183 protein-coding genes, 4 tRNA genes and 2 pseudogenes (1 of these 189 only partly in view) are annotated in these 199,958 nt (G+C 59.7%); 101 read left to right on the forward strand and 88 right to left on the reverse strand.

Annotation, left to right across the window (positions count from 1 at the left end):
• A protein-coding gene (locus CXF97_RS14340) for a murein L,D-transpeptidase (protein ID WP_101159076.1) crosses the window boundary here: on the reverse strand, positions 1 to 136 show its 5' end (the start). The gene continues 1,481 nt to the left of window position 1, outside the view; 136 of the gene's 1,617 nt are visible here — the first part of the coding sequence; its start codon is at positions 134 to 136; its stop codon lies off the left edge, out of view.
• Between the two features lie 151 nt (positions 137 to 287).
• Between CXF97_RS14340 and CXF97_RS14345 the strand changes: the two genes are divergently transcribed.
• A complete protein-coding gene (locus CXF97_RS14345) occupies positions 288 to 1,001 on the forward strand; it encodes a murein L,D-transpeptidase catalytic domain family protein (RefSeq protein WP_101159077.1) in 714 nt (237 codons plus the stop codon).
• On the opposite strand, the gene CXF97_RS14350 is transcribed toward CXF97_RS14345, so the two are convergent.
• Positions 998 to 1,618 (reverse strand): cell wall hydrolase, encoded by a 621-nt coding sequence (locus CXF97_RS14350; RefSeq protein ID WP_101159078.1) that lies wholly within the window; start codon positions 1,616 to 1,618, stop codon positions 998 to 1,000. The two genes, CXF97_RS14345 and CXF97_RS14350, sit on opposite strands and share 4 nt — an antisense overlap.
• Positions 1,619 to 1,816: 198 nt before the next feature.
• On the opposite strand from CXF97_RS14350, the gene CXF97_RS14355 reads away from it, so the two are divergent.
• From CXF97_RS14355 to CXF97_RS14375, 5 genes are all read left to right on the forward strand, one after another.
• Positions 1,817 to 2,668, forward strand: coding sequence for a CAP domain-containing protein (locus tag CXF97_RS14355; protein WP_101159079.1), 852 nt, complete (start codon positions 1,817 to 1,819; stop codon positions 2,666 to 2,668).
• Positions 2,669 to 2,786: 118 nt separating this feature from the next.
• Positions 2,787 to 3,785, forward strand: a complete 999-nt coding sequence (moaA, locus tag CXF97_RS14360) for a GTP 3',8-cyclase MoaA (RefSeq protein WP_101159080.1) — start codon at positions 2,787 to 2,789, stop codon at positions 3,783 to 3,785.
• 25 nt (positions 3,786 to 3,810) lie between these two features.
• Entirely contained in the window at positions 3,811 to 4,710 is a 900-nt protein-coding gene (locus CXF97_RS14365) for a bestrophin family protein (RefSeq protein ID WP_101159081.1), read from the forward strand.
• Positions 4,711 to 5,135: 425 nt separating this feature from the next.
• A complete protein-coding gene (locus tag CXF97_RS14370) occupies positions 5,136 to 6,500 on the forward strand; it encodes a glutamine synthetase family protein (RefSeq protein ID WP_101159082.1) in 1,365 nt (454 codons plus the stop codon).
• Between the two features lie 148 nt (positions 6,501 to 6,648).
• Positions 6,649 to 7,932 (forward strand): FAD-binding oxidoreductase, encoded by a 1,284-nt coding sequence (locus tag CXF97_RS14375; protein WP_101159213.1) that lies wholly within the window; start codon positions 6,649 to 6,651, stop codon positions 7,930 to 7,932.
• Positions 7,933 to 8,096: 164 nt separating this feature from the next.
• Here the strand turns inward: CXF97_RS14375 and CXF97_RS14380 are convergent, their stop codons facing one another.
• Positions 8,097 to 8,882: a DeoR/GlpR family DNA-binding transcription regulator gene (locus tag CXF97_RS14380; protein ID WP_101159083.1), complete on the reverse strand. Its 786-nt coding sequence runs from the start codon at positions 8,880 to 8,882 to the stop codon at positions 8,097 to 8,099.
• 83 nt (positions 8,883 to 8,965) lie between these two features.
• On the opposite strand from CXF97_RS14380, the gene CXF97_RS14385 reads away from it, so the two are divergent.
• Positions 8,966 to 9,130: a hypothetical protein gene (locus tag CXF97_RS14385; RefSeq protein WP_178081192.1), complete on the forward strand. Its 165-nt coding sequence runs from the start codon at positions 8,966 to 8,968 to the stop codon at positions 9,128 to 9,130.
• A 278-nt stretch (positions 9,131 to 9,408) separates the two neighbouring features.
• Here CXF97_RS14385 and CXF97_RS14390 read toward each other — a convergent pair whose 3' ends face one another.
• Positions 9,409 to 9,831: an HD domain-containing protein gene (locus CXF97_RS14390; RefSeq protein ID WP_101159085.1), complete on the reverse strand. Its 423-nt coding sequence runs from the start codon at positions 9,829 to 9,831 to the stop codon at positions 9,409 to 9,411.
• A 159-nt stretch (positions 9,832 to 9,990) separates the two neighbouring features.
• Here CXF97_RS14390 and CXF97_RS14395 point away from each other — a divergent pair, with 159 nt between their 5' ends.
• On the forward strand, positions 9,991 to 10,422 hold the full coding sequence (locus CXF97_RS14395; protein ID WP_101159086.1) for a hypothetical protein: 432 nt from the start codon (positions 9,991 to 9,993) through the stop codon (positions 10,420 to 10,422).
• A 68-nt stretch (positions 10,423 to 10,490) separates the two neighbouring features.
• Here CXF97_RS14395 and CXF97_RS14400 read toward each other — a convergent pair whose 3' ends face one another.
• A complete protein-coding gene (locus CXF97_RS14400) occupies positions 10,491 to 10,772 on the reverse strand; it encodes a hypothetical protein (protein WP_101159087.1) in 282 nt (93 codons plus the stop codon).
• A gap of 346 nt (positions 10,773 to 11,118) precedes the next feature.
• Here CXF97_RS14400 and CXF97_RS14405 point away from each other — a divergent pair, with 346 nt between their 5' ends.
• On the forward strand, positions 11,119 to 11,619 hold the full coding sequence (locus CXF97_RS14405) for an Hcp family type VI secretion system effector (RefSeq protein WP_101159088.1): 501 nt from the start codon (positions 11,119 to 11,121) through the stop codon (positions 11,617 to 11,619).
• Positions 11,606 to 12,307: a DUF4225 domain-containing protein gene (locus tag CXF97_RS14410; protein ID WP_178081193.1), complete on the forward strand. Its 702-nt coding sequence runs from the start codon at positions 11,606 to 11,608 to the stop codon at positions 12,305 to 12,307. Before CXF97_RS14405 ends, CXF97_RS14410 begins: the two co-directional genes overlap by 14 nt.
• Position 12,308: 1 nt before the next feature.
• Here CXF97_RS14410 and CXF97_RS14415 read toward each other — a convergent pair whose 3' ends face one another.
• The 5 genes from CXF97_RS14415 to CXF97_RS14440 all read right to left on the reverse strand — a co-directional run bounded on the left by CXF97_RS14415 (position 12,309) and on the right by CXF97_RS14440 (position 18,473).
• Complete coding sequence (locus tag CXF97_RS14415) at positions 12,309 to 12,803, reverse strand: hypothetical protein (RefSeq protein ID WP_101159089.1); 495 nt, start codon at positions 12,801 to 12,803, stop codon at positions 12,309 to 12,311.
• Between the two features lie 218 nt (positions 12,804 to 13,021).
• A complete protein-coding gene (locus tag CXF97_RS14420; protein WP_042558757.1) occupies positions 13,022 to 13,570 on the reverse strand; it encodes a cupin domain-containing protein in 549 nt (182 codons plus the stop codon).
• Positions 13,571 to 14,097: 527 nt separating this feature from the next.
• A complete protein-coding gene (locus CXF97_RS14430) occupies positions 14,098 to 15,381 on the reverse strand; it encodes an FAD-binding oxidoreductase (RefSeq protein WP_101159091.1) in 1,284 nt (427 codons plus the stop codon).
• 49 nt (positions 15,382 to 15,430) lie between these two features.
• A complete protein-coding gene (locus CXF97_RS14435; RefSeq protein ID WP_101159092.1) occupies positions 15,431 to 16,921 on the reverse strand; it encodes an aldehyde dehydrogenase in 1,491 nt (496 codons plus the stop codon).
• Positions 16,922 to 17,096: 175 nt separating this feature from the next.
• A complete protein-coding gene (locus CXF97_RS14440) occupies positions 17,097 to 18,473 on the reverse strand; it encodes a glutamine synthetase family protein (RefSeq protein WP_007918694.1) in 1,377 nt (458 codons plus the stop codon).
• Positions 18,474 to 18,755: 282 nt separating this feature from the next.
• Here CXF97_RS14440 and CXF97_RS14445 point away from each other — a divergent pair, with 282 nt between their 5' ends.
• The 5 genes from CXF97_RS14445 (at position 18,756) to CXF97_RS14465 (ending at position 24,043) form a co-directional block, all read left to right on the forward strand.
• Entirely contained in the window at positions 18,756 to 19,517 is a 762-nt protein-coding gene (locus tag CXF97_RS14445) for a gamma-glutamyl-gamma-aminobutyrate hydrolase family protein (protein WP_101159093.1), read from the forward strand.
• Positions 19,518 to 19,883: 366 nt separating this feature from the next.
• Positions 19,884 to 21,026 carry an ABC transporter ATP-binding protein gene (locus CXF97_RS14450; RefSeq protein WP_039763289.1) on the forward strand — a complete coding sequence of 381 codons (1,143 nt, stop codon included), beginning with the start codon at positions 19,884 to 19,886 and terminating at the stop codon, positions 21,024 to 21,026.
• Positions 21,023 to 21,937 (forward strand): ABC transporter permease subunit, encoded by a 915-nt coding sequence (locus CXF97_RS14455; RefSeq protein ID WP_101159094.1) that lies wholly within the window; start codon positions 21,023 to 21,025, stop codon positions 21,935 to 21,937. The genes CXF97_RS14450 and CXF97_RS14455 overlap by 4 nt, the downstream gene beginning before the upstream one ends.
• Positions 21,934 to 22,809, forward strand: a complete 876-nt coding sequence (locus CXF97_RS14460) for an ABC transporter permease subunit (protein ID WP_101159095.1) — start codon at positions 21,934 to 21,936, stop codon at positions 22,807 to 22,809. Before CXF97_RS14455 ends, CXF97_RS14460 begins: the two co-directional genes overlap by 4 nt.
• 136 nt (positions 22,810 to 22,945) lie before the next feature.
• On the forward strand, positions 22,946 to 24,043 hold the full coding sequence (locus tag CXF97_RS14465) for a polyamine ABC transporter substrate-binding protein (RefSeq protein ID WP_101159096.1): 1,098 nt from the start codon (positions 22,946 to 22,948) through the stop codon (positions 24,041 to 24,043).
• A gap of 238 nt (positions 24,044 to 24,281) precedes the next feature.
• Here CXF97_RS14465 and thpR read toward each other — a convergent pair whose 3' ends face one another.
• Complete coding sequence (gene thpR, locus CXF97_RS14470) at positions 24,282 to 24,821, reverse strand: RNA 2',3'-cyclic phosphodiesterase (RefSeq protein WP_101159215.1); 540 nt, start codon at positions 24,819 to 24,821, stop codon at positions 24,282 to 24,284.
• Positions 24,822 to 24,929: 108 nt separating this feature from the next.
• On the opposite strand from thpR, the gene CXF97_RS14475 reads away from it, so the two are divergent.
• Positions 24,930 to 25,124 (forward strand): hypothetical protein, encoded by a 195-nt coding sequence (locus tag CXF97_RS14475; protein ID WP_039763294.1) that lies wholly within the window; start codon positions 24,930 to 24,932, stop codon positions 25,122 to 25,124.
• A 43-nt stretch (positions 25,125 to 25,167) separates the two neighbouring features.
• Here the strand turns inward: CXF97_RS14475 and cysG are convergent, their stop codons facing one another.
• From cysG to CXF97_RS14505, 6 genes are all read right to left on the reverse strand, one after another.
• Positions 25,168 to 26,562 (reverse strand): siroheme synthase CysG, encoded by a 1,395-nt coding sequence (cysG, locus tag CXF97_RS14480; RefSeq protein WP_101159097.1) that lies wholly within the window; start codon positions 26,560 to 26,562, stop codon positions 25,168 to 25,170.
• Positions 26,563 to 27,843, reverse strand: a complete 1,281-nt coding sequence (serS, locus tag CXF97_RS14485) for a serine--tRNA ligase (protein WP_065616030.1) — start codon at positions 27,841 to 27,843, stop codon at positions 26,563 to 26,565.
• Between the two features lie 15 nt (positions 27,844 to 27,858).
• Complete coding sequence (gene crcB, locus CXF97_RS14490; protein WP_016775261.1) at positions 27,859 to 28,233, reverse strand: fluoride efflux transporter CrcB; 375 nt, start codon at positions 28,231 to 28,233, stop codon at positions 27,859 to 27,861.
• On the reverse strand, positions 28,233 to 29,555 hold the full coding sequence (locus CXF97_RS14495; protein ID WP_042609225.1) for a replication-associated recombination protein A: 1,323 nt from the start codon (positions 29,553 to 29,555) through the stop codon (positions 28,233 to 28,235). Before CXF97_RS14495 ends, crcB begins: the two co-directional genes overlap by 1 nt.
• Before the next feature lie 152 nt (positions 29,556 to 29,707).
• Complete coding sequence (lolA, locus tag CXF97_RS14500) at positions 29,708 to 30,328, reverse strand: outer membrane lipoprotein chaperone LolA (protein WP_056788905.1); 621 nt, start codon at positions 30,326 to 30,328, stop codon at positions 29,708 to 29,710.
• Between the two features lie 67 nt (positions 30,329 to 30,395).
• Positions 30,396 to 32,804 carry a DNA translocase FtsK gene (locus CXF97_RS14505; RefSeq protein WP_101159098.1) on the reverse strand — a complete coding sequence of 803 codons (2,409 nt, stop codon included), beginning with the start codon at positions 32,802 to 32,804 and terminating at the stop codon, positions 30,396 to 30,398.
• A 522-nt stretch (positions 32,805 to 33,326) separates the two neighbouring features.
• On the opposite strand from CXF97_RS14505, the gene aat reads away from it, so the two are divergent.
• The 3 genes from aat to infA all read left to right on the forward strand — a co-directional run bounded on the left by aat (position 33,327) and on the right by infA (position 35,104).
• The gene (gene aat, locus CXF97_RS14510; protein ID WP_101159099.1) at positions 33,327 to 34,007 is read left to right on the forward strand and encodes a leucyl/phenylalanyl-tRNA--protein transferase; all 681 of its coding nucleotides are present in this window, start codon (positions 33,327 to 33,329) and stop codon (positions 34,005 to 34,007) included.
• 58 nt (positions 34,008 to 34,065) lie between these two features.
• A complete protein-coding gene (locus CXF97_RS14515; protein WP_101159100.1) occupies positions 34,066 to 34,773 on the forward strand; it encodes an arginyltransferase in 708 nt (235 codons plus the stop codon).
• A gap of 112 nt (positions 34,774 to 34,885) precedes the next feature.
• Positions 34,886 to 35,104 (forward strand): translation initiation factor IF-1, encoded by a 219-nt coding sequence (infA, locus tag CXF97_RS14520; protein ID WP_002553999.1) that lies wholly within the window; start codon positions 34,886 to 34,888, stop codon positions 35,102 to 35,104.
• Between the two features lie 518 nt (positions 35,105 to 35,622).
• On the opposite strand, the gene clpA is transcribed toward infA, so the two are convergent.
• Together clpA and clpS are read right to left on the reverse strand one after the other, a co-directional pair.
• Complete coding sequence (gene clpA, locus CXF97_RS14525; RefSeq protein ID WP_016775266.1) at positions 35,623 to 37,893, reverse strand: ATP-dependent Clp protease ATP-binding subunit ClpA; 2,271 nt, start codon at positions 37,891 to 37,893, stop codon at positions 35,623 to 35,625.
• A 30-nt stretch (positions 37,894 to 37,923) separates the two neighbouring features.
• Entirely contained in the window at positions 37,924 to 38,307 is a 384-nt protein-coding gene (gene clpS / locus CXF97_RS14530; RefSeq protein WP_011334948.1) for an ATP-dependent Clp protease adapter ClpS, read from the reverse strand.
• A gap of 224 nt (positions 38,308 to 38,531) precedes the next feature.
• Here clpS and cspD point away from each other — a divergent pair, with 224 nt between their 5' ends.
• On the forward strand, positions 38,532 to 38,792 hold the full coding sequence (cspD, locus tag CXF97_RS14535; RefSeq protein ID WP_101159101.1) for a cold shock domain-containing protein CspD: 261 nt from the start codon (positions 38,532 to 38,534) through the stop codon (positions 38,790 to 38,792).
• Positions 38,793 to 38,866: 74 nt separating this feature from the next.
• On the opposite strand, the gene icd is transcribed toward cspD, so the two are convergent.
• Positions 38,867 to 40,123: an NADP-dependent isocitrate dehydrogenase gene (gene icd / locus CXF97_RS14540; protein WP_024013414.1), complete on the reverse strand. Its 1,257-nt coding sequence runs from the start codon at positions 40,121 to 40,123 to the stop codon at positions 38,867 to 38,869.
• A 481-nt stretch (positions 40,124 to 40,604) separates the two neighbouring features.
• Here icd and CXF97_RS14545 point away from each other — a divergent pair, with 481 nt between their 5' ends.
• From CXF97_RS14545 to CXF97_RS14685, 30 genes are all read left to right on the forward strand, one after another.
• Entirely contained in the window at positions 40,605 to 42,830 is a 2,226-nt protein-coding gene (locus CXF97_RS14545) for an NADP-dependent isocitrate dehydrogenase (RefSeq protein ID WP_101159102.1), read from the forward strand.
• A 211-nt stretch (positions 42,831 to 43,041) separates the two neighbouring features.
• Positions 43,042 to 43,488: an NUDIX hydrolase gene (locus CXF97_RS14550; protein WP_101159103.1), complete on the forward strand. Its 447-nt coding sequence runs from the start codon at positions 43,042 to 43,044 to the stop codon at positions 43,486 to 43,488.
• 59 nt (positions 43,489 to 43,547) lie between these two features.
• The gene (gene mnmA / locus CXF97_RS14555) at positions 43,548 to 44,672 is read left to right on the forward strand and encodes a tRNA 2-thiouridine(34) synthase MnmA (RefSeq protein ID WP_101159104.1); all 1,125 of its coding nucleotides are present in this window, start codon (positions 43,548 to 43,550) and stop codon (positions 44,670 to 44,672) included.
• The gene (hflD, locus tag CXF97_RS14560; RefSeq protein ID WP_016775273.1) at positions 44,669 to 45,292 is read left to right on the forward strand and encodes a high frequency lysogenization protein HflD; all 624 of its coding nucleotides are present in this window, start codon (positions 44,669 to 44,671) and stop codon (positions 45,290 to 45,292) included. The genes mnmA and hflD overlap by 4 nt, the downstream gene beginning before the upstream one ends.
• Before the next feature lie 126 nt (positions 45,293 to 45,418).
• The gene (purB, locus tag CXF97_RS14565; RefSeq protein ID WP_003223822.1) at positions 45,419 to 46,789 is read left to right on the forward strand and encodes an adenylosuccinate lyase; all 1,371 of its coding nucleotides are present in this window, start codon (positions 45,419 to 45,421) and stop codon (positions 46,787 to 46,789) included.
• A gap of 86 nt (positions 46,790 to 46,875) precedes the next feature.
• The gene (locus CXF97_RS14570) at positions 46,876 to 48,045 is read left to right on the forward strand and encodes a cupin domain-containing protein (protein ID WP_101159105.1); all 1,170 of its coding nucleotides are present in this window, start codon (positions 46,876 to 46,878) and stop codon (positions 48,043 to 48,045) included.
• On the forward strand, positions 48,038 to 48,463 hold the full coding sequence (locus CXF97_RS14575) for a GNAT family N-acetyltransferase (RefSeq protein WP_025108996.1): 426 nt from the start codon (positions 48,038 to 48,040) through the stop codon (positions 48,461 to 48,463). The genes CXF97_RS14570 and CXF97_RS14575 overlap by 8 nt, the downstream gene beginning before the upstream one ends.
• A 233-nt stretch (positions 48,464 to 48,696) precedes the next feature.
• On the forward strand, positions 48,697 to 49,458 hold the full coding sequence (locus tag CXF97_RS14580; protein ID WP_073471299.1) for a secretin N-terminal domain-containing protein: 762 nt from the start codon (positions 48,697 to 48,699) through the stop codon (positions 49,456 to 49,458).
• 475 nt (positions 49,459 to 49,933) lie between these two features.
• Positions 49,934 to 51,259 carry an isocitrate lyase gene (aceA, locus tag CXF97_RS14585; RefSeq protein WP_016775277.1) on the forward strand — a complete coding sequence of 442 codons (1,326 nt, stop codon included), beginning with the start codon at positions 49,934 to 49,936 and terminating at the stop codon, positions 51,257 to 51,259.
• A gap of 380 nt (positions 51,260 to 51,639) precedes the next feature.
• The gene (locus CXF97_RS14590; protein ID WP_101159106.1) at positions 51,640 to 53,064 is read left to right on the forward strand and encodes an amino acid permease; all 1,425 of its coding nucleotides are present in this window, start codon (positions 51,640 to 51,642) and stop codon (positions 53,062 to 53,064) included.
• 141 nt (positions 53,065 to 53,205) lie between these two features.
• A complete protein-coding gene (locus CXF97_RS14595; RefSeq protein WP_101159107.1) occupies positions 53,206 to 53,742 on the forward strand; it encodes a 2,4'-dihydroxyacetophenone dioxygenase family protein in 537 nt (178 codons plus the stop codon).
• Positions 53,743 to 53,784: 42 nt separating this feature from the next.
• A complete protein-coding gene (locus tag CXF97_RS14600; RefSeq protein ID WP_101159108.1) occupies positions 53,785 to 54,696 on the forward strand; it encodes a LysR family transcriptional regulator in 912 nt (303 codons plus the stop codon).
• Positions 54,697 to 54,727: 31 nt separating this feature from the next.
• Entirely contained in the window at positions 54,728 to 55,969 is a 1,242-nt protein-coding gene (locus CXF97_RS14605) for an aspartate aminotransferase family protein (protein WP_101159109.1), read from the forward strand.
• 514 nt (positions 55,970 to 56,483) lie between these two features.
• A complete protein-coding gene (locus tag CXF97_RS14610; RefSeq protein WP_003223812.1) occupies positions 56,484 to 56,897 on the forward strand; it encodes an NADH-quinone oxidoreductase subunit A in 414 nt (137 codons plus the stop codon).
• A gap of 10 nt (positions 56,898 to 56,907) precedes the next feature.
• Positions 56,908 to 57,582 carry an NADH-quinone oxidoreductase subunit B family protein gene (locus tag CXF97_RS14615; protein WP_016775278.1) on the forward strand — a complete coding sequence of 225 codons (675 nt, stop codon included), beginning with the start codon at positions 56,908 to 56,910 and terminating at the stop codon, positions 57,580 to 57,582.
• Positions 57,583 to 57,651: 69 nt separating this feature from the next.
• Entirely contained in the window at positions 57,652 to 59,436 is a 1,785-nt protein-coding gene (gene nuoC, locus CXF97_RS14620) for an NADH-quinone oxidoreductase subunit C/D (protein ID WP_101159110.1), read from the forward strand.
• Positions 59,437 to 59,438: 2 nt separating this feature from the next.
• Complete coding sequence (nuoE, locus tag CXF97_RS14625) at positions 59,439 to 59,936, forward strand: NADH-quinone oxidoreductase subunit NuoE (RefSeq protein WP_003223804.1); 498 nt, start codon at positions 59,439 to 59,441, stop codon at positions 59,934 to 59,936.
• The gene (gene nuoF, locus CXF97_RS14630; protein ID WP_024013417.1) at positions 59,933 to 61,288 is read left to right on the forward strand and encodes an NADH-quinone oxidoreductase subunit NuoF; all 1,356 of its coding nucleotides are present in this window, start codon (positions 59,933 to 59,935) and stop codon (positions 61,286 to 61,288) included. Before nuoE ends, nuoF begins: the two co-directional genes overlap by 4 nt.
• Before the next feature lie 136 nt (positions 61,289 to 61,424).
• Positions 61,425 to 64,139, forward strand: a complete 2,715-nt coding sequence (nuoG, locus tag CXF97_RS14635; RefSeq protein ID WP_101159111.1) for an NADH-quinone oxidoreductase subunit NuoG — start codon at positions 61,425 to 61,427, stop codon at positions 64,137 to 64,139.
• Positions 64,136 to 65,143 (forward strand): NADH-quinone oxidoreductase subunit NuoH, encoded by a 1,008-nt coding sequence (nuoH, locus tag CXF97_RS14640; protein ID WP_039763316.1) that lies wholly within the window; start codon positions 64,136 to 64,138, stop codon positions 65,141 to 65,143. Before nuoG ends, nuoH begins: the two co-directional genes overlap by 4 nt.
• Positions 65,144 to 65,154: 11 nt before the next feature.
• On the forward strand, positions 65,155 to 65,703 hold the full coding sequence (nuoI, locus tag CXF97_RS14645) for an NADH-quinone oxidoreductase subunit NuoI (protein ID WP_016775283.1): 549 nt from the start codon (positions 65,155 to 65,157) through the stop codon (positions 65,701 to 65,703).
• Between the two features lie 9 nt (positions 65,704 to 65,712).
• Positions 65,713 to 66,213 (forward strand): NADH-quinone oxidoreductase subunit J, encoded by a 501-nt coding sequence (gene nuoJ / locus CXF97_RS14650; protein ID WP_090284375.1) that lies wholly within the window; start codon positions 65,713 to 65,715, stop codon positions 66,211 to 66,213.
• Positions 66,214 to 66,216: 3 nt separating this feature from the next.
• On the forward strand, positions 66,217 to 66,525 hold the full coding sequence (nuoK, locus tag CXF97_RS14655) for an NADH-quinone oxidoreductase subunit NuoK (RefSeq protein WP_003180046.1): 309 nt from the start codon (positions 66,217 to 66,219) through the stop codon (positions 66,523 to 66,525).
• Positions 66,522 to 68,375 carry an NADH-quinone oxidoreductase subunit L gene (nuoL, locus tag CXF97_RS14660; RefSeq protein ID WP_101159112.1) on the forward strand — a complete coding sequence of 618 codons (1,854 nt, stop codon included), beginning with the start codon at positions 66,522 to 66,524 and terminating at the stop codon, positions 68,373 to 68,375. The genes nuoK and nuoL overlap by 4 nt, the downstream gene beginning before the upstream one ends.
• Before the next feature lie 39 nt (positions 68,376 to 68,414).
• The gene (nuoM, locus tag CXF97_RS14665) at positions 68,415 to 69,947 is read left to right on the forward strand and encodes an NADH-quinone oxidoreductase subunit M (protein WP_016775285.1); all 1,533 of its coding nucleotides are present in this window, start codon (positions 68,415 to 68,417) and stop codon (positions 69,945 to 69,947) included.
• A 7-nt stretch (positions 69,948 to 69,954) separates the two neighbouring features.
• Entirely contained in the window at positions 69,955 to 71,418 is a 1,464-nt protein-coding gene (nuoN, locus tag CXF97_RS14670; protein ID WP_101159113.1) for an NADH-quinone oxidoreductase subunit NuoN, read from the forward strand.
• A 467-nt stretch (positions 71,419 to 71,885) separates the two neighbouring features.
• Positions 71,886 to 72,014 carry a hypothetical protein gene (locus CXF97_RS28490; RefSeq protein WP_256589828.1) on the forward strand — a complete coding sequence of 43 codons (129 nt, stop codon included), beginning with the start codon at positions 71,886 to 71,888 and terminating at the stop codon, positions 72,012 to 72,014.
• 46 nt (positions 72,015 to 72,060) lie between these two features.
• Positions 72,061 to 73,287, forward strand: coding sequence for a YcaO-like family protein (locus CXF97_RS14675; RefSeq protein WP_101159114.1), 1,227 nt, complete (start codon positions 72,061 to 72,063; stop codon positions 73,285 to 73,287).
• 41 nt (positions 73,288 to 73,328) lie between these two features.
• Positions 73,329 to 74,246: a class I SAM-dependent methyltransferase gene (locus CXF97_RS14680; RefSeq protein ID WP_256589829.1), complete on the forward strand. Its 918-nt coding sequence runs from the start codon at positions 73,329 to 73,331 to the stop codon at positions 74,244 to 74,246.
• Positions 74,237 to 75,091, forward strand: coding sequence for an alpha/beta fold hydrolase (locus CXF97_RS14685; protein WP_101159116.1), 855 nt, complete (start codon positions 74,237 to 74,239; stop codon positions 75,089 to 75,091). Before CXF97_RS14680 ends, CXF97_RS14685 begins: the two co-directional genes overlap by 10 nt.
• 102 nt (positions 75,092 to 75,193) lie before the next feature.
• On the opposite strand, the gene CXF97_RS14690 is transcribed toward CXF97_RS14685, so the two are convergent.
• The 6 genes from CXF97_RS14690 to CXF97_RS14715 are packed head-to-tail and all read right to left on the reverse strand — an operon-like array spanning position 75,194 to position 81,146.
• The gene (locus tag CXF97_RS14690; RefSeq protein WP_101159117.1) at positions 75,194 to 76,936 is read right to left on the reverse strand and encodes an ABC transporter substrate-binding protein; all 1,743 of its coding nucleotides are present in this window, start codon (positions 76,934 to 76,936) and stop codon (positions 75,194 to 75,196) included.
• A gap of 47 nt (positions 76,937 to 76,983) precedes the next feature.
• Positions 76,984 to 77,256, reverse strand: coding sequence for a DUF2160 domain-containing protein (locus tag CXF97_RS14695; protein WP_038861868.1), 273 nt, complete (start codon positions 77,254 to 77,256; stop codon positions 76,984 to 76,986).
• Positions 77,257 to 77,266: 10 nt separating this feature from the next.
• Positions 77,267 to 78,067 (reverse strand): carbohydrate ABC transporter permease, encoded by an 801-nt coding sequence (locus tag CXF97_RS14700; protein WP_024013421.1) that lies wholly within the window; start codon positions 78,065 to 78,067, stop codon positions 77,267 to 77,269.
• Between the two features lie 9 nt (positions 78,068 to 78,076).
• Complete coding sequence (locus CXF97_RS14705) at positions 78,077 to 78,943, reverse strand: carbohydrate ABC transporter permease (RefSeq protein ID WP_101159118.1); 867 nt, start codon at positions 78,941 to 78,943, stop codon at positions 78,077 to 78,079.
• Positions 78,940 to 80,052, reverse strand: a complete 1,113-nt coding sequence (locus tag CXF97_RS14710) for an ABC transporter ATP-binding protein (protein WP_101159119.1) — start codon at positions 80,050 to 80,052, stop codon at positions 78,940 to 78,942. Before CXF97_RS14710 ends, CXF97_RS14705 begins: the two co-directional genes overlap by 4 nt.
• Positions 80,052 to 81,146, reverse strand: a complete 1,095-nt coding sequence (locus CXF97_RS14715; protein WP_101159120.1) for an ABC transporter ATP-binding protein — start codon at positions 81,144 to 81,146, stop codon at positions 80,052 to 80,054. The genes CXF97_RS14710 and CXF97_RS14715 overlap by 1 nt, the downstream gene beginning before the upstream one ends.
• A gap of 384 nt (positions 81,147 to 81,530) precedes the next feature.
• On the opposite strand from CXF97_RS14715, the gene CXF97_RS14725 reads away from it, so the two are divergent.
• On the forward strand, positions 81,531 to 83,366 hold the full coding sequence (locus CXF97_RS14725) for a sigma-54-dependent Fis family transcriptional regulator (protein WP_101159122.1): 1,836 nt from the start codon (positions 81,531 to 81,533) through the stop codon (positions 83,364 to 83,366).
• Positions 83,367 to 83,567: 201 nt separating this feature from the next.
• On the opposite strand, the gene cysS is transcribed toward CXF97_RS14725, so the two are convergent.
• Positions 83,568 to 84,950 carry a cysteine--tRNA ligase gene (gene cysS, locus CXF97_RS14730; protein ID WP_101159123.1) on the reverse strand — a complete coding sequence of 461 codons (1,383 nt, stop codon included), beginning with the start codon at positions 84,948 to 84,950 and terminating at the stop codon, positions 83,568 to 83,570.
• An 18-nt stretch (positions 84,951 to 84,968) separates the two neighbouring features.
• On the reverse strand, positions 84,969 to 86,666 hold the full coding sequence (locus CXF97_RS14735) for a glutamine--tRNA ligase/YqeY domain fusion protein (RefSeq protein ID WP_101159124.1): 1,698 nt from the start codon (positions 86,664 to 86,666) through the stop codon (positions 84,969 to 84,971).
• Between the two features lie 249 nt (positions 86,667 to 86,915).
• On the opposite strand from CXF97_RS14735, the gene CXF97_RS14740 reads away from it, so the two are divergent.
• A complete protein-coding gene (locus CXF97_RS14740) occupies positions 86,916 to 87,419 on the forward strand; it encodes a peptidylprolyl isomerase (protein WP_093100536.1) in 504 nt (167 codons plus the stop codon).
• Positions 87,416 to 88,168, forward strand: coding sequence for a UDP-2,3-diacylglucosamine diphosphatase (gene lpxH, locus CXF97_RS14745; RefSeq protein WP_101159125.1), 753 nt, complete (start codon positions 87,416 to 87,418; stop codon positions 88,166 to 88,168). Before CXF97_RS14740 ends, lpxH begins: the two co-directional genes overlap by 4 nt.
• 126 nt (positions 88,169 to 88,294) lie before the next feature.
• On the opposite strand, the gene CXF97_RS14750 is transcribed toward lpxH, so the two are convergent.
• From CXF97_RS14750 to CXF97_RS14785, 7 genes are all read right to left on the reverse strand, one after another.
• Positions 88,295 to 89,824, reverse strand: a complete 1,530-nt coding sequence (locus CXF97_RS14750) for a DHA2 family efflux MFS transporter permease subunit (protein WP_101159126.1) — start codon at positions 89,822 to 89,824, stop codon at positions 88,295 to 88,297.
• A 155-nt stretch (positions 89,825 to 89,979) separates the two neighbouring features.
• Positions 89,980 to 91,182 (reverse strand): efflux RND transporter periplasmic adaptor subunit, encoded by a 1,203-nt coding sequence (locus CXF97_RS14760; protein WP_101159127.1) that lies wholly within the window; start codon positions 91,180 to 91,182, stop codon positions 89,980 to 89,982.
• 15 nt (positions 91,183 to 91,197) lie between these two features.
• Positions 91,198 to 92,667: an efflux transporter outer membrane subunit gene (locus tag CXF97_RS14765; RefSeq protein WP_101159128.1), complete on the reverse strand. Its 1,470-nt coding sequence runs from the start codon at positions 92,665 to 92,667 to the stop codon at positions 91,198 to 91,200.
• On the reverse strand, positions 92,657 to 93,139 hold the full coding sequence (locus CXF97_RS14770) for a MarR family winged helix-turn-helix transcriptional regulator (protein WP_101159129.1): 483 nt from the start codon (positions 93,137 to 93,139) through the stop codon (positions 92,657 to 92,659). The genes CXF97_RS14765 and CXF97_RS14770 overlap by 11 nt, the downstream gene beginning before the upstream one ends.
• Positions 93,140 to 93,366: 227 nt before the next feature.
• Positions 93,367 to 97,041 (reverse strand): translocation/assembly module TamB domain-containing protein, encoded by a 3,675-nt coding sequence (locus CXF97_RS14775; protein WP_101159130.1) that lies wholly within the window; start codon positions 97,039 to 97,041, stop codon positions 93,367 to 93,369.
• Positions 97,038 to 98,765, reverse strand: a complete 1,728-nt coding sequence (locus CXF97_RS14780; protein ID WP_101159131.1) for an autotransporter assembly complex family protein — start codon at positions 98,763 to 98,765, stop codon at positions 97,038 to 97,040. The genes CXF97_RS14775 and CXF97_RS14780 overlap by 4 nt, the downstream gene beginning before the upstream one ends.
• Positions 98,766 to 98,831: 66 nt before the next feature.
• Positions 98,832 to 99,482 carry an N-acetyltransferase gene (locus tag CXF97_RS14785; protein WP_101159132.1) on the reverse strand — a complete coding sequence of 217 codons (651 nt, stop codon included), beginning with the start codon at positions 99,480 to 99,482 and terminating at the stop codon, positions 98,832 to 98,834.
• A gap of 298 nt (positions 99,483 to 99,780) precedes the next feature.
• On the opposite strand from CXF97_RS14785, the gene xthA reads away from it, so the two are divergent.
• The gene (xthA, locus tag CXF97_RS14790; RefSeq protein ID WP_101159133.1) at positions 99,781 to 100,593 is read left to right on the forward strand and encodes an exodeoxyribonuclease III; all 813 of its coding nucleotides are present in this window, start codon (positions 99,781 to 99,783) and stop codon (positions 100,591 to 100,593) included.
• A gap of 154 nt (positions 100,594 to 100,747) precedes the next feature.
• Complete coding sequence (locus CXF97_RS14795; protein WP_101159134.1) at positions 100,748 to 102,082, forward strand: substrate-binding domain-containing protein; 1,335 nt, start codon at positions 100,748 to 100,750, stop codon at positions 102,080 to 102,082.
• A gap of 127 nt (positions 102,083 to 102,209) precedes the next feature.
• Here the strand turns inward: CXF97_RS14795 and CXF97_RS14800 are convergent, their stop codons facing one another.
• Positions 102,210 to 103,439, reverse strand: coding sequence for an acyl-CoA dehydrogenase (locus CXF97_RS14800; RefSeq protein WP_101159135.1), 1,230 nt, complete (start codon positions 103,437 to 103,439; stop codon positions 102,210 to 102,212).
• Positions 103,440 to 103,609: 170 nt separating this feature from the next.
• On the opposite strand from CXF97_RS14800, the gene CXF97_RS14805 reads away from it, so the two are divergent.
• The 3 genes from CXF97_RS14805 (at position 103,610) to CXF97_RS14815 (ending at position 106,138) form a co-directional block, all read left to right on the forward strand.
• A complete protein-coding gene (locus tag CXF97_RS14805) occupies positions 103,610 to 104,545 on the forward strand; it encodes a LysR family transcriptional regulator (protein WP_071172922.1) in 936 nt (311 codons plus the stop codon).
• Between the two features lie 150 nt (positions 104,546 to 104,695).
• Positions 104,696 to 105,094 carry a MerR family DNA-binding transcriptional regulator gene (locus CXF97_RS14810; protein ID WP_101159136.1) on the forward strand — a complete coding sequence of 133 codons (399 nt, stop codon included), beginning with the start codon at positions 104,696 to 104,698 and terminating at the stop codon, positions 105,092 to 105,094.
• A gap of 144 nt (positions 105,095 to 105,238) precedes the next feature.
• Positions 105,239 to 106,138, forward strand: a complete 900-nt coding sequence (locus CXF97_RS14815; RefSeq protein WP_101159137.1) for a hydroxymethylglutaryl-CoA lyase — start codon at positions 105,239 to 105,241, stop codon at positions 106,136 to 106,138.
• A 591-nt stretch (positions 106,139 to 106,729) separates the two neighbouring features.
• Here the strand turns inward: CXF97_RS14815 and CXF97_RS14820 are convergent.
• Positions 106,730 to 108,427: an AMP-binding protein gene (locus CXF97_RS14820; protein WP_101159138.1), complete on the reverse strand. Its 1,698-nt coding sequence runs from the start codon at positions 108,425 to 108,427 to the stop codon at positions 106,730 to 106,732.
• A gap of 297 nt (positions 108,428 to 108,724) precedes the next feature.
• Here CXF97_RS14820 and CXF97_RS14825 point away from each other — a divergent pair, with 297 nt between their 5' ends.
• From CXF97_RS14825 to CXF97_RS14840, 4 genes are read left to right on the forward strand one after another with little or no spacing between them, the layout of a single operon-like run.
• A complete protein-coding gene (locus tag CXF97_RS14825) occupies positions 108,725 to 109,888 on the forward strand; it encodes an isovaleryl-CoA dehydrogenase (protein ID WP_101159139.1) in 1,164 nt (387 codons plus the stop codon).
• Positions 109,889 to 109,900: 12 nt separating this feature from the next.
• The gene (locus CXF97_RS14830) at positions 109,901 to 111,508 is read left to right on the forward strand and encodes a carboxyl transferase domain-containing protein (protein ID WP_101159140.1); all 1,608 of its coding nucleotides are present in this window, start codon (positions 109,901 to 109,903) and stop codon (positions 111,506 to 111,508) included.
• A 13-nt stretch (positions 111,509 to 111,521) separates the two neighbouring features.
• Positions 111,522 to 112,334 carry a gamma-carboxygeranoyl-CoA hydratase gene (locus tag CXF97_RS14835; protein WP_101159141.1) on the forward strand — a complete coding sequence of 271 codons (813 nt, stop codon included), beginning with the start codon at positions 111,522 to 111,524 and terminating at the stop codon, positions 112,332 to 112,334.
• Positions 112,334 to 114,283: an acetyl/propionyl/methylcrotonyl-CoA carboxylase subunit alpha gene (locus CXF97_RS14840; protein WP_101159142.1), complete on the forward strand. Its 1,950-nt coding sequence runs from the start codon at positions 112,334 to 112,336 to the stop codon at positions 114,281 to 114,283. The genes CXF97_RS14835 and CXF97_RS14840 overlap by 1 nt, the downstream gene beginning before the upstream one ends.
• 42 nt (positions 114,284 to 114,325) lie before the next feature.
• Here the strand turns inward: CXF97_RS14840 and CXF97_RS14845 are convergent, their stop codons facing one another.
• Positions 114,326 to 114,982 carry a LexA family transcriptional regulator gene (locus CXF97_RS14845; protein ID WP_101159143.1) on the reverse strand — a complete coding sequence of 219 codons (657 nt, stop codon included), beginning with the start codon at positions 114,980 to 114,982 and terminating at the stop codon, positions 114,326 to 114,328.
• A gap of 130 nt (positions 114,983 to 115,112) precedes the next feature.
• Here CXF97_RS14845 and CXF97_RS14850 point away from each other — a divergent pair, with 130 nt between their 5' ends.
• Positions 115,113 to 115,466 carry a DUF6124 family protein gene (locus CXF97_RS14850; RefSeq protein ID WP_101159216.1) on the forward strand — a complete coding sequence of 118 codons (354 nt, stop codon included), beginning with the start codon at positions 115,113 to 115,115 and terminating at the stop codon, positions 115,464 to 115,466.
• 149 nt (positions 115,467 to 115,615) lie between these two features.
• Here the strand turns inward: CXF97_RS14850 and CXF97_RS28015 are convergent, their stop codons facing one another.
• Entirely contained in the window at positions 115,616 to 115,834 is a 219-nt protein-coding gene (locus CXF97_RS28015) for a hypothetical protein (protein ID WP_157830902.1), read from the reverse strand.
• 95 nt (positions 115,835 to 115,929) lie between these two features.
• Between CXF97_RS28015 and CXF97_RS14855 the strand changes: the two genes are divergently transcribed.
• Entirely contained in the window at positions 115,930 to 117,081 is a 1,152-nt protein-coding gene (locus CXF97_RS14855) for a M14-type cytosolic carboxypeptidase (protein WP_101159144.1), read from the forward strand.
• Between the two features lie 60 nt (positions 117,082 to 117,141).
• Here the strand turns inward: CXF97_RS14855 and CXF97_RS14860 are convergent, their stop codons facing one another.
• Both CXF97_RS14860 and CXF97_RS14865 read right to left on the reverse strand, forming a co-directional pair.
• The gene (locus tag CXF97_RS14860; RefSeq protein WP_101159145.1) at positions 117,142 to 117,687 is read right to left on the reverse strand and encodes a cytochrome b; all 546 of its coding nucleotides are present in this window, start codon (positions 117,685 to 117,687) and stop codon (positions 117,142 to 117,144) included.
• On the reverse strand, positions 117,684 to 118,790 hold the full coding sequence (locus tag CXF97_RS14865; protein ID WP_101159146.1) for a catalase family peroxidase: 1,107 nt from the start codon (positions 118,788 to 118,790) through the stop codon (positions 117,684 to 117,686). Before CXF97_RS14865 ends, CXF97_RS14860 begins: the two co-directional genes overlap by 4 nt.
• Positions 118,791 to 118,946: 156 nt before the next feature.
• Between CXF97_RS14865 and CXF97_RS14870 the strand changes: the two genes are divergently transcribed.
• The 4 genes from CXF97_RS14870 (at position 118,947) to CXF97_RS14885 (ending at position 122,997) form a co-directional block, all read left to right on the forward strand.
• A complete protein-coding gene (locus CXF97_RS14870) occupies positions 118,947 to 119,453 on the forward strand; it encodes an RNA polymerase sigma factor (protein ID WP_101159147.1) in 507 nt (168 codons plus the stop codon).
• Entirely contained in the window at positions 119,450 to 120,205 is a 756-nt protein-coding gene (locus CXF97_RS14875; RefSeq protein ID WP_101159148.1) for an anti-sigma factor, read from the forward strand. Before CXF97_RS14870 ends, CXF97_RS14875 begins: the two co-directional genes overlap by 4 nt.
• A 207-nt stretch (positions 120,206 to 120,412) precedes the next feature.
• Positions 120,413 to 121,543, forward strand: a complete 1,131-nt coding sequence (gene zapE / locus CXF97_RS14880; RefSeq protein WP_101159149.1) for a cell division protein ZapE — start codon at positions 120,413 to 120,415, stop codon at positions 121,541 to 121,543.
• A 140-nt stretch (positions 121,544 to 121,683) separates the two neighbouring features.
• On the forward strand, positions 121,684 to 122,997 hold the full coding sequence (locus CXF97_RS14885; RefSeq protein WP_101159150.1) for a protein kinase: 1,314 nt from the start codon (positions 121,684 to 121,686) through the stop codon (positions 122,995 to 122,997).
• Positions 122,998 to 123,099: 102 nt separating this feature from the next.
• On the opposite strand, the gene CXF97_RS14890 is transcribed toward CXF97_RS14885, so the two are convergent.
• Positions 123,100 to 123,804, reverse strand: coding sequence for a YebC/PmpR family DNA-binding transcriptional regulator (locus CXF97_RS14890; protein WP_073471330.1), 705 nt, complete (start codon positions 123,802 to 123,804; stop codon positions 123,100 to 123,102).
• Between the two features lie 221 nt (positions 123,805 to 124,025).
• On the opposite strand from CXF97_RS14890, the gene CXF97_RS14895 reads away from it, so the two are divergent.
• A complete protein-coding gene (locus tag CXF97_RS14895; protein WP_101159151.1) occupies positions 124,026 to 125,414 on the forward strand; it encodes a type VI secretion system Vgr family protein in 1,389 nt (462 codons plus the stop codon).
• 18 nt (positions 125,415 to 125,432) lie between these two features.
• Here the strand turns inward: CXF97_RS14895 and CXF97_RS14900 are convergent, their stop codons facing one another.
• Together CXF97_RS14900 and CXF97_RS14905 are read right to left on the reverse strand one after the other, a co-directional pair.
• A complete protein-coding gene (locus CXF97_RS14900) occupies positions 125,433 to 126,824 on the reverse strand; it encodes an FAD-dependent oxidoreductase (RefSeq protein ID WP_101159152.1) in 1,392 nt (463 codons plus the stop codon).
• Positions 126,825 to 126,903: 79 nt separating this feature from the next.
• Complete coding sequence (locus tag CXF97_RS14905) at positions 126,904 to 128,229, reverse strand: MFS transporter (RefSeq protein ID WP_101159153.1); 1,326 nt, start codon at positions 128,227 to 128,229, stop codon at positions 126,904 to 126,906.
• A 269-nt stretch (positions 128,230 to 128,498) separates the two neighbouring features.
• On the opposite strand from CXF97_RS14905, the gene CXF97_RS14910 reads away from it, so the two are divergent.
• Positions 128,499 to 129,377: a LysR family transcriptional regulator gene (locus CXF97_RS14910; protein ID WP_101159154.1), complete on the forward strand. Its 879-nt coding sequence runs from the start codon at positions 128,499 to 128,501 to the stop codon at positions 129,375 to 129,377.
• 107 nt (positions 129,378 to 129,484) lie between these two features.
• Here CXF97_RS14910 and CXF97_RS14915 read toward each other — a convergent pair whose 3' ends face one another.
• A complete protein-coding gene (locus tag CXF97_RS14915; protein WP_101159155.1) occupies positions 129,485 to 130,351 on the reverse strand; it encodes a LysR substrate-binding domain-containing protein in 867 nt (288 codons plus the stop codon).
• 113 nt (positions 130,352 to 130,464) lie between these two features.
• Here CXF97_RS14915 and CXF97_RS14920 point away from each other — a divergent pair, with 113 nt between their 5' ends.
• Positions 130,465 to 131,574 (forward strand): 2-aminoethylphosphonate--pyruvate transaminase, encoded by a 1,110-nt coding sequence (locus CXF97_RS14920; protein ID WP_101159156.1) that lies wholly within the window; start codon positions 130,465 to 130,467, stop codon positions 131,572 to 131,574.
• Positions 131,575 to 131,636: 62 nt separating this feature from the next.
• Positions 131,637 to 132,464 carry a phosphonoacetaldehyde hydrolase gene (phnX, locus tag CXF97_RS14925; RefSeq protein WP_101159157.1) on the forward strand — a complete coding sequence of 276 codons (828 nt, stop codon included), beginning with the start codon at positions 131,637 to 131,639 and terminating at the stop codon, positions 132,462 to 132,464.
• Between the two features lie 83 nt (positions 132,465 to 132,547).
• On the opposite strand, the gene CXF97_RS28020 is transcribed toward phnX, so the two are convergent.
• Positions 132,548 to 132,889: a hypothetical protein gene (locus CXF97_RS28020; RefSeq protein WP_157830903.1), complete on the reverse strand. Its 342-nt coding sequence runs from the start codon at positions 132,887 to 132,889 to the stop codon at positions 132,548 to 132,550.
• Here CXF97_RS28020 and CXF97_RS14935 point away from each other — a divergent pair.
• Together CXF97_RS14935 and CXF97_RS14940 are read left to right on the forward strand one after the other, a co-directional pair.
• Positions 132,864 to 133,256: a hypothetical protein gene (locus CXF97_RS14935; protein WP_178081194.1), complete on the forward strand. Its 393-nt coding sequence runs from the start codon at positions 132,864 to 132,866 to the stop codon at positions 133,254 to 133,256. The genes CXF97_RS28020 and CXF97_RS14935 overlap by 26 nt on opposite strands.
• Before the next feature lie 285 nt (positions 133,257 to 133,541).
• Positions 133,542 to 134,089: pseudogene (locus CXF97_RS14940) on the forward strand (cytochrome b).
• A gap of 3 nt (positions 134,090 to 134,092) precedes the next feature.
• Here the strand turns inward: CXF97_RS14940 and CXF97_RS14945 are convergent.
• On the reverse strand, positions 134,093 to 135,019 hold the full coding sequence (locus CXF97_RS14945; RefSeq protein ID WP_101159159.1) for a 1-aminocyclopropane-1-carboxylate deaminase/D-cysteine desulfhydrase: 927 nt from the start codon (positions 135,017 to 135,019) through the stop codon (positions 134,093 to 134,095).
• Between the two features lie 125 nt (positions 135,020 to 135,144).
• Positions 135,145 to 137,184, reverse strand: a complete 2,040-nt coding sequence (locus tag CXF97_RS14950; protein WP_101159160.1) for an NADPH-dependent 2,4-dienoyl-CoA reductase — start codon at positions 137,182 to 137,184, stop codon at positions 135,145 to 135,147.
• 207 nt (positions 137,185 to 137,391) lie between these two features.
• Between CXF97_RS14950 and CXF97_RS14955 the strand changes: the two genes are divergently transcribed.
• Together CXF97_RS14955 and CXF97_RS14960 are read left to right on the forward strand one after the other, a co-directional pair.
• Positions 137,392 to 138,522 (forward strand): nitrilase-related carbon-nitrogen hydrolase, encoded by a 1,131-nt coding sequence (locus CXF97_RS14955; protein ID WP_101159161.1) that lies wholly within the window; start codon positions 137,392 to 137,394, stop codon positions 138,520 to 138,522.
• A gap of 3 nt (positions 138,523 to 138,525) precedes the next feature.
• Positions 138,526 to 139,566 carry an AraC family transcriptional regulator gene (locus CXF97_RS14960; protein ID WP_101159162.1) on the forward strand — a complete coding sequence of 347 codons (1,041 nt, stop codon included), beginning with the start codon at positions 138,526 to 138,528 and terminating at the stop codon, positions 139,564 to 139,566.
• A 3-nt stretch (positions 139,567 to 139,569) separates the two neighbouring features.
• Here CXF97_RS14960 and CXF97_RS28025 read toward each other — a convergent pair whose 3' ends face one another.
• From CXF97_RS28025 to CXF97_RS15020, 12 genes are all read right to left on the reverse strand, one after another.
• Positions 139,570 to 139,761, reverse strand: a complete 192-nt coding sequence (locus tag CXF97_RS28025; RefSeq protein ID WP_157830904.1) for a hypothetical protein — start codon at positions 139,759 to 139,761, stop codon at positions 139,570 to 139,572.
• Positions 139,762 to 139,889: 128 nt separating this feature from the next.
• Complete coding sequence (locus CXF97_RS14965; RefSeq protein WP_101159163.1) at positions 139,890 to 140,756, reverse strand: DUF2242 domain-containing protein; 867 nt, start codon at positions 140,754 to 140,756, stop codon at positions 139,890 to 139,892.
• A 295-nt stretch (positions 140,757 to 141,051) separates the two neighbouring features.
• Positions 141,052 to 142,923, reverse strand: coding sequence for a SurA N-terminal domain-containing protein (locus CXF97_RS14975; RefSeq protein WP_101159164.1), 1,872 nt, complete (start codon positions 142,921 to 142,923; stop codon positions 141,052 to 141,054).
• 227 nt (positions 142,924 to 143,150) lie between these two features.
• Positions 143,151 to 143,423 (reverse strand): HU family DNA-binding protein, encoded by a 273-nt coding sequence (locus tag CXF97_RS14980; RefSeq protein WP_003183171.1) that lies wholly within the window; start codon positions 143,421 to 143,423, stop codon positions 143,151 to 143,153.
• 149 nt (positions 143,424 to 143,572) lie between these two features.
• Positions 143,573 to 145,969, reverse strand: a complete 2,397-nt coding sequence (gene lon / locus CXF97_RS14985; protein WP_101159165.1) for an endopeptidase La — start codon at positions 145,967 to 145,969, stop codon at positions 143,573 to 143,575.
• Between the two features lie 163 nt (positions 145,970 to 146,132).
• Positions 146,133 to 147,416, reverse strand: coding sequence for an ATP-dependent Clp protease ATP-binding subunit ClpX (gene clpX / locus CXF97_RS14990; protein WP_016775335.1), 1,284 nt, complete (start codon positions 147,414 to 147,416; stop codon positions 146,133 to 146,135).
• A 112-nt stretch (positions 147,417 to 147,528) separates the two neighbouring features.
• Positions 147,529 to 148,164: an ATP-dependent Clp endopeptidase proteolytic subunit ClpP gene (clpP, locus tag CXF97_RS14995; RefSeq protein ID WP_016775336.1), complete on the reverse strand. Its 636-nt coding sequence runs from the start codon at positions 148,162 to 148,164 to the stop codon at positions 147,529 to 147,531.
• Positions 148,165 to 148,256: 92 nt separating this feature from the next.
• Positions 148,257 to 149,567 (reverse strand): trigger factor, encoded by a 1,311-nt coding sequence (gene tig, locus CXF97_RS15000; protein WP_016775337.1) that lies wholly within the window; start codon positions 149,565 to 149,567, stop codon positions 148,257 to 148,259.
• 400 nt (positions 149,568 to 149,967) lie between these two features.
• Positions 149,968 to 150,043, reverse strand: a tRNA-His gene (locus CXF97_RS15005).
• Between the two features lie 77 nt (positions 150,044 to 150,120).
• A tRNA-Leu gene (locus CXF97_RS15010) sits at positions 150,121 to 150,205 on the reverse strand.
• Positions 150,206 to 150,262: 57 nt separating this feature from the next.
• A tRNA-His gene (locus tag CXF97_RS15015) sits at positions 150,263 to 150,338 on the reverse strand.
• A 32-nt stretch (positions 150,339 to 150,370) separates the two neighbouring features.
• A tRNA-Arg gene (locus CXF97_RS15020) sits at positions 150,371 to 150,447 on the reverse strand.
• 275 nt (positions 150,448 to 150,722) lie between these two features.
• Here CXF97_RS15020 and folD point away from each other — a divergent pair.
• The gene (gene folD, locus CXF97_RS15025; RefSeq protein ID WP_101159166.1) at positions 150,723 to 151,577 is read left to right on the forward strand and encodes a bifunctional methylenetetrahydrofolate dehydrogenase/methenyltetrahydrofolate cyclohydrolase FolD; all 855 of its coding nucleotides are present in this window, start codon (positions 150,723 to 150,725) and stop codon (positions 151,575 to 151,577) included.
• Between the two features lie 230 nt (positions 151,578 to 151,807).
• Positions 151,808 to 152,746 carry a D-alanyl-D-alanine endopeptidase gene (gene pbpG, locus CXF97_RS15030; RefSeq protein ID WP_101159167.1) on the forward strand — a complete coding sequence of 313 codons (939 nt, stop codon included), beginning with the start codon at positions 151,808 to 151,810 and terminating at the stop codon, positions 152,744 to 152,746.
• Between the two features lie 54 nt (positions 152,747 to 152,800).
• Here pbpG and CXF97_RS15035 read toward each other — a convergent pair whose 3' ends face one another.
• The 3 genes from CXF97_RS15035 to CXF97_RS15045 form a co-directional block, all read right to left on the reverse strand.
• On the reverse strand, positions 152,801 to 153,007 hold the full coding sequence (locus tag CXF97_RS15035; protein ID WP_101159168.1) for a hypothetical protein: 207 nt from the start codon (positions 153,005 to 153,007) through the stop codon (positions 152,801 to 152,803).
• 12 nt (positions 153,008 to 153,019) lie between these two features.
• A complete protein-coding gene (locus tag CXF97_RS15040) occupies positions 153,020 to 153,226 on the reverse strand; it encodes a DUF6021 family protein (protein ID WP_101159169.1) in 207 nt (68 codons plus the stop codon).
• A 90-nt stretch (positions 153,227 to 153,316) separates the two neighbouring features.
• Entirely contained in the window at positions 153,317 to 153,988 is a 672-nt protein-coding gene (locus tag CXF97_RS15045; protein ID WP_101159170.1) for a hypothetical protein, read from the reverse strand.
• Between the two features lie 233 nt (positions 153,989 to 154,221).
• Between CXF97_RS15045 and CXF97_RS28240 the strand changes: the two genes are divergently transcribed.
• On the forward strand, positions 154,222 to 154,389 hold the full coding sequence (locus CXF97_RS28240) for a hypothetical protein (protein ID WP_178081195.1): 168 nt from the start codon (positions 154,222 to 154,224) through the stop codon (positions 154,387 to 154,389).
• A gap of 117 nt (positions 154,390 to 154,506) precedes the next feature.
• On the opposite strand, the gene CXF97_RS15050 is transcribed toward CXF97_RS28240, so the two are convergent.
• Positions 154,507 to 155,256 (reverse strand): TerC family protein, encoded by a 750-nt coding sequence (locus CXF97_RS15050; RefSeq protein ID WP_101159171.1) that lies wholly within the window; start codon positions 155,254 to 155,256, stop codon positions 154,507 to 154,509.
• 29 nt (positions 155,257 to 155,285) lie between these two features.
• Complete coding sequence (locus CXF97_RS15055; protein ID WP_042609160.1) at positions 155,286 to 155,528, reverse strand: hypothetical protein; 243 nt, start codon at positions 155,526 to 155,528, stop codon at positions 155,286 to 155,288.
• 133 nt (positions 155,529 to 155,661) lie between these two features.
• Between CXF97_RS15055 and nhaR the strand changes: the two genes are divergently transcribed.
• Positions 155,662 to 156,561: a transcriptional activator NhaR gene (gene nhaR, locus CXF97_RS15060; RefSeq protein ID WP_042609159.1), complete on the forward strand. Its 900-nt coding sequence runs from the start codon at positions 155,662 to 155,664 to the stop codon at positions 156,559 to 156,561.
• On the opposite strand, the gene CXF97_RS15065 is transcribed toward nhaR, so the two are convergent.
• A complete protein-coding gene (locus CXF97_RS15065) occupies positions 156,556 to 157,713 on the reverse strand; it encodes an MFS transporter (RefSeq protein WP_101159172.1) in 1,158 nt (385 codons plus the stop codon). The two genes, nhaR and CXF97_RS15065, sit on opposite strands and share 6 nt — an antisense overlap.
• Positions 157,714 to 158,019: 306 nt before the next feature.
• On the opposite strand from CXF97_RS15065, the gene sstT reads away from it, so the two are divergent.
• The gene (sstT, locus tag CXF97_RS15070) at positions 158,020 to 159,249 is read left to right on the forward strand and encodes a serine/threonine transporter SstT (RefSeq protein ID WP_101159173.1); all 1,230 of its coding nucleotides are present in this window, start codon (positions 158,020 to 158,022) and stop codon (positions 159,247 to 159,249) included.
• 199 nt (positions 159,250 to 159,448) lie between these two features.
• On the opposite strand, the gene CXF97_RS15075 is transcribed toward sstT, so the two are convergent.
• Positions 159,449 to 159,958 (reverse strand): DUF1993 family protein, encoded by a 510-nt coding sequence (locus CXF97_RS15075; protein WP_101159174.1) that lies wholly within the window; start codon positions 159,956 to 159,958, stop codon positions 159,449 to 159,451.
• Between the two features lie 125 nt (positions 159,959 to 160,083).
• Here CXF97_RS15075 and CXF97_RS15080 point away from each other — a divergent pair, with 125 nt between their 5' ends.
• The gene (locus tag CXF97_RS15080; RefSeq protein WP_101159175.1) at positions 160,084 to 160,728 is read left to right on the forward strand and encodes a YceH family protein; all 645 of its coding nucleotides are present in this window, start codon (positions 160,084 to 160,086) and stop codon (positions 160,726 to 160,728) included.
• Positions 160,729 to 160,864: 136 nt separating this feature from the next.
• On the opposite strand, the gene CXF97_RS15085 is transcribed toward CXF97_RS15080, so the two are convergent.
• The gene (locus tag CXF97_RS15085; protein ID WP_101159176.1) at positions 160,865 to 161,383 is read right to left on the reverse strand and encodes a cupin domain-containing protein; all 519 of its coding nucleotides are present in this window, start codon (positions 161,381 to 161,383) and stop codon (positions 160,865 to 160,867) included.
• A gap of 133 nt (positions 161,384 to 161,516) precedes the next feature.
• Positions 161,517 to 162,335 (reverse strand): shikimate 5-dehydrogenase, encoded by an 819-nt coding sequence (locus tag CXF97_RS15090; RefSeq protein ID WP_101159177.1) that lies wholly within the window; start codon positions 162,333 to 162,335, stop codon positions 161,517 to 161,519.
• Positions 162,336 to 162,578: 243 nt separating this feature from the next.
• Here CXF97_RS15090 and CXF97_RS15095 point away from each other — a divergent pair, with 243 nt between their 5' ends.
• The 3 genes from CXF97_RS15095 (at position 162,579) to CXF97_RS15105 (ending at position 163,670) form a co-directional block, all read left to right on the forward strand.
• Complete coding sequence (locus CXF97_RS15095) at positions 162,579 to 162,959, forward strand: hypothetical protein (RefSeq protein WP_024013471.1); 381 nt, start codon at positions 162,579 to 162,581, stop codon at positions 162,957 to 162,959.
• A gap of 230 nt (positions 162,960 to 163,189) precedes the next feature.
• A complete protein-coding gene (locus CXF97_RS15100) occupies positions 163,190 to 163,384 on the forward strand; it encodes a hypothetical protein (protein WP_101159178.1) in 195 nt (64 codons plus the stop codon).
• Between the two features lie 103 nt (positions 163,385 to 163,487).
• Entirely contained in the window at positions 163,488 to 163,670 is a 183-nt protein-coding gene (locus tag CXF97_RS15105) for a hypothetical protein (protein WP_101159179.1), read from the forward strand.
• Here CXF97_RS15105 and CXF97_RS15110 read toward each other — a convergent pair.
• The gene (locus CXF97_RS15110) at positions 163,667 to 164,728 is read right to left on the reverse strand and encodes an AI-2E family transporter (protein WP_101159180.1); all 1,062 of its coding nucleotides are present in this window, start codon (positions 164,726 to 164,728) and stop codon (positions 163,667 to 163,669) included. The genes CXF97_RS15105 and CXF97_RS15110 overlap by 4 nt on opposite strands.
• A 156-nt stretch (positions 164,729 to 164,884) precedes the next feature.
• Here CXF97_RS15110 and yegQ point away from each other — a divergent pair, with 156 nt between their 5' ends.
• Positions 164,885 to 166,219, forward strand: coding sequence for a tRNA 5-hydroxyuridine modification protein YegQ (gene yegQ, locus CXF97_RS15115; RefSeq protein ID WP_101159181.1), 1,335 nt, complete (start codon positions 164,885 to 164,887; stop codon positions 166,217 to 166,219).
• A 76-nt stretch (positions 166,220 to 166,295) separates the two neighbouring features.
• Here yegQ and CXF97_RS15120 read toward each other — a convergent pair whose 3' ends face one another.
• On the reverse strand, positions 166,296 to 167,177 hold the full coding sequence (locus CXF97_RS15120) for a LysR family transcriptional regulator (RefSeq protein ID WP_101159182.1): 882 nt from the start codon (positions 167,175 to 167,177) through the stop codon (positions 166,296 to 166,298).
• Between the two features lie 101 nt (positions 167,178 to 167,278).
• Between CXF97_RS15120 and CXF97_RS15125 the strand changes: the two genes are divergently transcribed.
• On the forward strand, positions 167,279 to 168,181 hold the full coding sequence (locus CXF97_RS15125; RefSeq protein WP_256589833.1) for a DMT family transporter: 903 nt from the start codon (positions 167,279 to 167,281) through the stop codon (positions 168,179 to 168,181).
• A gap of 119 nt (positions 168,182 to 168,300) precedes the next feature.
• Here the strand turns inward: CXF97_RS15125 and CXF97_RS15130 are convergent, their stop codons facing one another.
• Together CXF97_RS15130 and CXF97_RS15135 are read right to left on the reverse strand one after the other, a co-directional pair.
• Positions 168,301 to 168,534 carry a hypothetical protein gene (locus CXF97_RS15130; protein ID WP_101159184.1) on the reverse strand — a complete coding sequence of 78 codons (234 nt, stop codon included), beginning with the start codon at positions 168,532 to 168,534 and terminating at the stop codon, positions 168,301 to 168,303.
• 91 nt (positions 168,535 to 168,625) lie between these two features.
• Entirely contained in the window at positions 168,626 to 169,339 is a 714-nt protein-coding gene (locus CXF97_RS15135) for a FadR/GntR family transcriptional regulator (protein ID WP_101159185.1), read from the reverse strand.
• 356 nt (positions 169,340 to 169,695) lie between these two features.
• Between CXF97_RS15135 and CXF97_RS15140 the strand changes: the two genes are divergently transcribed.
• Both CXF97_RS15140 and gudD read left to right on the forward strand, forming a co-directional pair.
• Positions 169,696 to 171,042: an MFS transporter gene (locus CXF97_RS15140; protein WP_101159186.1), complete on the forward strand. Its 1,347-nt coding sequence runs from the start codon at positions 169,696 to 169,698 to the stop codon at positions 171,040 to 171,042.
• Positions 171,043 to 171,067: 25 nt separating this feature from the next.
• Positions 171,068 to 172,411: a glucarate dehydratase gene (gene gudD / locus CXF97_RS15145; RefSeq protein WP_101159187.1), complete on the forward strand. Its 1,344-nt coding sequence runs from the start codon at positions 171,068 to 171,070 to the stop codon at positions 172,409 to 172,411.
• Between the two features lie 104 nt (positions 172,412 to 172,515).
• Here gudD and CXF97_RS15150 read toward each other — a convergent pair whose 3' ends face one another.
• Positions 172,516 to 173,403 (reverse strand): LysR family transcriptional regulator, encoded by an 888-nt coding sequence (locus CXF97_RS15150; RefSeq protein ID WP_101159188.1) that lies wholly within the window; start codon positions 173,401 to 173,403, stop codon positions 172,516 to 172,518.
• A 160-nt stretch (positions 173,404 to 173,563) separates the two neighbouring features.
• Here CXF97_RS15150 and ampC point away from each other — a divergent pair, with 160 nt between their 5' ends.
• Positions 173,564 to 174,730: a class C beta-lactamase gene (gene ampC / locus CXF97_RS15155; RefSeq protein WP_101159189.1), complete on the forward strand. Its 1,167-nt coding sequence runs from the start codon at positions 173,564 to 173,566 to the stop codon at positions 174,728 to 174,730.
• An 85-nt stretch (positions 174,731 to 174,815) separates the two neighbouring features.
• Here ampC and CXF97_RS15160 read toward each other — a convergent pair whose 3' ends face one another.
• The gene (locus CXF97_RS15160; RefSeq protein WP_101159190.1) at positions 174,816 to 175,385 is read right to left on the reverse strand and encodes a DUF4174 domain-containing protein; all 570 of its coding nucleotides are present in this window, start codon (positions 175,383 to 175,385) and stop codon (positions 174,816 to 174,818) included.
• A gap of 194 nt (positions 175,386 to 175,579) precedes the next feature.
• Here CXF97_RS15160 and CXF97_RS15165 point away from each other — a divergent pair, with 194 nt between their 5' ends.
• Positions 175,580 to 175,723: a hypothetical protein gene (locus CXF97_RS15165; RefSeq protein WP_256589834.1), complete on the forward strand. Its 144-nt coding sequence runs from the start codon at positions 175,580 to 175,582 to the stop codon at positions 175,721 to 175,723.
• Between the two features lie 34 nt (positions 175,724 to 175,757).
• On the opposite strand, the gene CXF97_RS15170 is transcribed toward CXF97_RS15165, so the two are convergent.
• The 3 genes from CXF97_RS15170 to CXF97_RS15180 all read right to left on the reverse strand — a co-directional run bounded on the left by CXF97_RS15170 (position 175,758) and on the right by CXF97_RS15180 (position 177,777).
• Positions 175,758 to 176,084: a hypothetical protein gene (locus CXF97_RS15170; RefSeq protein ID WP_101159191.1), complete on the reverse strand. Its 327-nt coding sequence runs from the start codon at positions 176,082 to 176,084 to the stop codon at positions 175,758 to 175,760.
• 7 nt (positions 176,085 to 176,091) lie between these two features.
• Positions 176,092 to 176,877 carry a sulfite exporter TauE/SafE family protein gene (locus CXF97_RS15175; protein WP_101159192.1) on the reverse strand — a complete coding sequence of 262 codons (786 nt, stop codon included), beginning with the start codon at positions 176,875 to 176,877 and terminating at the stop codon, positions 176,092 to 176,094.
• A 150-nt stretch (positions 176,878 to 177,027) separates the two neighbouring features.
• Positions 177,028 to 177,777, reverse strand: coding sequence for a hypothetical protein (locus tag CXF97_RS15180; protein WP_101159193.1), 750 nt, complete (start codon positions 177,775 to 177,777; stop codon positions 177,028 to 177,030).
• 339 nt (positions 177,778 to 178,116) lie between these two features.
• Between CXF97_RS15180 and CXF97_RS15190 the strand changes: the two genes are divergently transcribed.
• From CXF97_RS15190 to CXF97_RS15200, 3 genes are all read left to right on the forward strand, one after another.
• Complete coding sequence (locus CXF97_RS15190) at positions 178,117 to 179,265, forward strand: aldose epimerase family protein (protein ID WP_101159194.1); 1,149 nt, start codon at positions 178,117 to 178,119, stop codon at positions 179,263 to 179,265.
• Between the two features lie 227 nt (positions 179,266 to 179,492).
• Positions 179,493 to 180,314 carry an aldo/keto reductase gene (locus tag CXF97_RS15195; protein WP_101159195.1) on the forward strand — a complete coding sequence of 274 codons (822 nt, stop codon included), beginning with the start codon at positions 179,493 to 179,495 and terminating at the stop codon, positions 180,312 to 180,314.
• A gap of 24 nt (positions 180,315 to 180,338) precedes the next feature.
• On the forward strand, positions 180,339 to 180,809 hold the full coding sequence (locus CXF97_RS15200) for a DUF1810 domain-containing protein (RefSeq protein ID WP_101159196.1): 471 nt from the start codon (positions 180,339 to 180,341) through the stop codon (positions 180,807 to 180,809).
• On the opposite strand, the gene CXF97_RS15205 is transcribed toward CXF97_RS15200, so the two are convergent.
• Complete coding sequence (locus CXF97_RS15205; protein WP_178081196.1) at positions 180,774 to 183,134, reverse strand: DNA polymerase II; 2,361 nt, start codon at positions 183,132 to 183,134, stop codon at positions 180,774 to 180,776. The genes CXF97_RS15200 and CXF97_RS15205 overlap by 36 nt on opposite strands.
• Before the next feature lie 198 nt (positions 183,135 to 183,332).
• Here CXF97_RS15205 and CXF97_RS15210 point away from each other — a divergent pair, with 198 nt between their 5' ends.
• The gene (locus tag CXF97_RS15210) at positions 183,333 to 183,773 is read left to right on the forward strand and encodes a CBS domain-containing protein (protein ID WP_016775372.1); all 441 of its coding nucleotides are present in this window, start codon (positions 183,333 to 183,335) and stop codon (positions 183,771 to 183,773) included.
• Positions 183,774 to 183,905: 132 nt separating this feature from the next.
• Here the strand turns inward: CXF97_RS15210 and CXF97_RS15215 are convergent, their stop codons facing one another.
• A complete protein-coding gene (locus CXF97_RS15215) occupies positions 183,906 to 184,529 on the reverse strand; it encodes a glutathione S-transferase N-terminal domain-containing protein (protein WP_101159198.1) in 624 nt (207 codons plus the stop codon).
• A 210-nt stretch (positions 184,530 to 184,739) separates the two neighbouring features.
• Between CXF97_RS15215 and CXF97_RS15220 the strand changes: the two genes are divergently transcribed.
• From CXF97_RS15220 to CXF97_RS15235, 4 genes are all read left to right on the forward strand, one after another.
• Positions 184,740 to 185,261, forward strand: a complete 522-nt coding sequence (locus CXF97_RS15220) for a DUF3455 domain-containing protein (RefSeq protein ID WP_101159199.1) — start codon at positions 184,740 to 184,742, stop codon at positions 185,259 to 185,261.
• A 155-nt stretch (positions 185,262 to 185,416) separates the two neighbouring features.
• On the forward strand, positions 185,417 to 185,944 hold the full coding sequence (locus tag CXF97_RS15225; RefSeq protein WP_101159200.1) for a sigma-70 family RNA polymerase sigma factor: 528 nt from the start codon (positions 185,417 to 185,419) through the stop codon (positions 185,942 to 185,944).
• Complete coding sequence (locus CXF97_RS15230; protein WP_101159201.1) at positions 185,941 to 186,633, forward strand: anti-sigma factor domain-containing protein; 693 nt, start codon at positions 185,941 to 185,943, stop codon at positions 186,631 to 186,633. The genes CXF97_RS15225 and CXF97_RS15230 overlap by 4 nt, the downstream gene beginning before the upstream one ends.
• A 200-nt stretch (positions 186,634 to 186,833) precedes the next feature.
• Positions 186,834 to 187,274, forward strand: a complete 441-nt coding sequence (locus tag CXF97_RS15235; RefSeq protein ID WP_101159202.1) for a hypothetical protein — start codon at positions 186,834 to 186,836, stop codon at positions 187,272 to 187,274.
• Positions 187,275 to 187,344: 70 nt separating this feature from the next.
• On the opposite strand, the gene CXF97_RS15240 is transcribed toward CXF97_RS15235, so the two are convergent.
• Entirely contained in the window at positions 187,345 to 188,427 is a 1,083-nt protein-coding gene (locus tag CXF97_RS15240) for a DUF1615 domain-containing protein (protein WP_101159203.1), read from the reverse strand.
• 271 nt (positions 188,428 to 188,698) lie between these two features.
• Between CXF97_RS15240 and CXF97_RS15245 the strand changes: the two genes are divergently transcribed.
• Entirely contained in the window at positions 188,699 to 190,903 is a 2,205-nt protein-coding gene (locus tag CXF97_RS15245) for a TonB-dependent siderophore receptor (protein ID WP_101159217.1), read from the forward strand.
• 148 nt (positions 190,904 to 191,051) lie between these two features.
• Here the strand turns inward: CXF97_RS15245 and hemB are convergent, their stop codons facing one another.
• Together hemB and CXF97_RS15255 are read right to left on the reverse strand one after the other, a co-directional pair.
• The gene (gene hemB, locus CXF97_RS15250) at positions 191,052 to 192,026 is read right to left on the reverse strand and encodes a porphobilinogen synthase (RefSeq protein WP_042609118.1); all 975 of its coding nucleotides are present in this window, start codon (positions 192,024 to 192,026) and stop codon (positions 191,052 to 191,054) included.
• A 244-nt stretch (positions 192,027 to 192,270) separates the two neighbouring features.
• Positions 192,271 to 192,969: a glutathione binding-like protein gene (locus tag CXF97_RS15255; protein ID WP_101159204.1), complete on the reverse strand. Its 699-nt coding sequence runs from the start codon at positions 192,967 to 192,969 to the stop codon at positions 192,271 to 192,273.
• A 283-nt stretch (positions 192,970 to 193,252) separates the two neighbouring features.
• Between CXF97_RS15255 and CXF97_RS15260 the strand changes: the two genes are divergently transcribed.
• A complete protein-coding gene (locus CXF97_RS15260; protein ID WP_101159205.1) occupies positions 193,253 to 193,927 on the forward strand; it encodes a histidine phosphatase family protein in 675 nt (224 codons plus the stop codon).
• A 44-nt stretch (positions 193,928 to 193,971) separates the two neighbouring features.
• Here the strand turns inward: CXF97_RS15260 and mnmH are convergent, their stop codons facing one another.
• From mnmH to CXF97_RS15290, 5 genes and pseudogenes are all read right to left on the reverse strand, one after another.
• The gene (gene mnmH, locus CXF97_RS15265; RefSeq protein WP_101159206.1) at positions 193,972 to 195,075 is read right to left on the reverse strand and encodes a tRNA 2-selenouridine(34) synthase MnmH; all 1,104 of its coding nucleotides are present in this window, start codon (positions 195,073 to 195,075) and stop codon (positions 193,972 to 193,974) included.
• Positions 195,075 to 196,109 carry a selenide, water dikinase SelD gene (selD, locus tag CXF97_RS15270; RefSeq protein WP_039763432.1) on the reverse strand — a complete coding sequence of 345 codons (1,035 nt, stop codon included), beginning with the start codon at positions 196,107 to 196,109 and terminating at the stop codon, positions 195,075 to 195,077. The genes mnmH and selD overlap by 1 nt, the downstream gene beginning before the upstream one ends.
• A 173-nt stretch (positions 196,110 to 196,282) precedes the next feature.
• Positions 196,283 to 197,422: a hypothetical protein gene (locus tag CXF97_RS15275; RefSeq protein ID WP_256589835.1), complete on the reverse strand. Its 1,140-nt coding sequence runs from the start codon at positions 197,420 to 197,422 to the stop codon at positions 196,283 to 196,285.
• Between the two features lie 201 nt (positions 197,423 to 197,623).
• Positions 197,624 to 198,739 carry a hypothetical protein gene (locus CXF97_RS15285; RefSeq protein ID WP_101159208.1) on the reverse strand — a complete coding sequence of 372 codons (1,116 nt, stop codon included), beginning with the start codon at positions 198,737 to 198,739 and terminating at the stop codon, positions 197,624 to 197,626.
• A pseudogene (locus CXF97_RS15290) lies at positions 198,729 to 199,958 on the reverse strand (hypothetical protein); the annotation flags it as partial. The gene CXF97_RS15285 and the pseudogene CXF97_RS15290, both read right to left, overlap by 11 nt.

The following is a 199,958-nucleotide window of genomic DNA, read 5'->3' on the forward strand; positions in this document are numbered from 1 at the left end:
GGCTGCGCGGCTCGACCGGCAATTGTGTTGCCGGCGTCGGCAGAGTCTCGAGCGGAGGCAGCGCTTCATCGGCGCAAGCGACAAACGGCGCAGCGAGCAAACAAATGCTCAAGTAGCATGCGTACTTTTTGAACAACTGCTTTACTCCAATCCATGGCCGTCCAGATGACGGTCAACCTTACATCAGGTGCGCTGAACAGTCAGGCTCGAACCGCGAGCCTGCGGGTATTGACTGGGAGTCAGGAGCCAAAGTGCCGTTTATGTAGCAAGTGAGGACACTTTATAAAATGTTGACGTTTTTGCGCCGACTTCTGTTGAGCACCGCGACCCTTGTCGCCGTGACCAGCCCAGTATTTGCCGCCGGCAAGCCATCGCCGGTTCTCTACAACAGCCTCGCCCACGCTGCGCCGGAACTCAATCCCCAAGCGCTCAAAGGTGCATTGAACGCCATGCAATGCGCGGTCAACAACGGCGCGAAACCCTCGCGGCATCTGGCGATCATCGATTATTCGCAACCGTCCACCGAGCGCCGCCTGTGGATCTTCGACCTGAATAAAAAGAAGCTGGTGTTGCGCGATCTGGTCGCCCACGGCTCCAACTCCGGGGAAAACTTCGCCACGCAGTTTTCCAATCGCGAAGGCAGTTACCAGTCCAGTCTCGGCCTGTTCCGGACTCAGGAAAGCTACGAAGGCACCCACGGCTATTCCCTGCGAATGGACGGTCTGGAGCCCGGTTTCAATGATCTGGCCCGTGATCGCGCGATCGTGATTCATGCCGCCAGTTATGTGAACCCGCTGTGGAGCAAGCGCCAGGGACGCATCGGCCGCAGTCAGGGTTGCCCCGCCGTGCGGCCGCAGGTCGCCAAACAGGTGATCGATCGCCTGAAGAACGGCCAGTTCATGTTTTCCTGGTACCCGGATCAGCGCTGGCTGCAAAAGTCACCGTACCTGAACTGCCAGCCGCAGCAGGTGGCGAGCATTCTCAACACCCACGCCAGCTAACGCGCGTCGCCGCCGGCGGGTTTGTAGAACAGGAACCTGCCGGTCTGCGCGGTGTTGCGATAGGCCTTGGCCCAGCTCGGGTGCACGCCGCGATCGTGGAAATACAAGGCGCCGCGCGTACGATCCTTGAGCTGACGGTTCAACGCCTTGCCGGCAATTTCCTTGGCCAGCGCGTATTCGGCGTCTTCCTTGACCTGATCGGGCTTGCCATCGCACCACCAGGAAAACTGGCAATTGCCGCTTTCCGAACCTTGCTTGACCACCGCGCACACCGTGTCGGGAAAGCCGTCATGGCCGAGGCGATTCATCACGACGCTGGCGACGGCTTCCATTTCCGGGGTGTCCTTGCCCTTGGCTTCCCAATAGATGCTGCGCGCCAGACAGGTCAGCGGATCGTCCAGCGGCGCGGCGCCGGCCGGGTCCACCGCTTGCGCTTCGGTGGGGGTGATCGCTTCGGATTTAGGCGCCGGAGCTGCGCTGACTTTATCCGCCGCTTTCTCCTCGAGCACCTCGGCTTTCTGTTCCGCTTTGGCCTCGATCGGGGCCTGAGCGCCGGCCCATGCTGCGCCGGTCAAAAAGATCAACAACAAACCGCCCGCCAAGCCTTTCAATCCCATGTCGGTTCTTCCGTCAGCGCCCGCCGGGGGCAAGATGTTACGTCGGTGAGACGCCCTGTTTGCGGGGTCTGCGCAGAGTGTAGCGAGCAAATGTGCGGGCGCACCAGCGCAGAAAAAATCCGCCCGAAAAGAAAAAGACATTCACCCACCGGGGGCCTTTCGCGCATCATGGACGCATTCAGCTCAAGGGAGATTTCCATGCGCTTCATGCCGTCCGTTTTGCGTTGCGCCGCACTGTCGCTGGGCGTGGTGCTAGCCACCCCGGCGCTGGCCGCCGATGAACTGCAATTGATCGAGTCGATCAACAGCTATCGCAGCCAGCCGCAGCGTTGCGGCACTCAGGCGTCGAACGAATTGCCCCCGCTGTCGGCCGATCCACGGCTGCGACTGCCCGCCAGCGGCGCGGTCGATCTGCAGCAGGCCATGACCAGCGCCCACTACCCGATGGTCAATGTGCAGGCGATCACCCTCAACGGCCCGCGCGATGCAGCGGTGGCAATGCAGGCGATCAAGGAAAGCTTCTGCCAGGTGGTGCTGGATCCGCAGTTCGTCGATGTGGGCGTCAGCCGCGTTGACCGCGACTGGCGCATCGTCCTCGCGCGGCCGCTGCTGACAGCGAAACTGGGCGATGCACAAAGCGAAGGGCAAAAGCTGCTGGCGCAACTCAATACCGCCCGCAGTCAGGCCCGTCAGTGCGGCGGCCAGTCCTTCGCGGCGGCAGCCCCGCTGGCCTGGAACGCCACGCTGGGCACTGTCGCTCAGGATCACAGCCGCGACATGGCCAACAACAATTATCTCGACCACAAGGACCGCGATGGCCGCACGCCCGGCGACCGTGCCGAGCTGTCCGGCTACAGCGGGCAACTGGTCGGTGAAAACATCGCCGCCGGGCAAGACACCGTCGGCAAGGTCGTCGACGGCTGGCTCGCCAGCCCTGGCCATTGCGCCAATCTGATGAACCCGCAATATCAGGAACTGGGCGCCGCGTATGCGACCGATCCGAAAAGCAACGCCGGCATTTACTGGACGGCAATGTTCGGCGCACCGTAAGCCTCATCGACGCCGTCAATCACTCGGTCAGCCAGAGTGATTGGACGGCGTGGCGAGGGCAGCCTACCCTGCGCAATCTGCGCCCGCTGACGGCGTTCCACATCCACGAGGCGAGCCCATGACACAGCGTGAATTGATCGATGGTCACAACCGCCGCGTGGATTATCTGCGCCTGTCGGTCACCGACCGCTGCGATTTCCGCTGCGTCTATTGCATGGCCGAGGACATGCAGTTCCTGCCGCGCCAGCAGATCCTCACCCTCGAAGAATTATTCCAGGTGGCGCAAAGCTTCGTCGCCCTCGGCACGCGCAAGATCCGTCTGACCGGCGGCGAGCCGCTGATCCGCCCCGGCGTCGTACAACTCTGCGAGCAGATCGCCGCCCTGCCCGGCCTGCGCGAACTGTGCCTGACCACCAACGGTTCGCAACTGGGCCGACTGGCCCAGCCGCTGTTCGACGCAGGCGTCAAGCGCCTCAACATCAGCCTCGACAGCCTTGATCCGCAGCGCTTCAAAGAGCTGACCCGCACCGGCAATCTGGCGCAGGTTATCGAGGGTATCGATGCTGCTCGCGCCGCCGGGTTCGCCCGCACCAAACTCAATTGCGTGGTGATGCAGGGGCGCAACGATCACGAGATCAACGATCTGGTCCGTTTCGCCATCGAGCGTGATCTGGATATTTCCTTCATCGAAGAGATGCCACTGGGCGCGATTGCCGAACACAGCCGTGCCGAGTCGTTCTACTCCAGCGCGCAAGTGCGCGAACGCATCGCCGAACGCTTCACCCTGATCGACTCGACCGAATCGACGCAAGGGCCGTCGCGCTACTGGCGCGTAGCGGAAGCACCGAACATTCGCCTGGGCTTTATTTCGCCGCACAGTCACAATTTCTGCGGCACCTGCAATCGCGTGCGCCTGACCGTCGAAGGGCGCCTGCTGCTGTGCTTGGGCAACGAGCATTCAATGGATCTCAAAGCCGTGTTGCGCGCACATCCGGGCCACCCGGAACGCCTGGAAAACGCAATCATCGAAGCAATGAAACTCAAGCCGTATCGACACAACTTCGAAGTCAACGACGACGTGCAAGTGGTGCGTTTCATGAACATGACCGGCGGCTGATTCGCCGCGCAACCGGGACCGCGAGATGATCGTCAGACCGAGACCCAATCAGTTCGCCGTGCTGTTCACCCTCAAAGGCTCGATCGCCAAACGCATCGCCGTGCGCACCTTGATGCTGACGCTGCTGGCGGCGGGGATTGTGCTGATTGAGCTCCTGGTACCGAGCTATTTCGCCAAGATCAACGCGACGCCTTTCACCCTGCTGGGGCTGTCGCTGTCGATCTTCCTCAGCTTTCGCAACAATGCCTGTTACGACCGTTGGTACGAGGGGCGCAAGGCCTGGGGCGATGTGCTGCTGCGGGTGCGTTCGGTGATGCGTGAAACCCAAGGCATCGCTGACACCCGCCGGCGTGAGCAACTGTTGCGCAACCTGTGCGGATTCGCCCATGCATTGAACGCACGGCTGCGCTCGGAGAGCGAGGCACAGGCCAGTGCCGACTGGCTCAGCCCGCCACTCGACGAGGCTGCGCCGGATCACTGCGCACAGATCATTCATCAGGTCGGGCGCCAATGTTGCGAGCTGGAAACGGCCGGTGCGCTGTCGCCATGGCGTTATCAATTGCTGGCCAGTCACCTGACCTGCCTGAGCCAGGCCCAGGCCGTGTGTGACCGGATCAAAAACACGCCATTGCCGTTTCCTTATACCCTGCTGCTGCACCGCACCATCTACCTGTTCTGCCTGCTGCTGCCCTTCGCCATGGCGCAATCGCTGGGTTGGTTGACGCCGCTGTTCACGGCAATTGTCAGCTACACCTTCTTCGGCTTCGACGCGATTGCCGATGAACTCGAAGACCCGTTCGGGCGCGATGAAAACGATCTGCCGACCGACGCGCTGGTGCGTACGCTGGAGCGCGACGTGTTGCACGAACTCGACGTTTCGCCGTTACCGCCCGCGCCGCAACCGGACGATTACGTGCTGCGCTGAATAACGCGGGAAACCGCCATCGGCGAATCTCCCGTTTACATGCGCGCAAATTCCCCCTTACTATCCGGGCACACCGGTCGCCGGGCCCACCCTGCCGCCGACGCTTTCCGCCAACGGAAACACGCGTTATGAGTACGTCACCACAACAACCCCAAAGGTTGCACGTCTCTGCTGTACGCGCCCACTGCATACGGGGCCGCGTATGAACCGCATCGTCAATCTGCCCATGGCCCTGCGCCGTTCCAAGCTGCGTCACTCTGCACGCCCGCCGGATATCGCCGTTCCTGCCTGATCGCGCGAACTGAAACCCGCGACAGTCAATTTCTCTTTCCCTGATATCCCTGCCGGGACACGTGCGCTTTTTTTGTCGCGTCGTGTCCGGCCGAATCTGCGCGCCTGTGCGGCGCCATCGTGAGTGATTTGCCATGAAATTCGCAGCCATCGAAGACGCCCGCCTGTTCCTTGAACAGAACCCCGATATCGACATGATCGAGTTGTTCATCCTCGACGCCAACGGCGTGCCGCGCGGCAAGCTGTTGCACCGTGAAGAACTGCTCGCCGTGTATGAAAGCGGCCGACCGCTGCCGAGCACGATCCTCGGTTTGACCGTACAAGGCGAAGACGTCGAGAACTCCGGTCTGGTCTGGGACGTCGGCGACATCGACTGCCGCGCCTATCCGCTGCAAGGCAGTCTGGTGCGCCTGCCGTGGCGGCAGATTCCGACGGCCGCGGTGCAGGTCAGCATGCACCCGACCGAGGGCATGCCGGCGAGCATCGCTGACCCGCGTCACCTGCTGATCAAAGTCATTGACGGGCTCAAGGCCGAGGGTTACCACCCGATCATGGCCTGCGAGCTGGAGTTCTATCTGCTCGACGCCAAACGTGATCACAACGGCCGCCCGCAACCGGCGCGGGACGCTGATGGCGGTCGACCGCGACACACGCAAGTCTACGGTTTGCGCGAGCTGGAGCAGATCGAACCGTTCCTCGCCGACCTTTACAGCGCCTGCAAGCTGCATGGCATTCCGGCGCGTACGGCAATCTCCGAATACGCGCCGGGGCAGGTGGAAATCACTCTCGAGCACGGCGACGCGCTGGCGGCGATGGACCAGGCCGTGCGCTATAAACGTCTGGTCAAAGGCGTGGCGCACAAGCACGGCATGCAAGCCACATTCATGGCCAAGCCGTTCGATGATCTGGCCGGTACGGGCATGCACATGCACGTCAGCCTCGCCGATGCCGAGGGTTGTAATCTGTTCGCTTCCGAGGACCCGGCCGGCACGCCGCTGTTGCGCACGGCGATTGGCGGCATGCTCGCATCCTTGCTCGATTCGCTGCTGCTGTTCTGCCCCAACGCCAACTCTTATCGACGCTTCCAGGCCAACAGCTACGCGCCGCTGGCGCCGACCTGGGGTGTCGACAACCGCACGGTCAGCCTGCGCGTGCCGGGCGGCCCGGCCCCTACGCGACACATCGAACATCGTATTTGCGGCGCCGACGCCAACCCTTATCTGGCGGCAGCGGCGATTCTTGCCGGGATACATCGCGGCATTCGTGAGGAGCTGGATCCGGGCGCGCCGGTCGAGGGCAATGGTTACGCTCAGGCAAAAGAATTGTTGCCGACCGATTGGCTGACGTCGCTACAAGCGCTGGAAAATTCACAGTGGGCACGGGACGCGTTGGGGCAGGAATTCCTTGGGGTGTATCTGGCGGTGAAGCGTGCCGAGTATCGGCAGTTCATGGCTGAAGTGGGTGAGCAGGATTGGCGCTGGTACCTGACCGAGGCTTAACGATCAGACACCGAACCTGTGCGAGCGTGCTCGCTCGCGAAGCGTGGTCACATTCAACATCTTGGGTGACTGACATACCGCTTTCGCGAGCAAGCCCGCTCCCACAGGGGATTGCATTATGACTTACGAATTTTATGTGGATCCTGACATGACCATTCGCTGCAATTCCTATTACACCGCCACCCTCAATCAGGACACCGACTACCCGCCCCTGCAGGGCCGGCACAAGGTCGATGTGGTGATCATCGGCGGCGGCTTCACCGGCGTTGCCACCGCTGTCGAGCTGGCGGAAAAAGGCCTGAAAGTCGCCATTGTCGAAAGCCACAAAATTGGCTGGGGCGCCACCGGGCGCAATGGCGGGCAAGTGACTGGCAGCCTCTCCGGCGACGGTGCAATGCGCAAACAGATGCGCGCAAAACTGGGCGATGACGTGGATGATTTCATCTGGCACCTGCGCTGGCGCGGGCATGAAATCATCCGCCAGCGCGTCGAAAAATATGCGATCCAGTGCGACCTCAAACACGGCCATTTGCACGCGGCATACAAGCCGAGCCACATGGTGGATCTGCGCAAGGATTACGACGAAGCCGTGCGCCGCGGTCTGGGTGATGAAGTAAGTCTGCTTGACCGCAACCAGGTTCGCGACTTACTGCAAAGCGAGCTCTATCACGGCGCAATCAAGAACACCCGCAACCTGCACCTGCATCCGCTCAACCTGTGCATTGGCGAAGCACGCGCAGCCGAAAGTCTGGGCGGGCTGATCTTCGAGAACAGCGAAGTGCTGGAGATCATTCACGGCGACAACCCCGGCGTGCGCACCGCCCACGGCCGGATCGACGCCAGTCAGGTGATGCTCGCCGGCGATGTCTATCACAAGCTCGAACCGGGTCAGCTCAAGGGCAAGATTTTCCCGGCCATGGGCGGCATCGTCACTACCGCGCCGCTGGGTGATCTGGCGAAACAGATCAACCCCGAAGATCTTGCGGTGTACGACTGCCGCTTCGTCCTCGATTACTACCGGCTCACTGCCGACGGCCGTTTGCTGTTCGGCGGCGGCGCCAACTACAGCGGCAAGGATTCCCGGGACATTGCTGCGGAGCTGCGACCGTGTATCGAGCGCACCTTCCCGGCGCTCAAAGGCGTGCCAATCGATTACCAATGGAGCTGCGCCATGGGCATCGTCATCAACCGCATCCCGCAACTGGGCAAGCTCTCGGACAACGTCTGGTATTGCCAGGGCTACTCGGGGCACGGCATCGCCACCACGCACATCATGGGCGAAATCATGAGCCGGGCGATCACCGGGCAGATGGAACAGTTCGACACATTCGCCGCGTGCCAGCACATTCGCGTCCCCATGGGCGACCTGCTCGGCAACCCATTACTGGCAGCGGGAATGTGGTATTACCAGATGCTTGAGCGGTTGCGCTGATCCAAACTGTAGGAGCTGCCGAAGGCTGCGATCTTTTGATCTTGTTTTAAAAAAATCAAAAGATCGCAGCCTTCGGCAGCTCCTACAGGGCCATGTTTTCACTGCAGCTTACATGTGGGAGCGGGCTTGCTCGCGACCGGGCCCTCACATCCACCCCAAATAATTCAATCCGGCAACTGCTCCACCACAATCCCCAACCGCCGATAATCCTCCACACTCCCCGACCCCGGATGCCGCTCGGTAATCAACGTATGCAGGCGCGTACACGGCGCCACTACAAATGGCTCCACCGCCCCCAACTTGTCCGCCGTGGTCACCGCAATCACCCGCGCTGCACTGTCGAGCATCGCCTGCTTGATCGGCACTTCATCGAAATGCAGCGAGGTGATGCCGACCTCGGGATGAATCGCACAGACCCCGGTAATCGCCAGATCCGCCTTGATTCCCGCCAGCAATCGCAGCGCTTCCTGACCACTCGCCGACATCGAATGCGGATTCAATTCACCGCCCGCCAGGATCACTTTCACACCCTTGTATTCGGATAAGGCAATCGCCGTCAGCGGTGAAGCGGTCACGGCGGTGATGCGGACATTGGCGGGTAAGGCGCGCGCCACCTGCAACGTGGTCGAGCCGGAATCGAACAGCACAATCTGCCCGTCCTCGACGTGCTGCGCCGCCAACTGCGCCAGGCGCACTTTGACCTCGTCGGTCTCATCCAGGCGGGTGAAGTAATCCTTGCCGGAGTCCTTCGGTCGCGGCAGCGCGCCGCCATGCACGCGCTGCACCAGGCCGGCGCTGTCCAGCTCGGCGAGGTCACGGCGGATGGTGTCTTCGGAGACTGCGAAATGCTGGCTCAGCTCGGAGGCCATGACCTTGCCGTCACGCTCAAGAAGCAAAAGGATTTTCTGCCGACGCAGGGACGGCAGTTCAGCGATGGAGTGGTCGTGCATGGTTGCGCCTGTTTGTGCTTGTAGTTGCAGGTTTCAGCGAGACTAGCCAAAGCACCGGGCAAATACAAACGCAGCGGCTATCAATGCTTTCGATCATTGGAATCAACACGGCGAATTTTTTCTTTGCGCTGCGCCTGTTCACAATGGCCCCACTCTCAAAAGCTCAGGATGACCAGCCCATGAATCTCAATTTCGCCTTCGCCTGCATGATCGTCGTCTCGTTCGCGATTGCCCTGGGCCACGCCTGAACATGCATCAAACCGAGGCGAGCAATTGCTCACGCAACCATCTTTGCGCCGGATCCCGGTGCACGCGCTCAGTCCCCCTGGGTGAGGGGGACAGCGCGCCAAAACCAGCCGCAAACAACAAGCACACAATGGATTTCATAGTTCGCCTTCCTGGCTATCCAACTGACTACAGCGTCCACATGTAGGAGCTGCCGAAGGCTGCGATCTTTGCTCTTGATCTTGCAAAAACAACATCAAAAGATCGCAGCCTTCGGCAGCTCCTACAGGGGGTTGCATTCCTAAGCGCGAAGCCGTGCAATCGCCCGCCGATATTTCTCGATCCGCTCCAGATCCTCCCAACTCGGCGAGGCAATCCGTGAGATATCGCTGTTCTCTTCCAGATCCGCCAGTTTCACCACGCGCCCGATCGGGTTCTGCGCGGCGCGGTCGACGAAATCCTCGTAAGACTCACCGGGCAATTTCGTCACAGCTGCAATCGCGGTCAGCACCTCCTCGCTGAATCCTTCGCGGCGTAAATCATCAAGACTGACGCCGCAATCCTCGACCACGTCGTGCAGCACAGCGACGATGCGCTCTTCCAGCGTATGCATGCGCAACATGACTTTCAGCGGATGAAGAATGTACGGCGCGCCGCCCTTGTCCACCTGCCCCGTGTGGGCCGTAGCGGCAATGGCGATGGCGCGTTCGAGGGATTGGGCCATGGGAATCGAATCCTGCGCTGAATGTTTCTGATTGTTGCGCAGTGTAAGCGAAGAACGCGCAGCGCAAAGCCGATTGAACCTTGCCCGCCCTCGCCGCCTCGAAACCAGACAAGCGCCAAATCATCGATCGGACGCGGCGCCATTGGAGAGGAATTGCCGATGAAAACCCGACTGCTGCTTCTGATCGCCACATTCGCCATCATCCCCACCTGCGTCATGGCCGAAGGCTGCGACGTGCACACCCGCTCCTCAAGCGCCTCGGTGCCGGCGGTGGAAACCCACAGCTGCTACGAATACGAAGGCATGCCCGTCGATTCCATCAACTGGTCATGCAGCAACGAAACCAAGGACACCCTCAACGCCACCAAGAAAAAAGTTGATCGCTGCGACGATCACTACCAGGCCACCTGCAGCGCCCGCCTGACCCAGGAATCCCTGGCCAACCCGCACTCGACCAGCAAAGACAAAAGCGCCAAACCCTTGAACATGCCTGATAACGCCAAAGTCACCACGTATTACTACGACGGTGAACATCTGGCTCAGGCGAAAATTGATTGTGAGAACAGTGGGGGCAACTGGAAGGCGAAATAGCGCCTGTTATCGGTTGATCTGTTGCAGAGCCCGGCGCGATGCCGGGCTTGCTGCATCCGCAAACAGCCTCAACCTTTACCAGCACCGCTGCTGGTGCCGCTGTCATTCGATTGCTTCGAGCCGCTGGGCTTGGAACCTGAAGGCGTTGAGCCGTCATTGTTGGTGGTGTTGCCCTGAGTGCCTTTGGGCACGGTGCCGTTGGAGTGAATGTCTTCCGGCGCACTCGGGTTGGCTTGGCTATTGCCGTCGTTAGCGGTGGGTGCCGGGGTGTCGCTGGCGGCTGTTGCGTAGAACGAGGTGGCGGATAACAGCGTGGCCAGGGTCAGTGCTGCGAGGTTGGATTTGCGCATGTTGGCGGTTCCTTTGCGAGGGTCAGGTACGCATTGGAAACAGGTGCGCAGCAAAAATGCGGGGCGGCTGACGAATGGTTATCGCCCAACAGGCTCGTGCGATTTCGAGGTCCGCAACTGCATAGGAAAACATCCATGTGGCGAGAGGGCTTGCTCCACCGGACTGTGAAGCGACCTTAAACCGACCTCACCATCGTGGGCACTCAGAACTTTCACTTCCTGACGTCCGCCGCCCTTGTAAGACTTATCTGAGATCGGTGAACACCGAAACTTTGCCTCTCGGCACTGGCTTAAATTGACGGTTACTCTGCGAGCAAGACTAACCTTTAAACAAGGCAGCGCATCCATGGCCAATCACAGCTACATGAGTATCACTGGAGATCGACAAGGCCTGGTCTCCGCCGGATGCTCCGACACTAACTCCATCGGCAACAAGTGCCAACTGGGCCACCTTGACGAGATAATGGTACTGGCCTATTCCCACAACATGACCACCGGCAATAACGGCGGCGTCACTGCAGATCGTGGCCAACACTTGCCAATCATGATCACCAAGAACATCGACAAATCCTCACCACTGCTCTTCGCCGCACTTCATGAGCGAGAAGTGCTGGACTGCACCATCGTCTTCTACCGAACCTCCCCCGCTGGCACACAGGACAAGTACTTCAAAATCCACATAACCGGCGCAAAAATTGCCCACATCAACCTCCAGGTTCCCCACGCCATTCATTTGAATGACGCACAGCCCCAAGAATTGGTGTCCTTCACCTATCGCGAAATCAGTTGGACGCACCTCCAGGCGGGCACGTGCGGTTTCAGCACTTGGGGAAATGACGGTGAATGAGGATTTGTGCGACATCAACGATGTTACCCGAGCAGCTGCCGATCTGGTCGCATTCGGCTGTCAGATTGGCGCGACTCAACTGTATGACAGTTTCAATCAGCTTCGATTTAACGAGGTCGTTTCGTCTTATGCGAATGAGATTATTCGAGCTGTTGATGAAGGCGTTATCAGCGCCAAGCAAGGGTTGCAGGAGCTTAGGGAGGAACATACTGAGTTACTGAACAAGGTATCGTTCTATGCTCAAAACGGTGTAGGTGTTGCTGCGGGGATGATGCAATTGCAGATAGGTGCCATACAATTCTCCAGCAAAAGTCCGCGAGGTGTATTTGCAGGAGCACTCTTTTCAGCGCACGGCATCAACAATATTCATGAAGGGGTAGTAAATATCTACAACGGCCCTGATGCTCAAAGCACAGTGGGTCCGATGCGTAGATTCTATCAATCCATGGCAAACGAAATACATATAGGAAACACTGCTTACTACAGCGTAGACTTAATTCTTTCCGGGTTTGGCATGCTGCAGCACGTGCGAAAACCAGGCTCAAAGGAGTTATTCAATCACGACCCTATTAATTATGAACGAGCTTACAACCAAACGGGGAACCTGGCTTTGACACTCGAACTTCTGACCGACAGCATTACGGTAAAAAACATAAACAAAGAAATAGTATTTCGACAGGACAATTAACTTACCTTTTCACCTTGAACTCATCACCCGACATCATGTACGCATAAAAAGAAGCAAAAACCACAAAACCCAACAATCTATAAAAAACTTCAGACATACTCACCAAATCCTTAATCGTGTAATAAAGAATCTCCTCAACAAACAATGCACAATTAAAGAAAATATATTGCTTCACCCATACAGGATACCGATCACTTAGGACATTTCGCCCTCGCAACTCCGCCAACTGATCAGGAAAGCAGTAGCGAAAATTAACATATAGAAGTAAAACAAAAACCAGAGCACTTACAATTTCCTTTACATCCTCCAACACTAAAAAAATCCCACTGAAAAAATTCACTTGCACTAACGCGCCAATCCCACTCAAAGCGATAGTCAAGAAAAACAACAATATTGTTTGACTTATGAATCTTAACATCATCACTTTACCCGCCTTAAGAACGTCATATAACACCCTTTTACCATTGAACGCAAAAAAGACATATTTTCCGAACACTCATACTTCCATCACCCACGTTCGCCCGCGCGAAGCCATGTAACCATACCAGCCCCCCCTAACGTCATTAACCTTGCATCATCACGCACTCATTCAGAGCATTCCTACAAATAAAAACCGTCAAACCTACAAACTTTTCCTCGACTCAAAAAAAATCCGACGCCCTTCAACAGGCGTCGGATTTACTTACAGCGCATGGTTAATGCCTGACGCATCAATCAGAAGTTAGCCGGCGTATTCGCGCTAATGATCTCAGCCTCGTCCGCCCCGATATTCCGGAACTTATGCGGTAACGTGGTCGGAAAGTAATACCCATCCCCGGCATTCAACACGCTCACCGAGCCATCCACCGTCAACTCAACAGTCCCGCGCGTTACCAACCCGCACTCCTCACCTTCCGAGTGAACAATCGGCTCTTCGCCGGAGCTGGCACCGGGGGCGTATTGTTCGCGCAGCAGGCGCATCTGGCGGCTGGGGACGGAGGCGCCGATGAGCAGCAGGCGCAGGCCGTGGCGGCCGAGGTCGGGTTGTTCATTGGCGCGGAAGACGTATTGGTGTTCGCGTGGGGGCTGGTCGAAGGTGAAGAAGTCGGCCAGGGACATAGGTATGCCTTCGAGCAGCTTTTTCAGCGAGCTGACGGAGGGGCTGACGCGGTTCTGTTCGATCAGCGAGATGGTCGCGTTGGTCACGCCGCTACGCCGGGCGAGCTCGCGCTGGGAGAGTTTGTAGCTTTCGCGTACTAGTTTGAGTCGAGAACCCGTATCCATGACAGCCTTATGTTGAGGTACTTAAGGGTAATGGGGGTGGGTGGCGGGTGACGCGCAGGTCGCGCGGATCACGTAGCTCCCGTGTCCCGGAACCGTGAAAGGCGGCTATTAAATCACGTTTGCAGATGTTGCTCAGCAGGTTCGATGGATGGTGAGACGAAACTCCCTTCTGCCTTGGCAATACAGCCAATGTGGGAGCGAGCTTGCTCGCGAAAGCGGCAGGTCGGGCAACATCATTGCTGAATGTACCTCCCTCTTCGTGAGCAAGCCCACTCCCACATTCAACTGGCGCCAGGCGCAACATCTTCCAACACCACCGATTCCCCTGTGGGAGCGGGCTTGCTCGCGAAAGCGGAGTGTCAAGCGACACCCATGTTGGCTGATATGGCCCCTTCGTGAGCAAGCCCGCTCCCACAGTTTGATCTCTGGTGTGCCAGCTGCATTGATGACAGGCCCCTCACATCTGCTGTCCTCAGGTATGTCAGAAAAACCGGCGGAGGCTTGGGGGCCGCCGCCGGGGCGGTTACTCAGACGCCGAAACGGTCGCGCAGCGAATAGTAGACGGCGCCCAGAGCGGTGAGCGGCGCGGAGAACGTGCGGCCGCCGAGCATCGGCATGTGTGGCAGTGAGGCGAAAGCGTTGAAGCGTTCGGCGTCGCCGCGAATCATTTCCGAGATCAGTTTGCCGGCCAGGTGCGAGCAGGTGACACCGTGACCACTGTAACCCTGCATGTAGTAGGCGTTCTTTTCGATGCGGCCGAATTGCGGCATGCGCGACATGGTCAGCAGAAAATTGCCGGTCCAGCGGTAGTCGATCTTCACGTCTTTGAGCTGCGGGAAGGTCTTGTGGATCTTCGGCCGGATCAGTTGCTCGATATCGTCCGGTTCCCGCGCGCCGTAGACCACACCACCACCGTAAAGCAGACGGTTGTCAGCGGTGAGACGGTAGTAATCGAGCAGGTAATTGCAATCTTCGACGCAATAGTTGTGGGTAATCAGGCTGCGCGCCTGCTGCTCGGTCAACGGTTCGGTGACGACGATTTGCGAGCCGCACGGCATGCTTTTCGCGGTGACGCGGTTGTCGAGGCCTTGCGGCAGATAAGCGTTGCCGGCGATCAGCAGATATTTGGCGCGGACCAGACCTTTGGCGGTGCGCACGGTGATCGGCTCGCCGTAGGTGATTTCCACCGCCGCCGATTGCTCGTAGATCATGCCGCCCAAACGCACGATGGCGGCGGCTTCACCCAGGGCCAGGTTCAAGGGATGAACGTGGCCGCCCTGCATGTCCAGCAAACCGCCAACGTAAGCATCGGAACCGACTTCGCGACGGATATCCGCTGCGTCGAGCATCCGCAGATTGCGGTTGCCGTAGCGTTCCCAGTTGCGCTTCTGCTCGGCCAGACCGTTGAGTTGCTTCTTGTTCATCGCGGCGAAAATACCGCCCGGGCGGTAGTCGCATTTGATGCCGTAATCCTTGATGCGCGAACGGATGATATCGGCGCCTTCGAAGATCATGCTGCCAAGGATTTCTGCAGTCTTGTCGCCGTAGCGCTCTTCGATGACATCGACGTCGCGGCTGTAGGAGTTGACCAGTTGCCCACCGTTGCGCCCGCTGGCGCCGTAGCCGACTTTCGCCGCTTCCAGCACCGTGACTTTATAGCCGGCTTCGCTGAGAAACAGCGCCGAGGACAGACCGGTATAGCCGGCGCCGATGATGCAGACATCGCAGTCCACCGCTTCTTCGAGAATCGGGAAGTCAATGACTTCATTGCGCGTGGCCGCGTAGTAACTGTTTACGTGTTGCTGTTTCATAGGTTTCTCCGAGGGCCGCCAACCAAGGGCGACCGCCGCTGTAAAAGAGTCAGAGCTTGATCCAGGTCGCTTTCAGCTCGGTGTACTTGTCGAATGCGTGCAGCGATTTATCGCGACCGTTGCCCGACTGCTTGAAGCCACCGAACGGCGCGGTCATGTCGCCGCCGTCGTACTGGTTGACCCAGACGCTACCGGCGCGCAGGCCCCGAGCAAAGGTGTGGGCCTTGCTCAGATTGCTCGTCCACACACCGGCAGCCAGACCGAAGATGCTGTCGTTGGCGATCTGCAGCGCTTGCTCGGCAGTGTCGAAGGTGATCAGCGACAGCACCGGGCCGAAGATTTCTTCTTGCGCGATGGTCATCGCGTTGGTTACGCCGTCGAAAATCGCTGGCTGCACGTAGAGCCCACCGGTTTCCTCGAGGGTGCGCTGGCCGCCTGCAATCAGCTCGGCGCCCTGCTCGTGGCCGATGCTGATGTAACGCAGCACATTGTCCAGTTGACGCTGGTCGACCACGGCGCCGACGGTGGTCGCCGGATCCAGTGCGTGCCCCGGTTTCCAGGCTTGCAACGCGTCCACCAGCAGCGGAATGAACTGATCGCGGATCGATCGCTCGACCAGCAGGCGCGAACCGGCCGTGCAGACTTCGCCCTGGTTGAAGGCGATGGCGCTGGCCGCCGCTTCTGCTGCCGCGCGCAGGTCCGGGGCGTCGGCAAATACCACGTTCGGGCTTTTGCCGCCGGCCTCGAGCCAGACGCGTTTCATGTTGCTCTGACCGGCGTAAATCATCAGTTGCTTGGCGATCGCCGTGGAGCCGGTGAAGGCCAGCACGTCGACGTCCATGTGCAACGCCAGCGCTTTGCCGACGGTGTGACCGTAACCCGGCAGCACGTTGAAAACGCCTTTCGGAATCCCGGCCTCCAGCCCAAGCTGCGCGATGCGGATGGCGGTCAGTGGTGATTTTTCCGACGGTTTGAGAATGAACGAGTTACCCGCCGCGAGCGCCGGGGCGAACTTCCAGCTGGCCATGATCAGCGGAAAATTCCACGGCACGATCGCCGCGACCACGCCGCAGGGTTCACGAGTGACAAGGCCGAGCTGATCATGCGGGGTGGCAGCGACTTCATCGTAGATTTTGTCGATGGCCTCGGCGCTCCAGCGGATAGCGTTGGCGGTCGCGGGAATGTCGATGCTCATCGAGTCACTGATCGGTTTGCCCATGTCGAGGGTTTCCAGCAGCGCCAGCTCTTCCTGGTGTTGCAGGATCAGATCGGCGAAGCGGATCAGGATGCGCTTGCGCTCGGCCGGGGCTTTTTTCGCCCAGATACCGGAGTTGAACGATTGACGCGCGGCTTCGACGGCGAGGTTGGCGTCGGCTTCATCGGTGCTGGCGACCGCGGCGAGAAAACGGCCGTCGACCGGGCTCAGGCATTGGAAGGTGTCGCCGCTGATCGCCGGGCGGTATTCGCCATTGATGAAAGCGCGCGATTCGATGGACAGAGACTGGAAGCGTTGTTCCCAGACGTTGCGGGTTGTGATCATTGTGTTGAGCTCGACAAAAGGATTGGGGACGGGCGAACGCACGCCAAACGGAATCTGGTAACCCGAACTCCCGGTAGGAGCTGCCGAAGGCTGCGATCTTTTGACTTTGTTTTTTCCCAGGCAAGATCAAAAGATCGCAGCCTTCGGCAGCTCCTACAGGGTCAGGTGTTGGCTTTTAGACCGTATGCAGATACCAGTTGTACTCAAGGTCAGAGATCGAGTTCTCGAACTCGGCCAGTTCGCTTTCCTTGCACGCGACAAACACGTCGATGTACATCGGGTCGATATAACGCGCCATGACTTCGCTGTCGTCGAGCTCGCGCAGGGCATCACGCAGGTTGTTCGGCAGGCTCTGTTCGTTCTGCTCGTAGCTGTTGCCTTCAACCGGGGCGCCCGGCTCGATCTGGTTGGTCAGGCCGTGGTGAATACCGGCCAGCACCGACGCCATCAGCAGGTACGGGTTGGCATCGGCACCGGCAACACGGTGCTCGATGCGCACAGCATCGGCGGAACCGGTCGGCACGCGCACGGCCACGGTGCGGTTGTCGATGCCCCAGCTTGGCGAGTTCGGCACATAGAATTGCGCGCCGAAGCGGCGGTACGAGTTGACGTTCGGGCAAAGGAACGCCATTTGCGCCGGCAGGGTCTCGAGCACACCGCCGATCGCGTGACGCAGTGCGGCGTTCTGCTCGGGATCCTCGCTGGCGAAGATGTTGTTGCCCTCTTTATCCAGAATCGAAATGTGCACGTGCAGACCGTTACCGGCCTGGCCCGGATACGGCTTGGCCATGAAGGTAGTGTCCATCTCGTGGTCGTAGGCGATGTTCTTCACCAGACGCTTGAGCAGCACCGCGTAATCGCACGCCTTGATCGGGTCGGAGACGTGATGCAGGTTGACTTCAAACTGCGCCGGGGCGCTTTCCTTGACGATCGCATCAGCGGGAATGCCCTGCTCTTTCGCGCCTTCGAGAATGTCTTGCAGGCAATCGACGTATTCGTCGAGATCGTCGATCAGGTAAACCTGAGTCGACACCGGACGCTTGCCGGAGACCGGTGAGCGCGGTGATTGCGGACGACCGTTCACGTTGTCCTGGTCGATCAGATAGAACTCCAGTTCGAACGCGGCGCAAATCGTCAGACCGAGGTCGTCGAACTTGCGCACAACGTTGGCCAGCACTTCACGCGGGTCAGCGAAGAATGGCTGGCCTTCGATCTCGTGCATGGTCATCAGCAGCTGTGCGGTCGGGCGTTTTTGCCACGGCTCGATGCTCAGGGTGCCGGGGATCGGGTAGCAGATGCGATCGGCATCGCCAATATCCAGGCCCAGACCGGTGCTTTCCACCGTCGAGCCGTTGATGTCCAGCGCGAACAGCGACGCCGGCAGGTTGATGCCTTTTTCGTACACCTTATGAAGACTGGTGCGTTCGATGCGCTTGCCGCGCACCACACCGTTCATATCCGCAATCAGAAGGTCGACGTACAAAACCTCAGGATATTTCTTAAGGAATGCGTTGGCTTCGTTGAGTTGAACGGTACGCAGAGGGACCGACATGATGCACCTATTTAGCTGTTAATTATTATGTTCACCACCGTGTTGCGCAGCCAGTCAATCCGAAAGGCAAAGTGAAGTCAATAGCGAACACCCTGCCCTGAAGCCTTTATTTTTCGGGCTTTTCTTAACACTCTCGTGCCATATACGCCCCTAAACCCAGGTAACGCTGAGCAATTTGATGAACGGCGTTTAGAATTTTTTACATGGCAGTTGTTAATTAAAATCAACGACGCTAAGCTCCGGAAAAGCTCGTTCAAGTGACAGACTTCGAGGTGAATAAAAATGGCATTCAAGCCATTGATCGGCGTTACAGCGTGCGTCAAACAGATTGGCCTGCACCCCTATCACATCAGCGGCGACAAGTACGTACGTGCTGTCAGCGTTGGCGCCCAGGGGCTGCCGGTGGTCATTCCTTCCCTCGGTAATTCGACTGAAATCGACGACCTGCTTGGTCAGCTCGACGGTCTGCTGCTGACCGGCTCGCCCTCGAACGTGGAGCCCTTCCACTATCAAGGCCCGACCAGTGCGCCCGGCACGGATCATGATCCGGCCCGCGACGCCACCACCCTTCCTTTATTGCGTGCAGCCATCGCCGCGGGCGTTCCGGTGCTCGGCATCTGCCGTGGCTTTCAGGAAATGAACGTGGCGTTCGGCGGCAGCCTGCATCAGAAGGTGCATGAGCTGCCGGGCATGCTCGATCACCGCGAGGCCGACAGCCCCGACGTGGCCGTGCAATACGCACCGGCCCACGCGGTGACGGTGCTCGCGGGCGGCGTGTTCGAAGCGCTCGAGCTGCCGGGTGAGTTTCAGGTCAACTCGATTCATAGCCAGGGCATCGATCGCCTCGCCCCCGGCCTGCGTGCCGAAGCCGTGGCACCGGACGGCTTGATCGAGGCGATCTCGGTAGAGCACAGCCCTACCTTCGCCCTCGGTGTGCAATGGCACCCGGAATGGCAAGTGCTGGACAACCCGAACTACCTGAAGATTTTCCAGGCATTCGGCGCAGCGTGCCGGCGACGGGCGGTGAAGCGCAGTCAGCGCTGACGCAATCGCGGAACAACTGACGATTTACTGCCCCCACGGCTGGCGGGTGCGCGTTTGCACATCCGTCAGTCGTGAACAGCGATACCCGTAATAACAACAAGTACGACCCAGGCAGCCAGGACGGCGGCGCCGAACAAGCCGGATCGGTTCGAGCGATATGCATCAGATCAATACAAAACCTGTGGGAGCGGGCTTGCTCGCGAAGGCGGTGTGTCAGACACCCACCCTATCGACTGACACGGCGCTTTCGCGAGCAAGCCCGCTCCCACAAGGGATCTGTAATGACTGACATCGCACTTACAGGCTTGCAATCCACTTAAGCCCGGCCACATTGGCCAGGCACACGACACCTGTTGGGAGTTTCACATGGCAAACGCCTCCAGCACTTACCGCAAGGCACTCGAAGGTCATCAGCAACCGAAAAAGGTGTTGGTGAAAGTCGATCGTGTCACCAAGAAGTTCGACGAAACCGTGGCCGTGGACGATGTGTCCCTGGAGATCCATCAGGGCGAAATCTTCGCGCTGCTGGGCGGTTCCGGTTCGGGCAAATCGACTCTGCTGCGCATGCTCGCCGGTTTCGAGCGGCCGACCGAGGGGCGGATTCTGCTTGATGGCGTGGACATCACTGACATGCCGCCGTACGAGCGGCCGATCAACATGATGTTCCAGTCCTATGCGTTGTTTCCGCACATGACGGTTGCGCAGAACATCGCTTTCGGCCTCAAACAGGACCGCTTGCCCGCCAGCGAAATCGATGCCCGCGTCGAAGAGATGCTGCGTCTTGTGCACATGACCCAATATGCCAAACGCCGCCCGCATCAGTTGTCCGGCGGCCAGCGCCAGCGCGTTGCCCTCGCCCGCTCACTGGCCAAACGGCCGAAGCTGTTGCTGCTCGACGAGCCGATGGGTGCGCTGGATAAAAAGCTGCGTTCGCAGATGCAGCTTGAGCTGGTGGAAATCATCGAGCGCGTCGGCGTGACCTGCGTCATGGTTACCCACGACCAGGAAGAAGCCATGACCATGGCTCAGCGCATCGCGATCATGCACCTGGGCTGGATCGCGCAAATCGGCAGCCCGGTCGACATTTATGAAGCGCCGGTCAGCCGCATGGTCTGCGAGTTCATCGGCAACGTGAACGCCTTCGACGGCACCGTGGTGGAGGATCTGGAAGGCCACGCGATCATTCACAGCCCGGACTTGCAGCAAAAGATCTACGTCGGCCACGGCGTCAGCACCTCGGTGCAGGACAAGTCGATCACCTACGCCATCCGCCCGGAAAAAATGCTCGTCAGCACCACCCAACCGGAGTTCCGCTACAACTGGTCTGAAGGCAAGGTCCATGACATTGCCTACCTCGGTGGTCACTCGGTGTTCTACGTCGAGTTGCCCGGCGGCAAGATCGTCCAGTCATTCATGGCCAACGCCGAACGCCGTGGCGCGCGGCCGACCTGGGACGACAAGGTCTATGTCTGGTGGGAAGACGACAGCGGCGTGGTGCTGCGCTCATGAGAACCTTCAATCAGCAATTCCTGCGTCTGGTGCCCAGCGGGCGGAAACTGGTGATCGGCATTCCGTTCATCTGGCTGTTTCTGTTTTTCATGCTGCCGTTCTTTCTGGTGATGAAGATCAGCTTCTCGGAAGCTGCGCTGGCGATCCCGCCTTACTCGGAGATCTACACGTTCGCCGAACAGAAATTCCAGCTGCTGCTGAATATCGGCAACTACACCCTGCTTGGTGAAGATGAGCTGTACCTGTCGGCGTACCTGGGCTCGCTGAAAGTCGCGGCACTGAGCACGCTGATGTGCCTGGCGATCGGCTTTCCGATGGCCTACGCGATCTCCAAGACCGGCAAGGAAACGCAAAACGTCCTGCTATTGCTGATCATGATGCCGACCTGGACGGCGATTCTGATCCGCGTGTACGCGTGGATGGGCATCCTCAGCAACAACGGTCTGCTGAACGCGTTTCTGATGTGGACCGGGCTCACCGATCACCCGATCGAGATCCTCAACACCAACACTGCCGTGTACATCGGCGTGGTCTACGCCTATCTGCCGTTCATGGTCCTGCCGCTCTACGCGAACCTCGTCAAGCACGACAACAGCCTGCTGGAAGCCGCGCAGGATCTGGGCTCGAGTAACTTCAACAATTTCTGGAAGATCACTGTGCCACTGGCGAAAAACGGCATCATCGCAGGCTGCATGCTGGTGTTCATTCCGGTGGTCGGCGAGTTCGTGATTCCAGAATTGCTCGGTGGCCCGGAGACGTTGATGATCGGCCGCGTGCTGTGGCAAGAGTTCTTCAATAACCGCGACTGGCCGGTAGCGTCCGCGCTGGCGGTGGTGATGCTGTTGATCCTGATTGTGCCGATTCTGCTGTTCAACCGCAGCCAGGCCAAAGAGATGGAGGCACGGGGATGAAACGCTTCAATTTTTCCAAGTTCATGCTGATCTTCGGTCTGATGTTCATTTATCTGCCGATGCTGATTCTGGTGATCTACTCGTTCAACGCCTCGAAGCTGGTGACAGTGTGGGGCGGCTGGTCGATCAAGTGGTACGCCGGCCTGCTCGACAACACGCAACTGATGGGCTCGGTGGTGCGCTCGCTGGAAATCGCCTGCTACACCGCGATTGCTGCGGTGGCACTGGGCACCCTCGCCGCTTTCGTCCTGACTCGCGTTACGCGCTTCAAGGGCCGCACGCTGTTTGGCGGTCTGGTCACCGCGCCGTTGGTGATGCCGGAAGTGATCACTGGCCTGTCGCTGTTGCTGCTGTTCGTGGCGATGGCGCAGCTGATTGGTTGGCCGCAGGAGCGTGGCATCGTGACGATCTGGATCGCCCACACCACGTTTTGTGCAGCCTATGTCGCAGTGGTAGTCTCCGCGCGCCTTCGCGAGCTGGATCTGTCGATCGAAGAAGCAGCAATGGATCTGGGTGCGAAGCCGTTCAAGGTGTTTTTCCTGATCACCATTCCAATGATTGCGCCGTCGCTGGCTGCGGGCGGGATGATGTCGTTTGCCTTGTCGCTGGATGATCTGGTGCTGGCGAGTTTCGTTTCCGGGCCCGGCTCCACGACCTTGCCGATGGAAGTCTTTTCGGCGGTGCGTCTGGGTGTGAAACCCGAGATCAACGCCGTGGCCAGCCTGATTCTGCTGGCGGTGTCGTTGGTGACTTTCCTCGTCTGGTATTTCGGTCGCAAGGCGGAAGCCAATCGCAAACGGGCGATTCAGGAAGCGATGGATCAGACCGCAAATGAGTCGTGGCAGCCGCAACGTGCGGCGACCGCCTTGTAGAAGCTGCGGCACGCTGCGATCTTTTTGCTCTCCAAAAGCAAGATCAAAAGATCGCAGCCTCGTTGCACTCGTCAGCTCCTACCGAGGGCTCGTCGATCAAGTTGTGTTTTTGAATGAAAAGAAGGGAGTTGTACCGATGAAAACGTTTGGCAGGACTCTGCTGACACTGTCCTTGATGGGCGCAATGGTCATGGGCGCCCAGGCCAACGACAAGGTGCTGCGTGTGTACAACTGGTCCGATTACATCGCGCCGGACACTGTGAAAAAGTTCGAAGACGAGACCGGCATTCGCGTGACCTATGACGTCTTCGACAGCAACGAAACCCTTGAAGCGCGCCTGCTGGCAGGCAAATCCGGTTACGACATCGTCGTGCCGTCGAACAGTTTTCTGGCCAAGCAGATCAAGGCCGGCGTCTATCAGCCGCTCGACAAGTCGAAGCTGCCGAACTGGAAGAATCTCAACCCGGTGCTGTTGAAAAACGCCTCGGCCAGTGATCCGGACAACGCGCACGCGTTCCCGTACATGTGGGGCTCGATCGGCATTGGCTTCAATCCGGCGAAGCTCAAGGAAATGCTCGGCGCCAACGCCCCGACCAACTCCTGGGACTTGCTCTTCAAGCCGGAGAACGCTGAAAAACTCAAAGCCTGTGGCATCAGTTTCCTCGATTCGCCGACCGAAATGCTCCCGGCCGCGCTGCACTACCTCGGCTATCCGGTGAACGACAAGGACAAGGCGCACATCGCCGAAGCCGAAGCGCTGTTCATGAAAATTCGCCCGTATGTGGCGTATTTCCATTCATCGAAGTACATCTCCGATCTGGCCAACGGCAATATCTGCGTAGCGGTCGGTTACTCCGGCGACGTCCTGCAGGCCAAGGCCCGTGCAGTGGAATCGGGCAACAACGTGGTGATCGACTACAGCATTCCCAAGGAAGGCGCCGGCAGTTTCTACGACATGGTCGCGATCCCGCGCGACGCTGCGAACGTCGACAACGCCTATCTGTTCATGGATTTCCTCATGCGTCCGGACATCATCGCCGAGGTCACCAACAGCATCGGCTACAGCAATGCCAACGCAGCGGCCACGCCGTTGGTGGACGAAGCGATTCGCAACGAACCGGGCTCTTATCCGTCGCAAGCGGTGATGGCGACGCTGTATGCAGTGCCGGATCAGCCGATTGCCACACAGCGGATCATGACTCGCGGCTGGACGCGGGTGAAGCTCGGCAAGTAAAGACACCGATATTCCAGCGGGTTTGCGCGCGAAAGCGTCGTGTCAGTCAATGAATGTGCCAGATATGCCGACGCATTCGCGAGCAAGCCCGCTCCCACAATGAAGTCGGTGTTGTGTCAGAAAACGTTTTCCCGTTCACGCAGCGCCTTACCACCGCTGCCCCTGCTCTGAACGGCCTCACCCGGCTCCCTCGGCTCGGGTGAATTTGCAGGCGCCTTCGGGCGCCTTTTTTGTCCGCTCAGATCAGTGACCAGTCCTGCACAACCCGATAACGGCCCTTATGTGATTCGAACAAAGCGAAGCGTTCAGCGCGCAGGAAAAACTCTGGCGGCGTACTCGCTTCCGGTTCCGGCGCACGGTATTCGCGGGCCAGGGTCAGGTGCGGGCGGAACTCGTGGGTCGGTTCTTCAAAACCGAACGGCAGCATCGCCTGTTCCAGCGCGTAGACCAGACGCAACAACGCCGGCGGTGCTTGCTCCGGTGCCAGCGACAACACCCCTGCGCGATGCCAGACCTGCAAACGATCCAGCGCAACCCGCAACGCTTCGCCCGGAATACGGACACAGGCCGCGGCTTCGCAAACACCGTGGATCTGCGCCAGCGGCACCGCACCGAGAAACAGCAAGGTCAGGTGAAAGTTATCCGCCGGAACCGGTTTGCCGCTGCGCAGGCCCAGTTCCGCACGCCACTGGGCGATGGCCTTGCGCTGCGCCGGCGGGCAATTCAAAGCAAAAAACAGCCGCTTCGACGGTTCGTCGTTGCGCACCCCATCAATCATCGCCATGCCCCCCTTTATCGTCATGATCGGGCCGAATCAGCTCAGCCTGTACTGACGACTCGCGACAGGAAGCTATAGTTCAAGGATTGCCAACAACCGGAGGCTGCCATGCGCGAGATCCTCAGCAAAGAACCCTGGTGGGCCCGGCCACCGCATCCCGGACAGGACGAAAGCGAACTGGAATGGGGCTGGCTGGTGCACTACAACGAAGGCGAACCGCGCTTCGAATTCGTCCGCGAACGGCCGACCGACGAGCAGATCCGCAACCGCAAGGGCTGTCGCATCACGCCGTCTGCCGAGTGACGCAAACCCGAGGCCGCCTGTCCGCAAAACAGGCGACCCGGTTTCAGACCTGCGCCTGAGCCCCTTCGAACCACGCCAGTTTTTCGCGCAGTTGCACCACCTCACCGACGATCACCAGCGTCGGCGCATGAACTTCATGCTCCGCCACCAGTCGCGGCAAGTCGGCCAGGGTACCGGTGAATACCCGCTGATTGACCGTGGTGCCCTGCTGGATCAGTGCCGCCGGAGTGTCGGCCGCACGACCATGCCTGATCAACTGCTCGCAGATGATCGGCAGGCCGACCAGGCCCATGTAGAACACCAGCGTCTGCGCCGGGGCGACAAGGTCGGCCCAAGGCAGATCGGTGGAGCCGTCCTTCAGGTGGCCAGTGACAAACCGCACAGATTGCGCGTGGTCACGATGGGTCAGCGGAATCCCGGCATACGCCGCGCAACCGCTGGCCGCCGTGATGCCCGGCACAACCTGGAATGGAATACCGTGAGCTGCGAGCTCTTCGATCTCTTCGCCACCGCGACCGAAGATGAACGGATCGCCTCCCTTCAACCGCACCACGCGCTTGCCGGCCTTGGCCAGATCGACCAGTTGCTGGTTGATCTGATCCTGCGGTACCGCATGTTCGGAACGGCGCTTGCCGACGTACACACGCTCGGCATCGCGACGGCACAACTCCAGAATTGCCGGCGCCACCAATCGGTCATAGAGCACCACATCGGCTTGCTGCATCAGCCGCAGCGCACGGAAGGTCAACAGATCCGGATCGCCCGGACCGGCACCGACCAGATAAACCTCGCCCGTGGTGACCATGGGCTCGCCATCCACCTTGGCTTGCAGCAGGCGTTCGGCTTCAGCGCCCTGCCCGGCCAACTGGCGATCGGCGATCGGGCCCTGGAAAACGTCTTCCCAGAAGCCGCGACGCTGCTGCACATCGGGAAACAGGTTTTTCACCTGATGGCGGAAACGCGCAGCGAGACCGGCGAGTTGGCCGTAGGTGGACGGAATCCAGGTTTCGATCTTTGCCCGAATCAGACGCGCCAATACCGGCGCGTCGCCGCCGCTGGAGACGGCAATGATCAGTGGCGAGCGGTCGACGATCGCTGGGAAGATCACGCTGCACAAGGCCGGAGCATCGACCACGTTGACCGGCACGCAACGCCGATGCGCATCGGTCGAAACCTGGGCATTGAGCGTTTCGTCATCGGTCGCGGCAATGATCAGTCCGCAACCGTCAAGATCCGTTTCGACGTAACCGCGCAGCAGGCATTCGCCGCCGCTGGCAGCGACCAGTTCGGCCAGTTGCGATTCAATTTCAGGTGCGACCACCCGCAGCAGCGCACCGGCATCGGCCAGCAGGCGGGATTTGCGCAAGGCAATTTCCCCCCCACCGACAACCAACACACGACTGCCGCGCAGGTTGTGAAACAGCGGCAGATATTTCATTTAGCCGATGACCTCAAGACCACCCATGTACGGCTTGAGCACGTCCGGCACACGGATCGAACCGTCGGCCTGCTGGTAGTTTTCCAGCACCGCCACCAGCGTACGACCGACCGCCAGGCCGGAACCGTTCAAGGTGTGCACCAGCTCAGGCTTGCCGGTTTCCGGGTTGCGGAAACGCGCTTGCATACGACGGGCCTGGAAGTCGCCGCAGTTGGAGCACGAAGAGATTTCGCGGTATTTGTCCTGGCTCGGAATCCACACTTCGAGGTCGTAGGTCTTGACCGCGCTGAAGCCCATGTCACCGGTGCAAAGTGCCAGAGTGCGGTAAGGCAGACCGAGCAATTGCAGAACCTTTTCAGCGTTGGCGGTCAGGCCTTCCAGCGCTTCCATCGATTGCGACGGCTCGACGATCTGGACCATTTCGACTTTGTCGAACTGGTGCTGGCGGATCATCCCGCGAGTGTCGCGGCCCGACGCACCGGCTTCACTACGGAAGCACGGGGTATGCGCGACGAACTTGATCGGCAGCGATTTCGAATCGACGATTTCGCCGGCAACGATGTTGGTCAGCGACACTTCAGCAGTCGGGATCAGATACAGGTCGGCTTCGCCTTCGCGGGCGATCTTGAACAGGTCTTCTTCGAACTTCGGCAGTTGCCCAGTGCCTTGCAGCGCCGGGGCCTGAACCAGATAAGGCGTGTATGCCTCTTCGTAGCCATGTTCATTGACGTGCAGATTGATCATGAACTGTGCCAGCGCGCGATGCAGACGCGCGATCGGGCCACGCAACAGCGCGAAACGTGCGCCAGACAGCTTGGCAGCGGTTTCGAAGTCCAGCCAGCCGAACTTCTCGCCGAGGGCGACGTGGTCTTTGACTTCGAAATCGAACTGGGTCGGGGTGCCCCAGCGGCGCACTTCGACGTTGTCGTCTTCGTCCTTGCCGACCGGAACCGACTCGTGCGGCAAATTCGGGATACCGAGCAGGATCGAATCCAGTTCGGTCTGGATCGCATCCAGCTCGACCTTGCCAGCGCTCAGTTCGCCCGCCATGCGCTCGACATCCGCCATCAACGGCGCAATGTCTTCACCGCGCTGCTTGGCCTGCCCGATGGATTTGGAACGCGCGTTACGCTCAGCCTGCAGTGCTTCGGTGCGGGTCTGGACGGTCTTGCGCTGTTCTTCCAGCGCTTCGATGCGCGCGGTGTCCAGGGCAAAGCCACGGGAAGCCAGGCGGTCCGCTACGTCCTGAAGGTTGCTACGTAACAGTTTGGAATCGAGCATGTCGGTTTCTCGTTATCAAAGTTTGGTCAGGGACAGGCCGGCCCACGTGGCGAGCAGCCCGCCGAATACGCTGAGTGCCGCGTAGCCCAGGGCCAGCAACACTTGCCCGCTTTCCAGCAGGCGCACCGTATCCAGTGAAAAGGATGAAAAAGTCGTCAGCCCCCCAAGGAAGCCGACCATCAACCCGGCACGCACCTCGATCGGCACCTCCGGACGTATCAAAAACAGGCCGTACAACACGCCAATCAGCAGGCAGCCCACGATATTAACGGCCAGCGTCGCGGTATAGAAGTGCCGCGGCCAATTGGCGCTGACCCAATTACCGGTGGCGAAGCGCAACAAGGTGCCGGCAACGCCGCCAACCGACACTGCGAGGATCAAGGGAACCACTATTTTCTCCGCTGCCGAGGGCTCAACCGGTCGAGTTGGGCAAGGTGATTGAGCTTCTCACCGATCTTCAACTCCAGGCCACGGGGCACTGGCTGATAGAACGGAATCGGCTCGAGTTCTTCAGGAAAATAGTCTTCACCGGCGGCGTAAGCGTCCGGCTCGTCGTGGGCGTAACGGTACTCGTCGCCGTAACCCAGTTGCTTCATCAGTTTGGTCGGTGCATTGCGCAGGTGCAGCGGCACTTCCAGCGAGCCGTTTTCGGCAGCCGCACGCAGTGCGGTTTTGAAGCCCATGTACACCGCATTGCTTTTCGGCGCGCAGGCCAGATAAGTGATGGCCTGGGCCACCGCCAATTCGCCTTCCGGGCTGCCGAGACGCTCCTGCACCTCCCACGCGGCGAGACACAGGCTCAGCGCACGCGGGTCGGCGTTGCCGATGTCTTCGCTGGCCATGCGCACCACGCGCCGGGCCAGATAAAGCGGATCGCAGCCACCGTCGATCATCCGCGCAAACCAGTACAGCGCGCCGTCGGGGTTGGAGCCGCGCACCGATTTGTGCAGCGCCGAGATCTGGTCGTAGAACGCTTCACCGCCTTTGTCGAAACGCCGGCGTGTATCACCGAGCAGGCTTTGCAGCAGCTCGGTGCCGATTTCGCTGTTGTCTTCAGCCAGGTCGGAGGCGTTCTCCAGCAGATTGAGCAGACGCCGCCCATCGCCATCCGCGGCGGACAGCAGCATCTGAAAACCTTCATCGCTCAGCGTCAGGTTGCGCTTGCCCAGCCCGCGTTCCTCGGTCAGCGCGCGGTGCACCAGTTTGCGCAGCGCCGCTTCGTCGAGGCTTTTCAGCACATAGACGCGAGCACGCGACAACAGAGCGTTATTGAGTTCGAAAGAGGGGTTTTCAGTGGTGGCACCGATAAAGATCAGCGTGCCGTCTTCAACGTAGGGCAGAAAGGCATCCTGCTGCGACTTGTTGAAGCGGTGCACTTCATCGACAAAGAGGATTGTGCGTTTGCCGTACTGGCCGGCCTGCTGCTTGGCGATTTCAACGGCCTGACGGATTTCCTTGACCCCGGCGAGCACCGCCGAAACCGTTTCGAAGTGCGCATCGGAGACTTCCGCGAGCAAGCGTGCAAGGGTGGTTTTGCCCACGCCCGGCGGCCCCCAGAAGATCATCGAATGCAGCGCGCCCTGCTCCAGCGCCTCACGCAGAGGCTTACCGCGAGCGAGCACGTGTTCCTGACCGACGTACTCATCCAGATTGGCCGCACGCAGACGCGCGGCCAGAGGTTGGGCAATCGGTGCACTGCGAAACAGATCCATCACGTAGCGTTGAAACCTCTATTTGAATACCAGGACCAACATTACACCCTGTGGGAGCGGGCTTGCTCGCGAATGCGGTGTGTCAGTTGGCATGTGAATAAACTGATACACCGCATTCGCAAGCAAGCCCGCTCCCACATTTGGAATGGTGGTTACTCCTGGATAACGTCGGCACCCTTGGGAATGTCGAACTTGAATTTGGACGCCGGCACAGCTTCGTTGGCCTTGACCCCGGTAAACAGGATATTGGTGCGCTGGCCGACGCTGTCAATCAGTTGCATGTCATTGAGCAAGCCGTTGCGGAACGACAGGCGCAGGTTGTCGAACAGGGTATCTTTGGTCTTCGGCTTGAGGGTGAAATCGATCACACCGCCCGCCTCTTTCGCGCTGATATCGAAGCTCTGGCTGATCTTCGACACGTCACCGGACAGCAGCAGCGCCGGCGTCTGGGTCAGACGCTCGTCGAGCTTCTTGATAGTCGCCTGTTCCAGGTCCGGGTCCCACAGGGTGACCTTCTTGCCGTCGGAAACCATGGTCTGCTCGGCCGGTGCGTTGGTGTGCCAGTAAAACAGGCCTGGACGCTGCAGGGTCATGTTGCCGGTCGTCTCCTGCAATTGGGTGCCGCTGCCGTCGAGGGTCAACTGCGAAAAGTTCGCCGACAGGGTTTTCGATGTTTCGAGCAATTGGGTCAGACGCGCCACGTCCTTTTCATCGGCGTGCGCCGTGAGTGTGGTCAGCGCCAGTACTGGCAACAGCATGCGGATAAGGCGCATGAGAGTCCTCTTGAATATTCGTGGAAGAGCAGGTGGCGCGTCATTGCGCCACCCGAGTCGTAGCGTTTCAGTCGCGTACCGGGCCCGGGGCCAGGACTTCACGCGAACCGTTGGTGTTCATTGAGGTAACGACGCCGGCCATTTCCATCGCCTCGATCATCCGCGCGGCACGGTTGTAGCCGATCTTCAGCTTGCGCTGAACGGCGGAAATCGACGCACGACGGCTTTCGAGGACGAACTGCACCGCTTCGTCATACAGCGCGTCGGCTTCCGGATCATCACCGTCGCCACCACCGCTACTGCCTTCAAAGCCGCTGCCCGCCTCTTCGACACCGTTGAGGATGTCGTCGTTGTATTCCGGCGCGCCGCGCAGTTTCCACGCCTCGACCACGCGGTGAACCTCATCGTCGGAGACGAACGCACCGTGGACCCGGATCGGCAGGCTGGTGCCCGGCGGCATGTAGAGCATGTCACCGTGACCCAGCAGTTGCTCGGCGCCACCCTGATCGATGATGGTTCGCGAGTCGATCTTGCTCGAAACCTGGAACGCCATGCGAGTCGGGATGTTGGCCTTGATCAGACCAGTGATCACGTCGACCGAAGGACGCTGGGTCGCAAGAATCAAGTGAATCCCCGCCGCACGCGCCTTTTGCGCAATACGGGCGATCAGTTCTTCAACCTTCTTGCCGACGATCATCATCATGTCGGCGAATTCGTCGACCACCACGACGATGGTTGGCAGCTTTTGCAGCAGCGGCGCTTCATCGTGAATGCTTTCGCGCTTGTACAGCGGATCGCTCAACGGTTCTCCGGCATCCTGGGCCTCCTTGACCTTGGCGTTGAAGCCGGACAGGTTACGCACGCCCATCTTCGCCATCAGCTTGTAGCGACGCTCCATTTCGGCAACGCTCCAGCGCAGGGCATTGGCAGCGTCTTTCATATCGGTCACAACCGGGCACAGCAGGTGCGGAATGCCTTCGTAGATCGACAGTTCGAGCATCTTCGGGTCGATCATGATCAGCTTGGCGTCTTCCGGGCCGGACTTGAACAGGATCGACAGGATCATTGCGTTCACGCCCACGGATTTACCGGAACCGGTGGTACCGGCCACCAGCAAGTGCGGCATCTTCGCCAGGTCGGTGATGACCGGCTTGCCGCCGATGTCATGACCGAGCGCCAGGGTGACAGGCGATTTGAAGTTGTCGTACTCGGGGGTCGACAGCACCTCGGAGAAACGCACGATCTGGCGGTCTTCGTTGGGGATTTCGATACCGACGGTAGTCTTGCCCGGAATCACCTCGACCACCCGCACACTGGTCACCGCCAGCGAACGTGCGAGGTCCTTGGCCAGGTTGGCAATGCGGCTGACTTTCACGCCTGCAGCCGGCTGGATTTCGTAACGGGTAATCACCGGGCCCGGATGGATCGAATCCACCGTGACCTCGACACCGAACTCCTTGAGCTTGATTTCCAGCAAGTGACCGACCGCTGCCAGCGACTCGGGCGAATAGTTGAGCTGTTTCTTTTCCGCAGGATCAAGAATCGAGATCGGCGGCAACGTGCCTTCCACCGCGCTGTCGACGAACAATGGCGCCTGCTTCTCTTTCTGCACGCGCTTGCTCGGCTCTGGCGCCTTGGCCGGTGCCGGCGCAATGACCGGTGGCACCTGCTTCTCGCGGTCGGACATGTGCTTGCTCAGCGCTTGCTCGCGCTCGATGAGGCGTTCCTTGACCTTGGCCTGCTCGCGCTTGTCGGTGACAGTCGGTGCAACCACATCGTGGACGCGGTCATCGACCTCACGCAATTGCGCGACCAGTTGTTTGCGCTCGGTGCGCGCCGACCACCAGCGGTTGAGCGCCCCCTGGAACAGTTCGAACAGGTCGAGGGTGATCTTGCCGGTGACGTCCATCACCTTGAACCACGACAGATCGGTGAATACGGTCAGACCGAACAGGAACAAAGCGATAAACAGCAGCGTACTGCCCTGAATGTTCAGCGCATTCTTCGCCAGATCGCCAAGGCTTTCGCCCAGGGCCCCGCCAGCGCCGGCCGGCAAACCGGTCGCGGCGTGGAAATGAATGTGCGCCAGCGCAGCACCGGAGAGCACGAGGAATACCAGACCGATCAGGCGCCAGGAAAACAGCCAGCCGCTCCACTGCCACGGTTCATGGCGTTGACGGAAGATCTGATACGCCTTGACCGCCAGCAGCAACGGGAAGATATAGGCGAAGTAGCCGAGCACCATGAACAGGATATCGGCGCTGTACGAGCCGGCCGGGCCGCCGAAGTTCTGCACATCGTCGATCTTGCTGTTATGGCTCCAGCCAGGATCGTCCTTGCCGTAGGTCAGCAAGGCCATCATCAGGAACAGGCACAAGGCGCCAATGGCAATCAATGCACCTTCCTTGAGCCGGTAGTGCAGTTGCTGGCGCCAGAGCGGAACGACTGATTTGGGTGCTTCGGTGGTCTTCTTCAAAACGCTTCTTTTCCTGCGCCCGAGGCGCGTCCATCTATTGAATGACGATAAAAAACTGCCCAGTCCAGGCAGATAGAAAAGGTGAAAAGCTCAACTGAGACTACTTTTAACACTGTGCCACTGGTTTTATAAACACAGCCATAAACACGGTGCGCAACATAAAGTGCGTCACAACCCGGCATTGTACGGGTTTGCGCGTCCGATGCCATGCTTGCGGCCTCGACCTTGAGCATCGCCAAATGCACACGCACTGGGTTGCAATTGGAGCATGCATTGTCTTTTGTGACAAAGGCTTATGAGCTGTAATTGATGAACGTAGCGAAGCTTGCCAGCGCCACCCCACGTAAATGCCCAAAAGGCATCGATACGGTCACGCTTACGACCACGGACGACACATCAAGTTGCAGCTCAATGCGCAACCGCACCAGACATCTGTGCAGGACATCGGCGCCGTTTCGCGGCAAACTCTTTCACGGGCGTGCGCGCCCCTGACCGCCCTCCCCTTCTGCAAGCCTGGATGCCATGCTGACTTGGTTACAACGTACCTCCCTGACCTTTCCGCCACTGGAAAAAGCCATGCGCGAGCCGAACGGATTGCTCGCCGCCGGTGGTGATCTGTCCGCTGATCGCCTGATCCAGGCCTATCGCCATGGTTGCTTCCCCTGGTTTTCCGAGGGCCAGCCGATTCTCTGGTGGTCACCGGACCCACGCACCGTGCTGTTTCCCGACGAGCTGCACGTTTCGCGCAGCCTCGGCAAACTGCTGCGCAAGCAGCGCTACCAGGTGACCTTCGATCAGGATTTCGACGCCGTCATCCGTGCCTGCGCCGCGCCCCGCGACTACGCCGACGGCACCTGGATCACTGAGCCCATGCAAAACGCTTATGTGGAGTTGCATCGGCGTGGTTTCGCTCATTCGGTTGAGGTCTGGGACGATGGACAACTGGTTGGCGGGCTGTATGGCCTGGCGATGGGCCAATTGTTTTTTGGCGAGTCGATGTTCAGCCGCGCTGACAATGCTTCCAAATACGGCTTCGCCACCCTGGTAGCGCATTTGAAAGCCACCGGATTTGTACTGATCGACTGTCAGATGCCGACCGATCACCTGCACAGCCTGGGTGCGCGCTCGATCCCGCGCGGCGAATTCGCCGAGTATCTGCAGCGTCATCTTGATCAACCGAATTCGGCGACCTGGGTTTGCTGAGCGACATTTGCGCAGGTGGCTTACACTTAATCCACCAGCTTATCCCGAGGGTTGATTCATGACCGAGTTGGCGCGTTTGAAGTTCTATGCCACTCAGCCCCATTCCTGCAGTTATCTGCCCGAGGAGCAGGCCACGACGCTGTTCCTCGACCCGAGTCAGCCCATGGATGTGCATGTCTACGCAGACCTGTCGGAAATGGGCTTTCGTCGCAGTGGCGATCATCTGTACCGGCCGCATTGCCAGAACTGCAATGCCTGCGTACCTGCGCGCATTCCTTCCGGGCAGTTCCTCGCCAATCGCCAGCAGAAGCGTATCTACAAACGTAACGCCGATTTGCAGGTGCAACCGGTCAAACCACAATTCAGCGAAGAGTATTTCGACCTCTACCAGCGCTACATCGAACAGCGCCATGCCGACGGCGACATGTACCCGCCGAGCCGTGATCAGTTTTCGACATTCCTGGTGCGTGACCTGCCCTTTTCGCGCTTCTATGAATTCCGGCTCGACGGACGGTTGCTCGCGGTGGCGGTGACCGATCTGCTGCCTAACGGCTTGTCGGCGGTGTACACCTTCTACGAACCGAACGAAGAACGCCGCAGCCTCGGTCGTTACGCGATCCTTTGGCAAATCGCCGAAAGCCAGCGGCTGGGGCTTGAGGCGGTGTACCTGGGTTACTGGATCAAGAACTGCAAAAAGATGAACTACAAGACGCAATATCGGCCCATAGAATTGCTGATCAATCAGCGCTGGGTCGTCCTGAACTAAACCTGCGGCCTAAACCCCTTGGCGTAAACCCCATTTTTCGGGCACAATGCACGCCGCTTTTGCCTGGCGCAGTTGCACCGGGCCATTCATTGGATACCGAGGGCTTTACTGCATGTCGAAAGAAGACAGCTTCGAAATGGAAGGCACTGTCGTCGACACCCTGCCCAACACCATGTTTCGTGTGGAGTTGGAAAATGGGCACGTCGTAACCGCGCATATTTCCGGCAAGATGCGCAAGAACTACATTCGTATTCTTACCGGTGACAAAGTGCGCGTCGAGCTGACGCCCTATGACCTGAGCAAAGGGCGGATCACTTACCGCGCTCGCTAATCAAGTCGATACAGAACGCCCGGGTTATGCCGGGCGTTTTTGTGTCTGCGGTTTGAGGTTTTGGGACTGGCGGTTTCGCACTTACAGCATGCAAATCAAAAGATCGCAGCCTCCGGCTGCTCCAACACAATGAGCGTTCGTCCTTAGGTCGAGTGTCAGCTCGCCTGCTTTTGATCTTGATCCACGGGCGACGTCGGAAGGCTGAGTGGAGGGATTGATCCGGGCGTAGGAGCGCAGCGACCGTACGACGCAGTCGTACACAGCGCAAGGAGGTGCAGCGAAGCAAACCGTAGCCGCTGCGCCCGGATCAGTCCCGGAGCGAAGGAACCCGAGCCTGCGAGGGCCGAACGCAGGAGCTAGCGTTTTGGGTTACCTTTTTGGCGCTTGAAAAAGGTGACTCGCCGTAAGGGCGAAACCGCAATAAGCCCTCCCCGCAGCAACGGATATGCACCCAAAGCCCAAAAACACCTGACAACAAAAAGGCGCCCGAAGGCGCCTTTCCAATCCACATCAAGCCGTCAGGCCATTTCTGCCGTAGTCTCGAAGTCAAACGTCAGCTCACCATCCTTGATGTCGATGTGCACCACACCGCCATGCTCGGCGAGTTCGCCAAACAGAATCTCTTCCGCCAGCGGACGCTTGATCTTGTCCTGGATCAGACGCGCCATCGGACGTGCACCCATCGCCGAGTCGTAACCACCCGCCGCCAGCCAGCTGCGCGCCGCATCGGTCACCTCGAGCAACACACGCTTGTCTTCCAGCTGCGCCTGCAACTCGGTGAGGAACTTGTCCACCACGCTTTTGATGACCTCATGACTGAGGCGACCAAACTGGATAATGGTGTCCAGACGGTTACGGAATTCCGGCGTGAAACTCTTCTTGATCACTTCCATCGCATCGGACGAGTGGTCCTGATGGGTGAAACCGATCGAAGCGCGAGCAGCCGTTTCGGCACCGGCGTTAGTGGTCATGATCACGATCACATTGCGGAAATCCGCCTTGCGCCCGTTGTTGTCGGTCAGCGTACCGTGATCCATGACCTGCAACAGCAGGTTGAAGACTTCCGGATGCGCCTTCTCGATTTCATCTAGCAGCAATACGCAATGCGGCTGCTTGGTGATCGCCTCGGTCAGCAGACCGCCCTGATCAAAACCGACATAGCCCGGAGGCGCACCGATCAGACGCGATACGGTGTGCCGCTCCATGTACTCGGACATGTCGAACCGCACCAGTTCAATGCCCAGCGCCTTGGCCAGCTGTCGCGCGGCCTCGGTTTTACCGACACCGGTAGGCCCGGCGAACAGGAACGAACCGACCGGTTTGTCCGGCGATTTGAGGCCGGCGCGGGACAGCTTGATCGCCGTCGACAGCGAATCAATCGCCGCGTCCTGACCAAACACCGTGAGCTTCAGGTCACGCTCAAGATTACGCAGCAGCTCCTTGTCGGAACTGGTGACGTGTTTTGGCGGAATTCGGGCGATTTTCGCAACGATGTCTTCGACCTGCGGCACTTCGATACGTTTAACGCGCATCTCCACCGGCTGCAGACGCTGGTAGGCGCCCGCCTCGTCGATTACATCGATGGCTTTGTCCGGCATATGCCGATCATTAATGTAGCGCGACGCCAGTTCAGCGGCGGCACGCAACGACTCGTCGCTGTATTCGATATTGTGATGCTGCTCGAAACGGCCTTTCAACCCGCGCAGGATACCGATGGTGTCTTCCACCGACGGCTCCACGACATCGACCTTCTGGAAGCGACGCGCCAGAGCACGGTCTTTCTCGAAGATGCCGCGAAACTCCTGGAACGTGGTCGAGCCGATGCAACGAATGTCGCCAGACGACAGTAGCGGTTTGAGCAGGTTGGACGCGTCCATGACACCACCGGACGCAGCACCCGCACCAATGATGGTATGGATCTCGTCGATGAACAGGATCGCCTGCGGGCGTTTTTTCAGCTCATTGAGCAGCGCCTTGAAGCGCTTCTCGAAATCACCGCGATATTTGGTGCCCGCGAGCAAAGCGCCAAGATCGAGGGAATAAACAACCGCATTGGCCAGCAGATCCGGCACCTGGTTGTCGACGATGCGCTTGGCCAGGCCTTCGGCAATTGCGGTTTTACCCACGCCTGCTTCGCCGACCAGCAGCGGATTGTTCTTGCGCCGGCGCGCGAGGATCTGCGCGACTCGCTCAACTTCCGATTCACGACCGACCAGCGGATCAATGCGACCCTGGCGCGCAAGTTCGTTGAGGTTGCTGGCATAAGCATCCAGAGGATTGCCTGAAGAAGAAGACTCACCGCCCTCGTCGTCCTGCATATCTTGTTCACCTTCAGAGTGATCGCCGTGCCCCGGCACTTTCGAAATGCCATGGGCGATGTAATTGACGACATCAATGCGTGCCACGCTCTGCTGTTTCAGCAGGAACACGGCCTGACTCTCTTGCTCACTGAAGATGGCCACAAGCACGTTGGCGCCGGTCACTTCGCGCTTGCCCGAGCTCTGTACGTGAAAAACAGCACGCTGCAGGACACGCTGGAAGCCCAGGGTAGGCTGGGTTTCGCGATCCTCGTCATGCACGGGGATCAATGGTGTGGTGGAGTCGATGAACTCCTGCAGATCATGCTTGAGTTTGTCGAGGTTTGCGCCGCAGGCACGCAAAACGGTGGCGGCAGCCTCATTATCCAATAGGGCCAGCAGGAGATGTTCGACGGTCATGAACTCATGACGCTTCGAACGAGCCTCCTTGAAGGCAAGATTGAGGGTGACTTCGAGCTCGCGGTTTAACATAGCTTCACCTCATACCCAAGTGGTCGGCGATTAACCGTCCTTCTCGATTTCACAGAGTAGCGGATGCTGGCTTTCCCTGGCGTACTGGTTGACCTGCATGGCCTTTGTCTCGGCGATGTCGCGGGTAAACACTCCACATACTGCCCGTCCTTCTGTATGGACGGCCAGCATGACCTTGGTCGCCAGCTCGCGATTCAGGTTAAAAAACACCTCGAGCACTTCGACGACGAAATCCATCGGTGTGTAGTCATCATTGAACAAAACCACCTTGTACATAGGCGGCGCCTGTAACGCGGGCTTTGCTTCCTGAACAGCAACGCCTGCCGAATCGTCGTCGTGCTCCTGTGGAAGATCCTTTTGGAGAAGCGGGCGATCCTGATTGAATGTTAGTCGAATCTGGCTGATTGCATGCATGGAAAAAAAGGTTCGTCAGTTGTGCGAATACAGTGGTGGGGGCGGTTGCACACGTTTTCAACTACGACTGCCCGGTCACCTTGACTATCGGGAAAACGGTGTTACAACCAATAGAGCCCACAGTGGGTAAAAAAGATCCGCGGAGTCAATTCTTTTATCGAATTCGATTGCGGATGTCGTGGATGATACTCCAGCGATGGAGACTGTTGCAGAGGGATTTGAGCATGGCGGTCGGCAAGGTGAAATGGTTCAACAATGCCAAGGGGTACGGGTTCATCAACGAGGATGGCAAGACAGAAGATCTGTTTGCACATTACTCGGCAATCAAGATGGATGGATACAAGACCCTCAAGGCCGGCCAGGCCGTGAAATTCGATATCATTCAAGGGCCAAAGGGCCTGCATGCGATCGAAATTCACAACGTCGTTGTTGCCGCGTCCGACCCCGCTGTCGGCGTTGCGGCGACAGCTCAAGCGATCAGCTGACTGATTTCCGCCTGAACCCCAGCCATTAAAAAAACCGCCTGAAAAATCAGGCGGTTTTTTTGGTTGTCCGCGCTTTACATATGCGAAATCAACGCATCTCCAAACCCGGAAGACGACACCAGCTTCGCGCCATCCATCAAACGCTCGAAATCATAAGTAACAGTCTTCGCGCCGATCGCACCGTTGGTGCCCTTGATGATCAGGTCTGCAGCTTCTGTCCAGCCCATATGACGCAGCATCATCTCGGCCGAGAGAATCAGCGAACCCGGGTTGACCTGATCCTTGCCGGCGTACTTCGGCGCAGTACCGTGGGTCGCCTCGAACATCGCCACGGTGTCGGACAGGTTGGCGCCCGGCGCAATACCGATACCCCCCACTTCCGCAGCGAGGGCGTCGGACAGGTAGTCGCCGTTGAGATTAAGCGTAGCGATCACATCGTATTCGGCCGGACGCAGCAGGATCTGCTGGAGCATGGCGTCGGCAATAGCGTCCTTCACCACCACGTTCTTGCCGGTTTTCGGGTTCTTGAACTGCATCCACGGACCGCCGTCGAGCAGGGTCGCGCCGAATTCTTCGGCCGCTACTTCGTAAGCCCACTCCTTGAAGGCACCTTCGGTGAACTTCATGATGTTGCCTTTATGCACGATGGTCAGCGAATCGCGGTCGTTATCGACCACATATTGCAGAGCCTTGCGTGCCAGACGCTTGGTGCCTTCGCGCGATACCGGCTTGACGCCTATGCCGCAGTTTTCGTCGAAACGGATCTTGGTAACGCCCATTTCTTCTTTAAGGAATTTGATGACCTTGGTGGCTTCCGGCGAACCGGCCTTCCATTCGATACCGGCGTAAATGTCCTCGGAGTTTTCGCGGAAGATGGTCATGTCGACATCGCCGGGCTTTTTCACCGGGCTCGGCACGCCTTCGAACCAGCGCACCGGACGCAGGCAGACGTACAGGTCGAGTTGCTGACGCAGGGCCACGTTCAGCGAGCGGATGCCACCACCGACCGGGGTGGTCAGCGGACCTTTGATGGAAACCACGTAATCCTTGACGGCGTCGAGGGTTTCCTGCGGCAGCCAGGTGTCCTGATCGTAAACCTGGGTGGCTTTCTCGCCAGCGTAGACTTCCATCCAGGAAATCTTGCGCTTGCCGCCGTAGGCCTTTTCAACAGCAGCATCGACAACCTTGATCATCACCGGACTGATGTCGACACCAATACCGTCACCCTCAATGAAGGGGATGATCGGGTTATCAGGAACATTGAGAGAATGGTCTGCATTGACGGTGATTTTGTCGCCGACGGCCGGAACCTGAATCTTCTTGTAACCCATGCTGAACTCCATTGTTTGGATTGAACACCTGGCTTGCTTCGAGCGTAACCCAGTTGAATCAACACGCAAACCCTATGTTCCGGCGCCGCGCACATCTCGTTTCGTACAAGCCTGAATGCAAAGGGAAAAGCGCCAAACTCCAGCATTCATGACAAGTCTCTGCCCGGCCGCGCCCTGCGACCTTTAGACCAATGGACGAGAATCGTTGCATATGAACCATCGGCAGATTGCCAGCTACCTATGTATAATGCCGCCCGCTGACCACAGGGTCACGACGGCTGGCCTCTCTAGCACGAGACTTTCCGCCTGATTGGTCGGGTTGTTACCGCAGCCTGACTGCTTGACGCTCTACTGATGCACCCAACATCACCGCGAAGAATCTCGACATTCGGTTCATGGATGACTTTGAACGAACGCGCTTACCCGGCGCCCCTCGAGTTTCTGCGCACGCTTTAGCAAAGAAGAGAGAGTTAATCCGAATATGCCCACCCGCTCGAAGATCATCTATACCTTCACCGACGAAGCTCCTGCCCTCGCCACCTATTCCCTGCTGCCGATCATCGAGGCCTACACCGCCTCGGCCGATATCGCCGTGGAAACCCGCGATATCTCTCTTGCAGCACGTATTCTGGCCAGCTTCCCCGAGCAACTGGGCGACAAAGCCGTAGCCGACCACCTCGCCGAACTGGGCGACCTGGCCGTTACGCCTGAAGCCAACATCATCAAGCTGCCGAACATCAGTGCTTCGGTGCCACAACTGCAAGCCGCGATCAAAGAGCTGCAGGCGCAGGGCTACAACCTGCCGGACTATCCGGAAACCGTGACCAGCGATGCCGACAAAGACGCCAAGGCGCGTTACGACAAGGTCAAGGGCAGCGCCGTGAACCCGGTTCTGCGCGAAGGCAACTCCGACCGTCGCGCTCCGCTGTCGGTGAAGAACTATGCGCGCAAGCACCCGCACAAAATGGGCGCCTGGGCCAAAGACTCCAAGTCCCACGTCGCGCACATGAGCACCGGCGATTTCTACGGCAGCGAAAAAGCCGCCCTGATCGACGCCGCTGACGCTGTGAAAATCGAGCTGATCGCCAAGGACGGTACTGCCACCGTTCTGAAAGAAAAAACCACCGTTCAGGCTGGCGAGATCCTGGATTGCGCGGTAATGAGCAAAAATGCTCTGCGCGCATTCATCGCTGCCGAGATCGAAAGCGCCAAGGCCCAGGGCGTGCTGCTCTCGGTGCACTTGAAAGCGACCATGATGAAGGTCTCCGACCCGATCATGTTCGGCCAGATCGTTGCCGAGTTCTATAAGGACGCGCTGACCAAGCACGCTGACGTGCTGAACCAGATCGGCTTTAACCTGAACAACGGCATCGGTGATCTGTACGCACGGATCAAGGCCCTGCCAGCCGAGCAGCAGGCGCAGATCGAAGCGGATATCGCAGCGGTCTACGCGGTTCGTCCGTCGCTGGCGATGGTCAACTCCGACAAAGGCATCACCAACCTGCACGTGCCGAGCGACGTTATCGTCGACGCCTCGATGCCAGCGATGATCCGTGATTCGGGCAAGATGTGGGGCACCGACGGTCAACTGCACGACACCAAGGCTGTGATCCCGGATCGTTGCTACGCCACCATCTACCAAGCGGTGATCGAAGATTGCAAAGCCAACGGCGCTTTCGACCCGACCACCATGGGCAGCGTGCCGAACGTCGGCCTGATGGCGAAGAAAGCCGAAGAGTACGGCTCGCACGACAAGACCTTCCAGATCAAGGCTGACGGCGTGGTTCGCGTGACCGACAGCAAAGGCAAGCTGCTGATGGAACAGGCTGTTGAAGCCGGCGACATCTTCCGCATGTGCCAGACCAAAGACGCGCCGATCCAGGACTGGGTCAAACTGGCCGTCAACCGCGCTCGCGCGAGCAGCACTCCGGCAATTTTCTGGCTCGACCCGATGCGCGCTCACGACGGCGTGGTGATCGAGAAGGTTCAGGCTTACCTGAAGGATCACGACACCGCCGGTCTGGACATCCAGATCATGGCGCCGGTCGATGCAATGAAATACACCCTGCAGCGCACTCGCGAAGGCAAGGACACCATTTCGGTGACTGGCAACGTACTGCGTGACTACCTGACCGACCTGTTCCCGATCATGGAACTGGGCACCAGCGCCAAGATGCTGTCGATCGTGCCGCTGATGAATGGCGGCGGTCTGTTCGAAACCGGCGCTGGCGGTTCGGCTCCGAAGCACGTGCAGCAACTGGTTGAAGAGAACTTCCTGCGCTGGGATTCGCTGGGCGAGTTCCTCGCTCTGGCCGCTTCCCTTGAGCATTTGGGTGTGAACTACAACAACCCGAAAGCACTGGTGCTGTCGAAAACCCTGGACCAGGCTACTGGCCAGTTCCTCGACAACAACAAGTCGCCATCTCGCAAAGTCGGCAACATCGACAACCGCGGCAGCCACTTCTACCTGGCGATGTACTGGGCTCAGGCCCTGGCCGCCCAGACTGAAGACGCCGCACTGCAAGCGCAGTTCGCGACTCTGGCTAAAACCCTGACCGAGAACGAAGCAACCATCGTTGCCGAGCTCAACGCCGTTCAGGGCAAGCCAGTCGACATCGGCGGTTACTACCACGCCGACGCCGAGCTGATCAGCAAGGCCATGCGCCCAAGCGCAACCTTCAACGCGGCGATTGCTGCGCTGGTTTAAGGTTGTAATGCGGTAAACAAACCCCGGCCCTGTGCCGGGGTTTGTGTTTGTGCCTCACATCCATTTACCTTTGAAATACAGATCGATGTAGGAGCGGGCTTGCTCGCGAATGCGGTTTATCATTCAACCTCTTCGGTGACTGACCCGTCGCTTCGCGAGCAAGCCCGCTCCCACATCGATTTCATTACGTTTTCAAAATTGAGGATGACTTATGGAATGGCTCCCCCACATCACCGTCGCCACGATCGTCGAGGACAATGGCCGTTTCCTGATGGTCGAAGAGCACAAAGGCGGGCGTAATGTGCTCAACCAGCCCGCCGGGCATCTCGATCCGGATGAAACGCTGATCGACGCTGCCATTCGCGAAACCCTCGAAGAAACCGGCTGGGACGTCGAACCCACCGGGGTGATCGGCATTTATCTGTACACCGCGCCGAGCAATGGCGTGACTTACCAGCGCGTATGCTTCAGCGCCAAAGCGGTGCAGCACCATCCGGATTACCCGCTAGACGACGGCATCGTCGGCGCCAAGTGGCTGACCCGCGAGGAATTAATCGCCCAGCGCGCCAACTGGCGCAGCGAGCTGATCATCCGCTGCATCGACGATTATCTGGCCGGCCATCACTTCAGCCTCGAACTGATCCGCCCTTCTCTTTAGCCTTGCGGCTGCGAGCCTGCTAGAATCGCGCCCTTTTCCAAGACACTCATTGAATCCCTATGCGTGATCCAGCCCCTTCTGATACATCCAAGAAGCGCGTCATTGTCGGCATGTCCGGCGGCGTGGACTCTTCCGTTTCTGCCCTTCTGCTGATCGAGCAGGGTTATGAAGTGGAAGGCCTGTTCATGAAGAACTGGGAAGAAGACGACGGAACGGAATACTGCACCGCCATGGACGACCTGGCGGATGCTCAGGCTGTCTGCGACAAGATCGGCATAAAACTGCACACCGCCAACTTCGCTGCCGAGTACTGGGACAACGTGTTCGAGCACTTCCTGGCCGAATACAAGGCCGGACGCACGCCGAACCCGGACATCCTGTGCAACCGCGAGATCAAGTTCAAGGCGTTCCTCGACTACGCGATGATGCTGGGCGCCGACCTGATCGCCACCGGCCATTACGTGCGCCGCCGCGACATCGATGGCCGCACCGAACTGCTCAAGGGCCTCGATCCGAACAAGGATCAGAGCTACTTCCTGCACGCCGTCGGCGGCGAACAGATTGCCAAGACCCTGTTCCCGGTCGGCGAACTGGAAAAGCCTGAAGTCCGCGCGATTGCCGAGAAATACGAACTGGCGACCGCCAAGAAGAAGGATTCCACCGGAATCTGCTTCATCGGTGAGCGGCGCTTCAGCGACTTCCTCAAGCAATACCTGCCGGCGCAACCGGGTGAGATCAAAACCACCGAAGGCGAAGTCATCGGCCGTCACCACGGCTTGATGTACCACACCATCGGCCAGCGCCAGGGCCTTGGCATCGGCGGTTTGAAAGATGCCGGCGATGAGCCTTGGTACGTGCTGCGCAAGGATCTGGAAACCAACGAGCTGATCGTCGGCCAAGGCAACAACCATCCGTGGCTGTTCTCCGACGCCCTGCTCGCTTCGGACATCTACTGGGTCAACCCGATCGACCTGAGCCAACCGCTGCGCCTGACGGCGAAAGTGCGTTATCGCCAGAGCGATCAGGCCTGCACCCTGGAAAAGACCGCCAGCGGTTATCGCGCCGTGTTCGACGAACCGCAACGCGCGGTGACGCCGGGCCAATCGGTGGTGTTCTATGACGGCGAGATCTGCCTCGGCGGTGGTGTGATTGAAGTGGCAGAGCCGTGGAGCGGCCAGGCATGAGCCCGACTCAGGAGCAACTGACGGCGCTGGGTGGTGTGTTTCTCGCCGCCGTGCTGGTCGACCGCATCGCCAAGACCGGCCAGACCAACGAGGCCGGCCTGAGCTGCATGCTCGGCAGCCTGCTGGTGCGTGATCCGAAAGATACCCTCGATGTGTACGGCGGCGATGACATCAATCTGCGCGAGGGTTACCGCGCATTGATTGGCGCCCTGGAGCGCGATCCGAGCACCTTGCAGCGCGAGCCATTGCGCTACGCCTTGTCGATGCTGGGTCTGGAGCGGCAACTGGCCAAGCGTGACGACATGCTCGAAACGATCGCCAAACGCCTGCCGCAGATCCAGGCGCAGGTGGAGCACTTCGGCCCGGCCCACGAAAACGTCGTGGCCGCTTGCGGTGCGCTGTATCAGGACACCTTGAGCACCCTGCGCCAGCGCATTCAGGTGCATGGCGACATGCGCAACTTGCAGCAACCAAGCAACGCTTCGAAGATTCGCGCCCTGCTGCTGGCCGGGATTCGTTCGGCACGCCTGTGGCGACAACTCGGCGGCCACCGCTGGCAGCTGGTGATCAGCCGCCGCAAGCTGCTCAAAGAGCTTTATCCGTTGATGCGCAGCGAGTAAACGTCGCGTGATGAAGGCTTTATAGTCTGTAACGCGTAATACGCCGGTCAGTTGGCGACGGACCGGCGGATTTTTTCATGTATGATACGCGCCCCATTTCGTTGCCCGACTGTCCGAGAACACCCCATGCAGCTCTCTTCGCTCACTGCGGTTTCCCCTGTTGACGGCCGCTACGCCGGCAAAACCCAGGCCCTGCGCCCGATTTTCAGCGAGTACGGCCTGATCCGTGCCCGCGTTCTGGTTGAAGTGCGCTGGCTCCAGCGCCTGGCCGCCCACGCTGGCATCCCTGAAGTGCCGGCCTTCTCCGCCGAGGCCAACGCCGTTCTCAACGAACTGGCTGAAAACTTCTCGCTGGAGCACGCCGAGCGCGTCAAAGAGATCGAGCGCACCACCAACCACGACGTCAAAGCGATCGAATACCTGCTCAAAGAGCAGGCGGCCAAGCTGCCGGAGCTGGCCAAGGTCAGCGAATTCATCCACTTTGCCTGCACCAGCGAAGACATCAACAACCTGTCGCACGCGCTGATGCTGCGCGAAGGCCGTGACGATGTGATGCTGCCGCTGATGCGCCAGACCGCCAACGCCATCCGCGAACTGGCCATCCGTTTCGCCGACGTGCCGATGCTGTCGCGCACCCACGGTCAGCCGGCTTCGCCGACCACTCTGGGTAAAGAGCTGGCGAACGTGGTTTACCGCCTCGAGCGCCAGATCGCTCAGGTCGCTGCGGTGCCACTGCTGGGCAAGATCAACGGCGCCGTCGGCAACTACAACGCGCACCTGTCGGCCTACCCGCAGATCGACTGGGAAGCCAATGCCCGCGCCTTCATCGAAGACGAGCTGGGTCTGGGCTTCAACCCGTACACCACGCAGATTGAACCGCACGATTACATCGCCGAGCTGTTCGACGCGATCGCGCGTTTCAACACCATCCTGATCGACTTCGACCGTGACATCTGGGGCTACATTTCCCTGGGTTATTTCAAGCAGCGCACCATCGCTGGCGAAATCGGTTCGTCGACCATGCCGCACAAGGTCAACCCGATCGACTTCGAAAACTCCGAAGGCAACCTGGGCATCGCCAACGCACTGTTCCAGCATCTGGCGAGCAAACTGCCGATCTCCCGCTGGCAGCGCGACCTGACCGACTCCACCGTACTGCGCAACCTCGGTGTCGGCTTCGCCCACAGCGTGATCGCTTACGAAGCCAGCCTCAAAGGCATCAGCAAACTCGAACTCAACGAGCAGAAGATTGCCGCTGACCTCGACGCGTGCTGGGAAGTCCTGGCCGAGCCGATCCAGACCGTGATGCGCCGCTACAACATCGAAAACCCGTACGAAAAGCTGAAAGAACTGACCCGTGGCAAGGGCATCAGCCCTGAAGCGTTGCAGACTTTCATCGATGGTCTGGACATGCCAGCCGAAGCCAAAGCCGAGCTCAAGCAACTGACGCCGGCCAACTACATCGGCAACGCTGTGGCACAAGCCAAACGCATCTGATCGACCGTTTGCCCCGTTTGAGACGCCCGGCCGCGCCGGGCGTTTTTATTCCCGTCTGAAAAAGCACTTTTTTCAATAGGTTACATATGAATTCCGATATTCCTCTTCAACTTCTGGGCGGCCTCACAGCACGCGAATTCCTGCGCGACTACTGGCAGAAAAAACCGCTGCTGATCCGTCAGGCGATTCCTGACTTCGAAAGCCCGATCGACGCCGACGAACTGGCTGGCCTGGCCCTTGAAGAAGAAGTCGAATCGCGTCTGGTCATCGAACACGGCGAGCGCCCGTGGGAACTGCGTCGCGGCCCGTTCGCCGAAGACGAGTTCAGCAAACTGCCGGAGAAAGAGTGGACTCTGCTGGTGCAGGCGGTGGATCAGTTCGTGCCGGAAGTCAGCGAACTGCTGGAAAACTTCCGCTTTCTGCCGAGCTGGCGCGTCGACGACGTGATGATCAGCTTCGCCGCACCGGGCGGCAGCGTCGGCCCGCATTTCGACAACTACGACGTCTTCCTGCTGCAGGGCCACGGCAAGCGCAACTGGAAAATCGGCCAGATGTGCGACTCCGAGAGCCCGTTGCTGCAACACGCAGATTTGCGCATCCTCGCCGAATTCCATGAGACCGAAGAATGGGTGCTGGAGCCGGGCGACATGCTCTACCTGCCGCCGCGTCTGGCCCATTGCGGTGTCGCAGTCGATAACTGCATGACCTACTCGGTCGGCTTCCGTGCGCCGAGCGCCGCTGAAGTGCTGACCCACTTCACCGACTTCCTCAGCCAGTTCCTGACTGACGAAGAGCGCTATACCGATGCCGACGCCAAGCCGGCGGTCGACCCGCACCAGATTCAACACGATGCGCTGGATCGCCTGAAAAGCCTGCTCGCCGAGCACATGAGCGACGAGCGTCTGCTGCTGACCTGGTTCGGCCAGTACATGACCGAGCCGCGCTACCCGGAACTGGTGGTCGGCCCGGAAGACGTCGAAGAAGAAGACTTCCTCGCCGCCCTGCAGGACGGCGCCGTGCTGATCCGCAACCCGAGCGCGCGTCTGGCCTGGTCGGAAGTCGATGATGACCTGCTGCTGTTCGCCAGCGGCCAGAGCCGTTATTTGCCGGGCAAGCTGCGCGAGCTGCTGAAGCTGATCTGCGCCGCTGACGCTCTGCACGCTGACAACCTCGGCGAGTGGCTGACCGATGAAGACGGGCGCAGCCTGCTCTGCGAACTGGTCAAGCAAGGAAGCCTGGGGTTCGCCGATGAATAAAATTCGCGTTCGTGTCGCAGACTGGCAGAAGGATATCGCCGAGATCCGGCGCATTCGTGAAACGGTGTTCATCGCCGAACAATCGGTGCCACCCGAGCTTGAGTGGGACGCCGATGACGCGACCGCCGTGCACTTCCTGGCGTTCGAAGGCGACTTCCCGATTGGCACGGCACGACTGCTGCCCGATGGGCACATCGGGCGGGTCTCGGTGCTGAAAGACTGGCGCGGAATGAAGGTCGGTGATGCGTTGATGCAAGCGGTCATCGCCGAAGCTGAAGCGCGCGGCTTGAAGCAGCAAATGCTCAGCGCACAGGTGCAGGCCACGGCGTTTTACGAGCGTTTGGGTTTCAGCCTGGTCAGCGAGGAATTCCTCGAGGCCGGGATCCCGCATGTCGACATGGTTCGGCATTCGGCCTGAGCCCCGCCCTGATCGTTCCCATGCTCTGCGTGGGAATGCCTCTCGGGACGCTCCGCGTCCCTTGCGGCATGTGACGCAGAGCGTCACTGGCTGCATTCCCACGCAGAGCGTGGGAACGATCACGCCCCGCCATCCACCGATGCCGGGGCGTTTTGCTGTCTACGATTCAACTTGCCCCACCCCGGGCCGACAAACTGGCAATATCAAGCCTTTCGAACGCGGAGATAACGGACATGTCCCTACGCACCCTGCTCACCACCCTGCTGCTCGGCTGCAGCTTTTCGGTGCTGGCAGCCACAGAAATCGTCCCCCTCAAGTACCACACCAGCGCCGACATGCTGCCGGTCGCGCAGGACTTCATCGGCCAGGACGGTCAGGTCAGCGCTTACGGCAACCAACTGATCGTCAAAGCCGAGCCGGGCAAGATTCAGGAGCTGAAGGACCTGCTGGCGCAACTCGACACTGCGCCCAAGCGCTTGCTGATCACCGTCGATACCAATGAAAACAATGGCCGTGGCGACGAAGGTTATGCGGTCAACGGCGCCCAGCCGAGTCAGACCCGGATCATCAGCCGCAGCACCACCAGCCGTAACGGCGGCGTCCAGCAAGTGCAGACCAGTGAAGGTACGCCGGCGCTGATTCAGGTCGGCCAGAGCGTACCGATCACCAACACGCAAAGCGATTCCTACGGCGGTTACAGCAGCGAGACTCAATACCGCAACGTCACCCAGGGTTTCTATGTCACCGCCAGCGTCACTGGCGAAACCGTTCATCTGGCGATCAGTACCAACCGTGACCGCATGAGCCAGGAACGTCCCGATGTAGTGAACGTGCAAAGCACCGACACAACCGTCACCGGACGCCTCGGCGAATGGATCACTCTGGCAGGTGTCAACAGCCAGACACAGGCCGATAAACAAGGCCTGACCCGCAGCTACTCGACTCAAGGCCGCGATGACATGACCTTGCGGGTGAAAGTCGACACGCTGGACTAAAGCACCGAAAACTGACTGATTAGTCGTATTAGACGAAAGATGTAGTGCTTCAAAAAAAGCACTACAAAACGTTTGACGAGGCAAAAAAGCGAAGGCATGATGGCCTCGCTCCCGCTAATCAGAGGCCCTGGCAAGGGCCTTCGAAGCGCCGCTCGCACCTACCCCGCGAACCGCTTCGTGTCTGTACCGCCCACAAGGTGTGTTTGACGAGGTTGCCGACTGGAACGAAGTTGTCCCGAGGGACGGAAGCGTATTTAGGTAACCCGGCTTCACGCTGTTGTCCGTATAAAGGCCCACGACGCCCGCATGCGCCCGCAGTCCGCCACTACCTGCTCACTTCCCCCTCGAGCTCATCGTTCATCCCGTCGCCTACCCCGCCAAATCCGACTTGACCACCTAAGCTTCTGGTCAGCGAGCGCAGGAATTTTCCACCGCAGAACAACTTTTCATAAAAGACGCGACGAGGTTTATCTCCATGGCACTGACACGCGAACAGCAAATTGCAGCCCTCGAAAAAGACTGGGCTGAGAACCCGCGCTGGAAAGGCGTGACACGCACTTACTCCGCTGCTGACGTGGTCCGTCTGCGTGGCTCGGTTCAGCCTGAGCACACTTTCGCGAAGATGGGCGCCGAGAAGCTGTGGAACCTGGTCACCCAGGGTGCCAAGCCGTCCTTCCGTCCAGAGAAAGATTTCGTCAACTGCATGGGCGCCCTGACTGGCGGCCAGGCTGTTCAGCAGGTCAAGGCCGGTATCCAGGCGATCTACCTGTCCGGCTGGCAGGTGGCTGCGGACAACAACTCCGCCGAATCCATGTACCCGGATCAGTCGCTGTACCCGGTGGACTCGGTGCCGACCGTGGTCAAGCGCATCAACAACTCGTTCCGTCGCGCTGACCAGATCCAGTGGAAAGCCGGCAAGAACCCGGGCGATGACGGCTACATCGATTACTTCGCGCCAATCGTCGCGGACGCTGAAGCCGGTTTCGGCGGCGTACTGAACGCCTACGAGCTGATGAAAAGCATGATCGAAGCAGGCGCCGCCGGCGTTCACTTCGAAGACCAGCTGGCTTCCGTGAAGAAATGCGGCCACATGGGCGGCAAGGTACTGGTGCCAACCCAGGAAGCCGTGCAGAAGCTGACCGCTGCGCGTCTGGCGGCTGACGTTGCCGGCACCCCAACCATCATTCTGGCGCGTACCGATGCCAACGCGGCAGACCTGCTGACTTCCGACTGCGACCCGTACGACCAGCCGTTCGTGACTGGCGAGCGCACCCAGGAAGGTTTCTACAAGGTTCGCGCCGGTCTGGATCAGGCCATCGCCCGTGGTCTGGCTTACGCGCCGTATGCTGATCTGATCTGGTGCGAAACCGCCAAGCCGGATCTGGAAGAAGCCCGTCGCTTCGCTGAGGCGATCAAGAAGGAATACCCGGACCAGTTGCTGTCGTACAACTGCTCGCCGTCCTTCAACTGGAAGAAGAACCTGGACGACGCGACCATCGCCAAGTTCCAGCGTGAACTGTCTGCCATGGGTTACAAGCACCAGTTCATCACCCTGGCCGGCATTCACAACATGTGGCACAGCATGTTCAACCTGGCGCACGACTACGCCCGCAACGACATGACTGCCTACGTGAAGCTGCAGGAGCAGGAATTCGCTGACGCCGCCAAGGGTTACACCTTTGTTGCGCACCAGCAGGAAGTGGGCACCGGCTACTTCGACGACATGACCACCGTGATCCAGGGCGGCTCGTCGTCGGTGACCGCGCTGACCGGTTCGACCGAAGAAGAGCAGTTCCACTGATAGTGCTTCGCTGAGCAAACGGCCTCTGCGGATCGAACAAAAGCTAACCGCAGAGCCGCAAGACTGACGCCCCGACTGGTTCGGGGCGTTTTTTTGTCTGCGATTCAGCCCCGCAATGGGCCCTTGAACAAATGCCCCCGCCCCAGCAGGAGTCGCCACAGGCTGCGGTCTCTTGATCTTTATCCCGAAAAACCAGATCAAACGATCTCAGCCTACGGCAACTTCAACGTCAATTCCCGCTACCTGTGACGACAGTTCACACCCTGTTTGAACCGTTTGGGGCTAATGCCTTTTTCTCTAAACGCTTAGGGTACGGCCCATCGCCGTGTCGTTGCGGCGCTCCAGACAATAATAAAGACGCTCATTCGAGGTATCAGCCGATGCGTGATGACAAAGACAAGGCTAACAACGAGCTAGGGAATGGCTTGAAAGGACGGCAGGTGACGATGATTTCGATCGGCGGCGTGATTGGCGCCGGTCTTTTTGTCGGTTCAAGCAATGCCATCGCCACCGCCGGCCCTGCGGTGCTGGTGTCGTATGTCTGCGCAGCGGTCATCGTGGTGCTGGTCATGCAGATGCTCGGCGAAATGGCGACTGCGCGGCCGGACACGGGGTCGTTCTCTTCCTACGCCGATCAGGCGATCGGTCGCTGGGCCGGTTTTTCCATTGGCTGGCTGTACTGGTGGTTTTATGTGTTGGTGATTGCCATTGAAGCCATTGTCGCCGGCAACATTCTTGGCGACTGGCTGGGGATTGCCCATTGGATGGCGGCTTTCGGCGTGACGTTTGCGTTGATCCTGTGCAACAGCCTCAGCGTCGGCTCGTTCGGTACTCTGGAATACTGGTTGTCATTGTTCAAGGTCGTGTCGATCGTGGGTTTCATCATCCTCGGCGTGCTGGCGATTTTCGGCATTTTGCCGGGTTCCTCAACGAGCGGGATTTCCAATCTCTACGCCAACGGTGGCTTCGCCCCCAATGGCAATGTGGCAATCGTCGCCGGGTTGCTGACCGCCATGTTCAGCTTTCAGGGCAGCGAAGTGGTCACTATTGCCGCCGCTGAATCCAGGGATCCCAAGGCCAATATCAAGAAAGCCATTCGCGCCGTGGTCTGGCGTCTGGGCCTGTTCTACCTCGGCTCGATGTTCGTGGTGGTCTGCCTGATTCCGTGGAACGCTGCGGATCTGGCGCAGGGTTCTTACCAGGCGGTATTAAGTGCGATGAACATTCCATGGGCGCCGCAGATCATGAGCATCGTCGTGCTGGTGGCGGTAACCAGTTGCCTGAACTCGGCGATTTATACCGCTTCACGCATGGCTTATTCGCTGGCCCGTCGCGGTGATGCGCCTAAAGCCGTTTCGCACACCACCCGTCACGGCGTGCCGTTGCTGGCCGTCGCGCTGACATCGCTCGCCGCCCTGACGGCACTGACCGCCAACTACCTGCTACCCAGGCAAGTGTTTCAGTTCCTGCTGGCCACCAGCGGCGCATTGGCCTTGCTGATGTATCTGGTGATTGCCGTTACGCAATTGTGCATGCGCCGAAAACTCGTCGCCCAAGGCAAGAAACTCGAAGTGCGAATGTGGATGTTTCCGTACCTGACCGTTCTGACGATCGGGTTCATCCTCGGGGTATTCGCGATCATGGCGGCCTTCCCCGGCCAACGCGCAGAACTGCTCTCCACCCTCGGCCTTACGACGGTGCTGGTGATCATTGGCGCTTGTTTGCAGAAATCGCAGCCCGAGTTGTCGGCGCGACGCAGCGCCATGGCCCCGACTGAAAACGTCACGGCGCAAGCATTGTCCTGAAAACCGGCTGCCGCTATGACGTGGCGTCATAGCGAGTGTGCCGACGAGCCTCTTTTTCACAACCGATAAGCTCCCTAATCTGCTTAAGCCCCGGCCAACCTACCTATCGCCGGGGTTTTCAGAAACCACAAGGAACGCCTGATGACGATTGCGCCCAAACCTGACGAACTGGCCATCCCTTATCAACTGCCGCAAGTGCCATACATGGCACCTGACATGGTCCACCCTGGCGTACTCGACCAATGGCTGGAAGACGATCAACTGTGGGTGCCGGTGACGGATTCGGTGTCGTTCAAACCGTTACTGCTCAGTGTTTCCGGTGGCTACTACATCAATCTGTTGCGCGTGCGCAAAAGCGGTGTGCTCTCGCGTCACCGCCACACCGGCGGGGTCCACGCGATGGTGCTGAAGGGCCGCTGGTATTATCTGGAGCATGACTGGGTCGCCGAGCAAGGTTCATTCGCGTTCGAGCCGCCGGGAGAGACTCACACATTGTTCGTGCCGGAAGATGTCGAAGAAATGATCACCTGGTTTCATGTACAGGGCGGTTATACCTACGTCGATCCACAAGGCGTAGCGGTCGGCTACGAAGACGTTTTCACCAAACTGGAAACGGCCCGCGCGCATTACAAAAAGCTCGGGCTGCCAGACGACTACATCGAACAGTTCATTCGCTGATCCGCGCCGTGGCAGGCGCCTGATCGACACGGGAGGCAAGAATTGGATAACTACTCGCAGCTGTTGGCGTTTCTTTGGGCCACAGAGCACGGTAACTTTTCAGCGGCCTCTCGCGCGCACGGTCTGACGCCTTCGGCCATCAGCAAGCTGATCTCCCGCCTGGAGGATCGCTTGCAGGTGCGTCTGTTTCAACGCGGCACACGCAGTTTGTCGCTGACTGAAGAAGGCGCCGCGTATCTGGTCAGCGCCCGTGCGGTAATCAATGCGATGGCCGAGGCGGACTCACTGGCCGAAGCGTTTCCGACGCGGGTCAGTGGCACGCTGCGGATTCACACGATGTCGACGTTCGCCAAACACCAGATCATTCCATGGCTGCCGGAGTTTTTAGCGGCCTACCCCGGGCTTGCGGTCGATATCCAGATTGGCGCGCAGTTCTCCGATCAGTTCGACCAAGGCCTGGATCTGGCGATTCACAGCGGCGTATTGCCTGACTCCACACGGATCGCTCGCAAAATCGGCCAGAGTCGCTGGATCATCTGCGCGTCCCCGGACTACCTCGCCCGCCAGGGAACGCCGGAGCACCCGCGGCAGTTACTCGATCACACGTGTTTCAGCTTTGGCTTCAATAGTGTGTGGAATGACTGGGATTTTCTCATCGATGGCCACCCGATCAGCATCCCGGTGATTCCCAAAGCGACGTTCGCCCAAGGCGATCTGCTGCGTGACCTGGCACTCAGCGGGGCCGGCATTGTGCAGTTGGCCGAGTTTCATATCGGCCACGACATCCGCGAAGGCCGCTTGATCCCGCTGCTGCAAAGCTACGGCCCGGACCGTTTCGAACCGATTTATCTGATCTACACCAATCGCAAGCACCTCAGCCCCAGGATCCGCGTGTTCCGCGACTTTCTTGAACAGAAACTCGCGCAGAGTCCGTGGAACACCGAGCGCGGCTGATCGCTCACCTATCATTAGTACAGAAGCTTCTATGCGTAACCTGATTGGCGATGTATCCAGCGCCGCGCGCATCCTCCCGCAACTCAATGGCGAAACGCTGTTTATCCGCAACGGCAAGGATGCTTACGTTTATGACGATAAAGGTCGCCGCTACATCGACACCGCGCTCGGCTTTGGCGCGGTACTGCTGGGGCATGCCAATAATCGCGTCAATGAACAAGTCGCGGCGGCACTGGCTGACTCTGCCGCGCCGTCATGGGCGCATGTACGCGAACACCCTGCGGCCTCAGCACTGGCGGCGCACACCGGCGCGCTGAGCAAAGTGATTTTCACCAACTCCGGCAGCGAAGCGGTGCATCTGGCCTGCCGCGCTGCCCGCGCCTATACCGGGCGCGGGCGCATTGCGAAAATGGCTGCGGGCTTCGACGGTTGGTTCGACGACGTCAGCTTCGGCAACGTTTCGTCCAGTGAGGCGAATTTCGTTGATGGTCAGCGACCGGCCACGCCGCGCACCACGCTGCTGCGTTTCAATGACTTCGATGATGTCGAGCGACTGTTCGCTGAGGATTCGGATATCGCTGCGGTGATCCTCGAACCGATGCTCGCCAATGCTGGCTGCATCATGCCGGCACCCGGCTATCTGCTGCATGTGCAGGAAGTCGCACATCGGCATGGCGCGCTGGTGATCTGCGATGAAGTGCTGATGGGTTTTCGCTTGTTCGCCGGGCTCGCGGGTTTACAGGCGGGGCTGGATCCGGACATCGCCAGTGTCGGCAAGGCCATTGGCAATGGTGTGCCGGTGTCGGCGATCGTCGGCAAGCCACACATTCTCGCGGGCTTTGAGCAAGGTCGCGTGCTGCGTGGCGGGACGTTCAGCGGCAATCCGATGGCGTGTGCAGCGGTCACCAGCACACTGAATCAATTGGATGACGCGGATTATCAGCGCTTGATTGCCCGGGGCGAGGCCCTGCGAGTTTCGGTGGAGGCCTCGTTCAAGGCGCATGGGATGACGGTGAGTACCAGCGGTTACGGGAATGTGTTCGGGATCTGGCCGTCGGCGCAGGTGCCGAGCAATTATGCCGAGGCGCTGGAGCGTGGTGATGCGCAGTTTAGCCAGGCGCTGCATCTGGCCTTGCGCGAAGCCGGCGTGCTGGTGATGCCCTCGCCTTATGGTCGGATTTATCTGTCGTTCGCACATGATGAAGCGGTGGTTGAAGAGATGAAGGCAGCGTTTGAACTCGCGGCTTCGAAGCTGGCTGGGCATTTGCGCTAAGAGGATCAGTCGGGGCGGGCTCGGCGTGCAAGGCGCCGGGTCTGATGAGGCCCTTCCTGCGCTGTCGCGGGCAAGCTCGCTCCCACGGGGCCCGCCTTCAACCCGCGAGATGAAAACATTGATCCAGCGCGGTACAAGCGTCAGAAATTTCCGCTAAAACGGTAGGCTTCGCTACTTGCAGTAATCGGCAAGTAAGACAACTTCCCAACCCTTAACTCGCCAAACAGTTACAAAACCACCGCAAACGATATCAATTATCATTTAGCCGTAACTATGTTCATTACATAGCCCACAAAACATAATTGACGCAAAACCGGCTAATGCCCGCAACGCATGGGCCGCAGGGCGTTGCGCAAGCGCTATGTCCTTAATCCGGTAAATAATTTCGCCTTTGGAATTTTACTTGCCGGGTGTTTAGCCATAAAATCAGCCCGATTGATTGCTGCGACATATCGTCACTGCCATTTTCTTTATCAAGCTCAGAGACCTTTGCTCTCTGTTAAGGATTACCAGCATGCCCGAAGCGACAGGACTCATGGCCCACAACTGGGGCTTTGCCATTTTCCTTCTGGGTGTCGTCGGCCTCTGTGCCTTCATGCTTGGCGTCTCCAGCCTCCTCGGGTCAAAAGCCTGGGGTCGCAGCAAAAACGAACCGTTCGAGTCGGGCATGCTACCTACCGGTGGCGCCCGCTTGCGGCTCTCAGCCAAATTCTATCTGGTCGCGATGCTCTTCGTGATCTTCGATATCGAAGCCCTCTTTCTCTTTGCCTGGTCTGTGTCCGTCCGCGAAAGCGGCTGGACCGGATTCGTCGAAGCTCTCGTTTTCATAGCAATTCTGTTGGCAGGTCTTGTCTACCTGTTCCGAGTGGGCGCCCTTGACTGGGCTCCGGAAGCTCGTCGCAAGCGGCAGGCGAAGCTGAAACAATGAGGCTTTGGCAATGCAATACAATCTCACCAGGATCGACCCCGATGCTCCTAACGAGCAGTATCCGATTGGCCAGCGGGAAACCGTTGCTGATCCGTTAGAAGATCAAGTCCACAAAAACATTTTCATGGGCAAGCTGGAAGACGTGCTGAGTGGCGCGGTCAACTGGGGACGTAAAAACTCCCTGTGGCCGTACAACTTCGGCCTGTCGTGCTGCTACGTGGAAATGACCACCGCCTTCACGGCGCCCCACGACATCGCGCGCTTTGGTGCCGAAGTCATCCGGGCCTCGCCGCGTCAGGCCGACTTCATGGTTATCGCCGGGACCTGCTTCATCAAGATGGCGCCGATCATTCAGCGTCTCTACGAGCAGATGCTCGAACCGAAATGGGTTATTTCCATGGGTTCGTGCGCCAACTCCGGTGGCATGTACGACATCTACTCCGTGGTTCAAGGCGTGGACAAGTTCTTGCCCGTGGACGTCTACGTACCTGGCTGCCCGCCCCGTCCGGAAGCATTTCTGCAAGGCTTGATGCTGTTGCAGGAATCGATTGGACAGGAGCGCCGTCCGCTTTCCTGGGTCGTTGGTGATCAAGGCGTCTATCGCGCCGACATGCCATCGCAGAAGGAACAGCGCCGCGAACAGCGAATCGCAGTCACCAACCTGCGCAGCCCTGACGAAGTCTGATCCAGATCTGTTCCTAGTAACGAGAAGCTGGCTTCATTCTTTACGTTGACCGAAAGCGAAAAAATAACCATGACTACAGGCAGTGCTCTGTACATCCCGCCTTACAAGGCAGACGACCAGGATGTGGTCGTCGAATTGAACAACCGCTTTGGCGCCGAAGCGTTCACCGCGCAGGCAACCCGCACCGGCATGCCGGTGCTGTGGGTGGCGCGCGCCAGGCTGGTTGAAGTCCTGACTTTCCTGCGTAACCTGCCCAAGCCGTACGTCATGCTCTATGACCTGCACGGCGTGGACGAGCGTCTGCGCACCAAGCGTCAAGGGCTGCCGACCGGCGCCGATTTCACCGTGTTCTATCACCTCATGTCGCTGGAGCGTAATAGTGACGTGATGATCAAGGTCGCGTTGTCCGAAGGCGACCTCAGCATGCCTTCCGTCACCAGCATCTGGCCGAACGCTAACTGGTACGAGCGCGAAGTCTGGGACATGTTCGGCATCGACTTCAAAGGCCACCCGCACCTGTCGCGCATCATGATGCCGCCGACCTGGGTAGGTCACCCGCTGCGCAAGGACTTCCCGGCGCGCGCCACCGAATTCGATCCGTTCAGCCTCAACCTCGCCAAGCAGCAGCTTGAGGAAGAAGCCGCGCGTTTCCGCCCTGAAGACTGGGGCATGAAGCGTTCCGGCGCCAACGAGGACTACATGTTCCTCAACCTCGGCCCGAACCACCCTTCGGCGCACGGTGCGTTCCGCATCATCCTGCAGCTGGACGGTGAAGAGATCGTCGATTGCGTTCCCGACATCGGTTACCACCACCGTGGTGCCGAGAAGATGGGCGAGCGTCAGTCCTGGCACAGCTACATTCCCTACACCGACCGCATCGACTACCTCGGCGGCGTGATGAACAACCTGCCGTACGTGCTCTCGGTCGAGAAGCTGGCCGGCATCAAGGTGCCGCAGAAGGTCGACGTCATCCGCATCATGATGGCCGAGTTCTTCCGGATCACCAGCCACCTGCTGTTCCTGGGTACCTACATCCAGGACGTCGGCGCAATGACGCCGGTGTTCTTCACCTTCACCGACCGTCAGAAGGCGTACACGGTGATCGAAGCGATCACCGGTTTCCGTCTGCACCCGGCCTGGTACCGCATCGGTGGTGTTGCCCACGACCTGCCGCGCGGCTGGGAAAAGCTGGTCAAGGATTTCGTCGAGTGGATGCCCAAACGTCTGGACGAATACACCAAGGCTGCGCTGCAGAACAGCATCCTCAAGGGCCGTACCGTCGGCGTTGCTGCCTACAACACCAAAGAAGCCCTGGAATGGGGCGTCACCGGTGCCGGCCTGCGTTCGACCGGTTGCGATTTCGACCTGCGTAAAGCGCGTCCGTACTCGGGCTACGAAAACTTCGAATTCGAAGTACCGCTGGCCGTCAACGGCGATGCCTACGACCGCTGCATGGTCCGCGTCGAAGAGATGCGCCAGAGCATCAAGATCATCGATCAATGCATGCGCAACATGCCGGAAGGCCCGTACAAGGCGGATCACCCGCTGACCACGCCGCCGCCCAAAGAGCGCACGCTGCAGCACATCGAAACCCTGATCACGCACTTCCTGCAGGTTTCGTGGGGCCCGGTCATGCCGGCCAACGAATCCTTCCAGATGATCGAAGCGACCAAGGGCATCAACAGTTACTACCTGACGAGCGACGGCGGCACCATGAGCTACCGTACCCGGATCCGCACTCCGAGTTTCCCGCACCTGCAGCAGATCCCTTCGGTGATCAAAGGCAGCATGGTCGCGGACTTGATTGCGTACCTGGGTAGTATCGACTTCGTTATGGCCGACGTGGACCGCTAAGCATGAACAGCACGCTTATCCAGACAGACCGTTTCACCTTGAGTGAAACCGAGCGCTCGGCCATCGAGCACGAGCTGCATCACTACGAAGACCCGCGCGCGGCGTCGATCGAAGCCCTGAAGATCGTTCAGAAGGAACGCGGCTGGGTGCCGGATGGCGCCCTCTACGCGATCGGCGAGATCCTCGGCATCCCGGCCAGCGACGTTGAAGGCGTGGCGACGTTCTATAGCCAGATCTTCCGTCAACCGGTCGGCCGCCACATCATTCGCGTCTGCGACAGCATGGTCTGCTACATCGGTGGCCACGAATCGGTGGTCAGCGAAATCCAGAACAATCTGGGCATCGGCCTGGGTCAGACCACCGCCGACGGTCGTTTCACCCTGCTGCCTGTCTGCTGCCTCGGCAACTGCGACAAGGCACCGGCGCTGATGATCGACGACGACACCTTTGGCGACGTGCAGCCTGCTGGCGTGGCCAAACTGCTCGAGGGCTACGTATGACCCTGACATCATTTGGTCCAGCCAACCGCATCCAGCGTTCGGCCGAGACTCACCCGCTGACCTGGCGTCTGCGCGACGACGGCGAAGCCGTGTGGCTCGACGAGTACCAGGCCAAGAACGGTTACGCCGCTGCGCGCAAAGCCTTCGCCGAGATGGATCAGGACGCGATCGTCCAGACCGTCAAAGACGCTGGCCTCAAGGGTCGCGGCGGCGCCGGCTTCCCCACTGGCGTGAAGTGGGGCCTGATGCCCAAGGACGAATCCATCAACATCCGCTACCTGCTGTGCAACGCGGATGAAATGGAGCCGAACACCTGGAAAGACCGCATGCTGATGGAGCAACTGCCCCATCTGCTGATCGAAGGCATGCTGATCAGTGCCCGTGCGCTGAAAACTTACCGTGGCTACATCTTCCTGCGCGGCGAATACACCACCGCCGCCAAGCACCTCAACCGTGCCGTGGAAGAAGCCAAGGCGGCCGGCCTGCTGGGCAAGAACATTCTCGGTTCGGGTTTCGATTTCGAGCTGTTCGTCCACACCGGCGCCGGGCGTTACATCTGCGGTGAAGAAACCGCACTGATCAACTCCCTCGAAGGCCGCCGCGCCAACCCGCGCTCCAAGCCGCCCTTCCCTGCCGCCGTCGGCGTGTGGGGCAAGCCGACCTGCGTGAACAACGTCGAAACCCTGTGCAACGTGCCGGCGATCATTGCCGACGGCGTTGACTGGTACAAATCGTTGGCCCGCGAAGGTTCCGAAGACATGGGCACCAAGCTCATGGGCTTCTCCGGCAAGGTCAAGAACCCGGGCCTGTGGGAACTGCCATTCGGCGTCACCGGTCGCGAGCTGTTCGAAGACTACGCCGGCGGCATGCGCGACGGCTTCAAGCTCAAGGCCTGGCAGCCAGGGGGTGCCGGTACCGGTTTCCTTCTGCCGGAGCACCTCGACGCACAAATGTATGCCGGCGGCATCGCCAAGGTCGGCACGCGGATGGGTACCGGTCTGGCGATGGCAGTGGATGACAGCGTCAACATGGTCTCGCTGCTGCGCAACATGGAGCAGTTCTTCGCCCGTGAATCGTGCGGTTTCTGCACCCCGTGCCGCGATGGCCTGCCATGGAGCGTCAAGCTCTTGATGGCCATCGAACAGGGCAAGGGTCAGCCAGGCGACATCGAGACCCTGCTGGGTCTGGTCGGTTTCCTCGGCCCGGGCAAGACCTTCTGTGCTCACGCACCGGGTGCCGTGGAGCCATTGGGCAGTGCCATCAAATACTTCCGTCCAGAGTTCGAAGCCGGTATCGCGCCTGTCAGCGCCGCCGTCCCGCCTCTGGCAAGGCCGATCGTAGTCGGCGCGTAAACGCTTAAAAAGGCGAAGGGTCCGTGCCCTTCGCCTTTCGTCCGATGACGCCCTTCGGGGCTGACTGGATTCGGACGCATCACAAGATTCCATTAGCCACGCCCGCTGACACCGGGCCAACGAAGACCTTTGAACCATGGCCACTATCCACGTAGACGGCAAAGCGCTCGAAGTCGACGGGGCAGACAACCTGTTACAGGCATGTCTGTCGCTGGGCCTCGACATTCCATATTTCTGCTGGCACCCCGCGCTTGGTAGCGTCGGGGCCTGCCGCCAGTGCGCGGTCAAGCAGTACACCGACGAGAACGACACCCGTGGTCGCATCGTCATGTCCTGCATGACGCCTGCCACCGACAACACCTGGATCTCCATCGACGATGAAGAATCCAAGGCGTTCCGCGCCAGTGTTGTCGAATGGCTGATGACCAACCACCCGCACGACTGCCCGGTGTGCGAAGAAGGTGGCCACTGCCACCTGCAAGACATGACGGTGATGACCGGCCACAACGAGCGCCGTTATCGCTTCAGCAAACGCACCCACCAGAACCAGCAACTGGGCCCGTTCATTTCCCACGAAATGAACCGCTGCATCGCCTGCTACCGCTGCGTGCGTTTCTACAAGGACTACGCTGGCGGCACCGACCTCGGTGTATTCGGCGCCCACGACAACGTGTACTTCGGTCGCGTTGAAGACGGCACCCTCGAAAGCGAGTTCTCCGGCAACCTCACCGAGGTCTGCCCGACCGGTGTGTTCACCGACAAGACTCACTCCGAGCGTTACAACCGTAAATGGGACATGCAGTTCGCCCCGAGCATCTGCCATGGCTGCTCGAGCGGTTGCAACATCTCCCCGGGCGAGCGTTACGGTGAACTGCGCCGCATCGAAAACCGGTTCAACGGTTCGGTGAACCAGTACTTCCTCTGCGACCGTGGCCGTTTCGGTTATGGCTACGTCAACCGCACCGACCGCCCACGTCAGCCGCTGCTGGCCGACGGCACCAAGCTGAGCCTGGACGACGCGCTGGACAAAGCCGCCGACCTGCTGCGCGGCCGTAACATCGTCGGTATCGGTTCGCCGCGTGCCAGCCTCGAAAGCAACTACGCGTTGCGCGAACTGGTCGGCGCCGAGCACTTCTACTCGGGTATCGAAGCGTCCGAGCTGGAGCGCATCCGTCTGGTTCTGCAGGTGCTCAAAGACAGCCCGCTGCCAGTGCCGAACATGCGCGACATCGAAGACCACGACGCGATCTTCGTCCTCGGCGAAGACCTGACCCAGACCGCCGCGCGCATGGCGCTGGCCCTGCGTCAATCGGTCAAGGGCAAGGCTGAAGACATGGCCGAAGCCATGCGCGTCCAGCCTTGGCTCGACGCGGCAGTGAAGAACATCGGTCAGCACGCGCTGAACCCGCTGTTCATCGCCAGCCTCGCCGAAACCAAGCTCGACGACGTTGCCGAAGAATGCGTACACGCCGCTCCCGATGATCTGGCACGCATCGGTTTCGCCGTTGCTCACGCCCTGGATGCCAGCGCCCCGGCCGTTGAAGGTCTGGACGCAGAAGCTCTGGAACTGGCGCAGCGCATCGCCGATGCCTTGCTCGCCGCCAAGCGTCCGCTGATCATCGCCGGTACTTCGCTGGGCTCCAAAGCCTTGATCGAAGCTGCCGCGAACATCGCCAAAGCCCTGAAGCTGCGCGAGAAGAACGGTTCGATCAGCCTGATCGTGCCGGAAGCCAACAGCCTCGGCCTGGCCATGCTCGGTGGCGAATCAGTCGATGCCGCGCTGCAAGCGGTCATCGATGGCAAGGCCGATGCGATCGTCGTGCTGGAAAACGATCTGTACACCCGCACTGCCAAAGCCAAGGTCGACGCTGCACTGAACGCTGCGAAAGTGGTGATCGTTGCCGACCATCAGAAAACCGCCACCACCGAACGCGCGCAACTGGTTCTGCCAGCAGCGAGCTTCGCCGAAGGCGACGGTACGCTGGTCAGCCAGGAAGGCCGCGCCCAGCGCTTCTTCCAGGTTTTCGATCCGCAGTACCTCGACGCGAGCATTCTGGTACACGAAGGCTGGCGCTGGCTGCACGCTCTGCGTGCGACCCTGCTGAACCAGCCGATCGACTGGACGCAACTCGACCACGTCACTGCTGCCGTGGCATCGAGCACCGCACAACTGGCGCGCATCGTTGATGCGGCACCGTCGGCTGCGTTCCGCATCAAGGGTCTGAAACTGGCGCGTGAGCCGCTGCGTTATTCCGGTCGCACCGCGATGCGCGCCGATATCAGCGTTCACGAACCGCGTACCCCTCAGGACAAGGACACCGCGTTTGCCTTCTCCATGGAAGGTTACTCGGGCTCTGCCGAACCGCGTCAGCAGGTGCCGTTTGCCTGGTCGCCGGGCTGGAACTCGCCACAAGCGTGGAACAAGTTCCAGGACGAAGTCGGTGGTCACCTGCGTGCTGGCGATCCGGGCACCCGCCTGATCGAAAGCACCGGCGACTCGCTGAACTGGTTCGCCGCCGCGCCGCGTGCCTTTAACCCGGCGCCGGGTACCTGGCAAGCCGTGCCGTTTTTCCACCTGTTCGGCAGCGAAGAAAACTCTTCGAAAGCCGCACCGGTGCAAGAGCGCATTCCGGCCCCTTACGTGGCACTGGCGAAATCCGAAGCGGATCGTCTGGGTGTCAACGACGGTGCCCTGCTGAGCCTGAACGTGGCCGGCCAGACCCTGCGTCTGCCGCTGCGCATCAATGAAGAACTGGGCGCCGGTCTGGTGGCATTGCCTGCGGGCATCGCCGGCATTCCACCGGCATTCGCCGGCGTGTCCGTCGACGGTCTGCAGGAGGCAGCGCAATGACCTGGTTCACCCCTGAAGTGATCGATGTGATCCTGACGGTCATCAAAGCCATCGTGATTCTGCTGGCCGTGGTGGTCGCAGGTGCGTTGCTGAGCTTTGTCGAACGTCGCCTGCTGGGCTGGTGGCAGGACCGTTACGGTCCGAACCGCGTTGGCCCGTTCGGTATGTTCCAGATCGCCGCCGACATGTTGAAGATGTTCTTCAAGGAAGACTGGACCCCGCCGTTTGCCGACAAGGTGATCTTCACCCTGGCACCGGTGGTGGCCATGTCCGCCCTGTTGATCGCCTTCGCGATCATCCCGATCACCCCGACCTGGGGCGTGGCGGATCTGAACATCGGCCTGCTGTTCTTCTTCGCAATGGCCGGTCTGTCGGTGTACGCGGTGCTGTTCGCCGGCTGGTCGAGCAACAACAAGTTCGCCCTTTTGGGCAGCTTGCGTGCCTCGGCGCAGACCGTTTCCTACGAAGTGTTCATGGGCCTGGCCCTGATGGGCATCGTGGTGCAGGTCGGTTCGTTCAACATGCGCGACATCGTCGAATACCAGGCGCAGAACCTGTGGTTCATCATTCCGCAGTTCTTCGGCTTCTGTACCTTCTTCATCGCTGGCGTCGCCGTGACTCACCGTCACCCGTTCGACCAGCCGGAAGCGGAACAGGAACTGGCTGACGGTTACCACATTGAATACGCCGGTATGAAATGGGGCATGTTCTTCGTCGGTGAATACATCGGCATCATCCTGATCTCGGCGCTGCTGGTCACCCTGTTCTTCGGTGGCTGGCACGGTCCGTTCGGCATCCTGCCGCAACTGTCCTTCGTCTGGTTCGCACTGAAGACCGCGTTCTTCATCATGCTGTTCATCCTGCTGCGCGCGTCCATTCCGCGTCCGCGTTATGACCAGGTGATGGATTTCAGCTGGAAATTCTGCCTGCCACTGACCCTGATCAATTTGCTGGTGACCGCTGCGGTTGTGTTGTTGAACACGCCTGCGGTTGCGGTTCAGTGAGGATTTGACCCATGTTCAAATATATTGGCGACATCGTTAAGGGTACCGGTACCCAGTTGCGCAGCCTGGTCATGGTCTTCGGCCATGGCTTTCGCAAGCGCGACACCCTGCAATACCCCGAGGAGCAGGTCTACCTGCCGCCGCGCTACCGTGGCCGCATCGTCCTGACCCGCGACCCCGATGGCGAAGAGCGCTGCGTAGCCTGCAACCTGTGCGCCGTGGCGTGCCCGGTGGGGTGCATCTCGCTGCAGAAAGCTGAAACCGAAGACGGTCGCTGGTACCCGGACTTCTTCCGCATCAACTTCTCGCGCTGCATTTTCTGCGGTCTCTGCGAGGAAGCCTGCCCGACCACCGCGATCCAGCTGACGCCGGATTTCGAGATGGCCGAGTTCAAACGTCAGGACCTGGTGTACGAGAAAGAAGATCTGCTGATCTCCGGCCCCGGCAAAAACCCTGATTACAACTTCTATCGTGTTGCAGGTATGGCAATCGCTGGCAAGCCGAAAGGCGCTGCGCAGAACGAAGCCGAACCGATCAACGTGAAGAGCTTGCTGCCTTAAGGAAGAACGATGGAATTCGCTTTCTATTTCGCATCGGGTATTGCTGTGGTGTCCACGCTTCGTGTGGTCACCAACACCAACCCTGTGCACGCCCTGCTCTACCTGATCATCTCGTTGATCGCCGTGGCCATGACGTTTTTCGCGCTCGGCGCACCGTTTGCCGGTGTGCTGGAAGTGATCGCCTACGCCGGCGCCATCATGGTGCTGTTCGTGTTCGTGGTGATGATGCTGAACCTTGGCCCGGCCTCGGTTCAGCAGGAACGCACCTGGCTCAAGCCCGGCATCTGGGCGGGCCCGGTGATTCTTGCCGGGCTGCTGCTGGCCGAACTGCTGTATGTGCTGTTCGCTCACCAGAGCGGTCAGGCCATCGGCCACACCACCGTAGACGCCAAGGCCGTGGGCATCAGCCTGTTCGGCCCGTACCTGCTGGTGGTCGAACTCGCCTCGATGCTGCTGCTCGCCGCAGCCGTCACGGCGTTCCATTTGGGCCGTAACGAGGCGAAGGAGTAAGACATGCCTGCTATCCCTCTCGAGCATGGATTGGCCGTTGCCGGCATCCTGTTCTGCCTTGGTCTGGTCGGCCTGATGGTCCGCCGCAACATTTTGTTCGTGTTGATGAGTCTGGAAGTGATGATGAACGCCTCTGCCCTGGCCTTCATCGTTGCGGGCGCCCGCTGGGCGCAGCCGGATGGACAGATCATGTTCATCCTGGTGATCAGCCTTGCAGCGGCCGAGGCCAGTATTGGTCTGGCGATCCTGCTGCAACTGTATCGCCGCTTCCACACGCTCGATATCGACGCTGCCAGTGAGATGCGCGGATGAACCTGATCTTTCTGACTTTCGTATTTCCTCTCATCGGTTTCCTGCTGCTGTCGTTCTCCCGTGGACGCTGGTCGGAAAACCTCTCGGCGCTGGTCGGCGTGGGTTCCATTGGCTTGTCGGCGATTGTCACCGCCTACGTCATCTGGCAATTCAACGTCGCGCCTCCAGAAGGCGGTCACTACACCCTGGTGCTGTGGCAGTGGATGGCGGTGGAAGGCTTCAAGCCTGATTTCGCCCTGTACATCGACGGCCTGTCGATCACCATGCTCGGCGTGGTGGTCGGCGTCGGTTTCCTGATCCACCTCTTCGCGTCCTGGTACATGCGCGGCGAAGCGGGTTACTCACGCTTCTTCTCGTACACCAACCTGTTTATCGCCAGCATGCTGTTCCTGGTGCTCGGCGATAACCTGTTGTTCCTGTACTTCGGCTGGGAAGGCGTGGGCCTGTGCTCGTACCTGTTGATCGGTTTCTACTACAGCAACCGCAACAACGGTAACGCGGCACTCAAGGCCTTCATCGTGACCCGGATCGGTGACGTGTTCATGGCCATCGGCCTGTTCATCCTGTTCCAGCAAGTGGGCACGTTGAACATTCAGGAACTGCTGGTGCTGGCACCGCAGAAATTCCAGGTCGGCGACTTCTGGATCACCCTCGCCACCCTGATGCTGCTGGGTGGCGCGGTCGGTAAATCGGCACAACTGCCGCTGCAAACCTGGCTCGCTGATGCGATGGCCGGCCCTACCCCGGTGTCGGCACTGATTCACGCCGCGACCATGGTAACCGCCGGTGTCTACCTGATCGCCCGTACCCACGGTCTGTTCACCCTGGCGCCGGACATCCTGCACCTGGTCGGCATCGTCGGTGGTGTGACGCTGGTACTGGCCGGTTTCGCCGCGCTGGTGCAAACCGACATCAAACGTATCCTCGCCTACTCGACCATGAGCCAGATCGGCTACATGTTCCTGGCGCTGGGCGTGGGTGCCTGGGAAGGCGCGATCTTCCACCTGATGACCCACGCCTTCTTCAAGGCCCTGCTGTTCCTTGCCTCCGGTGCGGTGATCGTTGCCTGCCACCACGAGCAGAACATCTTCAAGATGGGTGGTCTGTGGAAGAAACTGCCACTGGCCTACGCCAGCTTCATCGTCGGTGGTGCTGCACTGGCTGCTCTGCCACTGGTCACCGCAGGCTTCTACTCCAAGGACGAAATCCTCTGGGAAGCGTTCGCCAGCGGCAATCAGGGTCTGCTTTACGCAGGTCTGGTCGGTGCGTTCATGACGTCGCTGTACACCTTCCGCCTGATCTTCATCGCGTTCCACGGTGAAGCCAAGACCGAAGCCCATGCCGGCCACGGCATTGCGCACTGGCTGCCACTGTCGGTGCTGATCGTGCTGTCGACTTTCGTTGGCGCGATGATCGTGCCGCCGCTGCACGGCGTGTTGCCGCAAAGCGTTGGTCATGCCGGTGGCGAAGCCAAGCACAGTCTGGAAATCGCCTCGGGCGCCATCGCCCTGGCCGGTATCCTGCTGGCGGCCCTGCTGTTCCTCGGCAAGCGTCGTTTCGTCACGGCGATCGCCAACAGCGGCATCGGCCGTTTCCTTTCGGCCTGGTGGTTCGCTGCCTGGGGCTTCGACTGGATCTACGACAAACTGTTCGTCAAGCCGTACCTTGCGATCAGCCATGTACTGCGCAAAGACCCGCTCGACCAGACCATCGGTCTGATCCCGCGTATGGCCAAGGGTGGTCACACTGCCCTGAGCCGTACCGAGACCGGTCAACTGCGTTGGTACGCCGCCTCGATGGCTGCTGGTGCCGTGCTGGTAATCGGCGCCATCGTGCTGGTAGCGGTCTGATATGAACCTTGCGAATTTGCGAAAGGAAACGAGCCCGTCATGATTCTGCCCTGGCTAATCCTGATCCCCTTCATCGGCGGCCTGCTGTGCTGGATGGGTGAGCGCTTCGGCGCTACCCTCCCGCGCTGGATTGCGCTGTTGACCATGACCCTGGAACTCGCCCTTGGCCTCTGGCTGTGGGCCCACGGTGACTATTCATTCGCACCGGCGCCAGGCGCCGATCCGACCTGGGCGCTTGAGTTCAAGCATGTCTGGATCCAGCGTTTCGGCATCAACGTGCATCTGGCCCTCGACGGCCTGTCGCTGTTGATGATCCTGCTGACCGGTCTGCTGGGTATCCTCTCGGTACTCTGCTCGTGGAAAGAGATTCAACGTCACGTTGGCTTCTTCCACCTGAACCTGATGTGGATCCTGGGCGGTGTGGTCGGCGTGTTCCTCGCCCTCGACCTGTTCATGTTCTTCTTCTTCTGGGAAATGATGCTGGTGCCGATGTACTTTCTCATCGCGCTCTGGGGTCACAGCTCTTCGGACGGCAAGAAAACCCGGATCTACGCAGCGACCAAGTTCTTCATCTTCACGCAGGCTTCCGGCCTGATCATGCTGGTGGCGATCCTCGGTCTGGTGCTGGTCAACTTCAACAACACTGGCGTGATCACCTTCAACTACGCCGACCTGTTGAAAACCAAGATGTCGATGACCACCGAGTACATTCTGATGCTCGGTTTCTTCATCGCCTTCGCGGTCAAGCTGCCGGTCGTGCCGTTCCATTCGTGGCTGCCTGATGCCCACGCCCAGGCGCCGACGGCCGGTTCCGTCGACCTCGCCGGTATCCTGCTGAAAACTGCGGCCTACGGCCTGCTGCGTTTCGCCCTGCCGCTGTTCCCGAATGCCTCGGCCGAGTTTGCGCCGATCGCCATGACCCTCGGTCTGATCGGGATCTTCTACGGCGCGTTCCTGGCGTTCGCACAGACCGACATCAAGCGTCTGATTGCCTTCTCTTCCGTTTCCCACATGGGCTTCGTGTTGATCGGCATCTACTCCGGCAGCCAACTGGCGCTGCAAGGTGCAGTGATCCAGATGCTGGCGCACGGCCTGTCGGCAGCGGCACTGTTTATCCTCAGCGGTCAGTTGTACGAGCGTTTGCATACTCGCGACATGCGTGAGATGGGCGGTCTGTGGTCGCGTATCGCTTACCTGCCGGCGATCAGCCTGTTCTTCGCGGCGGCTTCGCTGGGCTTGCCGGGTACCGGTAACTTTGTCGGCGAGTTCCTGATCCTGATCGGCTCCTTCGCCAGTGCTCCATGGGTCACGGCGATTGCCACTTCCGGTCTGGTGTTCGGTTCGGTCTACTCGCTGATCATGATCCACCGTGCCTACTTCGGCCCGTCGAAATCCGACGCGGTGCTGCACGGCATGGATGCGCGCGAACTGATCATGGTGCTCGGTCTGGCGGTGCTGCTGATTTACCTCGGCGTCTATCCGCAACCGTTCCTCGACACCTCTGCCGCCACGATGCATGGCGTGCAGCAGTGGCTCGGCACCGCCTTCTCTCAACTCGCTTCGGCCCGGTAAGAGCGCTATGGAATTCACGATTCAACACTTTATTGCGCTTGCGCCACTGTTGATCACCAGCCTCACCATTATCGTGGTGATGCTGGCAATCGCCTGGCGCCGCAACCACTCGCAGACCTTCCTGATTTCGGTGGCGGGTCTGAACCTGGCGTTGCTGTCGATCCTGCCGGCTCTGAAAGTCGCGCCTCTGGCCGTGACGCCTTTGCTGCAGATCGACGCGTTCGCCTGCCTGTACATGGCGATGATCCTGGTCGCCACCCTCGCCTGCGTCACCCTCGCCCACGCCTACCTCGGTGATGGCGGTTCGGGTTACCCGGGCAACCGCGAGGAACTGTACCTGCTGATCCTGATGGCCGCCGCCGGTGGTCTGGTTCTGGTCAGCGCGCAGCACCTGGCCGGGTTGTTCATCGGTCTGGAACTGCTCTCGGTACCGGTTTACGGTCTGGTGGCTTACGCCTTCTTCAACAAGCGTTCGCTGGAAGCCGGCATCAAGTACATGGTGCTTTCGGCCGCCGGTTCCGCGTTCCTGCTGTTCGGTATGGCGCTGTTGTATGCAGACGCAGGCTCGCTGAGCTTCGTTGGCATCGGTCAGGCGCTGGCTGCAACGGGTCTGCCAAGTCCGCTGGCGCAACTGGGCCTGGGCATGATGCTGATCGGCCTGGCGTTCAAGCTGTCGCTGGTACCGTTCCACCTGTGGACGCCGGACGTTTACGAAGGTGCGCCGGCACCAGTGGCGGCGTTCCTCGCCACCGCGTCGAAGGTGGCCGTGTTTGCGGTGATGGTGCGTCTGTTCCAGATCTCCCCTGCCGCCAGCAGCGGTGTGCTGAGCGACGTGCTGAGCGTCATCGCCGTTGCCTCGATCCTGTTCGGTAACCTGCTGGCCCTGACCCAGAGCAACCTCAAGCGTCTGCTCGGTTACTCGTCCATCGCGCACTTCGGCTATCTGCTGATCGCGCTGGTGGCGAGCAAGGGTCTGGCGGTGGAAGCCATCGGCGTGTACCTGGTCACCTACGTGATCACCAGCCTCGGCGCGTTCGGCGTGATCACCCTGATGTCGTCGCCGTACAACGGCCGTGACGCGGATGCTTTGTACGAATACCGCGGCCTGTTCTGGCGCCGTCCGTACCTGACCGCCGTGCTGACCGTGATGATGCTGTCCCTGGCCGGTATCCCGCTGACCGCAGGCTTCATCGGCAAGTTCTACATCATCGCCAGCGGCGTCGAAACGCGTCAGTGGTGGCTGGTCGGCGCTCTGGTGCTGGGCAGCGCCATCGGCGTCTTCTACTACCTGCGCGTGATGGTCACCCTGTACCTGATCGAGCCAAACCTGCGTCGCCACGACGCTCAGCTGCACTGGGAACAGAAGGCAGGCGGCGTGATGCTGCTGGCCATCGCCCTGGTCGCATTTTTCCTGGGTGTTTACCCGCAGCCATTGCTCGTGCTGGTACAGCAGGCGGGCCTGGCGGGCTGATTGCTCGGCTCATCTGGCTACAAATGGAAACGGCACCTTCGGGTGCCGTTTTTGTTTCCGTTGAGTTCATGACCAGCCGCGCGGCCTCATTGCCGAGCCAGGACGAGCGCGAATGTAGGAATTCTCTCAATTGGCGGCAGGAGAGCTCACCGCAAACACACGAAAGTCTGATGATCAGGTTTTCCAAGGCCTGACTTTCTCAAAACCTCCGCTGAAATATCCCACAGTCGCCCGGCATCATGCCTCGCCGGTACTTCCAGTTTCCTGCGCCGAATGCTGGGCGTTCCCCCGGCAACGCGGCTGAAACCGCAGATCTTGCCTCTCAACCTCAGAATGTTGTGCATGTGTTTCGACGACCGTTCAATCCCGATATCGACACTTCTGGACATTTTTGACCGGGCGCGGGCCGGCTTATAGATTCGAGTCGTGCAAACAAGCACGTTCATCCACATAACAGGAATCGAACCATGGGCTACATGAGCAGCTGGAACGCCAATCGAATTGTCGAGCTGGACGATGAGCAGACCAGCGAAACGGATCAGATCGAAACGCTGCAACTCAGTGAGGAAGAACTGGCGGAGCTGGACGCACAGTGAGTAATGAACGGGGGGTATCCCCTCCCGTTCTCTATCAGGAGGGATCATGAACGCAATCACAATGGTCGAGCGCGAACTGACAGCTGACCAGGCCTGCCAGCGCATCCAGACCGAATTGAGTCGGCTGGCAATGACTCCCGTCGCCCGCACGCTTGGCCAGGAAGTTGTTGCGGTTCAGGTGACCCTTATCGATCACAAGGGAGTGCCTGCCGCCCGAGGCGCCGGCAAGGGCTATGCAGTACAGGCTGGCATCGGCGCGCTCTACGAATCGCTCGAACACTATTGGACCGATCGACTCTCGGCAACGGATGTTCATCACGTTCCGGTGGACTACTTTTCGGACAGGCTTTTCGACAACGATCCCGTGCGAATGCTTGTGAAACAGCCGAACCGCCGTATCGCCTGCCGACGCTACAGCTGTCCTCCTTGCGGACACTTCTACTACCCGCTCGCGCTGACGTCACCGCACTCACTCGAGGTTTTCGCCCAGGACGCGGCGGACAGCCGCGCCCTGCGTCGATATTCCAGCAACAGCGGCACCGCCATTGGCGCCAGTTACAACGAGGCGTTGTTACACGCCATCAACGAATGCATTGAAAGAGACGCGGTTTCGCTGTTCTTGCTGGACCACTTTTACTATCAGAATCACCCACCGCTGTGCAGAGTCACCCGTCCTGGTGAGGGTGATGCGCTCGGGCAATTATGGACGGATGCCGAAAGGGAACTCGGCGCTGAGGTCGTGCTGGTGGATATCAGTACCGAGTTCGTCGCTCGCACTTTCCTGGCTTTTTCCGCAGCGCCCGGAACGCACATCCGGGTATTCGGTTCAGGCTGTTCCCTCTGCCCGAGCCACGCCGCCTGGCGCGCACTGACCGAACTGGTACAACTGCATCACGCCGCAGCGGGGGAAGAATTCGCCAGATCGCTGCGCAACGCAAAGCGCCACCTCACACCTTTTCCACGCCTGCTGCGCTGTCTGCTGTTCAATCCCGATGTTTTGCTGCATCGCTGTGCTCATCACGCCGTGACATTGCCCGAAGCCGGAGCGCAAGCACCATTGGCTTCGCAGATCGAACAGTTGAGCGAAAGTCTGCGCCAGCATGGGCATGACTTCGGCATTTCCATCGTTCATCAAACCAACCTGGGCACCAGCCTGATCAATGTGGTGATACCCGCACTGGAGCGATTTTTCATCGTCTCGAGCGGAAATGTCGTGGTTCCCCACGCTCGCGGTCGTACGTTACGCAGGTTGCGCGCAGAGGTGTGTTCATGAATAACCGGACACCTGCGCTCTCAAACTTGAATGAAGTGGCAATGGCGAAGAATTTGTCCGCACACATCGAATACGCCGGCCCGATCGGTTGTTTCGTTGAACCGACCCGACAGGGTTTGCATCAGGTATTTTTCTTGCGGGTCCGTGGTCGGGACTGGGTCGGCCGCAAGGTCTTGCAACGCGACGCCGATCATCGCTGGAGCATGAGCAGCCTTTTGAATCCGGCCATGTTGCTCGGCCCCCACCTACAGTCGCAATGGAGCGATGACGGCGTGTCGTTCTACTTTCATACCGCTACGCTGGAGGAGCGAGCCGAAGTTTTCCAAGCCGCGCGCAAGGACCTGCACAGCGAGATCCATTTCCCTTTCACGGCGACCGATCATGACGGTAACGAGGCCGTTTGCCCGGCGGATTACTGGCAGGGTCACGAGTCGCTGGCCGAGCAGTTGAACGCAGACGAACTGCACTTTCGCGAACATTGCGTGGCAGTGCTGGGCCCATTGCTCAAACCCGGCGATCTGGTTTACGACCCGGCCTGCTCTACGGGCGAGTTCATCGCCTGTCTGGCCGCCGAACTTGCCGGTGGGCATTTCGTCGGCAGTGATCGTTCGGCCACGATGATCGAATACGCCAGGCGCCACCACGCAGACTCGCGTGCCGAATACCACGTCATGGAGGCGGCAAGGGCTGCTGACGCGGGTATGCGCTGCGACGTTCTGATCCTGCGCTTTCTCAATGCCGAAGTCCTGACCCGTCGCGAGGCGAACTGCGCGTTTTCAAGTCTGTTACGTTGCGTAAAACCCGCAGGCACAATTCTGTTGTTTGGCCATACGCCGGTATTGTCCGCCGTGCCCTGGCTGGCTTATACCCATGGACTTGCAAGGGTATCGAGCATAGGGGCGCGCAGCGGGCACCAGGAACTGTTTCAGTTCTATCACATGAAGGCGCCATGCCCTTGAACGAAGCCAGCGGTTACTTGACGCGGCAGAATGGCCATCGGCTTTACTGGGAACGCCACGGAACGTTTGGGGCCGAGCCGGTGTTCTTTTTACATGGAGGGCCGGGCGGCTGCTGCAGCCGTCAGCATCTGGGGTTTTTCGACCTGCGTCACTTCGACGTCATTTTGCTGGATCAGCGCGGCTGCGGCCGATCACGCCCGCATGGGCAGAGGCGCCACAACAACTCGCGTCTGTGCGTTCAGGATATTGAGGCCTTGCGCCTGCACTTTGGCCTGGAGCAAATCAGTCTGCTAGGCATTTCCTGGGGAAGCTGGCTGGCCATCCAGTACCAGCAGCAGTACCGCTGTGCGTTGAGGAAAACCACCCTGGTCTCGATTTTCGTCCCGTTCCCGGCCAACGTTCGCACTTTCGACAGGGCAATCAATGCTGCTTTGCAGGTAGCAGGCAGCGGATCAAGTCGCAGCCTCTATCAGAAACTCGACCAAGGCTGTGAGGATCAACAGCGACAGGCGGCGATGCAATGGTTGCAAGCGACGCTCGGACTGAACGGGCAGTCGATGCCCAGCGAGGTATTGGCGCGGTTTACCGATCAAGAAGCCATTCGCGCTGTTCGTCTGGAGTTGCATTATCACCTCAATCGCTACTTCTTCAGCCAGGCAGACGAAAACCTCTCGCTCAGCAGCGATACCCTGGTGATTCAAGGCGTCAAAGACACCTACGGCATGTCCAGCCTGCGCTGGTTGCGTCAGCGCCAGTTCGTCGAGGCCCGTTTGTTGCGCGCGGGGCATAACGCCTTTGAGCCCGCCGTGCTGGATGCCGTTCGTCACGCATTGAGACGGGATTGATATCAGCTACCAAGCTGCGGCCCACGCCCATGGCGGAGTGGTGGTCCAACCAGCATGAAAAACGGCACCTTCCGGTGCCGTTCGCTTTCTCCATTTCAGCTGTTACTTACGCGCATCCGCCCACGATTTCAGCAGTTCGCTATAACTCACGGTTTCGCCTTTAGGCTTCTCGTTGGCCAGTTTCGGCTTCGGTGCGCCCGGCTGGTCGAACCAGTACTGCGCGTCGCGTTCCGGGTTCATCTTCGGTGCGCACACGGCCTGAGCCTTGGAGCGTTCGAGGCGTTCCATGATGCGGTCCTGGTCTTTCGCCAGGCCATCGAGCGCCTGTTGCGGGGTCTTCTCGCCGCTGGCCGCTTCGGCGATGTGGCTCCACCACAGCTGCGCCAAACGCGGATAGTCCGGCACGTTGGTCCCGGTCGGCGACCACTGCACGCGGGCCGGGCTGCGATAGAACTCGACCAGCCCGCCAAGTTTCGGCGCCAGATCGGTCATCGCTTGCGAGTTGATGTCCGACTCACGAATCGGCGTCAGGCCGACGATGGTTTTCTTCAGCGACACGGTTTTCGAGGTGACGAACTGCGCGTACAACCACGCTGCCAGTTTCTGTTTCTCAGGGGTGGATTTCATGAATGTCCACGAACCCACGTCCTGATAGCCCAGCTTCATACCCTCTTCCCAATACGGGCCTTTTGGCGATGGTGCCATGCGCCACTTCGGCGTGCCGTCGGCGTTGACCACCGGCAGGCCCGGTTTGGTCATGTCGGCGGTGAACGCGGTGTACCAGAAGATCTGTTGGGCAATATTGCCCTGCGAAGGCACCGGCCCGGACTCCGAGAAAGTCATGCCAGCCGCTTCCGGTGGCGCGTACTTCTTCAGCCAGTCGACGTATTTGGTGGTGGCAAACACCGCCGCCGGGCCGTTGGTGTCGCCGCCGCGGGTCACGCTGGAGCCGACCGGATGGCAGTCTTCGACGCGAATACCCCACTCGTCCACTGGCAAACCATTGGGCAGCCCCTTGTCGCCGCCCCCAGCCATGGAGAACCAGGCATCGGTGAAGCGCCAGCCCAGCGACGGATCTTTCTTGCCGTAGTCCATGTGCCCGTAAACGCGTTTGCCGTCGATTTCCTTGACGTCTTCACTGAAGAATTTGGCGATGTCTTCATAGGCCGACCAGTTCACCGGGACGCCCAGCTCGTAACCGTACTTTTCCTTGAACTTGGCTTTCAGATCGGCGCGCTCGAACCAGTCGGCGCGGAACCAGTACAGGTTGGCGAATTGCTGGTCAGGCAGCTGATAGATCTTGCCGTCCGGCGCGGTGGTAAAAGAAATGCCGATGAAATCCTTGATGTCGAGGGTTGGCGAAGTGAAATTCTTGCCCTCGTTGGCCATCAGGTCGGTGATCGATTCGGTCTTGCCGTAGCGAAAGTGCGTGCCGATCAGGTCGGAGTCGTTGACCCAGCCGTCATAGATGTTCTTGTCCGACTGCATCACCGTCTGCATTTTCTCGACCACGTCGCCTTCCTGCAGCAGGTCGTGGGTGAGCTTGATCCCGGTGATTTCGCTGAACGCCTTGGCCAACACTTTCGATTCATATTCGTGGGTGGTCAGGGTCTCGGAAACGACCTTGATGTCCATGCCGCGAAACGGCTCGGCGGCCTTGATGAACCACTTCAGTTCTTCCAACTGCTGTTCGGCCGTCAGGGTCGAGGGCTTGAACTCGCTGCCGATCCATTTTTTCGCAGCATCTTCGTAGGCGTCGGCCCAGGCAGATGCGCTCAAACCGCTGAGTGCCAGCATGGCTGCCAATGAAATGCTATGTCGCAGCTTATTGTTTTTATCGAACATAGAGACCTCCTGTTTAAGTTGTGGAGCCGCGTTGCCGAACGATTCGACTAGCCCCAACGCATCACAGCCAACAGCCACACCAGGGACAGCGCGGACGCCACCCAGATGCTCCAGTCGGTGACGCCGATTACCAGCAAATGCAGGTAGGCGCTGCCGAGAAGACCGATAAACAAGCGATCGCCACGGGTGGTGGCAATCGGCAAAAACCCTCGCCGCAAGATGCTCGGCGAGCGCAATTCCCAAGTGGTCATGCCCACCAGAATCAGACCGATGCCGATGAAGAACGCGGCGGTCGGTGTCGTCCAGCTCATCCATTCCATCATCTGCTCCTCAGACCCGACCGAGGGCAAAGCCCTTGGCCACGTGGTTGCGCACAAACCAGATCACCAGCATGCCCGGCAGGATGGTCAGCACCCCTGCCGCTGCCAGCACGCCCCAATCGATCCCCGATGCCGACACTGTTCGCGTCATGACTGCCGCAATCGGCTTGGCGTTGACCGAGGTCAGCGTGCGCGCCAGCAGCAGTTCGACCCAGGAAAACATGAAGCAGAAAAACGCCGTGACACCGATGCCCGAGCCGATCAACGGGATGAAAATCTTCACGAAGAACTTGGGAAAACTGTAGCCGTCGATGTAGGCCGTTTCGTCGATCTCCTTCGGCACGCCGGACATGAAGCCTTCCAGAATCCAGACCGCCAGCGGCACGTTGAACAAGCAGTGCGCCAAGGCCACGGCGATGTGTGTGTCGAACAGCCCGATCGACGAATACAGCTGAAAGAACGGCAGCAAGAACACCGCCGGCGGCGCCATGCGATTGGTCAGCAACCAGAAGAACAGGTGCTTGTCGCCGAGGAAACGATAGCGTGAAAACGCGTAAGCCGCCGGTAACGCCACGCTCAGGGAAATCACCGTGTTGAGGCTCACGTAATACAGCGAGTTCAAGTAGCCGGTGTACCAGCTCGGATCAGTAAAGATCACCTTGTAGTTCGCCAGCGTGAAGTCCTGTGGGAAAAGCGTCAGGCCGCCGAGGATTTCGGTGTTGCTCTTGAACGACATGTTCAGCAGCCAGTAGATCGGCACCAGCAGGAACAGGATGTAGACCAGCAACGGAATAAGCTTTTTCTTGCTCATGGCCGGGCCTCAGCGGTTGGCGTCGGAGTGCGTCATGGCGGTATAGAACAGCCAGGACACCAACAGGATGATCAGGAAGTACACCAGCGAAAACGCCGCTGCCGGACCGAGGTCGAATTGCCCTACGGCCATCTGCGTCAACGTCTGACTGAGGAAGGTCGTGGCATTACCCGGCCCGCCGCCGGTGAGCACGAACGGCTCGGTGTAGATCATGAAACTGTCCATGAAGCGCAGCATCACCGCGATCAGCAGCACGCTTTTCAGCTTGGGCAATTGAATGTGGCGGAACACCGCCCAGGCCGAGGCGCGATCGATGCGTGCGGCCTGGTAATACACGTCGGGAATCGCCCGCAGGCCGGAGAAGCACAGCAGCGCCACCAATGAAGTCCAGTGCCAGACGTCCATCACCAGCACCGTCACCCAGGCGTCCATGGTGTTGGCCGCGTAGTTGTAGCTGATGCCCATGGCATTGAGGCTGGAACCGAGCAGGCCGATGTCGGCGCGGCCGAAGATCTGCCAGATGGTGCCGACCACGTTCCACGGAATCAGCAACGGAATCGCCAGAATGATCAGCACCACCGAAGACCAGCGGCCCTTGGTCGGCATGGTCAGCGCGACGGCGATGCCCAGCGGTATTTCAATCAGCAACACGCACGCCGAATAGATGAACTGGCGCAGCAGCGAGTCATGCAGACGCGGGTCGAGCAGCACCTGCCTGTACCAGTCGGCACCGACGAAGTAGCGGCTGGACTGGTCGAAGATGTCCTGCACCGAATAGTTGACCACGGTCATCATCGGGATCACCGCACTGAACGCCACCAGCAGGAACACCGGCAACACCAGCCACCAGGCCTTGTTGTTCTGCACCTTGTTCATGGCTGCACCTCCTCGTCGCTGACTTCCAGCAAGAACTCATCGGCATAGACCATCAGCCATTGCGCCGGAAAACTGATGTAAGCCGTGCCTTGAGGCACCGGCTTGTCTTCAGCCAGGCGCACCTTCAACGGCGCACCGTCGAGGTTGAGGGTCATGATCTTGTAGGTGCCGAGGTCTTCGACGTGTACGACGTTGGCCTGCATCGCGTCGTCAAACGGCTCGTCCCAGACGTGAATAAACTCGGGGCGGATGCCGACCTTGAGATTTTTCCACTGGCCGTGCTCGATATGGCGCTGCAAGGCGTCGGACAACGGCAAGTGCGTCGAGGCGAAACCGACGCCACCGGGCTGCGGCTGCACCTCGATCAGATTCATCCCCGGGCTGCCGATGAAGTAGCCGACAAAGGTATGGCTCGGCCGCTCGAACAATTCCCGTGGCGTGCCGAACTGAACGATCTGGCCGCCGTACATCACCGCGATCTTGTCGGCGAACGTCGAGGCTTCCAGTTGATCGTGGGTGACGTAGACCATGGTGATGTTGAACTGCTCGTGGATCTGCTTGAGCTTGCGCCGCAGCTTCCACTTCAGGTGCGGGTCGATCACCGTCAGCGGCTCGTCGAAGAGGATCGCCGAGACGTCGTCGCGCACCAGACCACGGCCCATCGAGACTTTCTGTTTTTCGTCGGCGGTGAGGTTGCGCGCCTTCTTGCTCAGCAGATTCTGCAGGTCGAGGACTTCGGCGATTTCCTGCACCTTGCTGTGCACTTTCGCCTCGGCCATGCCCTGGTTTCGCAGCGGGAAAGCAAGGTTATCGAACACGGTCATGGTGTCGTAGACCACCGGAAACTGGAACACCTGGGCGATGTTGCGCTTCTCCGGGGTCAGGTCGTTGACCGCTTTGCCGTCGAACAACACATGGCCCTGGGACGGGCTGAGCAGGCCGGAAATGATGTTGAGCAAGGTCGACTTGCCGCAACCGGACGGGCCGAGCAAAGCATAGGCGCCACCCTGCTCCCAGACGTGATCCATCTCGCGGATCGCATAATCCTCCGCGCCGCTCGGGGTTTTGCTGTAGCTGTGGGCGAGGTGTTGCAAACGGATTTCGGCCATCAGGCAACCCTCGCGACACGCCGGCCCGGTGCTTGCACCAGACGGCCCTGCGCATCGAAAACGAACAGTTTGTGGGTCGGGATATAAATGCGGATCGGCGCATCGACGTCGTATTCGTGAACCCCGGGCAAGTGCAGCACCAACAGAAAGTGCTCGTTGCGCACGTGCAGGAAGGTTTCCGAACCGCTGATCTCGGCAACCTCGACGGTCACCGCCAATTCGAGGTCGTCATCGTTGCTCGGCACCAGCGAGATATGGCTCGGCCGGACGCCAAATCGGAACTCGCCCTCGCCCACCGGGCGCAGGTCGACGTTCAACGGAAAGTGGACGAAATTGGCGAAGCTGACTTCGTTGCCGGCAATGCGTCCCGGCATGAGGTTGATCGGCGGCTCGGAAAACAATTCGGCGGCGAGCACGGTTTGCGGCTGGTGATACACCGAAGTCGACGGCCCGCTCTGGATCACCCGACCTTCGTGCAGGATGGTGGTGGTGCCGCCGAGGGCCAGCGCTTCGTTGGGTTCGGTGGTGGCGTAGATGGCGATGGTGTGGCGCGCTTTGAACAACTCGCGCATTTCCTGACGCAGTTCTTCGCGCAGCTTGTAATCGAGGTTGACCAGCGGCTCGTCGAACAGAATCAGTTCAGCATCCTTGACCAAGGCGCGAGCCATGGCCGTGCGCTGTTGCTGACCGCCGGACAGCTCCAGCGGATAGCGCTGCAAGAACTTTTCGATGCGCAGCATGCGTGCGGTTTCCTGCACCTTGCTGTGAATGATGTCTTTGGAAATTCCGGCCTGACGCAGTGGCGAGGCAATGTTCTCAAACACCGTCATGGTCGGGTAATTGATGAACTGCTGATAGACCATCGACACGTTGCGCAGCCGCACCGGGCGTTGGGTGACGTCGACGCCGTTCATCAGCACGCGGCCGCTGTCGGGCTTGTCGAGGCCGGCCATCAGGCGCATGAGACTGGTCTTGCCGGACAGGGTGCGCCCGAGCAGAACATTGAAGGATCCGGGTTCGAATTTCAGACACGCATCGTCGATCCAGATCTGGCCCTCGACGGTACGGCTGACGTGCTCCAGGGTAAGTGACATGGCTCGGCCTTTTTTATTTTTGGAGTCAAGCGACCGGAGCAACAGAGCGACATTCATGCCAGAAATGGCAAGTGGTTGATTTGCTTTGAGAAGCAGTATTCACGGGGGCGAGCGGCGTTCACAGCTGAACACTTTTGAACAGTCGGGGTGATTGACAATGAACAATAGTGAACAACACTCTATGCACGCTTTTGCCCAGTCTCATGAACACCGAAGATCCCATGTGGGAGCGGGCTTGCTCGCGAATGCGCAGTATCAGTCACCGAATCAGTTGAATGACACACCGCATTCGCGAGCAAGCCCGCTCCCACAATGGACTTGTGGTGATTTGAAGATCCGGGTTCATAACAATAATAAAATCGCTGCACTCAGAGGCTCGCCCCCATGGCCGCACCTGCTTCGCCGCTGTCCCACGATGCGATCGTCCAGACGTCCTGGCAACGTTGTCGCGCGTTCGGTCTCGACCACCTGAGCACCCCGGCCTTCGATCAATTGCCCGCCGTCGGCATTGCGCGGTTGCTCGACAGCCATCACTCGCTGGTGCAGACCACGCATCAGGAAGTCCTGCCCTATTACGAAAACATCCTCAGCAACTCCAACTGCCTGATCATGCTCGCCGACAATCAGGGCCAGGTGCTGACTTCGTGGGGCACCCAGCGTTTTATCGAACCGAACCTGGCGCGTGGCTTTCAGGCCGGGGCGAGCTGGATGGAGCGCAGCAGCGGCACCAATGCGATCGGCACCGCACTGGCCTGTGAGCAGGCGGTGCACATCGAACACGACGAACACTTTCTCAAGGCCAACCGCTTCATGACCGGCTCCGCCGCGCCGATTTTCGACGCCGAACGCAAGGTCATTGCCGTGCTCGATGTCTCCAGCGACAGCTACCTGCCGCCCTCGCACACCCTGGGCATGGTGAAGATGATGAGCCAGACCGTGGAGAACCGGCTGATCCTCAACCTGTTCCACGGTCAGCACTTTCAACTGACCTTCAACACCGGGTTGAACAACCTCGACAGCCAGTGGGCCGGGTTATTGATCTTCGATGAGAGCGGTCAAGTGCTGTCGGCCAATCGCCGTGCCGACAACCTGCTCGGTGTGCGTCTGTCCCGCGTCAGCGTTGAAAGCCTGTTCAAAGTGTCATTGCTGGAGCTGATCAACCAGCCCGAGGGTCTGCCATTTGCCCTGCAGACCTCCGGGCGCAACCGTTTCCAGTGCTTGCTGAAGCGGCCGAAACAGGCGCCGGTGCAAGCGCGGGTGTTTATCGCCGAGGACAAGCCTGCGCCAGCCAGTGCGATCAGTCTCAACACGCTGCATTTCGGCGACAGCCGTGTGGAAAAAGCCGTGCGCCAGGCCGAACGCCTGCTGGAAAAAGACATTCCGCTGCTGATTCACGGCGAAACCGGTGTCGGCAAAGAGGTGTTCGTCAAAGCCCTGCATCAGGCCAGCTCGCGCAACAAACAAGCGTTTATCGCGGTGAACTGCGCAGCGATCCCCGCCGAACTGGTCGAGTCTGAATTGTTCGGCTACGAAAAAGGCGCATTCACCGGGGCCAATCAGAAAGGCAGCATCGGCCTGATCCGCAAGGCAGACAAAGGCACGCTGTTTCTCGACGAGATCGGCGATATGCCGCTGCCAACTCAGGCGCGCTTGTTGCGGGTTTTGCAAGAGCGTTGCGTGCAGCCGGTGGGCAGCAGTGAGTTGTTTGCGGTGGATCTGCGGATTATCTCGGCGACCAACCGATCCTTGCGCGAACAGGTGCAGTTGGGTCGGTTTCGTGAGGATTTGTACTACCGCATTGGTGGGCTGACTTTGGAATTGCCGCCACTGCGTGAGCGCAGTGATAAACAAGCGCTGTTCAAACGACTGTGGGAACAGCATCGCGAGCCGACGCAATGGGCGGGGCTGAGCCCGGAGGTGCTGGAGCTGTTTGAAAAGCATCCGTGGCCGGGGAATCTGCGTCAGGTCAGCAGTGTGATGCAGGTGGCGTTGGCCATGGCCGAAGAGCAACCGGTACGGCCGGAGCATTTACCGGATGATTTTTTTGTCGATCTGGAGATGGAGCCGGTGGAGACAGCGGCGCCGTTGGGGCTGGATTTGAATGATATCGAGGCGTTGAATCGCGAGTTGAAAGCGGCCGGGGGGAATATTTCGCACCTGGCGCGGCGCTTGGGGGTGAGTCGGAATACGCTGTACAAGCGGTTGCGGCAGGCTGAATGACACGTTGTCTGGACGGGCCTCTTCGCGAGCAAGCCCGCTCCCACAGGGGATTTGTGTCGTGCATTGAAAGTCGATCGTTCCCACGCTCTGCGTGGGAATGCAGCCCGGGACGCTCTGCGTCCCTACAGAGCCGAACGCGGAGCGTCCGTTGAGGCATTCCCACGCAGAGCGTGGGAACGATCATGGTAGGGGCTTTGGGCCTCAGTCAGCCAGACGCCAGGTCGTCCCACCCTTGCCATCTTCCAGCACCACACCCATCGCTGTGAGCTGATCACGAATCCGGTCCGACTCGGCCCAATCCTTCCCGGCCCGAGCCGCCAGACGCGCAGCAATCAACGCATCAACCTCAGCCGCATCGACCCGCCCTTCGGCGCCAGCCTGCAGGAAGTCATCGGCCTCGAGCTGCAACACGCCCAGCACGCTGGCCAGTTCTTTCAGGCGCGCCGCCAGACCTGCCGCCGCAGCCAGATCGCTCTCGCGCAGACGGTTGATCTCGCGCACCATTTCGAACAGCACGGCGCACGCTTCCGGGGTGCCGAAGTCATCGTTCATCACCGCAGTGAAACGCTCGACAAACGCCTCGCCACCGGCCGGCGCCACGCTCGGCAGACCTTTCAACGCGTGGTAAAAACGCTCCAGTGCGCCCTTGGCGTCCTTGAGGTTGTCTTCCGAATAGTTGATCGCGCTGCGGTAGTGGCTCGACACCAGCAGGTAGCGCACGACTTCCGGGTGGTACTTGTCGAGCACGTCGCGGATGGTGAAGAAGTTGTTCAACGACTTGGACATCTTCTCGCCATTGATGCGAATCATGCCGCAATGCATCCACGCGTTGGCGTAGGTCTTGCCCGTGGCCGCTTCGCTTTGGGCAATTTCGTTTTCGTGGTGCGGGAACTCGAGGTCGCTGCCGCCACCATGAATGTCGAACGTCTCACCGAGGCAGCAGGTCGACATCACCGAGCACTCGATGTGCCAGCCCGGACGCCCGGCGCCCCATGGCGATTCCCAGCTCGGCTCGCCCGGCTTGGCAGCTTTCCACAGGACGAAGTCGAGCGGATCTTCCTTCGACTCGTCGACTTCGATGCGCGCGCCGATGCGCAGGTCTTCGATTTTCTTGCGCGACAGCTTGCCGTAGCCCATGAATTTGGCGACGCGGTAGTACACGTCGCCATTGCCCGGCGCGTAGGCGTAGCCCTTGTCGATCAGGGTCTGGATCATCGCGTGCATGCCAGCGATATGATCGGTGGCGCGCGGTTCCATGTCCGGTTTCTGGATGTTCAGGCGCGCTTCGTCTTCGTGCATCGCGGCGATCATGCGCTCGGTCAACGCTTCGAACGATTCACCGTTCTCGTTGGCGCGGTTGATGATCTTGTCGTCGATGTCGGTGATGTTGCGCACGTAGGTCAGGTCGTAACCGCTGAAGCGCAACCAGCGCGTCACCAGATCGAACGCGACCATGCTGCGGCCGTGGCCGAGGTGGCAGTAGTCGTACACGGTCATCCCGCAGACATACATGCGCACCTTGTTGCCATCCAGCGGCTTGAAGACTTCTTTGCTCTTGGTGAGCGTGTTGTAGATCGTTAGCACGTTAGTTCCTTGACTCACTCACTGGCCCCACGAATCACGCAGGGTCACGGTACGGTTGAATACCGGCTGACCGGGTTTCGAGTCCTTCAGATCCGCGACGAAGTAGCCTTCGCGCTCGAACTGGAAACGGTCTTCCGGCTGGGCGTTGCCGAGCGATGGCTCAGCGCGACAACCGGTCAGCACTTGCAGCGAGTCAGGGTTGATGTTGTCGAGGAAGCTGGCGCTGTCTTCGGCTTTTTCCGGGTTCGGCGAACGGAACAGGCGATCGTACAGACGCACTTCGCACTCGACGCTGGCGGCGGCCGGTACCCAGTGGATCACGCCTTTGACCTTGCGCCCTTCCGGGTTCTTGCCGAGGGTGTCCGGGTCGTACGAGCAACGCAGCTCGACGATGTTGCCATCGGCGTCCTTGATCGCTTCGTCGGCACGGATCACGTAGCTGCCGCGCAGACGCACTTCACCGGCCGGTTCCAGGCGCTTGTAGCCTTTTGGCGGCTCTTCCATGAAGTCGTCACGGTCGATGTAGATTTCCCGGGCGAACGGCAAGGCGCGCACGCCCATGTCCTCTTTCGGGTGGCGTGGCAGTTCGAGGTTTTCAACCTGGCCTTCCGGGTAGTTGGTGATGACCACTTTCAGCGGACGCAGCACGCACATGGCGCGCGGTGCGCTGTGGTCGAGGTCGTCGCGGATGCTGAATTCGAGCATGCCGAAGTCGACCACGCCGTCGGAACGGTTGGTGCCGATCATTTCGCAGAAGTTGCGGATCGATTTCGGCGTGTAGCCACGGCGGCGGAAGCCCGACAGCGTGGACATGCGTGGGTCGTCCCAGCCGTTGACGTGCTTTTCATCGACCAGTTGCTTGAGCTTGCGCTTGCTGGTGATCGTGTAGTTGAGGTTCAGGCGGCTGAACTCGTACTGGCGCGGGTTCGCCGGCACTGGCAGGTGCTCCAGGAACCACTCGTACAGCGGACGATGGCTTTCGAACTCGAGGGTGCAGATCGAGTGGGTGATGCCTTCGATGGCGTCCGACTGACCGTGGGTGAAGTCGTAGTTCGGGTAGATGCACCACTTGTCGCCGGTCTGGTGGTGATGAGCGTGGCGGATGCGGTACATGATCGGGTCGCGCAGGTTCATGTTCGGCGAGGCCATGTCGATCTTCGCCCGCAGCACGCGCGCGCCATCCGGAAATTCACCGGCCTTCATGCGCGCGAACAGGTCGAGGTTTTCCTCAACCGAACGGTCACGGAACGGGCTGTTCTTGCCTGGCTCGGTCAGGCTGCCACGGTATTCCTTGGCCTGCTCGGGGGTCAGGTCGTCGACATAGGCCTTGCCGGCCTTGATCAGCTCGACCGCCCAGTCGTGCAACTGGTCGAAATACTGCGAGGCGTAGCGCACTTCACCGGACCATTCGAAGCCCAGCCATTTGACGTCGCTTTCGATCGCGTCGATGTATTCCTGGTCTTCCTTGGCCGGGTTGGTGTCGTCGAAACGCAGGTGCGTGACGCCGCCGAACTCCTGGGCCAGACCGAAGTTGACGCAGATCGACTTGGCGTGGCCGATGTGCAGGTAGCCGTTGGGCTCCGGCGGGAAGCGAGTCACGATCTGGGTGTGCTTGCCCGAGTCCAGGTCTGCCTGGATGATCGGCCGCAGGAAGTTGACCGGCACGGCAGGGCCGGACTTGGTATTCGAGGTAGGGTCGACAGTGGGCTTGCTCATAGGATCCTTGACGTACAGGTGCGCGGCCGCAGAAGGGGCCAGACAAAACAAAGCCGCTATCATAGCCGATGCTGTCAAGGGCCTGACAGAGCAGGCTCCATAAAGCGGCGCATTTAATCGCGGTGAAATGAAAAACCGCCTCGAAATTCGCGCCTGTCACGCTAAACTGCGCACCTTGGCCGAAGCAGGCTGAACCGGTTGCGGGGCTGAAGGTCCCAAAACCACGAATTCCTCAGAAGAGTAGCGATCATGACTCAAGTCAAACTGACCACCAACCATGGCGACATCGTCATCGAACTGAACGCTGAAAAGGCGCCGATTACCGTCGCCAACTTCATCGAATACGTTAACGCCGGTCACTACACCAACACCGTGTTCCACCGCGTCATCGGCAACTTCATGATCCAGGGCGGCGGTTTCGAGCCAGGCATGAAAGAGAAGAAAGACAAGCGTCCAAGCATCCAGAACGAAGCCGACAACGGTCTTTCCAACGACAAGTACACCGTTGCCATGGCCCGCACCATGGAGCCGCATTCGGCTTCGGCACAGTTCTTCATCAATGTCGCCGACAACACTTTCCTCAACCACAGCGGCAAGAACGTGCAGGGCTGGGGCTACGCGGTATTCGGTAAAGTCACCGCAGGCACCGACGTTGTCGACAAGATCAAAGGCGTGTCGACCACTTCCAAGGCCGGCCACCAGGACGTACCCGCAGACGACGTGATCATCGAGAAAGCCGAGATCATTGAGTGATATTGCTGATTTCAGACTTGCATCTGGAAGAGGAGCGCCCGGACATTACCCGGGCGTTTCTGGATTTGCTCGCCGGACGCGCCCGCTCGGCGAGTGCCTTGTACATCCTCGGCGACTTTTTCGAGGCGTGGATCGGCGACGACGCCATGACGCCCTTCCAGCGTTCCATCTGCCAGGCCCTGCGCGAATTGAGCGACAGCGGCACGGCCATTTTCCTCATGCACGGCAATCGCGACTTCATGCTCGGCAAGGCCTTTTGCAAACAGGCCGGCTGCACGCTGTTGAAGGACCCGAGTGTCGTGCAGTTCTACGGCGAGCCGGTGCTGCTGATGCACGGCGACAGCCTGTGTACCCGCGACGTTGGCTACATGAAGCTGCGCCGCTACCTGCGCAACCCGATCACCTTGTTCATCCTGCGCAATCTGCCGTTGCGCACGCGCCATAAACTGGCGCGCAAGCTGCGCAGCGAAAGTCGTGCGCAGACGCGGATGAAGGCCAACGACATCGTCGATGTCACCCCGGAAGAGATTCCGCGAGTGATGCACGAATTCGGCGTGAAGACTCTGATCCACGGCCACACCCACCGCCCGGCCATTCACAAGTTGCAGCTTGGTGAACAAGCGGCGAAGCGGATTGTGCTGGGGGATTGGGATCGTCAGGGTTGGGCGTTGCAGGTGGATGAGAGCGGGTATGCCTTGGCGCCGTTCGACTTCGCCCCGCCACCCGCCCTGCCTGCCCCCGCAATCTAACGCCAAATACAACACAAAAGTGGGAGCGGGCTTGCTCGCGAAAGCGGTGTGTCAGACAAATCATTGCTGAATGACACGCCGCATTCGCGAGCAAGCCCGCTCCCACATTTTTGATCGCGTAATGCCTCAGTGACCGCTGGCAGCAGGCCCGGCCTTCGCGGCAAACGGCGGCTTCGCCAGCCATACGATCAGAATCAACCCCATGAACCCCCACCCGAGCAGCGTGAAGTAATCCACGGTGGAGAGCATGTACGCCTGGCTGGTCAGGATCTGATCCATCTGCGCATACGCCGGCTGACTCGCCCCGCCCAGCGCGTGCAAGGTCTCGCGCGTGGCCGGCTCGAAGGTGCTGATGCTCTCGCTCATATAGGCATGATGCTGATTTGCCCGGCGAATCCAGATCCACGTGGTCAGCGATGCCGCAAAACTCCCGCCCAATGTGCGCAGGAAGGTCGCCAGACCGGCGCCATCGGCAATCTGGCTCGGCGGCAAGTCCGACATCAGAATGCTCAGGGTCGGCATGAAGAACAGCGCCACGCCAATGCCCATGAACAACTGCACCAGAGCGATAGTCTGGAAGTCGACCTCGTTGGTGAACTCGGCGCGCATGAAGCAGCTCAGGCCGATCGCCAGAAACGCCAGCCCGGCGAGCAGTCGCAAGTCGAACTTGTGCGCGTATTTGCCGACAAACGGCGACAGCAGCACCGGCAAAATACCGATCGGCGCCACCGCCAGACCGGCCCAGGTCGCGGTGTAGCCCATTTGCGTCTGCAGCCATTGCGGCAGGATCAGGTTGATGCCGAAGAACCCGGCATAACCCAAAACCAGCACCAGCGTGCCGATGCGAAAGTTGCGATAGGCGAACAGGCGCAGGTTGACCACGGGATGCTGGTCGGTCATTTCCCAGATCACGAACACCGCCAGCGCGACCACGGAAATCGCTGCGCCGACAATGATGAAGTTCGACTCGAACCAGTCAAGGTCATTGCCCTTGTCGAGGATCACCTGCAACGCGCCGACACCGATGATCAGCGTGATCAGACCGACGTAATCCATCGGCTGGCGGCTGGTGACCACCGGCCGCTTGGCCAGTTGCGAACGCACCACCATCACCGCAAAAATTCCGATCGGCACGTTGATGAAGAAGATCCACGGCCAGCTGTAACTGTCGGTGATCCAACCGCCGAGAATCGGCCCGGCGATGGGCGCGACCACGGTGACCATCGCCAGTAACGCCAGCGCCATCCCCCGTTTGGCCGGAGGGTACACCGCGATCAACAGGGTTTGCGTCATCGGATACAACGGCCCGGCCACCAGACCTTGCAGCACACGAAAGCCGATCAGCTCAGGCATCGAAGTCGAGATACCGCAGAGAAACGACGCCAGCACGAACAGCATCGTCGCCCACAGAAACAATTTCACCTCGCCGAAGCGGCGGCTGAGCCAGCCGGTCAGCGGCAGCGCGATGGCGTTGCTCACGGCGAACGAAGTGATCACCCAGGTGCCCTGCTCCGAACTCACCCCCAGGTTGCCGGAAATCGTCGGCAACGCCACGTTGGCGATGGTCGTGTCGAGCACTTGCATGAACGTCGCCAGCGACAGGCCGATGGTGCTGAGCAACAGGCTGGGCGGCGTGAAAGAAGCGTTATTGCTCATTGTGAATCCTATGAAACCAGATTGGCGCTGCGTCAATTGTGTGGGCGGGCTTGCTCGCGAAAGCAGTGTGTCAGTCAACATCCATGTTGAATGTCAGTCAGCATTCGCGAGCAAGCCCGCTCCCACAGGGCCTTGGGTCAGTTCGGGAATCGGATTCAGCGCTGCGCGGTCTTGCCCGCCGCTGCGCTGTTGTCGTGGATCAACTGGGCAATCATCGCGTCCGCCTCGGCCAGTTGGCGCTCGTAGACGTTGGTGCTGAACGAGGCTTTTTGCGGTGGCTGCTGCGCCAATACCGGGCCGCTCTGGTCGTGCAGATTCACTTCAACGTTGGTCGACAGACCGACCCGCAGCGGGTGCCTGGCCAATTCCTCGGCATTGATGTGAATGCGCACCGGCACGCGCTGGACGATCTTGATCCAGTTACCGGTGGCGTTCTGCGCTGGCAGCAAGGCAAACGCGCTGCCGGTGCCGGCGCCGAGACTGTCAACGGTGCCGCTGTATTTCACATCGCTGCCGTAAATATCGGCCTCGATATCCACCGGTTGGCCGATGCGCATGTCACGCAGCTGGGTTTCCTTGAAGTTGGCGTCGATCCACAGTTGATCCAGCGGGATCACCGCCATCAGCGCGGTGCCCGGCTGTACACGCTGACCAAGCTGCACAGTGCGCTTGGCGACGTAACCGGTGACCGGCGCGATCAAGGTGCTGCGGGCATTGGTCAGGTAGGCCTGACGCAAATCAGCCGCTGCCGACATCACGTCCGGATGCGACGAGACCACGGTGTCGTCGACCAGTGCGCTGGTGGTTTTCAGTTGCTGTTTGGCATTGGCCAAAGCGTTCTGCGCCGAGGTCAGGTCGTCACGAGCGTGGGACAGCTCTTCCTGGGAAATCGCCCCGCCCTGGGCGAGATTTTTCCGCCGGTTGTAGTTGTCCTGGGCCTTCTGCACTTCGGCCTGCTGCGCGTTGACCTGGGCTTTCATGCCGTCGACGTTGCTATACAGGCCGCGCACCTGACGCACGGTGCGCGCCAGTTTGGCCTTGGCACTTTGCAGGCCGACTTCGGCGTCGTTGGGGTCGAAGTTGATCAGCACCTGGCCTTCATGGACCAGATCACCGTCGTCGGCGCCGATGCTGACCACGGTGCCGGTGACCAGCGGTGTGATTTCCACAACGTTACCGTTGACGTAGGCATCGTCGGTGCTTTCGTTAAAGCGCCCGATGAATTCGTGATAGGCCCAGACGCCGGCAATGGCGAGCAGAACGACCACGGCGAGGGCCAGCAGCATCACCTTGCGCTTGCGCGGGTTGCCGGTGTCCGGGGTGTTGTCTTGAGCTTGGGTGTTTTCGGCAGTGGCCATGACAAATACCTTGAATTAGTAGTGCGACGAGGCTGGGCTGGCGTTGGCTGCATTCAGGTTTTCTGCCTGAAAGCCGCCGCCCAGCGCTTGCATCAGTTGAATCGACAGGTCGATCTGCTCGGCATTGAGGGTCGCCAGCTGACGCTGGGCCTGGAGCAATTGCTGCTCGATGCTGAGCACGTCCAGGTAGTTGCCGATGCCGGAACCGTAACGCTGGACTGCGGTGTTGTAAGAATCCTGAGCGATGTCGGTGGCGTGCTGCTGCGCGCCGATCTGCCGGCCGATATCGCGCAGCTGATTGATGGCGTCACCGACATCGCCGAGGGCTTTCACCAGACTTTTGTTGTACTGCGCCACGGCGAGGTCGTAATCGGCGTCACGCGCATCGAGGTTGGCGCGCAGGCGTCCGCCATCGAAGATCGGCAGCGACACGGTCGGCGCAATGTTGAAGAAACGGCTGGCCGAACCGAACATCGCGTCGCCCAAGAGAGACTCGGCACCGGCCGACGCACTCAGGTTGAGATTCGGATAAAACCGCGTCTTGGCGGCGTCGATATCCTTGCTCGCCGCCTCGACACGCCAGCGCGCCGCGACCAGATCCGGGCGGCGACCGAGCAGCTCGGCAGGCAACACCGATGGCACCGCGACGGCGCTGGCTTGCAGGACTTTTGGTCGAGCGATTTCGTTGCCGCGATCCGGGCCTTTGCCGAGCAATACCGCCAGTGCAACTTTTGCACTGTGCAGGCGTTTTTCCGCATCGATCAGGCTGGCCTGGGAACTGGCTTCCAGACTCTGGGTTTGCTGGAACTGGTACTGGCTGTCGATCCCCGAACTCAGGCGGCGCTGGCTCAGGTCGAGCATCTGCCGGGTGCGTTTGAGGTCTTCATTGGCCAGGTCATAAACGATATGCGCTTGCCCCAAATCGCTGTAAGCGCGGGCGACGTCAGCGGCGAGGGTCAACTGCGCAGCCTGACGATCGACTTCGGCGGCGCGCGCTTCACCGAGCGCAGCTTCCCAGGCATCGCGCTGGCCGCCCCACAAATCGAAGTTGTAATTGAAGCCGGCGCTGACATTGCGCACCGTCGAATAGGCACCGCCCTGCCCCAGCGGATCCTGATCACGGGCCAGCCGCGAACGGCTGATGCCGGCGCTGGCGTCGAGGGTCGGATAGCGTTCGGCATCAGCGGCATACGCTGCCGCACTGGCCTGATGGGCGCGGGCTTCGGCGATCTGCATGTCCGGGCTGTCGCGCAGGGCCTCACGGATCAAGCCATCGAGCTGCGGATCGCCGAGGCTGATCCACCAATCGCTCTTCGGCCATGCCGCCGGCGACAGGCTGACGCCGTCCAGAGACTGCGCTGTCTTCAGGTTCGCGGCGTCGAGGCGCTGACCTTCGGTATCGAGACCGCTGTAGTTGGCGCAACCGGCGAGGATCATTGCCGACAGCAGCAGAGTCAGGCTGCTGCGCAAGGTTTTACCGCTCATTGTGATCACCTAAACGCTGGAGGGTGATCGGGTCACCGGCCGCCAGCAGAATTTTCTTGAGGATGTATTCGAGGGTTTTCAGCTCTTCGCGGGAGATGGCACCGGCCAGTTCATTCATCGCATCGGCACCGATCTGCGGCAGGCGATCGGTCAGTTGCTGGCCCTGTACGGTCAGCTTCAACTGCACCTGCCGGCGGTCGTCTTCGCTGCGTTGGCGCAGCAGAAAACCTTTCTGCTCCAGCCGATCGAGCATGCGCGTCATCGACCCGCTGTCCAGCGACAGATGCCGGCACAGCTCGGCCGGAGTGTCGACGCCGAACTGGGCCATGATGATCAGCACCTTGAACTGCGCGGCGGTAATGCCGTGGGGCTCCATGTGAGTGTCGATGATCCGGTCTTTGAGCAGCGCGGCACGGCCGAGCAACAGGCCGAGATGGCAATGCTTGAATTCATCGGGGGTGAAATGCTTCATCGATCCACCTGATAACTGCCTAGGCAGTGAATGTATGTCGAGATGTTACTGCCTAGGCAGCGAATGTCAACGCAATAGTTAGCAGGCTTGGTAATTTGTTGACAAGTGGGCTGGGTTTTTGCGGTTAAAGCGAAAAGATCGCAGCCTTCGGCAGCTCCTGCATGGGTTTGAAGTGAACCCTGTAGGAGCTGCCGAAGGCTGCGATCTTTTGATCTTTCAGTAAATCTTCAGAAATCCCGCTTGTAGAAAATATCCAGCGAACTCGCCACGCCGCTCGCCGCTTCGACGTAGACCTTCTTGCTCAGTTTGTAGCGCAGGGCAATCGTGCTGGCCGGTTCGAAGACGCCGACGCCGTAACGCAGGCTGAGTTTTTCGGAGATGTTGCCGCTGGCGACGACGCTGGTGTCATTGCCGCTGCCTTGGGTGTCGAGCTGGAAATCCTCGATGCCCAGATCCTTGGCCAAACCACTGGTGACCCCGGCGCTGCCCATCAGACCCAGACCCAATGCCGCTTGCGCGAGCATGTTGTTGTCTTCGCCGCTGGTGCTCAACGGACGACCCAGTACCAGGTACGACAACGCCTGTTCCTGACTCATCGCCGGTTCGGAGAAGATCTGCGTGGTCGGCTGTTCGGCGCTGCCGCTCAGGCGAATGCCGGCGATCACGTCGTCGGTCTGGCGGATCGCTTCGATGTCCAGATACGGCTGGTCGATGGGGCCGGCGAACAGCAGACGCGCACGCCGCACCGTCAGGCGCTGGCCGTAGGCGCGATAGCGGCCGTCGTTGAGCCAGAGTTCGCCGCGGGTATCCATGTTGTCGCCGATGTGCACCTGACCCTGCAGATTGGCAGTCAGGCCGAAACCGGCGAAGCTCAGCTTATCCTGGCCGACAATCACGTCGATGTCCATTTTCATCGCGATCGGCGGTTTGCCCTCTTCGGTCTGCGCGCCAACGATGATGGTGTCCTCGGAGACCTTCACGGTCGATGGCGGCAGCTCACGCACGGTGATTTCGCCTTTGGGCACAAGCACCTTGCCGGCAACCTTCAGCTCGTCGCCGGCCATGGAAATTTTCAGATCCGGGGCCATTTCGAGTTTGGCGTAAGGTTCGACGCTGACGGGCAATTGCGTGCCCTTGAGCGCAAGATCGACCACCAGCGCCTGCCCCCAGGCGACATTGCCATCGAGGCGGCCCTGGCCGGTCTTGCCGCTTTTCCAGCCGCCGTCCAGACGTACCGATTCGCCGGCGATCGCAGCGGTCAGTTGCAGGTTCTGCAGCTCGATCGGCAGTTCCGCGCCGGACACTTCGCCGTCGCTCAGTTGCACGGTGCCGTTGACCAACGGCGCGAGCAGGCCGCCGGAAAGCGTGCCGCTGCCGTTAAGACGCCCGGTGAGTTTTTCCACCATCGGCACAAACGGCCGCGCTACCGACAGGTCGAGACCGGAGAGGCGGAACGAGCCGCTCAGCGGTTTGTTTTTCGGCAGCGGATCAAGCTGCGCCCGCACCATCAATTCGCCGAGTTTGCCGCCGACAAAATCGAGTTCGGTATCGACGCGCTTGGGCGTGAGTTTGCTGCTGAGTTTGAGCGTCTGGTAGGGGAAATCCAGCCAGCGATCCTTGTCGCGCACGCGCAAAGTGCCGCCGCTGGCATCGACACTGACCACGCCGTTCGGGCCGCTCGCTGGCAGGTCCAGTTGCAGATCAGCGTTGAGCCGGCCTTGCCAGGCGAAGTCTTTCGGCAGCCACTGCGCGAGGCTTTCGATCGGGAATTGCTTGAGGTGATAACGCAGTTTCGGCTCCGGCATCAGGCGCTGATCTTCACCACACAGGCTGGCGTTACCCGATAGCCAGCAATGCGCGCCGAAATTGATCTGGCCGTCCGACAGGCGCTCCAGTCTGGCCGGGCGTTGCAGCTTCCAGTCCTGACCACCGGCCTGAATGTCGCCACTGGCCAGGCGTCCGCGCCAGTTGCCCTTGTCCAGATTGCCGTCCAGACCCAGCGTCAGTTTCAGCTTCGGCCCGATCAAATCAAGGTTGAGTTTCTGGCTTTTGATATCGCCCTGAGCACTGGCAGTCAGGGTGCCCAGCGCGGTGTCGCCGGTCTGAATGCCGCTGCCTTTGAGATTGATCTTCGCCCGCTGCGCGCTGTCGAGCGTGGCGTCGAGGTTGAGGCTTTGCAGGCGGTTGTCCTGAAAGGCCAGTTGCGAGCCTTGCAGATCGAGCTTGCCCTGCGGCGCTTTCAGCGTACCGGCAACGTTGACCTGACCGTTGACCTGCCCGCGCAATTGCGGCCAGAGCTGGGCCAGACGCGGCAACTTGATGTCGATCTGGCCGCCGAGTTTGTCCTGCAGGCTGCCCTTGCCGTTGATGCTGTTGTCGCCGAGGCGGATTTGCAGGGCGTTGAGGTTCCACCGCTCGCCGGCGCCGTCAGCCTTGGCCTGCAGAATCGCCGGTTGCCCGCGCAATTTGCCTTTGAGGTCGAGGTCGGCGCTGAGGCTGAGCTGATCATTCTTCATCTCGCCTTTGCTCCTCAACGGCCCGGCCAGCGTGCCCGGCAGTTCCGCGACCCAGTACGCCGGGTTGAGCGCCGACAGATCCAGCGCGGTATCCCAGGCGATGCCGTCGGCGAAGCGCACATTGACGTGCCCTTCGGCCTTGCCCTGCCCGGCTTGCATGATCAGTTGCGGCAAGGCGATCTGTTCAAGGTTGCCGCTGAACGGACTGCTGAGGGTGAACGCCCCGGCCGGGCCATCCAGCGCGGCGTCGAAGTTGCCGAGGTATTGACCGTCGGTGTAGGACACTTCGCCAGTGAGAGTACGCAACGTGACTTGCGGCTCGTCGATCTCCGGATAGAGCCGGTGCCACGGAAAGTCTTGCCAGTTGACATTGGCCTGAGCGCTGAGGCCTTTGCTCCAATCGAGATTGCCGGTGAGCTTGAGGCTTTGCGTGTCGTTGGCGTTGAGGTCGAGCCCGGCGATCTGCGCACCATTGGCGTCGACCTTGCCTTTTAGCAGCAGCGCCACCGGGGATTTGTCGGCGGGCAGCGTGGCATTGCCGAGCAGTTGGTAACCGTTTTTCAGGTCGCCTTCGCCCGTGAGCACAAGCTGATTGAATTGCAGGGTGTCCGGCAGATCGGCGCTCGGCTTGAACGCGTCGCTGGTGATACGCAGCCTGGCCGGAAGGTTTTCGGCCAACGCTTGCAGTTCTCCGTTCAACTGGCCGTCGAGGTAGCCTCGGCTGTCGGCGTGCAGGTTGAGCGTTTTCAGCAGGTCGCCGTCGACCTTCAGCGCCAGCGTCCACGGCTCGCTGCCCGGAGCGGGCAAAGTCAAATCGCCGTGAATATTCAGCGGCCAGTTGCCGCTCGGTTGCAGCAGGCCGGAGAGGTTCAGGCTGAGTTCGTCGCGCTGCAATTTCACGCTGTCGATCTGCAGGCCCTGTGCGGTCCAGTGCGCCGCCAGTTGCAGGCCCCTGAGCTGTTCGCTGCCGTTGAACAACAGGCTGCCGACCTCGACATCGCCCAGTTCGACAGCCAGCGGCAATTGCAGGTCCGGCAGTTTGACCGGGCCGCTCTCGGTGGTTTCTTCGCTCGGCGGAAATTGCAGGATCACCTGATTGGCCTTGAGCTGATCGATGCACAAAGTCATGCGCGTCAGGCACAGCGGCGACCAGGCGAAGATTGCCTTATCCAGCTCGACACGGCTGGTGTCCTGCTGCCAGACCAAGTGATCGGCGCTCCATTGCCCAGCGAGCCGACCGTGGAAATTTTCCACGCTCAGGCCCGGCACCAGACCCAGCACCCAGCGGCTGCCCGCCTGCGTGCCAAGCAACGAGGCGAGGCTCAAGACGATCAACAAGACCAGCGCCAACAGCGTCAGCGCCGTTATTTTCACACCACGCTTCACAGCTCAGGCCCCATGGAAAAGTGCAGCCGGATGCCGCCGTCGTCGTCCAGCGCATGGGCCAGGTCAAGGCGGATCGGCCCGACCGGTGAGACCCAGCGCACACCCACACCGACCCCGGTCTTGAGGTCGGGCAGTTCGAGTTTATTGAAAGAGTTGCCTTGGTCGACGAAGGTCGCGACGCGCCATTTCTCGGCAATCGAATACTGATACTCGACGCTGCCGGCAATCATGTAACGGCCACCGATGCGGTCGCCGTCAGAGTTTTTCGGCGACAGGCTCTGGTAGTCATAACCGCGTACGCTCTGATCGCCACCGGCGAAGAAGCGCAGCGACGGCGGAATCGAGTTGTAGCCATTGGTGGCGCTGCCGCCGACCTGCACGCGACCGAGCAAGCGATGCTTGTCAAACACCGTCGTCAGGCCCTTGACCAGCGCGGTGCCATATAAAAGGTTGTTGTCCGATCCCAGTCCTTCCTTGGCCACTTTGCTTTCGAAGCTCAGGCGATAGCCATTTCGCGGGTCGATGCGGTTATCGCTCTTAAGGTACGAATAGCTGATACCGGGCATCAACAAGGTGCTCAGGCCCGAGTCGTCGCCGAGTTCGTATTCTTCGCGCTGCCATTTCAACGAGATCACCCGCTGCCAGCCGCTGGGGAGCTTGCTGTGCCATTCGGGGCCGAAGGTCAGCAGCTTGCTGAGGGTGTCGGAGCCTTCGATGTCTTCGAACTGATAGCCGCCGGCCCAGCGCAGTTTGTCAGTCAATGGCGGGTCGAGCGGAATGTCGTAGAACAGCCCGACGTTTTGCCGTGGCGCTGAAAGCTCGGCTTCCCAACCATAACTGTCGCCCTGCGGATTGACCCAGTGGCGCGTCCAGTTGGCTTTGATGCGCGGGCCGACGTCGGTCGAGTAACCGAGGCCCAGGCCCATGGTGCGCGGTTTGCGCGTGTCGAGTTTGACGTCGACTGGGATCACCTGGCCTTCGGCCGCCGTCGGTGCCGCGTCGACGCGCACGCCTTCGAAATAGCCGCTCGATTGCAGGTCGCGGTTGAGTTCGGCGATCAGTTCGGAATCATAAGGCTCGCCGGCCTTGAACGGCACCATGCGTTGCAACAGGTCTTCGTCGAACGGCGTATCGCCCTCGAAACTGACTTTGCCCAGCGCATAACGCGGGCCGCTGTCGTAGATCAATTCGATATCGGCCACGCCCGCGCGGGGATCGACCATGAGTTTCTGGCTGGTGAAATGGCCGCTGAAGTAACCGAAGCGCGAGGCCTGGTTCTGGATCAGCCGTTTGGCGTCTTCGTAACGACCATGATTGAGCACGGCGCCGGATTTGAGCAGGTCGCCTTTCGGTACGCGGAAGGATTTCAGCGAGGCCGCCGGGCCGTCGACGCGCACGGTGACGTTGCGCAGGCGAATCGGCTCGCCGGGATCAATGTTCAGCACCAGACGCGGTTTTTCCCCGCCCTTGACGTCACTGTCGATCTGCGGCTGATAGTAGCCCAGCGCCTGCGCTGCTTTGCGCGCCTGCTCTTCGGCGCCGCGACTGAAGCGCAGCAAGGCTTCTTCGTCGCGATCGCCGAGGCTGCCGATATAGCCTTCTATATTGGCTTTGAGTTCATCGTTGGACGGCTTGATCCGTACATCCAATTCACTTTGCGCCAGCGCCGCGCAGCTGGATAACAGCATCAGCACGCCGCTGGTAAATCTTCGTGGAAACTTCATAGGCGCGGATGCTATCACGGGCTCGGGAGCCTGATAGAACAGGAAATTTCCCAAGGAGCTCTACGGTTAACCCGTTGCTGTTTGTAACACCTGCGGATTGGCGTGAAAAAATACGTGTTCGCGCACCGGCCCGACGGCAACCTCGCCGATCTCCTGATAACCCTGCCTTTTATAGAAATCCAGGTAGCGCGGGTTGCCGGTGTCGAGCACCACGCCTTGTGAGGTTTCATCAACCGCGCACCAATTGTGCACGGCAGTGAGCAGTTGTTCGCCGTAGTGTTGGCCTTGAAACTGCGGATGCACGCCAAGCAACGGCAGCATGTGCACCGAGTCACCGGGCACGCACGCGGCAACGGCATCGTGGTATTCCAGATAACGCCGGGTGCAGCGAAAACCGGTGCTGAGCACCATGCGCAAGCGCCACGCCCAGCTTTCGGTAACACCCAGGCGCCGTTGCGGCGGTGCGATCAGGGCGATGCCGATCAGGCGGTCGTTGACCAGCAGGCCGATCGCCGGCAGGTCCTGGAGAAAATGCTGTTTGACCAACTCGCGCACCGTCGCGCGCACGCGCTGTTCGTAGCCGGGACGCTCGGCTTCGAACAGGTAGCCGAAGGTCGGCTCGTGGCGATAGGCCTGATACAGCAACGAGCGGGCTTCGCGTGAATAGCCGCGGTCGAGCATGTGGATGTCGGCAACGGCGGACTGGGTTTCAGGCATTGCAGTGATTCTCCCCGGAGGCGCGCTCGGAGGCTGGCGCGCTTGATGGTACGAACCTTGGGCGGGTGTGGTGGTTCCCCTGACAGGGTAGACCAGCCCTGGATCTTCATCGACCGGCCGGACGCCTTCGCGAGCAGGCTCGCTCCCGAATTTCGATCGCATTTCCCTGTGGGAGCGAGCTTGCTCGCGAAGAGGCCCTTACAGGCAGCACAAATCCCACAGGCCAAAATGATTTGTCCCACACTGGCCCATCTCCCCCATGTCAGCTAGCATCGCCCTTTTGCCAGGACTGCCGACCATGAAGATTGTTTCCTTCAACATCAACGGACTGCGTGCCCGTCCGCATCAGCTGGCAGCGCTGATCGAAAAACATCAGCCCGACGTGATCGGCCTGCAGGAAACCAAGGTTCACGACGACCAGTTCCCCCTCGAAGACATCCTCGCCCTTGGCTATCACGTGCACTTCCATGGCCAGAAGGGCCATTACGGTGTCGCCCTGCTCTCGCGCAACGAACCGATCGCGATTCACAAAGGTTTCATCACCGACGAAGAAGACGCGCAGCGTCGTTTCATCTGGGGCACTTTCGCTGACGCCAATGGCGTGCCGGTGACGATCATGAACGGCTATTTCCCACAAGGTGAAAGCCGCGATCACCCGACCAAATTCCCTGCCAAACAGCGCTTCTACAGCGACCTGCAAGCGCTGCTGGAAAGCCAGTTCCACAATGAACAGCCACTGGTGGTGATGGGCGATGTGAACATTTCCCCGGAAGACTGCGACATCGGCATCGGCCCGGACAACATGAAGCGCTGGCTGAAAACCGGCAAATGCAGCTTCCTGCCCGAGGAACGCGAATGGATGGCGCGCCTGAAGAATTGGGGCCTGACCGACAGCTATCGTCACCTCAACCCCGACGTGACCGATATGTTCAGTTGGTTCGACTACCGCAGCCGTGGCTTTGAAGACGAGCCTAAGCGTGGGCTGCGGATTGACGTAATTCTGGCTTCCCACGGTTTGCTGCCACGGGTCAAGGATGCCGGCGTGGACTACGAACTGCGCGGCATGGAAAAGCCCTCGGACCATGCGCCGATCTGGCTTGAATTGAGCTAAAAGCAAAAGATCGCAGCCTTCGGCAGCTCCTACATTTGGAATGCATTTTCCCTGTAGGAGCTGCCGAAGGCTGCGATCTTTTGATTTGTCATATTTCGGTCACGCGCCTGACTTAATCTCCCCGGCAATCCCCTTGGCTTGATTCGGTGCCGGCATGACCCTGCGTGTTCTCTGCGTTTTTCTGTTGAGTGGCTGGCTGTCCGTCTATGCGGCCGCCCTGCCGATCCCCGAAAACGGCTTGGCATTACGCATTCAGGGTTCCAATACCATCGGCGCCGAACTCGGCCCGGCGCTGATCGAAGGCCTTTTGCACGAACAAGGCCTGCTGAAAATCCACCGCGAAACCCCGGACACCGCCAACGAACAACGCATCATCGGCCAGACCGCACAAGGCCAACGCGTTGTCATCGAAGTTGCCGCCCACGGCTCCAGCACCGGTTTTGCTGCGTTGAAAAACGCCAGCGCCGATCTGGCCGCCTCCTCCCGCGAGATCAAGGACAGCGAACTGCTCGCCCTGCAACCCCTCGGCGACCTGAAAAGCCCGGCGGCCGAGCAAGTCATTGCGATCGACGGCCTGGCGATCATCCTCAACCCGGCCAATCCGCTACAGCAGTTGAGCACCGAGCAATTGGCGCGAGTCTTTGCCGGCGAAGTGAAAACCTGGGAAGACATCGGTGGCCGTGGCGGCGCCATACATTTGTATGCGCGGGATGACCAGTCGGGGACGTACGACACGTTCAAGGAACTGGTGCTGAGCCACCGTGGGAAAAGTCTGAGCAGCGCAGCAAAACGTTTCGAATCCAGCGAGCAATTGTCCGATGCGGTCAGCGCCGATCCGCAAGGTATCGGCTTCATTGGTTTGCCTTACGTGCGTCAGGCCAAAGCCGTGGCGATTGCCGATGGCGCCTCGCAAGCAATGCTGCCGCTGAACAGTCTGATCGCCACTGAAGACTATCCGCTGTCGCGGCGTTTGTTCTTTTATCTACCGCCGGACAGCCGCAATCAATGGGCTCAGGCGTTAGCCAAATTTGCACAGAGCCCACGGGGTCAGGCGATCGTTGCGGCCAGCGGGTTCGTCAGTCAGACCGTGCAGGCCATGAGCGTGGCGCCGAATGCGCTGATGCCCGAGGGTTATCAATCCCTCAGCCGGCATGCCCAACGTCTGACAGTGAATTTCCGTTTTGCCGAGGGTAGCGCCAGTCTGGACAACAAGGCGCGGCAGGATCTGGCGCGGGTGCTCGACTATATAAAGCGTAATGGCAAGACCGATCGGGCGGTAACGCTGGTGGGCTTTGGTGACCTCAAGGACGACCCGGCGCGGGCCGATCTGCTGTCGAAGCTGCGGGCGATGGCGGTGCGTCGCGAGCTGGTCAAGAACGGCGTGGTGCTGCGCGAAGTGCGCGGCTTCGGCGCGCTGATGCCGGTGGCGACCAACAGTGCGGATGAAGGAAGGATCAAGAATCGGCGGGTTGAGGTTTGGGTGTACTGACCAGCACTGATCGTTCCCACGCTCTGCGTGGGAATGCATCCCGTGACGCTCTGCGTCACAGTGGACGCGGAGCGTCCATGGCGGCGTTACCACGCAGAGCGTGGGAACGATCAGGGTAAGATTCGGATCAGCGCTCGCTACGCAGCATTTCCTTCGGCACATACTTGCCGATTTCGAACTTGCCGATCGCCGCGCGGTGCACTTCATCCGGGCCGTCGGCCAGGCGCAGGGTGCGCTGCATGGCGTACATATAGGCCAGCGGGAAATCGTTCGACACCCCTGCTCCGCCGTGCATTTGAATCGCCCGGTCGATCACGCGCAAGGCGACGTTCGGCGCCACCACCTTGATCTGCGCGATCTCGCTCTTTGCTACTTTATTGCCAACGGTGTCCATCATGTACGCCGCTTTCAACGTGAGCAGGCGGGCCATGTCGATCTCCATCCGCGAGTCGGCGATCTTGTCGATGTTGCCGCCCAGCCGCGCCAGCGGTTTGCCGAACGCAGTGCGGCTCACCGAGCGTTTGCACATCAACTCCAGTGCCCGTTCAGCCATGCCGATCGAGCGCATGCAGTGGTGAATCCGCCCTGGGCCAAGGCGACCCTGGGCGATTTCGAAGCCGCGTCCTTCACCGAGCAGGACGTTTTCGTACGGCACCCGCACGTTGTCGAACAGCACTTCGGCGTGACCGTGCGGCGCGTCATCGTAGCCAAACACCGGCAGCGGCCGGACGATTTTCACCCCCGGAGTGTCGACCGGTACGAGGATCATCGAGTGCTGGGCGTGGCGCGGCGCGTCGGGGTTGCTCAGGCCCATGAAGATCAGAATCTTGCAGCGCGGATCGCAGGCACCGGAGGTCCACCACTTTTTGCCGTTGATCACCCACTGATCGCCATCGCGCACGGCACGGGCGGCCATGTTGGTCGCATCGGAAGACGCCACATCAGGCTCGGTCATGGCGAACGCCGAACGAATCTCGCCGCGCAGCAGCGGTTCGAGCCAGCGCTGTTTCTGTTCTTCGTTGGCGTAACGCACCAGCACTTCCATGTTGCCGGTGTCCGGCGCCGAGCAGTTGAACGGCTCGGGCCCCAGCAGGGAGCGACCCATGATTTCCGCCAGCGGCGCGTATTCTAGATTGCTCAGGCCGGCACCCAGCTCGGACTCAGGCAAAAACAGATTCCACAGACCTTCAGCCTTGGCCTTGGCTTTGAGCTCTTCCATGATCGCGGTCGGCTGCCAGCGATCGCCCTCGGCGACCTGGCGTTCGAACACGGCTTCGGCCGGGTAAACGTAAGTGTCCATGAACGCGGTCACGCGCTCACGCAGTTCTTGCACCTTCGGCGAATAAGCGAAATCCATGGGTATTTACCTTCTCGGGCAGAGGTTGTTCAAGTCATGCAATCGATGCTAGAACAGCGTTGATCATTTACCTAGCCTATTCTCGGCGTGTATAAACATTCATCACCAATATATGATCCGCTGATCGTCAGCCCCAAAACACTTGCACTAATAACAAGAGAAGCCGCGTTATGAATCTGAGCAAGGTCGACCTCAACCTTTTCATCGTCTTCGACGCGATCTACACCGAAGCCAACCTGACCCGCGCCGGGCAGATTGTCGGCATCACCCAGCCAGCGGTATCCAACGCCCTGGCACGGTTGCGCGAGACGTTTAACGACCCGCTCTTCGTGCGCACCGCTCAAGGCATGGTGCCGACGCCGATGGCGCAGAACATCATCGGCCCGGTGCGCAATGCCCTGTCGCTGCTGCGCGTGTCGGTGCAGGAAAGTCGCATCTTCAACCCGGCGCAGGCAGTCAAGACTTATCGGATCAGCATGACCGACCTCACGGAAGCAATCATTCTGCCGCCACTGTTCCAGCGTCTGCGCCGCCTCGCGCCGACGGTGATCATTGAAAGCTTTTTATCGAAACGCCGGGAAACCACCAAGGAACTGGCCGCCGGACGGCTGGATTTCGCCGTCGATGCGCCGCTCAACACCGACCCGCAGGTGCGCCACGTCAAACTGATGGACGACCGTTATGTCTGCGCCATGCGCAAGGGCCATCCGATGGCGGGCAAGGAAAAACTCAGCCTCGATGATTATCTGTCGCTGACCCACATTCATATCTCCAGCCGCCGCAGCGGTCTGGGTTATGTCGATCTGGCACTGGGCAAAATGGGCATTCAGCGCAAGATCGCCCTGCGTTCACAGCACTATCTGATGGCTTCGCAAGTGATGCAGCAGACCGACATGGTCATGACCGTGCCGGAACGCTTCGCCCGCCGCCATGACCTGCAATCGTTCAATTTGCCGGTGAATGATGTGCCGTCGGTGGAAACGCATTTGTACTGGCATGAAAGTACGGACCAGGACCCGGCCAATCGCTGGATGCGCGAGCAGATGATCGAGTTGTGCCAACAGGTGACGGCACAGGAGAAGAAGCTGGAGAAGCAGGCGGTCTGAGGAAAATCAAAAGATCGCAGCCTTCGGCAGCTCCTACATTTGGAATGCATTCCCCTGTAGGAGCTGCCGAAGGCTGCGATCTTTTTCTTGCTTGACGTAAACGTAAACCACCGATTAGCTTAGCGCCATGCCCCCTTTCCGAGCGCTTTCATGAGCAGTCAGACCTACAGCATTTCCGACCTCGCCCGCGAGCTTGACATCACCACCCGGGCGATCCGCTTTTATGAAGAGCAAGGCCTGCTCAGCCCCGAGCGTCGTGGCCAGGAACGTATCTATTCGCCGCGCGACAAGGTCACCCTGAAGCTGATTCTGCGTGGCAAGCGCATCGGTTTTTCCCTGGCCGAATGCCGCGAGCTGATCGAACTCTACGACCCGTCCAGCGGTAACACCCGACAGCTGAACAGCATGCTGGCGAAAATCAGCGAACGCCGCGAACAGCTCGAACAGCAGTTGCTGGATATCGAACAGATGAAGCTCGAACTGGATACAGCCGAAGAGCGCTGCGTGCAGGCGCTGGAGCAGACGCTCAAGAGCCAGCAAGCGATTTAACGAATCACCGCTTCCCCTGTGGGAGCGAGCTTGCTCGCGAATGCATCTGTCATCCAGCATTGACGGTGACTGACGCTACGCTTTCGCAAGCAGCTCGCTCCCGCAGGGTTCTTCGTGAACCCGAAAAAACAGGCAGGTCCCGCCATGTCCCTCCCCTCCCAAGTACGCCTGATCGAAGTTGGCCCGCGCGATGGCCTGCAGAACGAAGCCCAACCGATCAGCGTCGCTGACAAGGTGCAACTGGTCGACGCGTTGAGCAACGCCGGGCTGGGCTATATCGAAGTCGGCAGTTTCGTCTCGCCCAAATGGGTGCCGCAGATGGCCGGGTCCGCCGAGGTGTTTGCGCAGATTCAGCGCAAGCCCGGCGTGACCTACGGTGCACTGGCGCCGAATCTGCGCGGTTTTGAAGATGCGCTCGCGGCCGGGGTCAAGGAGGTCGCGGTGTTTGCCGCCGCGTCCGAAGCGTTCTCGCAGCGCAACATCAACTGCTCGATCAGCGAAAGCCTGGCGCGGTTTGCGCCGATCATGGAAGCGGCGAAACAGCGCGGCGTTACCGTGCGCGGTTACGTTTCCTGTGTGCTGGGCTGCCCGTATGAAGGCACCGTTGCGCCGGAGCAAGTGGCGATGGTCGCGCGCGAGCTGTACGCGATGGGCTGCTACGAAGTGTCGCTGGGCGACACAATCGGCACCGGCACGGCGGGCGCGACCCGACGGCTGTTCGAGGTGGTTTCGGCGCACGTGCCACCGGGCAAACTCGCCGGGCATTTCCACGACACCTACGGCCAGGCCATGACCAATATCTATGCCAGCCTGCTCGAAGGCATTGCGGTGTTCGACAGCTCTATCGCCGGGCTCGGCGGCTGCCCTTACGCCAAAGGCGCAAGCGGTAACGTCGCCACAGAAGACGTGGTTTACCTGCTCAATGGCTTGGGCATCGAGACCGGTATCGACCTGGACGCCTTGATTGCTGCGGGCCTGCAGATCAGTGCAGTCCTCGGTCGCCCCACCGGTTCGCGGGTGGCCAAGGCGCGCAGCGCCCAGTGAGGTGTTACCGCTGCATCAGTGATGTGGGCAAAAACGAGTAACACGGAAACAAATTGTCTGGCTTTGCTCAGAACTGAAAATCCTGAAAATAGTAACCAACTGATTTTTAACGATTTTTAAAAATTGGCACGACACCTGCTATCTCTATCGCATAACAAGAATAAAAAGCCGCAAACCAATAAAAACAAGACGAAACGACTCTGACATAACAAGAACAACACGGCAGAGACGCAGCTAACAGATTTTTTTGGAGAAGGTGTGCTTTTCAGGGTGCTCTCAGGAGTGACCCGCAACCGGGCAGAGAACAATAAAACTACCTTCAGGTAGCTCCCGAATCGGTTGGATCTTTAAACGAGAAAGCAGATCAGCGCTCAAAAAAATACGTTTGCTCTTGACCCCGGATGGGGGTCGCCAAAAAGCTGTACAGGGCCACGGTTGCCAAAAACAACAACAGACCGACCCTCAATAATAAAAAGAGCACGCAACGACAAATTAAAGGGGAGCCTCGGCTCCCCTTTGTGCTTTCTGCAATTTCTGAAATATTCCCTAATTTCCTTGTGGGAGCAGGCTTGCTCCCACATTTGATCTACATCAGACCTGCCTTTCACGCAGCTCTTCGATACTGATTTCCCGCATGCGAAATTTCTGGATCTTCCCCGTCACCGTCATCGGAAACGCTTCGACAAACTTGAAGTAACGCGGCGTCTTGAAGTGGGCGATACGTTCCTTGCACCAGGCTTGCAGCTCCAGCTCCGAGGCGCTGTGGCCGGGGTGGAATTTGATCCAGGCGACGATTTCTTCACCGTAGCGCGAGCACGGAATGCCGATCACCTGCACATCCGCTACCGCCGGGTGGGTGAAGAAGAATTCCTCCAGCTCACGCGGATAAACGTTCTCGCCGCCACGAATGATCATGTCCTTGTTCCGCCCGGCGATGTTGACGTAACCCTCCTCGTTCATGCTCGCCAGGTCGCCCGTGTGCATCCATCCCGCCTCATCGATGGCTTCGGCAGTAGCCTGCGGGTTGTTCCAGTAGCCGAGCATCACGCTGTAACCGCGCGTGCACAATTCGCCGATGGTGCCGCGTGGCACGACGTTGCCAGCGTCGTCGATGATCTTGCTTTCCAGTTGCGGCTGGGTGCGGCCGACGGTGGTGACGCGCAATTCCAGGTCATCCGCCGGCCCGGTCTGCAGCGACACCGGACTGGTTTCGGTCATGCCGTAGGCGATCTGCACTTCGCTCATGTGCATCTCGTTGATCACCCGGCGCATGACCTCGATAGGACAGGTCGCGCCGGCCATGATCCCGGTGCGCAGGCTCGATAAATCAAAGGTCTGCCGCTGCGGCTGATCGAGCATGGCGATGAACATGGTCGGCACACCGTACAGCGCCGTGGCCTGTTCTTCCGCTACTACTTGCAGCGTCAGCGCCGGATCGAAAGCATCGTTGGGGTAAATCATCGTGCTGCCATGGGTGACGCAACCGAGGTTGCCCATGACCATGCCGAAGCAGTGATACAGCGGCACTGGAATCACCAGTCGATCGTCAGCCGTCAGGCCGAGGCTTTCGCCGACCATGTAACCGTTGTTGAGAATGTTGTAGTGGCTGAGGGTTGCGCCCTTGGGGAAGCCGGTAGTGCCGGAGGTGTACTGGATGTTCACTGGCTGATCGAAATGCAGGCTGGCGCTACGCTCGCGCAGTTGATCGGGCGAGACGCTGGCGGCCAGCTCGCTCAATTGTGACCACGGCAGAAAACCGGCTGGCGGATTTGCATCGAGGCTGATCACGCCGCGCAAGTCCGGCAGGCGTTCGCTGCGCAGGTGACCGATGGCGTGATCGGCCAGATCCGACGCCAGGCCCTGGAGCATTTCGTGATAGTTCGAGGTTTTGAACGCGCCCGCACAGACGAGCCATTGGCAGCCGGATTGCTTGAGCACGTATTCCAGTTCGGAGCTGCGATAGGCGGGATTGATGTTGACCAGGATCACGCCGATCTTCGCCGTGGCGAACTGGATAATGCACCACTGCGCGCAATTCGGCGCCCAGATGCCGAGGCGATCGCCCGTCTGCAAACCAAGTGCGAGCAAAGCGCTGGCCTGCTCGTCCACCGCTTCGGCAAGTTGCCGCCAGGAGTAACGCAACTGCTGATGGCGCACCACCAACGCCTCACCGTCCGGGTGTTGCGCGACAGTCTGATCGAAGCGCTGGCTGATGGTCATCGCCAGCAAAGCTTTGTCCTGAGTACCACGGCTGTAGCTGCGCTGCGGGTTTGCACTGGGTTGATCCATGACGACCCCTATTATCTTTATTAATGGGTTGGCCAGATTTAATCCCAGTGGGAGCGAACTTGCTCAAGAAGAGGCCAGCATACTCAGCATAAATGCTGACTGAACTGACGCTTTCGCGAGCAAGCCCGCTCCCACAGGTTTCATTCGGCTTGCAATCCTGAATGGCCCCTACTCTCGCCCAAGTTGACGCTTACGTAAAGCCGATTGACAGTAGAACTCGCGAAGCTTTACGTTAACGTAAAGCTGAACGCCGATTCGTCGTGCGCTCCACCCGATAAAAAAGCCAAAAGGTGACCCATGAGCTATCCATCCCTGAACTTCGCCCTCGGTGAAACCATCGACATGCTGCGCGATCAGGTTCAGTCCTTCGTCGCCGATCAGATCGCCCCGCGTGCAGCCCAGATCGATCACGACAACCTGTTCCCCGCCGACATGTGGCGCAAATTCGGTGACATGGGTCTACTCGGCATCACTGTGCCGGAAGAGTACGGCGGCGCAGGTCTGGGTTACCTGGCGCACGTGGTGGCGATGGAAGAAATCAGCCGTGGCTCGGCGTCGGTGGCGTTGTCCTACGGCGCGCACTCCAACCTTTGCGTCAACCAGATCAACCGCAACGGCAGCCACGAACAGAAAACCAACTACCTGCCGAAGCTGATCAGCGGCGAGCACGTTGGCGCCTTGGCGATGAGTGAGCCGAATGCCGGCTCCGACGTAGTCTCGATGAAACTGCGCGCCGACAAACGCGGCGACCGTTTCGTGCTCAACGGCAGCAAGACCTGGATCACCAACGGCCCTGACGCCAACACCTATGTGATCTATGCCAAGACCGATCTGGAAAAAGGCCCGCACGGCATCACTGCGTTCATCGTCGAGCGTGACTGGAAAGGTTTCGGCCGCAGCAACAAGTTCGACAAGCTCGGCATGCGCGGCTCTAACACCTGCGAGCTGTTTTTCGATGACGTCGAAGTACCTGAGGAAAACATTCTCGGCGTGCTCAACGGTGGCGTGAAAGTGCTGATGAGCGGCCTCGATTACGAACGCGTGGTGCTCTCCGGCGGCCCGACCGGGATCATGCAATCGTGCATGGACCTGATCGTGCCGTACATCCACGACCGCAAGCAGTTCGGCCAGAGCATCGGCGAATTCCAGCTGATCCAGGGCAAAGTTGCCGACATGTACACCCAGCTCAACGCCAGCCGCGCCTATCTGTACGCGGTAGCCCAGGCCTGCGAGCGCGGCGAAACCACGCGCAAGGACGCTGCCGGGGTAATCCTCTACACCGCCGAACGCGCCACACAAATGGCCCTCGACGCGATTCAGATTCTCGGCGGCAACGGCTACATCAACGAATTCCCCGCCGGCCGCCTGCTGCGTGACGCCAAGCTCTACGAGATCGGCGCCGGCACCAGCGAGATCCGCCGCATGCTGATCGGCCGCGAACTCTTCAACGAAACCCGCTAAACGGAGCTGACCATGGCCACTCTGCATACTCAGCTCAACCCGCGCTCAGCGGAGTTTGCCGCCAACAGCGCGGCGATGCTCAAACAGGTCGACGCGCTGCACACCCTCCTCGCCCAAGTGGCGCAGGGCGGCGGTGCCAAAGCTCAGGAACGCCACACTTCGCGCGGTAAATTGCTGCCGCGGGAACGCATCAATCGCCTGCTCGATCCGGGCTCACCGTTTCTCGAAATCAGCCAACTCGCTGCTCACGCGGTGTATGGCGAAGACGTGCCGGCCGCCGGTGTGATCGCCGGTATCGGTCGCGTCGAAGGCGTCGAGTGCATGATCGTTGCCAACGATGCGACGGTCAAAGGTGGCTCGTATTACCCGCTGACCGTGAAGAAGCACCTGCGCGCGCAGACCATCGCCCAGCAGAATCGCCTGCCGTGCATTTATCTGGTGGATTCGGGCGGCGCCAACCTGCCGCGTCAGGACGAAGTGTTTCCTGACCGCGAACACTTCGGGCGGATCTTTTTCAACCAGGCCAACATGAGCGCGATGGGCATTGCGCAAATCGCGGTGGTCATGGGCTCGTGCACCGCAGGCGGCGCGTATGTGCCGGCGATGGCAGACGAAGCGATCATGGTGCGCAACCAGGCGACGATTTTCCTCGCCGGCCCGCCGCTGGTAAAAGCCGCGACGGGTGAAGTGGTCAGCGCCGAAGACCTCGGCGGTGCCGATGTGCATTGCAAGACCTCCGGTGTGGCCGACCATTACGCCGAGAACGACGAACACGCTCTCGCCCTGGCCCGCCGCAGCATTGCCAACCTCAACTGGCGCAAGCTCGGCGAGGTGCAGCAACGCACGCCGATTGCGCCGCTGTACGCCAGCGACGAGTTGTACGGCGTGGTTCCGGCTGACGCCAAGCAGCCATTCGATGTGCGCGAAGTGATTGCGCGGCTGGTCGACGGTTCGGTGTTCGATGAGTTCAAGGCGCTGTTCGGCACCACGCTGGTCTGCGGTTTCGCCCATCTGCACGGTTACCCGATCGCGATCCTGGCGAACAACGGCATCCTTTTCGCCGAAGCCGCGCAAAAAGGCGCGCACTTCATCGAACTGGCCTGCCAGCGCGGCATTCCCCTGCTGTTTTTGCAGAACATCACCGGTTTCATGGTCGGCCAGAAATACGAGGCCGGCGGCATCGCCAAGCACGGCGCCAAACTGGTGACCGCGGTAGCGTGCGCCAAGGTGCCGAAATTCACCGTGATCATCGGCGGCAGCTTCGGTGCCGGCAACTACGGCATGTGCGGTCGCGCTTACGACCCGCGCTTTTTGTGGATGTGGCCGAATGCGCGGATCGGCGTGATGGGCGCCGAACAGGCCGCCGGCGTGCTGGTGCAGGTAAAGCGCGAACAGGCCGAACGCAGCGGTCAGGCGTTCACCGTCGAGCAGGAAAGCCAGATCAAGCAGCCGATTCTGGACCAGTACGAAGAACAGGGTCACCCCTATTACTCCAGCGCACGACTGTGGGACGACGGCGTCATTGATCCGGCGCAGACCCGCGACGTGTTGGCCCTGGCCTTGTCTGCGTCGCTGAACGCGCCAATCGAACCGAGCCGCTTCGGCGTGTTCCGGATGTGATGGGGAGAATCTGATGAGCGATTTCAATACCCTCGAGCTGCAAACCGATCCACGCGGTTTCGCGACGCTGTGGCTCAACCGCGCCGAGAAAAACAACGCCTTCAACGCCGAAATGATCCGCGAACTGATCCTCGCCCTCGACAAGGTGGCAAGCGACTCTAGCCTGCGTTTCCTGCTGCTGCGCGGGCGCGGCAAGCATTTCAGTGCCGGGGCCGACCTGGCCTGGATGCAGCAATCGGCCGATCTGGATTACCACACCAACCTCGACGATGCCCGCGAACTGGCCGAACTGATGTACAACCTCGCCAAACTGAAAATCCCTACGCTGGCCGTGGTTCAGGGTGCGGCGTTCGGTGGTGCGCTGGGCCTGATCAGTTGCTGCGACATGGCGATCGGCACTGATGACGCGCAATTCTGCCTGTCGGAAGTGCGCATCGGCTTGGCGCCGGCGGTGATCAGTCCATTCGTGGTGCAGGCCATCGGTGAACGGGCGGCGCGGCGTTATGCGCTGACGGCCGAGCGCTTCGGCGGCCAGCGGGCGCGGGAAATCGGCTTGTTGTCTGATAGCTATCCGGCCGCTGAACTCGAGCAGCAAGTCGAGCAATGGATCGACAATCTTTTGCTCAACAGCCCCGCTGCCATGCGTGCCAGCAAGGACTTGCTGCGCGAAGTCGGCAATGGCTCGCTGACGCCGGCGCTGCGCCGTTACACGGAAAACGCGATCGCACGAATTCGTGTCAGCGCCGAAGGCCAGGAAGGCTTGCGCGCATTTCTGCAAAAACGCCCGCCGAGCTGGCAAGCCGCATCCACCAAGGAGTCGCGTTGATGAGCGCACCTGTGATTACCACCCTGCTGGTGGCCAACCGTGGCGAGATCTCCTGCCGGGTCATGCGCACCGCCAAGGCTTTGGGCCTCACCACCGTCGCCGTGCACAGCGCCACCGACCGCGATGCGCGACACAGTCGTGAAGCCGATATCTGCGTTGATCTGGGCGGCAGCAAGGCTGCTGACAGTTATCTGCAAATCGATAAATTGATCGCCGCCGCCAAGGCGAGCGGCGCTCAGGCGATTCATCCCGGCTACGGTTTTCTCTCGGAAAACGCGGGCTTCGCTCGCGCAATCGAAGCCGCCGGACTGATCTTCCTCGGCCCGCCCGCCTCGGCCATCGATGCGATGGGCAGCAAATCCGCCGCCAAAGCACTAATGGAAAAGGCCGGCGTGCCACTGGTGCCGGGCTATCACGGCGAAGCGCAGGATTTCGACACCTTCCGTGAAGCCTGTGAGCGCATCGGTTATCCGGTGCTGCTCAAGGCCACCGCTGGTGGTGGCGGTAAAGGCATGAAAGTGGTCGACAACGTCAGCCAGTTGGCCGAAGCCCTCGCCTCGGCGCAGCGCGAAGCACAATCGTCGTTCGGCGACTCGCGAATGCTGGTAGAGAAGTATTTGCTCAAGCCGCGTCACGTCGAGATACAGGTGTTCGCCGATCAGCACGGTCACTGCCTGTACCTCAACGAGCGCGATTGCTCGATCCAGCGTCGGCACCAGAAAGTCATCGAAGAAGCCCCGGCGCCGGGCCTGACGCCCGAGTTACGCCGGGCGATGGGCGAAGCGGCCGTGCGGTCGGCGCAGGCGATCGGTTATGTCGGCGCTGGCACCGTCGAGTTTCTGCTGGATGCGCGCGGCGAGTTTTTCTTCATGGAGATGAACACGCGACTGCAGGTCGAGCACCCGGTGACCGAAGCGATCACCGGGCTCGATCTGGTCGCCTGGCAGATTCGCGTCGCCCGTGGTGAAGCGCTGCCGATCACCCAGGCGCAGGTGCCGCTCAACGGTCACGCGATTGAAGTGCGTTTGTATGCCGAGGATCCGGCGAATGATTTTCTGCCAGCCACCGGGCGTCTGGACTTGTACCGCGAATCGGCGCAGGGACCGGGGCGGCGGGTGGACAGCGGGGTGGAGGAAGGCGACGAAATTTCGCCGTTCTACGACCCGATGCTCGGCAAACTGATTGCCTGGGGTGAAGATCGCGAACAGGCGCGCTTGCGTCTGTTGAGTATGCTCGATGAGTTTGCGATTGGCGGGCTGAAGACCAATATCAACTTCCTGCGCCGGATCATCGCGCATCCGGCGTTTGCCGCTGCGGAACTTGATACCGGGTTTATACCGCGATATCAGGAGCAATTGTTGCCAGCACCAGGCGCGTTGAGCGATGGGTTCTGGGAGGTGGCGGCGCAGGCGTTTGCGCAGAGTTTGCCGCCCCGTACACGCACAGATGATCGCGCATCACCATGGTCCAGCGGCAGTGGTTTGCGAGCAGGTTTGCCGGCGGAAATCACCTTGCATTTGAGCTGCGAGGGACAGGACCGTGCGCTGACGCTGGGAGCTGTGGCCCCTGCCGAACTGCTGGGCGAGGCGCTGACCGTCGAGCATGACGGCGTGCGTCGTACGTTGCGGGCAATTCGTCAGGGCGGTTCATTGTACTTGGAGTGGCATGGAGAGTTACGGCGCGTCGAGGCGTTCGATCCGATCAGCGCTGTCGATGCCAGCCACAGCCATCAGGGCGGCTTGACCGCACCAATGAACGGCAGCATCGTGCGCGTGCTGGTGGAAGTCGGGCAAACCGTTGAAGCCGGAGCGCAATTGGTGGTGCTGGAAGCCATGAAGATGGAACACAGCATCCGCGCGCCGCAGGCCGGTGTGATCAAAGCGCTGTATTGCCAGGAAGGCGATATGGTCAGCGAAGGCAGCGCTCTGGTTGAACTGGAAGAAGGTTGAAATCAGAGAATCGATCCTGGCCCTTGGCGAGGATCGATTCTTTCAATAACGCGCCGTTGCCTGAACCACCACGCCGATAATCCGGCATTCATCGGTGAGCAAAGTTTTCGGCCAGGTCGGATTGAGCGGCACCAGGTACCGCTGGCCGCCCTGTTCGTCAAGTTTGCGGAAAATCGCTTCGTCGCTGTCCGGCCACTGGGCGATCACCAGTCTGCCCGGCACTGCCTCCAACTGCGGGTCGACCAGAATCAACATGCCCTCGGCAATGCTCTGACCGCTCGGCGCGGTCATTGAATCCCCCGTGACCGTGAGCCAGAACGCGGCACCGCGAGCGTGGTAATCCGTCAGTTCGAAGCGCTGCTTGACCGCGACGCCGCCATAACTGGCCGCAGCGTCGCGCACCTCACACGGCGCTCGCCAGTCGTAGATCGGGTAACGGAAGTACGGGTTGTACTTCTGTGCCAGCGGCATCTCGTCATCCGCTGTGGGCTGCGGTTCGCGGATGACCAGCACGACTTCGAGGAAGTCCATTCCCAGCGCCTGCAGCACGCGATTCATTTCGGTAACACCGGGTTCGCGACGTTTGTTCAGCCAATGACCGATCCCGCCCTGGGACATGCCGACGCGCTCTCCGAGCTCTGTTTGAGTGACTTTGAGTTCACTCATCTTGGCCTTGACCAACTCAATCCATTTATCCATGTGCCGCACCTTACGCGGACGTCTTCGACCAGCAAAACACATATTGTAGTATTTAAATCCTCGTCACAAATACAGAGAGTACTATCCTAGGCAAACGGATTTTCAATCGAACATGGAGTGGCTTTTCATGATGAACATCAGCAGCAAAGACCTGCCGGATCTGCAAATCGACACCAGCTTCACCTCGCCCCAAGGCAACGCCGCTGCACAACGCGCGCTGGACTATTACTTGAAACCGGCTGTTTCAGAACTGGGGACGGATGAGCGTTTCTTCGATGTTAAAAGTCATCTCAGCGGCGAGGAAGCGCTGGTGCATGCCTCGGATTTGTTGCGATGTGCAGCCGCCACTGCGTTCAAGGCCGCAGAAAACCTGCAAGGCACGAATCGCGACCTGGCGTTTTCGGTGGTGCATATGGTGGATATGGCGCGGGCGATGGTCGACCATTCGATCGACAACGACGAAGTGACGGCAAGCAAGGTGTGAACGGACAGGAAAGAATTTTCCTATCGGACAGATAAAAACATTTGACTTGCAAATGATAATGATTATTATTGCAAGCAGCTGGTCGCAAGATCAGTCGATTGACCAGAGACCTTAGGTCGGTCTTCTGGACTATCTCCTCATCAGGCTAATCACGGTTTTTGACCCGGCTTTTTGCCGGGTCTTTTTTTGCCCGTTTTCCGGGCTTGTGTCTTCAGGCTAATGAAGTCTTTGGGTGCTGCAAATTCGGTTGCGCGGATAATATCAAAAGAACATTGATTGGCAAGCCGAGGCCAGCCACATTGGGCAAAACTAATGGCAATCAGCACTTGAGAATCAATCGCACAGTCTCTAAGCTGCTGACGCGTCACGGAAGACGCCCCCCGCCACACCCGTAATTCCCCTCGGTTTCACCCTAACCTGCGTGTAGAGTACCGGTCATAAAAATCCTGCTCAGGAAGCGACCATGACCGTGGCCAAATCTTCGTTCGACATCAGCGCCAATTTCGACAGCGGCAATATCCAAGTCATCGACATCAGCAATCCGCTCAATCCGGTTCTGGCCATACGCCCGGATACCCGCAGCGCGCATTTTCAGTGGTTTCACTTCAAGGCCAGCGGCCTGCACGTGCATCAGGAACACTGGTTTCGCCTGATCAATGCCAGCCAGTCCTCCTATAACAAAGCCTGGACCGGCTACCAGGCAGTCGCTTCCTACGACCACGTCAACTGGTTCCGCATTCCCACCAGTTTCGAAGGTGACAGCCTGCGCTTCTGCCTCGAAGCCGAACACACCCACGCCTGGTTCGCCTATTTCGAACCTTACAGCCGTGGCCGTCACGACTGGCTGATCGACCAGGCGCTGAGCAAGGCTGGCACACAATTGCTGGCGACCGGCAAAAGCGTCGAAGGCCGGGATATCCAATTGCTGCGCAAAGGCAGCGGTGCCGAAGGCCAGCGCAAGATCTGGATCATTGCCCAGCAGCACCCGGGCGAGCACATGGCTGAATGGTTCATGGAAGGCGTGATCGAGCGTCTGGAACGGCAGGACGATCCGATACTGAACCACCTGCTGGCCAGTGCCGATCTGTATCTGGTGCCGAACATGAACCCGGACGGCGCCTACCACGGCCACCTGCGCACCAACGCCATGGGTCAGGACTTGAACCGGGCCTGGCAGAACGCCAGTCAGGAAATCAGCCCCGAGGTGCTTTTCGTCCAGCAGCAGATGGAAAAATACGGCGTCGATGCGTTTATCGACGTACACGGCGACGAGGAAATCCCCCACGTATTCACCGCAGGCTGTGAGGGCAACCCGGGCTTCACACCGCGCATCGAAAAGCTTGAAGAGCATTTCCGCAGCCATCTGAAACACACCACCAAAGACTTCCAGACCACCTACGGCTACACCCGCGACGAACCGGGTCAGGCCAACATGACGCTGGCCTGCAACAGCGTCGGGCAGAAATACGACTGCCTGTCGCTGACGCTTGAGATGCCGTTCAAGGACCACGATGACCACCCGGACAAGATCACCGGCTGGTCAGGCAAACGCTCGAAACAATTGGGCAAGGACGTGCTCACCACACTCGCCGACATGGTCGACACCCTGCGCTGACGCTCCCCGCCCGCCCCGGAAAAAGATCGCAGCCGGCCTGCGATCTTTTGCTTGGAAGGCTCAGCCGCGATCACGCCCGCGCAACATGCTGTCGAGCACTTCATCGCGGCGCACCCAGCCGTGAAACAGCGCCGCCGCCAAGTGCAGCAACACCGTCAGAAACAGCAGATAAGCCAGATAGCCATGCGACTTGCGCAGCAGCGCAAACAGTTGCGCATCTGCCGGCACAATGGCTGGCAGATGCAGCGACGCCGTGAGCATCACGGGCTCGCCCGAAGCACTGATCATCGCCCAGCCGAGCAGCGGCAACACCAACATCAACGCATACAACAAAACATGGGAAGCCTTGGCAGCCAGCACCTGCCAGCCCGGCAAATCATCCGGCAGCGGCGGTTGGCGTGTGGTGAAGCGCACCAGCAGGCGCACGATCACCAGCGCCAGAATCGCGATGCCCAGCGGTTTGTGCAGATGAATCAGCCACTCATGGCGAGACGACACCGAAGTGACCATGCCCGCGCCGATAAACAGCATGGCGATGATCATCAGCGCCATCAGCCAGTGCAGCAGACGCGCCAGCAAGACGAAATGAGTCGGTTGCTTGTTCATGGGCGAGCCTCCTGTTTGGCGGCGGGCAACTGGCTGACTTCGCTGGTGCGACGCAGGTAGGAATCGGCATAGCCGGCCGAGCGCGCGGCGAGCAATGGATCTCCCGAGCCTTGAATCCCGGCCGGGAGCACCAGCGGGTCGTAGTTGATGTCGCGGCATTCGCCACTCAGCTGCGGCTGGGTTTTCTCCAGCACCAGCGTACCGGCGTTCAACACTTTGCGATCGGCGGGCCAGGATTTGCTGGCATCGTTTACCGGGTCGTCAGCGTTGGCCAAGGTGATGTTCAACTGGAAGCGCAAGGGTGCAGCGGCCAAGCGTTGCACCAGATCCTTTTCGAGAAAGTCCGCGCCTTCTGGGGCGGTGGCACCCGCTGCGTCCTGGGCCAATGGCGTCATACTCCAGCGCACCGCCTGTTTTTTGCCGTTGCCATCGACCAGATAGAATGCATTGATGCTGTTATAGGTTTCAGTGGCGTAGCTGGCCGAAGGCTTGGCGGTCTTCACCCAAGTCAAAAACGGCACGGCTTCAGGATGTGCGGCAAAGAACGCCGGCACCTTCGTCGGGTCGGGCTTGCCGGTGGCCGGATCCGGCGACTGCGCTTGCTGCAGTTGATAGAACGCTTCAGGCGTGCCCACCGGAAATACCGGCATGCTGTTCATGCCGGTGCGCCACTGCTGGCCGTCCGCCTGAGTAAAACGTAGCGCCAGGCTGCGGATCGGTACGGCGCTGTCCGGCGCATAGGGATTGCCGGCTGGCAGAGCGAAACGCCCCACCACCGGCGTCTGCGGCAGGTTGAACACTTGCGCAGTGGAGTACGCTCGCGCCTCGCCGCTGCTTTCGAAATGACCGATCACGCAGACACCTTTGGCGTGATTGCGACGAAAACCGGGATGCACGCCGTTGTTCTTTTCCAGCACATCGACCAGCGCTTTGGGCGTCAGTCGTTGTGGGTCAAGGTTGCCATGCACGTAGGCAAACGCCCCGGCCACGGCGGCGACGACCACGGCAATGGCGCCAAGACGCAATACCAGACTCGCGGCGCTCAGTGGCTGGCGCGGCGGCCTGCCGGGCGGTGCAGCGTTGGGGGACGAGCGATCAACCATGAATAACTCCAGGCCATCGGCCACAAGTGGAAAGAGTCAGCAAGACGCACGCCGTCCGGGTTTATTCCACGGCGCGGTATTTATTTCTGCACACGGGGAATAACCTGCGCTGACGGGCGTCTTCCTAGTCCACAGCGTAGCGACCAGCAGAAATTCATGAGCGAATTCGACGAACAGTTGAGAGAAATCATTCCCAGATTGCGCCGCTTCGCCGTGTCGTTGACGCGCAACAGCAGCAGCGCTGACGATCTGGTCCAGGCCAGCCTTGAGCGGGCGCTGTCGGCGTGGGGCGAAAAACGCACCGAGGGCGATTTGCGCGCCTGGCTGTTTGCGATCCTCTATCGGCAATTTCTTGATGCCCACCGTCGTTCGCGGCGCTATGCGCGCATGCTCGAATTTTTCACCGGTCGCGACGATGCCGAACCTTCGGTGGAACGCACGGTGATCGCCCAGTCGACCCTGCAAGCCTTCGAACGCCTGCCCACCGAACAACGCGCTTTGCTGCTGATGGTGTCGGTGGAAGGCCTGTCCTATAAAGAGGTCGCCGAGATTCTCGACGCCCCGATCGGCACCGTGATGTCGCGCCTGTCCCGCGCCCGCCAGGCTTTGCGCCAGCTCAGCGACGGCGAAATCAGCAGCCCTTCCTTGCGGATACTCAAATGATCAGCCTGCCTCCCAGTGAACGAGACATGCACGCCTACGTCGACCACCAGCTCAGCGACGCCGACCGGCGCCTGCTCGAGACCTGGCTGGCCAGCCACCCTGAAGAAGCGGCGCAGGTTCGCGCCTGGCAGCGCGACGCCCAGCAACTGCGCGCGGCCCTCAGCGGCGCGTTGCAGCAGCCGGTCAATCCGGCGCTTGACCCGGCGATGATTCGCCAGCGTCGCCGCCAGCAGTCACGTCGCCATCTGGCCAGCGCGGCGGTGCTGCTGGTGGCTGTCAGCATCGGCGGTTTCAGTGGCTGGCAGGCGCGGGAAATGACCCTGGTGCGCCCCGCGCAATTGCCCATGACTGACGCGTTGCAAGCCTATCGCCTGATCGCCCAGCAAGGCGTGCTGCCCGCCGATTACAAGGTCGACAGTGACGGTGATATGCAGCGTTGGCTCGACCGCTACTTCAGCGGTGCCAAGCGCTTGCCGGATCTCAAGGCGGCCGGTTTTGAACCAGTCAGCGGTCGCTTGCTCAGCACCGATGAAGGCCCCGCGGCGATGGTGATGTATGAGGACGGCAGCGGCCACAAGGTGAGTTTCTACTTGCGTCCGCCGGGGCCGAAAAACACCCTGTTGCCGCGCGGCTCACGCAGCGATGGGGATCTGCAGGCCGATTACTGGTCAGGGCCGGGCTATAACTATGCGGTGGTCAGCCCGACCGACTCGCCGGCAGCAGAGTTGCTCAAGCAATCGCCACCGTTCTGAAATCCGCCGCTTGTAGGAGCTGACGAGTGCAACGAGGCTGCGATCTTGTGGCGGCGACCCAAGATCAAGAGATCGCAGCCTCGTTGCACTCGTCAGCTCCTGCAGGGGACCGTGCACATATTTCATGGAGTCAACGCCTGAGGTCTGGTTACACTTGGATCGCCGCGCTCCCGGTGAGCCGGCCCAATCACCAGGAGCCTGTGCCGCGTGCCCGCAAGAACGCCGAAACGATCACGACTGAGCCAACGCTGGCCGTTGCTGCGCCGCCTGTTCGGCAAAGGGTTGCCGGCGAGCGCCGGGCACGATGCCCACGCCGCGACCATCCGCGATTATTTCCGCAATAAGGCCCACAGCCAGGGCTACAGCCTCAGCCGCAGCCAGCAACAAGTCATCGACTGCATGGCGCAGCAAGCCAGCGTGCTGTTGGGCGACAGTGGGCACACACCGCCAAGTCTGTATCTGTACGGCGCAGTCGGGCGTGGCAAGAGCTGGCTGCTCGACGGTTTCTTCCAGGCGCTGCCAATCAAGCGCAAACAGCGCCTGCATTTCCATCAGTTTTTCGCTCGGTTGCACGACGGCATGTTCCGTCATCGCCAGCAGGAAGACCCGCTGGAAATCACCCTGGACGAGCTGCTGGAAGATTGTCAGGTGCTGTGTTTCGACGAGTTTCACGTGCATGACATCGGCGACGCGATGCTCATCACGCGGCTGTTCAAGGCGCTTTTCAAGCGACGGATCATGCTGCTGGTGACGTCCAACTATGCACCCGAGGGCCTGCTGCCCAATCCGCTGTATCACGCACGCTTCAAACCGGTGATCGAGCTGATCAACACGCGCATGCAGGTGATGGAAGTAGGCGGCGCGCACGACTACCGCACGCTCAACCGCCAGCACACGCACCAGATGTTTACCCGAGGGCATTACGTGTGGCCGGCCACGTCAGCGCAGCGCCAGGCCCTGAACCTGCCACCAGCCGACGCGCCCGCCCTGGCTCTCGAGGTGGGCAAGCGCCAGCTGCAGGGCCGATTGTGTGAGGGCCGGCGGGTCGCGTTCACCTTCAACGATCTGTGCGAACAGCCGACGGCGGTGATGGATTATCTGCAGCTATGCCAGCGCTTCGACCAGTGGATCATCGATGACCTGCCGCAGCTCGGCGAGTGCCCGATCGCCGTGCAACAGCGCTTCATCAATCTGATCGACGTGCTCTACGATCAGGACAAACACCTGACCCTGCTCGGCCAATGGCCGCTGGGCCAGAGCCTGGAAGGCCACGCGATCGACCTGGCGCGCACGCGCAGCCGTCTGGGCCAGTTGCAGGAAATCCACGCATCCAAATGATCCCCTACCTTGTGGGAGCCTGCTCGCTCCCACAAGGTACCGGGGCAACTGAAAACCCGTTCAGCATCCGCATTACCGCTATCATGTCGCCCATTCCAGCGCCCCCGCGTCGCTCCACCGATCAGTAGCGAAACAAAAACATGCACACCCTTGCTCAACTGCGCGCCGGCGAGCTGTCTGGCATTACCCGACTCGACTTGTCTTGCGGGCTGACCGAATTCCCTCGCGAGATTTTCGCATTGGCCGACACGCTGGAGGTGCTCAACCTCAGCGGCAATGCGTTGAACACCCTGCCTGATGACCTGCATCGCCTGACCCGCCTGCGCGTGCTGTTCTGCTCCGACAACCGCTTCACCGAACTGCCGGCCTGCCTCGGCCGATGCACTGCGCTGACGATGGTCGGCTTCAAGGCCAACCGCATCGTCGACGTCCCCGCTGCCGCCCTGCCGCCGCAGCTGCGCTGGCTGATCCTCACCGACAACCGCATCGAAACCCTGCCCAGCGAACTCGGTGAACGCCCCGCCCTGCAGAAGCTCATGCTCGCTGGCAATCGCCTGCGCTCGTTGCCAGAATCCTTGCGCCATTGTCATCAGCTGGAATTGCTCCGCATCGCTGCCAATCAACTCGACGAGCTGCCGCAATGGCTGCTGACCCTGCCGAGCCTGACCTGGCTGGCTTACGCCGGCAATCCGCTGGAAACCGAGGCCGATGCTGCCGCTCTGGACGCCACGCCACTGATCGACTGGTCGGCGCTGCGCCTGGAACGACAACTGGGCGAAGGCGCCTCCGGGGTGATTTATCGAGCGCTCTGGCAGCGCGACGATGGCACGGCGCAGGCGGTTGCGCTGAAGTTGTACAAAGGAGAGATGACCAGCGACGGCTCGCCGCTGCACGAGATGAACGCCTGCATCACCGCAGGTCTGCACCCCAACCTGATCAGCGTCGAGGGCCGCATCAGCGGCCATCCCGATCAGCAACAAGGGTTGGTGATGCAACTGATTGATCCAAGCTTCCGCAATCTCGCCGGTTTGCCAAGCCTGGCCTCATGCTCGCGGGATGTTTATGCCGAAGATTGCCGGTTTAAGGCCGACGTTGCCCTGCGCCTCGCCAAGGGCGTCGCTTCGGCGGCAGAGCATCTGCATCGACAAGGCATTACCCACGGCGATCTCTACGGCCACAACATACTGTTGAATGATCGGGGCGATTGCCTGCTCGGGGATTTCGGCGCGGCGTCGTTTCATGCCACCGGTGATGACGCGTCGACACGCGCCTTGCAGCGTCTTGAAGTACGCGCATTCGGAGTGTTGCTGGGGGAATTGCTGGCCCGTATGAACTCGGGGTTGAGTACTGAACGGCGCTCTCAACTCGAGGCGCTGGAACGGCGTTGCTGCCAGCCCGATGTGCTGGAACGGCCGGGTTTCAGCGAAGTGGTTGAGACTCTGGAAAGCCTGTGACCGCTGCGCGGCCCTTCGCGCACAGGCTCGCTCCGACCTTGGCAATACACCGCCATGTGGGAGCGAGCCTGCTCGCAAAAAGATGTTTACTGGCGCAAACGATCAGCCAGCCAGACCCACAAACATATCCTGCACATCATCATGGTTATCGAGGCCTTCAAGGAACGCTTCGACTTCAGCCATCTGCTCGTCGCTCAAACCGCTGACCGGGTTCTTCGGCTGGTAACCGAGCTTGGCCGACAGCACGGTGAAGCCTTGTTCGGGCAGTGCTTTCTGCACGGCATCGAGATCGGTCGGATCGGTGAGGAACAGCGTCGCGCCCTCTTCACCCGGCTCGAAATCCTGTGCACCGGCTTCGATCGCAGCCATTTCGGGGTCGGCGTCCGGGCTGTCCGGCGAGGCTTCGATCATGCCGACATGGTTGAACATCCACGCCACCGAACCGGAAGCACCCAACTGGCCCTTGCGAAACGCCACGCGGATTTCCGCGACGGTGCGGTTGATGTTGTCGGTCACGCATTCGACGATCAGCGGCACCTGATGCGGGGCAAAGCCTTCGTAGGTAACGCGATGGTATTGCACGGTTTCACCCAGCAGACCGGCGCCTTTCTTGATCGCGCGGTCGAGGGTTTCTTTTGGCATCGAGGCTTTCTTCGCCTGTTCGACCACCAGACGCAGGTGTGCGTTGGTGGCGGTATCGGCACCGTTGCGTGCAGCAATGGTGATTTCCTTCACCAGTTTGCCGAAGATCTTCCCTTTGGCGTTGGCTGCCGCTTCTTTGTGTTTAACCTTCCACTGTGCGCCCATTACTCACTCTCTTGATCTGTGGCGCCGAGACATCTATTGGCCGACGCGTGGCGGCAAGTTTATACGGCCTAAAGTCGGCAATCGACCAAAAAAACAGCCCGCAGAATCGACATCTTCACCAAAGCATGTAGGGGGATTCTGAAAAGCGCCTTTGAGATGACCATTCAGCCTGACGGTTTCGTACCCTTGAAACCCCGTATCGCCTGACAGGGCCTGCTCGAATGTTCAATGACAAGGAAAGTCCGTTCACCCTTACCCTGACCGACAGTGGATTGCGCCTGCCGGTGGTGCGTTTTCACGGCGAGGAAGCGCTGAACCAGCCCTACCGTTTCGACATCGAATTGCTCGGCCTCGCCCCGGCCATCGCCCCGGGTTCGTTTTTGCACCGGCCAGCCTTTCTGCGGCTGAGTGGGCAGCAGGGGTTCCACGGCGTGATCTGCAGCGCCAGTTGCGAACATCGCGGCACTCATCGGATCGGCTATCGCCTGATTCTGGTGCCGCATCTGCAGCAACTGGCGCAAGCGAATAGACGACGCGTGTTTACCCACCTCAGTGCGCCGCAGATCATTGCGCATCTGCTCGAAGAACATGCCCTGCCGGCGCACAGCTACCGCATTGAAATGAGCGTCGGCCACTACCCGGCACGGGCCTTTTGCATTCAGTTTGAAGAAAGTGATCTGGCCCTGCTGCAGCGGCTCTGCGAAGAAGAAGGCATTCACTATCACTTCGAACATGGGCCTGACGGGCATGTCGTGGTGTTCGCCGACGACAGCCTGAGCCTGCCGCAGGAACCGGTCGAAATTCCTTTCAGTGCCGATGAGCAACCGCCATCGCCCTGCGTCAGCGTTCTCTATCAACAACATCGGGCGGCGCCGGTGCCGATGCTGCATGCGGTGCGCAATCGCGGTCAGCCTGCCGGCATGGATGAAGCAGCCAACGAAGCCTCGACCGAGTCGCAAACGCAGGCGCGGTCACTGGCACGCCTGTACGCCGAACAACGCAGCCGGCGCCATCTGCAACGCCAACGCAGCCAGTTACGCTCCATTCACGGGCGCAGCGATTGCTGCGATTTGCTCAGTGGCCGATTGCTGCTGGTGGCGGAGCATCCGATCCATCACTTCAACGAACAATGGTTGATCAGCGCCGTGCGCCACGAAGGGCAGCACCCTTCGATTCTTGATCCGGCGCCAACCGTTCACCGCTATCACAACGATTTTACCGCCCAACCCTGGTCCAGCGACTTTCGCCCGCCGCTCAAACAGCCGCGGCCGAACGTTGCCGGCTATCACCTGGCGCGGGTGGCGGGCGCGCCCGGGCAGCTCGCACAAGTCGATGAAAACGGCTGTCTGGCCGTGCGCTTATGGCCTGAAGAGGACGAATCGGCCAGCGACGCCTTGTGGCTACCGATCGCCATGAGTCGAATCAACGGCCCCGTCGCCGCCGACGAGCTGCCACGTGCCGGCTGCAACGTATGGGTGAGTTTCCTCGACAGCGATCCGGACCGACCGATTCTGTGTCTCGGCGACGCGCGGCAGCCGCCGGTACACGAGTCAGAGCCCGTGCGCGACAGCCTGCTGCTGGACTGGCTGATCAACCGCGCCGAGCACTGATCGGCGCCTCAGCCTTTGTCAGCCTTTGTCAGCCTTGCCCGCCGCCGCCGCGAACTTCGCCAGGCGCACGTCCAGATGCCTGGGCCGGCGTCCGTGATCTTCGGCGCGCTCTTTGCGGCGAATGGCGTTGCGCACCATCAGCGAGCCGAGGTAGCGGATCGGTTCCGGAGGGAAATAGCCCAACGGCCCGTTGACCAGCGGCGAGCGAGTCCAGGGGTTATCCAGGCCCTGCACCAGTGCGGCGAGAATCTGCCCGCCCATGTGACACGGGCCGACGCCGCTGCCGGAATAACCGAATCCATAAAAGACATTACCCGCCGCGCTCATCTGGCCGAAGAATGGCAAACCGGTGACCGAACGATCCGAGGGGCCGTTCCACGTCGCATCGACTTTCACCTCGGCGAACGCCGGGAAGAAATCCGCAAGACTGCGCTTGAGCAATGCTGCATAAGGCGACGGCTGATCGAATACCGGCAGCATTCGCCCGCCATAAGCGAAGGTGTTGCCGCCCTTGCCGAGCATGATCCGGCCGTCCGGGGTGTTGTGGTAGTAGTGCACGAAAATTCGCGAATCGAGCACGGTTACGCCGCTGGTCAAACCGATTTGCTGAAGCAGGTCAGGGCGAGGCTCGGTGATCAGCATGTCACTGGACACAATCGCCACACTACGCTCGAACTGAGGAAACGCGCGGGCCATCCACGCGTTCATCGCCAGCACCACACGGTCAGCGATGACCTTGCCGCCGGGTGTGTGAATGCGTGCGGGGCGGCCCTCTTCCAGCCCGGTCATCGCCGTGCCCTCATGGATTTTCACGCCCAATTGCAGCGCCACCCGGCGCAGACCGCGCACCAGTTTGCCCGGTTGCACGCTGGCCGCCGCCGGGGAAAACCAGCCCTCCAGGTGTTTTGCTGAGCCAGCCATACGTTGCAGATCGGCGAGCGGTCGCTGGCTGAACGAGTTGATGCCGTTACGCTCCAGCGCCGCGATCACCGCATCGGTCGCCCCGACCTGGGCACGATTGGTTGCGGTGTACAGCGTGCCGTCGAGGCGGTAATCGGCATCGATACCGTACTGCTCGCAGAACTCGCCGATCGCATGGATGCTGCGCTCCGACTCCTTGACCAGACGCACCGCCTCTTCGACGCCGAACAAGCACTCCAGAGTGAAATACTTTGCCGACCACGACAGCGCGCAGCCGCCGTTGCGGCCACTGGCGCCAGCGCCGCAGATGTCCGCTTCGATCAGCAGCACCTCCAGCTCGGGGTTCTGCTGCTTGAGCATGATCGCTGTCCACAATCCGGTGTAGCCGCCGCCGACGATGCACACGTCCGTGCGCACCTCGCCTTGCAGCGGTGGGCAGAGTTGGGATGGGCCGGTCTGCAAGGCTTGCTCGAGCCAGAAGGGTCGCATGGGAGATCTCCAGTCAGAAGGCCACGACGCAGCCTGCCGCGCACCGCGCACCGCGCAGCAGGCCACAGCGCGAAGGATTTCAGGAACGCAGGGGTTTGACGCTCAACCGCCCATTGGGAATAGCGGCGCGCGGCTCCATGACTCCGACCGGTCGACTGTTCCAGTGCGGAATCAACACCAGCGCGGAGAACAGTGCACAGCCGGCAAAAACGATGAACACCGTCACCGAGTCAAAGTAGCCTGGCAGCAAACCGCCGAGCACCGCGCCGACCGAGCCGCAGCCGTTGACGAAACCGGCGGCAGTGGCACCGGCCTTGGCCTTGCCGAAATCGATGGCGGCGGCGCCGCTGATCATCGAGTCCGGGCCGTACAGAGTCAGCCCCATGACGAACAGCAGCGCGACGACCAACAACACGCTGCCGGTGTTGAGCGCAGCCATGAACAGCGCCAGCGTCACGGTCAGTGCCAGCAGACTCAGCACGCAGGCCGGCATGCGTCGGGCGCCGAAGAGTTTGTCCGAGGCCAGCCCGATCATGATCGGCCCCAGTAAGCCAGCCAACTCAAACGCGGTGGGGATGATTGCAGCGCCGACTTTGCCGACGCTCGGCATCTGTTCGAAAACAATCACCGGCCCCCACAGCAGAATTGCGTAGCGCGCCGGTTTCAGCAGGAAATACGCCAGGCCCAGCACCAGCACCGTGCGATTGCGCAGGATCTCCTTCAACGGCTCCCACATGCTGAGTTTGCTGTTGGCTTCGGTTTCTTCGGCGCTGAGTTGCGGCTCTGGTTCCACTGCCGGCAGACCAACGTCTTCGGGTTTATTACGCTGAAAAACAAAGAACAGCACGGCCACCACCGCTACGACCGCCGCGCTGGAAATGAATGCCGCGTGCCAGGTGCCGACCAGCGTATAAGCCCACCAGCCGGCGAATGGCGAAGCGACCAGACCGCCAAATGCGTAGCAGGAACTCCACAAACCGAGCACCCGCCCACGTTGTTCGGCCGGGAAGAAACTGCCGAGGTTTTTACACAGTCCGGACCAGCCAGTCGATTGCGCCAAACCTTGAATCAGCATGCAGGTGGCGAAGATCGGCAACGTCGCGAAACTGCCCATCACCAGCGCCGCAGCGGCGGATATCAGCAAACCGCCGAGCACGACAACCCGCGGACCGAAGCGATCGGCGAGCATGCCCCAAGTGAACTGGCCGAGGGCGTAAGCCGCCAGATAGATCGCGTCGAGGTTGGCCATGGCCATTTTGTCGAGAGTGAAATCAGGGTCTTCGGCGATACCCAGTTTGGCCACCGAAAAGGCTTTGCGGGTGAAATAAAATGCGGCGTACGCGAGCCAGGTAATAGCGAAGATCTGCACGCGCCAACGCGCCAGGGTGCCGATATGCTTGTTCATGGTGGTTCTGACCTCAAGGTGTGAGTGTGCCGGCAGAATCGTTAAGAAAAACGCCTGTGTTTTTTATTGTTGAGCACTGCGATATCGCCCCTTCCCTCAGCGATACCGGTCAGATGAGTCTGCTGTTGCACGCACAGGCTCATGCGCCAACGCCGCTGCACGACCGAGCAGTCAGCGATGGCGTGAGCCGATCAAAGCAATTACTGTTTAATAAATAAAATCGATTTATCGTATTTCACACATAAGCTCAGCTTGTTACTGGAGCCAACATGTCCGTCTCACACGCACAACTCAAAGCGTTCCACGCCGTGGCCGTTCATGGAAGCTTCACCCGCGCCGCCGAGCGGCTTTATCTGACGCAACCGGCGATTTCCGACCAGGTGCGCAAACTCGAAGAGCGCTTTGGTGTTCTGCTGTTTCACCGCAATAAACGCGCCGTGCGCCTGACCGATCTCGGCGAGCGTTTGCTGGCGATTACTCAACGCCTGTTCGTGATCGAGGCCGAAGCGCAAGAGTTGTTGCAGGAATCCCAGGCACTGCAGACCGGCAGCCTGATTCTGGCGGTGGACGCGCCCATCCACGTGCTGCCGCAGATCGCGCGGTTCTGTGAACGCTATCCGGGCATCAGCGTAAAAATCGAGACCGGTAATACCGATGAATCGCTGTTTCGCCTGTTCAACTATCAGGCCGATCTGGCGCTGCTCGGCCGTGATGTGACCGATGAACGCTTGATGTGCGTACCGTTGCGCAACGATCCGATGGTGGCGTTTGTTTCGCACAATCATCCGTGGGCCGAGCGCGAATCGATCTGTCTGGCCGATCTGGATGACACGCCACTGGTGCTGCGCGAGATCGGTTCGGTGACACGCCAGACCCTGGAAGAAGAAATGGCCCGCGCGGGTTTTCGCATTCGCCCGGCGATTCAGGTTGAAGGCCGGGAAGCGGCGCGCGAGGCGGTGGTGGTGGGGATTGGTGTGGGGGTTGTTTCAGCGGCAGAATTTGGCGCCGACTCACGGGTCTGCGCGCTGCCGATCACCGATTGCACCCGGCGCCTGACCGAGACGCTGGTGTGCTTGCGCGAACAGAGCTCGCGGCGTGTAGTGGCGACGTTCCTGGACATGGTTCGTGAAAGCCTCCCCGGTTCCTGATCGTTCCCACGCTCTGCGTGGGAATGCCGCAACGGACGCTCCGCGTTCGGCTTTGGATGGGACGCAGAGCGTCCCGGGCTGCGTTCCCACGCAGAGCGTGGGAACGCTCACGGTGCGGCTGGCGCAAGACCAAAGAAGGCTTGAATCAAACGCAACTCGCGCCGCCGCTCCATGCAGCCAATCATGTGCCGGTTCACCAGCCCTTCCCCGGCAATCGGGATCGCGACCACGCGTGGGTCATGGCTGACCTCCACCGATGACACCACACCAACGCCCAACTCGGCCGCAACTGCTTCGGTCACCGCCTCGCGACTGTCCAGCTCCAGCAACACCCGAGGCTGAATCGAGGCCTGAGAGCATGCCTGGTCAAAGGTGCGGCGGGTGATCGAACTCGGCTCGCGCAGAACCATGATCACGTGGTCCAACGCTTTGAGTTTCACTTCACCCGAGCGCATCGCCCAGGGATGCCCCGCCGGCACCAGCGCGCAGATCCTTGACTCGCTCAGCGCTTGCAGATGCAGCCCCTTGCGCGGCTCGACCTGCGTCAGCACCGCGACATCAGCGTGTTCCGACAACAGCGCCGCCAGGGTTTCCTGGGCATTGCCCAGGCGCAGGTTCACGGTGATCCCCGGATAGCGCGCGCGCAAACTCGCCAGCATCGGCATGACCATGTGCGGTCCATCCGCCGCCACCTCCAGACGTCCGGTCAATAACTGCCGGTTCGCCTCAAGCAGCGTCTGCGCTTCTTCCGCCAGGCCAAACATGGCCCGGGTGATCGCCGCCAGTTTGGTCCCCTCCTCGGTCAGTTCCACCCGTCGCGCGGTGCGCCGCAGCAAGGTGATCTGGTAGTGCTCCTCAAGCGCCTTGATGTGCCCGGTGACCGCTGGCTGGCTGATAAACAACCGCGCCGCAGCACGGGTGAAGCTGCCCTCACGGGCCACAGCATCGAAGGCACGGAGCTGAAACAGATTCATGAATAATCCTCACTGATGGCTGGCATAACAACAAACAATTTGATTGATGCAAGCGCGAATTGCAACGTAGGCCCCGTAGCTTCATCCCACAGCGTTTTCGCGAGGACACACGAATGAGTACCGCCGCACCGATTCTGCTCACTCCCGGCCCGTTGACCACGTCGGCCCGCACCCGCCAGGCCATGATGGTCGACTGGGGTTCGTGGGATGACCGCTTCAACCAGTTGACCGCCAGCCTGTGCGAGCAATTGCTGGCCATCCTCAACGGCGCCGCCAGCCACCACTGTGTGCCATTGCAAGGCAGCGGCACGTTCGCCGTCGAAGCGGCGATCGGCACGCTGGTGCCGCGCGACGGCAAAATCCTGGTATTGATCAATGGCGCCTACGGCAAGCGCCTGGCAAAGATCTGCGAAGTGCTCGGCCGCTCTTTCAGCACGTTCGAAACCGCCGAAGACGAACCGACAACCGCCGCCGACGTCGACCGACTGCTGCGCGCCGACGCTGACATTACTCACGTGGCGCTGATCCACTGCGAAACCAGCACCGGCATTCTTAATCCGTTGGCGGAAATCGCCGAGGTCGTTGCGCAACACGGCAAACGCCTGATCATCGACGCCATGAGCTCCTTCGGCGCATTGCCGGTGGATGCGCAAAAAGTGCCGTTCGACGCGCTCATCGCCGCCTCCGGCAAGTGCCTGGAAGGCGTGCCGGGGATGGGTTTTGTCTTTGCCCGCAAGGAATCACTGGCCGCCGCCGCCGGCAACTCACACTCGCTGGCGATGGACCTGTACGACCAACACGCCTACATGATGAAAACCGGACAATGGCGCTTCACGCCGCCGACCCACGTTGTCGCGGCGCTTCACGAAGCGTTGCTGCAATACAGCGAAGAAGGTGGCCTGCCGGCGCGGCACGCACGTTATGCAGCCAATTGTCAGGCGTTGATGGAAGAGATGAGCAAAATCGGTTTGCGCAGCTTTTTGCCCGCGCAGATTCAGGCGCCAATTATTGCCACTTTCCATGCGCCGCAGGATCCGCGTTACCAGTTCAAAGACTTCTATGAACGCGTCAAGGCCAAGGGTTACATCCTCTACCCCGGCAAACTGACCCAGGTCGAAACCTTCCGCGTCGGCTGCATCGGCCACGTCACCCCGGACGAAATGCGCCAGGCCGTAGCAGCGGTTGGCGAAGTGCTACGCGAGATGGAAGTGCTCGACATCTGAAGGCCACACGGTCCTACAGGATCGCCAAATTCGAACAGCTTTTTTCACAGGAATTGATTGCCATGAACTACACCAACCCAACCAAGCTGCAAGCCGCGATCCTCGACTGGGCCGGTACTGTAGTCGATTTCGGCTCGTTTGCGCCGACGCAGATTTTCGTCGAGGCCTTCGCCGAGTTCGACGTGCAGGTGTCGATCGAAGAAGCCCGTGGGCCGATGGGCATGGGCAAGTGGGATCACATCCGCACCCTCTGTGATCAGCCGCAGGTTGCCGAACGTTATCGCAAGGTGTTCGGCCGCACGCCGACCGACGATGACGTTACCGCTATCTACAACCGTTTCATGCCGTTGCAGATCGAGAAAATCGCCGAACACTCGGCACTGATCCCCGGTGCGCTGGACACTATCGCTCAACTGCGCGCCCAAGGAATCAAGATCGGTTCCTGCTCCGGCTACCCGAAAGCCGTCATGGACAAAGTCGTCGAACTGGCCGCGAGCAACGGCTACGTCGCCGATCATGTAGTCGCCACCGACGAAGTGCCCAACGGTCGCCCATGGCCAGCGCAAGCGTTGGCCAATGTGATCGCCCTGGGCATCGACGATGTGGCGGCATGCGTGAAGATCGATGACACGGCGCCGGGCATTCTCGAGGGTCGCCGCGCCGGGATGTGGACCGTTGCGCTGATCTGCTCGGGCAATGCGCTGGGTCTGGATTACCAAGGTTTCCGCGCCTTGGGCAGCACTGAACTGGCCAGCGAGCGCAAGCGCATCCACGCGCTGTTCGACAGTTCACGCCCGCATTACATGATCGACACCATCAGCGATTTGCCGGAAGTGATCGCCGACATCAACAAGCGTCTGGCCAACGGTGAAATGCCGCAAAACGCATGACCCCCAAAATAAACACCGCTGATCGATAGTTATCAGCGGTGTTTTTTGTTGTTTATTATTAGCACTAATCACGGCACTGAAACTTATTCGGTAACAAGATTACCTTGCGCATCATAAGCCAGACCATCTGGATATTTAATACTGCCATCAGGCAACTGCTCGGTACCGTCTTCCCAGACAATGCGCCCATCCGGGTATTCGAGCGTGTTATCTGGCCAGACAATCAGCCCATCCGGATGTTCTACCCTGCCGTCCGCATGCTGAATAATTCCGTCAGGACGTTTTATCGATGTTTTATCACCATCGATCAGACTGCCGTCAGGCAGCGTAGTTGAACCGTCAGCATTGGCTGTCGCTGCGGCGGCCTGAATCAATGCGATCAATGCTAACGGGTCTATATTGAAGTTGACGGCCGGCCATGGCATTGGCGGTCTCTTCGATTCGATTGGCGCGGTCGGTTTGACCGGTTTGGGTGGCACTACAGGTTTGATCGGAGCGACTGGTTTGGGCGGCACTACCGGTTTGACCGGCGCCACTGGCTTGGGCGGCACTACCGGTTTGACCGGCGCCACTGGCTTGGGCGGCACTACCGGTTTGACCGGCGCCACTGGCTTGGGCGGCACTACCGGTTTGACCGGAGCAACTGGCTTTGGCGGCACTACCGGTTTGATCGGCGCCACTGGCTTTGGCGGCACTACCGGTTTGGTGGGCGCTACTGGTTTTGTCGTGGTGATTGTCGGGCGAGGCTTCGGGATCGGAGGTTTCATATGCACACTCAAATTAAAAGAATAGGTTTAATCTTTAATAATCAACTAAAGACCCATCCAGACAATAATCAGCCATAACAAACTATTCAAATCAAAACAAAACACAAGATATAAACAACATAAAGTTACCCCAGACTGAACGACACCTAGCGGTGACTACCGTGTAACTAATTAATTAAACCGCGACTGGGCGCACTTTCCTTCGTTGCAAAAACCCTCTCGCGTAGCAGGCAAAAACATCCCGGCAGGTTTAAATTGAACCAATGCCGTGACCACGGCCTGATTGCAAATCAAACCCAAGGAAAATCTCATGCCATGGACAAGTTCGGAATCGCGTTACAGCACTGTTCGATTCTGCTGCACTGGCTGATGCTGGTGCTGTTGGTACTGGTTTACGCCAGCATGGAATTGCGCGGTTTCTTCCCCAAGGGCAGCGGCGCTCGCGCGCTGATCCGCGAAATGCACTATCTGCTGGGCCTGACCGTGTTTGTACTGGTGTGGTTTCGCCTGCTCGCACGCAGCCTCGGCCCTGCGCCGAAAATCTTCCCCGCATCACCCGCCTGGCAGACCGTCGTGGCGCGGCTGATGCACTGGGCGCTGTACCTGTTCATGCTGGGCATGCCGATTCTCGGCTGGCTGATCACCAGTGCCGAGGGCCATCAAGTCATGTTTTACGGTTTCGATTTGCCGTTATTGGTCGGCGAAGACAAGACGCTCGCCAAACAAGTTGAAGGCTGGCATGTACTGATCGCCACGATCGGCTATTGGCTGATCGGCCTGCATGCGCTGGCAGGTATTTATCACCATTACGTGGTGCGCGATAACACCCTGCTGCGGATGATGCCCAAGCGCGGCTGAGCGTCAGGGCATCGTGGCAAACCCGCGTCGCCCTTGCAGGCCGCCCGTGTGAATGAAAATCAGACGAGTGCCGACGGCGAATCCGCCAGACTCGACATGCTGTTTGAGCGCCAGCAAGGCTTTGCCGGTGTAAATCGGCTCGAGAGGGATGCCGCTGGTTTGCTCGGTCAGTTCGATGAAGGTCAGCAACACGTCGTCAACCTTGGCGAAGCCACCACGGCTGGCGTCGATCAGTCGATAGCCCGCCGCAGGCTCGGCGGCGTGCGCAAGGATGGACTCGATGTTCGGCGCTACGCCGTGATCGTCCGGCACCGCCAGTGCGCCATACAGTGAGCGCTGGCCTTTCTCGGCGAGCGCCAGTCCGGCCAGTGTCGTGCCGGTGCCACAAGCCAGCCACCAGGCGTGGAAATCATTCCAGCCCAGCGTGGCCAGTTGTTCATCGACCTGCTGCCTGATCGCTGCGCAACCCAGTGCGCCGGCCACTCCGCCACCGCCCTCGGGCACGGCATGCAGCGTCGGATATTGCGCCTGCCACGGCGTCCAGAATCCAGGTTCGTGCCGCGCGCGATAGGCGGCGTAACCCAGCCAATGCAACTGCATGCCGAATGCTTGCAGGTCCCGCGCCGTGGGCGTGTCCTGGGGATGGCCACGCAGCAATCCCACGGTTTTGAAGCCCAGCCGTTTGCCTGCTGCCGCCAGCGCGTGCAAATGATTGGAATGCGCACCGCCGAGGCTGATGATGCCATCGGCACCAGCGCGCTCAGCGGCTTTGAGGTGTTCAACGAGTTTGAACCATTTGTTGCCGCTGATCAGCGGGTCGATGCGGTCGAGGCGCAGGATCGCGACTTCGATGCCGGCTCTTGCGAGCCAGTCCAGGCGGAGCGGTTCGAGGGGGGCGTGGGGTAGCCAATCAAGAGGAGGCAAAAGCATGGGCACTGCGCAATCAGGAAAAGACCACATACTAGTAGGAGCTGTCGCAGGCTGCGATCTTTTGATCTTGCTTTTTAATTCAGGATCAACAGATCGCAGCCTGCGGCAGCTCCTACAGAATGTGTTTACAACTCAGCCGCGAGGCGCGAACCCTGATTGATCGCGCGCTTGGCATCAAGCTCTGCGGCGACATCCGCGCCGCCGATCAAGTGCACGTTCTGCCCGGCTTCGACCAGGCCGTCGTGCAACTCACGCAGCGGATCCTGCCCGGCGCAGATCACGATATTGTCCACCGCGAGCAGTTGCGGCTCGCCGGTTTCGCCGATGCGTATGTGCAGGCCGTCGTCATCGATGCCGAGGTATTCGACGCTGTTGAGCATCTGCACCTGCTTGTTCTTCAGACCGGTACGGTGAATCCAGCCGGTGGTCTTACCGAGGCCGTCACCAACCTTGGTTTTCTTGCGCTGCAACAGGAACACCTCTCGGGCCGGAGCGTGCGGTGCCGCTTTGACTCCCGCCACACCGCCACGGGCTTCCAGCTGCATGTCGATGCCCCACTCCTTCCAGAACGCCGGGCGATCCAGACTGGTGGCCACGCCTTGATGAACAAGAAACTCCGAAACATCGAAACCGATACCGCCAGCTCCGATCACCGCGACACGCTTGCCGACTGGCTTGCGCTCGAGAATCACATCCAGATAACTCAGCACCTTGGCGTTCTCGACGCCCGGAATCGCCGGCACGCGTGGGGCAATACCGGTGGCGAGAATGATTTCGTCGTAACCGCCCTCAACCAGTTTCGCCACGTCGACGCGGGTGTTCAGGCACACCTCGACATTTGTGGTCTGTAACTTGCGGTTGAAGTAGCGCAGGGTTTCGAAAAACTCTTCCTTGCCCGGCACGCGCTTGGCGATGTTGAACTGGCCACCGATCTCGCTGGCGGAATCGAACAGCGTCACCTGATGACCGCGCTCAGCGGCCACGGTGGCGGCAGACAACCCCGCAGGGCCGGCACCGACCACGGCGATTTTCTTGATCTGTTGCACCGGCAGGTAATTGAGCTCGGTTTCGTGGCAGGCGCGCGGGTTGACCAGGCAACTGGTGAGTTTGCCGCCGAAGGTGTGGTCGAGACACGCCTGATTGCAGCCGATGCAGGTATTGATTTCGTCTGCGCGGCCTTCAGCGGCTTTATTGACGAAATCCGGATCGGCGAGGAATGGTCGGGCCATGGAGACCATGTCGGCATCGCCTTCGGCGAGAATCTGCTCGGCGATTTCCGGGGTGTTGATGCGGTTGGTGGTGATCAGCGGAATGCTCACCGAGCCGCGCAGCTTGGCCGTGACCTTGCTGAACGCTGCACGCGGCACCTTGGTGGCGATGGTCGGAATCCGCGCTTCGTGCCAACCGATACCGGTGTTGATAATAGTCGCGCCAGCCTGTTCGATGGCTTTGGCCAACGTGACGATTTCATCCCAGGTGCTGCCACCCTCGACCAGATCGAGCATCGACAGGCGAAAGATGATGATGAAGTTCGGCCCGACCGCTTCGCGCACTCGACGGACGATTTCCACCGGCAGGCGCATGCGGTTTTCGTAACTGCCGCCCCAGCGGTCGGTGCGGTGGTTGGTATGGGCGGCGAGGAACTGGTTAATGAAATACCCTTCCGAACCCATGATTTCAACGCCGTCGTATTCGGCGGTTTGCGCCAATACCGAGCAGGTGACGAAATCGCTGATCTGCTTTTCGATGCCCTCTTCGTCCAGCTCTTTGGGCTTGAACGGATTGATCGGCGCCTGAATCGCACTCGGGGCTACCTGTTTCGGGCTGTAGGCATAACGGCCAGCATGGAGAATCTGCATGCAGATCTTGCCGCCCGCCTCATGCACCGCGCGAGTGACGATGCGGTGCTTGAGCGCCTCTTCTTCGGTTGTAAGCTTGGCCGCGCCGGAATACACGCCGCCCTCGTCATTCGGGCCGATACCGCCGGTGACCATCAGGCCGACACCGCCACGGGCACGTTCGGCGAAGTACGCCGCCATGCGTTCAAAGCCACCCGGCTTTTCTTCCAGGCCGGTGTGCATCGAGCCCATCAGGGTGCGGTTGCGCAGCGTGGTGAATCCCAGGTCCAGCGGGGCCAGCAGATGCGGGTAATGAGCGGCGGTCATCGGTAACTCCACAACGAGCGATCACGGAAATTTGCGGGAGCTCTGCGTCCCCCGTCAGTCATGTTCGACAGACTAAGAGTCGCACCGCTGTCACTCAATGACCGTAACTGACAAGTTATTGATCCAAATGCGCAGCGCCCCTTGGCAACCCAAGCCATGGGCCCTACCCTAGTCGCCACATCCTGTATCCGGCTGTTGTTGGTTTTCATGCGCAAACTTCTGTATCTGTTTTTCTCCATGGCCCTCGTTGCCGCCCTGACCACCTACGCCATGTGGGCGGCTGACCGGCCGGCGGGGCATTACCTGTCGGACCTGCGCATCAAGCTCGCCGTCGATCAGGGCACGCCCGCCGACCGTGGCAATCTACTGGGCATCCAGCCCGAACTGTTCCCGACTGATTACCAAAGCTCCGCACGCCTGCACCGAAAACTCGCGGCGTATCTGCAGCAGGCGCGGGATCAAGGCTTGCTCAACGAAAAAACCGTGGTGGTTATGCCTGAGCACGTCGGCACCTGGCTGATGATCAGCGGCGAAAAAGACGAGCTGTATCAGGCGCCGACGCAGGCAGAGGCGATGAACTGGCTGGCGGCAAGCAATCCGCTGCTGTTCGCCCGCGCCTGGCTGCGGGCCAAGGGCGAGCAGCGTCTGGATGATGCTTATCTGCGGATGAAATCCAAGGTCATGGCCAAGGATTATCAGGCGCTGTTCGGCGGTCTGGCCAAGGAGTTCCAGGTCACTCTGGTCGCCGGCTCCATTGTGCTGCCGGAACCAAGCATTCGCGACGGTCAGCTCAAACCCGGCAGCGGCGCCCTGTTCAACAGCAGTGTGGTTTTCGGCCGCGACGGCGCGCCGCTGGGCCAGCCGCAACGCCAGATGCACCCGATTTTCGATCAGCAGGGTGTGATTCAGGCGGAAGACAAACACGCCATACAGGTCGTCGATACCCCGGCCGGGCGCCTCGGCGTCCTGATTGGCAGTGACAGCTGGTACCCCGGCAACTACCGCACCCTCGATGAACACGGCGCGCAACTGGTAGCCGTGCCCGCGCAAGTGGTCGGCCAAGGCGCCTGGGACAAACCGTGGCGCGGTTACAAGGGTTCAAGCACGCCGGGATCGGTAAGCCTCAAGCCCGGCGACCTCAGCGAAGGTCAGGCCTGGCATCGACTGACTCTCACCGCACAACCGCCGAGCAGCCGCGCGATTGCCGGCGTCAGTGTGTTCATGCGCGGGCAGTTCTGGGATAAACCAAGCACCGGCACAAGCTTCCTCAGCAGCAACGGCCAACAGTTCGCCGATGGTGAGTCCCGTGGTGCGCGTTTGCTGAACGTTTGGCTGTAAACCATGAAGCCGCAGCCGATGCGCCTCGGGGATCTGTCGGTGGGCTTCGTCCACAGTCTGGCCGATGCCGTGCGCAGCCACGACGCCGACCCGCTGCCTTTACTTGAGCAGTACGGCCTCGATGCCGCGCGGCTGGCGGAGGCTGGTGCACGCTTGTCGATCCCGCGTTACATGCGCTTGGGTCATGCGGCGATTCAACTCACCGGCGACCCGGCGCTGGGCCTGCGCATGGGGCGAATGATCCGCTTGAATCAGGCGGGCCTGGCCGGCATCACCGCCGCGCAAGCGCCCACCGTGCGCGAAGCCGCACGCTGCCTGACTCGCTTCGAACCGCTTTACGGCTCCAACTACCGCGGGCAATCCAGTTTCCATGAAGACGCCAACGGCGCCTGGCTGCGCTTCTACTCGATCAGCCCGTACAACGCCTATAACCGCTTCGTGGTCGACTCGATCCTGGCCGGCTGGCTGCACCAGTTGTCGAGCCTGTGCGGCCAATCGTTGCGCGCCGAACGCCTCGAAATCGAATTCGAAGCACCGGATTACCGCGACGCCTACACAGTGCTCGGCGATTGTCCGATCCAGTTCGGCGCCGAGCGCAATCAACTGCGCCTGAGCCTCGCCAGCCTTGCCCTGCGCAACCCCGAACATTGCCCGAGCACCTGGAGACATCTGCTGCAACTGTGTGAGCGCGAACTGGAACAACTGACACGCACGCGCAGCCTGCGCGAGCGCATTACTCAATTGCTCGGCCCGTTACTCAATGGCGGCCGCGAGCCGGATCTCGAAGAAGTCGCGGCACGCCTGAAACTGCCAACCTGGACCTTGCGGCGCAAACTTGCCGAGGAAGGTACGCAGTTCCGCGCGATCCTCAATGACACGCGCCGTGACCTGGCGATGACCTATATCCGCGACACCGAACTGGCATTCGGCGAAATCGCCTACCTGCTGGGGTTCGCCTCCGCCGAAGCGTTCCAGCGCGCGTTCAAGCGCTGGAGCGCCCAGACGCCCGGCGAGTTTCGCCGCAGTCATCGCTCGGGGGCTTGAAGCTCAGAGCTCGGTTGCGTCGTCCGCCGGCTCCGGCTGATCCAGCTCAAAGGCCTGATATTCGAGCAGTTCTTCCTGATACTCATCCATCGTATAAATCCCCCAAACTGCTCGCTGTGAAAATGGCCTGATCAATCGACCTGTGCCCTGAGCATAAAGTGCCCGTGTGAAGGAAAAGTGAAGCGCGACCTTCATGAATAAAACGTAGCAGGCGGTTTGGGATTTATCGCGGGAAGGTTGTTGGGGGAATGTAACCGGATCTTTAAGCGAACCGGCCCCCCTGGGGGAGCGAGCAGATTTGCTCCCGCAGGGTTTCGCTGAAGTTATTGGCCCGACGCGGGCATCGCCGGAATCGGCTCGGACGGTGGCGCAATATCCGGGTTGGTCGGTGGCGTGATGGTTTCGCTGGCCGGCGTTGGCTCTTCGACCGGCGCCGGTGTTGGCGCGATCGGTGCCGACTCCGCTGGTGGCACGACGGGCTCGGAACTCACTGGCGCAGCTTCAACCGGGGCCGGAGCAGGCTCGGCAGCCGGCGCTGGTGTCACCGCCGGTTCCGCTGCAGGTGTCGGTACCAGTGGCGCAGGCACCGGAGCAGGCGTCGCTTTCGGCTCCGGCACACCGAGGTCGGTTTGCGGTTTTTCTTCGATATGTGCCGCTTTCTTCGCATCAGCGGGCAGGAACTGCTCCACCAGCGTGAAGAAGCGTTCATAGAATTTCTGCGCAGTGACCGTCTCGCTGGCGACTTTGACCATCGAATCGTCCGAGGAGCCGATCGGCATCGACACCGAACCCAGCACACCAACGCCGAGGCTCGCAGAATTGTTGGTCTTCTTCAGCGCATAACGGTCCTGCAGGGCGTTGGCGAACACCGTTGCATGATGCCCGGCACTGCCGTCTTCGGCACAGACCACGTTGAAGCTGATCTCCAGGTGCGTCTCGCCGGTTTGCTGGAAACTCTTGTGACCGCTGACCAGTTTCGGATCACTGCTGGTAATAATGTAGCCCTGACTGAGCAACGCGCGCCGGGCCGCTTCGCAGCTGGCGGTATCAGTCACCGGGTAATTGCGCGAAAAGGTGCCGGAGTCATCAAAGTTCTCATGCTCATAGATCGGCTTGTCCTTTGAACAACCGGCTACCGTAGTCAACAAAAGCGCCAGCCCGACAACACGCATGGGATTGGAAATCAACATTGAACACCCTGAGGAAAACAGTCCGGGGCGTATTGTGCAACAGATCGTCGCCCCATGGCGCATGGAATAGTGTCAAGAATCGGTTACAACTTTACCGATCACGGCCATCGGGAAAAAGCTGCGCTGACAAATGATCGATCAACGCGCGCAATTTCGCCGTCCCTTGTCGGCTGAACGGCCACAGTACCCAACTTGGCAGACTCGTTGGAGCATGTCCGACCCAATGGTCGCCAAGCATCCCAAAAAAAAACCCCGACCAATCAGGCCGGGGCTTCTTCAAACGTCAGTCAAAAGATCAAAACCGCTCGATCTTCGCCTCAGCCTCCAACTGCTTGCGATAAGCCGCAAAGTCCTGCTGCCCCTCACGGGAAGCCAGGAAGCGACGATATTGCACCTTCTCTTCTTCCGTCGGCGCAGCCGCTTCATTGACGCCATTCAGACGCACAATCATCAGACTGCCATCCGGCAACGTAACGCTGGAGAACGTCGGCTTGTCCTTGGCAGCCGGCTTCGGCATACGGAACAACGCCTGCAGCACAGCCGGATCAACACCTTCCTGAGCACGCGTGGCCGCTTCGGTGATCTTCCAGTTCTGGCCGTCAATCGCTTTGTCCAGCGGCGCCTTGCCATCGCGCAGATCAGCGATCAGCTTCTCGGCACGGGTCTTGGCCTCGGCACTGGCGTGCTCCTTGGTCAACTGAGCACGGATCGCCGCGCTCACGCTTTCCAGCGGCAGTTGCGCAGGCTTGAGATGCTCCTTGGCGCGCAACACGATCACGGTTTCCGGGTCCAGTTCGATAGCGGTGCTGTTGGCACCTTCATCAATCACTTCCGGGCTGAACGCGGCAGTGACCACCGCACGGTTGGCCGCGACACCTTCGCCACCTTCACGGCCGAACGGCTTGGAGGTGTGCACAGTCAGTTTCAGATCCGCTGCTGGCTGCGCCAGGTCAGAGGCTTCGAACGCCGAGTCTTCCAGTTGCTTGGTCGCCTCAACGAAACGCTGCTCGACCTGAGCCGCCTTCAATTCGCGGGTAAGCTTGTCTTTCAGACTAGCCAGGGTCGGCACCTCAGGCGCTTCCACGCCCAAAAGCTTGATCAGGTGATAACCAAAATCGGTACGAATCGGCTCAGACACCTGGTCTTTCGACAGCGCGTACAGCGCCTTTTCGAAGGCCGGATCGTAAACGCCAGGACCGGCGTAACCAAGGTCACCGCCATTGTTGGCCGAACCCGGATCCTGTGAAAACTCTTTGGCCAACACCTCGAATTTTTCACCCTTGGCCAGACGCGCCTGGACTTCGTCGATCTTCGCCTTGGCCTGCGCTTCGGTAGTCTTGTCGTTCACTTCGATGAGGATGTGCGCGGCACGACGCTGTTCCGACAGGTTGGCGATCTCTTTCTGGTACGCCGCCTCAAGATCTTCATCCTTGACCGCGACCTGATCAAAGAACGACGACTTCTTCAGCTCAACGTAATCGATGATCACCTGATCTGGCGTCATGAATTCCTTGGCATGTTCGTCGTAGTAAGCCTTGACCTCGTCATCGGTCAGCTTGACCGCAGCCGGGTCAGCCTTGACGTTGAGCGTGGCGAAATCGCGGGTCTGTTTTTCCAGACGGGCGAATGCCAGGACTTCGGCGTCGGTGACAAAACCGCTGCCGGCAACACCAGCGCGCAGCTGGCCGATCAGCATTTCCTGAGCCAGCATCTGGCGGAACTGCATACGGCTGTAACCCAGCTGGCGGATCACCTGATCGAAACGCTCGGAGCTGAACTTGCCGTCGACCTGAAATTCAGGCGTCTGCAGGATCACCTGATCCAGCGCGGCTTCGGAGAATGAGAACTTCGCCTGTTCGGCGCCTTGCAGCAGCAACTTGCGGTCGATCAGGCCTTTGAGAGCCGATTCGCGCAGCATTTTTTCGTCGAGCAAGGAAGCATCGAAGTCCTTGCCCAGCTGTTGCATCAGCTGACGGCGTTGCATATCAACGGCCTGGCTCAGCTCGTTCTGGCTGATTTCGTCACCGTTGACCTTGGCCGCCTCGTTCTTGTGAGTCGTGGCCTGGAAAATGGCATCGAAACCGGTCAGAGCCATCAGTGCAACGATGACTCCGATAATGGTCTTGGCAATCCAGCCTTGTGAATTGTCCCTGATATTCTGCAGCATGCGTCCCCCAGAAACGGTTGAACTTCAATTTATGCAACCGTGGAGCGTGGGTAGAATCCGGATAGAAGAAAGGCGCATCCGAGGATGCGCCTTCTCGTAACTGGCGGAGCGGACAGGGCTCGAACCCTCGATCCCGGCGTTACAGGTGCCTGGTCCAGCCACCTGCTCTACCGCTCCGCTGCCAAGTCAGGCTTGACCCCGACCCGGATGGGTAAAAACCTGAAAACTCAGTTAACAGCTTCTTTCAGTGCTTTACCGGCTTTGAAACCTGGCTTCTTGGCAGCCGGGATTTCCAGAGTCTTGCCGGTTTGCGGGTTGCGGCCGGTACGAGCCGGACGGTCAGTCACGGAGAAAGTACCGAAACCAACCAGAACAACGGAGTCGCCAGCCTTCAGAGCGCCAGTGACGGATTCGATAACAGCGTCCAGCGCACGGCCAGCAGCAGCTTTCGGGATATCAGCGGATGCAGCGATAGCATCAATCAGTTCCGACTTGTTCACTCTAAGTCCCCTTATATCTATTTTGAGATGTTTCTAAGTTTTTTGGTGAAAGCAAAAACGAGTGCTGAATGGCCTACAGACACTTAAGAGCCGCTTTATAACAAGGGCTCTAAAATGCTGTCAAGGAAAGCCCCCCAAGCTAAAACGTATTAATGCGTGCTAATTCTTTCCTTGGCATCAGACTCGCGTTTTTCGTCCTTGGCAACTATCTCCGGAGCCACATCCGGCAAGGGCTCCGGCGCGTATTGCAGCGCAATTTGCAGGACCTCGTCAATCCATTTAACCGGTTTGATCTGCAGATCCTGCTTGATATTGTCAGGAATCTCCTTCAGATCGCGGACGTTTTCTTCCGGAATAATCACAATCTTGATTCCACCGCGATGCGCGGCCAGCAGTTTTTCTTTTAAACCGCCGATTGCCAGAACCTGACCACGCAAGGTGATTTCACCCGTCATGGCGACATCGGCACGCACCGGAATGCCGGTCAACGCCGAGACCAACGCTGTACACATGCCCACGCCAGCACTTGGGCCATCTTTCGGTGTGGCACCTTCCGGCATGTGAATGTGGGTGTCGCGCTTCTCGTGGAAGTCCAGCGGGATGCCCAGGCTCTTGGCGCGGCTGCGTACCACAGTTTGTGCAGCAGTGATCGATTCGACCATCACATCACCGAGCGAACCGGTCTTGATCAATTGCCCTTTGCCCGGAATCACCGCGGCTTCAATCGTCAGCAATTCGCCACCGACCTGAGTCCACGCCAGGCCAGTCACCTGCCCCACCTGATCCTGCTGCTCAGCCAGCCCGTAGCGGAACTTGCGCACGCCGAGGAAATGCTCAAGCAGATCAGCTGTCACTTTCACCGAGAAACGTTTTTCCAGTGCATGCTCCTTGACGGCCTTGCGGCAGACCTTGGCAATCTGTCGCTCAAGACCACGCACGCCCGCTTCCCGGGTGTAGTAACGGATGATGTCGCGGATCGCTTCCTCATCAAATTCCAGCTCGCCCTTCTTCAGACCATTGGCAGCGATCTGTTTTGGCGACAGGTACTTCACGGCGATATTGATCTTCTCGTCTTCGGTATAGCCCGGCAGACGGATGACTTCCATCCGGTCCAGCAGTGCCGGTGGGATGTTCATCGAGTTCGAGGTGCACAGGAACATCACATCGGACAGGTCGTAATCGACTTCCAGGTAGTGATCGTTGAAATTGTGGTTTTGCTCCGGGTCGAGCACTTCCAGCAACGCCGATGCCGGGTCGCCACGCATGTCGCTGCCCATCTTGTCGATTTCATCGAGCAGGAACAGCGGGTTGCGGACACCCACTTTCGTCATCTTTTGAATCAATCTTCCCGGCATCGAACCAATGTAAGTCCGACGGTGACCACGAATTTCTGCTTCATCACGCACGCCGCCCAAGGCCATCCGTACAAATTTGCGGTTGGTGGCGTGAGCAATCGATTCTGCCAGCGAGGTTTTACCTACACCTGGCGGACCGACGAGGCACAACACCGGGCCACGGATCTTCTTCACGCGCTTCTGCACAGCGAGGTATTCAAGGATGCGTTCCTTGACCTCCTCGAGGCCGTAGTGATCAGCGTCGAGAATGTCTTCTGCACGGGCCAGGTCGAGGCGTACTTTGCTCTGCGCCTTCCACGGCACCTGGACCAGCCAGTCGATGTAGGAGCGCACCACGGTGGCTTCAGCCGACATCGGCGACATCTGCTTGAGCTTGTTCAGCTCGGCAGTGGCCTTGGCCATTGCATCTTTAGGCAGGCCGGCAGCATCAATGCGCTTTTTCAGCTCTTCGATTTCGTTGTGGCCTTCGTCGCCATCGCCGAGCTCTTTCTGAATGGCCTTCATCTGCTCATTCAGGTAGTACTCGCGCTGACTGCGCTCCATTTGCTTCTTGACGCGACCGCGGATGCGTTTCTCAACCTGCAACAGGTCGATCTCGGCATCCAGCAGCGCCAGCACGTGCTCGACACGCGCCGACAGATCGATGATTTCGAGGATTTCCTGCTTCTGCTCGATTTTCAGCGCCATGTGCGCAGCCATGGTATCGACCAGACGACCCGGCTCATCGATGCTGTTGAGTGACGACAGGACTTCAGCTGGGACCTTTTTGCCCAGCTGGACGTATTGTTCGAACTGCGACAGCAGAGTGCGCACGAAGACTTCCGACTCGCGCTCAGCGGCGTCGACTTCTTCAATCAGAGCGACTTCGGCGCGGCAGTGGCCATCGACTTCGCTGAAGCGTTCGACGGTGCCACGCTGCTCACCCTCGACCAGAACCTTGACGGTGCCATCAGGCAGTTTCAGCAGCTGCAGAACCGTGGCAATCGTACCTACGCGATAGAGAGCGTCTTCACCAGGATCATCGTCAGCCGGGTTTCTCTGGGCCAGCAGAAGAATCTGCTTGTCACCCGTCATCGCTGCCTCAAGGGCTTCGATGGATTTCTCGCGCCCCACGAACAGCGGGATAACCATGTGCGGATAAACCACAACATCACGCAATGGCAGGAGAGGCAATTCGATGGTTGTCTTCATGATTTCGCCTCTACGGCGGCCGTATGGCCGTAATCAGATGGAATTAAGCTTGAAACCAAGATGGGGGCTGCCTTGAAAAAAAACAAGCGTAAAGCGGATGTAAAAAACGACATAAAAAAAAAGAGGCCCGAAGGCCCCTTCTTTGTTGCGGCGCTGCGAACGCTTACGCGTCCGGAGCTGCCTTGGCCGTCGGCTCACTGTTTTCGTAGATATACAGTGGCTTGGACTTGCCCTCGATCACGCTTTCATCGATCACGACTTTGCTCACCTCGGACTGCGAGGGGATTTCATACATCGTGTCGAGCAGCACACCTTCGAGAATCGAGCGCAGGCCACGGGCACCGGTTTTACGTTCCAGGGCTCGCTTGGCGACCGACTTCAACGCGTCGGAACGGAATTCCAGATCCACGCCTTCCATCTCGAACAGCTTGGCATACTGTTTGGTCAAAGCATTTTTCGGCTCGGTGAGGATTTGCATCAGCGCAGCCTCGTCGAGTTCGTCCAGTGTCGCCAGGACCGGCAGACGACCGACGAATTCCGGGATCAGACCGAACTTGACCAGATCGTCAGGCTCGACTTCACGCAGGGACTCACCGACTTTCTTGCCTTCTTCCTTGCTGCGCACTTCAGCGTTGAAGCCGATGCCGCCTTTGGTGGAACGGTTCTGAATGACCTTTTCCAGGCCGGAGAACGCGCCACCGCAGATGAACAGGATGTTACGGGTGTCGACCTGCAGGAATTCCTGCTGCGGGTGCTTACGGCCACCTTGCGGCGGTACCGAAGCGACCGTGCCTTCGATCAACTTGAGCAAGGCCTGTTGCACGCCTTCACCGGAAACATCGCGGGTGATCGACGGGTTGTCGGACTTGCGGGAGATCTTGTCGATTTCGTCGATGTAGACAATGCCCATCTGAGCTTTCTCTACGTCGTAATCGCACTTCTGCAGCAGCTTCTGAATGATGTTCTCGACGTCTTCACCTACATAACCCGCCTCGGTAAGGGTGGTTGCGTCGGCGATGGTGAACGGAACGTTCAGCAAGCGGGCCAGTGTTTCGGCCAGCAGGGTTTTACCGGAGCCTGTCGGGCCGATCAGCAGAATGTTGCTCTTGCCGAGTTCGACGTCGTCAGCCTTCTTGTCACGCTGGTTCAGGCGCTTGTAGTGGTTGTACACCGCTACGGCCAGAACCTTTTTTGCACGCTCCTGACCAATGACGTACTGGTCAAGGATGCCGCTGATTTCTTTAGGCGAAGGCAATTTATGCGCGCTGCTTTCGGCCTGTGCTTCCTGCACCTCCTCGCGGATGATGTCATTGCACAGGTCGACGCACTCGTCGCAGATAAAGACCGAGGGGCCGGCAATCAATTTGCGCACTTCATGCTGGCTTTTGCCACAGAAGGAGCAATAGAGCAGCTTGCCGTTGTCCTCGCCGTTGCGGGTGTCAGTCATTCGTTCGATCCAAATCCGATAGGCTTGCAACACAAGATGAAGGCTATTGCGGGCTTTTTCAAGCCCGCCGCTGATCGGACATGCCGATCAGGCCTGTTTTGCGATGCTTATATTAAGCTGGACGCTGGTTGATCACTTCGTCGATCAGGCCGTATTCCTTCGCAGCTTCGGCACTCATGAAATTGTCGCGATTGGTGTCGCGCTCGATTTCTTCGAGAGTACGGCCGCTGTGCTTGGCCATCAGCATGTTCAGTCGCTCGCGGATGAAGAGGATTTCCTTGGCGTGGATTTCGATATCCGACGCCTGACCCTGGAAACCACCCAGTGGCTGGTGAATCATCACGCGCGAGTTTGGCAGGCAGAAACGCTTGCCCGGCGCACCTGCGGTGAGCAGGAATGCGCCCATGCTGCAGGCCTGACCGATGCAAGTGGTCGATACGTTCGGCTTGATGAACTGCATGGTGTCGTAGATCGACATGCCTGCAGTCACCGAACCGCCCGGCGAGTTGATGTACAGATGGATGTCCTTGTCCGGGTTTTCCGCTTCAAGGAACAGCAGTTGCGCACAGATCAGGTTGGCCATGTAGTCCTCTACCGGGCCCACCAGAAAGATCACTCGCTCCTTGAGCAGGCGCGAGTAGATGTCGTAGGCGCGTTCGCCACGAGCGGACTGCTCGACAACCATCGGGACCAGGCCGCCGGCGGCCTGGATATCAGAGTTCTGCTGAATATAAGAATTACGGAACATGCTCTGCAGTCGCTCCCAAATAGTTATGTCTTGAATACGCATAAGCCAGCTCGAGAGCTGGCTTATGGTGTGCACTTCTAACGCAAAATCAATCAGTCGGCTGCTGGAGCTTCTACCGGCTTGACTGCTTCTTCGTAGGAGACCGATTTGTCGGTCACACTAGCTTTCTGCAGAACAGTATCCACAACTTGTTCTTCCAGCACAACCGAACGCACTTCGTTCAGTTGCTGCTCGTTTTTGTAGTACCACGAGACGACCTGCTCTGGCTCCTGGTAAGCGGAAGCCATTTCCTGAATCATTTCGCGAACGCGAGCTTCATCAGGCTTGAGATCGAACTGCTTGACCACTTCAGCAACGATCAGGCCCAGCACAACGCGGCGTTTGGCTTGCTCTTCGAACAGCTCGGCCGGCAGTTGGTCTGGTTTGATGTTGCCGCCGAACTGCTGAACAGCCTGCACGCGCAGACGGTCAACTTCATTGGACAGCAGAGCCTTTGGCACTTCGATCGGGTTGGTGGCCAGCAGACCGTCCATGACCTGATTCTTGACCTTGGATTTGATCGCCTGACGCAGTTCACGCTCCATGTTCTTGCGAACTTCGGTGCGGAAACCGTCGATGCCGCTTTCCTTGATGCCGAATTGAGCGAAGAACTCTTCGTTCAGCTCAGGCAGCTTAGGCTCGGACACCGTGTTGACGGTCACGGTGAACTCGGCAGTTTTGCCAGCCAGGTCCAGGTTCTGATAGTCCTCAGGGAAGGTCAGATTCAGAACGCGTTCTTCGCCAGCTTTAGCGCCAACCAGGCCTTCTTCGAAGCCAGGGATCATGCGGCCGGAACCCAGTACCAGCTGAGTGCCCTTGGCGGAGCCGCCAGCGAACACTTCGCCGTCAACCTTGCCAACGAAATCGATGTTCAGTTGATCTTCGTTCTGGGCGGCACGGTCGGCCACTTCGAAACGAGTATTCTGCTTGCGCAGAATGTCGAGCATTTTGTCCAGGTCAGCGTCAGCCACTTCAGCGCTCAGGCGCTCAACGGTGATACCTTCGAAGCCGGCAACGGTGAATTCCGGGAACACTTCGAATACAGCTACGTATTCCAGATCCTTGCCCGCTTCGAGCGACTTAGGCTCGATCGAAGGCGAACCGGCAGGGTTGAGCTTCTGCTCAACCACGGCTTCGTAGAACGAAGACTGGATGACGTCGCCTACCGCTTCCTGACGAGCATCAGCACCGAAACGGCGCTTGATTTCGCTCATTGGCACTTTGCCTGGACGGAAGCCAGCAATTTTGGCCTTTTGGGCAGTCTGCTGCAGACGCTTGTTGACCTGAGTCTCGATGCGCTCTGCCGGCACGGTGACGCTCATGCGGCGCTCGAGAGCAGTAGTATTTTCAACAGAAACTTGCATGGATATTCCTCGTTGCACAGACGTTAGCCGGCCGTTTCCGACCCCAGAATCAAGGGCATGCATTCTAGTGGGTCAAACTCAAGAAGTCACCCTACTGGAAACGGGTAAAAAAACAGCAGGCAATTTATAGGGAGCGCTGCACGAATGCCGTGCACTCCACAGGCGAATACAAGTGCTCAGGTCAGGGCTCTGCATCAATGCTTCTATATATAGAAGCAACTATCAGATACGCCCCGACAGCCGCTCCAGCAAAACCGGAGCGACGAGCAGTTCAGCGTCATCCGATCCTTTAAAAGCGATGAAGTGCCCTGCCCCGCGACTCGGAATCGACTCTGGCCGGATTTCGAACCGCTAAAACAAAAAAGGCGCCAGACTGTTAAATCTGGCGCCTTTCGAAATATGGGGTGGACGATGGGGATCGAACCCACGACAACGGGAGTCACAATCCCGTGCTCTACCAACTGAGCTACGCCCACCATATTGCGTAACAAAAAAGCCAAATAACTTCTTTGTCGAAACCTCATCAGGCCCGAGGCACAGATGAAGCTTTATTTGGTGCGGATGAAGAGACTCGAACTCTTACGCCTCGCGGCGCTGGAACCTAAATCCAGTGTGTCTACCAATTCCACCACATCCGCGGATGAAGCTTTTAAAGCAAAGGCGCCAGACCGTTAAATCTGGCGCCTTTCGAAATATGGGGTGGACGATGGGGATCGAACCCACGACAACGGGAGTCACAATCCCGTGCTCTACCAACTGAGCTACGCCCACCATATCGCGTTACTTGTGCCAAAGCTGCCTAATGGCGCACCCGGCAGGACTCGAACCTGCGACCATCCGCTTAGAAGGCGGATGCTCTATCCAGCTGAGCTACGGGCGCCTTATTAATCTGTACTCTTAAAGGACTACAAACTAAGTGCTTTCCAGCGTCACAGAACCTTGATTCCGCTTCGCCTTCTTAACCAGTGCTAGGCTGTGCCCGACAAGTGCGACGAATAGTATAGAGCGCTCCAAAGGTCGTCAAATCCTTTTTGAAAAAAATTCATTTAATTAAAGGAGTTAGAGGAATTTGCTGACCAAGCGCCTTTGCCCTCACCGCTCGACATGCGAGAATGCGTTCTCATTTTTTCCCCTCTCGATGGTTAATCACGCGCAATGACTGCACAACTAATCGACGGCAAATCGATCGCCGCCAGCCTGCGCCAGCAGATCGCCCAACGAGTTGCCGAGCGTCGCCAGCAAGGCCTGCGCACCCCCGGCCTCGCGGTGATCCTGGTCGGCAGCGATCCTGCCTCTCAGGTTTATGTCTCGCACAAGCGTAAAGACTGTGAAGAGGTTGGCTTCCTCTCTCAAGCCTACGATCTGCCCTGCGACACGACTCAGGACGCCCTGACCGATCTGATCGATCGCCTTAATGACGACCCGGCCATCGATGGCGTTCTCCTGCAGTTGCCTCTGCCCGAACACCTCGACGCGTCCAAGCTGCTTGAGCGCATTCGCCCGGACAAAGACGTCGACGGTTTCCATCCGTACAACGTCGGCCGCCTGGCCCAGCGTATCCCGCTACTGCGTCCGTGCACCCCGAAAGGCATCATGACCCTGCTGGAAAGCACCGGGGCTGATCTCTACGGTATGGACGCTGTCGTTGTCGGCGCTTCAAACATCGTCGGTCGCCCCATGGCCATGGAATTGCTGCTAGCCGGCTGTACCGTCACCGTGACCCACCGCTTCACCAAGGATCTGGCCGGCCACGTCGGCCGCGCCGACCTGGTGGTCGTCGCCGCTGGCAAACCTGGCCTGGTCAAGGGCGAATGGATCAAGGAAGGCGCGATCGTGATCGACGTCGGCATCAACCGTCAGGACGACGGCAAACTGGTCGGTGACGTTGTATACGAAACTGCCCTGCCCCGCGCTGGCTGGATCACTCCAGTGCCTGGCGGCGTGGGTCCGATGACCCGCGCCTGCTTGCTGGAAAACACCCTGTATGCGGCAGAAACCCTGCACGTCTGACCGGTCTTTTCCGCTGCACAAGAACCCCGCCTCGTGCGGGGTTTTTCATGCCTGAGAAAAAACTCGAACCGTTCGCCGGAAACCGCTCTTTTTACAGGCATTTTCACGAGATTTTCAGGTCTTTAAAACAACCATCGACAGTTCTTCAGCCATACTCCTAAAATGCGCCGGCTTTAAGAAATAACCCGTTACAAACTAACGGTATATCCAACCTTTCAGAGTTCGCCCGCGTGAAAATTCGTCTCTCGATTCTGAGCCTGTTTTTTGCTGTTACAGGCACATTCATCACGCCAACGATCAACGCTGCGGAAACCACCGCTGCCCCACGCGACGCTTCGACTTTGAAGATCGCTTCCGGCAGCGCCCTGCTCATGGATATGCAGACCAACAAAGTCATTTATTCCAGCAACCCTGACGTGATCGTACCGATCGCCTCTGTCAGCAAGCTGATGACTGGCTTGGTGGTGGTGGAAGCTCGACAGAACATGGACGAATGGATCGATGTCGATATCAGGAACACCCCGGAAATGAAGGGTGTGTTCTCCCGGGTCAAACTCAAGAGCGAACTGCCGCGCCGCGATATGCTGCTGATCGCCTTGATGTCTTCGGAAAATCGCGCTGCCGCGAGCCTCGCCCACCATTATCCGGGTGGCTATGCCGCGTTTATCGCGGCGATGAACGCCAAGGCCAAGGCTCTGGGAATGACCAGCACTCACTTCGTCGAGCCGACCGGCCTGTCGGAGCGCAACGTTTCCACCGCTCGCGACCTGAGCAAATTGCTGGTGGCGGCGCACAAGCAGCCGCTACTTGTGCAACTGACCACCACCAAGGAAAAGACCGTGGCCTTCCGCAAGCCCAACTACACCTTGGGCTTTCGCAACACCGACCATTTGGTCAACAAGGCCGACTGGGACATAAAGATCACCAAGACCGGCTTCACCAATCCGGCCGGCCATTGCCTGGTTCTGGTGACGAAAATGGGCAACCGTCCGGTCGCCCTGGTGATTCTCGATGCGTTTGGCAAGTACACGCATTTTGCCGATGCCAGCCGTATCCGCAGCTGGGTCGAGACCGGGCGCAGCGCCGCTGTTCCTGCGGTGGCACAGCAATATAAAGCCGACAAGAACCTCAAAAGCCGTCAGAGCGGCGTAGTCGAAGCGGCGAAGTAGATCCAGCGGCAATGGAAAAGCCCCGAACGTTCGGGGCTTTTTTTCGTCTGCGCATCAGTCGTTGGGCAGCGGCATCTTGTCGTCATCGGGAATGCCATCGCCCGAGCTCGGCTCTGGCGAAACGTCCGGCGTCAGCACGTTTGGTCGCGCCAGCGGGTCGCGCATCGGACTGTCCGGATCCAGCACAGGGTCGACCTCCGGCTCCGGCGTGGTCGGCACGCTGTCGGGTTTTTGGTCATCGAAGCTTGAATCGGTACTCATACGCACCTCACATCAAGGTTTCAGATCGGCCATCGGATCGTAGGGCTTGGCCGGTTTCTTCGGATCTTCACCGGGCTCGACATCCAGCGGAGCCTTTGCCGGGCCAACGGGATCGACTTGCGGATCGTCAAGATCCGGCGAATCCGGATCGAATCCCAGATCATCACCCGAAGAGTGTTCGGATGAATGCGGGCCTTTCGGGGTTGAGGAATCTGCCATGTTGCCTCCTTGATACGCCCGCAACGCACGGGCACTGATCTTCAGAGGCTCGCCGGGCGCAGTCGTGCCCGGCAGATGACGAACGGAGCTCTACTGCGCCGCAAGCGCCTTTCGCGCCTGCGCCGCAGCGTTTTCTTCACCGGCCTGCGCCAGTTCATCGGCGGCTTTCAACCAACGGGCACGGTCGACGGATGCGGGAATCTGCGACGGTTTCTGAAGCAGAATCGCCCAGCCACCGGACTTCTCGAGCGCCGACTCAAAGCTGCCGAAATCCATCAATTGCCGACGATTCATGCCGGCACGCAGCAGGACCTTCTGTTTATTGCGGTCGTAGCCGGACAGGATTGCGTACCGCGGCTCGGCCCAGAATGCCGAACCTTCGCTGAAGCGCACCATGACCGGATAACCCGCAGCGACTTGGGTCAACAAGGCGGGCAGCCTGGCGTCCAACGGATAGACGACCAGGCCGTATTCGCGAGCGAGGTTCTGCATATTCTGCTGCAGTTTGTCCTCGGCACCCGGTAAGTGCAGCGGTTTTTGCAGCAGGCCCGGGGTAATGACGATGCCTTGTTGCGACAGCAAACTGGCCAGCACCTGTGGCCCACTCTGGTTGGCTTCGCCACGATAGAAAGTGCCGCTGAGTTCGACCCGTTCCGGCAAGCGTTTGACTTCCGGCGCCACATTGCCCGCACATCCGCCCAGCGCCGCCACGCAAACGGCGACCAACAGTGCACCGCGCACTCGAGAAAATACCTGCACCATCGTCACTCTCTTCCAGACGCCGGTCATCGTGTTCCGGCAACGCTCGCGATCATAGAGCCGCACCCGCCCCAGGTATAGCCTTAAACGGCAGACGCTGCGATTGCATAGAGCGAACTGATTGGTTGCTAACGACCTTTGGTCAATAGCTTGAAACACCCCATTGACTAGACTGTCACTGAAATAGAGCGAATTGCGAAAAGCGGCGCCCGATGCAGGGCGAAGAGGAGGCACCAATGAGCCTGACCATGACCATTGTGATGTTGATAGCCGGCTGGCTGGCCGTGGCGACGGCCATGTTGTGGGGCGTTCTGCGGATTTCACGGCGGCACCATCATCCGGTACAGACGCCGCCAGTCGATAAGACAGACGAGAACTCAGTGCGGCACGTTGCTGCGCACTGAATATCAGCCAGATTTACCCTCACACCAGCGCCGGGCAGCGCTCTCGGCAATCGAAAAAACGTAAATAAAAAAACCGCCTGAGCTTAAAAGCCCAGGCGGCTTTGGTGTGGTCAGCGATTAAGCCTGCTGAGCAGCCTTTTTCTGCTTCGCCCGCCGCGACATCATGTTCAACACCTCGATGCCGGCCGAGAAGGCCATGGCCGCGTACACATAACCTTTCGGTACATGGGCGCCGAAGCCTTCGGCGATCAGCGTCATGCCGATCATGATCAGGAAGCCCAGCGCCAGCATGACCACGGTCGGGTTGTCGTTGATGAACTTGGCCAGCGGATCAGCCGCGAGCAGCATCACCAGCACCGACGCCACCACGGCGATAATCATGATCGGCAAGTGTTCGGTCATGCCGACGGCGGTGATGATGCTGTCGATGGAAAACACCATGTCGAGCATCAGAATCTGACCGATAGCTGCGGCAAACCCGAGGGTCACGGTCGAGGCCGCAGTCTTCGGATCTTCCGGCGCCGGATCCATGCTGTGATGGATCTCGGTCGTGGCTTTCCAGACCAGGAAAAGACCACCAGCGATGAGGATCATGTCCTTCCAGGAGAACGCCTGGCCAAGGATTTCGATCACAGGTTCGGTCAACTGCACGATGAAGGCGATGGTGCTCAACAGCGCCAGACGCAGGATCAGGGCCATGCCGATACCGATACGGCGCGCCTTCTGCCGATGCTGTTCAGGCAGTTTGTTGGTCAGGATCGAGATAAAGATCAGGTTATCGATGCCGAGCACGATTTCCATCACCACCAATGTGGCCAAAGCAACCCAGGCGGTGGGGCTGGCGGCGAGTTCTAACAGATATTCCATGGGTCAGTCCTGACTCTGTGTAAGACGGTTCAGATGGTCTTGGAGGAAGATTCGGATTCTTCAGCCTGTTTTTCCGGTGTTTCTTTTTTCTGGATCAAGCCACCGGTGGCATCGCTGAGCGCTTGCTCGGCGGCCTTGTGGGTGTCGTCGATCGCTTGCTTGGCGGTTTCAGCCGCCGCACCCATCAATTGTTGAGCGCTTTTTTCGGCCTGATCGCAACCGGCCAGAACCAGTAAAGACGCAAACATCAATGCAGGGAATGTGTATTTCATAAGGTTTCCTTCGAATGAACAGACAGGCGCAGACACCGGCCGTCGATGGCTGGGCATTCTAGGCAGATGAACACTTCAGGAAAATTCGTATTTTTAGCGGCTATACTTCGGTTTTCACGAAGTGGCCACCACTATGCTCAATTACCGGCAACTGCATTACTTCTGGGTTGTAGCCAAAACCGGCAGCATCGTCCGCGCGTGCGAGCAGCTGAACCTGACGCCACAGACCATCAGCGGGCAAATTTCGCTGCTCGAACAAACCTATAACGTGGAATTGTTCCGCCGGGTTGGCCGGCAGCTGGAGCTCACCGAAGCCGGGCGTCAGGCCCTGCCCTACGCCGAGCAGATGTTTCAACTGGGCGGCGAGCTGGAGCTGATGCTGCGAGCGCAGCCCAACGAACAGCAGATCCTGTTCCGGGTCGGCGTTGCCGATGTGGTGCCGAAATCCATCGTCTATCGACTGATCGCGCCGACCATGGAGCTGAGCGAACCGCTGCGTATTACCTGCCGCGAGGACAAACTCGAACGCCTGCTCGCCGACCTGGCGATCCAGCGTCTGGATCTGGTGATTTCCGACAGTCCTATGCCTTCGCATCTGGACATCAAAGGCTACAGCCAGAAGCTCGGCGAATGCGGGATCAGTTTTTTCGCCACCGCTGAACTGGCCGCGCAGTATGGGCAGGATTTCCCGCGCAGCCTGCACGGCGCACCGCTGCTGATTCCCGGCGCGGAAACCGTGGTGCGCAGCCGATTGCAGCGCTGGTTCGCTGAACAGCAGATCCAGCCACAGATCGTCGGCGAGTTCGATGACAGTGCTTTGATGCAGGCCTTCGGCCAATCCGGCAGCGGGATCTTTATCGGCCCGAGCGTGATTGCCGAGGAAGTAAAGCGCCAGTACGGCGTCGAATTGATTGGCCAGACCGATGCGGTGAGCGAGTCGTTCTATGCCATCTCGGTGGAACGCAAGGTCAAGCACCCGGGCATCGTTGCGATTACCGAAGGTGCCCGACGCGAGCTGTTTACCGGGTTATGAAGCGCAGGCCTCACGCGGATTCAGCGTCATCAGCACCATGGCGAGGAACACCGAGAGCAGAATGAAGCCGGCAGCGGCGAAGCCCAGGAAGCCCAGACCGGCACTGTCGATTACCCGGCCGCCGACGATCGCGCCCAGACCAATGCCGAGATTGGCCCCGGCGATGTTCAGCGACGCGGCAAACGCAGGCGCTTGCGGCGCGGCTTTCATCAGGCGCACATGGCTGACCAGGAACAACGCAGCCTGGGTCACGCCCCAGATGCCCATCGCCACCGCAAGACCCACTGGCGAATGTATGTTCGGCACCAGCGAAACCATGCCGGCGATCATGAACGCGCAGAACAGCACCGACGCTCCCAGCGGATGCCGATCCACCGCACGCCCACCGAGCGAGTTGCCAATCAAGCCGACTGCACCAAACGCCATCAGGCACCAGCCGACCACGGTGCCATTGAAACCGGCGAGGCGTTCGAGGATGTCGGCCAGGTAGGTGTAAGCGGTAAACATGCCGCTGAACACCAGAATCGACAGGACGATATGTCCGATCATCAAGGGGCTACGCAGGATTTTGAACTGCGAACGGAAGCTGACCTGATGCTGGTGCAGACTGGTTTTCGGCAGGTAGACAAACAGCAGCAGGGCTTTGGCGAATGCGATCAACGCCAGAATGCCGAATGCGCTGCGCCAGCCGAACGCGTCGGAAATCAGCGTGCCGACCGGAATGCCGAACACCGTCGCGCAGACGATACCGAAGCCGATTTTGGCAATCGCACGACCGGCGAAATCCGGGCCGACGATATCCACCGCCGTTTCACTGGCCAATGCCCAGAACACTGGCAAGCCCAGCGCCGGAATCAAACGCGCAATGGCCATCACCCAGATGTTCGGTGCCAATGCTGCAACGGTATTGGCCAGACCGAACATGATCAGAATGCTGATGAACAGCTTGCGCCGTTCGAAACGGGCGAAATACGCGGTCAGGAACGGGCCGAACAGTGCCACGGTGAAGGCGAACAAGGTCACCAGCAGCCCGGCCTGCGGGATAGTGACTTCGAGGTCTCGGGCGATCGCCGGCAGCAGGCCGACAATGACGAATTCCGTGGTCAGCACCGTGAACCCGGCAGCGGACAACAGAAGAATAGGCAACAGCATGCGCAACTCCAGCAAAACGACGACACCAGCGATGACCCGGAGGTCCGCTGGCAAATTTGAAAATGAGGATGGCGAATCTTAACAGACTGTGTCCGCACTGAGTTGCCCAAAACTGCCGATCTGCCGTGCCGATCCGGTGGCAGATCGTCACAGGCCTGAAGGTTCACGCCTACGCTGTGATAAAGTCCGCGCCCTGAAAATCGTACAGCTGCTCAACGCTGCGTTTAGCGGCGCTGATATCACCTCGACAGGCGTTTCGTGACTGCCCACGACGCTTCGCACCCTATAAAAAACAGAGATGCCGCTATGACCGCTTCATCCCCTTCGTTACTGCAACGCCTGAAACGCCTGAGTCTGGTCAGCCAGATCGTCATTGGTCTGATCGCCGGTATTGCCCTGGCCCTGATTGCACCGGAGCTGGCGAAGTCCACCGCGTTCATCGGCAAAGTGTTTGTCTCGGCGTTGAAAGCCGTGGCGCCGATTCTGGTGTTCGTGCTGGTGATGGCCTCGATCGCCAACCACAAGCACGGTCAGGAAACCCATATCCGGCCGATCCTGTTCCTTTACTTGCTGGGTACATTCAGCGCTGCGGTGGTGGCCGTAGTCGCCAGCATGGCGTTCCCGTCGAATCTGGTGTTGGCCACCGAAAACGTTGCCGTGACCGCACCCGGCGGTATCGGCGAAGTCCTGCAAAGCCTGCTGCTGAGCGTCGTGGATAACCCGGTCAGCGCGCTGATGAATGCCAATTTCATCGGCATTCTGGCTTGGGCGATCGGCATGGGCATCGCCATTCGCCACGCCGGCGACACGACCCGCGAAGTGCTGGGCGACCTGTCCAACGGTGTGACCGTGATCGTACGCGTGGTGATTCGCTTCGCCCCGCTGGGCATCTTCGGGCTGGTGGCTTCGACACTCGCCACCTCCGGTTTCGGCGCGCTGCTCGGTTATGCGCACTTGCTCGCCGTACTGTTGGGCTGCATGCTCTTCGTCGCGTTGGTGATGAACCCGCTGATCGTATTCTGGAAGCTGCGCCGCAACCCGTACCCACTGACGCTGATGTGCCTGCGTGAAAGCGGCATTACTGCATTCTTCACCCGCAGCTCGGCGGCAAACATTCCGGTCAATCTGGAATTGAGCAAACGCCTGGGCCTGCACGAAGACACCTACTCGGTGTCGATCCCGCTGGGCGCCACCATCAACATGGCCGGCGCGGCGATCACCATTACCGTGCTGGCCCTGGCGGCCGTACACACCCTGGGCATCGCCGTGGACATTCCGACCGCGATCCTGCTCAGCGTCGTCGCAGCCGTCTGCGCCTGTGGCGCTTCGGGTGTAGCCGGTGGCTCGCTGCTGCTGATTCCGCTGGCGTGCAGCCTGTTCGGCATCCCGAGCGAGATTGCCATGCAGGTCGTGGCGGTGGGCTTCATTATTGGCGTGCTGCAGGATTCGGCGGAGACCGCGTTGAACTCGTCGACTGACGTGCTGTTTACAGCGGCGGCTTGCCTGGGCGAAGAAGAGAAAGCTCAGCGCGCATGATCGTGCTGTAGGAAAAACGGGGAGCGTGGGAGTTTTGCAGATCGTTCCCACACTCTGCGTGGGAATGAATCAACGGACGCTCCGCGTTCGGCTCTGGATGTGACGCAGAGCGTCCCGGGCTGCATTCCTTTGCTGCGCGTGGGAACGATCAAAGCCCGCCAAGGCGCGAACCTTGGCGGGCTTTTTCGTATCCGGGTGTTTAGAACGCGCCCATGTAATCGCGCTTACCTACTTCAACGCCGTTATGACGCAGCAGCGCGTAGGTGGTGGTGACGTGGAAGAAGAACTGCGGCAAGCCGTAAGTCAGCAGATACGCCTGCCCAGTGAAGCGCTTCTCTTTCGGCGTACCCGGGCGCGTAACGATTTCGATGCCTTCCTTGCCGTCGATCTGCTCTGGCTTGATCTCGCCGATGAAGGCCAGAACCTTGGCAATCAGCGCTTGCAGCTCGGCGAAGGTGGTTTCAGTGTCGTCGTACTTCGGCAGCTCGACTTCGGCCAGCCGCGCCGAAACACCTTTGGCGAAATCCACGGCAATCTGCACCTGACGCACCAGCGGGAACATGTCCGGGTACAGACGCGCTTGCAGGAAGGCGCTCTGGTCGATGTTTTTCGCGCTGGCGTGGGCTTCAGCCTTTTTCAGCACATCGCTCAGGGCATTGAGCATTTGTTGAAAAACCGGGACGGATGCGGCGTAGAGTGAAATGGTCATGGCAGTCTCATGTGATGGCTGGGTAATACGTGGTGGCGATTATAGCCATGCTTGATGACCGCACGACTTGCCTTTTGTTTGGCAAGGATTAGGCTAGGCGGCTTCGACTGCAGAGGGAACGCGCGATGAGTAACGAACAAGAATCCACCTCCGAACAGCTACGGCTCACTGCCACGGAAATCCGCATTCTGGGTGCGCTGATCGAAAAACAGGCCACCAGCCCGGAAACCTATCCGCTGACCCTCAACGCGCTGGTGCTGGCCTGCAATCAGAAGACCAGCCGCGAACCGGTGATGAACCTCAATCAGGGCCAGGTCGGCCAGAGCCTGCGGGCGCTGGAAGGTCGCGGTTTTACCCGGCTGGTCATGGGCAGCCGCGCCGACCGCTGGGAGCACAAGGTCGACAAGGCGCTGGAGCTGGTGCCGGCGCAGGTGATTCTGACTGGCCTGATGTTTCTGCGCGGCCCGCAGACCGTCAACGAACTGCTGACCCGCAGCGCACGCATGCACGAGTTCGAGGACGCCGAGCAAGTGGTGCATCAGCTTGAACGCCTGATCGCCCGCGGACTGGCGGTACTGATTCCACGTCAGTCCGGGCAGCGCGAGGATCGCTACACCCACGCGCTGGGCGATCCGGCGGACATCGAGGCGATATTGGCGGCGCGGCAGAATCCCGCAGAGCGTTCGAGCGGCGGCGTCTCGCTGGAGCGTATCGAAGAACTCGAGGCCCGCATCGCGGCACTGGAAGAACGCCTGGCCCGCCTCGAATAACCAACACAGTTCAACTGTGGGAGCGGGCTTGCTCGCGAATGCGGTGTGTCATTCAAAGGTGATTTGACTGATCCACCGCATTCGCGAGCAAGCCCGCTGCCACAGGGGATTATTCATCCAATTCAGGATCTGTGTGCTATTCGCCGTCCCAGTAATCCACGCCATCGGCCTGTCGCGCGACGGCGACAAATCCCGTGGGATTGCCCTCTGCATCAACCGCGAAGTTATCCATCACCGCATATTTGTTCGAATCCGGATACTCGCAAATCTCAGGTTGCTGCTGGGTGCTGATCGCCAGATAACGCAATTCGCCGGCGCTGTTATTGATGATCTGATGGGCCTTCTCCGGCCCGCCCGGTGGGCAGGCGACCACATCACCGGCGCGGATCGGAAAACGCTCGCCTCCCAACCGCACTTCGCCCTCCCCGGCCACCACGTAGAACATTTCCTCATTGACCCGATGACTGTGAAATGGGCTGCCGCGCATGCCGGGTGGCAGCACATACAGACGATAACCAAGTTTCTGCGCACCCAGTTGCTGACCGATCCGCGCGATACGCTGCTGATAGCGCCCGGCGGTTTCGCCTTCAGGAGCCAGGGCTTCGGGCAAAGCTTGAAGTTCGACCTCGTTGAGATTAATGATCGGCGGATGCATGGGCGGCCTCGGTTATGGTTTTTGTGGTGGGCAGGTGTGTGTTTGCCGGCCTTGAATAATAGACAACCAGATAAACCGAGTTGACCTCATCGCAGGCAAGCCAGCGATGAGCGCCTCGCAGCCACCGCAAGACTCAGCTGCGCGCAAAATCCACCGCCGCCGCAAACTGCGCCTCATTCGGCCGCACGCCGGTATACAGAACAAACTGCTCCAGTGCCTGGATTGCAATCACCTCAAGCCCAGTGATCACGCGCTTGCCCTCGGCCCGCGCGCGCACGATCAGCGGCGTCTGCGAAGGGATCGCCACCACATCGAACACGGTGTCCGCCGCTTTGATCACTTCAGGCTCAAACGCCAGTTGCCCCGCCTCCGGCCCGCCGTCCATGCCTACGGGGGTGACATTGATCAGCATCTGCGGGCGCTCGGCGCCAAGTTCGGCCTGCCAGCGATAGCCCAGCGAATCCGCCAAAGCACGCCCGGCGCGTTCGTTGCGAGCGACAATCGAGCCGTTCTGGTAACCGCCATCGCGTAAGGCACTGGCCACCGCTTTGGCCATGCCCCCACTGCCACGCAGGGCGAACGTGGAATCCTTGGGCACCGCGTGCCCTGCCAGCAACTGCGCGACGGCGATGTAATCGGTGTTGTAAGCCTTGAGGTGGCCATTGGTGTTGACGATGGTATTGATTGACTGGATCGCCGCCGCCGAGGCATCGAGCTCATCGACCAATGCAATGCAAGCCTCTTTGAACGGCATCGACACGCCGCAGCCACGAATACCCAGGGCACGGATGCCACCGACCGCGCCGGTCAGGTCCCGGCTGCTGAAGGCCTTGTAATAGAAATTCAGGCCCAGCTGTTCATACAAATGGTTGTGAAAACGCAGACCGAAATTCCCTGGCCGCCCGGACAGGGACATGCACAGTTGGGTGTCTTTGTTCGGGTTCATCTGCATGCAACTTCTCCTTCAAACGCACTTTCGGATGGGCAGCATTGGCCGGCCCACCGGGTTCTGAATCATCATCGCGGCTTGTTTGTGGCGCTGCGCAGCCGGGTAAAGAAGCCGCCACAGACCTTACACAAAATTTACCCAGCGGCTGTGCTGAATTTCGCGAATTTGCTGTCTTAGCTGTATCCCCGCGACAACCTTGGGCCTGATTCAGGCCGCGGCGCCGGGTCGAAGAACCGAGGACTTATCATGATTCGTAAACTTCCCATCATGGCTTTGTTGATTGGCGCGCTCGCAGTCACCGGACAGGCTGAAGCGGGTGGTGGCCATGGCTGGCAGGGCCCTGCAGTGTTTGGCGCGATCGTCGGCTCGGCCATCATCGGCTCGGCACTGATCAACCAGGATCGGCCGGTGTACGTGCAGCAACAGCCGGTCTATGTTCAGCCGCAACCGGTCTACGTGCAGCAACCGCCGCCACCGGTCTACTACCAACCGGCGCCGGTGTATGTGCAACAACCGGTTTACGTGCAGCCGGCCCCCGTTTACTACGGCCCGCCGCGCGGTTATTACGGTCGGCCCCACGGCTATTATGGCGGCCCACATGGCTACTACGGCGGTCCACGCTGGTAAGCGCAACACAGAGCCCTGCTTTCGAGCGGGGCTTTTTAATGACCGCTGGTCGGCCAACGTCTGAAAAAATCTCGCCAAGGTCGCTGTGAGGACAGTTTGAGCAGCTAAAGTCGGCATGATTAACTCGACCGCTGGCACTTTTTTCATCAAACGGTCACTGTTTTGTCATGACGGAACCGCAATCTGAATCCGTCCGTAAACAACAGACCGATAACAACAAGGACGACTGTATGCCCACCCAAAATCCGCACCGCATCGTCGGTTTGTGCACCTCGAGCAAGGTGTACGGCGCGCTCACCGAGCTCAAACATCTGGAAGGCCATCGCTGCGCCAAGCTGCTGTCCCTGCTCGCCGAAAACCTCGTGCACAAGGGCCTGCTCAATGAACGCGAAGTCATGCACATGCTCGATCAAGTTGTCGAATGAAGCCAGACCTCACTGGCGTCAATGACCACTATCGAAAGCGTTGATTGTCCGTCGTGCCGGCAAATCCTTAAGGTAGCCCCATCAGTTTGATGGAGGTTTTCCCATGGCTCAGGTTCAAATCATGTCGGTGATCGGCAGCGCAGTTCCCGCTTCGCTGCGTGCATCCGGTTTGCTCGCCTGTTGGTATCTGGTGCGCGATGGCGAGCCGATCAGCGGTCCGCTCACCTCCTTGCCAGCGGCTCAGGCCTTGTCGCAACAAGTCGCCAGCAGCGCGTTTCATGCCTAAGGCAGTTGCACCTTGGGCTTGGTCTCGACAAACAGTGCCCAGCTCGACAGAAACAACGCGGCGATCAGCGGACCGATCACAAAGCCATTGAGGCCAAATACCGCAAGGCCGCCGAGTGTGGAAACCAGAATCAGGTAGTCGGGCATTTTCGTGTCTTTGCCCACCAGAATCGGGCGCAGCACGTTGTCGACCAGGCCGATCACGAATACGCCGAACAAGCCCAGCACCACGCCCTGCCAGATCATGCCGCTGAGCAGGAAGTAGATCGCCACCGGCGCCCAGACAATCCCCGCCCCCACCGCTGGCAACAGCGACAGAAATGCCATCAGCACCGCCCAGAGCAACGCGCTGGGAATGTCGAGAAACCAGAAAATCGCCCCGCCCAGCGCGCCTTGCGTCACGGCCACCACCACGTTGCCCTTCACCGTCGCGCGCACCACGCGGTTGAACTTCAATTGCAGGCGGCGCTTGTGGTTTTCCTCCAGAGGCACGGCAGTGCGCATCTTGCGCGCCAGCTCGGGACCATCGCGCAGAAAGAAAAACAGCAGATACAGCATGATGAAAAAGCTCACCACGAACTCAAACGTGCCCTGGCCAAAACTGAACGCCTGCGTCGCCAGCACCTGACTGCCCTGCATGGCCGTTTTGACGATTTTCTCCCGCAGACTGTCAAGTTCGCCCATGCCAAAGCGGTCGAGCAAATGCTGAAAATATGGCGGCAAGCTGTGCTTGAACTGCGCCAGATACGCGGCGATGTCCAGCTCACCGCTTTCGATGTTCTTGTAAACCGTCGCCCCTTCCTGCACCAGCAGAATGCTGACGATGATCACCGGCAGAATCGCCATCACCAGGCACAGGCTCAAGGTGCACAGCGAGGTGACGTTGCGTGGCCAGCCGAATTTCAACTGCAACTTGCGCTGCACCGGCGCAAACAGAATGCCAAGGATGACGGCCCAGAACACCGCGCCGTAGAACGGCAACAGAATCCAGATAAAGGCCACCGTGACCAGTACCAGCAGCACTGTCAGGGATTTGAATTGCAGACTCTTTTCGTTCATATCCGGTCCATGTCAGTCAGGCGTCACGCACGCCTGCCCCACTTAGTCAGCCGCCGCGCGCGCGAGTGCCATGTTTATTCATGGAGCATAGATCCAGATCAATAAACGCTCGCGACAGCTGACCTACCCTGCGCGGCTTTTGCGACCGACGCCCAGATGCCAACTCTCATCGCCCCCGAGCTCCTCGCCCCCGCCGGCACCCTGAAAAACATGCGCTACGCCTTTGCCTACGGTGCCGACGCGGTCTACGCCGGTCAGCCGCGCTACAGCCTGCGGGTGCGCAACAACGAATTCGATCACGCCAACCTGGCGCTGGGCATTCGTGAGGCGCAGGCGCAGGGCAAGCGTTTCTATGTGGTGGTCAACATTGCTCCGCACAACGCCAAGTTGAAGACGTTCCTCAAGGATCTGGCGCCGGTGATCGAGATGGCGCCCGATGCGCTGATCATGTCCGACCCTGGCCTGATCATGCTGGTACGTCGGCATTTTGCGCAGATGCCGATTCACCTTTCGGTGCAGGCCAACACGGTGAATTGGGCGAGTGTCGAGTTCTGGCAGCAACAGGGGCTGAGCCGGATCATTCTGTCGCGCGAATTGTCCCTGGAAGAAATTGGTGAAATCCGCGAGCAGGTACCGGCCATGGAGCTCGAAGTGTTCGTGCACGGCGCGTTGTGCATGGCTTATTCCGGGCGCTGCCTGCTTTCCGGCTACATGAACAAGCGCGATGCCAACCAAGGCACTTGCACCAACGCCTGCCGCTGGAAGTACTCGGCGCACGAAGCTACGGAAAATCAGCTCGGCGAGATCGTCCAGACCTTTGAACCCGAGCCGACCCTAGGCCTCGGCGCGCCGACTGATCGGGTATTTCTGCTTCAGGAAGCCAACCGCCCGGATGAATTGATGCCGGCCTTCGAAGACGAACACGGCACCTACATCATGAACGCCAAGGACCTGCGCGCCGTGCAGCATGTCGAGCGGTTGACGCGCATGGGCGTGCATTCGCTAAAGATTGAGGGCCGCACCAAATCGCATTTTTACTGCGCACGCACCACCCAGGTGTATCGCCGAGCGATCGATGATGCCGTGGCCGGGCGCGAGTTCGATCGCAGCCTGATGCTTGATCTGGAATCACTGGCCCAGCGTGGCTACACCGAGGGTTTTCTGCGCCGGCATGTGCATGACGAATACCAGAACTATCAGCACGGCAGTTCGGTGTCGGAGCGCCAGCAGTTTGTTGGAGAACTGACCGGCGAGCGAAGGGATCGCTTGGCGCAGGTGAAAGTGAAGAACCGGTTTGCCTTGGGCGACCACCTGGAGTTGATGACGCCCAAAGGCAATTTTCATTTTGATCTGCATGAGTTGCAGAGTGCCTGCGGGGACGCGATCGAGGTGGCGCCGGGGGATGGGCATACGGTTTACGTGCCGATACCGGACGCGGTGGATTTGCGTTTTGGGTTGTTGATGCGGGATTTGGCCCCGATTGAACGCTGAAAACACGCCTCTGCAGGAGCTGCCGAAGGCTGCGATCTTCTGATTTTGATCGTTCCCAGGCGGAGCGTGGGAACGGTCACTGTCGCAAACTTGCCTCGGCAAACTCCTCGCGCAACATCGCCACAAACGCCTCCCGCGCCGGGTGCACTCCGGCATTCTCATGCCAGTAGAACAAATTCTCGATCGCCGTCAGTTCGGCAAACTCATACCCCACGCAGCCCGCGCCTTTGGCGTACTGCTCGAACACGCCCTTGGGTACCAACGCCACCCCAGCGCCAGCACTGACGCAGCCGACAATAGCCCCGTAACTGGCCAGGCTGACGATCGGCAGCGCCTGCCCCTGGCGCAACAGCCAATGCTCGAGTGCCGCGCGGTAAGGGCACCCCTGCGGCCACATGAACACGGTTTTGTCTTGTAAATCCGATATGTCGCGCACCGCACCGAATGACGTCGAAGCGATCAGCAGCAATTGCTCGCGGTACATCGGCGTACGATTGAGCTGCGCACGTTCGACATCCACCGCCACGATCGCGCCATCCAGGCGATGGTTGACGGTGTCGTCGAGCAGCTGGCCCCAGGTGCCAGTGGTGAGCTCCAGCGCCACTTGCGGATAACGCTTGTGGAATTTCGCCAGCAAACGCGGCAATCGCCCGGTGGCTGAAGATTCGATGGCGCCGATGCGCAGCGGTCCGCATGGCTCGGCAGCAGGGTCGAGCGCGCGTTTAGCTTCAACGGTCAGCGCCAGAATTTTTTCCGCGTAAACCAGAAAGGTCTGCCCCGCCGGGCTGATGCGCAGCCCGCGCCCCTCGCGCAAGAACAGCGCTACGCCCAATTCGGCCTCCAGCGCTTTGATCCGCGCAGTGATATTCGACGGCACGCAGAACAGCTTTTCAGCGGCGCGAGCAATGCTGCCAACCTCGGCCACGGTCTTGAACATGCGGATTTGCGCCAACTCCATAATCATCACTCCAAGTGAATAGTCGGCGCAGTATAAGTCAGTTGTGGCGAATGATCGGGCGCCCGGATACTCGGCGCATCCCCTGCTCTGGTGCTTCGATAATGCCTTCAACCCTTGCGTGCAAAATCATCCTGGCCATGGCATTTGTTGTCGGCTGCTGGGGCTATTCGCCCACCGGTATACACGTCGGCTTGCAAGGGTATGGGCCCGGTCATCTGGCCTTGCTGCGTTTTCTGCTGGCATCGCTGCTGATGGCGCTGATCGCAATCTTCAAAGGCATTCGCCTGCCGCAATGGCGCGATGTGCCGTTGCTGTTTGCCTTGGGGTTCTTTGCCGTCAGCCTCCATCACGTCGCCTTGAATATCGGCCAGCAAGGCATCAGCGCCGGCGCTTCCAGCGTGCTGGCGCAATCGAGCCCGTTGTTCAGCACGCTGCTGGCGCAGTGCGTGTTCAAGGATCGCGTCAGCGCCTGGCGCTGGGGTTGCGTATTGCTTGGGTTTGTCGGCGTAGTGATCGTGGTCAGCGGCGATAAAGGCTTGGGCGCTATCGGTGCACATGGGTTGCTGATCTTGCTGGCGGCGTTTTCCTGGAGCATCTATTTCGCCCTGCAAAAACATCACGCGCGGCGCTACGACGGCTTCAGCCTGGGGTGCTATGCGGTGTGGTCGGGAACGTTGCTGTTGCTGATCTATCTGCCGGGGCTGGCTGAAGCCGTGATGAATGCGCCGACGCCTGCGCAGTGGGCGGTGTTGATGTTGGGGGTGTTTCCCAGCGCATTGGCTTATCTGGCCTGGGGTTTCGTGCTCAAGCATGTGGATTTGAGCCGGGCGACGATGACCTTGTATCTCATACCGCCGGCGGCCATGGGAATAGCGTCGTGGGGTTTGGGGGAACGGCCGACGTTAATGGTGCTGTTGGGCGCGGTGGTGGTGTTGACCAGCGTGTTGGCGTTGAATCTGGAGCGTGGGATTGGGGTAGTTCGGGCAGTTGAGACCAAGGCGTAAATCTGTTGTGAAGCAGATGCCGTCTTCGCGAGCAGGCTCGCTCCCTCAGCGGATGTCTGTAGGACACAGATCCGCTGGGGTGGCTTGCCAGCCATGAGGCCGGCAAGCCAGGCAACAATTCAGCGCAAATCATCCGACAACGGCGTCGGCTCATCCGCCGGCGGGACATCTTCTTCGTCATCCGGCGGATCCTTCCAGTCATCCGGCCGGTCGCCATCGCTCAATGGGTCGCGCCCCGGGTGCATGCCCGGCGGTGCGTCATGATCACTCAGCGTCGGCTCGTCGGTGCCGGATACGGGGTGGGTCTGCTCGGTGGGCACCATGCCACCGGGAACAAGCGCGTCATCAGCCATGCTGCACCTCTCAATACTGGCCCGGATTATCCGGGGCGTATGGTTTGGAAGCGCGGCCATCGACGGCGTGCGATAGATCAGACCAGCGGCATCAACTCCGGGCGATAAAGCGATCACGACTATTGGTCAGGTGCAGCCACATCGCGGCGCGGGCAGCGTCGGCGTCCTGACGTTTGATCGCATTCAGAATCGCCTCGTGTTCCAGATTGGCCAGATGCCCGAGTTTGCTCAGATCCGCCGCGCCGCGCTCGGCGGCATTGAGCCGATTACGCGGGATCATCGCGCTGCCCAGGTGCTGCATGATCTCGCTGAAGCAAGCGTTGCCGGTGGCCTCGGCGATCAGCAGATGAAAGCGCCGATCAGCTTCCACGCAACTGTCGTTGTTGGCCAGCAACCGCTGATAGTCATCCAGCGCCTGACGCATCTGCTGCAACTGCTGCTCACTGCGCCGCTGCGCCGCCAGCGCCGCCGCTTGCGTCTCCAGGCCCATGCGCAATTCGAGAATGCTGCGCACGCCAAGTGCAGTGTCGACATTCAGGCGCAGGCCCTGCTCCGCTGCGCGCTCGATGACGAAAGTGCCGATGCCATGGCGCGTCTCCACCAGCCCCGAGGCCTGCAACTTGGAAATCGCCTCGCGCACCACCGTGCGGCTCACACCATGCTCCTGAACGATGGCGTTCTCCGACGGCAGTTTGTCACCGGGCAACAGTTGTCCCAGCAGGATGCTCTGGGTGAGCTTTTCCACCAGGTCATGAGCGAGGTTGTGCGTGCGTTTGCGCGCGGGCGCGTCGAGGTCTTCTTGCATGATCGGTTCCGGTGATCGGGGCTGGCCGATCGTAGCACTGCGTCGTGACGGTTGAGATGGATTTTAGCGGTTGATGGCTCAGCAACTTGTATGACAACACGCAATTATCTTGGGTATTTTGAGGCAGGGCTGCCAATGTCCATCATTGGCCACATTCAAAGAAGCGCTCCGCCCACCTAACGAAACAGCTAATAAATACGGGCCGCTATCCAGTTATCGCATAAGAAACCGCACGAACAGAAGAATTTAATCGCCCCTTCCCACTTGTAGGACAAAAATACTCAGTTGTATGATGTCTAGCAACAACGCACCACCCGGCCTTACCCGCATAAAAATAATCAGTGGGAGAAACACAAGTGAAAACCTCCGTCTCGGGGATGCAGGAAAGCGTCGATCCGACGCTCGCCTCAGCCATCTCCAAAGTCAAACGCCACGTCCTGCCGCTCTTCGTGATCATGTTCATCGTCAATTACATTGACCGGGTGAACATCGGCTTCGTCCGCACTCACATGGAAACCGATCTGGGTATTGGTGCTGCCGCCTACGGCTTCGGCGCCGGGCTGTTCTTCATCGGTTACGCCCTGTTCGAAGTGCCGTCCAACATGCTTCTGCAGAAAGTCGGCGCACGCATCTGGCTGACTCGCATCATGTTCACCTGGGGCGTGGTCGCGGCCTGCATGGCGTTCATTCAGAACGAAACCCACTTTTATATCCTGCGGTTCCTGCTCGGTGTCGCCGAGGCCGGGTTCTTTCCCGGGGTGATTTATTACTTCACCCGCTGGCTGCCCGGCGTCGAACGCGGCAAGGCGATCGCAATCTTCCTCAGCGGCTCGGCCGTGGCCTCGCTGATCTCCGGCCCGCTGTCCGGCCTGCTCCTGCAGATCAACGGCCTGGGCATGCACGGCTGGCAGTGGATGTACTTCATCGAAGGGATGTTCTCGGTGTGCCTGTGCGTCTTTGTCTGGTTCTGGCTGGATGCCAAACCCCACGACGCGAAATGGCTGACCCGCGCCGAACAGGATGCGCTGGTCAGCGCCATCGACGACGAGCAAAAGGCCCGCGAAGCCGCAACGCCGATCCGGCCGTCGCTGGGCAAACTGCTCAAGGACCGGCAGATCATTCTGTTCTGCCTGATCTACTTCTTTATTCAGCTGACCATCTACGCCGCGACTTTCTGGCTGCCGAGCATCATCAAGAAGATGGGCGAACTCAGCGACGTGCAGGTCGGCCTGTTCAACTCGATTCCGTGGTTGCTGTCGATCGTCGGCATGTACGCTTTCGCGTCGCTGTCGGCGAAGTGGAAACACCAGCAAGCGTGGGTCGCCACGGCGCTGTTGATTGCCGCAGCGGGGATGTTCATGTCCACCACTGGCGGGCCGATCTTTGCCTTCGTCGCGATCTGCTTTGCGGCACTGGGTTTCAAATCAGCCTCATCGCTGTTCTGGCCGATCCCCCAGGCCTATCTGGATGCGCGCATCGCAGCGGCAGTCATCGCGCTGATCAACTCGGTAGGCAACCTCGGCGGCTTCGTTGCGCCGACCACGTTCGGCCTGCTGGAGCAACACACCGGCTCGATTCAGGGCGGTCTTTATGGTCTGGCCGCAACCTCGATCATCGCCGCAATCATCGTCTTCGCCGCGCGCACCACGCCCAAACCCGCTGCTGAAAAGGCTGTGGCCGACGCCGCGCCGAAACACGCCTGACTTCGTCTCGACAAGGAAAACAACAATGACTGTTCACGACACCGCCAAAGCTCCGATCATCACCGACATGCAGGTCATACCGGTGGCCGGTCACGACGGCATGCTGCTCAACCTCAGCGGCGCCCACGGGCCGTTTTTCACCCGCAACATCGTCATCCTCAAGGACAACGCCGGCCACACCGGCGTCGGCGAAGTGCCCGGTGGCGAGCGCATTCGCCAGACCCTGGAAGATGCACGCAATCTGGTGGTCGGCAGCCCGATCGGCACCTACCAGAAAATCCTCAATCAGGTGCGCCAGACCTTCGCCGACCGCGATGCCGGCGGCCGTGGTCTGCAGACGTTCGACCTGCGCATCACCATCCACGCGGTCACAGGTTTGGAAGCCGCCCTCCTCGACCTGCTCGGCCAGCACCTCGACGTGCCGGTGGCGGCGCTGCTCGGCGAAGGCCAGCAGCGCGATGAAGTGAAAATGCTCGGCTATCTGTTCTACGTCGGCGATCAGCATGAGACCGACTTGGCCTACCGCAGCGAACCGGAGGCCGACAACGACTGGTTCCGTGTGCGTCACGAGAAAGCCATGACTGCCGAAGCGGTGGTGCGTCTGGCCGAGGCGGCGCACGCCAGGTACGGCTTCAAGGATTTCAAACTCAAGGGCGGCGTGCTCAGTGGCGATGCCGAGATCGAAGCGGTGACGGCACTCGCCGAGCGCTTCCCCGACGCGCGGATCACCCTCGACCCGAACGGCGCCTGGTCGCTGAAAGAAGCGATTCGTTTGTGCCGTGATCAACATCACGTGCTCGCCTACGCCGAAGACCCGTGCGGTGCTGAGAACGGCTATTCCGGCCGTGAAGTGATGGCTGAATTCCGCCGCGCCACGGGCCTGAAAACCGCGACCAACATGATCGCCACCGACTGGCGCGAAATGGGCCACGCGATCCAGTTGCAGTCCGTGGATATTCCGCTGGCCGACCCGCACTTCTGGACGATGCAGGGTTCGGTACGCGTGGCGCAGATGTGCCACGAGTGGGGTCTGACCTGGGGCTCGCATTCCAACAACCACTTCGATATTTCCCTGGCCATGTTCACCCACGTCGCCGCTGCCGCACCGGGCGAGATCACGGCCATCGACACTCACTGGATCTGGCAGGACGGCCAGCGCCTGACCAAGGCACCGCTGCAAATTGTCGACGGCTGTGTGCAAGTGCCGCAGAAACCGGGACTTGGCGTGGAGCTGGACATGGATCAAGTGGCCAAGGCCCACGAACTGTACAAAGGCATGGGCCTCGGCGCGCGGGATGACAGCGTCGCGATGCAGTTTCTGATTGCGGGGTGGAAATTCGATAACAAGCGGCCGTGCCTGGTGCGGTGATCTAGCAGGCGCCGCTGATTTCAATTGTGGGAGTAGGAGCTGCCGAAGGCTGCGATCTTTTGATTCTGTTTTGAAGATCAAAAGATCGCAGCCTTCGGCAGCTCCTACAAATCGGTTTTCAGCCTTGAGATCTGCAGCAGCCAGGTTTTGAACGCCTTCATCGCTACCGTTTCCGCTCGCGACTGCAACCGCGTCAGCCAGTAACTGCCCGTGGTGATCTCGAGCGCAAACGGCTGGCAAATCGCATCTGCCGCCAGTTGCCGGGCGAACATCAGCGGTGGCGCCAACGCCACGCCGCCGCCCTGCAATGCCGCTTCCATCATCGCCAGCGACGAGTCGAAAACGATGCTCTGCGGTGGTGCGGCTTGCGTCGCCAGGCCTGCCGCCTGAAACCATTGCGGCCATTCATCGGTGCGATAGGAACGCAACAAAGTCTGTTGCAGCAGATCGCCCGGCGAATGCAATTGCCGAGCGATTTGCGGCACGCACAACACCGACAACGGCGCATCGAGCAGGCGCGTCGCTTCGATGCCATGCCACGCGCCAGCACCGAAACGAATCGCGTAATCCAGACCTTCCGCCGCTACGTCCACGCGGTTGTTATGTGTCGAGAGGCGTAAGTCGATCAGCGGATATTTCTCCCGGAAGTCCGCCAGCCTCGGCAACAGCCAGCCCACCGCAAACGTACCCACGGCGCCGACTGTCAGCATGTCGCGATACTGCCCACCGGCCAAACGCTCAAGCATCTGTGCGATGTTGTCGAATGAGGTGCTGAGAATCGGCAGCAAGGTTTCACCTTCACTGGTCAGCATCAGCCCGCGAGGCAGGCGTTTGAACAGGGTCAGGTTGAGTTGCGCTTCCAGGCTTTTGACTTGATGGCTGACCGCCGCTTGCGTCACGCACAGTTCGACGGCAGCGCGGGTGAAACTCAGATGACGTGCAGAAGCTTCAAACGCGCGCAGTGCGTTGAGGGGCAATTGAGGTCGAATCATGCGTTGTCCCGAATTTTTCTAATGGCTCGTGCGAGTTTTCATCGTTTGCCGTGGGTCGGCAAAGTGCCTAAATTGGCCGCGCTGATCAGCCGCCCGATGAAAAAATCACCCGCAGTGTAGCGGGATACAACCATCGACACTCATGGAGAGTGATTCACTCATGTGTTCCTTCAAAACGAGCAAGGTCTCTTCTTACAGCATTTTCGCCCTGTTCTTCAGCAGCCTCGCCTGCCATGCCGCCACGCCGACGGATGCGCAATTGCACGCACTGATCACGCAAGCCGTGACCCCGGTGATGCAGCAAAACACCATTCCGGGACTGACTGTCGCGCTGACGCTAAAAGGTCAGACGCATTACTTTAACTACGGAGTCGCCGACAAGGACGCCGGGCAAAAGGTCAGCGAAAACACTCTGTTCGAGGTTGGTTCGGTGAGCAAAACCTTCACCGCCACCCTCGCCGGTTACGCCCAGGCCATCGGCAAACTCGACCTGTCGAGCAAGGCCAGCCAGCTCTGGCCAGAGCTCAAGGGCAGCGCGTTCGACAACATCAGCGTGCTGCAACTGGGCACCTACAGCGCTGGCGGCCTGCCGCTGCAATTTCCCGCCAAAGCGGATTCTTCCGACAAGATGCTTGGCTATTACCAACAATGGAAACCGCAGTTTCCTGCCGGCAGCCATCGCCTGTATTCCAACCCGAGCCTGGGCCTGTTCGGCTACCTGACGGCGAAAAGCCTCGGCCAGCCCTTCGAGCAGGCGATGACCCAGACGCTGCTGCCGAAACTCGGCTTGCAGCACACCTTCCTCAGCGTGCCGCCAGCGCAATCGAAGCTCTACGCCCAAGGCTACGACAGCGCCGATCAACCGGTGCGCGTCAGCCCAGGTGCCCTCGACGCCGAAGCCTACGGCATCAAAACCAGCGCCGCCGACCTGCTGCGTTACGTTCAGGCACAGCTGAAACCGGCGAGCCTCGCGCCTGAACTGCACAACGCCATCGCCAACACCCACATCGGTTATTACCGCGTCGGCGACATGACCCAAGGCCTGGGCTGGGAACGCTACGCATACCCGATCAGCCTGGAGAAACTGCAGAACGGCAACTCGACCCCCATGGCCGTGGAGCCGCACACCGTCGAGTGGCTGACCCCGCCGCAAACTGAGCCGGCCAACGTGCTGTTCAACAAAACCGGTTCCACGCGAGGCTTTGGCGCCTATGTAGCGTTTGTGCCATCGCGGGACATGGGCATTGTGATTCTGGCCAACAAGAATTATCCGAATGTCGAACGGGTGAAGATTGCGCATACGGTATTCGCGGCGTTGGTGGACTAAAAGCAAACGATCGCAGGCAATGTAAAAAGGGGCGAGAGAATGATTCTCTCGCCCCTTTCGTTTGCAAAGCATTTACGGCCGCCGATCAATCATCCGGCATTTGCGGCGGTTTGCTCGGTTTCGCTGGTTTGCCTGGCTTGGTGCCCTTCGCCCCTTTAGCCGGCTCCGGTTCGGTAGCGACGGGAGTCTGTGCGGCGGCCGCAGCGGCGGCTTCTTTTTCGGCCATGGGCATGGCGTCGATGGTTTCGAAGATTTTCGCCAGGCTCAATGCCTTGGCCTCGTCACCCGAGGCGGAAAGTTTGGTTTCGCCGTCCTTGCCCACCAGGAACACTTTCGGATAAGCCCCTGCGCCCAGTTTCAGCGAACGCAGCAGCGCCATGGTGTCCTGCTGGCCCAAGTCCTTGCCGTCGAGCTGGCCGGACATGCTGAGGATGGTGTAGACCTTGATGTTGCGGTCGGTGACGCCCTTTTTGTTGGCCGGGTCTTCCAGGGACTTTTTCAGGCTCAGCCACACCGGGTCGACGGTGCTTTGCGCAATCACGATCAGCGGGCGGGCGCGGCCCACGTCCCCGGCCAGGGGTGAATCGCTGTCCGCGGCGAACAAGGGGCTGGCGATCGCCAGCAAGAGGGTCAGGGTCAGGGACCTGATGAGCATGCGCATCTCCTTTTGATATCCACGCACTACTGATTGCGCATCGTGGTGATTGTTCCGGCGGCGTCTGGCAAAAAGGTATTGCCCTGTCAGAAGCTTAGGTCAGGGAAAGCTTTGCGCAAACGCTACGTCGATTTGATTAACAGCCATGAGCGCACTAGGGTGGCCGTTCTGCCAAAGAAATGGAGTTCACCCGCATGCACATCGATTTTCTGTGCGATCACCCCGAATTTATTGAAGAGCTGGCCACGCTCAATTTCAAGGAATGGGGTGAGTTTCGCCCCGGACAAACTGTCGAGGATCGCATCGAGCGCATGCGCGAATCCGTCATTCAGCGCTAACCCGTGGTGAGGCGGCTCGCCGCAAGCTGCCGCCTCACTCCAGCGCTGAATCGAGTGCCGAGAGCAACTGCGAGGGGTCGACGGGTTGTCCTCCGAGCTTGAGTTCACCGCTATCGAGATCAACCCTCAACCTCACCGACGCCCGATCGCCAGGGTACTTGCGCAGCACCAGCTCGATGCCACTAGAGGTCTCGTCGGCGGTACTGAGCAAATCCCACAGACTCTCGCTCAGATCCAGCAGCACTTTTTGCTGCTGCAGATCGACTAACTGCGGCGCATACAGCCAATGGCTCATGCGCATCTCACGCGGCTCGACGGTGATGGCGAGACGGCCCTCGCAGTGGACATAGGTTTCATTCATCGACGGATCAGAACGCCAACTTGTAACCAATCAACACCAGCATCGTCGCCAGGCACGGGCGCAGGACTTCGTCGGAGATGCGCCCGGTCAGGTGGCTGCCGAGCCAGATGCCCGGGAGCGAGCCGACTAGCAGGAAGCCGAGCACGCCCCAGTCCATGTTGCCCATGCTTGCGTGGCCCAGGCCGGCGACGAGGGTCAGCGGTACCGCATGGGCGATTTCGGTGCCGACCAGGCGGCGGGTTGGCAGCAACGGGTAGAGGATGAACAGCGCGACGGTGCCCAGCGCCCCGGCGCCGATCGAGGTCAGAGCAACCATGGTGCCGAGGATCAGACCGGTGATCACCGTCATGACATTCAGGCGCGAACCGCTCGGGTTGTAGTTGCCGCCGGCGCGTCTGTGGGCGAATTCGAGCAAGCGTTTCTTAAAGAAAATTGCCAGGGCAGTGGCGAACAGGACGAAGCCGAGCGCCTGTTTGATGATGGCGTTCATCGCGTCCGGCGCGGTGTGCAGGGTACTGAGGAACCACAGGGTCATGGCCACGGCCGGTACGCTGCCGAGAGTCAGCCAGCCGGTGATGGCCCAGTCGATGTTCTTGTTCTTCCTGTGAACGAGGACGCCGCTGGATTTGGTGATCGCGGCATACAACAGGTCAGTACCCACCGCCGTCGCCGGGTTGATGCCGAACCACAGCAGAATCGGCGTCATCAACGAACCGCCGCCGACACCGGTCATGCCGACGATGAACCCCACCACCAGCCCGGCGATCACCAGGCCGAAATTTGCCAATTCCATTCATACGTCCAGAAAACGACAGGAAAATCTGGCCCGCAGCATAGCGATTTTTCTTATAACCACATATATCGATGCGGTCTATCGTTATGCCATATCGAATTTGCCGCAGATACCAAGGTGGATCTTTGTGCTACAGGAAACCTGCGGGGCTCACTGCACCGGCAGGAAATTCAAGAACAACAGACTCTGCGCGTAATTCAGGCCGATCCTGCGATAGCGCTCATCGAGCATCTGCGTGAGCAGATCCAGGCGCGCGACGATTTTGCTGAATTCAGTGGCGAAGCTGAGGTTGCTGCCCTCCTCCGATATTTCATTGGAGAACAGCAATGGCTGACCATCCTTGTTCTGCCGTTGCGACAAGATCCACATGGCCTTTTCGATGTTGCGCGCAGCGTTGTGCACGAAGGTCGGGTTGATCGCGTCGGTCATGTAGAACTCGGTGCGATTGCCGTGGGCAGTGACCAGCATGCTGCCGATCGCATAAATGAACGCGCCGACCCGATCACCAAGGAACTCCGGACTCATCGCATAGCTCAGCGCCGCCAGGTCCTTGCGCCCGCCCAGCACGGGCAGCGGCTGCTGTTGCTCGACGGCGAGGCGTACCTGTTTCACGGCGGTGTTGATGTTGAGGAAACCGGACTTGCGCAGCTCTTCGGGGTTGCGCAGATAGAGCTTGCCCATCAGCCGGTAGAGGCTGTCGAGGTTGTCGCGCATCGCCAGGGTGGCCATGCGGTCGACGCTGGTCTGCAGAAATTCCTGCGGCTGCCCTTCACGCATCTGGTTGAAGAAGCCGTTGCCATTCTGGTGGCTGCAGCCGCTGACCAACAGCGACAACAGGCAGGCCAGCAGCAGGCACAGGCGGCGGTGAGCGGCGGTGGTCAGGGCAAAAACACTCGGCATGAAATCTCGGACGGGCACTTGGCTGTGCGGCGGGAGTCACCGCATCCTGGCCATGCATAGAGCCGCCGATTGCGAAAAAGTGCAGTGCCTGGGCAGTGAGCCGACCTTCGGCGCTTTTCGCCACATCAATTAGTCGGACTTTATATTTGCCAATACCGGTAAATCCGCTATAAATCCTGTTGCTCCCCATAAATAGCATGACTAGTTACGTGTAGGAGCTGCCGAAGGCTGCGATCTTTTGATCTTGCCTTAAAAAATCACAATCAAAAGATCGCAGCCTGCGGCAGCTCCTACAGGGGATTTCGGTGTTTAAAACAACAACAAAAAGGAAGGTCAACCATGCTTCAATCCCGTCACCTGCTCTCCGGCCTCGGACTGTCCCTGATGATCGCTACCCTCTCTGCCAATGCGGCGGGCCTGACCGCCGAACACAAAGCGTTCGGCAAAACCAATGACGGCACGCCCGTCGAGCAATACATCCTGCGCAACAGCCACGGCATGCAAGCCACCGTCATCACCTACGGCGCGACCCTGCAAGCGCTGAAAGTTGCGGACAAGCACGGCAAGTTCGACGATATCGTGCTGGGTTTCGATGATGTGCAGGGCTATCAGAAAGGCACTGCGTACTTCGGCGCGACCATCGGCCGCTTCGGCAATCGCCTGGCCGAAGGCGCGTTCGAACTCGATGGCAAACGCTATCAAGTGCCGCAGAACGACAAATCCAATGCCTTGCACGGCGGGCCCGAGGGGTTCGACAAGAAAGTCTGGAAGGCAAAGGAAACCAAAGACAAGGATTCGGTGGGCGTAACCCTGACCTACCTGTCGGCCGATGGTGAAATGGGCTTCCCGGGCAATCTGACCACCGAAGTCACCTATCGCCTGACCGAAAATAACGAGCTGCGCATCGACTACACGGCCAGCACCGACAAGCCGACCGTGCTCAACCTGACCAACCACAGCTACTTCAACCTGGCCGGTGCCGGCAATGGCGACATTCTCAAGCAAGTGGCCATGATCAACTCAAGCCATTACACGCCGGTCACCGCCAAACTGATCCCGACCGGCGAGCTGGCGCCCGTGGCCGGCACGCCGATGGACTTCACCAGACCGACGGCAATCGGTACGCACATCAAGGCCGATCATCCGCAGCTGAAATTTGCCGAGCCGAAACAGGGTGGCTTCGATTTCAACTGGGCGCTGGACAGCAAGGGCGATATCAGCAAAGTCGCCACCGAAGTCAGCGACCCGCAATCCGGGCGTGTGCTGCAACTGTTCACCAGCGAGCCGGGCGTGCAGTTCTACACCAGCAACTTCCTCGATGGCACGGTAAAGGGCAAGGGCGGCAAGGTCTATCCACACTGGGGCGCGTTCACCCTCGAGACCCAGCACTATCCGGATTCGCCGAACCAGCCGGACTTCCCGAGCACGCGACTTGATCCGGGGCAGACTTATGCCCACAGCGTAATCCTCAAGTTCTCCGCCAAGTAAGGCCCACGCCGCATGATAGTTCCCACGCTCTGCGTGGGAATGCAGCCGGGGACGCTCCGCGTCCCTTTCAGAGCTGGAACGCGGAGCGTCCCTTGATGCATTCCCACGCGGAGCGTGGGAACGATCTTCTAGGAGCTGCGGACCGCTGCGATCTTTTTTGCTTTTTGAACCCCAACGCTATTCTGCTGCCCACTAAAGACACCCATTCTTTAAGGCAGGAGGTTTGAATGCGTACCCTTGAGTTGGCCGGCGTGCAGGTTCCCGTGATTGGTCAGGGCACCTGGCGCATGGGCGAGGATCGTTCGACGCACGCGCGTGAAGTGGCGGCGCTGCGCACCGGCATCGAGCTGGGCATGACCCTCATCGACACCGCCGAGATGTACGCCGAGGGCGGTGCCGAAACGGTGGTCGGCGAAGCCATCGCCAGTCTGCGCGATCAAGTCTTTCTGGTCAGCAAGGTCTACCCGCACAACGCCAGCCGCCAGGGCATCCCGCAAGCCTGCGAGCGCAGTTTGCGTCGGCTCGGCACTGATTACATCGATCTCTATTTATTGCACTGGCGCGGTCAGTACCCTCTGGAGGAAACCGTAGAAGCCTTCGAACGCCTGCGTGAGGACGGCAAGATCGGCCGTTGGGGCGTGTCGAATTTCGATGTCGACGACCTCGAAGAACTCTCCAGTTCGGCCTGCGCCACCAACCAGGTGCTGTACAACCTCGAAGAGCGCGGCATCGAGTTCGATCTGCTGCCGTGGTGCCAGCACCAGCGCCTGCCGCTGATGGCGTACTGCCCGATCGGCCAGGGCGGTGCAATGCTCGCCGAGCCGGTGCTGCAAGAGATCGCCAGCCGTCACAACGCCACCCCGGCGCAGGTTTCGCTGGCGTGGCTGCTGCGTCAGGATGGGGTTATTGCGATTCCCAAGGCTGTGCGTCCGGAGCATGTGCAACTCAATGCCGAGGCGGTCCAGCTGCAACTGGAGGCCGGGGATTTGACGGCGCTGGACAAAGTGTTCCCGGCGCCACAACGCAAGCAGCGGCTGGCCATGGTCTGAGCCGCCGACTGCGAGGGCTTCGCGATGAGAAGCACAGATCTGCACGACCCGTACAACCTGCAACGTTTCGTTCAGGCACAGGACCCGGTGTTCGAACGGGTCCAGCGTGAACTTGAATCGGGCCGCAAGCGCAGCCACTGGATGTGGTTCGTCTTTCCACAATTCGCCGGGCTGGGCGGCAGCGAAATGGCCCGGCGCTATGCCATTGGTTCAGCCGAGGAAGCGCAAGCCTATCTCGCCCACGAACCGCTCGGTGCGCGACTGCGCACCTGCACGCAGTTGGTGCTCAACGTGCCGCAGCGTTCGATTGCCGAGATTTTCGGCCACCCCGATGACTTGAAATTTCACTCTTCGATGACCCTGTTCGCCCAGTTCAGCGTCGAGGACAGCTTGTTCCATCAGGCGCTGGAGCGGTACTTCCACGGCATTCTCGACGAGTGGACCCTGCAACTGCTCGACTCAAAACAGGCCCAGTTGCCCACCGATCAGGGTTGAGAAGTCGTCGTCGACAAACGGCAGAATCGCATCCGCCACCGGTTGCAGCTGCCGAGTGATGTAGTGGTCGTAGTCGATGGCGGCGCGGCGCACTTCCAGTGGCTCGGGGCCGGCCAGCGTGATGACGTAGCTGATCCAGCCGCCGTTCTGATATTGCCGGGGCCGACCCTGCTCGGCGTTATAGTCGTCGGCCAGCCGCGCCGCGCGAACGTGCGGCGGTACGTTGCGTTCGTAATCGTCGAGGGTGCGGCGCAGACGCTTGCGGTAGATCAGCCGATCGTCGAACTCGCCAGCGAGGGTCTTGCGCACGTAGTCACGGACGTAATCCTGATACGGCTTGCGCTGGAAAATCCGCTCGTACAGTTCCTGCTGGAATTGCCTGGCCAGCAGCGACCAGTCGGTGCGCACGGTTTCCAGACCCTTGTAGACCATTTCCTCCGTGCCATCAGCGCGGGTGACGAGGCCGGCGTAGCGCTTCTTGCTGCCCTCCTCCGCGCCGCGAATCGTTGGCATCAGAAAGCGCTTGTAGTGAATCTCGAACTGCAATTCCAGCGCGCTGTCCAGTCCGTATTCCTCACGCACATGCGCGCGCCACCAATCGTTGACGTGTTTGACCAGCGCATGGCCAATCTGCGCCGCTTCTTCCTGGCCGTGCAGCCTGCGCAGCCAGACGAAGGTTGAATCGGTGTCGCCATAAATCACCGCGTGGCCCTGCTCTTCGATCAACTGGCGGGTGCGCAGCATGATTTCGTGGCCGCGCAAGGTGATCGACGAGGCCAGCCGGGTATCGAAAAAACGGCACCCGCTGGAGCCAAGCACGCCATAGAAGGCGTTCATGATAATTTTCAGCGCCTGGGACAGCGGCGCGTTGTGTTCGCGCTTGGCGGTTTCGCGACCTTCGGCCACCCGCGCCACGATCGACGGCAGGCAATGTCGGGTACGCGAAAAGCGTGCGCCACGGAAACCCGGCACCGAGTCGGCGTCGTCCGGGTGACGCAGGCCTTCGATCAAGCCCACCGGGTCGATCAGAAACGTGCGAATGATCGACGGGTAAAGGCTTTTGTAATCAAGCACCAGTACCGATTCGTACAGCCCCGGCCGTGAATCCATGACAAACCCGCCGGGGCTGGCCTGCGGCGGGTTAGTGCCCAGATTCGGCGCAACGAAGCCCTGGCGATGCATCAATGGCATGTACAAATGGGTGAAAGCCGCCACCGAACCGCCGCTGCGATCGGCCGGCAAACCGGTGACGCTGGCGCGTTCGAGCAAAAACGTCAGCAATTGGGTTTTGGCGAAGATCCGCGTGACCAGTTCGCAGTCCTTGAGGTTGTACTTGGCCAGCGCCGGTTTGTCTTCGGCGAACATACGGTTGATCTCGTCCATGCGCTGGTACGGATTGTTGATCGCCTTGCCTTCGCCGAGCAGCGTCTGCGCGACGTTTTCCAGGCTGAACGAGGGGAAGCTCCAGGTCGCCGAACGCAACGACTCGATACCATCGATGATCAGCCGCCCCGCTGCCGAGGCGAAATAATGATTGCGGCTGCCGTGCTCACGCCATTGCATTTCTTCGCCGCCACGGCCGATTTTCAGCGGCACGCCAAGACGCCGCGCGTGTTCGTGGAGGATGCGCAGGTCGAATTGCACGACGTTCCAGCCAATGATCGCGTCGGGGTCGTGACGGGCGAACCAGTCGTTGAGTTTCTTCAGGATGAGTGTGCGCGAGTCGCAGTATTCAAGATCGAAATCGACAATACTCGCGTCGCCGTTCGGTGCGCCGAGCATGTACACCTGCCGCTCGCCACAACCTTGCAGGGCAATCGAATACAACTCGCCGTTCTCGGTGGTCTCGATGTCGAGCGAGACCAGCCGTAGTTTCGGCCGGTAGCCGGGGTCAGGTTTCAACTGGGCATTGATCAGCACGCCATCGGCATCCGGCGTGCCGTCGAACAACACCGGCGCGGTGATGAAGCGCTCCATCAGATAGCGTTCCGGTGGGCGCACATCGGCTTCAAACACATCGACACCGGCGCGATTGAGCGCGGTTTCGAGGCGCATCAACTGGCCGTGCTGCTGGCAATAAAGACCGAGCACCGGGCGATGCTGGAAATCCTGCAGTGCGAGCGGGCGCAGTTCGACATTTTTTTCGCCGTGTAACAAATGCTCGGCCGCTTCGCGCTGTGCGACGGGTATAAACGCCACCGACGGCTGATGCGCCAGGCGCACACGGCGTGGCCCGGCGTCGGTCGCCAACCAGAACTCCACTTCGGTGCCGGCCGGCGTATCGCGCCAATGCCGGGTCAGGACGAAGCCCTGCTGTAAATCCACCACTGCGACCTCAAACAATCAAACCGACCGACATTCTACGCGGCATTGCTGCGCCTGGCCTTGGCGAAAGACGCTGCTGATCTGCAGAAAAACCCGGCAAATGGCGTTTTTTGCACGCTAACTGCCGCTTTGCCACCTTGCCCTGCGCAGCTGCGTCTACGATGCTTGATGAACAACGACAACACCTGAGTAACCGCCATGAAGACCGTCGCCCAACTGCTCAAGCTCAAAGATCAGAAAAATCAGGAAGTGCACCAGATCAAACCCGATCATATGGTGCTTGAAGCGCTGATGAAGATGGCCGAGAAAAACGTCGGCGCCTTGCTGGTGGTCGAAGACGACAAGGTGGTCGGCATCATCAGCGAACGCGACTACGCCCGCAAACTGGTGCTGCACGGCCGCTCCTCGGTGGGTACACCGGTGCGCGACATCATGGTCAAGGACGTGATCACCGTGGACACCCGCCAGACCGTCGATACCTGCCTGGGCATCATGTCGGACAAACGGCTGCGCCACTTGCCGGTGGTCGAGGACGGCCAGTTGATCGGCCTGCTGTCGATCGGCGACCTGGTCAAAGAAGCGATCGCCGAACAGGCTGAGCTGATCAAACAGCTGGAGCAGTATATTCGCGGGGAATAACTTTCGATCTTCCGACCACCATTTGCCCCTGTGGGAGCGGGCTCGCTCGCGAAGGCGGTAGGTCAGTCAATACAACTTTGGCTGACCTACCGCTTTCACGAGCAAGCCCGCTCCCACAGGTTTTTTTGGTGTTCACGCAGGCCAATGCCGCTCGAATACCGGTGCCAGCACCGGGTGCCGGTCAATCCTTTGCAGCCACGCGTAAAAACCCGGTCGCGTCTGGCGCAGATGTTCACGGCTGCCGGCCCAGCGGCTCACCACTGCCGCCAGCACATCCAGTGCGCCGGGCGTTTCGTCATCCAGATACAGCTCGCCGGAAAACTGATCGGCAAACACCTCCCAACTGAAGTGCAGGCGCTGGCGCGTGCCGGCGATCAGGTTCTGCCGCGCGGTTTCGTCAGGCGTGCTCAGCCAGCGCTCGGGGTAATCGATGATGCCGACCGCTGCATAGCAATTGCTGACGATATAGGCGAGGCCGCGAATCGCCTGATCACGATTGGCAGCCTCGCTGGGTAGCAGACCGGACTCAGGAAACGTCAGGCCCAGATGAATCAGGATCGCCGCACTTTCGGTCATCGCGCTGCCGTCCGGCAGTTGCAAGGTCGGTATCTGCTTCAGCGGATTGAGTTTGCCCAGCGCCTCGTCGGCCTCGGCGCTGGCTTCGGTATCAATGAACCGGTAGGCGATCTGGCACAGTTCCAGTGCCGCCTCGATGGCGGCGGCGCCGGAGTTCTTGTGCCCATAGAGTTGGTACATGTGCGTTTCCCCCGATAAGGCCTTTGCACAGGGTAGATGGCTGTGGCTCGGGTGTAAAAGTCTCCGACGCAAGCCCGCTCCCACAGGGGAAATCGGTGGGGTTTGAAATTTATTTTTCCGGCACTGCATCCAATCGCCTTCGCCACGGGTAGTCCCAGTAACAGCCACTCTTGTGCTGTCAGCGCTCTACCTTTTTCGGAGAATCATCGGATGAACATCACCCAGCTGATTGGCCTCACCGGTTTGCTCGCCTTCACGGCGACCACCTTCGCCCAGAGCAGTTATCCCGACGCGATCAAGGTGCCGGACGGGCACAAGATTGCCCTGGAAACCACCGGCGTTGGCGAGATTACCTATGAATGCCGCGACAAGCCCAATATGGCCGGGCAGACCGAGTGGACTTTTGTCGGCCCCAAAGCAGTGCTTAACGATCGCAGCGGTAAACAGGTCGGCAGCTATTTCGGCCCGCCAGCGACCTGGCAAGCCAAGGACGGTTCGAAAGTCACCGGCACACAATTGGCCGTGGCCCCGTCGAGCCCGGGCAACCTGCCCTATCAACTGGTCAAGGCCAACCCGGCCGAAGGCAAAGGCGCGATGACCGGCGTCAGCTACATCCAGCGTGTTGCGCTCAAGGGCGGCGTGGCGCCGGGCAGTGAATGCACGATGGCGAACAAGGGCAAGCAGGAAGTGGTGAAGTACCAGGCGGATTATATTTTCTGGGCGGCTAACTGACCTGGGCATCATTGGAGATCCAAATGTGGCAGCGGGCTTGCTCGCGAAGGCATTGCGTCAGCCAGCCTATAAGTGCCTGATGCACCGCATTCGCGAGCAAGCCCGCTCCCACAGGTTCTGTGTGATTTTGGGAAATGTGAGCTAGATTGCACCCCATGCCTTTACCCGATCCCCAGTTCGATTACGAAGCCCGCCTCAAAGCCTGTGCCCGGGGCGAGCGCGCGGCTCTGCGCGATTTGTACGTGCAGGAAGGCCCGCGCCTGCTCGGCGTGGCCAAGCGGCTGGTGCGCGATACGGCGCTGGCGGAGGACATTGTGCATGAGGCATTCATCAAGATCTGGCACGGCGCCGCCGGGTTCGACCCGGCGCGGGGTTCGGCGCGGGGCTGGATGTTCAGCGTGACCCGGCACCTGGCGTTGAATCAGTTGCGTAAGCAAAGTCGGGAAACGCCGTTCAGCGAAGAACATGAGGCAGCGGCGCCTGATGAGGCGGTCGATGTTCACTCGGCACGCATTCATCGCTGCCTCGAGCAACTGGAACCGCAGCGGCGCAGCTGCATCCTCCATGCCTACGTCGACGGATACAGCCACGCGCAGATTTCCGCGCGCCTCGACACGCCGCTGGGCACGGTCAAAGCATGGATCAAGCGCAGCCTCAATGCTTTGCGGGAGTGCATGGGATGACCGGCGAATCAGCGCAGGAACGGGATGAACTGGCTGGCGAATACGTGCTCGGCACTTTGTCGTTCGAGCAGCGCATCGAGGTGCAACGGCGCCTGCCGAACGAGCCTGAACTTCGTGCGGCAGTGGATGCGTGGGAGCGGCGCCTGCTGGAGTTGACTGATCTGGCCGAGCCACAGCAGCCGTCGGTGCAGCTATGGCCGCGTATCGAACGCAGCCTCGAACGGCTGACGGTGAGAAAACCCCTGACGTCGTGGTGGAACCTGCTGCCGCTGTGGCGCGGTTTAAGCGCCGCAGGCCTGGCCGCGACATTGATCCTCGGCACGGTCCTGCTGACCCGGACTGCGCCGACACCGAGTTATCTGGTGGTGCTCGTGGCGCCGCAAGACAAAGCGCCGGGCTGGGTGATTCAGGCGAGCAATGCGCGCGAGATCCAGTTGATTCCGCTGGGCGTGGTCGAGGTGCCGGCGGACAAGGCGCTGGAATTCTGGACCAAGGCGGACGGCTGGTCGGGGCCGGTTTCCCTCGGTCTGGTCAAACCGGGGCAGGCGTTGTCGGTGCCGCTGGACAAACTGCCGCCGTTGCAACCCAACCAGCTGTTTGAGCTGACATTGGAAGGCGCCAACGGCTCGCCGATCGGCAAACCGACAGGGCCGATTCAGGCGATCGGGCGTGCCGTCAAAGTCCTCTGACGTCCATTTGTAGGAGCTGCGGCACGCTGCGATCTTTTGATTTTTTAAAGATCAAGATCAAAAGATCGCAGCGTGCCGCAGCTCCTACACGAACCATCACTAACGTCGATGTTCACCATCACGGCAATGAAGTTCTCATAAAAAATTCCGGGCGTAACATCAGCTCCATACCAACCAACAACACCCCGGAGCACACCATCATGAAACGCCAGACTCTTCTCAGCATCGCTTTCTCGGTTTTCGCAGTTAACGCTTTCGCCGCCACCCCGGCGCACACCATGATCGCCGCAGACGGCTCGGATCACCTGTATCAGAACGCTGTCGCCGCTGATGGCTCTGATCGCCTGCAAGGCAACACCGTCGCTGCTGATGGTTCCGATCGCCTGCAAGGCAACACCGTCGCTGCTGATGGTTCCGATCGCCTGAAAGGCAACACCGTCGCTGCTGATGGTTCCGATCGCCTGAAAGGCAACACCGTCGCCGAAGGTGGTTCGGATCGCCTGCAAGGCAACACCGTCGCCGCTGATGGTTCTGACCGCCTGCAAAGCAACACCGTCGCCGCTGATGGTTCTGACCGCCTGCAAGGCAACACCGTCGCCGAAGGTGGTTCGGATCGCCTGATCGAACGTCGCGTTGCCTGAATGCATCGCTTTACGCGCAACACCGCAGAGAAACCCGGCTCCCGCAGCCGGGTTTTTTATGTCTGTGGCATCAGCCGGCCCTGGCCATGCAGCGTTTGTAACGCTCGTCCACGCGCTTGGCGAACCAGGCTGTAGTGAGTTTGCGGGTGATCTTCGGACTCTGCAGCACAATCCCCGGCAATACCGCGCGCGGTAACGCCTTGCCTTCGGCCCGCTCCGCCAGCTCGAACACGCGCTGATAAAGTTTGGTCTCTTCGAATTCCAGGGTTTTACCCTTTTCCAGTTGATCGCGAATCGTCGGGTTGCGCATGCCCAGCGATTTGCCGAGGGTGCGCACCGCCAGTTCGGTGCTGCCGGGCATGATCGAGTCGTAGCGAATCAGGTCGCCATCCAGCGTCAGGGGAATGCCGGAAGCGCGGCTGACCGCGTTCTGGAATGCAGCATTGCGGCTGGCGTACCAACCGGCGTTGAAATCGGCAAAGCGATACAGCGGCTCGCGGTAATTGACCGGGTAACCGAGCAAATGGGCGATGCCGAAATACATGCCGCCGCGCCGGCTGAACACTTCACGGCGGATCGTGCCGTCCACCGGGTACGGATAATCCTTGGCGTGCGCCTCGGCAAATTCGATGCTGACCTGCATCGGCCCGCCGGTGTGCACCGGGTTGAAACCGCCGAACAGCGTGCGCCCCATGGGCACCATGCCAATGAAGTCGTCGAAAATGGCACTCAACTCTTTCTCACTGCGTGCCGCACTCAGGCGTTCGCTGTAGCTCTTGCCATTGGGCGAGCGCACTTGCAGAGCGCCGCTGACCAGCAGGCCGGGGATGTGCACCTTGGCAGCGCGGCGATCGATCTCATCGCGAGCAATCTTGCCCAGACCGGGCACCGTCGGGTCGGCCTGGAAAGTGGATTCCTGCTCGGCCACGGCCAGTACCGAACACAGATTTTGCGTCGTGGTGTTGATGCCTTGCGCGGCGAACGCGGCGTAAATGTCCGTGGCCCAGCCCTGACGATCGGCAGTTTTGGCCGGCAACAGGCGAACGATTTCCGCCTTCACTTCGGCCGGCGGACGCGGCGCCGGTTCGTTGCTGCGCTGGCTGGCGCAACCGGCGAGCAGCAGCACGGCGCCAACAGTAATGAGTAATCGCATGTTGCTCCATCCAATCAAATTAGCCACGACACCATACACAACCCCTGTAGGAGCTGCCGCAGGCTGCGATCTTTTGATCTTGATGTTGACCTTGATCTGCAAAAAGCAAGATCAAAAGATCGCAGCCTTCGGCAGCTCCTACGACGGATGACAAACTGATTGCAAAACGTTACTGCGAAACCCTATCATTCGCGCCTGGAGTCGCATTAGCGCAAGGAGTTCCGCGCCGCCCTTTATTTATTCATTGGCCGCTCGCCTCCAGGTATTCGACATGCCCGCTTCAGCTCGACTCGGCGCTCCGTTCCGCCCGACTTTGCTCGCCCTGCTGTGCTCCCTGACCGTCACCGCCCACGCAGCTGAACAAAACAGCAAAACGCTGGTGCTCGACGACGTCAACGTGAATGCCCAAGCCCCGACACCCAACGCCCTGCCCCCGGTCTACGCTGGCGGTCAGGTCGCGCGCGGTGGGCAGTTGGGCGTGCTCGGCAACCAGGACATGATGGACGTGCCGTTCAGCGCGGCGTCCTACACCGAGCAATTGATCCAGGATCAGCAGGCGGAAAACGTCGCCGACGTGCTGCTCAACGATTCTTCCGTGCGCCAGGCCTCGGGCTTCTCCAACCAGGCGCAGGTCTTCATGATTCGCGGCCTGCCACTCAATGGCGACGACATTTCCTATAACGGCCTGTACGGCGTGTTGCCCCGGCAGATCATTTCCACCGATGCGCTGGAGCGCGTGGAAGTGTTCAAAGGCCCCAACGCTTTCATCAACGGCGTGACCCCGACCGGTTCCGGCATCGGCGGCGGCGTCAACCTGCAACCCAAGCGCGCCGGCGACGTGCCGCTGCGCCGCTACACCACCGACATCAACAGCGAAGGCCGGATCGGCCACCACTTCGATATCGGCCAGCGTTTCGGTGAAGACAACCGCTTCGGCGCGCGGGTCAACCTGTCGCAGCGCGAGGGCGACACCGGCATCGATCACGAGAACCAGCGCTCGAAACTGTTCGCCATCGGCCTCGACTATCGCGGCGACGCGCTGCGGATTTCCGGCGACTTTGCCTATCAGAAGGAACGCGTCAACGGTGGCCGCAGCTCGGTCAACCTCGGCACCGCCACGCACATTCCGGACGCGCCATCGGCGGACACCAACTACGCGCCGAAGTGGGGCTACACCGATATCGAAGACACCTTCGGCATGCTCCGCGCCGAGTACGACCTCAACGACAACTGGACCGCTTACGCCGCTGGCGGCGCCAAGCACACCCGCGAGGTCGGTCGCTACAACTCGACCACACTGGTTGGCAACAGCGGCGCGTCGTTCACCACCGGCTCGTTCGTCCCGCATGACGAGGACAACACCAGCGTCATGGCCGGTCTGAACGGCAAATTCAACACCGGGCCAGTCAGCCACAAGCTGAATTTCGGCCTGACCGGGATCTGGGCCGAGCAGCGCAGCGCCTATGATTTTGATAGAAGACAAACCGCAAACAATATTTATCACCCAATTCAAGCCCCGGCACCAATAACCGGGACTGTCGGCGGGGACCTTGATGATCCGGGCATTGTCGGCAAGACATTCAACCGCAGCGTCGCAATATCTGACACCTTCGGTTTCTTCGATGATCGCCTATTAGTCACCGCTGGTCTGCGTCGCCAACAATTGATTGTGCAAGGCTATAACTACGCCAGTTATGGCAGCGGCAGCCGCAAATCGAGCTACGACGAGTCGATCACCACGCCGGTATACGGCATCGTATTCAAGCCGTGGGAGCACGTGTCGTTCTACGCTAACCATATTGAGGGCTTGGCCCAAGGGCCGACATCTCCGACCAACTCAGGCTCTCGTGAAGTGATAAACGGCAACGAAGTCTACGCACCCTCGCGCTCCAAGCAGACCGAGCTCGGTGTAAAGGTCGACATGGGCACTTACGGAGCGAGCCTGGGGTTTTATCGCATCGAGCAGCCGAGCGACGGCTATTCAGAAATCATCGATGCTGATACTGCTCGTTACGTACGCGAAGGCGAGCAGATCAACAAAGGCGTGGAGATGAACGTGTTCGGCGAGCCGCTCGACGGCCTGCGCCTGATCAGCGGCCTGACCTTGATGGACACCGAGCTGAAAAACACCCTCAACGGCGCCAACGACGGCAACCACGCCATCGGCGTACCGACCTTCCAGTTCAACGCTGGCGTCGACTGGGACGTACCGGGCCTGCAAGGCGTCGCGCTGAACGCGCGGATGCTGCGCACCGGCGGGCAATACGCCGATGCGGCGAATAACCTCAGCCTGCCGACGTGGAACCGCTTCGACGCCGGCGCGCGTTATGCGTTCAAGGTGTCGGAGAAGGACGTGACCGTGCGCTTCGGCGTCGAGAACGTGGCAAACAAAAAGTACTGGGAATCGGCTCAGGGTGGCTACCTGACCCAAGGTGAACCGCGAGTGGCGAAGTTGTCGGGGACTATCGACTTCTAAGCGTCATCGCGTTGTAAAAAAGGCCCCGCAGCTTCACGGTTGCGGGGCCTTTTTGGGTTTTGCGGTGCATGACCCGGCCTCTTGGCGAGCAAGCTCGCTTTCACAGAGGAAATACAGCCCGCTCCCACAGGGGGATGTGCAGTGTTGATTAAATTCCTGCCAACGCCAGATCCATCGCAAAGTAGGTAAAGATCAGATCCGCCCCGGCGCGCTTGATTGCGCCGAGGCTTTCGCGAACCACGCGATCTTCATCGATCGCACCCGCCTGGGCGCCGAACTTGATCATCGCGTATTCGCCGCTGACCTGATACGCCGCCAATGGCAGGTTCGAGGCCTGCCGAATGTCGCGGATGATGTCGAGGTAGGCACCGGCCGGTTTGACCATCAGCGCATCAGCGCCCTCTTGCTCGTCGAGCAGCGATTCGCGCAGTGCTTCGCGGCGGTTCATCGGGTTCATCTGATAGCTTTTGCGATCGCCCTTGAGCGCACTGCCCCCGGCCTCGCGGAACGGGCCGTACAGCGCCGAAGCGAATTTGGTCGAATAAGCCATGATCGGAATCTGCGTGAAGCCGGCCGCGTCGAGCGCTTGGCGAATCGCCCGCACCTGGCCGTCCATCGCCGCCGACGGTGCGATCACGTCAGCCCCAGCGCGAGCGGCGGCCACGGCTTGTTTGCCGAGATTGATCAGAGTCTGGTCGTTGTCGACTTCGTGGTTGTGCATCACGCCGCAATGGCCGTGATCGGTGTACTCGCAAAAACAAGTGTCGGACATCACGATCATTTCCGGCACGGCGTCCTTGGCGATGCGCGACATGCGCGAGACCAGACCGTCTTCGCGCCAGGTGTCGCTGCCGTTGGCATCCAGATGATGGGACACGCCAAATGTCATCACCGACTTGATACCGGCGCGGGCGTAGCGCTCGATTTCGCTGGCCAGTTTGCGCTCGGGAATACGTTGTACGCCGGGCATGCTGGTGATCGGCACAAAGTCGTCGATCTCCTCCTCGACGAAGATCGGCAGGACCAGATCGTTCAGGCTGAATTCGGTTTCCTGGAACAGACTGCGCAGGCTCGCATTGCGGCGCAGACGGCGGGGACGTGCTTCGGGGAACTGACTGGACATGGGGCCTTTCCTGAAAACAGCGAATGAGACGAAAGTCGTAGGGGGCGAAGCTTATGCCTTGCGGCGGGTGCGGGACAAACCTGGATCAATCAAGAGAGCGTTACCGGGCTTGCAATAATCCTGCTGATCGCGTGACTCCCTGTGGGAGCGGGCTTGCTCGCGAAGGCGGTGGGTCAGACGCGTTAATGTTGACTGACGCGACGCTTTCGCGAGCAAGCCCGCTCCCACAATTAGAGTATGCCGTTCAAGAAGGAATGGTCAGCCCGCGAATAACCGCCGGGCGAGCGAGGAACCGCTCCAGCACCCGCGTGACGTTCGGGAAATTCTGAATCCCGACCAGATCGCCTGCCTCATAGAAGCCGAGCAGATTGCGTACCCACGGGAACGTCGCGATGTCGGCGATGGTGTAGCGCTCGCCCATGATCCAGTCGCGGCCTTCGAGGCGGGTGTTGAGTACGTTCAACAGGCGTTTGCTCTCCTCGACGTAGCGATCACGCGGACGCTTGTCTTCGTAGTCCTTGCCAGCGAATTTGTTGAAGAAACCGAGCTGGCCGAACATCGGGCCAATGCCGCCCATTTGCCACATCAGCCATTGAATGGTCTCGTAGCGCAGCGCGCCTTCCTGAGCGAGCAACTGGCCGCTCTTGTCGGCCAGATAAATCAGGATCGCGCCAGATTCGAACAGCGGCAGCGGCTGATCTTGCGGGCCATGCGGGTCGAGAATCGCCGGGATCTTGTTGTTCGGGTTCAGCGAGAGAAACTCTGCCGACGTCTGATCATTGGTGTCGAAACCGACGCGGTGCGGCTCGTACGGCAAGCCGATCTCTTCGAGCATGATCGACACTTTGACGCCGTTGGGGGTCGGCAGGGAGTAGAGCTGAATCCAGTCCGGGTACTGCGCCGGCCATTTCTGAGTAATCGGGAATGCAGACAGATCGGTCATTGGAAGCATCCAGTCACAAATTGAAAGCCGATCATAAAGTAGGCCCGGGTTGACGCCTACACGAACCGTAACATCCTGTCGCTATCCTGCCTGCATGCCCGCAAAGGTTGCCGTTAGAGTGCTGCGCACTGGCCCGAATCGAACCAAACGGGCATTACAGGACTCTGAGCTATGCCTTTCTCGCAGAGGAAGCTGTTCACGACAGGGAAACACCCGGTGCTGGGAGCCCGCGGTGCCAAGGTTTGTCAGCCTTAACCGATTTTGCTGAAGAACTTTCGAATTGATGACGAACCTGATGAGTTTCGCCAAACGCTTCAAACATCGCGCGTATGTGGCTCTGCCCTCCCTGCTGGCAGTCAGTGCGCTTTTTCTCTCGCTTGAATCCAGTGAAAGCCGCGCGCAACCGGCGGACGGCACGCAGACGCTGGTGTTCCTGCGCCACGCGGAAAAACCCGAAGGCGGCCTCGGTCAGCTCAACTGCCAGGGCCTGAACCGCGCCATCGACTTGTCGACACTGCTGCCGGAAAAATTCGGCAAGGCCGATTTCGTGTTCGCCGCCAACCCGACGCGCAATGTCGAGGAAGGCGAACTGGACAACTCCTACAGCTATATTCGCCCACTGATGACCATCAGCCCTGCCGCGATCAAGCTTGGCCTGCCGGTGAACATCGAGTTCTCCGCCAACGACACCAGTGACCTGGCCCGCGAGCTGCTGAGCGAGAAGTACCACAACTCGACGATCTACACCGCCTGGTCCCATGGCTACCTGCCGGATCTGATCAACAAGGTTGCCGGCAACGCAGTGGGCGAGCGGCAGAAGATCACCGATGACTGGGCCGGCGATGATTTCGACTCGTTGTATGTACTGACCCTGAAATGGCACAACGGCAAGGCCAGTTTGCAGAGCCGTAGCTACAAGCAGGGGCTGGATAACGGCAAGGACACCTGCCCGACCTGAGTTTTGTAGCGCCTGACCTCGCGAAGAGGTCAGGCGCTTGCGCCTCAAGCCTTCTGACTCACCCGCCCGCGCAAATACTCGATCACCGCCTCCTGCTCCCCAGCGAACTCGATCCGCCCGCCCTTCTTCTCGCGCTGGAACACATACATCGGGTCGTAATACTCACGCAGCAACCCCTCGATCCAGCCGCGATGCAGGTCCACCGCGCCGCTGCGACCCTGCTCGGCCAGCGCCTGCTCCATCAACACCAGCATCCGCGAATGGCGTTCACCGCCAAGGCGTTTCTGCACATTGTTGAGGCTTTCCAGCAGACGCTCGGAGAACAGCGCAAACCCTTTGTCAGCGTGGACCGAGGCAAACTCCGCCGACAGATCGATGACGTAATCGCGCAGGATCCGTTCGACACGATACTCGAAACGATCTTCCAGCCAGACCATCGGGTACTGCTGCATGCCCTGATACAGCGGCAGCGGCAAGGCACAACTGCCAACGACGCGGCTCTCGTCTTCGAGCACAAACTGCTCGATACCGGCAGCGCGCTTCTTCAGGAAGTCGATGGCCAGGCGATTCTCGAAATCGATGTTCGACGGCTGCCCGGTGGCACGTTTGCCGAAACTGGAGCCGCGATGGTTGGCGTGGCCTTCCAGATCCACACCGTTGCGCAACTGCACCAGCACTTCGGTCTTGCCGGTGCCTGTCATGCCGCCGAGCAAAACGAAATCACACTGCGCGATGGCCTGCTCAAGGGTGTCGATCAAAAAACTGCGCATCGCCTTGTAGCCGCCGCCGATGCGCGGATAGTCGATGCCCGCCTCGTCGCGCAGCCACTGCTGGGTGATCTGCGAGCGCAAACCACCGCGAAAACAGTACAGATAACCATCGGGATGAGCCCGGGCGAAGTCGGCCCAGGCCTGGATGCGCTCGGCTTTCACCGCGCCGCCCACCATCTGGTGGCCCAGCTCGATTGCCGCCTGCTGGCCATGCTGCTTGTAGCAGGTGCCGATCTTCTGCCGTTCCAGATCATTCATCAGCGGCAGATTGATCACACCCGGGAACGCGCCGTGGGAAAATTCAACCGGCGCGCGGGCATCCATCATTGGCCGGTCGTTGAGGAAAATGTCGCGGTAGTCGGTGCAGTCGCGGAGCATCAAATCACCTCGACCGCGTTCGTCTGTCGCTCAACCAGTTCGCCGATCGGCGCAAGGTTCAGACCCAGTTCGGCGGCGACGCCGAGGAACTCGTCATTGCCTTCAGGCGTGACCGCAATCAGCAGACCGCCGCTGGTCTGCGGATCGCACAGCACGCGTTTGTGCAACTCCTGCACGCGGCCAACCTTGCTCGAATAGCTGTCGAAGTTGCGCAGCGTACCGCCCGGCACGCAGCCCTGATCGAGGTAGTACTCGACGCTGTCCAGACGCGGCACGCGGTCGTAGGCGATGCGCGCGGTCAACTGGCTGCCGTCGGCCATTTCCACCAGATGCCCGAGCAGGCCGAAACCGGTGACGTCAGTCATCGCGGTGACGCCGGCAAGTTTGCCGAAGCGGCTGCCAGGCTTGTTCAGGGTGCACATCCAGTCACGGGCGACACCGACGTCGGCGGCGCGCAACTTGCCCTTCTTTTCGGCGGTAGTGAGGATGCCGATGCCCAACGGTTTGGTCAGATACAACAGGCAACCGGCGGTGGCGGTGTCGTTGCGCTTCATGTGGCGCTTTTCCACAAGCCCGGTGACGGCGAGGCCGAAGATTGGCTCCGGCGCATCGATCGAATGCCCGCCCGCCAACGGAATGCCCGCCGCGTCGCACACCGAGCGACCGCCACGAATCACTTCCCGCGCCACCTCCGGCGCCAGCACATTCACCGGCCAGCCGAGAATCGCGATCGCCATCAACGGATCGCCACCCATCGCGTAGATGTCGCTGATCGCGTTGGTCGCGGCGATGCGGCCGAAGTCGAACGGGTCATCGACAATCGGCATGAAAAAATCGGTGGTCGACACCACCCCGCGCTCGGCATCGATCTCATACACCGCCGCGTCATCACGCGAGGCGTTGCCGACCCAAAGTTTCGGATCGAGGTTCTGTGCGCCGCTGCCGGCGAGGATCACTTCCAGCACCTGCGGGGAAATCTTGCAGCCACAACCGGCGCCATGGCTGTATTGGGTCAGACGAATCGGCTCGCTCATGGGAGAGTCTCTGGCAATGAATGGGGCGGATTCTAGCAGAGCGCGAGCGCGCAGATTTTTGTGCTGACCGAGCGGCCCCCTTCGCGAGCAGGCTCGCTCCCACATTTGTACGGTGGTTTCCTGTGGGAGCTAGCCCGCTCGCGAAAGCTATCGAACCTGCCTGCACCGCCCAGTCAGCCCCGCCTGCCAACCTCAGCGAAAATCTGCGTAATCGGCCGATGCGGCTGGCGCTTGTGCATCCGCCGCACTTGTTCGCTCAGCCGCAGCAACTCTTCACTGGGCTTGGCCCATTGCTCTTTCGGCAGCGGCTCGGACCATTCACGCATGACTTCCGGCAGCGCCTGCTTGCCGATTCTTTCCAGACGGCGCACTTCCCATTCGACCAAACGGTTGGGAATCGTCCATAAAGTCATGACGTGATACAGGTACCAAAAGAACCCCGACAGCCGCGAGCGGCGGCCTTCACGGATCTGCTGGTGCATCCGCGCGCGGGCGTTACGGAAAGTGTGCAGGCCTTCGTGGGGTGGGTCGTCCGGGCCTTGAAGGTCTTGCAGGTCCTGAATCGATTTGAGGTCGTTGACTTCGTACTCCATGTAGCCGCGAATCGCTTCCCAGTGGCTGATCGCGAGCTCCAGGCCGGCGCATTGGAATTCGAGGCTGGTGAGGGTTTCGCCGTGGCGAAAACCGATGCCCATGCCGTATTGGCGATGGACGCCGAACTGGGTGACGCCCTTGGCTTCGATGATCCACGCGGACAGCGTTTCCCATGGGACAAAGACCGGCTCGGTGGCGCCTTCGGGCATGAAGCAGACTTCGCGGCGTTGGCGGTTAAAGCGGGTTGGAATGAGGGAGAGGCGTTTGTTATGGAAGTGGTGCCAGACGCCCAGGCCGATCAGTAGAATCAAAGGCTCGGTCAGTAAAGCGCTTTCATATCCTGCTTGGAATATACCCACTATTGATTCCCAAATGAGTGTTGGACCATAGCCGAATACGACACCCAGCATTCCCGTAATCAAGGGGAATATGAAAATGACCATAACCGCTAAACTGACCGGCCCCCCCAACGTCATTTGCCACATAAAAACTTGCGGCTGGCCTAATCCGAAGTCCATGTAAACATCATTGAGCTCACCGATATGTGGACCATAAGGGGGAATCGGTGTGGGCAGTGGCAACGGTGCGAGATAGGTAATCTTTCCGCTTGGAAACGGCTCTACATCGCCCGCTTTTCTGATCACTTCACATTGCGCATCAACAACAGGCTCATTGTGATTATTCAGCATGGTCAGCCCATTCGAGGTATTGAGTTTCAACCAGCATAACCATCGGGTTTTGCTTGACCGACCCGGTAGCAACAACTGAGAAATGGCCACCACCCCGAGGGTCTCCCACCTCGGCCAAGATCAACCGAAACATCCGCATCCAGCGCGGTCCCCTGTGGGAGCGAGCCTGCTCGCGAAGGCGCTCAAACAGGCAAAAAACCTCCCTCCCTCTGGTCACAAAACTGCTCTGCATCAGTCCACAGCCCGCCTGCAAACCTCAGCGAAAATCTGCGTAACCGGCCGATGCGGCTGGCGCTTGTGCATACGCCGCACTTGTTCACTCAGCCGCAGCAACTCTTCGCTGGGCTTGGCCCATTGCTCTTTCGGCAATGGCTCGGACCATTCGCGCATAACTTCCGGCAGCGCCTGCTTGCCGATTCTTTCCAGACGCCGCACTTCCCATTCGACCAAACGGTTTGGAATCGTCCATAAAGTCATGACGTGATACAGGTACCAAAAAAATCCCGACAGCCGCGAGCGGCGGCCTTCACGGATCTGCTGGTGCATCCGCGCGCGGGCGTTACGAAAAGTGTGCAGGCCTTCGTGGGGTGGGTCGTCCGGGCCTTGCAGGTATTGCAGGTCCTGAATCGATTTGAGGTCGTTGACTTCGTACTCCATGTAACCGCGAATTGCTTCCCAATGGCTGATCGCGAGCTCCAGGCCGGCGCATTGGAATTCCTGGCTTATGAGGGTTTCACCTTGGTAGAAACCGATGCCCATGCCGTATTGGCGGTGGATGCCGAATTGGGTGGCGCCTTTGGCTTCGATGATCCATGCGCTGAGTGATTCCCATGGAACAAAGACTGGTTCGGTGGCGCCTTCGGGCATGAAGCAGACTTCGCGGCGTTGGCGGTTGAAGCGGGTTGGGATGAGGGAGAGACGTTTTTTGTGGACGTGGAGCCAGACGCTTAGACAGATAAGCAAGATCAAGGGGCTGCTGATTAATTCATTTTCCAATGCCACTTCGAATAAACCAACCATTGACTCCCAAATCGCCTCGTTTCCATAGCCAAATAGAATTCCTAGCAAGCCCGTGAGCAAAGGAAATAAAACGAGAACTATAAAAGTGCCTGCGGTCGTTCCGCCGATAATTAGCTGCCATGGGAATACCTCCAGTGAGCCGAGACCAAAGTCCATGTATCCGTCATTGAACGCTCCGATGTGAGGTCCGTAAGGCGGCATCGCTGTAGGTAAGGGCAATGGTGCGAGATAGGTAATTTTCCCGGTTGGGAACGGCTCAATATCGCCCGCTTTTTTAACCCCCTCATATTCCGAACTGGAAAGAGGATTACTACGATTATTCAGCATGGTCAGCCCATTCGAGGTATTGAGTTTCTACCAGCAAAACCGGAGGGTTTTCTTTAACCGAGCCGGGAGTTACTACAGCAAAATGACCGCTATCCCGAGGGTCAATATGAATCACGCGCGTTCTTGACTCCGCCCCGCCTTTGCCATTGACGGTCTGTATACATATGGCAAGTTCGAGCGTTTCCTTTGCAGGCGTGTAGTCAGAATCAGGACGGATGGGGTAGTGAAGACAAAGCACCAAACCATCTGGCGATGACTTCACGATTCGCAGACTGCTCAATATCTCCTCACTGATGACTTCCTTGCGCACTTGCGGCACACCGCGACCATGCAGCGGTGCAACAAGTCGATGGGCACCGATTCCCAAGCGTTGACTCGGTTTACCGTTTAACGGCGGCAGAAGATCATTTAGCGTCAGCCTCGGCAGAACCAAATGAATATCACTGGGTTTGGCGCCAAATAATAAAGTCTTCAGCCAGGTATCACTGGGATCAGGTCCTGATTGGGCGTAAGGAGCGTGTATCAAAAACGCCAGATAATTTTGATAGTCATCCAGGGAGTGGTCACCGCGCATCTCTTCATCACGGCTCCAAGGCGTAATTTTCAACCACTTATCGTGGGCAGAGAGGTTGTAACGATTGAACAGCCAAGTACCGACGAACTCCAGCACGGTGAACAACGCACCGGCGAGATTGAAGCGAAAAAATACAGTAGAAAGACGTGTGCCAGCGGCAGCCCACGCCGCTGCGCGTGCCGAACTGTTCAGTGCAGTCAACACTTTAAAAGAAGCGTGAAAGGTGTTGCTCGCTCCATATCCGTTAGCTGCAACCATTCCTGCAGCGCCCAACGTTGCCAGCGCAGCCGCGCTTTGCTCAGATGGAGTGCCACTGCGGATCGCGTCTTGCCATTTTCGATCTTGGTTTCCGAGGCTGGTGATAGACGTTCTGAAACCAAAAATATAAGTAAAGAAGCCCAAACCAACATGCAACTTACCTATTTGCACACGAACCTGTTGCAGCGCTTCCAGCTGCAAACTGGCAATAAGGCTGGATCTTCGAGCCCTTAACGCTGTATCAGCAAGCCCCTGTGCAGCGGTAAAACCCGCCGCGCCTGTCGCGGAAAGGGCCGCGGAAAACTCCGCTCGCTTCTTCCTGTCCCTCGTCTGCTTCATCACCTCCCGATACGCCCCCACCAAATTCACCACCTGCACCAACACCAC

Source organism: Pseudomonas sp. Choline-02u-1, assembly GCF_002836515.1.
Taxonomy (GTDB): Bacteria; Pseudomonadota; Gammaproteobacteria; order Pseudomonadales; family Pseudomonadaceae; genus Aquipseudomonas.

Bases quoted from the DNA above. Each gene is read 5' to 3' on its own strand.
- CXF97_RS15230 (WP_101159201.1), top strand. From the start codon at position 185,941: ATGACCGGCGAATCAGCGCAGGAACGGGATGAACTGGCTGGCGAATAC.
- CXF97_RS15160 (WP_101159190.1), bottom strand. From the start codon at position 175,385: ATGCTCATCAGGTCCCTGACCCTGACCCTCTTGCTGGCGATCGCCAGC.
- CXF97_RS14915 (WP_101159155.1), bottom strand. From the start codon at position 130,351: ATGAATCTGTTTCAGCTCCGTGCCTTCGATGCTGTGGCCCGTGAGGGC.
- CXF97_RS15235 (WP_101159202.1), top strand. From the start codon at position 186,834: ATGAAACGCCAGACTCTTCTCAGCATCGCTTTCTCGGTTTTCGCAGTT.
- nuoL (WP_101159112.1), top strand. From the start codon at position 66,522: ATGAACCTGATCTTTCTGACTTTCGTATTTCCTCTCATCGGTTTCCTG.
- CXF97_RS14845 (WP_101159143.1), bottom strand. From the start codon at position 114,982: ATGGATAAATGGATTGAGTTGGTCAAGGCCAAGATGAGTGAACTCAAA.
- mnmA (WP_101159104.1), top strand. From the start codon at position 43,548: ATGCGTGATCCAGCCCCTTCTGATACATCCAAGAAGCGCGTCATTGTC.
- lon (WP_101159165.1), bottom strand. From the start codon at position 145,969: ATGAAGACAACCATCGAATTGCCTCTCCTGCCATTGCGTGATGTTGTG.
- nhaR (WP_042609159.1), top strand. From the start codon at position 155,662: ATGCTCAATTACCGGCAACTGCATTACTTCTGGGTTGTAGCCAAAACC.
- CXF97_RS14715 (WP_101159120.1), bottom strand. From the start codon at position 81,146: ATGTCACTTACCCTGGAGCACGTCAGCCGTACCGTCGAGGGCCAGATC.
- CXF97_RS14830 (WP_101159140.1), top strand. From the start codon at position 109,901: ATGGCCACTCTGCATACTCAGCTCAACCCGCGCTCAGCGGAGTTTGCC.
- CXF97_RS14800 (WP_101159135.1), bottom strand. From the start codon at position 103,439: ATGGATTTCGCTTATTCGCCGAAGGTGCAAGAACTGCGTGAGCGCGTG.
- CXF97_RS14860 (WP_101159145.1), bottom strand. From the start codon at position 117,687: ATGAACAAGCAACCGACTCATTTCGTCTTGCTGGCGCGTCTGCTGCAC.
- CXF97_RS14905 (WP_101159153.1), bottom strand. From the start codon at position 128,229: ATGAACAAGCATATCGGCACCCTGGCGCGTTGGCGCGTGCAGATCTTC.
- nuoG (WP_101159111.1), top strand. From the start codon at position 61,425: ATGGCCACTATCCACGTAGACGGCAAAGCGCTCGAAGTCGACGGGGCA.
- CXF97_RS28240 (WP_178081195.1), top strand. From the start codon at position 154,222: ATGAGCCTGACCATGACCATTGTGATGTTGATAGCCGGCTGGCTGGCC.
- nuoC (WP_101159110.1), top strand. From the start codon at position 57,652: ATGACTACAGGCAGTGCTCTGTACATCCCGCCTTACAAGGCAGACGAC.
- CXF97_RS14675 (WP_101159114.1), top strand. From the start codon at position 72,061: ATGAACGCAATCACAATGGTCGAGCGCGAACTGACAGCTGACCAGGCC.
- CXF97_RS14375 (WP_101159213.1), top strand. From the start codon at position 6,649: ATGACCATTCGCTGCAATTCCTATTACACCGCCACCCTCAATCAGGAC.
- CXF97_RS14840 (WP_101159142.1), top strand. From the start codon at position 112,334: ATGAGCGCACCTGTGATTACCACCCTGCTGGTGGCCAACCGTGGCGAG.
- CXF97_RS15225 (WP_101159200.1), top strand. From the start codon at position 185,417: ATGCCTTTACCCGATCCCCAGTTCGATTACGAAGCCCGCCTCAAAGCC.
- CXF97_RS15065 (WP_101159172.1), bottom strand. From the start codon at position 157,713: ATGCTGTTGCCTATTCTTCTGTTGTCCGCTGCCGGGTTCACGGTGCTG.
- CXF97_RS15195 (WP_101159195.1), top strand. From the start codon at position 179,493: ATGCGTACCCTTGAGTTGGCCGGCGTGCAGGTTCCCGTGATTGGTCAG.
- CXF97_RS14885 (WP_101159150.1), top strand. From the start codon at position 121,684: ATGCACACCCTTGCTCAACTGCGCGCCGGCGAGCTGTCTGGCATTACC.
- CXF97_RS28020 (WP_157830903.1), bottom strand. From the start codon at position 132,889: ATGCCATGGCCGGCCGTCAACTTCAATATAGACCCGTTAGCATTGATC.
- CXF97_RS14445 (WP_101159093.1), top strand. From the start codon at position 18,756: ATGGCATTCAAGCCATTGATCGGCGTTACAGCGTGCGTCAAACAGATT.
- cysG (WP_101159097.1), bottom strand. From the start codon at position 26,562: ATGAAATATCTGCCGCTGTTTCACAACCTGCGCGGCAGTCGTGTGTTG.
- serS (WP_065616030.1), bottom strand. From the start codon at position 27,843: ATGCTCGATTCCAAACTGTTACGTAGCAACCTTCAGGACGTAGCGGAC.
- aceA (WP_016775277.1), top strand. From the start codon at position 49,934: ATGGCACTGACACGCGAACAGCAAATTGCAGCCCTCGAAAAAGACTGG.
- CXF97_RS14455 (WP_101159094.1), top strand. From the start codon at position 21,023: ATGAGAACCTTCAATCAGCAATTCCTGCGTCTGGTGCCCAGCGGGCGG.
- CXF97_RS15285 (WP_101159208.1), bottom strand. From the start codon at position 198,739: ATGCTGAATAATCGTAGTAATCCTCTTTCCAGTTCGGAATATGAGGGG.
- CXF97_RS14740 (WP_093100536.1), top strand. From the start codon at position 86,916: ATGACTCAAGTCAAACTGACCACCAACCATGGCGACATCGTCATCGAA.
- CXF97_RS14580 (WP_073471299.1), top strand. From the start codon at position 48,697: ATGTCCCTACGCACCCTGCTCACCACCCTGCTGCTCGGCTGCAGCTTT.
- CXF97_RS14870 (WP_101159147.1), top strand. From the start codon at position 118,947: ATGAGCGAATTCGACGAACAGTTGAGAGAAATCATTCCCAGATTGCGC.
- CXF97_RS14900 (WP_101159152.1), bottom strand. From the start codon at position 126,824: ATGCGACCCTTCTGGCTCGAGCAAGCCTTGCAGACCGGCCCATCCCAA.
- CXF97_RS15165 (WP_256589834.1), top strand. From the start codon at position 175,580: ATGCACATCGATTTTCTGTGCGATCACCCCGAATTTATTGAAGAGCTG.
- CXF97_RS14910 (WP_101159154.1), top strand. From the start codon at position 128,499: ATGTCCGTCTCACACGCACAACTCAAAGCGTTCCACGCCGTGGCCGTT.
- CXF97_RS14400 (WP_101159087.1), bottom strand. From the start codon at position 10,772: ATGCGCAAATCCAACCTCGCAGCACTGACCCTGGCCACGCTGTTATCC.
- CXF97_RS14435 (WP_101159092.1), bottom strand. From the start codon at position 16,921: ATGATCACAACCCGCAACGTCTGGGAACAACGCTTCCAGTCTCTGTCC.
- nuoF (WP_024013417.1), top strand. From the start codon at position 59,933: ATGACCCTGACATCATTTGGTCCAGCCAACCGCATCCAGCGTTCGGCC.
- CXF97_RS14890 (WP_073471330.1), bottom strand. From the start codon at position 123,804: ATGGGCGCACAGTGGAAGGTTAAACACAAAGAAGCGGCAGCCAACGCC.
- CXF97_RS14960 (WP_101159162.1), top strand. From the start codon at position 138,526: ATGAAGCCGCAGCCGATGCGCCTCGGGGATCTGTCGGTGGGCTTCGTC.
- nuoE (WP_003223804.1), top strand. From the start codon at position 59,439: ATGAACAGCACGCTTATCCAGACAGACCGTTTCACCTTGAGTGAAACC.
- thpR (WP_101159215.1), bottom strand. From the start codon at position 24,821: ATGATTGATGGGGTGCGCAACGACGAACCGTCGAAGCGGCTGTTTTTT.
- CXF97_RS14865 (WP_101159146.1), bottom strand. From the start codon at position 118,790: ATGGTTGATCGCTCGTCCCCCAACGCTGCACCGCCCGGCAGGCCGCCG.
- CXF97_RS15125 (WP_256589833.1), top strand. From the start codon at position 167,279: ATGCCTTCAACCCTTGCGTGCAAAATCATCCTGGCCATGGCATTTGTT.
- CXF97_RS14725 (WP_101159122.1), top strand. From the start codon at position 81,531: ATGGCCGCACCTGCTTCGCCGCTGTCCCACGATGCGATCGTCCAGACG.
- CXF97_RS14345 (WP_101159077.1), top strand. From the start codon at position 288: ATGTTGACGTTTTTGCGCCGACTTCTGTTGAGCACCGCGACCCTTGTC.
- CXF97_RS14950 (WP_101159160.1), bottom strand. From the start codon at position 137,184: ATGACCGCCGCTCATTACCCGCATCTGCTGGCCCCGCTGGACCTGGGA.
- xthA (WP_101159133.1), top strand. From the start codon at position 99,781: ATGAAGATTGTTTCCTTCAACATCAACGGACTGCGTGCCCGTCCGCAT.
- CXF97_RS14385 (WP_178081192.1), top strand. From the start codon at position 8,966: ATGCTTTCGATCATTGGAATCAACACGGCGAATTTTTTCTTTGCGCTG.
- CXF97_RS14615 (WP_016775278.1), top strand. From the start codon at position 56,908: ATGCAATACAATCTCACCAGGATCGACCCCGATGCTCCTAACGAGCAG.
- selD (WP_039763432.1), bottom strand. From the start codon at position 196,109: ATGAGCGAGCCGATTCGTCTGACCCAATACAGCCATGGCGCCGGTTGT.
- CXF97_RS14395 (WP_101159086.1), top strand. From the start codon at position 9,991: ATGAAAACCCGACTGCTGCTTCTGATCGCCACATTCGCCATCATCCCC.
- CXF97_RS15080 (WP_101159175.1), top strand. From the start codon at position 160,084: ATGAGTAACGAACAAGAATCCACCTCCGAACAGCTACGGCTCACTGCC.
- CXF97_RS14460 (WP_101159095.1), top strand. From the start codon at position 21,934: ATGAAACGCTTCAATTTTTCCAAGTTCATGCTGATCTTCGGTCTGATG.
- CXF97_RS14390 (WP_101159085.1), bottom strand. From the start codon at position 9,831: ATGGCCCAATCCCTCGAACGCGCCATCGCCATTGCCGCTACGGCCCAC.
- CXF97_RS15180 (WP_101159193.1), bottom strand. From the start codon at position 177,777: ATGCCGAGTGTTTTTGCCCTGACCACCGCCGCTCACCGCCGCCTGTGC.
- CXF97_RS14895 (WP_101159151.1), top strand. From the start codon at position 124,026: ATGTTCAATGACAAGGAAAGTCCGTTCACCCTTACCCTGACCGACAGT.
- CXF97_RS14805 (WP_071172922.1), top strand. From the start codon at position 103,610: ATGAATCTGAGCAAGGTCGACCTCAACCTTTTCATCGTCTTCGACGCG.
- CXF97_RS15175 (WP_101159192.1), bottom strand. From the start codon at position 176,877: ATGGAATTGGCAAATTTCGGCCTGGTGATCGCCGGGCTGGTGGTGGGG.
- moaA (WP_101159080.1), top strand. From the start codon at position 2,787: ATGACACAGCGTGAATTGATCGATGGTCACAACCGCCGCGTGGATTAT.
- CXF97_RS15110 (WP_101159180.1), bottom strand. From the start codon at position 164,728: ATGAACGAAAAGAGTCTGCAATTCAAATCCCTGACAGTGCTGCTGGTA.
- CXF97_RS15040 (WP_101159169.1), bottom strand. From the start codon at position 153,226: ATGGCAGATTCCTCAACCCCGAAAGGCCCGCATTCATCCGAACACTCT.
- CXF97_RS14550 (WP_101159103.1), top strand. From the start codon at position 43,042: ATGGAATGGCTCCCCCACATCACCGTCGCCACGATCGTCGAGGACAAT.
- nuoK (WP_003180046.1), top strand. From the start codon at position 66,217: ATGCCTGCTATCCCTCTCGAGCATGGATTGGCCGTTGCCGGCATCCTG.
- CXF97_RS28025 (WP_157830904.1), bottom strand. From the start codon at position 139,761: ATGAAGGTCGCGCTTCACTTTTCCTTCACACGGGCACTTTATGCTCAG.
- CXF97_RS14515 (WP_101159100.1), top strand. From the start codon at position 34,066: ATGACCGAGTTGGCGCGTTTGAAGTTCTATGCCACTCAGCCCCATTCC.
- CXF97_RS14365 (WP_101159081.1), top strand. From the start codon at position 3,811: ATGATCGTCAGACCGAGACCCAATCAGTTCGCCGTGCTGTTCACCCTC.
- CXF97_RS14835 (WP_101159141.1), top strand. From the start codon at position 111,522: ATGAGCGATTTCAATACCCTCGAGCTGCAAACCGATCCACGCGGTTTC.
- CXF97_RS14945 (WP_101159159.1), bottom strand. From the start codon at position 135,019: ATGCTTTTGCCTCCTCTTGATTGGCTACCCCACGCCCCCCTCGAACCG.
- CXF97_RS14410 (WP_178081193.1), top strand. From the start codon at position 11,606: ATGACGGTGAATGAGGATTTGTGCGACATCAACGATGTTACCCGAGCA.
- nuoI (WP_016775283.1), top strand. From the start codon at position 65,155: ATGTTCAAATATATTGGCGACATCGTTAAGGGTACCGGTACCCAGTTG.
- lolA (WP_056788905.1), bottom strand. From the start codon at position 30,328: ATGCGCCTTATCCGCATGCTGTTGCCAGTACTGGCGCTGACCACACTC.
- CXF97_RS14605 (WP_101159109.1), top strand. From the start codon at position 54,728: ATGCGTAACCTGATTGGCGATGTATCCAGCGCCGCGCGCATCCTCCCG.
- purB (WP_003223822.1), top strand. From the start codon at position 45,419: ATGCAGCTCTCTTCGCTCACTGCGGTTTCCCCTGTTGACGGCCGCTAC.
- clpP (WP_016775336.1), bottom strand. From the start codon at position 148,164: ATGTTCCGTAATTCTTATATTCAGCAGAACTCTGATATCCAGGCCGCC.
- CXF97_RS15240 (WP_101159203.1), bottom strand. From the start codon at position 188,427: ATGCGATTACTCATTACTGTTGGCGCCGTGCTGCTGCTCGCCGGTTGC.
- CXF97_RS14760 (WP_101159127.1), bottom strand. From the start codon at position 91,182: ATGGCCACTGCCGAAAACACCCAAGCTCAAGACAACACCCCGGACACC.
- mnmH (WP_101159206.1), bottom strand. From the start codon at position 195,075: ATGCTCCGCGACTGCACCGACTACCGCGACATTTTCCTCAACGACCGG.
- phnX (WP_101159157.1), top strand. From the start codon at position 131,637: ATGAACTACACCAACCCAACCAAGCTGCAAGCCGCGATCCTCGACTGG.
- hflD (WP_016775273.1), top strand. From the start codon at position 44,669: ATGAGCCCGACTCAGGAGCAACTGACGGCGCTGGGTGGTGTGTTTCTC.
- CXF97_RS15255 (WP_101159204.1), bottom strand. From the start codon at position 192,969: ATGACCGATCTGTCTGCATTCCCGATTACTCAGAAATGGCCGGCGCAG.
- clpS (WP_011334948.1), bottom strand. From the start codon at position 38,307: ATGCATGCAATCAGCCAGATTCGACTAACATTCAATCAGGATCGCCCG.
- infA (WP_002553999.1), top strand. From the start codon at position 34,886: ATGTCGAAAGAAGACAGCTTCGAAATGGAAGGCACTGTCGTCGACACC.
- CXF97_RS14570 (WP_101159105.1), top strand. From the start codon at position 46,876: ATGAATTCCGATATTCCTCTTCAACTTCTGGGCGGCCTCACAGCACGC.
- CXF97_RS15090 (WP_101159177.1), bottom strand. From the start codon at position 162,335: ATGCAGATGAACCCGAACAAAGACACCCAACTGTGCATGTCCCTGTCC.
- CXF97_RS15260 (WP_101159205.1), top strand. From the start codon at position 193,253: ATGACGAACCTGATGAGTTTCGCCAAACGCTTCAAACATCGCGCGTAT.
- CXF97_RS14920 (WP_101159156.1), top strand. From the start codon at position 130,465: ATGAGTACCGCCGCACCGATTCTGCTCACTCCCGGCCCGTTGACCACG.
- CXF97_RS14975 (WP_101159164.1), bottom strand. From the start codon at position 142,923: ATGCTGCAGAATATCAGGGACAATTCACAAGGCTGGATTGCCAAGACC.
- CXF97_RS14710 (WP_101159119.1), bottom strand. From the start codon at position 80,052: ATGGCCGAAATCCGTTTGCAACACCTCGCCCACAGCTACAGCAAAACC.
- CXF97_RS15075 (WP_101159174.1), bottom strand. From the start codon at position 159,958: ATGACCATTTCACTCTACGCCGCATCCGTCCCGGTTTTTCAACAAATG.
- CXF97_RS15130 (WP_101159184.1), bottom strand. From the start codon at position 168,534: ATGGCTGATGACGCGCTTGTTCCCGGTGGCATGGTGCCCACCGAGCAG.
- CXF97_RS15200 (WP_101159196.1), top strand. From the start codon at position 180,339: ATGAGAAGCACAGATCTGCACGACCCGTACAACCTGCAACGTTTCGTT.
- yegQ (WP_101159181.1), top strand. From the start codon at position 164,885: ATGCCAACTCTCATCGCCCCCGAGCTCCTCGCCCCCGCCGGCACCCTG.
- CXF97_RS14680 (WP_256589829.1), top strand. From the start codon at position 73,329: ATGGCGAAGAATTTGTCCGCACACATCGAATACGCCGGCCCGATCGGT.
- CXF97_RS14690 (WP_101159117.1), bottom strand. From the start codon at position 76,936: ATGTTCGATAAAAACAATAAGCTGCGACATAGCATTTCATTGGCAGCC.
- CXF97_RS14405 (WP_101159088.1), top strand. From the start codon at position 11,119: ATGGCCAATCACAGCTACATGAGTATCACTGGAGATCGACAAGGCCTG.
- tig (WP_016775337.1), bottom strand. From the start codon at position 149,567: ATGCAAGTTTCTGTTGAAAATACTACTGCTCTCGAGCGCCGCATGAGC.
- CXF97_RS14765 (WP_101159128.1), bottom strand. From the start codon at position 92,667: ATGAGCGGTAAAACCTTGCGCAGCAGCCTGACTCTGCTGCTGTCGGCA.
- CXF97_RS15105 (WP_101159179.1), top strand. From the start codon at position 163,488: ATGGCTCAGGTTCAAATCATGTCGGTGATCGGCAGCGCAGTTCCCGCT.
- CXF97_RS14875 (WP_101159148.1), top strand. From the start codon at position 119,450: ATGATCAGCCTGCCTCCCAGTGAACGAGACATGCACGCCTACGTCGAC.
- CXF97_RS15215 (WP_101159198.1), bottom strand. From the start codon at position 184,529: ATGTACCAACTCTATGGGCACAAGAACTCCGGCGCCGCCGCCATCGAG.
- CXF97_RS14705 (WP_101159118.1), bottom strand. From the start codon at position 78,943: ATGAACAAGGTGCAGAACAACAAGGCCTGGTGGCTGGTGTTGCCGGTG.
- CXF97_RS14380 (WP_101159083.1), bottom strand. From the start codon at position 8,882: ATGCACGACCACTCCATCGCTGAACTGCCGTCCCTGCGTCGGCAGAAA.
- CXF97_RS14420 (WP_042558757.1), bottom strand. From the start codon at position 13,570: ATGGATACGGGTTCTCGACTCAAACTAGTACGCGAAAGCTACAAACTC.
- CXF97_RS14355 (WP_101159079.1), top strand. From the start codon at position 1,817: ATGCGCTTCATGCCGTCCGTTTTGCGTTGCGCCGCACTGTCGCTGGGC.
- hemB (WP_042609118.1), bottom strand. From the start codon at position 192,026: ATGTCCAGTCAGTTCCCCGAAGCACGTCCCCGCCGTCTGCGCCGCAAT.
- CXF97_RS15055 (WP_042609160.1), bottom strand. From the start codon at position 155,528: ATGAAATACACATTCCCTGCATTGATGTTTGCGTCTTTACTGGTTCTG.
- CXF97_RS15045 (WP_101159170.1), bottom strand. From the start codon at position 153,988: ATGGTGCAGGTATTTTCTCGAGTGCGCGGTGCACTGTTGGTCGCCGTT.
- CXF97_RS14595 (WP_101159107.1), top strand. From the start codon at position 53,206: ATGACGATTGCGCCCAAACCTGACGAACTGGCCATCCCTTATCAACTG.
- CXF97_RS15035 (WP_101159168.1), bottom strand. From the start codon at position 153,007: ATGAGTACCGATTCAAGCTTCGATGACCAAAAACCCGACAGCGTGCCG.
- CXF97_RS28490 (WP_256589828.1), top strand. From the start codon at position 71,886: ATGGGCTACATGAGCAGCTGGAACGCCAATCGAATTGTCGAGCTGGAC.
- CXF97_RS14825 (WP_101159139.1), top strand. From the start codon at position 108,725: ATGAGCTATCCATCCCTGAACTTCGCCCTCGGTGAAACCATCGACATG.
- CXF97_RS15095 (WP_024013471.1), top strand. From the start codon at position 162,579: ATGATTCGTAAACTTCCCATCATGGCTTTGTTGATTGGCGCGCTCGCA.
- CXF97_RS15220 (WP_101159199.1), top strand. From the start codon at position 184,740: ATGAACATCACCCAGCTGATTGGCCTCACCGGTTTGCTCGCCTTCACG.
- nuoH (WP_039763316.1), top strand. From the start codon at position 64,136: ATGACCTGGTTCACCCCTGAAGTGATCGATGTGATCCTGACGGTCATC.
- icd (WP_024013414.1), bottom strand. From the start codon at position 40,123: ATGGGTTACAAGAAGATTCAGGTTCCGGCCGTCGGCGACAAAATCACC.
- CXF97_RS14465 (WP_101159096.1), top strand. From the start codon at position 22,946: ATGAAAACGTTTGGCAGGACTCTGCTGACACTGTCCTTGATGGGCGCA.
- CXF97_RS14450 (WP_039763289.1), top strand. From the start codon at position 19,884: ATGGCAAACGCCTCCAGCACTTACCGCAAGGCACTCGAAGGTCATCAG.
- CXF97_RS14780 (WP_101159131.1), bottom strand. From the start codon at position 98,765: ATGAAGTTTCCACGAAGATTTACCAGCGGCGTGCTGATGCTGTTATCC.
- gudD (WP_101159187.1), top strand. From the start codon at position 171,068: ATGACTGTTCACGACACCGCCAAAGCTCCGATCATCACCGACATGCAG.
- nuoM (WP_016775285.1), top strand. From the start codon at position 68,415: ATGATTCTGCCCTGGCTAATCCTGATCCCCTTCATCGGCGGCCTGCTG.
- CXF97_RS14700 (WP_024013421.1), bottom strand. From the start codon at position 78,067: ATGAGCAAGAAAAAGCTTATTCCGTTGCTGGTCTACATCCTGTTCCTG.
- CXF97_RS15100 (WP_101159178.1), top strand. From the start codon at position 163,190: ATGCCCACCCAAAATCCGCACCGCATCGTCGGTTTGTGCACCTCGAGC.
- CXF97_RS14850 (WP_101159216.1), top strand. From the start codon at position 115,113: ATGAACATCAGCAGCAAAGACCTGCCGGATCTGCAAATCGACACCAGC.
- sstT (WP_101159173.1), top strand. From the start codon at position 158,020: ATGACCGCTTCATCCCCTTCGTTACTGCAACGCCTGAAACGCCTGAGT.
- nuoN (WP_101159113.1), top strand. From the start codon at position 69,955: ATGGAATTCACGATTCAACACTTTATTGCGCTTGCGCCACTGTTGATC.
- CXF97_RS14770 (WP_101159129.1), bottom strand. From the start codon at position 93,139: ATGAAGCATTTCACCCCCGATGAATTCAAGCATTGCCATCTCGGCCTG.
- CXF97_RS15170 (WP_101159191.1), bottom strand. From the start codon at position 176,084: ATGAATGAAACCTATGTCCACTGCGAGGGCCGTCTCGCCATCACCGTC.
- CXF97_RS15210 (WP_016775372.1), top strand. From the start codon at position 183,333: ATGAAGACCGTCGCCCAACTGCTCAAGCTCAAAGATCAGAAAAATCAG.
- clpA (WP_016775266.1), bottom strand. From the start codon at position 37,893: ATGTTAAACCGCGAGCTCGAAGTCACCCTCAATCTTGCCTTCAAGGAG.
- CXF97_RS14795 (WP_101159134.1), top strand. From the start codon at position 100,748: ATGACCCTGCGTGTTCTCTGCGTTTTTCTGTTGAGTGGCTGGCTGTCC.
- CXF97_RS14350 (WP_101159078.1), bottom strand. From the start codon at position 1,618: ATGGGATTGAAAGGCTTGGCGGGCGGTTTGTTGTTGATCTTTTTGACC.
- aat (WP_101159099.1), top strand. From the start codon at position 33,327: ATGCTGACTTGGTTACAACGTACCTCCCTGACCTTTCCGCCACTGGAA.
- CXF97_RS14810 (WP_101159136.1), top strand. From the start codon at position 104,696: ATGAGCAGTCAGACCTACAGCATTTCCGACCTCGCCCGCGAGCTTGAC.
- CXF97_RS14855 (WP_101159144.1), top strand. From the start codon at position 115,930: ATGACCGTGGCCAAATCTTCGTTCGACATCAGCGCCAATTTCGACAGC.
- CXF97_RS14955 (WP_101159161.1), top strand. From the start codon at position 137,392: ATGCGCAAACTTCTGTATCTGTTTTTCTCCATGGCCCTCGTTGCCGCC.
- CXF97_RS14610 (WP_003223812.1), top strand. From the start codon at position 56,484: ATGCCCGAAGCGACAGGACTCATGGCCCACAACTGGGGCTTTGCCATT.
- CXF97_RS14735 (WP_101159124.1), bottom strand. From the start codon at position 86,666: ATGAGCAAGCCCACTGTCGACCCTACCTCGAATACCAAGTCCGGCCCT.
- CXF97_RS15120 (WP_101159182.1), bottom strand. From the start codon at position 167,177: ATGGAGTTGGCGCAAATCCGCATGTTCAAGACCGTGGCCGAGGTTGGC.
- CXF97_RS14750 (WP_101159126.1), bottom strand. From the start codon at position 89,824: ATGAGCAATAACGCTTCTTTCACGCCGCCCAGCCTGTTGCTCAGCACC.
- CXF97_RS14495 (WP_042609225.1), bottom strand. From the start codon at position 29,555: ATGGATCTGTTTCGCAGTGCACCGATTGCCCAACCTCTGGCCGCGCGT.
- CXF97_RS14370 (WP_101159082.1), top strand. From the start codon at position 5,136: ATGAAATTCGCAGCCATCGAAGACGCCCGCCTGTTCCTTGAACAGAAC.
- CXF97_RS15190 (WP_101159194.1), top strand. From the start codon at position 178,117: ATGCTTCAATCCCGTCACCTGCTCTCCGGCCTCGGACTGTCCCTGATG.
- folD (WP_101159166.1), top strand. From the start codon at position 150,723: ATGACTGCACAACTAATCGACGGCAAATCGATCGCCGCCAGCCTGCGC.
- CXF97_RS15135 (WP_101159185.1), bottom strand. From the start codon at position 169,339: ATGCAAGAAGACCTCGACGCGCCCGCGCGCAAACGCACGCACAACCTC.
- CXF97_RS14440 (WP_007918694.1), bottom strand. From the start codon at position 18,473: ATGTCGGTCCCTCTGCGTACCGTTCAACTCAACGAAGCCAACGCATTC.
- CXF97_RS15150 (WP_101159188.1), bottom strand. From the start codon at position 173,403: ATGATTCGACCTCAATTGCCCCTCAACGCACTGCGCGCGTTTGAAGCT.
- CXF97_RS14785 (WP_101159132.1), bottom strand. From the start codon at position 99,482: ATGCCTGAAACCCAGTCCGCCGTTGCCGACATCCACATGCTCGACCGC.
- CXF97_RS14545 (WP_101159102.1), top strand. From the start codon at position 40,605: ATGCCCACCCGCTCGAAGATCATCTATACCTTCACCGACGAAGCTCCT.
- CXF97_RS14590 (WP_101159106.1), top strand. From the start codon at position 51,640: ATGCGTGATGACAAAGACAAGGCTAACAACGAGCTAGGGAATGGCTTG.
- CXF97_RS14965 (WP_101159163.1), bottom strand. From the start codon at position 140,756: ATGTTGATTTCCAATCCCATGCGTGTTGTCGGGCTGGCGCTTTTGTTG.
- clpX (WP_016775335.1), bottom strand. From the start codon at position 147,416: ATGACTGACACCCGCAACGGCGAGGACAACGGCAAGCTGCTCTATTGC.
- CXF97_RS14815 (WP_101159137.1), top strand. From the start codon at position 105,239: ATGTCCCTCCCCTCCCAAGTACGCCTGATCGAAGTTGGCCCGCGCGAT.
- CXF97_RS14685 (WP_101159116.1), top strand. From the start codon at position 74,237: ATGCCCTTGAACGAAGCCAGCGGTTACTTGACGCGGCAGAATGGCCAT.
- ampC (WP_101159189.1), top strand. From the start codon at position 173,564: ATGTGTTCCTTCAAAACGAGCAAGGTCTCTTCTTACAGCATTTTCGCC.
- CXF97_RS14695 (WP_038861868.1), bottom strand. From the start codon at position 77,256: ATGGAATGGATGAGCTGGACGACACCGACCGCCGCGTTCTTCATCGGC.
- CXF97_RS15085 (WP_101159176.1), bottom strand. From the start codon at position 161,383: ATGCATCCGCCGATCATTAATCTCAACGAGGTCGAACTTCAAGCTTTG.
- cspD (WP_101159101.1), top strand. From the start codon at position 38,532: ATGGCGGTCGGCAAGGTGAAATGGTTCAACAATGCCAAGGGGTACGGG.
- CXF97_RS14475 (WP_039763294.1), top strand. From the start codon at position 24,930: ATGCGCGAGATCCTCAGCAAAGAACCCTGGTGGGCCCGGCCACCGCAT.
- CXF97_RS14575 (WP_025108996.1), top strand. From the start codon at position 48,038: ATGAATAAAATTCGCGTTCGTGTCGCAGACTGGCAGAAGGATATCGCC.
- CXF97_RS15050 (WP_101159171.1), bottom strand. From the start codon at position 155,256: ATGGAATATCTGTTAGAACTCGCCGCCAGCCCCACCGCCTGGGTTGCT.
- CXF97_RS14430 (WP_101159091.1), bottom strand. From the start codon at position 15,381: ATGAAACAGCAACACGTAAACAGTTACTACGCGGCCACGCGCAATGAA.
- CXF97_RS14820 (WP_101159138.1), bottom strand. From the start codon at position 108,427: ATGGATCAACCCAGTGCAAACCCGCAGCGCAGCTACAGCCGTGGTACT.
- CXF97_RS15245 (WP_101159217.1), top strand. From the start codon at position 188,699: ATGCCCGCTTCAGCTCGACTCGGCGCTCCGTTCCGCCCGACTTTGCTC.
- nuoJ (WP_090284375.1), top strand. From the start codon at position 65,713: ATGGAATTCGCTTTCTATTTCGCATCGGGTATTGCTGTGGTGTCCACG.